This is a genomic window from Achromobacter ruhlandii (assembly GCF_902859695.1).
GTDB classification, from domain to species: Bacteria; Pseudomonadota; Gammaproteobacteria; order Burkholderiales; family Burkholderiaceae_B; genus Achromobacter; species Achromobacter ruhlandii.
The window spans coordinates 1-219,474 of sequence record NZ_CADIJL010000009.1; the positions used below are offsets into that span (position 1 = coordinate 1).

The following is a 219,474-nucleotide window of genomic DNA, read 5'->3' on the forward strand; positions in this document are numbered from 1 at the left end:
CCCGCCTGACAAGTATCGTCTGACTGCCTTGAGTTTGAATTGCTCATCGTACTTCGTCATGAAAAACACCCCAAAGATTGGATTGATGTCCAACTTTTGGGGTGCAGTTCAGCGAGTCAGGCCCTTTTTTCATGGTTGCCGCGCCGCGCGCGCCGGCCCGCCTCAGCGGTTCAGCGTCAGCCGCAGGCCGAAGGCGATCAGCGCGCCGCCGAACACGGCGCCCTGCCACTTCTGCACGCGCGGATGGGCTTGCATCCAGCGGCCCAAGGAGCCGCCCGCCAAGGCGCACAGCACGTCGAACGCCAGGCCCAGGCTCACCAGGATCACGCCCAGCAGCGCGAACTGCCGGCCGATCGGCCCTTGCGCCGGCGAGATGAATTGCGGCAGCAGCACCGAGCAGAACAGCAATGCCTTGGGATTGAGGAAGTTGGTCAGCACGCCGCTGAAAAACGCCGCGCCCAGGCCCGGCCCGTGCGCGGCCGCCTGCGCGGCCCGCGCCACGCCATAAGAGAGCGGTCCGGCGCGCAGCAACCGCGCGCCCAGCCAGATCAGATAGCCCCCGCCCACGGTGCGCGCCACATCGAAAGCCCAGGGATGGGCCTTGAACAGCGCCGCCAGCCCCAACGCCGCCAGCGTCACGTGAGCGGCGCGCGCCACGGCCAGCCCGCCGGCCACCGCCAGCGCCTGACCGCGCCCGCGCAGGGCCCCGGTTTCGAGCAGCAGGATCATGTCCGGCCCGGGCACCACATAGACAATCAACAATGCCCCAAGAAACAACGCCATATCGGCCATGATGCGCCACGCTCCGTGCTGCGGGAAATGGCGATCATTCTAGGGAAAAGGCCTCGGCATGTGCTTGCTATTCATACCAACCGGAATAACATGATTGGCATACTGAACCAATCAACCCTTCCTAATTCCAATTTCATGCCAAAACGCCAATTGGACGCCTATGACCGGCGCATTCTCGAGGCCCTGCAGCACAACGGCCGCCTCACCAACGTCGAGCTGGCCGAACAGATCGGCCTGTCGCCCTCGCCCTGCCTGCGGCGGGTGCGGCTGCTGGAGGAGACCGGCGTGATCCAGGGCTACGAGGCCCGGCTGGCGCCGGACGAGGTCGGGCTGGGCCTGACGGTATTCGTCGGCGTCAAGGTCGAGCGCCACCACGAGCGCGACGCCGAGCAGTTCCGCAAGGAAGTCCGCGCCCTGCCGGAAGTGGTGGCGGCGCACCTGGTGTCAGGCGAATCCGACTTCCTGCTGCAGGTGGCGCTGCCCGACCTGCGCGCCTACGAACGCTTCCTGCTTGGCACGCTGCTCAAGCTGCCCGGCGTCAAGGACATCCGCAGCAACTTCGCGATCCAGACCGTCAAGCCACAGAGTCCGCTGCCGCTGGACCACCTGGGACATTGAGCGCCGCCTGCCGCACCTTGGCGCTGCGCTGTTCGAAGCGCGCCTGCGACTGCGCCAGGTAGCGCTGCACGATGGCCGGTTCCGAGGTCCTGGGCGTGCCGCCGGGAAATGGCGGCTCGGGGTCGTATTCGATCTGCAGCTGGATCAGCTTGGCGACCTCGTCGCCGCACAACGTGGCCACCACTTTCAGGGCCATGTCGATGCCCGAGGTGACGCCGCCGGCGGTGAAGACGTTGCCGTCCACGCACGAGCGCGCATCGGTCGGCACGGCGCCGAAATGCGCCAGCAGTTCGCGCGCGCGCCAATGGCTGGAGGCGCGCTTGCCGCGCAGCAGGCCGGCCGCGCCCAGCAGCAGCGACCCGGTGCAGATGCCGAAGACGTAGCGCGCGCCCAACGCTTGCCGGCGCGTGAAGGCTGCCCAGTCCGGGTCGAGGATGGCATCATCCGTCCCCGGCCCGCCGGGCACCACCAGCAGATCGCAGGGCGGCGCCGACGCCAGGGTCTGGGTCGGCACGAAACGCAGACCGCGGTCGCTGCGTACCGGATCGGGCGTTTTTGCGACAAAATCGACGCTGAACCCGGGCGCGGCGGCGAGCACCTCGTAAGGCCCGGTCATATCGAGCTGGGTCAGCCCTTCGAACAAGAGAATATTGACATGCACGACGATGCTCCTTCACGGATCGGAACCGCCAGCGTAGACCGACACGCCGGCGCGCGTGCGCCAAATGCGGGCGCGATCGCGCCAAAACGCATTGTCTTCCTGCTGTACGACGGTTTCCAACCGCTCGACCTGGCCGGCCCCTGGCAGGCCTTCAGCGGCGCCAACGATGAAGGCGGCGCCGGCTATCAGTTGAGCACCGTCGCGGCCACGCCGGTGGTCGGCACCTGGGACCAGGGCCTGCGCATGCAGGTCAACGCCACCTTCGCCAGCGACGACGACGCGCCGATCGACATGCTGTTCGTGCCGGGCGGCCCTGGCATCGACCAGGCCGCCGCGCACGGCGAGACGCTGGCCTGGCTGCGCCGCCGCAGCCCGCAGGCGCGCCGCACCTGCAGCGTGTGCACCGGCGCCTTCCTGCTGGCCGCGGCCGGCCTGCTCGACGGCCGCCGCGTCACCACCCACTGGCGCTCCGCGGACCGCCTGCGCCAGCGGCATCCCGGCCTGAAGGTGGAAGACGACCGCATCTACATCGAGAGCGGCGCCATCTGGACCTCGGCCGGCGTGACCGCCGGCATCGACCTGGCGCTGGCCCTGATCGAGCGCGACGTGGGCGCCCAGGTGTCGCAGGATGTGGCGCGCCGGCTGGTGGTCTTCATGCGCCGCGACGGCGACCAGCGCCAGTACAGCCAGTCACTGCGCCTGCAGGACCGGTTGGCGGCGCCGTTTCGCGATCTGGTCGAGAAAATCGAGGCCAGCCTCTCGGCGCGCTGGTCCGTCGACGATATGGCCGATGCCTGCCATATGTCGCGCCGCACCTTCCAGCGCAAGTTCGCGGCGCATTTCGGCGTGACGCCGAGCGAGGTGCTGCGCCAGCTGCGGCGCGAACGGGACGGCGCGCTGCGCGCGGCGGGCCGGGCCTCGGGCAAGGTCCTGCGCCATGCGCTCGGGAGCGCCGGCCAGCCGCCGGGATCGGCTCGCACGCCATGAACGCATCCGCCTCCCCGTGTCCCGAATGCGGCCAGCCCCAGGTCATCACCGAACAGGGGTTGAGCCTGATCGCGCGCTGCGGCAGCTGCGGCTGGATGGTGGCGACCACCAACCCCAACCACCCGATCATGGACTGCACGCGCTACACGCTGCGCGCGCGGCCCGGCGACCTGGCCCCGGGCCGCGCCATCGCCCGCCTGGCGGTGGCGCTGGGCATCGGCGTCAAACAGGCGCGCGCGCTGATCGCCCAGGGCCTGCCGGTGGCCGAGAACGTCCTGGCGCTCGAGGTCATCCGACTGCATGCCGTGCTGGCCGGCGCGGGGTTGCAGGTGGAGATCACGCCGCCTTTCCGCTGGCCGCTGGACCCGCGCGACTGACGCGAGGCCGCCCGCCGGGTCCGCCCCGCCCCCGCCAAGGTCCTACCCCGCCAGCCCCACCGACATGCCGCCGCAGACATACAGCACCTGCCCGGTCATGAAACCGGCGCGCCGGTCCAGGAACGAGGACACGGCGTGCGCCACGTCCTCGGGCCGGCCGATGCGGCCGACCGGAATGGCGGCTTCCAGCGCCACCGTCCTGGGGTCTCCCGGCGGGTTGGACTGGTCGAACAACTCGGTGGCGATCGGCCCGGGCGCCACGGTGTTGACCGTGATGCCGGCCTTGCCCAGTTCCAGCGCCCAGGTGCGCGTCATGCCCACCAGGCCGGACTTGGTGGCGCCGTAGACCGTGCGGCCCGGCTTGCCCAGGCCGGCGCGGCTGCCGATGTTGACGACCCGGCCGTAGCCGGCCTGGCGCATGCCGGGCAGCAGCGCCTGCATCAACAGCAACGGCGCGGTCAGGTTCACCGCCACCATGCGCGCCAGTTCATCCTGGGTCACGGCTTCGATGTCGGCGACCTGGATCATGCCGGCGTTGTTGACCAGGTGCAGCACCGGCCGCGCCGCCGCCAGCGCGGCGGCCGCCGCGGCCGTGGCGGCGGCGTCGCCCAGGTCCACCGACTGGAAGCGTTCGCCGGGCAACGCCGATTCCGGCGGCCGGCGGCTGAAGTTGACGACCTCGAAGCCGTCCTGCAACAGGCGCGCGACGATGGCGCGGCCGATGCCCCGGCTGCCGCCGGTAACCAATGCGAGGGGGGGTGTCATTGCGCGGTGATTCCCTTGTCCTTGATGAGGCCGCCCCACTTGGCGCGCTCCTGGCGCTCGAACGCAGCCAGATCCGCGCCGAACAGCGTGCCGGGCCGGGCGCCCATGGTAGCGAAATTGGTGGCGATGGCGGACGTGGCCAGGCCGCTGCGCGCCGCCTCGATCAGTTGGCGCACCACCGGTTCGGGCGTGCCGCGCGGCGCGTACAGCGCGAACCACGCCGTCACGTCGAAACCCGGCAGGCCGGACTCGGCCACGGTCGGCAGGTCCGGCAGCGACGGATCGCGCGCGGCCGACGTGACCGCCACGCCGCGCACCAGGTTGCCGTCCTTGATCTGCGCCAGCGCGCCGGGCAGGTTGTCGAACAGCAGGTCGACCTGGCCGCCGGCCACCGCCGGCAGCGACGCCGAGGTGCCCTTGAACGGCACGTGCAGCATCGTCACGCCAGCCATGGCCTCGAAATAAGCGCCGGTCAGGTGCACCGACGACCCCACGCCCGGCGAGGCGTAGGTCAGCTTCCTGTCCCTGGACTGGCGCGCCGCCTGGATCACGTCGGCCACCGTCCTGTAGGGCGACTTGGCGCTGACGGCAATGACGTTGGGCGTGGTCGACACCAGCGCGATCGGCACCAGGTCGCGCTCGGGGTCGAACGTCATGTTGCTGTAGAGGAACTGGTTGATGGTCTGGGTGCCGATGGTGCCCAGGCCCAGGGTGTAGCCGTCGGCCTTGGCGCGCGCCACGTAGGCCATGCCGATGTTGCCGCCCGCGCCCGGCTTGTTCTCGACCAGCACGGTCTGCTTGAGCGCCGGCTGCAGCGCGTTGGCGATGGCGCGGCCAAAGATGTCGGCGCCGCCGCCCGGCGGATACGGCACGACCACGGTAACGGGATGCTCCGGATAACCGGCCGCCTGGACCGCAGGGATCGAGGCGGCGGCCAGCACGGCCAGCGCCGCAGCGGCCAGCGCGCGCCGCCCGGCGCGCCTGTGCAGGGAATGCGTCATGGATCTGTCTCCTCGCGAATCCGCTCGGGGCGGATTTCTTCTGGCTCCGCCTGGGGGCGGATGCTGTCGATGGGCGTCCGCGGGATGCGGACACTTCCTATAGTACGTAAATACGTACTATATTCACAAGAACACGAAAAAACACATTGGAGACAGACCATGAAACGCTGGACGCGCCGTCCCGAGGGATCGACCTGGGGCGACTTCGGGCCGGACGACGAGATCGGCCGCCTGAACCTGCTGACCGAAGAGAAAGTGCTGCAAGCGGTGCGCGAAGTGCGGGCCGGCAAGGTCTTCTGCCTGTCGCTGCCGCTGGACCTGCCCGGCGGCAACGTGCTCAACCCGCGCCGCCATCCGCCGCAACTCAAGCCGACCTTCCGCGACGGCACGCCCTACCTGAACTTCGCCATGGCGCGCCTGCAGCCCGAGGCCGTCGACGTGCTGTCGGATGACCAGGTCACGCTCAGCCTGCAATACTCGACCCAGTGGGACGGCCTGTGCCACGTCGGCGCGCAGTTCGACATCCAGGGCGACGGCCAGGCCCGCCGCGTCTACTACAACGGTTATGCCGCGGGCGTGGACGTGTTCGGCGGCGATGATGCCGCGCCCGACGCCTGCTGCCCGCCGGGCGGCTCATACGCGCGCAAGCTCGGCATCAACCGCTACGCCGAGAAAGGCATGCAGGGCCGCGGCGTGCTGGTCGACCTGGCGCGCGCCTTCGGCCCCGGCCGCACCCTGGTGGGCCATACCCAGCTGCAGGCGGCGATGCGCGAGCAGCGCGTGGTGGTCGAGCCGGGCGACATGCTGGTGCTGCGCACCGGTTTCGCCGAGACACTGGTGGAGATGGACGGCCAGCCCGACCCGCACCGCCTGGAGCAGACCGGCGCGGTGCTGGACGGCGCCGACCCGGCGCTGCTGGACTGGATCACCGACAGCGGCATCGCGGCGATCTGCGCCGACAACTACGCGGTCGAGGCCTATCCGGCCCGCACCGCCGGCCCCGGCCATTCGATCCTGCCGCTGCATCATCACTGCCTGTTCAAGTTGGGCGTGCCGCTGGCCGAGCTGTGGTACCTGAAGGCGCTGGCCGACTGGCTGCACGCGCAGGGCCGCACCCGCTTCCTGCTGACCGCGCCGCCGCTGCGCCTGCCGGGCGCGGTGGGCTCGCCCGTGACCCCCATCGCCACGGTGTAGGCCCATGACGTCGCTCCCCGCCCTGTTTTCGCGGCACCTCGACGCGCTGGCCGCGCACCACCCCGACCGCCCTGCCCTGATCGACCGCGATCAGGCCATCAGCCACGCCGACCTGCGCGCGCGCAGCCGCGCCCTGGCCGCCGGCCTGGCGCGCATCGGCGTGCGGCCCGGCCAGCGCGTGGCGGTATGGCTGCCCAACTGCGCCGCGTGGGTCGAGACCTTCCTGGCCTGCGCCCACCTGGGCGCGCTAGTGCTGGCGGTCAACACCCGCTTTCGCGCGCGGGAACTGGCCGACATCCTGGGCCGCGGCGGCGCCGACTGGCTGGTGTTCTGGCCCGGCTTCAAGGGCATCGACTTCCAGGGCATCCTGGACGGCGTCGCGCCCGAATCGCTGGCGCGGCTGCAAGGCATCGTCGCCGTGTCCGAGACGGACGAGCCCATCGCCGCCTCGCTGCGCGGCAAGCCGGTGCACCGCTACGCCGAGCTGCGCGCCTGCGCCGACACGCCCCCGCCGCCCCAGCCCGACGCGGGCGTGCTGTGCTTCACCACGTCCGGCACCACCTCACAGCCCAAGTTCGTGCTGCACGACCAGCGCACCCTGCTGCGCCACGGCGCGGCGGTGGCGCGCGCCTTCGGCTATGACGACCACAGCCGCGTGCTGGCCAGCGCGCCGTTCTGCGGCGCCTTCGGCTTTGCCACGCTGGCGGGCGGCCTGGCGCACGGCGCGCCGGTGGTGTGCGCGCCGGTGTTCGACGCGGCCGAATCGGCCGCCGCGATCCAGCGCCACCGGGTCACCCACACCTACGCCAACAACGAGGCGCTGGTCGCCATGATGCGGGCGGGCGCGCCCGGCGCGTTCGCCTCGGCGCGGCTGTTCGGCTTCGCCAGCTTCACGCCGGCGCTGGACCACATGCTGGATCTGGCGCGGGAAGCCGGCGTGCCGCTGACCGGGCTGTATGGGTCAAGCGAACTGATCGCCCTGGTCGCCGGCCAGCCGCGCGACCCGGCCGAAGGCGACGTGGCCGCGCGCCACCAGCCCGGCGGCACCCTGATCTATCCCGAGGCCCGCGTGCGGGCGCGCGACCCGGCCAGCGGCCAGGTGCTGCCGCACGGCGAATCGGGCGAACTGGAAATCCTGTCGCCCAGCCTGATGCGCGGCTACCTGGACAACCCCGAGGCCACCGCCCGCGCCTGCACCGACGACGGCTACTTCAAGACCGGCGACCTGGGCTACACCCTGAACCCGCGCCAGTTCGTGTTCCAGACCCGCATGGGCGACTCGTTGCGCCTGTCCGGCTTCCTGGTGAACCCGGTCGAGATCGAGCAGATGGTGGAGTCGCTGCCCGGCGTGCGCGCCTGCCAGGTGGTCGGCGCCATCCGCGACGGCAAGACCGTGCCCTACGCCTTCGTGCTGCTGCGGGACGGCGCCAGCGCCGATGCGCCCGGCTGGACGGCGGCCTGCAGACAGGCCATGGCCGGCTTCAAGGTGCCGGCCGGTTTCACGGTGCTGGACGCGTTCCCCTCGGTGGAAAGCGCCAATTCGGTCAAAATCCAGAAACACCGGCTGCGCGAGATGGCCGACGCCCTGCTCGCCGCCCCCGCCACCTCCTGACCGATCCGACCCATGCCCGCGCGCCCGCTTTTCTCGCACAGCCCCCAGCCGCTCTACCTGCAGGCGGCGGCGCTGTTTCGCAGCCATATCCAGAACCGCACCTGGCGGCCGGGCCAGCAGATCCCGCCGCTGGAAGCGCTGATGGAAACCTATGGCATCTCGCGCGCCACCATCCGCCAGGCCCTCGGCCAGCTGGAACAGGACGGCCTGATCCGGCGCTCGCGCGGCTCCGGCACCTTCGTCAACGCCGACCTGCCCGAGACGCCGACGCTGCTGATTCCCAAGACCTGGGCCGAAACCGTCGAACTGAGCAACCAGCTCGGCACGGTATCGCTGGTGGAGTCGAGCGCCGACTCGCCGCTGCCCGACACCCTGGGCATGCCGTGCGCGGCGGACCGCGGCGGCCGTTTCCAGTACCTGCGGCGCGTGCACACCACCGAGGCCGGGCCGTTCTGCTACAGCGAGGTATTCCTGGAAAGCAGCCTGTTCCGCAAGCACCGCGCCCGCATCCAGAAAAGCACCGTGGCGCCGGTGCTGGACCAGTTCTACGGCGCCCGCATCAGCGAGGCGCGCCAGGTGCTCAACGTGATCGAGGCCGGCCAGGAATCGGCCGAATCGCTGCGCATCCCGGTGTCCTCGCCGGTGGCCGAACTGCGCCGCTACGCCTGCATCGACGGCCGCGTGGTGTATTTCGCGCGGCTGGAATTCCCGTTCCGCAAGGTGCGCATGGAGTTCGACTTGTTGAGCCAGCGCTAGGCCGCATCGCAACCAGAGGCGCCAGGCGGACGCGCGGACACCCCGGCTTTGCCCGCGCGCCATCCGATCATCCCACTATAAAAGCGCCGCCCTCCAGCCAAGCGCCGCAGTACCCGCAAGCATCCGGCATAACCATAAATGGAGACAACCATGACCCCCATGCCCCGGATTTCGCAGCAACGCAGTAACCCGACAACCCGCCTCCCGCTGGCCAAACCCCTGGCAGCCGTGGCCGCCGCCTGCGGCGCCAGCCTGCTGTTCAGCGGCGCGGCCCTGGCGCAGGCCGCGCCCGCCGCCATCTCCGACGACATCGTCCGCCTCGGCCTGATCCTGGACATGAGCGGCGTCTACGCCGACGTGACCGGCAAGGGCAGCGCCACCGCCGCGCAGATGGCCATCGACGACTTCGGCGGCACGGTGCTGGGCAAGAAGATCGAGCTGCTGGCGGTCGACCACCAGAACAAGGCCGACATCGCCGCCGCCCGCGCCCGCGAGTGGTACGACACGCAGAAGGTCGACGCCATCCTGGACGTGGCCGGCTCGGCGCCCGCGCTGGCGGTGCTGGAGGTGGCGCGCGAGAAAAAGAAGATCGTGGTCTTCAGCGGCCCCGGCACCGAACGCATCACCAACGACCTGTGTTCGCCCTATTCGGTGCACTACACCTACGACACCTGGTCGCTGGCCAACACCACCGCCCGCGCCACCGTCGACCGCGGCGGCAAGAGCTGGTACTTCCTGACCGCCGACTATGCATTCGGCCACACCCTGCAGGCCTCGGCCACCGAAGTGGTGAAGGCCCGCGGCGGCACGGTGCTGGGCGCGGCGCGCCACCCGCTCGGCACCAGCGATTTCGCCTCGTACCTGCTGCAGGCGCAGGCCAGCCGCGCCCAGGTCGTCGGCCTGGCCAACGCCGGCGGCGACACGGTCAACGCCATCAAGGCGGCGCGCGAATTCGGCCTGACACAAGGCGGCCAGAAGATGGCCGGCCTGCTGCTGTACATCAACGACATCCACGCCATCGGCCTGGACGCGGCCGCCGGCCTGATGCTGACCGAGGCCTTCTACTGGGACATGAATGACCAGACCCGCGCCTGGTCGCAGCGCTACTACGACAAGCTCAAGAAAATGCCCAACATGAGCCAGGCCGGCACCTATTCCTCGGTAATGCACTACCTGAAGGCGGTGCAGGCGGCCGGCACCGACGCGCCGGACGCGGTGATGAAGCAGATGAAGGCCATGCCGATCAATGACTTCTTCGCCACCAACGGCCGCATCCGCGAGGACGGCCGCATGGTGCACGACATGTACCTGTTCGAGGTCAAGACCCCGGCCGAATCCAAGCGGCCCTGGGACTACTACAAGCTGGTGGCGACGCTGCCGGGCGACGAGGCCTTCATGCCGCTGTCCAAGTCCACCTGCCCGCTGGTGAAGGCGGCGGCGAAGTGAACGACGGCGGGCGCCGCCATCGCGGCGGCGGCCCGCCCGAAGCGCTGGCGCCGACACGGTTGCCCGCGCGCCCGGGCCCGCGCCGCGACCGCGTGGCGGGCTGGCGCGCGACTCATGCCGGCCGGGCGATCGCCTCTTCCAGCATATCCAGCCGGTCCTGCCCCCAGAACAGTTCGCCGCGATACATGTACGAGGGCGAACCGAACACGCCAGCCGCCACCGCCGCGTCGGTATTGTCGCGGTAGGCCTGATGCGCCGCCGGTTGTTCGGCGGCGGCCATCAGCGCCTCGGCATCCAGCCCCTGTTCCCGCAGGACGGCGCGCAGCGTGTCCGGCGACGAGATATCCCGGTCCTCGCACCATTCGGCCGCCAGGATGGCCTTGTACAAGGCCGCCACGGGCTGGCCTCGCGCATCGGCCGCGATCACGATGCGCGAGGCCAGCCCCGCGTCCGGGCACATGTAGGCCGGCGTCGGATTGACGTGGATGCCGAGCTTGCGGCACCAGCGCGCCAGCTCGGTCACCCGGTAGGCCTGGCGCTCGGGCGCGCGCTGGCCCAGCAGCACGCCGCCGGTGCGTGCGTAGACATCGGGCAGGTCCACCGGCAGGTAGCGGATGCGCGCCTGGTGGCGCGCCGCCAGGGCCTCCAGCCGGTCTGCGCCCAGATAGGCCCAGTCGGAATTCATCCAGAAGTAATAGTCGATGGTCTTCATGTCGTCCTCAGGTCCGCGCGCCGGCCGGCAGGCCCAGCTCGGCCCGCGCCGGCGCATCGCCGCGCATGCGCCAGGCGCTGAACACCGCGATCACGCCCAGCGCGCTCAGGTACCACACCACGTATTTCGGATCGCCGCCGGCGCGCGCCAGCAGCCAGGTCGCGACGATCGGCGCCAGGCCGCCGCCGATCGCCCCCGACACCTGCACCGCGAGCGAAATGCCGGTGTAGCGCACCTCGGCCGGGAACTGGCTGGAGAACAGCGTGCCCTCCGGGCCGTACAGGCAAGCGTAGACCAATCCCACCGCCAGGCATACCGCGACGATGATCCAGCCGGTCTGGCCCGTGGCCAGCAACTGGAAGAACAGCGGCGCGCACGCCAGGATGCCGACCGAGCCGGCCATGAACACCCATTTGTGGCCGACGCGGTCGCCCAGCATGCCGAACAGCGGCATGGTGAACAACGCCAGCGCCGCGCCCCAGATGGTGGCGTCCAGCATCACCGAACGGGGGATGCCCAGCGTGCCGGTGGCGTACGCCAGCGAAAACGTGACAACGGTATAGAACCAGGTGACTTCGGCCAGCCGCGCGCCCACCACCGTCCACAGCGCGCGCCGGTGGTGCTTGAGGACTTCGGCCACCGGCACCTCGACCTTGGCGCCCTGCTCGCGCATCCGCTCGAAGTCGGGCGACTCGGCCACCTTGACGCGGATGAACCAGCCCACCGCCAGCAGCACCACGCTGGCCAGGAACGGCAGGCGCCAGCCCCAGGACAGCATGTCCTGCTCCGGCAAGCCGGCCACCGCGCCCATCGCCAGCGACGACAGGATCAGGCCCGGCGCCACGCCGGCCTGCGGCAGGCTGCCGAAGAAGCCCTTCTTGCCCTCGGGCGCGTGCTCGACCGCCATCAGCACCGCCCCGCCCCACTCGCCGCCCACCGCGATGCCCTGCAGGAAGCGCATCAGCACCAGCAGCACCGCGGCCCAATAGCCGATCTGGTCGTAGGAGGGAATCAGGCCGATCAGGATGGTGGGCACGCCCATCAGCAGCAGCGTGATCAGCAGCATCGATTTGCGGCCGATCTTGTCGCCGTAGTGGCCGAAGATCACCCCGCCCAGCGGCCGCGCGAAAAAGCCCACCGAATAGGTGGCGAACGCGGCCAGCGTGCCGGTCAGCGGATCGAACGACGGAAAGAAGATCTTGTTGAAGATCAGCGCGGCGGCCGTGCCGTAGAGAAAAAAGTCGTACCACTCGATGGTGGTGCCCATCATGCTGGCCAGGCCGGCCGTTACGTAGTCCCGGCGCGAACGCGCGCGCGGCGTCTTGGTCGTCATCATCGTGACTTCCCCTTGAAAGTATCGTTATGGGTACGGCTGGGTATCAGCGGGCCGGCTGCGGCAGCGGCGCGATGCCGTGGGTCTGGCGACACCAGTAGTCGAAGGTGGCGCGCACGATCGACGGCTTGAGCAGGTAGTCGTGCGCCTCGCGCGCCAGCGCGTCGTCCACCGGCGTCAGCGGACCGAAGGCCTGCGCGCGGATCTGCATGCGGGCCGCGCGCTCCAGGTAGACCGACAGGTAGGTCGCCTCCTCGCAGCTGGCGCCGGCCGTCAGGTAGCCGTGGTGCGCCAGGATGATGGCGCGCTTGGCGCCCAGCGCGCCCGAGATGATGACGCCCTCCTGGTCGGCGATCGGCACCCCGGGCCATTCGCCCAGGAAGGCACAGTCGTCGTGCAGCGGCGTCATGTCCATCTGCGCGATCACCAGCGGCTGGCGCGCCGCCGCCAGCGCCGAGGCCCAGGGCGAATGGGTGTGGATGATGGATTGCACGTCGGGCCGCGCCTCGTAGACCCACATGTGGAAACGCGTCGCCGGATTGGCCATGCCTTCGCCCGTGAGCGTGTGCAGGTCGCGGTCGACCTCGATGAAGTCGGCCGGCGTGGCCTCGTCGAAGCCCAGGCCGAAGCGCAGCGTCCAGTAGGCGCCGGGGCGCTCGGAGCGCACGCTGATCTGGCCGGCCAGGCCGGCCTCCTGCTCGGTCATCGCCAGGATGCGGCAGGCGTAGGCCATGGTCTCCTGGATGCTGCGCGGCACGGCGCGCAGGTGCTGCGCCATCTCCTGGGTGGCGCGGGTGTCGAAGTACGCTTTTTCGCGCAGGGTGTTGTCCATGCTGCCGCCTCCTGATGCGGTTCGGGATGGCGCGGACGGATGCCGCGCCTTGCCGCACAGTATGGAAAGCACCCCCGCATCGAGCCATGCAGGCGGGCTCATAGCAGCTATTCGACGCGGCCGCGCCCGGGGCCGAGCGCGCCGCCCGAGGGTAAACAAGGAGGCCGCGGGATCAGCCCCGTGAACTCAGCCCCGCGCGATGCGGCGGGCGCAGTCCAGCAGCTCGCGCACCAGCGGCAGCGGCTGGCGTTGCGCCAGCGTGATGGCCACCACGCGCCGGCGCAGCACCGGGCTGCCAATGGCGACCTGGCGCAGTCCGTAATCGGTCAGCAGCTTTTGCGGGATGCGCGAGGGCAGAATACAGGCGCCCACCCCCGAGGACACCAGCTTGAGCATGGCGTCGATGGTCTCGGCCTCGGCCACGAATTCCGGCTGCAGCCCGGCGCTGTGGATCATCTTGCGCAGCGCGTAGTGCGAGGGAAAGCCCACCAGCCGCAGCGCCATCGCGCCCAGGTCCACGCCGTCCTCGGCCGCGACGCCGTCGCGCACGATCAGGCACATGTCGTCGTCGAACAGCGGCGTCGAGGCCAGCGCATCCGACGCCACGGCGGCGTCGTAGACGAAGCCGATGTCGGCCTTGCCGCTTTCCACCAGCGTCACCACCTCGGGCGAACTGCGGCCCATGACCGACAGGTTGACGTGCTCGCGGCTGCTGACGAACTGTGCCACCACGTCGGCCATGAAGTAGTAGCTGAGCGTGTGGACGGTGGCCAGCCGCACCGATCCCTGCGTCACGCCCTCGCGCTGGCGCACCGCTTCCAGCGCCTGGTCGATGGCGCGGTAGGCGGGCTGGATGCCTTGCAGCAAGCGCGCGCCCGCCTCGGTCAGCTCGACCCCGCGGCCGGTGCGCACGAACAGCGGCTTGCCCACGTGGGCCTCCAGCGCCGCCAACTGCCGGCTCAGGCCGGACTGGGTCTGGTCCAGGTCCTCGGCGGCGCGCGAGAGCGATTTCAATTCGGCAATGCGCACGAAATAGCGCAATTGCCGGTCCGGCGTGTCCATGCGGCTTCCCCTGCGGGCCCGCGCGGGCCCTGTCGTTATTCATCGCGCTCGAATCGGCGCGGCAGGGACAGTGTGCATCAAGGGCCGCGCCGCCACTACCGGGATTTGCGCTAACGCCTGTTCAGCCGGGCAGGAAGGCATAATTCATCAAGCCGGGCCGGAACGTTCATGGCCCAATCGCAGCGCGATGCCGCCACCGCCAACGCGCTCGAATGCCTCGACGAAGTGGGCGTGGACGGCGGGGCTCCCCGCCCAGCGCCAACGGCCCACGCCCAAGGACAACCGACATGACAACCCCCGCCTCGCGTCCCATCCCCGCCACCATCGCCGCCGTGGTGCGCGATGGCCATGTGCTGCTGGTGCGGCGCGCCAACCCGCCCGACCAGGGCCGCTGGGCCTTTCCCGGCGGCAAGATCGAAGCCGCCGAACGGCTCGAGGATGCCGCCGCGCGCGAACTGTTCGAGGAATGCGGGGTGCGCGCGCGGCCGCTGCAAGTCTTCGACGCGGTCGACGTGTTCGACCATGACGAGGCCGGCGCGCTGCGGCGGCACTACATCCTGATCGCGGTGCTGTGCCGCTGGCAGGCCGGCGAGCCGGTGGCCGGCGATGATGCGATGGACGCGCGCTGGGTGCCGCTGGCTGAACTGGACGGCCACACCCTGGCCACCAGCTTCGGCGTAGCGGCGCTGGCGCGCAAGGCGGCGGCGCTGGCCGCGGAGGCCGGCATTCTCTGATACCGTAGCCGTTCCGTTGCCGACGATCCGGCGCCCTCCGCGTCCGCCCCATGTTCGAACCCTACCTGTCCCGCTGGAACCTCGTGCCCGACGGCGCTCCCATCACGACCCATGCCGCCCGGCTGCTGCCAGTGCGCCAGGCCGGCGTGCCCGCGATGCTGAAGGTCGCGGTCGAGGAAGACGAGCGCCAGGGCGGCGTGCTGATGACCTGGTGGGACGGCCAAGGCGCCGCGCAAGTGCTGGCGCACGAGGGCGACGCGATCCTGCTCGAACGCGCCACGGGCACGCGTTCGCTCGCCGAGTACGCCCGCAACGGCCGCGACGACGAGGCCACCCGCATCCTCTGCGGCGTGCTGCGCGACCTGCACGCGCCGCGCGCCCGGCCGCTGCCGCCGCTGCGGCCGCTGGAGGAATGGTTCGTCGAACTGTGGCCGATGGCGCGGGCCCGCGGCGGCATCCTGGCGCACAGCGCGCGCCACGCCCGCGCGCTGCTGGACGATCCGCGCGACCCGGTGGTGCTGCACGGCGACGTGCACCATGACAACATCCTCGACTTCGGCACGCGCGGCTGGCTGGTGATCGACCCCAAGCGGCTCCATGGCGAGCGCGCCTTCGACTACGCCAACATCTTCTGCAACCCCGACCTGGCCGACCCGGAGCCGCCCGTGGCCATCGTGCCGGGCCGTTTCGAACGCAGGCTCGGGATCGTGCTGGAGGAGTCGGGACTGGAGCGCCGCCGGCTGCTGCAATGGGTGGTGGCCTGGTGCGGGCTCTCGGCGGCCTGGTACATGGGCGACGGCGACGACGCCGCCATCGACCTGGAGATCGCGCGGCAGGCGCTGTCGTTGCTGGAAGGCTAGCGCGGCCCGTCAAGGACGCGCGCGCCGCCGGCGCGGAAATACGATGAAACGACCAGCCGGTGTGATCCGGCGCGTATTGCGAGTAGGGTATGGAAAAGCGGTCTTGATTGCCTGGCACGTCGGCCGGTGCCGCCAGCAGGAACCCGAATCATAAATACCCTACGTTCAACACTGCGGCCCCTCCTCGCGGTGATCGCCTGCGCGTCGATCACCGCGTGCGCGAGCCGGACGCCCGCGCAGACCGACCTGCAATACCGCAGTCGGCCGGCCCCGCAGGCGCAGGGCGCGGCGGGCGCCCCGGGCGCATCGGACCAGCGCCTGACCATCCAGTCCGGCGAGGGAGAACGGCTCAACCTGCCCTGGTTCATCCGCGACACGCAGGAATGGATCAACACCAACTGACCCGGGCCCGCCCCCCTGAGCGCGCCGGTCACGCCGCGTCCGTCCCGCCCGAGGCTCATCCGCCCGCGATCTGCTCCAGATACCGGGTCGGCGACACGCCCATGACGTTGCGGAACATGTAGACAAAGGCGCTGGCGCTGGCATATCCCAGCGCCCGCGCCACGCTCACCACCGACTGCCCCTGCAGCAGCCGGCAGATGCCTTCGTCGATGCGCACCTGCAGGCGCCAGTTGTGAAAGCTCATGCCGGTCTCGTCCTTCATGCGCCGCGCCAGCGTGCGCGCGCTGGCGCCCATCCGTTCGCCCCACTGCTCCAGCGTGTCGTCGTTGCCGGGCGCCTGCAGCACGGCGGCGCAGACCTTGCGCAGGCGCCGGTCGAACGGCAGCGGCAACTGGCGATGCTGCCGCTCGGCGCCGGCCAGCAGGTTCAGCAGCAGCTCGGCGCTCAGCCGCTGCACCGGCCCGTGGCGCGCCGCCGGCTGGTTCAGCGCCAGGATCAGTTCGCGCATCAGCGGCGCCACGTCCAGCGCGCAGGTATCTTTCCACAGCCAGGGCGCGGCGTCCGGCGCGATGAAGGCCGAGCGCATCGTCACCTGGCCGACCATGCGCACCTCGTGGGCCACGCCGGGCGGAATCCACAGCGCGCGCATCGGCGCCAGCAGCCAGGCGCCGTCCTCGGTCATGACGCGCATGATGCCGGTGGGCGAATACATCAGCTGGATGCGCTCGTGCGAATGCGGCTCTTGCCGCTGGCCATCTTCGTAGTGGAACGAGCGCGCCACCACCGGCGGCGCCTCGACGGGAAACTCACGCATTGGCGGGATTTCGATAGCAAGGGTTGAAAGAACCCCAATCCAGCCAGTTATGTCCGTTTTTCGACATTTTCTGTCCAGCAAACAGGGAACTTGCTTTTTATCATTAATGCAAATGATTCCCATTGTTTTCAAAAGAAAATGACGCCCGCCGCACTTCCCCCTGTCGCATTTGTCCCACGCCGCCTTCCCGCCTTCCGCCTGACCCTCGCCGCCGCCCTGCTGGCCCAGGCCGGCCTGCCCGTCCTGGCCCGCGCCGCCGACGATGTCCCGCAACTGAGTCCCGTGCGGGTCACCGGCGCGGCCGAGAAACTCTCGGATCCCGGCCAGACAGAGGGTTCCCAGTCCTACACCGCCAATACCGTCACCGTCGGCAAGACTGGCGCCAACGTGCGCGACATCCCCAACTCGGTGTCGGTGGTGACGCGCCAGCGCATGGACGACCAGAACATGGTCACGGTGGAGGACGCGCTGCGCGAAACCACCGGCGTCAGCGCCATGACCTATGGCGACGGCACCGCCTACTTCACCGCGCGCGGCTACGAGACCGACGTGCAGTTCGACGGCGTGCCCGCCAACGGCGCGCTGCAATACCTGCCCCAGTTCGACCTGGCGCTGTACGACCGCGTCGAGGTGCTGCGCGGCCCGGCCGGCCTGCTGCAGGGCTTCGGCAGCCCGGCCGGCACCGTCAACCTGGTGCGCAAGCGGCCGCTGGACACCTTCAGCCTGACCGGCGCGGTAATGGCCGGCTCGTGGAACAACTACCGCACCGAGCTGGACGCGACCGGCCCCATCACGGCCGACGGCCGGGTGCGCGCCCGCGCCGGCTTCGCCGCGCAGGACCGCGACTTCTTCTTCGACAAGGCCCACAACCGCCAGGGCCTGGCCTACGGCTCGCTCGAATTCGATCTGACCGCCAACACCACCCTGACGCTGTCGGCGGCCTACCAGCGCCAGCGCGAGGCGCCGTTCGACTACGGCCTGTCGATCTACTCGAACGGCCACATCATCGACTCGCCGCGCAAGGGCTTCTACGGCACCGACTGGTCGCGCGGCGACACCACCCTGTCGGAAATCTATTCGGAGCTGAGCCACCGCTTCGCCAATGGCTGGACCGGCCAGGTGTCGATGAACTACCGCTCGACCGACATGGACAGCCGCTACGGCTACGTCAACGGCCCGGTCAATCCCGCCAACGATCGCGCCGGCTACCGCCTGCAGGCGCAGAAGGACCAGATCCGCTGGATCGGCTTCGACACCCATGCCTCGGGCCCCTTCAGCCTGCTGGGCCGCACCCACCAGGCCATGATCGGCGCCAACTACGCCGAACGGCGCCAGGACAGCCGCTCGGGCGGCATGAGCCTCGGCAACGTGTCGATCCATGACATCGACGTGCCCAACCCGGACCTGCCCTACACCTCGGGCGACAACTCCAAGTCCAGCCAGATGGGCGTCTACGGCCAGTTGAGCTTCAACGTGGCCGACCCGCTGACGCTGATCGTGGGCGGACGCCAGAGCTGGTATCGCAACGCCACCCAGGCCATCCTGCCGGTGGCCGGCGACACGCAGCGCGATCCCGAGGTGCGCAAGTTCGTGCCCTACTACGGCGCGGTGGCGCAGTTGAATTCGTGGCTGTCGGCCTACGCCAGCTATTCGGACATCTACGCCTTCTCGGAAGCCTGGCAGATGACGGCCGACGGCAAGCCGCTCAAGCCGCGCACCGGCAAGCAGTACGAGATCGGCCTGAAGGGCCAGTTCCTGGACGGCGCGGCCAACGCCTCGCTGGCGCTGTTCCGCATCCGGGACAAGGACCGCGCGGTGCCCGACGACGCCAATCCGGGCCGCTACCTGGCGCAGGGCGAGGCCCAGAGCCAGGGCGTCGAGGCCGAGGTCAGCGGCCGCCTGCTGCCCAACTGGGACCTGTACGCCGGCTACACCTACCTGCAGACCCGCTACCTGTCCGACCCGACGCAGGAAGGCCAGATCGTCAACCCGGAAACGCCCAAGCATCTGTTCAAGGTCTGGACCACCTATCGTTTCACGCCCGACGTGCTGCCGGGCTGGCGCGTCGGCGGCGGCGTGCGCACGCAGAGCCGCACCAGCCGCAACAACGTCTCCTGGCAAGGCGGCTACGCGGTGGTCGACGCGCAGATCGGCTACAAGGTGAACCGCAACCTGGACGCCTCGCTGACGCTGAACAACGTCTTCGACCGCCACTACTACGCCCGCGTGCCGTCCAACTTCTACGGCATCTACGGCGAACCGCGCAACGTGATGCTGACGCTGCGCGCCACGTACTGACGCGCGCGTGGGGTCCGGTCCGACAACGGGCCGGCGCTCCGCCCTGTCAAACGGCCGCCGGGATTGATCGGTTAAGGTGTAGCCCCACACCCCTTAACCCTTCATTCCTGGAGTAATGAATGACCGGATTGATTATCGTGGTGGCGGCGCTGGCATTCCTGATGCTGGCGGCGTATCGAGGCTACAGCGTCATCCTGTGCGCGCCCATCGCGGCCATGGGCGCGGTGCTGCTGACCGACCCGTCGGCGCTGGCGCCGGTGTTCTCGGGCATCTTCATGGAGCGCATGGCGGGTTTCGCCAAGCTCTATTTCCCGGTGTTCCTGCTGGGCGCGGTGTTCGGCAAGCTGATCGAGCTGTCGGGTTTCTCGCGCGCCATCGTGCAGGCGGTGCTGCGGCTGATCGGCGCCGAGCGCGCCATCATCGCCATCGTGCTGGTGTGCGCGGTACTGACCTACGGCGGCGTGTCGCTGTTCGTGGTGGTGTTCGCGGTCTACCCGTTCGCGGCCGAGATGTTCCGCCAGGGCGGCATTCCCAAGCGGCTGATGCCGGGCGCGATCGCGCTGGGCGCGTTCACCTTCACCATGACGGCGCTGCCGGGCACGCCGCAGATCCAGAACATCATCCCCACCACCTTCTTCGAGACCACCACCTGGGCCGCGCCCTGGCTGGGGCTGATCGGCGCGGCCTTCACGCTGACCGTCGGGGTGGCCTACCTGGAATGGCGCCGCAAGCGCGCCGCGCTGGCAGGCGAAGGCTACGGCACCGAGCTGCGCAACGAACCAGACACGCCGGCCGGCGGACGCGAGCATCACCCGCTGGTCGCGCTGCTGCCGCTGGTGGTGGTGGGCGTGGCCAACTACCTGCTGACGCGCTGGGTTCCCGGCTGGTACCCGGCCGGCTCGCAGGTCGACCTGCCCGGCCTGCCGCAGCCCATGCCGGTCAACGCCCAGGACCAGGTGGCGCTGTGGGCAGTGATGGGCGCGCTGATCGCTGGCATCGTCACCATCCTGCTGTTCTCGTTCTCGCACATCAAGGCGCATTTCGCCGAAGGCAGCAAGAGCGCGGTCTCCGGCGCGCTGCTGGCGTCCATGAATACCGCCGCTGAATACGGCTTCGGCGGCGTGATCGCGGCCCTGCCCGGCTTCCTGATGGTGGCCAGCGCGCTCAAGGCGATTCCGGACCCGCTGGTGGGCGAGGCGGTGGCGGTGACCTCGCTGGCCGGCATCACCGGCTCGGCCTCGGGCGGCATGAGCATCGCGCTGGCGGCCATGGCGCAGACCTTCATCGACAGCGCCCAGGCGGCCGGCATTCCCATGGAGGTGCTGCACCGCATCGCCGCCATGGCCTCCGGCGGCATGGACACGCTGCCGCATAACGGCGCCGTCATCACGCTGCTGGCCGTCACCGGCCTGACCCATCGCCAGTCCTACGGCGACATCTTCGCCATCACGCTGATCTCGACGCTGTCGGTGTTCCTGGTGATCGCCGTGTACTACCTGACCGGCATCGTCTGAGCGGCCGGCCCGAAGGCCTGGCCGAAGATCTCGGCCAGCCACTGGCTGAACACCCGCACCCGCGCCGACACCTGGCGGTTCTGCGGGTACAGCACCGACACCGGCATGGGCGCCGGCGGCGCCCCCGGCAGCACCTCCTTGAGCCGGCCGGCGGCCAGGTCGTCGGCCACCCGGTAGCGCGGCACCTGGATCAGCCCCAGGCCGGCCAGCGCCGCGCTGGCATAGAGTTCGGCGCCATTGACGCTGACGACCGAGCCCGGCCGGGCCAGCACATTGCGCCCGTCCACCATGAAATCCAGCGGCACGCTGCGGCCGGTGGAAGACGACACGTAATCCACCGCGCGGTGCCCTTCCAGGTCATCGACCGTGGCCGGCTCGCCGTATCGCGCCAGGTAGGCCGGGCTGGCGACGGTGACCTGCGGCATCAGCGCGATCTGGCGGCCCACCAGCGACGAATCCTGCAGCGCGCCGGCGCGCAGCACGCAGTCCACGCCCTCGCGCACCAGGTCCACCAGCCGGTCGTCTTCGCCCAGGTGCAGCACCAGATCGGGATAGCGCTCCAGGAAGCCCGGCAACGCCGGCATGACGAACACCCGCGCCAGCGTGCCTTGCAGGTTGACCCGCAGCAGGCCCTTGGGCGCGGTGTTCAGGAAGGCGCCATCCGCTTCCTCCAGGTCGGCCAGCAGGCGCACGCAGCGGCGGTAATAGGCCTCGCCGTCATGGGTCAGCCGCACCTGGCGCGTGGTGCGTTCCAGCAGCCGCGCCCCCAGGCGTTTTTCCATGCGCTTGACCAGGTTGGTGACGGTCGCGCGGGGAATCCGCAGGTCTTCCGACGCCTTGGAGAAACTGCGCCGTTCGGCGATGCGGACGAATACCTGCATTTCCTGGAAGCGATCCATACGTTCGCCCTATTATTAATGCCAATGAAATTATGTTAGCAAAACACGGGTAATTATCTTTGCCTTGGAATAGTCCATGATTCGCCTCACCCCATGAGCCGTCTTACATTCCTCCAGGAGTCTCCATGAATTCGCAGCTTTCCCAACGCGTCGCCCTGGTCACCGGCGCTTCGCGCGGCATCGGCGCCGCGATCGCGCGCCGCCTGGCCGTCGACGGTTTCGCCGTCGCCATCAACTACGCCGCCAGCGCGGCCGAAGCCGACGCCCTGGCCGGCGAGATCCGCGCCGCGGGCGGCCGGGCGCTGGCGGTGCGGGCCGACGTGTCCAAAGCCGCCGAGGTGCGCGCCATGTTCGACCAGGTCGAGGCCGGCCTGGGACGCATCGACGTGCTGGTCAACAGCGCCGGCGTGCTGAAGCTGCAGGCGCTGGCCGAAGCCACCGACGAGGTCTACGACCAGACCTTCGACATCAACACCCGCGGCACCTTCAACACCCTGCGCGAGGCCGGCACGCGGCTGGCCGATGGCGGCAGCATCGTCAACGTCTCCAGCACCACGCTGGCGCTGAACCTGCCCACCTACGGCCTCTACATCGCCAGCAAGGCGGCGGTGGAAGGCTTTACCCGCGTGTTCGCCAAGGAACTGCGCGGCCGCCGCATCACGGTCAACGCCGTGGCGCCGGGCCCGGTCGCCACCGACCTGTTCAAGCAGGGCAAGAGCCCCGAGCTGATCGAGCACTACGCCAAGATGCCGCCGCTGGAACGCCTGGGCGAACCGGAGGACATCGCCGGCATCGTGTCATTCCTGGCCGGGGCCGACGGCGGCTGGATCAACGGCCAGGTGCTGCGCGCCAACGGCGGCATCGCCTGACGCGCCGGGCCGGCGCGGATGCTACTGTTGCGTCTGTGCCAGGAATCGACGCAATGGACTCGACGACAATGCTCCGTGCAATCCGCGCTCCCCATCCAGAAAACGCCCGGCGCGGCGCTCGCCGCCCCGCGGCCGGCCCGCGGGCCAGCGCCGTCGTGGCCGCGGCACTGTGCCTGGCCCCGCTGGCCGCGCTGGCCGCGCCCGACGTGCGCACCGGCGACCTGATCTTCCAGCAATCCCGCTCCGCCCAGAGCCAGGCGATCCAGCAGGCCACCCATTCGCCCTACAGCCACATGGGCATGATCGTGATGCGCCAGGGCGCGCCCTATGTGCTGGAAGCCGCCGCCACGGTCAGCTACACGCCGCTGGCCCAATGGGCGGCGCAGGGCGAAAACGGAAAATACGTCGTCAAGCGCCTGCGCGACGCGTCGCGGCTGACGCCCGAGACGCGCGAACAGTTGGCCAGCACCGGCGCGCGCTATCTCGGCAAGCCGTACGATGCGGCCTTCGGCTGGTCGGACGACCGGATCTATTGCTCCGAGCTGGTCTGGAAGATCTACCAGCGCACGCTGGGCCTGCAGATCGGCGCGCTGCAACCCCTCAAGCAGTTCGACCTGAGCTCGCCCACCGTGCGCGCCACGATGCAGGCGCGCTACGGCAAGGACATCCCGTGGGAGGAACCCATCATCTCCCCGGCCGCGATGTTCGACTCGCCGCTGCTAACCACGGTCCCGGACCGCTGACGCGGCGGGTGGCGCGACCGGTCGCGCAATCGGCGGCGGCGCCACCGGCCGCCCGGGCCACGCCTATTGCGGCATGTCGAAGCCCTGCTCGCGCAGGTACTTGGCCACCACCGGCTGCCACTTCTGCGGCGCGTGGGTGAACAGGCTGTGGCCGTTCTCGCCGTCGGGCCCCATGGGCACGAAGGTGGCGTGGCCGCCGGCCTGGTTGTAGGCCTCGACCCAGCGCCTGGGCCAGTCCGGCCCCCAGTACAGGTCGTTCTCGGTATAGATCCACAACATCGGCAGCCGCGTGGCCTGGCCATAGCCCGCGTACGTGGCCTGCAGGCGCTCGGGGCCGCACGGCTTGCCGGGCGAGCGCACCGGATCGCCGCCCGAGCCGCCGGCGAAGTTGATGGCGGTCTTCACCCCCGCGGGGTTCTGCGCCGCCAGCGCCACGGTCGAGCCGCCGCCCACCGACTGCCCCAGCACCACCACCCTGGCCGGGTCCACGTCCGGACGCTGCGCCATGACCCGCAGCACCTGGTCGATCTGGCTGGCGGCGCGGTCGAACATCGGGGTGAAGCGGCGCTCGCCGCAGGGGCCGCTGTTCTCCAGGTCCGGCCCGCCGGTGACGCCATAGCCCAGGCGCACCGGCAGCGCGACCACGAAGCCGGCATCGGTGAAGAACCTGGACGCCGCCGCGTAGCGCGCCCGTCCCAGCTTGGCGCGGCCGGCGGCGTCGCCGGCCCGGCCATGGTTGATCACGATCAGCGGATGACGGCCCTCGCCGGCCGGCGTGAAGACGGTCACCACGACTTCGCCCGTGGCGGTGCCGCCGTTCTCCAGGGCCACCCGCACCGGCACCTTCTGCACGCTTTCGTTGGAGGCCAGCTTGGGCGGCGGCGCGGCGCACGCCGTCAAGAGTCCCAGTCCGCCGATCATCGTGATTCTTGCCAGAACACCCATGTTGCCCCTCGTCAGGAATAGGCTCGCCGCCCGGGTGAGCGCAAGATACTCCGAGCGCGCCCGCCCCGCCATCGTCGCGAACCCGGCTCGCGGCGATTTATTCCAGGCCGGACTCATTCCATGAAAATTACTTGTTTGTCGTGATCAACGACCGGGCCTAGCATGACCGGCATCGCCCACGATTCCAACGGAGACAGCAAGCCCATGAGCGCCCCGATTCCCGCCTTTCCCCACAGCCACATCGAGCGCGACGCGCGCGGCGTCTACACGCTGCGGATCGACGACGCCAAGAGCCTGAACATCCTGGCCTCGCCGGTCACGCTGGGCCTGACCGCCGCCGTGCGCTGGATCGCCGCGCAGGCCGACGCCCGCGCGCTGGTGCTGCGCGGCAGCGGCGACAAGGCCTTCGTCGGCGGCGCCAACATCTATGAAATGGCCGAGCTGGATCCGGACGGCGGCCGCGCCTTCATCACCCGCCTGCGCGACCTGTGCGAAGCGGTGCGCGCGGTGCCGGTGCCGACCATCGCCCGCCTGCCCGGCTTCTGCCTGGGCGCCGGCATGGAACTGGCGGCGGCCTGCGACATCCGCCTGGGTTCGCGCGACGGCGTCTTCGGCATGCCCGAAGTACAGGTCGGCATTCCATCGGTGATCCACGCCGTGCTGCTGCCGTCACTGATCGGCCCGGGCGCCACCCACTGGCTGCTGCTGACCGGGGCCACGGTCGATGCCGAGCAGGCGCTGCGCTGGGGCTTCCTGCAATTCCTGTGCGAGGCCGGCGAGCTGGACGCGCTGGTCGAGCGCACCGTCGCGCCCATCGCCCACAGCGGGCCGCTGGCGGTGCGGTCACAGAAAGCGCTGCTGCGCTACTGGGAGACGTCCACGGTCGAGGCCGGCCTGGACCGCAGTGTGGACGCCTTCGGCGCGGCCTTCACCACCGACGAACCGAGCCGCTACATGGCGCCGTTCCTGGCCCGCAAGCGCGCGCGGGAGGCGCAATGACGGCCCCGGCCAGCGGCCCGCTGGCCGGCGTGCGGGTGGTCGACATGACCTCGGTCGGCATGGGCCCCTACGCCACCCAGATCCTGGGCGACATGGGCGCCGAAATCATCAAGGTCGAAGCGCCCGAGGGCGACGTGTTCCGCGCCTCGGCGCCGGCCGCCTCGCCCGGCATGGGCGCGGTCTACCTGAACCTGAACCGCAACAAGCACAGCGTCACCCTGAACGCCAAGGACGCGGACGACCGGCAACGGCTGCTGCGGCTGGTCGACGGCGCCGACGTCTTCATCTCCAACGTGCGGCCGCGCGCGCTGGCGCGGATCGGCCTGGACGCCGCCAGCCTGCGCGCGCGCAACCCGCGCCTGATCTATTGCTCGGCGGTGGGCTTCGGCCAGGACGGCCCTTACGCCGCCCGGCCGGCCTTCGACGACATCATCCAGGCCATGAGCGGCCTGGCCGACCTGCAGGGCCGCAACAGCGGCGCGCCGGCCTACATCAACACCATCATGGCCGACAAGGTGGCCGGGCTGACGCTGGCCTACGCCATCCCGATGGCGCTGTACGAGCGCGAGAAATCCGGCCAGGGCCAGGCGATCGAGGTGCCGATGTTCGAGACGCTGGTGTCCTTCACCCTGATCGAGCACCTGGGCGGGCGCACTTTCGACCCGCCGCGCGGCGGCATGGGCTACAGCCGCGTGCTGTCGCCCGAGCGCCGGCCCTACCGCACCCGCGACGGCTTCCTGGCGCTGCTGCCGTATACCGACGCGCAATGGCAGCGCTTCTTCACCCTGGCCGAACGCGCCGACCTGGCCGCCGACCCGCGCTACGCCAGCGCACAGACCCGCGCCCGCCACTTCGACGCGCTGTACGCCGACCTGGCGGCCATCGTCGCGCTGCGCGGCACCGACGACTGGCTGGCGCTGCTGGCCGAAGCCGACATCCCGCACTCGCGCGTCAACCCGCCCGAGGCGCTGTTCGACGACCCGCACCTGGCCGCCACCGGTTTTTTCCAGCGGGTCGAGCATCCCACCGAGGGCGCGCTCACGGCCACCGCGATCCCGGTGCGCTTCTCGCGCACGCCCGGGTCGATCCGCCGCCTGGCGCCACGCCAGGACGCGGATCGCGATATGCTCGATCCGGATTGATTCCCCGGGACGCGGCGGATGCGGGCTTGCGCGCGCCGGCCCCGGGGCGCCCGCCCCCTTTCCGTCCCGATCATGAACATCACCCTGAAGCAGTTGCGCGTGTTCTGCGCGCTCTACGAGTTGCGCAGCTTCACCGCCGCCGCCCGCGCCGCCTTCGTCACGCAATCGGCGGTCAGCAAGCTGTGCGCCGAACTTGAAGCCGAGGTCGGCCAGCCGCTATTTGAGCGCTCGACCCGCAGCGTCACGCCGTGCGAGGGCGCGGCCGACTTCTATGCCTATGCCCAGGAGATCCTGGGCACGGTGCGCGCGGCCGAGCGCAGCATGTCCGGCCTGCGCTCGCTGGAGCGCGGCGTGGTCGGCGTGGCCTGCTCGCCGATGATGATGGTCGGCCTGCTGGGCGGGGTGATCGCGCGCTACCACCGGCGCCATCCGGGCGTGAAGCTGGACCTGTTCGAACTGAACACCGACGAGACCATCGAGCACGTGCGCCACGGGCGCGCCGATTTCGGCATCGTCTCCACCGACATCGAGGGCGACGAACTGGCCGCGCGCGTCATCTACCGCGACACCATGCATGCCGCCTTCGCGCCCGGCCATCCGCTGGCGCGCCGCAAGCAGGTGCGCTGGGCCGACCTGGCCGCCCACGAACACATTACGCTGCGCAACGTCTACAGCGTGCGCCGCGCGGTGGACCGCATCAGCGGCGAACTCGACCTGCAATTCCAGTCCGGCATCGAGGCCGGCATGCTGACCTCGGTGCTGAATCTGGTGCGCGCCGGCCTGGGCATCACCGTGGTGCCCGGCTACGTCTGCGCCTTCGCGCGCCAGTTGGGTCTGGTCACCGCGCCCATCGGCGGCGCCGGCCAGCGCGGCCACGCGCTGTGGCTGATCCAGCGCCACAACGCGCGCCTGTCGCGGGCGGCGGACGCGTTCCTGGCCGACCTGGAAAAGACACTGCGCGCGCGCGAGGCCGCCCCAGACCCCACCCGCTACGACGAGGACGCCGCCGGCCAGTGAGGCCGCGCCGGACCGAGGCGCACAGCGCGGGACTTATCCGGATACGGAATAGGTCTATGAAAATTAGTCCCTTGTTGCGATAAGCCGCGCGGCCGCATGATGGCGGAAATCGCGGCCGCCACCCGCCATCGCGGCCGCAGAAAAACACAGGAGACTTTCATGACCCGATCCCCGCAACGCAGCCGCACGCGCCAGTTCGCCGCCAGCTGCGCCCTGGCCCTGGCCGCCGCCACCGGCGCCGCGCAGGCCACCGACGCCTACCCCGACAAGCCCATCACCATCGTGGTGCCGTTCTCGCCCGGCAGCGCCACCGACACCAGCGCCCGCATCCTGACCGAAAAGCTCGGCCCGCGCCTGGGGGTGCCGATCGTGATCGAGAACAAGCCCGGCGCGTCCGGCACCATCGGCTCGTCCACCGCCGCGCGCGCCGCGCCCGACGGCTACACCCTGATCCTGACCAGCAGCTCGACGCACTCGGCCACGCCGGCCCTGTTCCGCAAGCTGCCGTACGATCCCACCGGCGATTTCATCCACGTCATCCGCATCGCCACCATTCCCATGATGCTGGTGGTGCGCGCCGATTCGCCCTACGGCTCCGTGTCGCAGCTGGTGCAGGCCACCCGCGCCAGGCCGCTGAACTATGCCTACGGCTCGCCCACCAGCCAGATCGCCGGGGCCACCTTCAACAGCGTCGCCGGCGCCGCCGCCAACGCCGTGCCCTACAAGAGCCAGCCGCCCGCCGTCACCGATCTGCTGGGTGGTCACGTTGATTATTTGTTCGCCGACCTGTCGGTGGTGACGTCGTTCATGCACAGCGGCAAGCTCAAGGGCATCGCCTTCACCGGCCAGGCGCGCTCGAAGGACTTCCCCGACGTGCCGACGCTGGCCGAACTGGGCTACAAGAATTTCGACCTGGTGGTGTGGGTGGGCGTGGCCGCGCCCAAGGACACGCCGGCGCCGGTGGTCGAGCGCCTGAACCGCGAGATCACGCGCATCCTGAGCGAGCCCGACAGCATCGCCAAGTTCGAGACGCTGGGCATGCAGGTCGCGCCCAACACGCTGGCCGAACACCAGGCCTTTGCCCAGTCGCAGCGCCAGATCTGGACCCAGCGCGCGATCGACGCGAAGATCGAGCCGCAATAAACGCGCCCGGCGGCCTCAGCCCATCCGGACCGGGGCGGCCGCATTGGCCAGCGGCATCACGGCCAGCCGCAGGCCCATCGCCTTGAGAATCGCCAGCAGGCTGGCCAGCGACGGATTGCCCTTGGGCGACAGTGTGCGGTAGAGCTGGGTCGGGTTCAGCCGCGCCTGCTCCGCCACGGCCTGCATGCCGCCGAACGCCTGGGTCATCTGGCGCAGCACCACCAGCAGTTCGCCCTGGTCGCCATCGGCCAGGATGCTGTTGATCGTCTCCAGCGCAAGGGCGGGGTCGCTGCGATAGACCTCGACCATTGCTTCATCATGGGGCTTGCTTCTCATCATCCGTTCTCCGTTGCCAGTCGTGCCAATATTCCACCGCGCGGCGGATGTCGGCATCCTGCGTGCGCTTGCTGCCTCCAGCCAGCAACAACACCAGCCGTTCACCGGACAGCGCGTAGTAGACGCGCAGGCCCGGCCCCGTATCGATACGCAATTCCCACACGCCCTCGCGGCAGAACCGGTGATCGCCGAAATTCCCCGATGCCAGACGCGCTACACGGCGGATGACCGCCACCTTGTCGCGCAGGCCGCGCAGGCCGCGTAGCCAGGTGGCATAGGAATCCTTGAGTTTTCCAGGGGTGAGGTAGTGTTCGATTCGGCACATCCGATATTCGTCCATAGACGAATTCCAGTCAAGTCAGTGCAGTCCGTTCGCCAACAAGATAGGACACTCCCTTGGTTCCTGCTGGACGGTGCGTGATCTTTTCCTCCCCCACTCATGCCTTCTCCCAACAAAGAACGGGCGCCAAAGCGCCCGTTCTTCCTGCCAGGATCCTGGCTACCCGTCAGAACCGATACTGCGCCGTCGCCACCACCGTGCGCGGCTCGCCCACGCGGATCTGGCCGGCGCTGGTGGCCGAGGCGTAGTAGGTCTTGTCGGTGATGTTGCGCACCGCCAGGCGCCAGTCCCACTGGCCGACGCGGTAGCCGACCAGCGCGTCCCAGGTGGCATAGCCAGGCAGCACCGCCGTGTTGGCGTTGTCGGCGTAGCGCTGGCCGACAAAGGTCAGGCCGGTCTCGCCATACAGGCCTTCGGCTGGCTTGTAGGTCAGGAACACGCTGCCGTTGCGCCGCGCCACATTGCTGACGCGGTTGCCGGCCAGGCCGTTGTTGTCCTGGACGATGGAGGCGTTCTGCAGGCCGATGCCACCGCGCAGGTACCAGTTGCCCGTCAGGCGCCCGGCCGCCGTCAGCTCGATCCCGCGCGAACGCTGCTTGCCGGTCAGCAGCACAAGCGTCGGATCGACCGGATCGGTGGTGCGGCGGTTGTAGAGTTCGAGCTGGTACAGCGCCAGCGTGGTGCTCAGTTGGCCGTCGAGCCAGTCGCTCTTGACGCCCACTTCGTATTGGCGCGTGTGCTCGGGGTCGACGTCATTGGTGTTGCCGCGCGCGTTCGGGGTGATGCCGATCAGGCTGCCGCCCACGGGCGAGAAGGTCTTGCTGTACGAGGCGTACACGGAATGGTCGCGCAGCGGCGTCCACACCACGCCGGCGCGCGGGCTCACGCCCCGGCTGTCGCGGCGGGCCGAGAGGTCGAGCATGCGATTGGTCGACTCGACATTGAAGCGGTCCATGCGCAGGCCCAGCAGCACCTGCCAGGCGTCGTCCAGCTTGATCTGGTCCTGCACGTAATAGCCCTGGCTGCGGGTCTTGTGCCGGGCCGAACTGCTGAGCGTCATGGCGCCTTCGTGCTGCCGCGACAGGTCCGGATCGTAAAGGTCCAGCGCTGGCATGGCCTGCGCGCCCGCGCCGCGCGCCAGCATGTTGTAGAGATCGGGCGAACGCTCCTGGTTGGCGAACTCGAAGCCGAACAGCACCCGGTGCTCGACGCCGCCGGTATGGAACAGGCCCTCGGCTTCCAGGTTGTTGTTGATGCTGCGCGTGCTCAGGTCCTGCTGCCAACGGGTACGCGTGACCTTGCCGGTGGCGGCGCTGTAGCCGGTCAGGTAGGTGTTATCGAACTTGCTGTCCAGCGCGAACACGCCCAGCGTGTAGCGCAGCTGCCAGCCCGGCGCCAGCGCGTAGGCCAGGCGCGAGCGGAATGATTGCGCGCGGTCGTCGATGTAGTCGCGGTCCGGGTCGCCGTAGACGGTCGAGCGGCCGACGTCGGCCGGCCGGCCGTTGACGCTGGGGATGCCGCGGTCCGGGGTGCGGTCGTAGCGGCTGTACTCGTACTGCACCAGCCAGTCCAGGTCGGGCGTGATGCGCCAGTTCAGCGACGGCGCCACCAGTTGACGGGTGCCGCCGATCTTGTGACGGAAGCTGTTGCTGTCTTCCTGGCCGATGTTCAGGCGGACGCTGACGTGCTCGCCGGGGTCGGCGCTCAGGTCGCCGTAGAAGCTGCGCAGGTCCCGGCTGCCGGCCTGGGCTTCAAGCGTGGATTCGCGGCCCGGCTGCGGCGCCTTGCTGACGCGGTTGACGATGCCGCCCTGGCTGCCGCGGCCGTACAGCACCGCGGCGGGCCCCTTGAGCACCTCGATCCGCTCGATGTTGTGCAGGTCGCGCACGTACTGGCTGTCGTCGCGGATGCCGTCCAGGTAGAAGTCGTTGCTGGCGTCGAAGCCGCGGATGCGCAGCGAATCGAAACGGGTGTCCGACGCATTGCTGACGTTGGGAATGCCGGACAGCGCCTCGCCCAGCGTGCTGATGCCATAGTTCTGCAGGCTCTCGACCTTGACCGTGTCGATGGCCTGCGGCACGTAGCGCGCGGGGGTCTGGGTGCGGGTGGCGGTGGTGACCTCGGGCACCCGCGGATCGTCAACGCTGACGCCTTCCACGCTGATCGGGGAAAGGTGCGCGGGTTCGGCGTGGACGGACGCAAGGGGCGCGATCGCGGCCAGCGCAATCGCCACGGTCAGGGTACGCGGAACAGGAAAAACAGGCATCGCAAGCTATCTGTAAGTTTTATCGAGCCGCGATCATATCGACAATGAATCTCATTTGTATATGAGATTCTTCTCATTTACCTCCACACCCGTGCTTGTGTTGCGGGGCGACAACGCGCCCGTTGCGCCGCGCCCCTGCGCCCGCCGTGCCCGCCCCCGGCCCCCGCCATTTGCATGACGCCGTCATCCCGATCGGGGCGGTCCGAATCCTCGCGAATCTGCGAGGTTCATCGTCCAAGTCGACGAGGCCGGCCTCATCCAACGGCACGACGCGCCCTCGCCCGGCGTTATGTTTTCCAAACAATCACTCCGATGTTTGCACTACGGACAAGTCTGGCCAGTCGGACGAGCTTTGCATGAGAGGGACAGGGCTGTCGCTGTATTAGGCTGGCCCGGCAGTACTCCGACTCACCTTGATCGATTGGACGAAAGCAAATGAATCAACTCATTCATCCGGACTGCCATCCCTTTACCGCCGCAGGCAACCTGAAGCAAGTCTCCGCGTTCTATGAGGAAGGACGACGTGTCATGTGGATGATGCTGCGCGCCCAGCCGCGCCCCTGCTTTAACCATGAACTGATCGACGAAATCATGACTTTGGCGCGCGCCGCCAAGGACTCCGGCCTGCCCATCGACTTCTGGGTCACGGGTTCACTGGTGCCGCAGATCTACAACGTCGGCGGCGACCTCAACTTCTTCGCCGAGGCCATCCGCACGGGCCGCCGCGAGGCGCTGCGCGCCTACGCCCGCGCCTGCGTCGACTGCGTGCATGCCGCCACCCGGGGCTTCGATACCGGCGCGGTGTCGCTGGCCATGATCGAGGGCACGGCGCTGGGCGGCGGCTTCGAGGCGGCGCTGGCGCACCACTTCGTGCTGGCGCAGAACAACGCCCGCATGGGCTTCCCCGAAATGGCCTTCAACCTGTTCCCGGGCATGGGCGGCTATTCGCTGGTGGCGCGGCGCTCGGGCATGAAGCTGGCCGAGGAACTGATCGGCACGGGCGAATCGCACACCGCCGAATGGTTCCAGGCGCGCGGCCTGGTGGACGTGCTGTTCGAGCCGGGTGACGCCTACAAGGCCACCCGCACCTTCATCGACGTGATGCGGCCCAAGCTCAACGGCATGCGCGCCATGCTGCGGGCGCGCCAGCGCGTGCTGCAACTGACCCGCTCCGAACTGATGGACATCACCGAGGACTGGGTCGAGGCCGCCTTCAACATCGACCCGAAGGACCGCGCCTACATGGAACGGCTGGTGATGGCGCAGAACCGCCGTTCGCCCGCCGGTCCCGACGGGCTGATGGACGCCACCATGCATTGAGGCCGGCGCGCGCCGGCCGCCTCAGGCAATCAGATGCAGCCGGCGCCGCTGCGCCAGCCAGGTGCTCAGTTCCGCCGCGGGCATGGGCTTGGCATACAGATAGCCCTGCTTGGCGTCCACCCCCAGCGTGTCCAGGAAGGCGGTTTCTTCCTGGGTCTCGACGCCTTCGGCGATCACCTGGAGTTCGAGCGTGCGGGCCACCGCCACGATGGCCCGCGCCAGGGCCTGCGACACGGGGTTCTCGTTGACGCCGCGCACGAAGCTGGCGTCCAGCTTGATCGCGTCCAGTGGAATGCGGGCCAGTTGCGACAGCGACGAATAACCGGTGCCGAAGTCGTCCAGGTGGACCCGCGCGCCGAGTTGGCGGAACTGCTTCATCAGCTCGATCGCGGCGACCTCGTCCTCGATCAGGCAGCTTTCGGTGAGTTCGATGTCCAGCAGGCACGGATCCAGGCCGGCGTCGTTGACCGCCCGCATGAATTCGCTGACCACGCCCTTGTCGTCCAGCTGGCGCGCCGACACGTTCACCGCCACCCGCAGGTTCAGGCCCTCGCGCTTCCAGGCCGCGGCCTGGCGCGCGGCCTCGCGCATCACCCACACGCCCAGTTGCGAGATCAGGCCGGATTCCTCGGCGTAGGGAATGAACACGCTGGGGCAGATCATGCCGCGTTCGGGCGAACGCCAGCGCAGCAGCGCCTCGACCCCGTCGACCTCGCCGCCGCGGCCGGCCAGCTTGGGCTGGTAGTACAGCATCAGGTGGCCCTCGGCCAGCGCCTTGCGCAGGTTGGTGTCCAGCCACACGTAGTCGGCGTTGCGGCGGTCCATCTCGGGCTGGAACACGCGATAGGTATGGCGCCCGGCCTCCTTGGCCACGTACATGGCGATGTCGGCGCTGCGCACCACGCTGTCCAGGTCGTCGCCGTGTTCGGGGTACATGGCGATGCCGATGGAACAGCTGGTGTAGACCTCGATCAGTTCCTGGCGGAACGGCTCGCGCAGGCGGTCGATGATGCGGCCCGCGGTGGCCTCCAGCTGCCAGGCTTCAGCGTGTTCCTGCAACACCAGGAATTCGTCGCCGCCCAGGCGCGCCAGCGTCTGGCCGGGCGCCAGGCAGCTGGAAATGGCGATCGCCACCGACTTGAGCAGGCGGTCGCCAAAGCCATGGCCATAGTGGTCGTTGATGCGCTTGAAGTTGTCCAGGTCCAGGAACAGCACGCCGCCGCGGGCGCCCTCGCCTTCGGCCAGCGCCGCCTTCAGGCGCGTGGTGATGGCGTGGCGGTTGGGCAGGTTGGTCAGCACGTCGGTGTTAGCCAGCACCCGCAGGCGTTCCTGCGCCTGGCGTTCCTCGGTGATGTCGGTGCCCGAGCAGATCAGGTAGACGCGCTTTTCGCCGCTGCCGCTGGTGACGAACTTGTTGCGGAACAGGAACAGGCGCGGCCCCTTGACCGTGTTGATCAGGCGCTCGACCTCGTACGACTGCCCGCGCTTGTAGAACTCGGCGATGTTGCGGCGCGAGGCGGCGGCCTCTTCGCGCGTCATGAACATGTCGAACACGCTGCGGCCGACGATGTCCTGCTCGCGCTTGCCCGTGTATTCCTCGCTGACCTTGTTGAAGCGCTGCACGCGCCCGTGCTGGTCGACGATGACGATGACCGAATTGGCTTCGGACACCACGGTCTCGGCGAACGACAGACCCTCGACCAGGTCGCGCGCCACCGAATCGGTGTCGGTATGCGCCGAGGCCGTGCCGGCCCATTCGTTGGGATTGATCTTGCGGCCGACCAGCCGCAGCTGTATCGGGTCGCCGTACAGGACGATGTCGATGCGCAGGCTGGCGGTGATGCCAGTCAGGGCGCGGATGGCCTGCGCCTGCTCGGGCTTGAGCGCCATCGCGATATTGGTGGCGCCCTTGACGGCGGACAGCTCGATCGCGTCGCTATCCGCCGGCAGCCTCCAAAAGGGGCTCGACGTACCGAAATGCAGGTACAGGATCGATTTGTCGTCCTGAGTCTGAGTCATTGGTATCCCCCGCCGTCCTAGGAAGGCCTGCCGGAAACATTACGGCTTAGGCAGTTCGGGGTCAACCACCTGCGTGAACAGCGTTTGGGCTGTATTGCGGATTATTTCATCTCGTTCGGCAACCGTGGCGCGCGCCCCGCCCCCCCGCGCTATGGATGATTCGTGGGGAGAACGATGACTTCACGCGTATTGCGCCTGCCGGTATCTGCCATGCAAACAATAACGTCGAAAATTTGTGACCATTTCCCTGGTGTGGCGCAAATGAAGCACCGGGGCGGGGCGCGCCGGCCTCGGCGCCCCTCGCCCGCAAGGCTTACTCGGGCTTGACCCCGGCCTCGTCGATCACCTTGGTCCAGCGCGCCAGCTCGGCCGACACGCGGGCGCCGGCATCGGCCGGGCTGGTCCACTCGGCGATGGCGCCCTGGTTAAGCAGCGAGGCCTTCACAGCCGGCTTGGCCAGGATCTTCTTGAGCTCGCCGTTCAGGCGCTCGATCACCGGCGCCGGCGTGCCGGCCGGCGCCACGATGCCGAACATGGAGCTGACCTCGAAACCGGGCAGGCCGGCCTCGGCCGCGGTCGGCACCTCCGGCAGCGCCTCGACGCGTTGCGCCGACGTCACCGCCAGCGCGCGCAGCTTGCCGGCCTTGATGCTGGCCTGCGAGGCCGGCACGGTCTCGATCATGCTGAGCACCTGCCCGCCCATCAGGTCGGTCATGGCCGGGCCGCTGCCCTTGTAGGGCACGTGCAGGATGTCCACGCCGGCGGTGCGCTTGAACATTTCGCCGGCCAGGTGCTGCGGCGAGCCGTTGCCGGCCGAGGCCATGGTGACGTAGCCCGGGCGCGACTTGGCCAGCGCGATCAGCTGCTTCAGGTCATTGGCCTGCACCGACGGGTTGACCACGAACACCAGCGGCACGGTGCCGACGATGGACACCGGCGCGAAGCTCTTTTCCACGTCGTAGGTGACGCGGCCGCGGTACAGCGCCGCGTTGATCGAATGGCTGGTGAGCGCGCCCATCAGCAGCGTGTAGCCGTCGGGCTGGGCCTTGGCGACCTGGTCGGCGCCGATGTTGCCGGCGGCGCCGGCGCGGTTCTCGACGATCACCGACTGGCCCAGCGCGCCAGTCAGTTCCTGCGCCAGCACGCGCCCGATCACGTCGGTGGCGCCCCCGGGCGGGTACGGCACGATCAGGCGGATGGGCTTGTCGGGATAGGCGTCGGCGGCCACGGCGGGCGCCGCGGCGCCGGTACACAAGGCCAACAGGGAAAGCAGCAAGGCGCGGCGGGGCCGCAGACGCAGGTCTGACATGTAGGTCTCCTGCCGGGATGGGTATAGGAATGGAACGGACGCCCGGCTCGTCAACCGCGCCAGTGTAGGAGGCGAATCTTGATTGATGAATCAGAATTTTTCTATCGACTGATCTTTTTTCAAGATCAATAAAACTTCCGACGGAAATCGCTTGCCGGGTATTTCCAAGGGTGGATATGATCACAGCCCTGGATTATCAATAATATTATCGGGAACAAAAATGACGGACGAGACCAAGGGCGGCAAGCCCGCCAAGGGCCCCTTCGACAGCGATGGCGCGCGCAGCACCGGCGTGGCGCGCGGGCTGACCAACTACGGCGACACCGGCTTTTCGCTGTTCCTGCGCAAGGCCTTCATCAAAGGCGCCGGCCTGTCGGACGACGCACTGGCGCGTCCCATCATCGGCATCGTCAACACCGGCAGCAGCTACAACCCGTGCCACGGCAACGCGCCGCAGCTGATCGAGGCGGTCAAGCGCGGCGTGATGCTGGCCGGCGGCCTGCCGATGGACTTCCCCACCATCTCGGTGCACGAGAGCTTCTCGCAGCCCACCAGCATGTACCTGCGCAACCTCATGTCGATGGACACCGAGGAAATGATCCGCGCCCAGCCGATGGACGCGGTGGTGCTGATCGGCGGTTGCGACAAGACCGTGCCGGCGCAGCTGATGGGCGCTTCGTCCGCCGGCGTGCCCGCGATCCAGCTGGTGACCGGCTCGATGCTGACCGGCTCGCATCGCGGCGAACGGGTCGGCGCCTGCACCGATTGCCGCCGCTACTGGGGCCGCTACCGCGCCGAGGAAATCGACGCGCCCGAGATCGCCGACGTCAACAACCAGCTGGTGGCCAGCGTCGGCACCTGTTCGGTGATGGGCACCGCCAGCACCATGGCCTGCCTGACCGAAGCCATGGGCATGATGGTGTCCGGCGGCGCGTCCGCCCCCGCCGTCACCGCCGACCGCGTGCGCGTGGCCGAGCGCACTGGCGCCACCGCCGTCGCCATGGCGGCCGCGCGCCTGACGCCCGACCGCATCATCACCGGCAAGTCCATCGAGAACGCGCTGCGCGTGCTGCTGGCCATCGGCGGCTCGACCAACGGCATCGTGCACCTGACCGCCATCGCCGGCCGCCTGGGCATCAATATCGACCTGGCCGGGCTCGACCGCATGAGCCGCGAGACGCCCGTGCTGGTGGACCTCAAGCCCTCCGGCCAGCACTACATGGAAGACTTCCACCACGCCGGCGGCATGCTGGCGCTGCTGCGCGAACTGCGCCCGCTGCTGCACCTGGACGCGCTGACGGTGTCGGGCCGCACCCTGGGCGAGGAACTGGACGACGCCCCCGCCCCGTTCAAGCAGGACGTGATCCGCAGCGTCGCCGCGCCGATCTATCCGGTGGGTGGCCTGGCCGTGCTGCGCGGCAACCTGGCGCCCGGCGGCGCCATCATCAAGCAGTCGGCGGCCAATCCCAAGCTGATGGAGCATGAAGGCCGCGCCGTGGTGTTCGAGGACGCCGAGGACATGGCCCGCCGCATCGACGACGAGGCGCTGGACGTGACCGCCGACGACGTGCTGGTGCTCAAGCGCATCGGTCCCACCGGCGCGCCCGGCATGCCCGAGGCCGGCTACATGCCGATCCCCAAGAAGCTGGCGCGCGCCGGCGTCAAGGACATGGTGCGGATATCCGACGGCCGCATGAGCGGCACGGCGGCCGGCACCATCGTGCTGCACGTCACCCCCGAGGCCGCCATTGGCGGACCGCTCGCCTACGTGCAAAATGGCGACCGGATCCGCCTGTCGGTGGCGCGGCGCGAAATCGCCCTGCTGGTCGAGGATGCCGAGCTGGCGCGCCGCATGGCGGCCGGCCCGGTCGAGCGTCCGGCGGCCGAGCGCGGCTACCGCAAGCTGTTCCTGCAGACCGTGACGCAGGCCGACCAGGGCGTGGACTTCGACTTCCTGCGCGCCGGCGCCACCCGCGACACCGTGCCCAGGCAATAACGCTTTTCCCCTCGCCCATGAACGCCATCAGCCCCGCCGCCCTCGAACCCCAAGCGCCCGACGCCCTGGCGGCGGCGGTCGCCGCGCTGGAGGAAGACATCGTCTTCGGCCGGCTGCATCCGCGCGAGCGGCTGACCGAGGACGAGCTGATGGCGCGCTTCGACATGAAGCGCCACGCGGTGCGCCAGGTGCTGGTGGAGCTGGAGCTGCTGGGGGTGGTCGAGCGCAAGCGCAACGTCGGCGCGGTGGTGCGGGCTTTCTCGGCGCGCGAGGTGATGGAGCTGTATGCGCTGCGCGAAGTGCTGGAAGTGCATGCCGCCAGCCTGATGCCGCTGCCGGTGCCGCCGGCGCGGCTGGCGGCGTTGACGGCGGTGCAGCGCGAGCACGACGCCGCCGTGGCCGATGGCGACGCGCGCCGCGTGTTCCGCAGCAACCAGCGCTTTCACCGCGAGTTGTTCGGGCTGCTGGATAACGCCGTGCTGGGCCAGGCCATCGAGGAATACGCGCGCCGCACCCATCCGATCCGCTTCGGCTCGCTGGCGGCCGCCAATTACCGCGAACGCGCCCGCCAGGAACACTGGGCCATGATCCACGCCCTGCGCGACGGCGACCGCGCCGCGCTGATGGCGCTGTGCCGCGAGCACCTGCTGCCCTCGCGCGACGCCTATCTGGCGTCGGAACAGGCGCGCCGCGGCGCCTGAACGGGCAGCACGCGGAACCTGGCAGCGGACGGGCCGGGCCCCCGCGCGGACCGAACGCGGCGCACGCGCATGACGCATCGAACGCCACGACGGGGCATGACCTGGCGGCCGCCTTGCCTTGCCAAGGTCACGCCTCAGCGGGCCGCTTCGGCCAGATACTGGCGCAGCATCGCCACCAGCGCCGCGGCCGCCGGCGGCAGGCTGCGGTTACGCGCCGTCACCAGCCCGATCGAGCGTTCGGCCACCGGGCCGATCAGCGGCCGCTGCACGATGCCGTTCTGCGCCACCGCGCCCGCCGCGATCTCGGGCAGCGCCGCCACCCCGAAGCCGCACTCCACCATGGCCACGATGGTGGTCAGGTGCTCGGCCTCGAAGGCCGGCGTGAAGCGGATGCGGTTCTGCAGGAAGGCCCATTCGGTGTACTGGCGCACGCTGCTCGGATGCACCATCGACACGTGCGCCGCGCTGGCCGTGTCGGCCCAGCGCAGCGGCCCCCTGGCGCGCGCCAGCGGGTGCCCCTCGGGGATCAGCAGCAGAAAGCTGTCCGACATCAAGGGCTGGTAATGCAGGTCGGCGTGCTGCGGGTCGGCGGCGGTCAGCGCGAAGTCCACGTCGCCGGCGCGCACCAGGTCGAAGGCCGGGCCCGACAGCGTGTCGCGCACCTTCAGCGCCACCTGCGGATGCGCCTGGCGGTAGGCCATCAACACCCGCGGCAACAGGCGCGCGGCCAGCGACGGCAGCGCCGCCACCGACACCTGGCCATGCTCGGCGCTGGCGATGCCGCTGACCGCGGCGATGGCGTCGCGAAAGGCCACCTGCAGCGCGGCGGCCTGCTGCATGAAGACCTCGCCCGCCGCCGTCAGCCGCACCGTGCGCGTGGTACGGTCGAACAGCCGCACGCCCAGCGCGTCCTCGATGCGCTGGATCTGCGTGGACAGCGCCGATTGCGACAGGTGCAGTTGCGCCGCCGCCTGGCGGAAGTTGAGGGTGCGGCCCAGCACCAGGGTGGTGTCGATGTCGCGCATCGAGAGATTGATCTGCATGCCGCCGGGCGCCTTGTCCATTGATCCGATTTGTCGATCATTCTATCCAAAAAATCTGATTCATCAATCAAACAGGCTTCTCTACACTCGGCGCCGAATAGGGAAACAAGTGCGGACACGAGCGCGGACGCACGCGCGGATACGAACGCAGATACGGACTTAGATACAGACGCAGATGCAACAGCGGTTTCAGAACAAGGAGCAAACCATGCAGACGGACGCGAAGGCCCTGCCCAATCCGGGCGCGGCGCATGCGGTGGTGGTGGGCGGCGGCACCATGGGCGCCGACGTGGCGGTGGTGCTGACGCGCGCCGCCTGCCGCACGACGGTGATCGAGCCGGACGCGGCGCGCGCGGCCGCCCTGCCGGCGCGCGTGGCCGACAATCTCAAGACCATCGGCCGCGAGGCCCAGGTGGCGCAACTGGCCACGGCCGCCAGCCTGGACCAGGTGGACTGGGCCAGCGTCGATCTGGTGATCGAGTGCGTGCCGGAGCGGCTGGACATCAAGCAGGCGCTGTTCGCCGAGCTGGTGCGCCGCGCGCGGCCCGACGCCATCCTGGCGAGCAACAGTTCCAGTTTCCCGATCAGCGCCATCGGCCAGGGGCTGGCCACGCGCGAACGCATGCTGGGCCTGCACTTCTTCATGCCGGCGCACCTGGTGCCGCTGGTCGAGGTGGTGATGGCCGAGACCAGCGACGAGGCCCGCGCCGACGCGCTGATCGCCTTCATGCGCCGCTGCGGCAGCGTGCCGGTGAAGGTGCGCCAGGACCTGCCGGGTTTCCTGGCCAACCGCCTGCAGCACGCGCTGTCGCGCGAGGCCTTCAACCTGATCGACCGCGGCATCGCCTCGCCCGAGGACGTGGACGCGGCGGTGCGCTTCGGCTTCGGCTTCCGCTTCCTGGCGGCCGGGCCGGTGATGCAGCGCGACCACGCCGGCATCGACGTGCACGCGGCGGCCGGCGCGACCATGTACCCGACGTTCTGCAACGACGACCATCCGGCGCGCTGCCTGACCGAGCGCGCCGCCGATGGTCGCCATGGCATGAAGGCGGGCGAAGGCTTCTATGCCTGGACACCGGACACCATCGCCGCCGAACGCGCGCGCTATGACCGCCTGTTGCGCGCGGGCCTGGACCTGATCGCGCCGGAACTGCCGGAGATCCAGCCATGAACGCCGTGGACATCCCCCGCCCTGCCCTGGCCGAGTCGCCCGTCATCGTGACGGTGGCGCCCAACGGCGCCTACAAGAAAGCCGCCGACCACCCGGCCGTGCCGCTGACGGCCGAGGCCCTGGCGCTGGAAGCCCGCGCCTGCCTGGACGCGGGCGCGGCGATGATGCACATGCACGTGCGCAAGCCGGACGGCAGCCATCTGCTGGACGCGCAGGCCTACCGCGACGCGCTGGCGGCGGTGCGGCGCGCGGTGGGCGACGAGCTGCTGGTGCAGGTGACGAGCGAAGCGGCCGGCGTGTACAAGGCGGCCGAGCAGATGGCGCTGGTGCGCGCGCTGCAGCCCGAAGCGGTGTCGATCGGCCTGCGCGAGATCGCGGTGCCGGAGATTGCCGAAAGCGAGCTGGCGGCGTTCCTGGCCTGGGTCGCCGAGCGCCGCATCATGACGCAGATCATCCTGTACGACGAGGGCGACGTGCGGCGCTGGCTGTCGCTGCGGGCGCGCGGGCTGGTGCCGCCGGGCGCGTGGTCGGTGCTGTTCGTGCTGGGACGCTACAGCGTGGGGCAGACCTCGTCGGCCTATGACCTGCTGCCGTTCCTGGCGGCCTACGATCATTCGCTGCCCTGGGCGGTGTGCGCGTTCGGGGCGCAGGAGAACGCCTGCGTGACGACGGCGGCGGCCTTCGGTGGCCACATGCGGGTGGGGTTCGAGAACAATCTGAAGCTGCGGGACGGAAGCATCGCCGCCGGCAATGCCGATCTGGTGCGCCAGGCCGTCGAGGGCGCGCGCGCGCTGGGACGGCCATTGGCGGACGCGGTACAGGCGCGCCGGATCTACGGCGCGATTGGCTGACGCCAGGACAAGCCCCGGGGCGGCGGCGCGCCACGCGCCCCGGCGGGCCTTGCCAGCCCGGCCCTAGGCCCGCTCGATGCGCGCCGGCAACCCCTGCCGCACCGCCGCGCCCGAAACCCAGTCGATCCAGACGTTGGCGTGCTCGCCGCGCGTCGCATCGCCGAAGCCCAGGTCGTTCAGGTTCACGCCGGCCGCCAGCGCCGGATCGTGCGGCATCGGCTTGCCATCGACCAGGTGGGCGCGCGCGCCCAGTTCGGTGTGGCCATAGCCGTGCTCGACGCCGACCGCGCCCGGCTGGATGCCGTCGCGCAACAGCGCCAGACCGGTCACCGACCCGCCCGGCGTGACGATGCGCACCGGGTCGCCGTTGCGCAAACCAAGCCGCTCGCCGTCCTGCCGGTTGATCGACACCGGATTGTGCGGATGCACCTGGCGCAGCCGGTCCACGCCGATCGACATCGAACTCATCAGGTTGGACTTGAACGAACTCAACAGGAACGGCCAGTCGGCGCGTGGATACTGCTGGCGCACGTCGCGCCCGTCCGCCAGCCGCGCCGGATACCAGGTGGGGCAGCCGCTGTAGCGCTCGCCGGTCATGGCATGGCGAAAGCCCGCCAGTTCCTCGCTCCATATCTGCAAGGGCTTGGCCCAGGCCTGCCGGGTCTGGCCGGCGTCGCTCCAGGCGTCGCGCACGCGGTCGAAACGCCCTCCCCGGCTCATCACCATCGCCACGCGGCGCCACTCCTCGGGCTTGAGCTTGCCTAGCAGCGCGTCGCGATAGCGCGCCACGCCGGTCAGTTCAAGATCGTCGTCGCTGGCCTCGGGCACCGGCCGCCCGGCGCCGAAGGCGATGTTGGCGATGCCGCGCAGGAAGAAGTCCTCGGCCGTGTCCAGCGGATAGCGGTTGCCGTCCGCATCGGCGATGGCGTTGGCGCCGAAGCCCGGCATGCCGATGCGCTTGGCGCAGGCGATCAGGAACGACTCCAGGCACACCGGCGCGCCGTCGGCGCTGCGCGCCACGCGCGGCTCGACCGCCGGCCAGCGCACCGTCGACGCCTTGGCCACCACGTCGGCCCACGGCGCCGACACGCCCCAGCTTTCGTAGGTGACGGTATCGGGCACGATGTAGTCGGCCAGCGCGTTGGTCTCGTTGATGAACGGATTGATCGACACCGCCAGCGGCAGGATCCTCGGGTCCTTCAGCTTGTCCAGCAGCACGTTCCTGAACCCGGCAATGCCGTAGACCGGGTTGCTCATGTGGTTGAACCAGACCTTGGCGCGGTACGGGTAGCCGGCCAGCGCCGACGCCAGCATCTCGGAGCTCAGGCCGCCGGTGGCCGGGTACCAGGGCGCGGCGGCCGGATAGACCGGCTGGCCGGCGGCCTGCTTGCGCTTGAACTCGCTCGACTTCTCATACGGAAAGCGGTTGCGCGACAGGGCCACGCCCTTGGGCGTGGCGCGGTTGGCGAAGCCCGCGATGTTGTAGCGCGGCCCCGCGCCATAGGGCGGGAACGGGCCGGCGTCCAGCACCAGGCCGCCCTCGACGTTGAGGTTGCCCACCAGCGTGTTGAGCATGGCGATGGCGTAGGCGGTGTAGAAGCCCGCCCCGCTCATGGTGCCGCCGTGCGCATCCGCCACGGCGCGCTTGCCGTGGCTGGTGAAGCGCTCGGCCAGGTCGGCGATCTTGACCGCCGGCACGCCGCACAGCGCGGCGTATTCGTCCAGCGACTTGCGCTGCGCCTCCTGGCGCAGCAGCGACAGCGCGCTGCACACGCGCAGCGCGGCCGGCGCGCCCGCCAGGCCCGGCGCCGCCACCGCCTCGTCCACGAACAGCGTGGCCGGCGTGGCACCGGTATGCGGCGCCAGCGTGCCGTCCTCCAGGCGCACCACGTACACGTCCTCCCACTTTTCACCGGCATCGGCCGGCCTGGCCCAACCCAGGTCGGCGCCGCGCAGGAAACTGCCCTGGCGCGCATGCCCTGGCTCGGCGATCACCAGGTGCGTGGCGTTGGTCCATGCCGCCTCGCCCGCCGCCTTCATGGCCGCCGGGCCGGGCTGCGCCAGCGCGCGCGCATCGAAGCGCTCGTTGTCGAGGATCCAGCGGATCAGGCCCATCGCCAGCGCCAGGTCGCTGGCCGGATTGACCGGCACCCATTCATTGCCCGATCCCGCCGACAGGCTGGAGGACGCGGGCAGCATCGGCGACACCACCACATAGGTGAAGCCGGCCTCCTCGGGCCGGGTGCGGGCCTCGGCCAACTGGCGCGCCTGGCGCTGGAACGGGTTGCCGGCCTGCGCCGGCGCCGCGCCGATGAACAGGCCGAAGCGGGCGTTGTCCCAATCCGGCTTGCCGTGCGGCATGCCCTTCAGGTCGCCCAGCGCCGCGCCCGCGCCGACGCGGAAGCTCTGGCCGCAATAGGAACCGTGGTTGCTGAAGTTGACGGTGCCGAACGACTGGCCGGCAAAGCGCTGGATCAGCGGCGTGCGGCCTTCGTTGGACGCGTCCGTGAACAGGAACTGGTTGACCTTGGCCCCGTACTCCGGGTTGGCCGGATCCAGCGGCGTGTCGCGGTCGAAGATCGCGCGCAGGCCGTCCACGTGGCCCTCGCCGAACAGGTCGCCGCCTTCGCACACCTCCTGCACCAGCTGCTCGAAGGAAATCGTCTGCCACTTGCCTTCGCCGCGGCCGCCGACGCGCTTGAGCGGTTGCAGCACGCGGTACGGGCTATGCAACTGCTCCAGCATGGCCGAGCCGCGCGCACAGGACGTGGCGCGCCCTTCCAGGCCGTTGTCGCCGCCCAGTTGCGCGTAGGTTTCGCGCACCGGGGTTTCCATCGCGGCCGGCCGGGTCGTGGCCAGCGGATGATACGGGTTGCCGGCCACCCGCAGGATGCGGTTGGCCTTGGTATCGACGCGCAGCCGCACCCCGCATTGCGTCCAGCAGCCCAGGCAACTGGAGGGGCTGACTGTCTGGCCGGGCTGGGCCGACAGCAGGCCCGTGACCGGATCGATGCGGAATTCCGGCGTCAGCGAATTGCCGCGCACGGCGTGCGCGGTGGCCGCGCCGGCGGTGCCTTGCGCCAGGCCCTTGACGGCCTTGCCGACGGTCTCGCCGTAGCCAGCCGCGAACGCGGCCAGGCCGCCGGCGACCACGCCGCCGCGCGCGATCAGCTTGCGGCGCGCGGCGTTGTCGGGTTGATCGGGTCCGTCGGCGTGGGCGTCGGGCGTGTCGTCTCGGTGTTGCTTGTCCATGGTCATCTCGATGCGAATTCTTGTCGGGGCCGGCGGCTCAGGCCGCCAGGCCGCGGGTGCGGGCCGGGAACCGTTCCAGCGCGTAGGTCACGGCGGCCACCAGCGCGGCGCACAGGCCCAGCACGCCGATCATGCCGAGCAGGCCGTCGCTGCCCCAGGGCATGTCGTACAGGTACAGGCCGGCGCCATACTTGGGCACGCCCTGCACGCTCATGAACACGACCCAGCGGAAGATCCAGGCGGCGGCCAGCATGGTCAGCGCCAGCGCGGCCGACGGCAGCGGCGCCGCCAGCGCGCGCGGCGCGCGCTGCAACAGCGCGATCATGCAGAACGCGGTGGCCACGGCGCCGGCCAGGCTGGCGCGCCATACCGGGAACTCGCCGAACAGGCGCAACGCGGCCTCGAACGACGGGTCCGCGCCCAGCAATCCCAGCAGGATCCAGGCGCCCGCGCCAATGGCCATCATCACCACCGCCGTCACGCTCAGGCGGCGCAACAGGTCGACCGGCAGCGCCTTCAGGCCGCCGGGCAGCCAGCGCGCCACCAGGAACATCGCCCCCAGCGCGCCCAGCCAGGCGGTCAGCGCGAAGTTCAGCGGCAGGAACGGCGTGTGCCACAGCGGCCGCGCCCGCAGCACCATCACCTCGGCGCCGGTGTAGACCAGGATCGACACCGCCGACAGCGCCAGCGCGATGCCCAGCAGCCGCACCCAGGCCATGCGCCCCCACCACCAGGCGGCGCAGAACAGCACCGCCAGCCCGGTGAAGACCGGCAGCAGCAGCGCCCCCAGCCACATCCACGACCACGGCGTCAGCCGGGTATAGAAATGCCAGAAGCGGCCCGGCTGGTGCAGGTCGGCCAGCAGCGACACGGGCGCGGCGATGGCGCACACCAGCAGCACGGTCACGGCCGCCGGCAGCAACCGGCGGGCCGGTGAGCCGGCCTCGCCAAACGCGGCGCCGGCCGCCGTCAACGCGGCAGTGGCGGCGATGCCGATAAGAAAGAAATACTGCACGGCCCACGGCAGCCAGGCGGCGTCATAAACGGGCGTCAGCAATTCGGTGATCTGCATGCGCGTCCCCTTCTCAATGGCCGCCGGCCAGGCGCACGCCGGCCTGGCCGTCAATGTGGTGCACGAAGGCATCGGGCAGGCCGATGTAATAGACGTGCGGGTCGGTCTTCATCTCCGGCTTGAGCACCTTGATGTCGGCGCGATGCTCGGCCATCAGCCGCGAAATGGCGCTGTCCGGATCGTTCAGGTCGCCGATGACACGGGCGCCGCCCACGCAGCTTTCGACGCAGGCCGGCAGCAGGCCGGCTTCGAGCCGGTGCTCGCAGAAGGTGCACTTGTCGGCGGTCTGGGTGTCGTGGTTGATGAAGCGGGCGTCGTACGGACAGGCCTGCACGCAGTAGCCGCAGCCGACGCAGCGCTGGTTGTCGACCAGCACGATGCCGTCCTCGCGCTGGAACGTGGCCTGCACCGGACACACCGGCACACAGGGCGGGTTGTCGCAGTGGTTGCACAGGCGCGGCAGCATCACCATGGCGCAGGGGCCGCCATTGTCGGGCCGCACTTCGTATTGCAGGACGGTGGTGCGGAACTGGCCGACTGGCGGCAGGTTTTCGAGCGAACAGCTGACCGTACAGGACTGGCAGCCGATGCATTTGCGCAGGTCGACCAGCATGCCGTAGCGCTTGCCAGGGATGCCAGGACGGCGAGGGGGTTGCTGGTTGATGCCGGTGCCGGCTTCGGCACGGATGGGGATGATGGTGGCGGCGGCGCTCAGGCCGAGCAGGTTCTTCAGGAAACCACGTTTGCCCGGGAGGGGGACTTCGGGTGGGGGGTGAGGCACAGACTTCTCCGCGAATTATGTCGTTGTGCCATTAACTTATCGCTTTTAGTTATATAGAGAGTTGATGCCGATCAATAGGGGACGGGTTTATTTCAGACCCTTCCTATTGCCCCATCTCGAAAGACCGCAGGTAGTCGCGATCCTGACGCAGAAACGCGGCCAGCAGCGCGCCGACGGCCGGATAGAAACGGAACGTCAGGGACTTGATGGCGTGCATGCGCGCCAGCCAGGCGTCGATCCAGGACAACAGGGCGGATTCAATGAACGCGGCCTGCTCCCGCGCCTGGCCCGCGAGGTCGGCGGGCCGATCGCAGGCCCTGGCCCAGTGGGACATCAATGCCAGCATGACGGCGAGATGGTCTTCCGGCTCCTTGAACGGTTCGTCGAGCCGCAACCGATTGGACGCCAGCATCGCGCGCATCAACAGCGCCGGCTTGCCGTACAACTGTCCGCCGCCATCCAGATAGTGCGAGGCGTAAGGAAGCGGGCAGGCACGGCCCTCCATCAGGAACAGGGTGGCGAAGTCGGCGGCATTCTCGACCGCGGCATCCGCGTGCCGCGCCCACTCCTGGAACACCCCGGCCACGGCGTCCGCCTCGCGCCCCATTCCGAGTTCGGCGAGGACAGCCATGATGTCCGCGGCGCCCCCGCCCTGATAAAGCGCCATGGCGTCCCGCCCCAGCTCCCGGGCAAAGAGGGTGGAGAACCATCCATACAACTGCGACCGCAGAGGGGACGCCGCCACCCATTCAGGGTCGATGTGCTCGCTGTTCAATTGCTGCTCCGCGAAAAAGAGGGAGGGCAACACGCCCTCCCCGGCTATCCCAGCTCTCAGAGGCTGGCCATGAGCTTGCCGTCGATATCGACTTCAGCCGGACCGCCGAATGCCGTCACCGCCGGCGCGACGCCCTTGAACAGCTCGATTTCCACCAGGCAGGTATTGGCGCTGGTCGCCTGCGCCAGCTCGGATGAGCCGATGTCCAGCGTCAATGTATTGGGATCGCCGTAGGTATCCAGCGCGCCGATCTCGGGTCCGGTGGGCCCATACCAGGCGCCCTCGTGAATGCGGACCACCCCGGGCGGGAAGTCGCTGGAGATGGCGGCGCCCGCCAGCAATTGCCCGCGGTCGTTGAAGACCCGCACCAGGTCGCCCTGGCGGATGCCGCGCTGCCGCGCGTCCTCGGGGCTGATATAGACGGGCTCGCGCCCCTGGATGGTGTAGGTCGCCCGCCGCGACGGTGATTCGCACGTCTGCGAATGCAGGCGCTCGTTGGGATGCGAGGACTGCATCCAGAGCGGGTACTTGTCCGAACGCGGACCGCTGTGCGACCGCTCCGCCTTTTCCATCCAGAGCGGATGCCCCTTGCAGTCGCGGTAGCCGAAGCTGGCAAGCTTGCGGCTGTAGATTTCGATGAACCCGGACGGGGTGCCCAGGGCGTTGACTTCCGGATCCTCGCGGAAATCGGCATGCCGCACCCACGGCTTGCCCTCCGGGAAAAGCACGTAGCCCTGTTCCCAGAACTGCGCGAAGGGCGGCATGGCGAAACCCTTGCCGGCGTTCTCCTTGCGGCACTCCTCGTACAGGAATTCGACCCACTGCATCTCGTTCATGTTGCGGGTGTATTCCACATCGCGCTGCATGCGCTTGCAGAAGTCGGTCCAGATGTCGAAATCCGAGCGCGAGTGAAACAGCGGATCGACCAGCTTGTGCATGGCGATCACGCCCCGGTTGGAGAAGGTGCCGTAGGCATCGATGTCATTGCGCTCGAACGGCGTGCAGGCCGGCAACACAATGTCCGCGAAGCGGCAGGTGGCCGTCCAGTTGTAGTCGATCGCGACCACGGTCTCCAGCTTCTGGTAGGCCCGCTTCATTCGATTGCGGTCCTGCTGCCGGTGCCACTGGTTGCCGCCCGAGAAAATGGCCATCTTGTAGGGCGGCAGCTTGACCTTGTGGCCGTTGAAGTTGATTTCCTTGCCCGGCTCCAGCAGCGCGTCGATCACGCGGGCCACCGGCACCACCGCGCTGTAGCCTTGATAGTCGTCGTTCTCGTGCCGCGGTTTGCGGCCCGGATCCAGGTTCAGCGGGAACGAGCCGGGCATCGACGCCCCCGAAGCCGGCACGCCCGCCGAACTGTAGTGGTGGACGTAGCTGATGCCGCCTCCCGGCAAGCCGATCTGGCCCAGCATCGTGGCCAGGATCGCGGCCATCCAGTAAGGCTGTTCGCCGTGCTGCTGGCGCTGGATCGCCCAGCCGAGGATCAGCTGCGTGCGATTGCCCGCCATCAGGCGCGCCAGTTCGCGGATGCGCCCGGCCGGCACGCCGCAGATGGACTCGGCCCATTCGGGGGTGCGCTCGATCTTGTCCTCGGTCTTGCCTTCGACATAGGCGATGAATTCCTCGAAGCCCACGGCATAGGTCTCGATGAATTTCCTGTCGTACAACTCCTCTTTCCACAGGGTATGGATAAGGCCCAGCATCAGCGCCACGTCCGTCATGGGGTTGACGTACTGGTGTTCGCAGCCCAGGTAGTTGCGCGTCTTGCTTTTCACCGGGTCGACGCTGATCACCGAGATCTCGCCGCTGGCCACCTTCTGCTTGAGCCGCGCCAGATGCTCGTAGGCCTCGTGCGTTTCGGTGTTCCACCCCACTTGCAGGTTCTTGATCGGGTCGCTGGCCCAGAACACCAGAACCTGCGTCTCCTTGAGGATGATCTCCCACGACGTGCCCTGCGAGTACACCTCGGTCGACCCGAGCACATAGGGCAGGATGGTCTGGCCGGCGCCGGTCGAGTAGTCGCCCGCCGTGCCGACGCTGTTGCCGTGCATCCCCATCGCCCGCAGCATATGGTTGCCGCAGCTATGCATCTGTCCCACCGAGCGCCAGCCGACGTTGCCCACGTGCAGCGCCCACGGGCCGTAGTCTTTCTGGATACGCTCCAGCTCGTCATAGACCAGATCCAGCGCTTCGTCCCAGCCCACCCGGATGAACCGGTTGTCGCCGCGCGACGCCTGGCCCGCCTGGCTCGGGGCCGCGCCCGCGCGCCGGTTGCGATACCAGTCCAGGCGCACCATCGGGTAACGCACGCGCGATGGGCTGTACAGCACGTCGAGCGTGCCGTCCAGAATCGGCGTGGGGTGCTTGTCGAACTCGAATGGCTTTATTTCCACCACGTGGCCGGCCACGACCCGGGCCCGGAACGCGCCCCAATGGGCGCCCGAGAACCTCCAGCGGCCGGGATCGGCCGCGGCCGTGGTGGCGGCCGCGGCCCGCACCACATTGCCATTGCGCAGAAGCGGCGGCACCACGAAGGAACCCAGTGAAGCGGCGACACCGCCCATGAAACGTCGACGGGAGATTTTCATTTCTTGCTCAGTGGGCCGAAGCCACACCGTCCTTGGCTACGAAATCGGAAGAATGCAACTGCAGGTACTTCAGGACCAGCCTGGCGGTCGGATCATCCATGTTGGTGAACCCGACCATGCCGCCGAACAGCCCCGGCCATTGGTTGGCATCGTGCGAGGTCTCGTTCGGCTGGCGATGGCACACGCTGCAGCTTTGCGAATAGCTCTTGCGCGCCACCGCCCAGATCGGTTCGACGTCAGCCACCAGGCCGCCGCCGCGCAGCCAGACCGTCGCGGAGATCTTCTGCCACTGCAGGCCGGTCACGTCGTCGATGCGGCTTTCGATCACATGGACCACGCCGTCGTCGCGCGACACGTCCTGGCTCAGCACGGCGCTGGTGATATTCATGCCGAACCGGCCGTACAGCACGCGGGCGTAACCCTTGTTCTTTCTCCAGAGCTGCAACTCGACCTGCACCGCGTCCTTTTTCTTCTGCAGCACCTTCACGGCGGTGGCGATCTCGATGGCGCCGATCTCGTGGGCCAGGGTCTCGTCCGCGTAGAGCGGCTGTGGCATGACGCTGTAGTAGTCGCGACCGGCGTCGATGGCGGCGCCGCGCGCGTCGGCCGTGAGCGCCGCCAGCGCCGGGTTGCCCTGCGACTTGACCTCGGGCAGCCGGTGCGCGATGCCCTTGTGGCAGTCGACGCAACTGGCATCGCGTTCGGCCGCGCCGTGCATGGTGGTCTGCGAGGTTACCCGCATCTTGTCGAAATCCATGCTGGCGTAATCATGGCAATTGCGGCATTCCTTGGAGTTGTTCGCCTTGAAGCGGGCCCACTCGCGCGTGGCCAGCACGATGCGGTGTTCCTGGAATTTCTCGGGCGTGCCGATGGTGCCCATCAGGTGCCCCAGCACTTCGCGCGAGGCCTGCATCTTGCGCGCGACCTTGGAGGTGAAGTCATGCGGCACGTGGCAGTCCGGACAGTGCGCGCGCACGCCCGAGCGGTTCTTCCAGTGCACGCTCTGCTGCAGCTCGGGCAGCACGGTGTCGCGCATCGAGTGGCAGGAAATACAGAAGGCCTCGGTGTTGGTGGCGTTCATGCCGGTATTGAACAGGGCCAGGAACGTCACGCCGCCCAGGAACCCGCCGATGACCAGCACGCCCAGGCCGATGCGGGTGGCGGGACGCAGCAACAGCGCGCCCGTCCATTGGATGACGGATTTGGCGATCTTGAAGGGATTTTTCATGTCGGTGGCTCAGGCTGCGGCTTTGTAGAACGGAGCATTCATGCCGGCGGCCCCCAGAACAGGATCTGCCCGAACCAGACGACGAATCCGTAGATGCAGATCATCAGGAACGCCACGACGGGACACGCCACAAAGGCCAGCGACAGGAACTTGGTCCACTCGGCCCCACCACCATTACTGCTGTGCTTGGGTTTGCTTTTCACGGAGTACAACTATTTGGATATGAACGGCGACTGCGTCGAACCGCGTCGCGGCACAAGCAAGGCCGGCGGTCCCCGCGAGGGTCGTTGGCGGTTCGATGCCTTTTCATGATCGACGCGCGGCCGGCCCCCCCATGTTGATCTCGGTCAAGCGCCGCGGGTCGCACGCGCCATCGCGCCCGTTACTCAGACCGGTCCGAAACCACGGCCGGGTGACCTCCGAAAAACACATATCGTGGCGCGGCGATCGGCATCATGGTGTGGCCGACGGTAAACGCGTCCGACATAAATCCAAATGCGCCGCAGCCAAGCAAAACCGCGATCCGGATTCATTAATATCCGATCCCGTTGTCGGCTTCGCGCCGCCCTTGATGCAGCGAGGATTGTTGTCATGAGTATCTGGATGGGCACCGGCCATGCTTGAAGCGCAGGGGCTCACCTGTTCGAAAGAAACCCGTCTGCTGTTCGAAGACGTGTCGTTCCAGCTATGCGCGGGGCAACTGCTGCGCGTGACAGCGCCCAACGGCCATGGCAAGACCAGCCTGCTGCGCATCCTGTGCGGCCTGACGCGCGCCGACGCCGGCACGGTGTGCTGGCGCGGGGCAGACATCCACCGCCTGGGGCCGGCCTACCGCCAGCAGCTTCTCTACCTGGGCCATGCCGACGCGCTCGCCGATTCCCTGACCCCGCTCGAAAACCTGCGCTTCCTGTGCCAGGCCCAGGCCGATGCCGTCACCACGGCGGCCTGTCGCGACGCGCTGTGCCGGATGGGCCTGACCGCGATGCTCGACCTGCCGGCGCGCCTGCTGTCACGCGGCCAGCGGCGCCGCGTGATGCTGGCGCGGCTGTCGCTGCGCCCGGCGCGGCCGCTGTGGATCCTGGACGAACCCTTCAACCTGCTCGACGCGGCCACGGTGGCGGCGCTGACGCGGACGCTGGCAAGCCATTGCGACAACGGCGGGCGCGTCCTCCTGACCACGCACCAGGAGGTTGACCTGGACCGCCCGGTGCGCACCCTCGATCTCGGTCCGCGCGCGCCATGACACGGCTGGCCAGCCCCTTCTTCGCCGTGCTGCGGCGCGACCTGCTGCTGCTTGGCCGAGGCCGGGCCGACGCCGTCATCTCGCTGCTTTTCTTCGTGCTGGTCGCCTGCCTGTTCCCGCTGGGCGTGGGCGCCGATGCGGCTTTCCTGCGTGCACTCGGACCGGGCGTGCTGTGGGTGGCCGCGCTGCTCGCCACGCTGTTGTCGCAGCATCGGCTGTTCGCGCAGGACCACGCCGACGGCACGCTCGAACAACTGCTGCTTTCGCCGGGCGCCGCGACGCTCTGGGTGCTGGCCAAGATCACCGCGCACTGGATCGGAACCGGTCTGCCTTTGATCGCCGTGGCGCCGGTCATGGGCCTGCTGTTTGACCTGGGTCAGTGTTCGCGCCTGACCCTGTCGCTATCTTTCGCGCTGGGAACGCCGGTGCTGGCCCTGGTCGGCGCGATCGGCGCCGCGCTGTCCCTCGGGATGCGCGGCGGCGGCGTGCTGCAGGCCCTGTTGCTGCTGCCCTGGTTCGTGCCGGTGCTGATCTTCGGCGCGGGCTCGGTGGCCTCGTGTGGCGCCGGCCAGCCGCCCGCCACCCCGTTCCTGCTGCTTGGCGGCGCGCTGCTGGCGGCGCTGGCGCTGGCCCCGCCCGCCTGTGTCCTGGCGCTGCGCTTTGCCGTCGAAGAATGAAGATGCCTCCCATGCCTGCCCTCCCGCCCGCTCCTCCCGCCCGCCACGCCAGCCGTCTGCTGCGGTTCGCCGCGCCACAGGCCTTCTATCCGCTGGCGGGCAGGCTGGTTCCCTGGTGTGGCGGGCTCGCCATCCTGCTTGGCGCATGCGGCCTGGCGATCGGCTTTTTCGTCGCGCCCACCGATGCCACCCAGGGCGAGGTCTACCGCATCATCTTCATCCACGTCGCCGCCGCGTGGATGTCGCTGTTCATCTATCTGCTGATGGCGTTCTGGTCCGCGCTTGGCCTGATCCTGCGCACCCGACTGTCGTTCATCATGGCGCGCGCGCTGGCTCCCACCGGCGCGCTGTTCTGCTTCGTCGCGCTCTGGAGCGGCGCGCTATGGGGCCGGCCAACCTGGGGCGCTTACTGGGTCTGGGACGCGCGGCTCACCTCGCAACTGATCCTGGGATTCCTGTACCTGGGTTACCTGGCGCTGACCGCCCTGACTGTCGATCCCCATCGCGGCGACCGCGCCGGAGCGCTGGTGGCCCTGGTGGGCGCCATCAACGTACCGGTCATCTATTTCTCGGTGTCCTGGTGGAGCACGCTGCACCAGGGCGCTTCGGTCAGCCTGACGCGCGCGCCGTCCATGGCGGCGACCATGCTGGCCGCCATGCTGCTCATGGCCCTGGCCGCGTGGGCCTACACCGCCGCCGTGACGCTGGCGCGCGCGCGCGTCATGATGCTGGAGCGGGAGTGGCCGGCCGGCTGGGTGCGCGAGCTGGCGCGCCGCGAGACGGCGATGCGCAAGGAGCCGGCATGATGCACTGGCAATCCTGGGCCGCGTTCTGGCACATGGGCGGGCGCGCCGCCTTCGTCTGGGGCAGCTACGGCATGCTGGCCCTGCTGGTGCTGGCCGAATGCGTGTCGCTGGCCCGGCGGCGGCGCCGCGCGCTGCGGCGCCTGGCGGCGCTGGCTAGCGCCAATCCCACGGCCAGGCAGCAATCACACGACGGAGGACCGGCATGACTTCCCCCCGCCGCCGGCGTCTGCTCCTGCTGCTCTGTGCGGTCGCGCTGTTGAGCGCGGCTGCCGCCCTGATCCTGACGGCCATGCGCCAGAACCTGGTGTTCTTCCACACGCCCAGCGAAATCGCGCGCGGCGAGGCGCCACGACAGCGGCTGTTCCGCGTCGGCGGCATGGTGCTGGCCGGCTCGCTGCAACGCGAGCCGGACGGTCTGGGCGTGCGTTTCATCGTCACCGACACCGCCCACGAGGTGCCCGTGGTGTATCGCGGCGCCCTGCCCGACCTGTTCCGCGAAGGCACGGGCGTGGTCGCCCAAGGCACGCTGGACACCGACGGCGTGTTCACCGCGACCAGCGTGCTGGCGCGCCACGACGAGAACTACACGCCGATCGAAGTGCGCGACGCCATCGCGCGCGCCCACGACGCCAGCAGGACGGTGCGGCCATGATCGCCGAAGTCGGCCACTTTTCACTGGTGCTTGGCTTCGCGCTGGCGCTGGTGCAGGCCATCGTGCCGCTGTATGGCGCCTGGCGCGGCCGCGCGGCGCTGATGGCGGTCGGCCGCGGCGCCGCGCGCGGGCAACTGCTGTTCGTGCTGCTGTCATACGCCTGCCTGCACCTGCTTTTCATCGCCAATGATTTCTCCGTGCGGCTGGTGGCGGACAACAGCCACAGCCGCACGCCGCTGATCTACCGGATCACCGCGGTCTGGGGCAACCACGAGGGCTCCATGTTGCTGTGGATCGTTTCGCTGTCGCTGTGGACGATGGCGGTGACGCGCTGGAGCCGCGGGCTGCCCGAGGCATTCACGGCGCGCGTCCTGGGCGTGCTGGGCGCGGTCGGCGCGGGCTTCACCGCCTTCACGCTGCTGACCTCCAACCCCTTCGCCCGCCTGCTGCCCGCGGCGCGCGAGGGCCGCGACCTGAACCCGCTGTTGCAGGACCCCGGCATGATCATCCACCCGCCCTTGCTGTACCTGGGCTACGTGGGCTTCAGCATCGCCTTCGCCTTCGCCATCGCGGCCCTGATGACAGGGCGGCTGGATGCCGCCTGGGCGCGCTGGTCGCGGCCCTGGACCGTGGCCGCCTGGGTGCTGCTGACCGCCGGCATCGCGGTGGGATCGAGCTGGGCCTATTACGAGCTGGGCTGGGGCGGGTGGTGGTTCTGGGACCCGGTCGAGAACGCCTCGTTCATGCCGTGGCTGCTGGGCACCGCGCTGATCCACTCGCTGGCCGTGACCGAAAAGCGCGGCGCGTTCCGCGGCTGGACCGTGCTGTTGGCGATCGGCACCTTCTCGCTATCGCTGCTGGGCACGTTCCTGGTGCGATCCGGCGTCGTCACCTCGGTGCACGCCTTCGCCACCGACCCGGCGCGCGGCCTGTTCATCCTGTGCCTGCTGGTGACGGTGGTGGGCGCATCGCTGCTGCTATACGCCTGGCGCGCCCCGCGGCTGCAGGGCGGCGGCCACTTCCAATTGGTATCGCGCGACGCCGCCTTGCTGGCCAACAACGCGCTGCTGCCCGTGGCCTGCGCGGCGGTGCTGCTCGGCACCCTCTACCCGCTGTTGCTCGACGCCCTGGGCCTGGGCAAGATTTCGGTGGGACCGCCCTACTTCGACACCACCTTCGTGCCGTTGATGACGCCGGTGCTCGCGCTGCTGGTGCCCGGCGCCGTGGCGCGCTGGAAGGCCGACACCTGGCAACGGCTGGCGCGCCGCCTGGGGCCGGCCGCGCTCGCCAGCGCGCTGCTGGGCCCGGCGCTGGGCTACGGCCTCGGGCACTTCACCTGGCGCGCCTGCCTGGGCCTGGCGCTGGCGGCGTGGATCGTGCTGGGCAGCCTGCAATTGCTGGCGGAGCGCCTGCACGGCGGCGGTCGGGCCGACATCGCCACCCGCCTGCGCGGCATCCCCGGGAGCTGGTGGGGCATGTGGCTGGCCCATCTCGGCCTGGGCGTGTTCATTATTGGCGTCACCATGGTCAACAGCTTCCAGTCCCAGCTCGACGTGCGCATGCTGCCCGGCCAGACCGCCCATCTGGCCGGGTACACCTTCACCTTCGGCGGCGTCGAGCAGGTCGCCGGCCCCAACTGGATCGCCGCGCGCGCCACTCTCGATGTCGCGCGCGGCGGCAGGCATGTCGCCACGCTGCGACCGGAGACCCGCCACTACGTGACGCAAGCGATGCCGATGACGCAATCGGCCATCGACGTCGGCCCCTTGCGCGATCTCTACACCGCGCTGGGCGAAAGCCTGCCCGACGGCGGCTGGATCGTGAACCTGTTCCACAAGCCGTTCATCAGCTGGATCTGGGCCGGCTGCGCGCTAATGATCCTGGGCGGCCTGGCCGCCGCCGCCGACCGCCGCTACCGCAAGCCGGCTTCGCGGCGCGACGCCTCGCCCCCGGGCCAAGCCCGGCCCCCGCAAAGCGAACTGCCATGAAACTGCGATCCCTCGTGCCCCTGCTGTTGTTTCTCGGGCTGGTAGCCATGCTCGCCGTCGGCCTGGGCCTGGACCCGCGCGAACTGCCCTCGCCCCTGGTTCGCCGGCCAGCGCCGCCCTTCACGCTGGCGCGGCTGGACGCGCCGGGAGGCCAGTTCGGGCTGGACGACATGCGCGGCCGGGTCTGGCTGCTCAACGTCTGGGCCAGCTGGTGCGTCGCCTGCCGCGTCGAACACCCCGTGCTGCTGCGCGCCGCCCGCGAAGGCCGCATTGCCATCGTCGGGCTGGACTACAAGGACGAAGACAGCGCGGCGCGCGCATGGCTGGCACGCCTGGGCAACCCCTACATCGCCACGGTGCTCGACCCGCGCGGCAGACTCGGCATCGACTATGGCGTGTACGGCGTGCCCGAGACCTTTCTCATCGACGCCCAGGGCGTCATCCGCTACAAGCACGTCGGGCCGGTCACGCAGGACGTGCTCGACAACATCCTGATCCCCCGGGCGCTGAATGAACCCTGACATCCCCCGCCAGCCTCGCCCCACGATAGGACGCACCGCCGTGGCCAGCGGTTGGCACGCGACCGGCCGCGGCATCGCGCTGGCGCTATTCATTGCGGCCCGGGCCGTGGCCAGCGAGGCGCCCGCCGCCGCGTCCGACCCCGCCCTGGAAGCGCACGTCCAGGCCTTCACGCGCGACCTGCGCTGCCTGGTGTGCCAGAACGAATCCCTGGCGGACTCGCGCGCGCCGCTGGCGCGCGACCTGCGCGACGAAGTGCGTCGCCTGTTCCGCTCGGGTCAGGACGAGGTCCAGGTGCGCCAGTTCCTGGTATCGCGCTATGGCGACTACGTGCTCTATCGCCCGCCGCTGAAAGCCCGCACCGCGCTGCTGTGGATCGGGCCCGGCGTGCTGCTTGCCGGCGCCATGGGCGGCCTGCTGTGGCGCTTGCGGCGCCATGCCCGCGCGCCGGAGGCGCCCTTGCCCGCGCCGCAAGCGCAGGCGGCCCGGGCCCTGCTGGCCGAGCCCCCGCAAGACGCCGCGCCGTCCGCCGCCGGCGGGGAGCGCGCACCATGACCCTGTTCTGGCTCCTCGCGGCCGGCATGGTCGCCGTCGCCCTGCTGTTCGTGCTGCCGCCCCTGTTGGCGCCAGAGGCCGCCGGCCGCCGCGGCGGCTCGCCCCAGGCGCAGGCATCGCTGGCGGTGCTGCGCGAACAACTGGCGCAATTGCAGGCCGACCATGCCAGCGGGCGCCTCGCACCGGACCACTATGCCCAGGCGCGCACCGAGATCGAACGGCGCGCCCTGCGGGAAGGATGCGCGGCGCCGGACCGCCTCGATACCCGGCCCGCGCCCCGCTGGGCCCTGGCGGTGGCCTTGGGGCTGGGCGCGATCAGCGTCGGCCTGTACGCGGCGCTCGGCAACCCGGCGGCCCTGACGCCGGCGGACGCCGACCCGCACGCGTCGCCCTCCGCCAGCGCCGGCCACGACCCCGACGATCCCATGGCCGAACGGCTGGCCGGCCTGATCCAGCACCTGCAGGCCCACCCGGACGACACCGAGGGCTGGACGACATTGGCCCACACCTACGCGACGCTGGGGGATTTCGCCGGCGGCGCGGCAACCTGGGCGCGCATGGGCGCCCGGGCGCCGCAGGATCCCGGCGTGCTGGCGGACTGGGCCGACCTCCTGGCCACTGCGGCGAACGGAGATTTTTCGGGCGAACCCGACCGCCTGATCGGCCGGCTGCTGGCGCTTGCGCCCGACGACGTGAAAGGCCTGGCCCTGGCCGGCACCAGCGCGTTTTTCCGCGGCGACTTCCACGGCGCCATCGACGCCTGGGAACGCCTGCTGCCGCTGGTCGACCCGGATGGCCCCGTCCACGAGCAGGTCCAGGCCAGCCTGGCGCAGGCCCGCCGGGCGGCCGAGGGTGCGGCGGCTGATGGTGCGGCGGCCGAGGGTGCGGCGACCGATGGTGGAGCGGCTGATCGAGCGGCGGCTGATCGCGCGGCGGCCGGCGCGGAAGGCCCCGCCTTCCCGCCGGGGGCTCGCGCCAGTGGCGGCCGCGGCCGGCAGGATTGACCGTCCGCATTCCTCACGGCCAATCCACGCCCCCCTGTTCCCGTTGCCCTTTGCGGCGCGAGGTCTCCCGCCGGGCGTCGCTGCCCGGGCGACGCCGGCGCCCCGGCGCAGGATCAGGCAGGCACCGTCAACGCCTCGCGCCAGGCGGCCAGCTTCTTCTCGAACGACGCGGCCGCGTGGGCCGGGCTGGTGGATGGCAGGTCGACGTATTCCAGCGGCCACGCCGGCAGGCGCGGCAACACATGGCGGCGGTAGAGGCTGGCCGCCTTGGCCCCGTTGAAGCAGACCCGCACGAGGCGCGGATGCGCCAACAGGAACGCCGCGAAGTCGTTGGGCACCAGGGTATCGCCGCGGATGTCCGCATCCAGGCTGCCCGGCCGTTCGCAGGCCTGCAGCACGTCCCAGAGCGCGACGCCGGCGGATCGCAGCGCTTGCAGGCGCCGCGGGTAGTCGGCGGCGGGATCGAACCCCAGCACCTGGCCCGCGATGGGCCAGAAGGCGTTGCGCGGATGGGCGTAATAACGCGCCTGCCGCAGCGAGGCGACGCCGGGCATGGAGCCCAGCACCAGGATGCGGGCGTCGGCGGCGGCAACCGGGGCGAAGCCCTGGACGTGGGCATATCGGTCGGCCACGGTGGTATCGGCAATTCGTTGCATGGCGCAAGAATACCCGGGTTCGCGGGCCTTCCGCCGCCGCCCGCGCCGGCCACCGGAACGGGTCCAGGCCCGGAATCCTCCCGACTCCGCGCGTGCCTCACTGGCAACACCTGCCCAGGTCTGACGCTATCAGTGTCCTATTCCTGGAACAGTGCTTATCAATGGCGGGGACTACCGAAAGCGGCCTCCCGCCCTTATCTTGACAGGTATGACGAACGGCCCCGCAGGGGCCGCGCAACAGGAATGACGATCATGAAGAAGATTCTGGGTGTGCATGCCAGCCCGCGTCCCCACTGGGTGGGCGACGGCTTTCCGGTGCGCTCGATGTTCTCGTACAACGACAAGGGCAAGAACGTCAGCCCGTTCCTGCTCCTGGACTACGCCGGCCCGGCGCAATTCGCGCCGGCCACGCAACCGCGCGGCGTCGGCCAGCATCCGCACCGCGGCTTCGAGACCGTGACCATCGTCTACAGCGGCGAGGTCGAGCACCGCGACTCCACCGGCAACGGCGGCGTCATCGGGCCCGGCGACGTGCAGTGGATGACGGCCGCCTCGGGCATCCTGCATGAAGAGTTCCACTCCCCCGCGTTCACCCGCCAGGGCGGCGAGCTGGAGATGGTGCAGCTGTGGGTCAACCTGCCGGCCAAGGACAAGAAGGCGCCGGCCGGATACCAGAGCCTGCTGAATGCGGATATCCCGGTGGTGTCGCTGCCTGGCGATGCCGGCTCGCTGCGCGTCATCGCCGGCAGCTACGGCGGCCAGACCGGTCCGGCGCGCACCTTCACGCCGATCGACGTGTGGGACGTGCGCCTGTCCGCCGGCAAGACCGCGACCTTCGCGATCCCGGCGGGCCGCAACAGCATGCTGGTGATGCTGCGCGGCACGGTGCTGGTCAACGGCGAAGCGGTGGCGCGCGACGCGCAACTGACGCTGTTCTCGCAGGATGGCGACGAGATCACGGTCGAAGCCAACAACGACGCCGTGTTCCTGGTGTTGAGCGGCGAGCCGATCGACGAGCCGGTGGTGGGATACGGGCCGTTTGTGATGAATTCACAGGCGGAGATCGTCGAGGCGATCCAGGACTTCAATGCCGGGAAGTATGGGCAGATGCATTAAAGGGCGGGACCGGCCATAGCTGGTCGGTCCTGCTGGATGAGGCCGCGTTTCCTGGGTTGGGGAACGCGGCTTTTTGTTAGGCAACGGAGTGGCGTGGGAGTCGCGTTACGACCCTAAACCGACTGTTGAAGTTCAACGGACTTGGAATTTGGTCACTCAATTTGAAAAATAACAAGGCGCGGGTTTTGAGGGCAGGCGGACGCAGTGCGCCAGCGGACCCGAGATGCGGTTCATGTGGCTGGATCGACGTCCTTGAAACGCAGGTTGAGCGGGCGCAGCTTGGACCAAAGCCACAGCCCCACGGCGGTGCTCGTGCCTACGACCAGCGTGATGCCGGTGGCGATGATGAAACCGATCACCGGGCTAATCAATAGCGCATCAAGACCCTCCAGGACGCGGCCGTTCCATTGGATCGAGCCCAAGCCGAAGAAAGTGCCGATGGCGCACAGGATCGAGAACGGGATCCAAGCGAGGTACTGCCCTATGGCGATGAGCTTGAACACGGACTTGAGACTTAGCTTGCGGATTTGGATGTCGCGCACGGCGCCTCCGGGTAATCAGAGTTGAGCTGTCGAATTTCGTCCAAATTGAGATTTGGTTCGCTGAAGGTGGCCGTAGCCTTGGCGGAAGTACCTCGAGACGTCCGACCGCTTCCGACCCTAAAGAGACAGTCGCGGAAACGCAAAGCGGACGCTGGTCGCCACCGCCACATTAGGCTGCAGTCGTCAAGCAGATAGCGAGACGAGAGCGCCACGTGACGTAAGCCGGTCAATGCTATATATTTTCCTGGTTCCGTGCGCAAGCCGTTGATTTAATCGGGGTGCAAGAACAGTCCTAACTACTTCAAATTCAGTGAGGAGCGTCATTCATGGCCGACAAAAAAGTTATCTTCGTTGCATTCGCTATTGAGGATGCCCGCATCCGAGACATGATCAAGGGGCAGTCCTTGCACACGGATAGCCCTTTCGAATACGTCGATATGTCGGTCAAGGAAGCCTACGATGAAGAGTGGAAGAAAAAGGTCCGCACGCGCATATTGCGTTCAGACGGAGTGCTGGCAATCATTAGCAAGAATTCCCTGACATCTAGTGGTCAAAAGTGGGAAATCCAGTGCGCCAAGGATGAAGGGAAGCCCGTAAAGGGCATTTGGGCCTATAAAGAAGACCGTACGGCTGTCGCGGGGGTGAGTACGATGGTCTGGACGTGGGACAACATTGCAAACTGGATCGACGGTCTCTAATGCGCAAAGCACTGGTTATTGGTATCGATTCCTACGACAATGTGTCGCCGCTCTACGGATGCGTCAATGACTCGTTCGCCGTGAAATCCATGCTGGACCGTCACGCGGATGGTTCAGTTAATTTTGGTGTTCGCCACATCACAGGAACGGGCCACAAAGACACTGCCTCGCGCGACGAATTGAGAGGGGCGATACAGGAACTTTTCGCGGGAGATGGCGAGATTTCGCTCCTCTACTTTGCCGGCCACGGTCATATCGAAGCGACCGGAGGCTACCTATGTTCTTCTGACGTAAAAAGCGGCAACGACGGATTGGCTCTGGCAGAGATCATGGCCATGGCGAATCAATCGAGGATTGCCAACCGCGTCATCATTCTCGATAGCTGCCACAGCGGCGTGGCGGGGGGCAGCGCTCTTCAACAGAACGTAGCAGAGATTAGCGATGGTGTAACTATTCTCACGGCATCAACCGACGAGCAATACGCTTCTGAGGAGAACGGGGCGGGAGTATTTACGTCTTTACTCGTCGATGCACTTGGAGGGGCGGCCGCCAATCTCGTCGGCGAAGTTACACCAGGTGGAGTCTATGCTCACGTAGACCAATCGCTCGGCCCGTGGGCGCAGAGACCCGTTTTCAAAACCAATGTGAAGCGGTTTGTCTCGCTACGAAAAGTTCAGCCGCCGCTAGAACTAGCAGAGCTTAGGAGGATCTCGGAGTTTTTCCCAGAGGCCGGCTATCAACTGCAGTTGGATCCGACCTATGAGCCCGAACGCCATGATTCATGGGCAACGGACCCGAAGGGTATGCCAGGTCCCGATCCCGATCACACAGCGATATTTTCGGTCCTGCAAAAGTACAATCGCGTTGGACTCTTGGTACCAGAGGGAGCGCCGCACATGTGGCACGCTGCTATGGAGTCCAAGACGGTACGCTTAACCGCTCTGGGAGAGCATTACCGGCGTTTGGCGGCCAAGGGGCTGATATGAATCATGAGGAACGCCAACGCATCGAAGATGCGATGAGCGCCATCCTTGAAGACTTGGCGCATATAGAGCATGAACGTTGGTCCCATTGGCAAGCGTATATGCATAGCAAGGGAGTCCGTCAAGCTGACGGCAGCTTGCTAATCCCACGTGACCTCATTGAGCGCTGGGACCGCCAAATCGAAACAACTTACTCGAACCTAACTGAAAAGGAAAAAGAAGGGGATCGCGAGCAGGTAAGAAAGTATCTGCCTCTTATCGTGGATACGCTTGCAAAGCGTTAGAGTACATAAGCAAATGAGCCAGTCTCCCAACTGGCTCTCCGCTTATGCAACGACAGCAAACGGGAATTTTCTCTCGGTACGCGGCGACTCGAATGTCGGGTTCTGCCGACCACCACTTAGCAGCTTCACTCGTCCCGCCGCTGTTTCGTGGCAGGCCTGCGTGGAGTACTTTGAATATGACCTACTCAGATCAATGTTGAGCAACGTTTTTTTTGCCCACTCATTGGCGGAATCCAATAGGGATGACGTGTAGTATCCCCCGGAGGACTCGTCCTCCCCTGCCGTTTCATCGACGGCACACGAATTCATGACAACAATTCCGTTATCGCAAAGCGAAATTTCCTGATCGAAATATCGTCGGCACTCGGCTGGACTCAATGTCTGCTGCCTTGCAGAATCAAATGTCATCGATTCCATGGCGGACTTGAGCAGGCGCTTCTCATCTTCCCGCTTGCGACAGCAGTCCAAGATCAGCGAGTGCTTCTGAGCACCTATTCGCAACTCCAGGCTATTCATGTCTTCTCGTGCATTGATATGCAGAATAGTGTTGCCGCGCTGGTTGGAGTGATATCCATGCCCAGCGAAGAAAATCATGGAATAGTCCACCCGCTTCAAGAGCTCGATCTCCGCCCGAATAGTGCTCGCCTGTGGCGTCATGAGCGTCGTGACTTCACTGTCATACCACAGCCCTCCCACCGGGGAAAGAAGGAATTGCTTCAGATTTTCAACGTCGACCTTCACACCGGGAATCTTGGCATCCGGAGAACCGATAATTAAAGCCTTACGCGACAACACCTTTAACTCTCCTTTACTGGGTCAGTAATTGCAGCAGCATCCTCGACTCGGGTGATGATGGATGGCGCAAAGCGCTCGCTTGCACCAGCTAACAACGCCAGAAGAGGAATAATGTACTGGGAGTTCGCTTCCACTACCAGACTGGAAAATATAATTCCCGATTTGATGCCTAACAAGACAATCTGCCCAGTAATAAATCCACCGATGAGGCGGCATCCTGACTCGACAAAATGCAGATACTTCCCGGCATAACTGGCGTGCTGCAGGTGTCCTGATCGTAGAATTATAGAAAGACACGCTCCAGCAATCGCCCAGGCGCCGACATTGACACTCCGCAAAATGCCTTCATAAAGTGGCATATTGCTCCGATTTGCAATTAACGCGATTGAAATCAGGATGGCCGTGAGCAGTATAGTGAAGCTCAGATACCATTCACGGGATTTTTCGACGACTCGGTCCAGGCGGAACGCTTCTGCCTGCTCCAGGATTTCGATCGCGCCTTCACAATTACTCTCTAGGCAGTTGACAACCGCCTCCCCAACAATCGTTTTGAAGCTCAGCACGGAGGCTTCTCTCAGACCGCCTGTCGGTTTATGCTCGGCAATCAAGCATTGACTGAGCGTCTTTTCGAAATTCTTTTTATCGTTGGGCGATCGCGCCGCTTCGTAAGCATCTGTCGTTTCCCAGTCGATATTATTGTTTTTATCAACCAGAACAATATATTCTGCGGTGATCCTAATGATCCTCCTACAGTTACCACGATGGCTTCCCCAAACTTCTTCGTATTGGCCAAATTCACACTGCGGCTCTCTTTTTTTTCTCGACCACATTAACGTTCTTCTTGATAAATTTCTCTATTTGCGACTCGGTAAGGATTGTACCGCTGTCGACAGGATAAGCGAAGTTCTGGCTAGGTCATTAAACCGCGTGCGCGGCTGACCGCAGCCGCTCAGGGTCGACGCTGAGCCGGTGCTCTCGTGTGCTCGGAACGTCCCTCTGGTACCCCGAACTGTATGGGTTGAGCCGGAACGCCCAACTGCTTGGCCAAGAGTCTCTTCGCTTGCCCCGCCGCGGGCACTTCGCAGGGGGCATTTTCGTTGACCTTGCGCAGGGACCATGTCCGACCATTTCCTGCAGATCTAACTGGTCCGGTTGAAGAGCTGCTGTTGGCCGGAAGCGGTCCTTGCCAAATCACATCAGTGACCCACATTAAGCTGACCAAGCACTTCCCCGACAGCCACGACGGTGCCCTCCCACCTCAGACAAACCCGATTTCCCCCAGCCCCCCGCCCATCCCCCTATCCCATCGACTATAAAAACAAAACACTTCCCATTCGCACTTCATCCCCCGCCGCACCCACCATGAAAAAGTGCCTCGCCCCCACCGCCCACCAGGTCGGTGGCCTATACCGCGAGCATCACGGTTGGCTGCGCAACTGGCTTCGCACTAAAGTCCGCCGCGCCGAAGACGCCGACGATCTGACTCAGGACACCTTCGTCCGAGTGCTATGCGCCGCCACACCGCTCCACATCGACACATCGACCCTGCGCGAACCGCGCGCCTATCTGGCTACCGTGGCCGGACGGCTGGTGGCCAATTTCTACCGGCGGCAGGCGCTGGAAATCGCCTATCTCGAAGTCCTGGCCACTCTGCCGCCGCAACAAGTTCCTTCCCTCGAAACCCAGGCGCTGGTGCGCGAGGCGTTGTTCGAGTTCGATCGCATGCTCGACGGCCTCGACCCGAAGGTGCGGCAGGCCCTGGTGCTGTCGCAGTTCCAGGGGCTGCCCTACACGCAGATCGCCGTGAATCTGAATGTCTCGCTGCGCACGGTGAAGAACTACATCGCGCGCGCCATGGCGCACTGCTGCCTGGCGGCCTTCTGATCCCCCGGCAGGTTGCATGGCCGAGTCCCGCCCGCCGTCGTCCGCCGAGGAATCGGCCGTATACGAAGCCGCCCGCTGGTTTGCCTGCCTCATGGCCGAAGACGCGACGCCGCGCGATCGCGTTGACTGGCAGGCCTGGCTCGACGCCAGCCCCACGCATCGCCAGGCCTGGGAACGGCTGCAGAAGATGCGGTGCGCCTTCAGCCGCGTGCCGGCCGATGTTGCCACGGCCGTGCTCACCCCGTCCGCGCGCCGGCGCGCACAGCGCCGCAGCCTGCTGTCGTTGATGGGGATGGGCCTGCTGACCACCGGCGCCTATGGCGTCATGCGGTCAGGGGAGCCGGACATCTGGCGGACCGCGACCGGCGAATTCCGCCAATTCCAACTGGACGACGGCTCGCAGCTCTATCTGAACACCGCCACCCGCGTGACGCTGGATTTCAGCGACGCGCGGCGTCGGGTGGTGCTGCGTGCCGGCGAGATCCTGATGCAGATCCATCGGGACCAGACCTCGCGGACCATGCCGCGCCCGTTCGTCGTCAGCACGCCGCATGGCGACATCCTGCCGCAGGAGGCCCGCTTCACGGTGCGGCTGGATACCCGCGACACGCGGGTGCAGGTGTTGCAACAGTCGGCCACCATCCTGCCCGGCCAGACGCAGGATCACCCTTCGATCCGCATCCCTGCGGTGCTGCTGCGCGCCGGTCAGGCGGTGTCGTTCGACGCCAACGGCGCGGGGCCGCTGGACGCCGCGTCCGTGGATACGCAGGCTTGGCTGCATGGCCGCCTGGTGGTGGAGGATCGGCCACTGGCCGAGGTCGTCGCCGAACTGGCGCGTTATCGGCCCGGCATCCTGCGGTGCGATCCGGCGGTGGCCGATCTGAGGGTCTCCGGGGTTTTCTCATTGCGGGACACCGACGAGGCGCTGGAAGCAATCTCGGACAGTTTCCCTGTGCAGGTGCGGCGGCATACGCGCTACTGGGTGACGGTGCTGGCGCGCCCAGGGGCGTAGCCGGGGCGGTGGCGCAGGCGGCGGCCTCTTGCCTGACGCCACGGGTCAAGCGCAAAAGCGATCACATAAGTATTTTTTTTCAATGGCATTTGCACTTTCGTAGTACGTCGCGTGTCCTCAATGACGATGGCGCTCGCCATGGACGCGAACCGAACCGGTTCCGGTCATGGCCTCGCTTCCCGTTCAATCACTCTGCCGCGATATGTCCATGCACGATCACCCCTCCACTTCAACGGCCTGCGCGTCTGGCCGCTCCTCGCACCATGCCGCGCCGGGCGCGCGTCAGTTCACGCTGAATCTCACGCTCATATGCCTGTTGGCCGCCTTCACGCCGCTGCGCGCCACCCACGCGCAAACGCCCTCGGCAGCCCTCGCCGCCAGCACCTTGCAGTTGGACATCCCGGCCGGTCCGCTGACCACGGTGCTGAACCAGTACGCGCAGGCGGTCGACGTCAGCCTGTCGTTCGACGCCTCGCTGCTCGCGGGAAAGGAATCCGCCGGGTTGCGGGGAAGTTTTGAGGTGGAGGCGGGTTTCCGCCGCATCCTGCAAGGCAGCGGATTCGAAGCGGTGGCGCGTGCGCCGGGGCGCTACATGCTGCGCGGCTTGCCGAAGGCGGCAGGCGAGGACGCCACCGATGTGACCCAGCTGAACGCCGTCACCGTCAGCGGCTACCGCGAAGGCGACGCGCCCAACCGGGGCTACACCGTCAGCAGCACGTCCAGCGCCACCAAGCTCGACCTGGCGCCAAAGGAAACGCCGCAGAGCATCACCACGTTCACGGCGCAGCAGATTCAGGATCAGGGGTTGTTGACGCTGAGCGAGGTGCTTGACCAGACTCCAGGCATCACGCTGGTGACCGCTGGCGTTGAAGGCGCTGGCAGCCAACCGGTCTACTCGCGCACCTTTCCTGTCAGGTCGGTGCAGATGGACGGAGTCATGGCCAGCAGCTATATCCTGTCCGGCTCGTCGAATGGCGACATCGGCATGCAGGATTCCTTTCTGTATGAACGTATCGACGTGATTCGTGGCTCCACCAGCCTGACCGGCGGCGAAGGCGACGCTTCGGCCAGTCTGAACTTCGTGCGCAAACATCCCTATCTGGATCGTCACCTGTCGGCGAACCTGAAATACGGCAGCTGGAACAATCGCCGCGCCGAGCTGGACTTCTCCACGCCGGTCAATGACAGGTTGCGCGTGCGAATCGCGGCCGCCGCACAAAAAGGCAATCACTGGGTCGAACGGGTCAAGAGTGATCGAAGCGCGGTATCCCTGATCGGCCAGCTGGATGTGACCGAAAACAATCGAATCACCGCGGGAGTAACGCAATTCGATTTCAAACTCGATGGCGCCTCGCCGCATGGCTTGGCGCGGTTTTCGGAAGTGTTTAACAGCCGGGTACCGAAAGATCTGCCGGAAGGCCTGCGCGATGTGCCAAAAGGCGTCACCGTGTTTCCCACCACGGGCATCCCACGCAGCTTCAACAACGCCACGCCTTGGTCGCATACGCATCGCAACTACACCAATCTCTTCCTGACCTGGGACCATGATTTCAACGATGACTGGTCTCTCAAGGCAAGCTACAACTATGCCAGCAACACGGACGACAAACTCTATGGGGAAATGGGCACCCGCTTCTACCTACCCCAGGCAGGAGTCGCCAGCTACGTTGCGAAACGCGACAATCAAGAGAACATCATCAATGCCATTGACGTGCATTTGAAAGGCAGTATCGAGCTACTGGGAAGACGGCAAGAGTTTGTCTTCGGGGCCAATGCCTACAACCTGCACCACATGGTCTATGGCGGATACGCCAGCACTGGCACATCCGATTCTTCCACCCTTTCATTTGATAGGTGCAATCCCCGTCGCGGCTGTCGTGCTCTCTTTCCCACCAATGCCGCCCCTATCGCGGATTGGACCAACCGCCCTCCCGAGACCTGGGAGGATTTGGGACAGGACATGTACACCGCCCGCGAGCGCTACACGACGAAAGCACGGCAGACTGGATATTATTTTTCCAGCCACCTGCGCCCGATTGATCGCGTGCATCTGATCATGGGTGGCCGCTGGGCCAAGGATACGGAAGCAGACCATGTCGAGACCGACTGCCTCGAAGGAAATTGCGGGCCAGGCTGGACCTTCCTGCCCAACAAAAGCAATCCCACAATGCGTCCGAAATTCCTGCCGTACGCAGGCTTGATCGTCGAGTTAACGCCTCAGATCAATGCCTATGGCAGCTATGCCACGTCCTATATCCGCTATCCGGATGAAAATGGCGGAACCAACATTATGACCGGCGATTATCTTCCCCCGGTGCGTTCGATCACCGAGGAGGGAGGCGTCAAAGGCGCGTTCTTCGACGATAGGCTCAATGTGGCTGCGTCGTACTTCAGAATGCGACAGAAGGACTTTCCTCACCAGACCAATGACCCTGCGGCTTCTGGCACCGATAACGACGGCTGGAGAGTCTATGGCTGGGAATTCAATGTTACGGGCGCCATCACGCCTAACTGGAACGTGTCGGCGGGCTATGTAAAACAAAAGCAGATCCCGCCTCCCCTGAAGGCAGGTGAAGTGCTGCTCGCAGCCCGCGACGATTACACCAATAGTTATCGCGCACCCGAAAAATCCCTCAAGCTATTTACGACCTACCGCATCAAGCGGCTCACGGTGGGCGCGGGCGTTCGCTGGCAGAGCCGCACACAGTCCACGTGGATTCCCGTGAACATCACTGCCCGGAACCAAGACTATCTGATGCATCAGAATCCCTACTATGTGGTCGATCTGATGGCGCGCTACCAGATTGACAAACGCTTCAGCATGCAGTTGAACATCAATAACCTGTTCGACAAGGTCTACTACCAACACGAAAGATCCTTCATTTCGGGCGCGCCGCGCAATGCGCTTTTGACGCTGGGTTATCGCCTGTGACGGTTCAACGGGCAAACCCCGCAGGGAGCCACTCTCGGCCAGGAGTTCGTCCGATCTTCGGCGATACCGGTGCGGCTATGTCGTTTCGCTTTGCCCTTTAGGGGTGGGCAGCGTGTCCTCTTCATTGCCACCGTCCGAAACCCATCGCACACGGACATCCGGCGGGTCAATCTCGCCGGACTTGGCATCAAGCCTCTGAACCGATCAATTTTTCCCGCGAGGCTTGTTCACCCTTTCTATCAAGGAACGTCATCATGTCTATGCGCACGCTCAGCCACCTTTCCGCCGCGTTGCTGGCGTTGGGTTTTGCCAGCACCGCCTTTGCCGGTTGGAATCAACTGGACCTCAACGAACCCAGTAATCAGGATCCGGAAGTGTCCTATCTCGGATCGTTCAACTACAACGGCCAGACCTACGGCCCATCGACCGCCGTAACGGTACCGGGCCAGGCCGGCACCAGCGTCGCCAACCTGTTCGACCTGAAGGATTTGCAGCCTTTCACGCTGTATGGCAAGAACGGCAAGGGTGGCCAGGGCCACAACGATGACTTGAGCCTGACTTCCAACGATGGCTCGGCGTCGGCCCGGGCGCCCGTTGTCTACCGCGTCTATCGCCAGAACTACTCGGCAGCGGTGGTCAATCTCTCGCGAGGCACTGAAGCGCGCCACTTCGTAAAGAGCGTCGTCGGAGAACAGACCATGCCTGGCACGCTTGTAAATGGTACCTACAGCTATGCCGGCGTGACTTTCAGCAACTTCCCGCGCGGCATGTTCGACTATCAGGTGGCAGTAACCGGACCGAGTACTGCTACGGGTCAAGGGTCGTTCTCATTGAACGAACTCAAGATTCCAGCATCGCAGTCATCGACTGGCATGGACATCTTCTTCGATATCACCAACGGCAAGCTGGATCCCACCGCGCTGGCCACTACCAGCAACGGCCTGGTATTCGATGGCGATGTCACCATCACCAATGCTGACGTCAGTAATCCTGCGGCATGGAACGCCATCAAAGGTCCGACGAGCAACCCAACCTACAGCCTGACTCTCTTCGGCCCGCAAGGTGCCGAGATTGCCGGCTCCATCGAAGGCCTGCCGGAGCGCATCGGCTCCGTCGCTGTCATCGGCGCAAAACAGTAACTATCACGTAAAGATCCAACAGGCGCCGTTTCAATATTGAATAGATATCACTTCAGTCGCACTTCTATTTGATACCGCCATTGCTGAATTGCGATCTTTCCCATCACGGACTGCAGGGATTCCCCTGCAGTCCTTTTGCCTATTCAAGCCGCCGCATCCGGAAGACCCGTGCCGCACCCTCTCTCGTCCAACCCCTCTCGCCGTCATTCACTGTTCACGGCAATCGTCATCAGCCTGCTGGTCACGGGCTACCCGCTTACGCTCCAGGCCCAACCCGCCACGCCGTCACCCGCCGTCCTGCCCGCTCCCGTCCGCCCCCTGGAGCCGGACACCCCGACGCTCCCCCCTCCCCCTCGCCCCACGCCCGCCATCACGCACCGCCCGCCCACCCAACCGGCCCAGCCGCCCGTCGAACTGACCGACCAGGACCTGGCCCACGACCTCAGGCTGACCGAACGCATCCTCAACCAGGCGATGCTGCAAGAGGACTGGAGCACCCTGCGCCGGGTGTTGCGCTTCTACCCCTGGATGGCCGGCGTTGATCCGATCCTGCGCGACTACGTGCATGGCGCGCTGCTGCGCCACGATGGACGGCTGGCCGAGGCCATCGCGTTGTACCGCCGGCTGGTGGCGCAGCATCCCGACCTGGGCTACGTGCGGCTGGAACTGGCCACCATGCTGATGGAGGATCGCCAATTCGCGCAGTCCGACGCCGAGCTGGCCGACCTGCGGCTGGGGTCGCTGGAGCCGGCGGCGCAGCACAGCGTCATGCTTTACCGTCAGGCATTGGCGCAGCAGCGCCGCTGGAATTTCCGCCTGGGCGCGGGCGCGGCCTACAGCAACAACGTCAATTCGGCCAACCGCGACCCGATGCTGTACCTGCCGGTCGCGACACGGCAAGGTCCCTTGTGGGTGCCGTTCGCGAAGGGCCGCGACGCGTTGCCCAAGGCGGATTGGGGGGTGAAATACAGCGGCAGCGCCAATATCGAACGCAATCTCGGCGGGCATCACTACTACACGCTGGGCGCGGATATCGACGGCACCGCGTATCGCGTGCAACGCGACTACAGCGACCGTTCCCTGACCTTGCGCGGCGGCTACAAGTGGCAGGACGCCACGCGATGGTTTGCGGCGACGCCCCAGGCGGGCCGCAGCTGGATGGGCAGCCGGCGCTATAGCCACAACCGCGGCTTGAGCCTGGAGTACGGGTGGCGGCCAACGCCGGGGTGGCAGTTGATGGGGGCCTGGCTGTGGCTCAAGCGCGGCTATGACGACCGGGCCTATGCCGCCTACGACGGCCATCTGGACGTGCTGTCGCTGACGGCGATCCGCGTGTTCTCGCCCGCGCTGTTGGCTTACGCCAGCGTCGGGCTGCAGCGCGAGGCGGTGGCGGCGGGCGAATACACCTATCGCTTTCCCTGGGCGCAGCTGGGCGTGGTCAAGACCTTCGGGCAAATGTTGGGCACGCGTTTGAGCGCCCGCTATGGCAGACAGGCGTATGAGGCGCCCTATGCCCTGTTCCTGAATCAGCGGCGGCGCGATCATGAGCTGCGCGTGGACGCCTCGGTCTGGACGCCGGACTTCAAGATCGCCGGGTTGGAGCCGAAGCTGAACCTCAGTTACCTCAAGATCACCAGCAATCTGCCCATGTATGCGCGGGACCGGACCGAGGTCAGCCTGATGCTGGAGAGGCGGTTCTAAACAGCATCCGTGTCGGCGACCAGGACAACAATCCGTCCACGCTCACACGTTCTGGCCCTTTCTCACTGCCATGGATATCTCCTTGAGCATCCAGGCGAGAGTCGTCGCGGCGCGAGTCCCCCCTGCTCCCTTCGGCCACGGCAAGCGGAGTTGTCGAAACAATTCCGGCTGCGTGATAGGGACGAAATTGCCGCGCTCGAAGCCCGTCGCCGCCGTTTCAGGAACGATGTCCCAAGCTGCCCATCCCCGGAGACCGCCAGGAGCGACTCCGCGCTATCCGTTTCCGCCGCTATCGGCAATTGCACATTGGCGGCCTTGAACGCGTCTTCGATCAGCATGCGCGTCGAGAATTTCGGCGGGAACCGGGCTAACGGAATCGAAGCCAGAACGGTCTCCGGTCCGTACTTTCACGCCGATCGAGGCCGTTTGTGATGAATTTTCAAGCGGAGATCGTCCTGGCAATCCAGGATTTCAATGCCGGGAAGCATGGGCAAATACACTGGGAGGCCGGATCGGCGTTGACGCGCCAGCGCGCCTCCGCCGGGTAGTCTCGGCCGGAAAGTCTCGTGACGCGCCCCGCATCACTGCCAAAGTGATGCAATTTTCGCGAGGAACGTGACAGAATATCGGGCACCCGCGTCCCGGCTGTACCGCCGAACCCCGTATTGATCAGGTCCTGAAATGCCCGTTATCGGCGATCCGCCTCCAACCCGACCTCCTGGCGAGGGCGTGGGCAGCGGCCATGGCGGGTCCGACGGCGCCCTGGAGCGGCTGGCGCGCCTGGCGCGGCGACTGTTCAATGTCGACACGGCAATCGTTGCCCGCGCCGACGCCGCGTGCGCATGCGAGGCGATGGCCGGCACGCCCCCCGCTTCGCCGCAGCCATGGTCCATGCAATCCCCCATCCGCGCCGCCGACGGACGCCTGCTGGGTAGCGTGCGCCTGCTGCACGGACAGGATCGCGCTTTCACGGATGAAGACAGCCAGACCCTGCAAGACCTGGCGGACCTCGCGGCGACCGCTATCGCCCCCCAAACGCGCGAGCGCGCCGACGAAATCGCCTGGCGGGAGGAAGCCAGGAAGTTGTCGCTGGCCATCGCCGGTAGCGGCACGGGGGTCTGGGACCGCAACGTGGTGACCGGCGAGATCACCTATTCGCCCGGCTGGAAGGCCTTGCTCGGCTATTCCGAGTCCGAACTCACGACCCGCATCGAAGACGCCTACCAGCGCCTGCACCCGGACGACCTGGGTTTCGTGCAAGCCGCCATGCAGGACCATTTCGACGGCAAGACCGAAAGCTACGAGGTCGAGCATCGCATCCGCTGCAAGGATGGCAGCTACAAGTGGATCTGCAGCCGGGGCAAGGTGGTCAGTCGCGACGAGGCCGGCAAGGCGCTGCGCATGATGGGCACCACCACCGACATCAGCGCGGTGCGCGCCCTGGCGGAACGCCTCAAGCTCACGGCGGACCTGGTCGTCAACCTCACCGACGCCGTGCCCGGCCTGGTCTTTCAGTGCCAGGCCGTGGCCGAGGGCGGCGCGAGGTTCTCGTATGTCAGCGCCGGCATCCGCGACATGTTCGAGCTGACCGCCGACGACGTGCGCGCCAGCGCCACCGCGATCGAACAGCGCGTCCATCCCGAGGACCTGCCCGCCTACCGGGCATCGCTGCAGCAGGCGACCGCCGCGCTCACGCGCTGGCACCTGGAGTTCCGCGTTTGCCTGCCGCGACAGGGGGTGCGGTGGCGTCTGGGCGACGCCAGCCCGGGCCGCGAGGCCGGCGGGGGCGTGGTCTGGCACGGCTTCGTCACGGACATCACCGACCGCAAGCGCGCTGAACTGGAATTGCGCGAACTCGCCGCCACCGACGCGCTGACCAGCCTGCCGAACCGCCGCCATTTCATGTCGCGCATCGCCGCGGAGCTTGCGCGCATCAAGAGCGACGGCGGCCACGGTTCGGCGGTGCTGATGTGCGACCTGGACCACTTCAAGCACATCAACGACACCTGGGGCCACGCCATCGGCGACGGCGTGCTGCAGCACTTCGCCCGCATGCTGCGTGCCCAGTTGCGCGAGATCGACCTGGTGGGCCGCATCGGCGGCGAGGAATTCGCCGTCGTGCTGCCGGACACCGACATCGAAAGCGCGCACCTGTTCGCCCACGACGTACAGCGCCGCATCGCGGATACGCCCTATCTGACGGGCGGACAGCGCATTCCGCTGACGGTCAGCATCGGCATTTCCGCGCTGCACACGCACGACGACGACGCGGAACTGGCGCTCAGCCGCAGCGATCGCGCGCTGTATTACGCCAAGCAACGCGGCCGGAACCGGATCGAATCGGTGTTTTTCAGGTAGCGCCAGCCCGACGCATGGGTTTGCCTCAGGGCGGGCCGCGCAGGTCGACAGCCACGCGCAACAACCTGTTGATTTCGCCAGTCAGATGGCGTTTGCGACCCTGTTCCACGATGCTGATGCTGCGAAACTCCTGTGGCCCCGGCAACGGCAGCACTTTCAATGCCGGGTCTTTGTTCCAATGGACGTTTTGCAACAAGGGCACCAAGCTGACGCCCACTTGCTGGCGCACCAGCGCCGCAATGCCAAGAATCGAGTTCAGCTCCAGGATTTCCTGCGGTTTGACTCGCAATCGGTGCAGCACCCGATCGGCTTTGGAACCGGTGGCGGTATTGCGGTCATAGCGGATGTAGGGCTGAGTGGCCAGCAGCTCGGTGATGTCCGGCGTTTTTGCATGGGCCTGCGCGCTGGCCAGCAGGATCAGCGGTTCGTCATAGAGCCGCGAGCAGCTCAGCCCTTTGAATTCCTGCCGGGGCGACTTCACCACGACCGCCGCGTCCAGCTCGCCGGCCAGCAGCAGCGGCGCCAGCTCATCAGAACGCGCGCTGGTCAGCGTGACCGACACTTTGGGATGGATGGCCTTTAGCTGCACCAGGCAATTGGCCAGCAGCCCCATGGCCGAAATGATGCCGCCCACGGTGATTTCGCCTTCCATGCGCAAATCCCGATCCGGGTCTTCAAGCATTGCTTCGTAATCGGCCACCAGGCGCCTGGCGCGCGGAAGCAGCAGCGTCCCGTCGCGACTCAAACTCGTCTGTCTGTGATTGCGCTCAAACAACGTACGGCGCATTTCGTCTTCAAGCGCCCGCATTTGCTGACCGACGGCGGCGCTGGTCAACGCGACCCGGTCGGCCGCGGCGGCAAAGCTGCCCTCCTCCGCGACGGCAATGAATGTTCTGAGAAACCGGATGCTGCTCATGGCGCGAGGCGATTTTTAGGTAAAGATTTACTTTACTCTAATTAAAACTAAATTAGATTTTCTTTGTATAGGCACTGGCGGATACTGCGGGTCTTCTCATTGAATGGTGTAGACCATGAGCACTGCTACCCCGGATTCCCAGGCCGACCTGCTGGCGCGGCAAAACGCGCGGCGTCTATACGACCAAGGACCGACAACGGTCTATGCCCATGCGGGCGACAAACGCTTCGCCTATTGTCTTTACGTTCCCGAATCCATCGAAGACGCAACGCGTCCCGTGGATCTCGTGGTGGTCGTGCATGGGTCCAACCGCGCGATGGAAACCTACCGGAACAGCTTTGCCGAGTTTGGCCGCTGGAACGACTGCGTCATCCTGGCGCCGCTGTTTCCGGTGGGCGTGCTGGGCGATGGCAACGGCGACGGCTACAAGCAGATTCTTGAAGGAGATATCCGCTATGACCAGATCCTGCTGGATATGGTCGCCGAGGTCGGCAAGAAGTACGGCCGCAACTTCGACACCTTTGCCCTCTTTGGCTATTCGGGCGGCGGCCAGTTCACCAATCGCTTCTGCTACCTGCACCCCGACAGGCTCTGGGCCGCATCGATCGGCGCGCCGGGTTCGGTCACGCTGCTGGACACCGCGCGCAAGTGGTGGGTGGGCGTCGCCGACATGGAGACGCGGTTTGGCAAGGCGCTGAACCTTGATGCGCTGCGTCAGGTCCCCATCCACATGGTGGTCGGCGCGGCGGATCTCGAAACCTGGGAAATCACCCATCGCCCCGGCGGCAAGCACTACATGGAAGGCGCCAACGACGCCGGCCGCACCCGGCCCGAGCGGCTGGAACGCCTGCGCGCCAGCTTCGAAGCGGCGGGCGTGAGCGCCACGCTGGATCAGATTCCCAATGTGCCCCACATGGGCATCAAAGTCATGCCGGCCGCGCAGAAATTCTTCGCGGCGGTGTTGCGCGAACGGCGGGCTCGCCAGGCGCAGCAATAAGCACGAGCGGCACGGCCAGGTCGTGGCCGCGCCGCCCACCCATTGAAGGAGGATTACTTCATGCGCAACAGTGTAAAGGCCGCCCTGGGGTACGCCGCGCTGGCGTTGACGCTGGCAACGGCCGGAAGTCACGCCGCCGAGCCATCACGGATTCAGGTCGGCATCAGCGGCGATATCCGCGGCACCGACCCCGGCGTCAACCGGGACGAGAACACCGACGCCGTCGTCATGCATATGGTGGAAGGCCTGGTGGCCTACCGCGAAGACGCGACCGTGGGGCCGTTGCTGGCCGACTCGATCACGGTTTCTGATGATGGACGCAGCTACCGCTTCAAACTGCGCGAGGGCGTGCGGTTTCATAACGGGGCGCCGCTGACCGCCGCCGAAGTCTTGTGGACCTGGCGCCGTTACCTCGATCCCAAGACACAATGGCGCTGCCTGGGCGACTTCGATGGCCGCGGTTTGCTCAAGGTGCAGGACATCAGCAGCCCGGACCCGATGACCGTGGTGTTCACCCTGGAACAGCCCAACGCCTTGTTTCTGGCGACGATGGCCAGAACCGATTGCGGGGGCACGGGCATTCTGCATCCGGATTCGCTGACGCCGGAAGGCGCGTGGCGCTCGCCGGTGGGAACCGGGCCGTTCAAGCTGGGGCAATGGCAACGCGGGCAATATGTGGAGCTGCAACGCTTTGCTGACTATGCGCCGCGTGCCGAGGCAAAGCCTGACGGGTATACCGGCAACAAAGCCGCGCTGGTGGACCAGGTGCGCTTTGTCGTGATCCCCGACAATGCGACGGCCAAGGCCGCGCTGATGGCGCGCGGCATCGATCTGCTGCCCGACGTGACGGCGACCGACGCGGCCGACTTGAAGCAGGCCAAGGGCCTGACCATCCAGGTCAGCCCGGCAATGTCCATCAACGGCCTGCTGTTCCAGACCCGCGACCCTTTGCTCAAGGATGCGCGTATCCGCCGCGCCATTGCGCTGTCGCTGGACTACGGCCAGATGGTCGCCACGCTGTCCAGCGGACTGTCCAAGGTCAACAATTCGGCCGTGCCCAGCAGCAGCACCTACTATGACGCGGCGACGGCCAAGGGCTACCGCACCGATCTGGCCGAGGCCCGCGCCTTGCTGAGCGCGGCCGGCTATCGCGGTCAGCCGATCAAGATGATTGTGAACAAGCGCTACCCGCAGATGTTCGATATGGGCATTCTGAGTCAGGCCATGCTGGCGGCCGTGGGCATCAACATCCAGATGGAGACGCTGGAGTGGGGCACGCAGCTTGAACGTTACCAGAGCGGCAACTATCAGATGATGGCGTTCTCGTATTCTCCCCGCTTCGACCCGGCCTTGAGTTTCGAGCAGATACTGGGTGACAAGTCCAGGGAGGCGCGCAAGGTCTGGGACAACGGTGACGCCATCGATATCCTGCGCCAGGCCATGCGCGAAGCCGAACCCGCCAGGCGCCAGGCGCTATTCGATCGGTTGCACGACATGCTGATCAAGGACGTGCCCATGGTCATCATCTACAACGGGACCGCCATCGGCGCCTTCCGTGATGGCGTCCAGGGCTATCGAACCTGGCCGATCTCCAAGCCGCGCCTGTGGGGCGTGTCTTTGGCGGCGACCACGAAATAGGCCCGTCATGTTGCGATTCTTCATTCAGCGCCTGGGCATGGCGCTGCCCACCCTGCTGCTGATCTCGATCATGGTTTTCGGCCTGATCCGCTTCATCCCGGGCGACCCCGCCCTGCTGATGCTGGGGGATATGGCGGACGCGCAAAGCCTTGCCGACATGCGCAAGGCCCTGGGACTGGATCACTCATTCGTGACCCAGTACCTGATCTGGATACGGGCGGTGCTGGGCGGCGACTTCGGCTTGTCGATCAGTAGCAGCCAGCCGGTGCTGGGCCTGCTGGTCGAGCGCTTCAGCGTCAGCGCCGTCATCGTGCTGATCTCGGTGGGACTGGCAGTGCTGCTGGCCGTTCCCGTGGGCCTTTACGCCGCCTGGAAGCAGAACAGCCTGATGGATCTGGGCCTGGTCGCCGGCGCCACCCTGCTGCTGTCAATTCCCGCCTTCTGGCTGGGCTTGCTGCTGCTGTACTGCTTCGGCATGACGCTGGGGTGGCTGCCCATCGTCGGCTACGTCAGCGTCAGCGCGGATCCGTTGCGCGGCCTGAGCTATCTGGTCCTGCCGGTGGTGACGCTGACGCTCGTGGAGTTCGGCTCCATCGCCCGCATGGCCCGCGCCAGCACGATCGAGGTCTTGCGGCTGGAATACATCGCCCACGCCCGCGCCAAGGGCCTGTCGGAATCAGCGGTGCTGTGGGGCCATGCCTTGCGCAACGCCTTTGCGCCGACCTGGACGCTCGTGGGCCTGATCCTGGGCAATCTGCTGGGCGGCATTGCGGTGTTGGAAACCGTATTCACCCTGCCCGGCATCGGCCGGCTCATGGTGGATTCGATCTTTGCCCGTGACTATCCGGTCCTGCAGGGGTGTCTTTTGTTGATCACCAGCATCTATGTGGTGGTGAATTTGATCGTTGACCTGCTGTATCCGGTCTTTGATCCCAGGGTGAAACTATGAATGGCGACGTCATCTCCTTGCCGGCCGCCCCCGTGCGGCGCCGCGGCATGCCCGCGCTCAATGCCTTGATTGGCGGCGGCCTTCTGCTGGGGTTGGTCGCGCTGGCGCTGCTGGGCCTGGTGTGGACGCCGTACGACCCGCTCAAGCTCGATCTGAGCCTTCGGCTGCAGGCGCCCGGCGCGCGGCACTGGCTGGGCACGGACGAGTTCGGCCGCGACGTCCTGAGCCGGCTGATCATCGGCGCATCGACCAGCCTGTGGATCAGCCTCCTGTCCGTGGCGGTGGCCTTGGGATGCGGCACCCTGATCGGTATGCTGGCCGGCTACCTGCGCGGCTGGACCGACCGCATCCTGATGATGTTCAACGACGCCCTGCTGGCCTTTCCCGGCATTTTGCTGGCCCTGGGCATTATGGCGGTGCTGGGCGCCAGCCAGTACAGCATCGTCCTGGCGTTGGGCATGGCCTACACGCCGTCGGTGGTGCGGGTGGTTCGCGGCAGCGTGCTGTCGCTGCGTGAGCGCGAATTCATCGAGGCGTCCCGGGTCATTGGCAATTCCGAGCTATACACGATGTTCCGCCACATCGTTCCCAACTGCCTCGCGCCCGTGTGCGTGCTGGCCACCAGCATGTTCGGCTGGGCCTTGCTGTCCGAAAGCGCACTGAGCTTTCTCGGACTGGGCGTACCGCCGCCCGCGGCCACCTGGGGCAGCATGCTGGCAGCCAGCCGTCCCTACATTGCGTCGGCCGCATGGCTGGGCGTGTTTCCCGGTGTGCTGATCAGCATGGCCCTGCTGGGTATCAATCTGTTTGGCGATGCCCTGCGTGATCGCCTTGATCCGCGCATGAGGAAATGAACATGACCGAGAACGCATCCCTGTTGTCTGTGAAGCACCTGAAGATTCGTGCCGGCGTGGATGGCCCGCTGGCCGTGAACGATGTCAGTTTCGAGCTGGCGCCCGGCGAAATCCTGGCGCTGGTGGGAGAGTCGGGCAGCGGCAAAACCATGGCAGCGCGCGCCGTCATCGGCCTGTTGCCCGCCCCCATGCAGATGGCGGACGGCAGCATCGGCTTCAAGGGCCGGACGCTGGACACGCGCAATGCCCGCGCCTTGCGCCGGGTTCGCGGGGCCGAGATCGGCATGGTTTTCCAGGAACCCATGGTGTCGCTCAACCCGGCACTGACCATCGGCCGTCAAATGAGCGAAGCGCTCAAGCTGCATACGCGGCTCGGCGCGGCCGAGATCCGCCAGCGTTGTCTCACCATGCTGGAGCGCATCGGCATCAAGGACCCGGTACGCTGCCTGACCGCTTATCCGCATGAGTTCTCGGGCGGCATGCGCCAGCGCATCATGCTGGCGTCCGTCATGCTGCTGCGTCCGGCGTTGCTGATCGCGGATGAGCCCACCACGGCGCTTGACTGCCTGGCCCAGCTGGATGTCATCGAACTGATGCTGGAGCTCACGCGTGAACAAGGCACGGCCGTGCTGTTCATCAGCCATGACCTTTCGCTGGTGGCGCGCTATGCCCACAAGGTTGTGGTCATGCGAAATGGGCAGGCGGTCGAACAGGGACCCACGGCCTCGATCCTGCTGAACCCGCAAGCCGAATACACCCGTCAGTTGCTGGAGGCACTGCCCCGCCGCGGTGTCCTGCCGCCCTTGCCCCATGCCAGCGCACCGCTGGTCGAGGTCAAAGACGTATGCGTCGAGTACCCCGGTCCGCGCAGCTTCTGGCAGCGCGGCGCCGCCTATCGCGTGGTGCGCGGCGTGGACCTGAGCATCGCGCCAGGTGAAACGCTTGCGCTTGTCGGAGGCAGCGGTTCCGGCAAGACGACGCTGGGGCGCGCGGTGGCCGGATTGGTCAAACCCCGCGCCGGGAGCATCAGGTTCGAAGGCGTGGACCTGCTCAAGTCCGTCAACCGCCGCGCCCGCCTGCAATGCCAGATGATCTTTCAGGATCCGTATTCCTCGCTGGACCCGCGCATGCGGATCGGGCAGATCCTGGCCGAACCCCTGCGGCATTGCGATGACTTGAACGACGCGCAGCGCCGCGCGCGCGTGGCGGAAACGCTGAACGACGTCGGCCTGAATCCGTCGTTCCGGGACCGCTTCCCACATCAACTGTCTGGCGGCCAGCGTCAGCGTGTGGCCATCGGCCGCGCCCTGGTGCGCCGGCCGAAGATGGTCATTGCCGATGAGCCGATATCGGCATTGGACATGACCATCCAGAAGCAGATTCTGGATCTGTTCGAGCGTCTGCAGAAGCAATACGGCTTTGCCTGCCTGTTCATCTCGCACGATCTGGCCGCGGTCGAACGCATCGCGCATCGCGTGGCGGTGATGAGCCAGGGCGAAATTGTCGAAATCGCCGCCCGCGACGCCTTGTTCGACACGCCGCAACACCCCTACACCCGCAAATTGCTGGCCGCGGCCAGCCCGCTGCAAAAGCTGGCCAACGGGGGCTATCGCATCCGCCCGGCCCAAGCCTGAGCCGGCCGCCGGCTCAACCCATCAAGGAGATTCCATGACCGACGCCAGTTCCGTTTCCAATGCCTTCTGGGCGCCTTTCACCCCGATGCGGCAGTTTCACCAACAGCCCATGATGTTCGACAGCGCCGAAGGCATGTACTACCGCACGCCCGACGGCCGCCAGATTCTGGACGCCATGGCCGGCCTGTGGTGCGTCAACGCCGGCCACGGCCAGGCGAGCATTGTGCAAGCCATTCAAGAGGCCGCCGCGCGCCTGGACTTCGTTTCCTCGTTCAAGATGAGTCATCCGGGCGCGCAGGCCATGTCGGATGCCTTGATTGCCCTGGCGCCCGAGGGCATGACCAGAGTGTTCTTCACCAACTCCGGCTCCGAGGCCGTCGACACCGCCTTGAAAATTGCGCGCGCCTATCATCAGGCTCGTGGCGACAGCCGCCGCACCAAGTTCATCGGCCGGGCCAAGGGCTATCACGGCATGGGATTTGGCGGCTTGTCCGTCTCGGGCATCGGGCGCCAGAAGCGCGACTTCGGGCCGCTGCTGGGCGAGGTCAGCCATTTGCCGCTGCCGTATGACGCCAGCATGCGCTTTAGCGCCGGACAACCGGATCACGGCGCCAGCTATGCGGAAGCGCTGGCGCAGTTGCTGGACATCCAGGACCCCGGTACGGTGGCCGCCGTCATTGTCGAGCCGGTCACCGGTTCCGGCGGCGTGTATCCGCCCCCGGTCGGCTACCTGCAACGCTTGCGCGAGCTGTGCACGCAACATGGCGTGCTGTTGATCTTTGACGAAGTGATCACCGGCTTTGGGCGCGTGGGCGGCAACTTCGCCTCGCAGGTGTTTGGCGTTACCCCAGACTTGATGACCGTGGCCAAAGGCCTGACCAACGGCGCGGTGCCCATGGGCGGTGTCATCGTCGGCGGCGCCGTCTACGAAGCGTTCATGGCCGGACCGCCGCAGGTGGTGGAGCTGATGCATGGCTACACCTATTCCGCCCACCCGCTGGCGTGCGCGGCCGGCCTGGCGACGCTGCGTCTGCACCAGGACCTGGAGATCAACGCCCGGGTGCGGGAGATCAGCTCCCATTGGCAGTCGCAAGCGCTGGCGCTCGAAGGTCTGCCGCATGTGAACGATGTGCGCAGCATCGGCCTGCTGTGCGCCGTCGACCTCGCGCCGCGCGCCGGCGCGGCCGGCATGCGGGGCGCGGATGTCGCCCGCCATTGCTTTGAGCAGGGCGTACTGGTGCGAGCGTCCGGCGACATGATCGTCATTTCGCCGCCGCTGATCATCAGCCCTGCCCAGGTCGAACAGATTTTTGAATGCTTGCGACGAGCGCTTCTTGTTGACGGCATCTGACCGGGCCGGCGGCTGATGCGAAGAACATGGGGCCACGCGCCGAATCGTTCTACGATAGGCGAACGCAACACTTTCGTACGAGAATCATGCCTTCATCCAAACCCACCGTCCTGCTCGCCTGCGATTTCTCTGAACGCTTTAAGACCCTGCTAGGTAAGCACTACAACGTGCTGGGGCCTCTTCCATATTCCAGCCCTGAGGCTTTGCCGGAAGGCGCGGCCGACGTGAGCGCCCTCGTAACGAAAGGCGGTCTGAAGACGGATCTTGCGTTGATCGAGGCGCTTCCCAAACTTGGCATCGTTTCTTTCTTCGGCACCGGATTCGAAGGCATCGACCTGGAGGCCGCGGCCCAGCGCCGACTGGCCGTCACACACAGCCCTGGCGCCAATGCCTCCAGCGTGGCGGACTTCGCCATGGGATTGGCGCTGGCCTCTTGGTCCGGGCGGGCACGTTATTAACGTGGCGCGGGGCTCCTTGATTGACTCCGAGGCGCTTGCCGAAGCGCTGGAACGGGGAACGATAGCCGGGGCCGCGCTCGATGTTTTCGAGGATGAACCAAACGTGCCTGACCCGCTGCTTCACGCCCCCAACCTGATCCTCTCGCCCCACATCGCCTTCGCATCCACCAGCGCCCGAGAGGCCCAGGAAAACATGGTGCTTGCCAATCTGGAGGCGTTCCACGCAGGCCGGACCGTGCCAAATCCCATCGATCGCTCCTGACGCCCTATCTATTTGCACCGACGGACAGGTCGGGCGGCGGCCCATGGCAGTCCTCGACGACCGACCGGTTCGACCCATCGCGACCCGTCGCTTGGCCGAACCGCTTTCCGTGAAGCGCCCCTTCACGGGTGACGCCGCGCGACGGCCCCAACGCCTGCACCGCGCTGGATGCCGGCCATCGCCCCGGCACCGCCAGATCGAACGCGAGACCGAACCGGCAGAGCGCAGGCGCACCGGTTGGAATGGGAAACCTCGCAAGCGCGGCGAGGTCTCTCCTACGTTGCCTTCATCTCCTTCTCTTTCTCCTTCGCCAGCTTCTCCTTGTCCTTTTTGGCCCCGTCGTAATGGGACTTGATGGCGAGGAACATGCCCGTTCCCAACACGAGGATCTTGAACGTACCGAAGATGACAGGGACCCAGAAATTCATTATTTCCTCAAAACGCTGCTTCAGCAGCTTCAGTTGGGAGTGGTCAGAGCGAGCACCATGCTCTTTGCCGAGCCAGTCGAATCTTACCGCCAATCCCATACACGATGCTGAATTGTACGGCTTTTATGGCATGCATAATGCAAAAAAACCCATACATAAGAGCAAGACAAGCCCGCGTCCTTTCTTGACATGAATCAAGAGGCGTCCCGCCAGCCGCGTTAAACAGGGTATTCGACATGCCAGAGAGACCGCCATGACCACCACGATGAAGGCGACCGTGTTCGTCGCGCCGGGCCGGATCGAGATCCGGGAAAAGCCCATCCCCCAGGTAGGCCCGAACGACGCCCTGATGCGTATCACCACCACCACCCTCTGCGGCACCGACGTCCATATCCTCAAGGGCGAGTATCCGGTGGCGTCCGGCCTGACCATCGGCCATGAACCGGTGGGCGTGATCGAGAAACTCGGCAGCGCAGTGCGCGGCTATGTCGAAGGCCAACGCGTCATCGCCGGGGCCATCTGCCCCAATTTCAACTCCTATGCCGCCCAGGACGGCGCGCCGTCGCAGGACGGCAGCTACCTGCACGGCGCCGGTCTTTGCGGCTGCCACGACCACCAGGCGACCGCGGGCTGGCGTTTCGGCAACAAGATCGACGGGGCGCAGGCGGAATACCTGCTGGTGCCCGATGCGCAAGCCAACCTGGCGCCGATCCCGGACGGGCTGTCCGACGAGCAGGTGCTGATGTGCCCCGACATCATGTCCACGGGGTTCAAGGGCGCCGAGAACGCCAACATCCGCATCGGCGATGCGGTCGCCATCTTCGCCCAGGGGCCGATCGGCCTGTGCGCCACCGCCGGCGCGCGCCTGCTGGGCGCCACGACCATCATCGGCGTGGATGCCAATCCCCACCGCCTGGAAATGGCAAGGCACTGGGGCGCGGACGTCCTGCTCAATCCCAACGACTGCGACGTGGTGGCGGAGATCATGCGCCTGACCCGGGGCCGCGGCGTGGATGCCGCCATCGAAGCGTTGGGCCGGCAGAGCACCTTTGAATCCGCGCTGCGCGTCCTCAAGCCGGGCGGCACGCTGTCGAGCCTGGGTGTCTATTCGACCGACCTGACGATCCCGCTGGCGGCATTCGCGGCCGGGCTCGGGGATCACTGCATCAACACGGCGCTTTGCCCCGGTGGCAAGGAACGCATGCGCCGTCTGATGAATGTGCTTGAGTCGGGGCGCCTGGACCTGACGCGGATGGTCACGCATCGCTTCGGCCTGGACCAGATCGTCCAGGCCTACGACCTGTTCGCCAACCAGCGCGACAACGTGCTCAAGGTGGCCATCCGGCCATCCTGAAGCTCAAGCCTGAACCCGGAGCCAGACCCATGCAACCCCCCTCCCGCTCGACGCGCGCCATCGCCGTGATCGCCGTTGACCCGGATGGCAGGACTTACCGGATCGAGCAGCGCAGGCAGCTCGGCGCCGACGAAGACGCGCCCGGCGCGTTCCTGTACTGCTGCCTGCCGGAAGGACAAATCGTGGACCATATCGCGTATGGAACGTATCAACTGCCGGACGGCACCATCGTGAGAACGCGCAGGCCGCGCATGGCTTGAGGCGGCGCGGCTAGCGGCCGCGTTGCAGCAGGCCTGGGTCCACCTCCCGCAGATCGACGATGCCGAGCAGGCCCATGTCGCGCCTGATTTCTTCGGTGATCAGCGCGATGGCATGGGCCACGCCGCGCTCGCCCGCCACCGTGGCCGCATAGTTGAACGGCCGCCCGACGAACACGCAGCGCGCGCCCAGCGCCAGCGCCTTCAGCACGTCCGTGCCGCGCCGCACGCCGCTATCGAGCATCACTTCCATGGCGCCCGCGGCGTCCACGATGGCGGGCAAGGCCTGCAGGGGCGCCAGGCTGCCATCCAGTTGCCGGCCGCCGTGGTTGGACACGATGACCGCGTCCATGCCGTGCGCGCGCGCGGTGCGCGCGTCGTCCGGATGCAGGATGCCCTTCAGGACCATCTGGCCTTTCCAGGTCTTGCGTATGGCGGCGACGTGCTGCCAGTTCAGGTGCCCGCGATCGGAAAAGTCGCGCAGCACATGCCTGGACAGGATCGGCGCGCCGCGCGCGGCGTAGTTGTTTTCGAAGTGCGGCATGCCGTGGCGGGCCAGCGTGCGCAGCAGGGTCCCGATCAGCCAACGCGGGTGCGTGATGCCCTGCCAGGCCAGGCTGGCGCTGGGCCGCAGCGGAGTGGAAAAACCGGCCCTGACGTTGTTCTCGCGGTTGGCGGCCACCGGCGTGTCGACCGTCAGCACCAATGTTTCCACGCCGGCGGCGGCGACACGGTCGATCAATGCGGCGATCTGGGCGCTGTCGCCGGGCAGGTAGGCCTGGAACCAGGTCCCGGGCGCCACCGCCATCACGGTTTCCAGGCGGATCAGCGAGGAACCGCTCATGATGCAGGGCACGCCCGCCGCGGCCGCGGCGCGGGCGAGCGCCACGTCCCCGCGATAGCTGGTCAGCGCCGCAATGCCCATGGGCGCCACGCCGACGGGCGCCGCGTATTCGCGGCCCAATATCGTGCAGCGGGTGTGGCGGCGCGACACGTCCACCAGCACCTTCGGGCGGAACCCGTATTCGCCGAAGGCCTGCCGGTTGCTCCGCTCGGACTGCCCGTCTTCCACCGCGCCCGACACATAGGCATACAGGGGCTTGGGCAGGATCCGCCGGGCGGCGGCCTCGAAGTCGTGCAGGCTGAGCATGCGACGCAGCGGATCTGGCATGGCAGGGGTTCCTGGCGGGGCCCGGCGGACGATCCGCCGCGCAAGGGTCATGGGTAACGGCGAACGAATATAGGCCGGCCCGAGGTTTGAATAAAGTGACTTTATTGAAGTTCGTTATTACACTTTTTCTCGCCCTCAATCGCCCTGCAGTCGCCCCGATCCTTCACTTCCCATGACGCTCAAGCAACTCGAGGCCTTTTACTGGGCCGCCACCTGCAAGAACTTTGCCATCGCCGCGAATCGCCTGAATATTTCGGTGTCGTCTTTGTCCAAGCGGATCGGCGAACTGGAATCCTCGATCGGCGCCGCGCTGTTCAGCCGCAGCGCCCGCAGCGCCACCCTGACCGCGCTGGGCGAGCAACTGGTGCCCCATGCCAAGGACCTGCTGCGCAACGCGGACCAGTTCATGCAGCAGGCCAGCAACAACCTCAGCTACTCCGGCCGTTGCCGCTTCGGCGCCGGCGAGCTGACCGCCATGACCTGGATGGCCGGGCTGATCGCCGTCATCCAGCAGGCCCACCCCAACCTGCTGGTCGAACCTTTCGTGGGCGTGGGCGAACTGGTCGAGCGCGGGCTGGAGGAAGGCGAACTCGATTTCGCCGTGATCGCGGGCCCGTCGTCCCGAGCGTCGCTCGCCTCGCGCGTGATCGGCAGCGCCCATTTCGAATGGGTGGTATCGGCCCGGGCCGTGCCCGACGCGGCCTCGCTTGAACCGGCCGATCTGCCGGGCCTGACGCTCATCACCCTGCCGCAAAGCTCGGGCGCGATCCGCATTCTCGACGACTGGCTGACCGAGCAGCGCGTGTCGCCGGGCCGCAATCAATGCTGCAATAGCTGGCCGGGCATCGCCGCCATGCTGCGGCAAGGGCTGGGGCTGGGCTTCCTGCCCGCCGCCTGGGCCCAGGTGTTGATCCAGCGCGGCGACTTGCAGCCGCTGTCGCGCTTTCCGCCCTTGCGCCCCCTGGCCTATACCTTCCAATGGCGCCGCGACGACACCCGGCCCATGCTGGAGAGCCTGCGCACGCACGCGCAGGCCTGCCTGGACTTTCACGCGCCTGCCGGAATGCTCTAGCCCGGGCGCGAGCCGCACGCAACACTTTCCAAAAAGCGTTGTTTTCGACATCAAATTATTCGCTTTAAACCGCCATGAGCCCGGCGTAGAGTCCCCCCGGACAAACATCCAAGGAGACAAAGCGCCATGTCGGAGTTCGGATTCACCCTGCAGGCATGCCCCGCCGGCCCCAGCCGCGAAACGCTCGCGGCCTATCAGGCGTTGGCCGTGGCCAACATCAGCGACGCGATGAGCCGCGCGACCGGCACCTCGGCCCTGCGCCCGATGCATCGCTCGCGCCGCATCCTCGGCCGCGCCTACACCGTGCGCACGCGGCCGGGCGACAACCTGATGGTGCACAAGGCGATCGATTCCGCCGAGCCGGGCGACGTGATCGTGGTCGATGCCGGCGGCGACATGAACAACGCCATCATCGGCGAGATCATGGTTGGCTGGGCCGCGCGGCGCGGGCTGGCGGGCTTCGTGATCGACGGCGCCATCCGCGATAGCGAAACGATCGGCGCCGGCGATTTTCCCGTTTATGCGCGCGGGGTCGCGCATCGCGGCCCCTACAAGGATGGACCCGGCGCCATCAACGTGCCGATCGCGATCGACGGCATGGTGGTCCTGCCCGGCGACCTGCTGGTGGGCGATGCCGACGGATTGCTGGCCATCCGTCCCGACGAGGCCCCCGCCATCGCGGAGCGCGTGCGCGCGATCGCCGCGGCGGAAGCCCGCGTGCTGGAGGACATCGCGCGCGGCGCGCTGGACCGCGCCTGGGTCGACGCCACGCTCAAGGCGCGGGGCGTGCTGTGAGCGCGGCGTCTTCCCCCCAGACCGCCCGGCTCTGCCGCCTGGACCTCTGGCTCAATCCGGTGTTCGACGAGATCATCGGCGCCACGCCCGGGGTCTCGCTGTCGGTGCTGCCGGCTAGGGGCGACGATGCGCGCACGCTGGCCGGCCTGAAGTCGGCCCATGCGTATCACGTATCCGCGGCCAAGGACGAGCTGCCGCGGCAATGGTTCGTCAATGCCGATCTGATCGCGCAATGCCCGGACCTGGTGTGCGTCTCGTCCGGCGGCGCGGGCTACGACACCATCGACGTGGCGGCCTGCACCGCGGCGGGCATCGCCGTGGTCAACCAGGCGGGCGGCAACGCGGAATCCGTGGCCGAGCACACCTACGCGCTGCTGCTCGCCGTGCAGCGGCGCGTGGTGGAATCGCACCAACGCCTGCGCCACGACGCCCGCTTCACGCGCGAGGACCTCATGGGCCATGAAATCCATGGCCTCGTCCTCGGCCTGGTCGGCATCGGCAAGATCGGCACCAGCGTCGCCCGCATTGCGCGCGGCTTCGGCCTGCGCGTGATCGCGCACGATCCGCTGCTGTCCTCCGACGCCATCCGCGACCGCGGCGCCGAGCCGGTGTCTCTGGACGAGTTGCTGGCGCGGTCCGACGTGGTGTCGCTGCATTGCCCCCTGGACGCCTCCACGCGCGGCCTGTTCGGCGCCAAGGCCTTCGCGGCCATGAAACGCGATGCGGTGTTCCTCTCGACCGCGCGCGGCGGCATCCACGACGAAGCGGCGCTGCACGACGCCCTGCGCGCCGGGCATCTGCGCGGCGCCGGGCTGGACGTCTGGGAACAGGAGCCGCCCGCACGCGACGCCCCGCTGCTGGGCCTGCCCAACGTCGTCGCCACCTTCCACACCGCCGGCGTCACCCACGAAGCCCGGCGCAACGTCGCCCGCTCATCGGCCACGCAGCTCGTTGCGATGCTGCGCGGCGAACGCCCACCGCAACTCGTCAATCCGGAGGTCTGGCCGCTGGCGGCCGAACGCATCGCAAATCTGGCGTGACGACACGGCTTGAGCCATCGCCGGCATCGCAACGCACGATGCAGGCAGGCCCCGGCCACATACCAAGGAGACAAACCATGCAAAAACACAATAAACGCGGGACGCTGCGCGCGCTGGCAGCCTTGCTGGCGGGCGCCGCCCTGTTCAGCGGCGGCGCGCAAGCGGCCGGCTACCCCGAACATCCTATCAACCTGATCGTGTCTTACGGGCCGGGCGGCGGCACCGACCTGGTGGCCCGCATGATGGCGCCCTATCTGCAGAAATACCTGGGCGGCGATGCCCGCATCGTCGTGCTGAACCGCCCTGGCGCGGGCGGCGCGATTGGTTTCTCGGAGCTGGCGCGGGCCCAGCCCGACGGCTACACCATCGGCTTCATCAACACGCCGAACCTGTTGACGATTCCCATCGAACGCAAGACCAGCTTCACCTGGCGCAGCTTCGATCTGCTGGGCAACCTGATCGACGATCCCGGCGCGTTTTCGGTGCGGAACGACAACCCGATCAAGACCCTGGCCGACCTTTCCGCCTACGCCAAGAAGAACCCGGGCAAGGTCACGGTGGGCACCACCGGCACGGGCTCCGACGACCACCTGGCCATGCTGCGCTTCGAACGCGTGTCCGGCAGCAAGCTCAGCCACATCCCCTACAAGGGCGCCGGCGAGGTGCGGGGCGCGCTGGCCAGCGGCGAGATCACGATCGGCGCCATCAACGTGGGCGAAGCGCTGCAGTACCAGAAAGGCGGCACCCCATTGCGCATGCTGGGGCAGATGGGCAAGACGCGTTCGGCCGCGCTGCCGGACGTGCCCACCTTCAAGGAACAGGGCTTCGATTTCGAGCTGGCCTCGCTGCGAGGACTGGCCGCGCCCAAGGGCTTGCCCGACGAGGTGCGCGCCAAGCTCGTCGCCGCGCTGAAACGCACGGTGGACGATCCGGAGTTCCAGGCCAAGGCCAGGGACATGTTCGCGCCGTTGCGTTATCTGGCGCCCCCGGAGTACGCCAAGGAACTGGCGGCTGGCGAAGCGGAATTCCAGGCGCTCTGGAAGGAAGCGCCGTGGCTGGATAAGTAGGCGGTTGGAGGGCGCGCGCGGGCGGGTTCCCGCGCCAGCCCGCCGGCTGGCCGAATCGGTGTCCAGCTGCCTCAAGCCTTGACGGGCGGCCGGCCCTGGACGTTTTCCCGCACGCCCTGGACAGCCAGCGCAAGAAACGGATAGCCCCATGCCCGCCGGGACGGGTTTTCCAGCAGTCCCGCCCGCGGCGCGGCGCTTTACTATGAGGACCATCATAAAGGCGCGCCACGGACGTGGCCGCCAGGGGAACCGGCGGCCGCTGCCCGCCGGACATCAGGACCTGAGCAAGGAATCCCGGCCATGCTGAACACGACGCAGTCCGATGCCGAGACATCATGGCAAGCCGCCGGGCCGCGCGCGGCCGCCGGGGCCATGGCCGGCGCCCCGGGGTGGCGCATCGACACCATCCTGGCGACACCCGCGCAGCAACTGTTCGCCTCGGGCGACCTGGACGAAGCGCGCGCCATGGTGGGCCGCGTGATGCGGCCGCACCACCTGGGCGTGGTCGGATCGACGCAGCGCCTGAATGCGCGCATGCATCACCAGCCGCTGGGCGAGGTGTCGCTGAACCGGCTGCGCTACGGCGCGAACGTCGAGATCCGGCCGGGGCCGCTGGAGGACTTCTTCCTGGTGCAGATGCCGCTGTCGGGCGCCGCGCTGATCGAGAGCGGGCCGCAGCGGGTGGATTCGACGCCGGACGTGGCGTCGGTGGTCAGTCCGGATGACGACCTGGCGATGCATTGGGCCGACGACAACGATCAGTTCATGTTGCGCGTGGGCCGCTCGCTGCTGGAACGCACGCTGGTGGGCCACCTGGGCTGTACGCTGGATCGGCCGCTGCGCTTCCAGCTGGGGTTCCGCTGGCGCGAGTGTCCGGCCTGGCGCTGCCTGATGGCGTATCTGCTGGACTGTTCCTCGCAGCATGCCGACCTGGCCGAGCACAAGCTGATCGTGCACCAGATGGAACAACTGGTGGCGGCGACGCTGTTGTCCGCCCTGCCCCACAACTACAGCGCCACGCCGGCGGGCCGCCGCGGCGCGGTGCTGCCGCGCCACGTGCGCTGCGTGCAGGACTATCTGCAGGCGCATGCGCACGAGCCGGTCAGCGCCGAGCAGCTGGCGCGCATCGCGGGAGTCAGCGTGCGCAGCCTGTATGCCGGCTTCAAGGAATTCCTGGGCATCAGCCCCATGCACTATCTGCGCGATCTGCGCATGGAGCGGGCGCGCGCCGAACTGCTGTCGGGCGAATGCCAAAACGTCGCGGGCGTGGCGTTGCGCTGGGGTTTCGCGCACCTGGGACGTTTCAGCGCCAGCTACAAGGCGCGTTACGGCGAAAGCCCCAGCCAGAGCGTGCGGCGGCACGGCTGACGCGGCACGCGCGGCGGCACGGCTGAAGCGGCAACTTTGTCAGGACTGGCCAGGCCTTGCGTTCAAACAACCCTGGGGATGGCCAATCGCAAACGATCGTCCGCTCACGCTGACGGCGTTCCTTGCGGCATTCAGTTCGGCATTCAACGTGGCGTTCAGCGCGACGTTCAGCGTGGCGTTCAGCGCGGCTTCCAGGTCAGCCCGTCGGTCGAGCGGTATTCCGGGGTGCCGGTGCAGCAGCCGCCGGCGCCGAACGCCTGGCGGCCGATGAAGGCCTGCACGAAGCCCTTTCCCGCCGTCAGTTCCTGGCGCACGCAGAGCGTGGGCAACAGGGAGAAATCGCCTTCAAGCACCAGCGTCCAGGCGACGTTGTCGCCTTCCGCCGGATCCACCTTGTAGACCTTGCATTCATGCATGAGCAGGTGGATGGGCCTGCCCGCCAAGGTGCCCTTGAACTGGCGTTCGGGCGGCGTCTCCTGGGTGGCCAGGGTTTCCGCCGTGAGCCTGGACCCGGCGGGCGGCGGCGGCAGCGACGAGTCGCAGCCCGCCAGCGCCACGGCCGCGCACAGGGTCAGGAGAGCCAGGCGGCGGGCGGGGCGTGTCATGGAGCCGCCGCGTCAGGCCACGTTGGCGTAGCGTTGTTCAAGGTAGGCGATGATGTCGCTGGACTCGTACATCCAGCGCGTGCCGCCCGCTTCCTCGATGCGCAGGCACGGCACCTTGACCTTGCCGCCGCCAGCCTGCAATTCGGCGCGCGCCTGGGGGTCCCCCTTGGCATCGCGCAGCGCCACGGGCACGTTCAAGCGGTGGATGGCGCGCCGCGTCTTGACGCAGAACGGGCAGGCATGGAACTGGTAGAGCGACAGCGCAGCCGCCTCGCGGTCGACGGCGGCCTGGCCTTGGGCCGAGCGTTGCCGCGGGCGCGGGCGCGTCAGCGCATCGCCCAGGATAATCAGTTGACCCACACCGGCACGCAAGGCTTTGACAATCATGGATGGCTGCTTGAAACGAAGAGAGCCTTGAGTCTAGCCCATTCGCGGCGGCGGGCGGGCGGCGCCCGCCTTGCCACCGCCCCCTTCCCCGAGGCGGGCCCGCTGCCGGCCCGGCCCGCCGCAGGTAGCCCCAGGGCCTGTCTACCCTGAATGGAGCCGGGCGCGGGTCCTAGAACGGAATGGCCAGTTTGACGTACAGCTGCGCGCCCTCCGGCCGGTTCTTGACCTGGAATTCCTGCTGCCACTTGGCGGTGAACAGCCAGCCGCGATCGTTCATGTAGCGCACCGACGGCCCCACGCCGAAGGCGCGGGCGCGGCCGGCGGCGCTGTTGGGGCCGTTGTCGTCGGTGACCTGCTGGAAGGCATGCCCGCCCACGCCCAGCACCCAGCCCTTGCCCACGCCCCAACCCACCGCGTAGTCGGCGTGGATGGCCTGGCCCGAGCGGGTGTCGGTGGCCGAATTGCGGAAGTTGAAGTCGTACATCAGCTTCAGATCGGCATTGAAGCCGTCCGGGCTGATGCGGCTGAGCGCGAACACGGGCTGGGCGGTCCAGTAGTTCTTGCCGAGGCTGGACGGGTCCTTGCGGTCGTATTCGCCGGTGGGCGCGTACATGTCCAGGCCGACCACATAGTGCAGCGATTCGGACAGGTGATAGCCCAGCGCCACGCCCAGCGTCATGTCGCCCAGGCCGGTGCTGCGGTAACGCTGGCCGCCGGCCTTGAAGGTGACGTCCAGCAGCGGCGCGATGGCATGGAAGGCCAGTTGGCCGCCCAGCACCTGCTGCGGCGTGACCCAGATCAGGCGCGGGGCCAGCACGTTGACGTCGACCTTGAAGTCCGGCACCGGCAGGCGCTCGCCGTCGTTGCCGCGCAGCTTGTCGTAGCGCGCGCCGCCGCCGTAGACCAGCATATGCACCCCGGGCGGCGGCAGCGCGCCCGACATGAAGTTCTCCAGGCCGTCCGGATAGATGCCCAGGCCGCCGCCTTCGGTGGCTTGCGCCACGCCGCCGGCCAGCGCCAATGCCGCGGCGCAAGCCAGCCGGCGTGTCAGGTGTCTGCTCATGTTCCGCTCCTGCCCCCGCGGGGCGCGAGATGTTGTGCGACGAGATAGCCGGAACCGCCGCCCAGCCCGGGACCCGGGTGGGTGGCGGCGCCGATGTGGAAAAGGTTCCGCAGCGGCGTGCGGTGGCCGCGCGCGCCCTGGCTGCCGGCGAACGGGCGCAGCCAGAAGAACTGGTCGGGCGAACAGATGCCCGCGTAAGGATCGCCGCCCACCAGGTTGCAGTTCAGCGCCTCCAGGTCGGCCGGCGAGTAGCTGCGGCGGCCGACGATGCGTTGCGCCAGGCCGGGCATGACCGGCTCCAGCCGCGCCTGCACGCGGTCGGCGACGGCTTCCCGCAGGGCCTCGGTCCAGCGGCCGTCGGCGGGCGTGTCGATCAGGCCGGCGGCATCGCCCTTGACGCGCACCGGCAGCTCCTGCATCTGCACCCACAGGATCCAGCCGCCGGCCGGGGCGCGCGACGGATCGACGGCGACCGGCTGGCCGATAGCCAGCGTCGGCCGCGCCGGCAACAGGCCGTTGTTGGCCTCGGTGACCGAGGCGCAGACCTGCTCCATGCTCTCGGTCAGGTGCACCAGCGGCACGTGGCGCAGTTCGGGCGTGCGCCAGTCGGGCGGCGCGTCGAGCGCGAAATGGATCTGCATGCCGCCGCGGCCATGGCGGTAGCCGGCGGCGCGGCGCCGCACCGGCTCGGGCGCATCGGGCAGCAGCGTGCCGTACAGCTGGCCGGGCGTGACGTTGCAGACCACGGCCTCGCGGGCGCGGTACTCGCGGCCGGCGGCCACGACGCCGACGGCGCGGCGGCGGCGGCCTTCGCCATGCGTCAGGATGCGTTCGACGGCGGCGCCGGTCCGCAGCCGGCCGCCGTGCTGTTCGATGACCTTGGCCAGGGCGTCCACCACGCCCTGGCTGCCGCCCTTGACCACCGGCATGCCGCCGGCCACCACCGCGGCGAAGGTCAGCTTGCCGATCAGCGCCGAACAGGCGTCGTCCGGTCCCAGGCCGGTGTGCAGCACCCAGGGCGCGATCAGCGCGCGCGCCGCATCGGATTGCAATTCACGGTCGGACCAGCGGCGAAAGCTCTCCAGCGAATCGGCGGCGAACGCCATCAGCCCGTCCAGGCCGCGCCGGCGCCACTCGCCGAACAGCAGCTTGAGCATGCCGGCGCCATAGGGGTTCTGGCCCAGCAGGCCGAAGGTCAGCGCGGCGTCTTCGCCGAACAGGCGTTGCGCCATGGCGCCGAACGCGGCGCCGTCGCCGGGCGCCCACGCGTCCAGGCGCCGCGCGCTGTCCGCGATGTCCTGCTTGAGGGCGATGCCGCTGCCGTCGGGCAGCGCCAGGCCGGTGGCGTAATCGCACTGGGCGAATTCCAGGCCGGCCGCCTGCAGGGCCGGCTTGAGGGCGGCGTAGGCCGGACCGCCGACGAACAGCGGATACCAGCTCGACAGCACGTCGTGGCGGTAACCGGGAAATAGTTCCTCGGTGCGGATGCAGCCGCCGAGGCGGTCGTTGCGCTCCAGCACCAGCACCGATTTGCCGCGCTGCGCCAGCAGCGCGGCGCACACCAGCGAATTCATGCCGCTGCCCACCACGATGATCTGGGCGTCGGAGGCGGAAGATAAGGCCATCACAGGCTCCGGCCGGCCACTCGGGCCGGGAAGGTTGATGAAGCTGAGACACATTGCGAGGCGGACCTGCCCCGCGCCAGGCAACGGCGGCACGCGCAGGCCGACGGCAGCGGCGCGGACCGGCCGGACCACCGACCGGCGCGCTGCCCGATGCGGGCACGGACCGGCGCGCCGCCCCGCTACGTCAGCGCGGTGAAGCGTCCCGCGTGAAACACCAGCGGCGTGGCCGCCACGCTGGCCACGCGCAGCACCCGGCCGAACAGCAGCAGGTGGTCGCCAGCCGGACTCTGCTGGTCGTTGGCGCAGACCAGCGTGGCCACGGCGCCGGCGATGGCGGGCACGCCCTCGGGCACCTCGTGCAGCTCGGCGCCTTCGAACTTGTCGGGCACCGCCGGATCGGCGAAGCGCCGCGCCAGCGCCTCCTGGCCGCGGGCCAGCACGCTGATGGTGAAGTGGTCGCAGTCGCGAAACGCCGCCAGGTTGGGCGAGCGGTTCACCAGGCTCCACAGCACCAGCGGCGGATCGAGCGACAGCGAGGCGAACGAGTTGATGGTGAGCCCGACCTTGCGGCCGTCCGGACAGCGCGTGGCGACGATGGCCACGCCGGTCGGGTAGCTGCCCAGCACGCCGCGCAGGACCTTCGGATGCAGGTCGGTGCTGCCCCAGTCCAGGGCCGCCATCACGCCGCCGCCCGGGTGGATTTGGCGGCGATGAAGGCCTCGCAGGCGGTGGCGTCGGTCCACCACGGGAAGAAGTTGGGCGGATGGTTGAAGCCGTTGGCGACGGCGCTGGCCAGCGCGGGCGCGTCGCCGGCGGCCTGCAGCAGTTGCAGCAAGTGCGGCGGCGGCGGCAGCAGCATCGAGTTGGTCCAGTCGACCACGGCGCTGGCGTAGTCCCAGAAGCGCTCGAAGGTCTGCCGCATCCAGTCGGCGGTGAAGGGCTGGTCGCCGCGCGCCAGGATCGCCTCCAGGTAGATGGCGCAGGCCTTGGTGGCGTTGTTCGAGCCCTGGCCGGTGATGGGGTCGTTGGTGACCACGGCGTCGCCCAGGCCGAACACCAGGCGGCCAGAAGGCAGGGTCATGACCGGCTTGCGCACCGTGGGCGCGAAGCTGCCGGCCAGGATGCCGTTGGCGTCGGTCAGCTCGACGGCCGCGCAGCGCTCGGCCTCCCAGGGCAGGAAGGTGCGCAGGATGTCCAGGCTCCTGGCCAGATGGTCCTGCGGCGTCTTGATGTCGCGCCAGCAGTCCATCGGGCCACCCGGCACGCCTTCGAACACCATGATTTCGCAGGGGCCGCTGAGGGTCAGCGCAGGAAACACGAAGTACTCGCCGACGCCGGGAATCAGGTTGAAGGCGACCCGCGAGAACACCGGCGCCGGGCGCATGCCGTGCACGTAGGTCAAGGCCAGCGCGCGCTGCGGCTTGTCAAAGCGCGAGCGCGCCGCGTCGCGCTCGAACAGCTTGACCACGTCGCCCTTGCCGGCGGCAAGCAGCACCAGGTCATGCGAGGCGGCCAGCAGCTCCAGTTCGGCCACGCCGCCATCCTGGATCAGCAGGCGGCCGCCGCGGGCGGCGAACAATTCCATCCAGGCCGGCATCTTGATGCGCTGGTCCACCGCCTGCGCCGGGCGATCCAGGCGCGCGGCCCAGTCGATCAGCTTGTGCCCGGGGCGCTCGGGATGCGGCACGGCCAGGCCGATGCCTTCGACCGGCGGACAGTCGGCTTCCCACTGATTCAGGCCCAGGTCGCGCTCGATCTGCAGCGAGGCATCGAACATGCACTGGCTGGACATGACCTTGCCGCGGCGGATGTCATCGGGCGCGCGGTTGGTGACCACGGTCACCTCGTAGCCCTTGTCCAGCAGGCCCAGGGCCAACGGCAGGCCGGCCTGCCCGCCTCCGACGATCGCGATTCGACGCATGATGCTTCTCCTGTTTGGTGTGCGGGTCCGCCGGGTGCCTGGCGGCCGATGAGCGGTGAGGCCGGCCTTATTCGGCCAGGCGCGGGATGGCGGGACGGGCCTGTTCGGGGCCCATGGCGGAATAGCCGCCGTCGACGGCGTAGTCGGCGCCGGTGACGAAGCTGGCGTGGTCCGACAGCAGGAAGGCGACCACCTCGGCCACTTCGGCCGGATCGCCGGCGCGGCCCAGCAGGTGGAAGTCGGCGGCGACGCGGTCGGTCTTGGCGCGGTCGCCCTGGGTCAGTTCGTCCATCACGCGCGACCAGGTCCAGCCGGGCGAGACCGAATTGACGCGGATGCGGTCGCCGGCGTAGTCCATCGCCAGGCTGCGGGTGACCTGCAGCAAGGCGGCCTTGGAGACCGGATAGAGCCAGCGGCCGGTCTGCGCGACGCGCGACGAGATGCTGGTGAAGTTGACGATGGCGCCGCCGCCGGCGGCCACCAGGTGCGGGTGCACGGCGCGGGCGGCCATGACGGCGCTGACGACGTTGATGTCCAGGGCGCGCAGCCAGTCGGCGCGGCCGGAGGCGGCGCCGTCGTCAAGGTAGGTGGCGGCGAGGTTGACCAGGTAATCGATGCGGCCGAAGTGGGCGGCGACCTCGGCGACGGCGCGGGCCAGCTGGGCGTCGTCGGTGATGTCGATCGGCCAGGCGCGGATGCCGTCGGGGTCGGTGGCGGCGACGCGGGCGGCGCCGTCGGCGTCGATGTCGAAGATGGCGACGCGCACGCCCTTGGCGCGCAGCGCGGCGACGACGCCGGCGCCGATCAGCGTGGCGCCGCCGGTGACGATGGCGGTTTTGTGGGCCAGTCCCTTCATTTGCTTGCCTCCTGGATTGCTGAGATCGTGAGGCGGATGTTGCGGCTGGACGCTTGCTGGGGGGTAGCCGGATTTGGCGGTGGGTATCCGGGGAGTGCGGGTATTGCGGGGGGGGTGATGGCCGTCAGGGGGGGATGGCCGGTGGCTGCGGTGGGTATCCGGTTTTTGCTTTGCTTTGTTCGCCTGGGGAAGGGGTAGTCAGGGTGATGGGCTTCGTAGGCTGGCTCTGCTGCGTAGGCCGGCTCTGCTTCGTAGGCCGGCTCTGCTTCGTAGGCTGCCCCTCGGGCGGGCGCAGTCGGTGGCGGGCGCCCACGATTGCGGTCCGGAGCGTTCGCTCCGGACTGCCCCGTTGTCATCTTCGTTGTCGCCTGCGGCGACTGCCTTCAGATTCCCTCGGGCGCATCGAGGTTGCCCGCCACCGACTGCGCCCGCCCGAGGGGCTACGTGCGTCTTGGTCTGTCGCGCTGCTAGACCTGTGGTCGGGGAAGGGAACTTTCAGGGCTGCCAATCTTGGCCGCGCGGGCGGCCGAGATTGGCGTCCAGGAGTTTGAGGGGGTGGCGAATGCGCTGCGCGCCGGTGATCGATGCATATCCATCTTCCGCAACTTGCTGGGAGATAGAGAGAGGTTGGCCATTTCACCGATGCGGGGAGCGGAAGGTGACGCGTGTATCGCGTCGTGCGGTCAGTCCGCCCTTCTCCATACACTGGCGAGCCAGGGTTGTTGGTCGCGAGGGAGGCCGTCGGGGCGGTAGTAGTGTTCGAGTTCTTCGAAGCCTGCCGCTTGCAGCAGGGTGCGCCAGCCGTCCAGGTCGTGGTAGGCGCCGTAGCGGCCGCGGTTCCAGCCTTCCTGGTTGCCGCCGCGGGGGTTGGAGCTGAAGAGGACGCCGCCGGGTTTGAGGGTGGCGCGCAGGTCGCGCAGGACGCGGGGCAGTTCCTGGGTGGGGACGTGGAACAGGACGGCGTTGGCGAAGATGCCGTCGAAGCGGGCGGCGGGCAGTTGCAGGCGCAGGAAGTCCTGGTGCCAGACTTCGCGGCCGCTGGCGGCGCGGGCCATGGCGACGAAGCTGGGGGTGCCGTCCAGGCCGACGGGGCGGTGGCCGAGGGCGGCGAAGGTCTTGAGGTCGCGGCCGGGGCCGCAGCCGAGGTCGAGGATGTCGTAGGGCGGCTCGCCGTCGATATGGCGCAGCAGCGCGGCGATGTTCTGGCTGACGTCGTGGTCGCGCGTGCCGGCCTCGAAGGACTGGGCGCTTTCTTCGTAGTGGGCCAGGGTCAGCTCGGTGATCTTGGCGAGGTCTTCGGCGTCGAGTTTCATGGAACGATTGTGCCGCAAAAAAACCCGCGCACGTCACCCTGCGCGGGTTTGGGGTCGGGCGCGGCCGGCTTAGGCGTGGCCGGCTTAGGCGCGGCCGGCTTAGGCGCGGCCGATATCAGCGCGACCGGCGCAGACGCGGGCGGCTGACCTGCGGCCGCCCTCGGCACGGCAGGCTCAGGCGGCCAGACGGCCTTCGATCCGGGCCTTGGCGGCGGGCAGGTCGTCGGGCAGGCCCTGGGCCAGTTGGCCGAACAGCTCGTCGTGCAGCGCCAGTTCGTCGCGCCAGGCGCCGTCGTCGACCGACATGACCTGTTCGAACTTGTCGGGGCTGAATTCCAGGCCGGTCCAGTCGATGTCCTGGTAGCTGGGCGAGATGCCGAACACCTGGTCGACGCCGCCGGCCTGGCCGTCGATGCGGCCCAGCATCCAGCGCAGCACGCGCATGTTCTCGCCGAAGCCGGGCCAGACGAACTTGCCGTCGGGGCCCTTGCGGAACCAGTTGACGCAGTAGATGCGCGGCAGCGTGGCGCCGGCGGCTTCGAGCTGCTTGCCCAGCTTGAGCCAGTGCGTGAAGTAGTCGCTCATGTTGTAACCGCAGAACGGCAGCATGGCGAACGGATCGCGCCGCACCACGCCCTGCTGGCCGACGGCGGCGGCGGTGGTTTCCGAGCCCATGGTGGCGGCCATGTAGACGCCTTCGACCCAGTTGCGCGCCTCGGTCACCAGCGGCACGGTGGTGGAGCGGCGGCCGCCGAAGATGAAGGCGTCGATCACCACGCCCTGCGGGTTTTCCCACTCGGGGTCGATCGAGGGGCACTGCGCCGCCGGGGCGGTGAAGCGCGCGTTGGGGTGGGCGGCCTTGCGGCCGGTTTCGCGGGCGATGGCCGGGGTCCAGTCCTGGCCCTGCCAGTCGATCAGGTGCGCCGGCGGCGTGTCGGTCATGCCTTCCCACCAGACGTCGCCGTCGTCGGTCAGGGCGACGTTGGTGAAGATGACGTTGGCCTTGAGCGTGGCCATGGCGTTGAAGTTGGTCTGCTCGCTGGTGCCCGGGGCCACGCCGAAATAGCCGGCCTCGGGGTTGATGGCGTGCAGGCGGCCGTCGGCGCCCGGCTTGATCCAGGCGATGTCGTCGCCGATGGTGGTGACCTTCCAGCCGTCCATGCCCTGCGGCGGGATCAGCATGGCGAAGTTGGTCTTGCCGCAGGCCGACGGGAACGCGGCGGCGACGTGGTACTTGCGGCCCTTGGGCGAGGTCACGCCCAGGATCAGCATGTGTTCGGCCAGCCAGCCCTGGTCGCGGCCCATGGTGGAGGCGATGCGCAGCGCGAAGCACTTCTTGCCCAGCAGCGCATTGCCGCCGTAGCCCGAGCCGAAGCTCCAGATCTCGCGGCTCTTGGGGAAGTGAACGATGTACTTGGTGGCGTTGCAGGGCCAGGCCACGTCGGCCTCGCCGGCGGCCAGCGGCTTGCCGACCGAGTGCACGCACGGCACGAAGTCGCCGTCGGCGCCGAGCACGTCGTAGACCTGCTTGCCCATGCGCGTCATGATGCGCATGTTGACCGCGACATACGGGCTGTCCGACAGCTCAACGCCGATGTGGGCGATGTCCGAACCCAGCGGACCCATCGAGAACGGCACCACGTACAGCGTGCGGCCGCGCATGGCGCCGTCGAACAGGCCGTTGAGCGTGGCGCGCATTTCGGCCGGGTCGGCCCAGTTGTTGGTCGGGCCCGCGTCCTCGGGACGGTCGGAGCAGATGAAGGTGCGGTCTTCGACGCGCGCCACGTCCGACGGGTCGGAACAGGCCAGGAAGGAATTGGGCCGCTTGGCCGGGTTGAGGCGGCGCATGGTGCCGGCCTGGACCATCTGTTCGCAGAGGCGGTCGTATTCTTCCTGCGAACCATCGCACCATTCGACGCGGTCCGGCTTGGCCAGCGCCACGACGCTGGCGACCCAGTCGATCAGGCCGCGATGCTTGACGTACGCGGGTACGTTCAAGGCCGCCAGGCCCCCGTCCAAGGGTTTATTCATCAGGGTTATCTCCATACTAAGGCTAATGGCGATACGGCCCCGTTTGACTGGGGCCGTATACATGTTTGCGCCATCATACTTGCAGCGCCGGGCAGGCCGTCAACCCGACCAAACGGACGAGTTTGTCACCGGGTTTGTCACCCGGTTTTCGCCGCGCCGCCAGGACTCAGGCATAGCTGCCGTCGCGCAGGGAACGGCGGATGATCTTGCCGGTGGCGGTGGTCGGCAAACTCGTTACAAAGCGGATGCGGCGCGGATATTCATGGGCCGCCAGGCGGTTGCGCACGTGCGCCTGCAAGGTCTTGACCAGCGCCTCGTCGCCGGCCACGCCGTCGTGCAGCACCACGTAGGCCATCACCACCTCGGTGCGCTCGGCGTCGGGCACGCCCACCACGGCGGCCATGCGCACTGCGGGGTGGCCCAGCAGGCAGTCCTCGATCGGCCCGGGGCCGATGCGGTAGCCGGCGCTGGTGATGACGTCGTCGTTGCGGCCGACGAAGCGGATGAAGCCGTCGGCGTCGCGCACGCCCATGTCGCCGGTCAGCAGGTAATCGCCGGCGAATTTCTCGGCGGTGGCCTGCGGGTTGTTCCAGTAGCCCAGGAACATCACCGGATCGGGCCGCGATACGCCGATATTGCCTTCCTGCCCATCGGCCATTTCGGCGCCCTGCTCGTCCACGATGGCGACCCGGTGGCCGGGCGCGGCGCGGCCAATGCTGCCGATGCGCGGCGCGAACAGGGATGAGCACGACGACACCAGCATGTTGCATTCGGTCTGGCCGTAGAACTCGTTGATGGTCACGCCCAGCACCCGGCGGCCCCAGTCGATGAGTTCGGCGCCGAGCGATTCGCCGCCGCTGGCCACCGAGCGCAGCGCCAGCGCGCCCGGCGCCGGCGGATGGGCTACGCCACGCATCATCTTGAGCGCGGTGGGCGGCAGGAAGGTGTGCGTGACGCCATGGCGCGCCATCAGGTCGAAGGCCGCGGCGCCGTCGAATTTCTCGAAGCGCCGCGCCAGCACCGGCACGCCGTGGTGCCAGGCCGGCAGCAGCACGTCCAGCAGGCCGCCGATCCAGGCCCAGTCGGCCGGCGTCCACATCAGCCTGGCGTGCTCGGGAAAGAATTCGTGCGACATCTCCACGCCCGGCAGGTGGCCGAGCAGCACGCGGTGGGCGTGCAGCGCCCCCTTGGGCTTGCCGGTGGTGCCCGACGTGTAGATGATGACGGCCGGGTCGTCGGCCGCGGTGGGTTCGGCTTCGAACTGCGCGGATTCAGCGTCGAGCGAGGCGTGAAACGGCAGCGCCCCGCCCTCGCCCGGACCGTCGATGCAATAGACCGTCCGCAGGGCCGGCAGCGTGGCGCGGATCTCGCGCAGGCGGCGGCAGCCCTCGGCGTCGGTGACCAGCGCGGCGGCGCCGCTGTCGGCCAGCCGGTACTGGATCGCGTCGACGCCGAACAAGGTGAACAGCGGCACCGCCACCGCACCCAGCTTGTACACGGCGATGTGGGTCACGGCGGTCTCGGGCGCCTGCGGCAGGTACACCGCCACCCGGTCGCCGCGCCGCACGCCCTGGCGCCGCAGCGCGTTGGCCAACTGATTGGCGCGCGCCTTGATGTCGTCGAAGCTGTAGCGCGTCTGGCTGCCGTCGCTTTTCTCGTGGATCAGCGCCAGGCGGCCGCTGCCGTCGGCCCACTTGTCGCAGGCGTCCACGCCGATGTTGTAGGCCGCCGGCACGCGCCATTGGAAGGAAGACGCCAACTGCGCGTAGGTTTCGGTTCTGGACAGCATGATGCTCGGGTCTCCGTGTCGCGGTTCTTGTATTCGCTGTTCTTTTGTATTCGTGGCGGGAGCTTTGAGGCGCGGCGCCGCGGGTCGTTATGATAGTAAGCCCTGGCCACTTCCCATCGCCCCGCCGCCCCCATGGAAAAAACCGCCGCCGTCCCGATGCGCCGCCCGCCGGCCAGCGCCAAGTCCGAGCAACGGATACGGGACATCCTGCGGGTCGCGCGGCAGGTGTTTTCCGAGGCCGGCTTCCAGGCCGCCACCACCACCGAGATCGCGCAGCGGCTGGGCGTGTCCGAAGGCACGGTGTTCACCTATTTCGGCGGCAAGCGCGAGCTGTGCGTGCGCGTCATCAGCGACTGGTACGACGAGATCATCGCCAAGGTCGAGGACTACCTGCCGCACGTGCAGGGCGCGCGGGCCCAGCTGCACTACCTGGTGCATGCGCACCTGCGCCACCTGCTGGCCGAGGGCACCGGGCTGTGCGCCTTCATCCTGTCCGAAGGCCGGGCCCGCAACGACGATTTCGGCGAGATCTACGCCGGCCTGCAGCGGCGCTACACCGCGCCGTTGATGCGCATCCTCGCGCAAGGCCAGGCCGACGGCCACATCCGCCAGGACATGCCGCTGCGCCTGCTGCGCTCGGCCATCTATGGCCCGATGGAACACGTGCTGTGGGACGCCATCCTGCGCGGAACGCGGGTCGACGTGGCGGCCACCGCCGACCAGCTGGTCGACTTCCTGTGGCAGGCGCTGCAGCCGCCGCGCCGCGACGCGCTGGCGCTGGCGCGATTCCGGGGCGAGGTGCAAGACGCCCTGCATCGGCTTCAGTCCGCCGAGAACAAGGACGGCGGCGCGTACTGAGGAAAGCCGTCGTAGGTCTCGCCGCGCGCGGCCGGCGCCAGCGTCCAGGAATGACGCGCGTTGGGCACGCCGCCATCCACACGGATGACGCTGCCGTTGATGAAGGCCGCCGCCGGCGACAGCAGGAACACCACCGCCGCCGCCAGCTCGGCCTCGGTGCCGAAGCGCTGCAACGGCACCTTGGCGGCCAGGCCGCGCAGCACCGCGCGGTAGTCCTCGTCGTAGCTGTCCATGCCGCTGGAGGCGATCCAGCCCGGCGCCACCGCGTTCACCCGCACGCCGGCGTGGGCCCATTCGCAGGCCGCCGTTTCGGTCAGGTTCCAGACGCCGGCGCGGGCCGCGCCGGAATGACCCATGCCGGGCATGCCGCCCCAGATGTCGGCCAGCATGTTGACGATGGCGCCGCCATGCTGGCGCATGTGCTGGGTGTAGACCTCGCGCGCCATCAGGAACGTTCCGTGCAGGTTGTTCTGCACCACCGCGTTCCAGCCATTGAAGCTGATCTGCTCCAGCGGCGCCGGAAACTGGCCCCCGGCGCAGTTGAACAGGCCGTCGATGGCGCCATGCGCGGCCAGCGCGTCGGCCACCGCGCCGCGCACGCCGGTCTCGCCGCGGATGTCGCAGGCGTGCAGCGTGATGCGGTCGGCGGCCTCGGGGTAGGGTCGGCGGCCTCGGGGTAGATGCGCGCCAGTTCATCGCGCGCGGCCGCCAGTTTTTCCGGCTTGCGGCCCACCAGCGCCAGGCGCGCGCCGAGCGAAGCCAGCTCGTGCGCGGTGCAGCGCCCCAGGCCGCTGCCGCCGCCGGTGACCATGACGGTCTTGCCGTCGAACAGGCCCGGCCGGAAGACCGACGCGTAGCGCGCCGCCGCGGCGGCGCCGTCGGGGGATGGGTTCATGTCTCGCTCCATTGTTTTTTTGAGGATAACTCAATTACTTGAAGAAAAGCACATCAAGTAGGCGTATAACCCTATGGAAACAATGCGTCGATTCAGGATATTAATTGAGCCTTTATCAATAATTCGGAGACCCGCATGAGCACGCCGACCCCGCTGCTGGTGGACCGCGACGGCCCCGTCGCCCGCCTGACGCTGAACCGCCCGGACATGCGCAATGCCTTCGACGAGACGCTGATCGCGGCGCTGACCACGGCGGTGCGCGAGGCGGCGGACGACCCGGCCGTGCGGGTGCTGCTGCTGACCGGCGCGGGCAAGGCGTTCTGCGCGGGCGGCGACCTGAACTGGATGCGCAGGATGGCCACGCTGACCGACGCCGACAATCGCACCGACGCCGACCGCCTGGCGCGGATGCTGCGCGCCATCTGGTCCTGCCCCAAACCCGTGGTGGCGGCGGTCAACGGCGACGCCTATGCGGGCGGCATGGGCCTGGTGGCGGCCTGCGACGTCGCCATCGCCGCCGATCACGCGCAGTTCTGCCTGTCGGAAACGCGCCTGGGGCTGCTGCCGGCCACCATCAGCCCCTACGTGATCCGCGCCATGGGCGAACGCGCCGCCAATCGTTACTTCCTGACCGCCGAACGCTTCGACGCCGCCGCCGCGTACCGCATGGGGCTGTTGCATGGCGTCGTGCCGCTGGCGCGGCTGCAGGACGAAGCCGACGCCGTCTGCCGCGCGCTGTGCGACAACGGCCCGCAGGCGGTGCAGGCCAGCAAGCGGCTGGTGCGCGACTTCGCCGGCCGGCCGCTGGATGACGCGCTGGTGGCCGATTCGGTCGAACGCATCGCGGCGGTGCGTGCGTCGGATGAAGCGCGGGAAGGCGTCAGCGCGTTCCTGGAAAAGCGCCGGCCGGCCTGGCGCGCGTCCTGAGGCAAGGCAAGGCGAGGCGGTGCGGCGCGTCCGCGCCGCGGCGAACATGGCAAGCAAGATGCCCCGCCCAGGCCAGGGGAATATCCGGGTTAACCCGGAACGACGTTTAAGATGCGGACTTCGTCCACAAGAGAAGCCGCATGCCCGCCCTACGCCGCGCCGCCTGGAAACGTGAAATCGTCGCCACCCTGCTGCTGAGCCTGCCGCTGGTGCTGACCAACCTGGCGCAGATCGCGATGACGGTGACCGATGTGATGTTCATCGGCCACCTGGGCTCGCAAGCGCTGGCAGCCAGCGCGCTGGGCGCCAACCTGTATTCGGCGATTGCTTTCTTCGCACTCGGCCTGGTCAGCGCCACCGCGCCCATGGCGGCGCGTGCCGAGGGCGCGCGCCGCAACTCGGTGCGGGAAGTGCGCCGCACGGTGCGCCAGGGGTTCTGGAGCGCGCTGCTGATCTCGGTGCCGGGCTGCCTGGCGCTGTGGTTCGGCGAACACATCCTGCTGTTGCTGCGCCAACCGCCCGAGCTGGCCGCGCCGGCCGGCCAGTACCTGCGCGCGCTGCTGTGGGCCATGCCGCCGTTCCTGGGTTTCCTGGTGCTGCGCTCGTTCGTGGCCGCGCTGCAGCAGCCGCGCTGGGCCTTCATCGTGGCGGTGGGCGCGATCCTGTTCAATGTGTTCGGCAATTGGGTGCTGGTCTTCGGCAATCTCGGCTTTCCCGCCATGGGTTTGATCGGCGCGGGCGTGGCCAGCTCCCTGGCCAGCCTGTCGCTGTTCGTGGGCATGGTCGTGGTGGTGCTGCGTGACCGGCGCTTTCGCCGCTACCGGTTGTTCGGCGACCTGCTGCAACCCGATTGGCAGCGCTTGCGCGCCTTCTGGAAACTGGGCCTGCCGATCGCCGTCGCAACCGCCTTCGAGGTCACCATCTTCAACGCCGCCGCTTTCCTCATCGGCTGGCTGGGCGAGGCCGAACTGGCGGCGCATGCCATCGCCATCCAGATCGCCAGCGTGACCTTCATGATTCCCTACGGCGTGGCGCAGGCGGCCACGGTGCGGGTCGGCTACGCCCAGGGCGCGGGCGACAGCGTGGGCGTGACGCGCGCCGGCTGGAGCGCCTTCGGCCTGGGCATCGGCTCGATGGTGATCGCCGCGGCGCTGATGGTGACGGCGCCGTACACGCTGGTGTCGGTGTTCATGGACGTGCACGACCCGGCCAACGCCAAGGTGCTGGCCTTCGCGGTCAGCTACCTGGCGGTGGCGGCGGTGTTCCAGATCGTCGACGGCGCGCAGGTGCTGGGCGCGGGCATGCTGCGTGGCCTGCACGACACGCGCGTGCCGATGATCTACGCGGCGATCGGCTATTGGGGCGTGGGTTTGCCGTGCGGCGCCTGGCTGGCGTTCCGGGCCGGTTGGCGCGGCGTCGGCATCTGGAGCGGGCTGGCCATCGGCCTGGCGGTGGTGGCGGTGCTGATGATGCAGCGCTGGAGCCGGCGCACGGGGCTGGGGCTGGTGGGGCGGCGCGTGTCCCACATGCCATAATCGGCGATGCATTTTCTGGAACGTCCATGCCCACCGCCTTGCCCGTTTTTCCGCCGTTGAACGCCGAACGCCTCTGGTCGCGCGTCGAGACCCTGTCGCGCTACACCCTGCCCGACCAACCCTGGACCCGGCGCGCCTTTTCGCCGCTGTTCCTGCAAGCGCGCGAGTGGCTGCGCGGTGAATTCGAGGCCGCCGGCCTGGCCACCCGCCTGGACGCCGGCGGCAACCTCATCGGCACGCGCGCCGGCCGCAACGCGCACCGCAAGCCCATCGCCACCGGCTCGCACTGCGACACCGTGATGAGCGGCGGCCGCTTCGACGGCATCATCGGCGTCCTGGCCGGCATCGAGGTCGCCCACACTTTGCGGGAACATGGCATCGAACTGGAGCACCCGTTCGAGGTCATCGACTTCCTGTCGGAAGAACCCAGCGACTACGGCATCTCCTGCGTCGGCAGCCGCGCCCTGAGCGGCCAACTCAGCGCCGACATGCTGGCCGCGCGCAACGCCGACGGCGAGACGCTGGCGCAGGGCATCGCCCGCATCGGCGGCGACCCCAGCGCGCTGACCGCGCCCCTGCGCGGCCCGGACGGCACCGCCGCCTTCGTCGAACTGCACATCGAGCAGGGCCCCGTGCTGGAAAGCCGCCAGCTGCCCATCGGCGTGGTCACCAACATCGTCGGCATCCGCCGCGTGCTGATCACGGTGGAAGGCCAGCCCGATCACGCCGGCACCACGCCCATGGACATCCGCCGCGACGCGCTGGTCGGCGCGGCCCGCATCATCGATGCCGCCAGCCGCCAGGCCAGCGCCGCCAGCGGCAACCCGCATTACGTGGTCGCCACCGTCGGCAAGCTCGCCATGACGCCCAACGCCGCCAACGCCGTGCCCGGCCGCGTCGAGCTGACGCTGGAAATGCGCAGCGACAGCAACGCGGTGCTGGACGCCTTCCCCGAAACCCTGATGGCCGGCGTGGCCGCCGACCTGAAGGCGCTGCGCCTGACCGCCGGCTTCGTCCAGTTGAGCCGGGCCCAACCCACCGACTGCACGCCGCTGGTGATGGACGCGGTGCAGGCCGCCGCCGACCAGCTCGGCTACGCCAGCATGCGCCTGCCCAGCGGCGCCGGCCACGACGCCGTCTACATGGCGCCCACCGGCCCCATCGGCATGATCTTCATCCCCTGCCTGAACGGACGCAGCCACTGCCCCGAGGAGTGGATCGAGCCGGCGCAGTTGCTGGACGGCACCCGCGTGCTGTATCAGACCGTGCTGGAACTGGATCGCCGGCTGTCCCGATAACCCCACCCTGATGCCGCCATGGAACAGATAGAACTGAACGACAGCACCGCCGACCGCTACCTGCTGGACACACCCGGCCTGACGCTGCTGGTGTTCCACAGCCGCACCTGCGGCACTTGCCGCATCGCGCGCGAACAGTTGCCCAAGCTGGACCTGCCGGTGGAACGCGTGTGCTGGGTCGATGCGGGCGAGAACGGCGGCCTGGTCGAACGCTATGAGGTCTTTCACCTGCCGGCCATGTTCGTCACGCGCGACGGCGCCTTCTTCGGCCCGGTGCAGGCCAGTCTGGCCGAATGGGATCTGCGCCAGCAGATCGGACTGGCGCTGGACAGCTACCCGGCCGAACTGCCGTGAGCGCCGTCGCCGCCCTCCCCGCCCCTGCCCGCCGTCCGCTGGACTCGCTGGCCACCGGCGTGATGCTGCTGCTGTGCGTCTGCTGGGGCTTCCAGCAGATCGCCATCAAGCTGGTGGCCGCCGACATCTCGCCCATCATGCAGGTCGGCCTGCGCTCGGCCTTCGCGGCGCTGGTGCTGGGCGCGGTGGTGTGGCGCGCCGAAGGCTCGCGCGCGCTGCGCGATGGCACGCTGGGCGCGGGCGTGCTGGTGGGCCTGCTGTTCGGCGTCGAGTTCCTGGCGATCGCGCAGGGACTGGTCTACACCACGGCCTCGCACATGTCGGTTTTCCTGTACACCGCACCGATCTTCACCGCGCTGGGCCTGCACTGGCGCGTGCCGGAAGAACGCATGGCGCCGCTGCAATGGCTGGGCGTGGCGGTGGCCTTCGGCGGCATCGCCGTGGCCTTCCTGGGCAACGGACAGCCGCAGGCCGCGGCCGCCAGCAACATGCTGCTGGGCGACAGCCTCGGGCTGCTGGGCGGGCTGCTGTGGGGCGCCACCACGGTGGCGATCCGCCGCACCGCGCTGTCGGAAGCGGCGCCGTCCAAGACGCTGTTCTACCAGATGGCGATCGCCGCGCTGGTGCTGCTGGTCTATGCCGCGGCCACCGGCAACGCCGGCATCCGCTACACCCCGTCGGCGATGCTGAGCGTGGCGTTCCAGTCGGTGGTGGTGGCGTTGTCGAGCTACCTGGCCTGGTTCTGGCTGCTGCGGCGCTATCTGGCCTCGCGCCTGTCGATCCTGTCGTTCATGACGCCGCTGTTCGGGGTGTCGTTCGGCGTGCTGATCCTGGACGAGCCGCTGGACGGCGCCTTCGTCCTGGGCGCGCTGATGGTGCTGGCCGGCATCTCGCTGGTGAGCGGCGCCGGCCTGCTGCGCGAGAAGCTGCGGCGCGGCCGGCGCGCCTGAACGGCGCGGGGTGGCCGTGGTGGAGTGACAGGCGTGGGCCGGGTCGCGGGCTGACCCGGCGCCTGGCGCGCCGGCCATTGCCATGACCGGCGCGCGTTCGATGGGCCGGCCCTTCAGGCCCGGCGCGGGCCGCCCAGGTTCAAGACGATCAGCGCCGCCCCCGCCAGCACCAGCGCGAAGCCCCACCAGTCGGCCACGGCGGGGCGATCGCCCACCAGCGCCATCGCGCCCAGCACGCCGACCACCGGCACCATCAGCGTGGTCAGGGCCGCCACCGTGGCGCTGACCCGTTCGCTCAGCACGAACCACAGCCAATACGCCACCGCCGTGCCCAGCACGATGTGGAACGTCAGCGCCGCTGCCACCCGCGGGCTCCAGCCCTGCGTTGGAAAGGTCTCGCCCGCCAGCAGCATGCCGGCCAGCGCGCAGGCCGCGCCCACCGCCAGTTGCCATGCCGTCACCACGATGCGGTGCCCCGTCACCGGCCAGCGCTTCAGGTAGACCGTGCCGGCGGCCCACCCGAAGGCGGCGGTGAGCGGAAACGCCAGGCCGCGCGCGGCGGCCAGGTCGTGATCGGCGAAGATGGCGCGCAGCACCGGCCAGGCCAGCACCGCCACGCCCAGCCCGCCCAACAGCAGCGCCAGGCCGCGGCGGCGGTCCAGCCGTTCGCCCAGCACGGCCCAGGCCAGCAGCGCCGACATCATCGGCATGGTGAAGGTCAGCACCGCGGCGCGCGAGGTGCTGGTGCTGAGCTGGGCCCAGGCCACCGCCAGGTTGAACACCGCCACGGCCAGGATGCCGCCGATGACGATGCCCCGCCACGAGGCGCGCGGCGGCAACAGCGCCAATCCCTTGGCGCGCGCCAGGATCAGCAGCAGCGCGGCGCCGCTGCCCAGTCCCAGCAGCCGCAGGGTGAACGGCGGGCAGATCGACAGCACGATCTTGACCGCCGGCCAGTTCAGGCCCCAGAACAGCGCCAGCGCAACCGGGATCAGGCGCACGCGGCCTTTTCCCGGGCGATCAGGTCCGTCAGGCCCTGGCGCTGACGGCCTTCGGCGTCGAAGTTGGCGGGATCGAGCCAGCTTTCGTAGGCGGCGCGCAACGCCGGCCATTCACTGTCGATGATCGAGAACCAGGCGGTGTCGCGGCTGCGGCCCTTGTAGACCGTGGCCTGGCGGAAGATGCCTTCAAACTGGAAACCCAGCCGCGCGGCGGCGGCGCGCGACGGCGCGTTCAGGCTGTCGCATTTCCATTCGTAGCGGCGGTAGCCCAGCTCGTCGAAGGCGCGGCGCATCAACAGGAACTGCGCCTCGGTGGCAATGCGGGTGCGCTTGAGCAACGGCGAAAATGCCACGAAACCGACTTCGATCACGCCGCTGGCCGGGTCAATGCGCATCAGCGACAGCGAGCCGATCGCGCGGCCGCTGGCAAGGTCGATGACGGCATGATGCATCGGGTCGCTGGCGGCATGGGCCTGCGCCTGCTCGGCGAACTGGCGGTAGGCGGCGGCGTCCGCAAAGGGGCCGACGCTCATGTAGGTCCAGTCGCGGCCGTCGGGCGCCTGGCTGAAGGCGGCGTACAGGTCCGCCGCGTGGCGCTCGGCCGACAGCGGTTCGAGGCGGCAGTAGCGGCCCTGCGCGGGGGCCAGCGGCGGTCGCGGACGCGGTGTCCAGCCGGACAGGTCGGCGCCGATGGGTTGTTCGAATGCGTTGACGCGGGGTTGCATGCTGCGAGGCCTCATCCTGGTGGCAAGCGGGTTGGGGAAAGCGCCGCCGGGGCGGCCGGCTGCCAGGGTTTTTCGTCGTGACAGGCCCTGGCATGCTCCCACGATAGCCAAACCGTGGCATGATAAAAAGCACCACGATTCCTGAATTTAATAGAGCCATGACCGACCAAGCCGCCCTGCTCTCCAGTCCGCTGGCGCGCGGGCCGGGCGCCCCGCCGCGTCAACGCCAGCTGATCCAGCGGCTCAAGCAGGCCATCCTGGCGGGGCAGCTGCCCGCTGGCGGCAAGCTGCCGGCCTCGCGCGTGCTGGCCGACGAGCTGGACATCTCGCGCAACACGGTGCTGATCGCCTACGAACAGTTGACCGCCGAAGGCTACGTCATCGCCGACCGCCAGGGCACCCGCGTGGCGCCGTTGTCGGCCGCCGCCGCCAGCGCCGCCCGGCAGGCCGTGCGACAAGCCGCCGCGCAAGCGGCCGGACAGTCGGGCGCAGCCGACGCGCCGGCCTTGCGCACCGCCACGCGGCTGTCGCGCATCGTCTCGACGCGCGCCCCCAACGACGGCTCGCTGCCGCTCACGCCCGGCACGCCGGCGCTGACCCAGTTTCCCATCAATGCCTGGCGCCGGGCCCAGGACCGGGCGCTGCAGGCCGCTCCCGCCGCCACGCTGGGCTACGGCCCGCCGGTGGGCGAACCGGCGCTGCGCGAAGCCATCGCCCAGTATCTGCGGGTGTCGCGAGGGGTTCACTGCGACGCCTCGCGCATCGTCATCACGGAAGGCGCGCAGGGCGCGCTGGCGCTGTGCGTGCAACTGCTGACCAATCCCGGCGACACCGCCTGGCTGGAGGAACCCGGCTACCGGGGCGCCAAGTCGGCCTTCCATGCGGGCGACCTGAACGTGGTGGCGATGCGGGTCGACGCCGACGGCGTCGCCATCACCGACGAAGACTGGCGCATCCGGCCGCCGCGCCTGATCCAGACCACGCCGACGCACCAATACCCCACCGGCGCCGTGCTGTCGCTGGCGCGCCGCCTCGACCTGCTGGAGCGGGCGCGCCGCGCCGGCGCCTGGATCATCGAGGACGACTACGACAGCGAATTCCGCCACCAGGGCGAGCCGATCGCCGCCATGCAGGGCCTGCTGCCGGACGCGCCGGTGCTGTACGTGGGGACCTTCAGCAAGACCATGTTCCCCGCGCTGCGGCTCGGCTTCCTGGTGCTGCCGCAGTCCATCGCCGGGCCGGCGATGCCGTCGATCACGGAAATGCTGCGCGGCGGACACCGGCTGGAACAGCTGACCATGGCCGCCTTCATCGACAATGGCCAATTCTCGCGCCACCTGGGCCGCATGCGGCGGCTGTACCGCGACCGCCAGGCCGCCCTGCGCGACGCGCTGGCGCGGCACCTGGGCATCGATCACGAGGTGCTGGGCGGCCACAGCGGCCTGCATCTGACGGTGCGGCTGCCGCCGGACGTGCCCGATCGCGCCATCGTCGAACAGGCGCGCCGGCTGGGCATGAACCCCAACGCGCTATCGACCTTCGCCATCAACCCGCAACCGCAGGACAACGGCCTGGTGATCGGCTACGGCAACACCAGCGCAGACCGCTTCCCGGCGCTGGTCCGGCAACTGGGCAAGCTGGCCGCGACGCTGCGGACCTGAATCGCGGCCGGCGGCATTGCGGATTCGCCCCCCGGCCGGCGGCGCGCATCGTGCCGCGGTCCGTCGACCGGGCGCGGCCAGGCGTGGCGCCGCGGCGCCCCGCATCAGCGGCGCGAATCGAGCGCCATGCGCACGGCCAGGCCGGCCAGCACCGTGCCCATCAGCCAGCGCTGGATCACCATCCACAGCGGCCGGCCGGCCAGGAAACCGGCAATGGACCCGGCCATGATGGCGATGACCGCGTTGACCGACAGGCTGATGGCCACCTGCGTCAGCCCCAGCGCGATCGACTGGGTGAACACGCTGCCATGGTCGGGCTGGATGAACTGCGGCAGCAGCGACACGTACAGCACGGCGATCTTGGGATTGAGCAGGTTGGTCACCAGCCCCATGGTGAACAGCGTGCGCGGGCTGCTGGCCGGCAGCTCGCGCACCTGGAACGGCGAGCGGCCGCCCGGGCGCACCGCCTGCCAGGCCAGGTACAGCAGGTAGAGCGCGCCGCCGAAGCGCAGCGCGTCGTAGGCATAGGGCACCGACATCAGCAGCACCGTCAGGCCGAAGGCCGCGCACAGCACGTAGAAGACGAAGCCCACCGCCACCCCGGACAGCGAAATCAGGCCGGCCCTGGGCCCCTGCGAAATCGAGCGCGACACCAGGTAAATCATGTTGGGCCCGGGCGTGAGCACCATGCCCAGGGCGACCAGGGCGAACGTCAGGAGATTGGCGATGTCAGGCATGATGCGCCGGCGCGCGCCGGTCGGTAGTGGCGGGATGATGCATCACGTTATCTGAAATCTGTATCGGAACAGCGGGGTTTTTCGTGGCCGCGGCGAGCGTGTTGCGCGCCCGCCGCAGGCCTGGTCGCGCCGGCGGCGACGGCCGCGTTCAACGACCACGCCGCCGGGATACAACAACCGCGCCACTTTTAAATGTGGCCGGATGGGAGCGGCGGCTGGAGCGGGATACAGTGGTCGGATCGCCCCGCCCGCAGGACGCGCGCGCGGCGCCGTTGAATGTCGACCAGATCCAGGGAGGATCCGCCCATGCCGCCACGATCATCGTCTTCGTCCGCCGCCCGCGCCGGCGCCATCCGCGTCGGCGTCGGCGGCTGGACCTACGCGCCGTGGCGCGGCCCCTTCTACCCGGAAGGCCTGCCGCACGCGCGCGAGCTTGAATACGCCAGCCGGCAGCTCACCGCCATCGAGATCAACGGCACCTATTACAGCAGCCAGAAGCCGGCCACCTTCGCCAAATGGCGCGATGCGACGCCCGACGATTTCGTGTTCTCGCTCAAGGCGTCGCGCTACGCCACCAACCGGCGCGAACTGGCCGGCGCCGGCGAATCCGTGCACCGCTTCGTGCACGGCGGCATCGCCGAGCTGGGTCCCAAGCTGGGGCCGATCGTGTGGCAGTTCGCGCCCACCAAGGCGTTCGACGCCGGGGACTTCGGCGCCTTCCTGGCGCTGCTGCCGGACCAGGTCGACGGCCTGCCGCTGCGCCACGTGATGGACGTGCGTCACGCCAGTTTCGCCTGCCAGGCCTACCTGGACCTGGCGCGGCGCCACGGCGTGGCCACGGTCTACACCGACAGCGAGGACTTCCCGTCGCTGGCCGATCGCAGCGCCGATTTCGTCTATGCCCGGCTGATGCGGGCCAGCACCGCCTTCAAGGCCGGCTATGCGCCCAAGGTGCTCGATGCGTGGGCCGACCGGCTACGCACCTGGGCGCGCGGCGGCGACCCGGCCGACCTGCCGCGGGTGGACCCGCGCAAGCCCGCTGGCGCGACGCACCCGCGCGATGTGTTCGCGTTTTTCATCAATGGCGCCAAGGAACGCGCGCCGGCGGCGGCGCGCGCCATGATCGAACGACTGTAGCCGACGCGCCGGCCTGGCCTTTGGCGGCAAGGCCGGCCCCGGGAGAGGGCCGGCGACCGCCTCAGTCGGCGACCGGCGTGCGCAGCGTCACGAATTCTTCGGCCGCGGTCGGGTGAATGCCGATGGTGTCGTCGAACACGCGCTTGGTGGCGCCGGCCTTGAGCGCGATGGCGATGCCCTGCACGATCTCGCCGGCCTCGGGGCCGACCATGTGCACGCCCAGCACCTTGTCGGTCTCGGCGTCCACGATCAGCTTCATCAGGGTCTTTTCCTGCGATTCGGTCAGCGTCAGCTTCATGGGGCGGAAGCGGCTTTCGAACAGCTTGATCCTGTGGCCGGCGGCGCGCGCCTCTTCGGTCGTCATGCCGACGGTGCCGATGTTGGGCAGGCTGAACACGGCGGTCGGGATCAACTTGTAGTCGACCTTGCGGTATTCCTCGGGGCGGAACAGGCGGCGCGCCACCGCCATGCCCTCGGCCAGCGCCACCGGCGTCAGCGGCACGCGGCCGATGACGTCGCCAATGGCCAGGATCGACGGTTCGCTGGTGCGGTATTCGTCGTCCACCGCGATGAAGCCCTTCTCATCCAGCTTGACGCCGGTGTGCTCCAGGCCCAGGTTGTCCAGCATCGGGCGGCGGCCGGTGGCGTAGAACACGCAATCGGTCTCGATCACGCTGCCGTCCTTGAGGGTGGCGGCCAGAGTGCCGTCGGCGCGCTTGTCGATGCGCGCCACCTCGGCGTCGAACTTCAGGTCGATGCCCTTCTTGACCAGCTCATCGCGCAGGTGCTCGCGCACCGCCTGGTCGAAACCACGCAGGAACAGCGGGCCGCGGTAGACCTGGGTGGTCTGGGCGCCCATGCCGTTGAAGATGGAGGCGAATTCGACCGCGATGTAGCCGCCGCCCACCACCAGCACGCGGCGCGGCAGCGTCTTCAGGAAGAAGGCCTCGTTCGAGGTGATGGCGTGTTCCTTGCCGGGGATGTCCGGCACCTGCGGCCAGCCGCCGGTGGCCACCAGGATATGCGCGGCGGTGTAGGACTTGCCGTCCACCTCGACCGTGTGCGGATCCTTGATGCGGGCGTGGGCTTCCAGCAGCGTCACGCCGCTATTGACCAGCAAGTTGCGGTAAATGCCGTTAAGACGCTCGATCTCGCGGTTCTTGTTGGCGATCAGCGTGGGCCAGTCGAAGCGGGGTTCGTCCACGCTCCAGCCGAAGCCGTGGGCCTGCTCGAAGTCCTCGCTGTAGTGCGCGCCGTAGACCAGCAGCTTCTTGGGCACGCAGCCCACGTTGACGCAGGTGCCGCCCAGGTAGCGGCTTTCGGCCACCGCCACGCGCGCGCCGAAGCCGGCCGCGAAGCGGGCCGCGCGCACGCCGCCGGAGCCCGCGCCGATCACAAACAGGTCGAAATCGAATGCCATGGTGTTTCCTTCGCCGTCCCGCTGCCGGGACGCGTTCACTGTCGGGAGAAGCGCTATTTTGCACCAGTGCGCCGGCGACCGCCGGCTTGCCCCCACGGCCAACCGGCGGTCGCCGGCCGGTGGGGCAGCGCCGGAAGCGGGCCCACGTTGCGCAGACGCGCCCGCTCGGGCGGCCGCAATCCTCCCTGGCGCGCGCCACCTTGGGCTACAGTAATCGCCCGGGGCGCGGTCGCCGCCCCTCCCTCTCCCTGGAGTCGTCCCGATGTCGCTTGAAACCTGGCTGGCCTTCCTCGGCGCATCCGCCCTGCTGCTGATGCTGCCCGGCCCCACCATCCTGACCGTCATCAGCTATTCCCTGACCCATGGCAAGCGCGCCCGCCTGCCGTTGGTGCTGGCGGTGGCGCTGGGCGACTCCACCGCCCTGGCGCTGTCGCTGCTGGGCCTGGGCGCGCTGCTGTCGGCGTCGGCCTTCTGGTTCACCGTGGTCAAGACCGTGGGCGGCCTTTACCTGCTGTACCTGGGCTTCAAGCTGCTGCGCGCCGGCGTTTCGCCCGCCACGCTGCCGCAGGCCGGCGCGGCCGGATCGCGCTGGAAACTGTTCGCCAACACCTACCTGGTGACGGCGCTGAACCCCAAGGGCATCATCTTCTTCGTGGCCTTCCTGCCGCAGTTCATCGACCCGGCCGGCGACGTCACGCGCCAGCTGTGGATGCTGTCGGCCACCTTCGTGACCTGCGCCGGCATCAACGCCACCGCCTACGCGCTGTTCGCCGGCTCGGCGCGCCGCCTGCTGGCATCGCCGCGCGCGCAGCGCGGCTTCAACCTGGGCGGCGGCGCGCTGTTGTCGGCCGCCGGAGTCTGGGCATTGCTGGCGCGTCGCGCCTGACACCTACTTCAAGGCAAGGCCGCCGACGCCGCTTCCGGATCCAGGCCGTAACGCCGGATCGCCTCGGCCGCCCGCTCGGCCGGCAATGCGCCCTCGTCCGCCAAGGCCTTGAGCGTGGCCAGCACGATATGGTGCCGGTCCACCTCGAAGAACGCCCGCAGCGCCTGGCGCGTGTCCGAGCGGCCGAAGCCGTCGGTGCCCAGCGTCACATAACGGCGCCCCACGAAAGGCCGGATCTGCTCGGCCACCGTCTTCATGTAGTCGGTGGCCGCGATCACCGGCCCCCGCGTATCGGCCAGGCTCGTCTGGACGAAGCCCTGGCGCGCCGCGTCCAGCGGATGCAGGCGATTCCAGCGCTCGGTCTCCTGGCCATCGCGGCGCAGCTCGGAATAGCTGGTGACGCTCCAGACGTCGGCCGCCACGCCGAAGTCCTGTTGCAGCAGGTCGGCGGCGGCCAGGGTCTCGCCCAGGATGGCGCCGCTGCCCAGCAGTTGCGCGCGCAGCTCGCCCGGCGCGCCCTCGCGTAGCCGGTACATGCCCTTGAGGATGCCGGCCTCGGCGCCTTCCGGCATCGGCGGATGCGCGGTCTTCTCGTTGATCAGCGTCAGGTAGTAGAAGATGTCTTCTTCCTCCTGGTACATGCGGCGCATGCCATCCTGCACGATCACGGCGATCTCGTAGGCATAGGCCGGGTCGTAGGCAATGCACGACGGGATCACCGATGCCAGCACGTGGCTGTGGCCGTCGTCGTGCTGCAGGCCCTCGCCTTCCAGCGTGGTGCGGCCCGAGGTCGCGCCCAGCAGGAAGCCGCGCGCGCGGATGTCGCCGGCCGCCCAGGCCAGGTCGCCCACGCGCTGGAAGCCGAACATCGAATAGAAGATGTAGAACGGAATCGTCGCCACGCCGTGGGTGCTGTAGGCGGTGGCGGCGGCGATCCACGAGGCCATGGCGCCCGACTCGTTGATGCCTTCCTGCAGGATCTGGCCGCGCCGGTCCTCGCGGTAGACGCTGAGCTGGTCGGCGTCCTGCGGCGTGTACAGCTGGCCCACGTGTGAATAGATGCCGACCTGGCGGAACATGCCGTCCATGCCGAAGGTGCGCGATTCATCCGGCACGATGGGCACCACGCGCGCCCCGATCTGCGGGTCCTTGAGCAGCTGCGCCAGGATGCGCACGAACGCCATGGTGGTGGAGAATTCGCGGCCGTCGCTGCCTTTCAGGTGCGCGGCAAAGGCTTCCAGGCCCGGCGTGGCCTGCGGGCCGGGGCCGGCCGGACGCAGCGGCAGGTGGCCGCCGGCGCGGCGGATGGCGGCTTCCAGGTAGGCCTGTTCGGGGCTGCCGGGTTCCGGCTTGATGTAAGGGATCTCCTCCAGGCGCTCGTCCGGCACCGGCAGGTCGAAGCGGTCGCGGTAGGCGCGCACCGCCGGGTCGGCCATCTTCTTCTGCTGGTGGTTGGTGTTGGCGGCCTCGCCGGCCGCGCCCATGCCGTAGCCCTTGACCGTCTTGGCCAGGATCACCGTGGGCTGGCCGCGATGCGCCAGCGCCGCGGCGTAGGCGGCGTGCATCTTGACCGGATCGTGGCCGCCGCGATTGAGCGCGCCGATCTCCTCGTCGCTCAGGTGCGCCACACGTTCCAGCAGCACCGGGTCGGCGCCGAAGAAGTGTTCGCGCACATAGGCCCCGCCGCGCGCCTTGAAGACCTGGTATTCGCCGTCCACGCATTCCATCATGCGGCGCCGCAGGCGGCCGTCGTGGTCCTGCGCCAGCAGCGCGTCCCAGCCGCCGCCCCAGATCACCTTGATGACGTTCCAGCCGGCGCCGCGATAGACGCTTTCCAGCTCCTGGATGATCTTGGCGTTGCCGCGCACCGGGCCGTCCAGGCGCTGCAGGTTGCAGTTGACCACGAAGATCAGGTTGTCGAGTTTTTCGCGGCCGGCCATGGCGACGGCCGCCAGCGTCTCGGGCTGGTCCTGCTCGCCGTCGCCCAGGAAGCCCCAGACGCGCCGGTCCTGCGCCGCGATCAGGCCGCGGTCTTCCAGGTAGCGCATGTAGCGCGCCTGGTAGGCCGCCATCAACGGGCCCAGGCCCATCGACACGGTCGGGAACTGCCAGAAGCCGGGCATGGTGCGCGGGTGCGGATACGACGCCAGCCCGCCGCCGATCTCGCGGCGGAAGCGGTCCAGCTCCGCTTCGGACAGGCGCCCTTCCAGGTAGGCGCGGGCGTAGATGCCGGGCGCCGAATGGCCCTGGATGTAGAGCATGTCGCCCAGGTAGTCCGGCGTGGCGGCGCGGAAGAAATGGCGGTAGCCGGTTTCGTACAGCGTGGTGGCCGAGGCGTAGGTGGCGATGTGCCCGCCCACGCCCGAATGCTTGCCGGCGCGCAGCACCATGGCCATGGCGTTCCAGCGCAGGTAGGCATCCAGCCGCGCCTCGATGCGGGTGTCGCCGGGGAACGGCGCCTGGGCCGGCAGGCCGATGGTGTTGACGTAGGGCGTGACGCCGGCCGCGGCATAGCCGCCGCTGCGGGCGCGGTCCTGCTCGATCAGGCGGTCCAGCAGGTAGTGCGTGCGCGGCAGGCCTTCGTGCGCCAGCACCGCCTGCATCGCGTCCAGCCACTCGCTGGTTTCTTCGGGGTCGATGTCGACGCAGTCGATCTCGGGTTCCATGGGCATCCTCCTTGTGGTGCGCAAGCGGCGCCTGGACACGGAAAGGCCGGCGCCATCATTTCACATCGTGAATTGCATTTGCATAATGTGCAATTGCAATCGTAGGGAGGTTTTCGAACAATTGCAAGTGCAACTATCAAGGAAAATGGCGGCTCGCGCGCGGCGTGAATGCGCGTGACGGCCCGCCCGCCGCGCGGCGCGGCCGCCGGGCCTCTACAATCCGGGACAACGAAATCCCTGGAAAAGGAAGCGACCGCATGGCCACGGGCAAGCCCGACGCGTGGAGCCTCTTTCTCACCGCGCATGCGCTGGTGGTGGAAGAGATCGAAAAACGACTGTCCGCCGCCGGCCTGCCGCCGCTGGCGTGGTACGACGCGCTGTGGGCGCTGGAACGCGCGCCCGACGGCACCGCGCGCATGTTCGAGATGGCCGAGCGCATGGTCATCGCGCGCTACAACCTGACGCGCCTGATGGACCGCATCGAGGCCGCCGGGCTGGTCGAGCGCTTCCGTTCCGACGAGGACCGCCGCGCCACCTATGCCCGCATCACGCCGGAAGGCCTGGCGCTGCGCCGCAAGATGTGGAAGGTGTATGGCCCGGCCATTGACGAACTGTTCCTGTCGCAACTGCCGCCGGCGCAGCAGGACGCCATGGCCGAGCAGTTCCGCCAGATCGCCCGCCATGTGCGGGCCTTGTCCAGAACCCCGGCTTGACCTGACCGCCACGGAGTCCGCATGCCCGTCCGTCCGCCCCTGCACATCGGTATCGTCGCCTGCTCGGCCGAGGGCGCCGCGCTCTGCTACCGCACGATCTGCGCCGAAGGCGCGCAGCGCCTGGGGCCGCACGCGCACCCCGAGGTGTCGCTGCACAGCCTGTCGCTGGCGGACTACGTGGCCTGCCTGGAGCGCAACGACCTGGCCGGCGTCGGCGCGCTGATGCTGACCTCCGCCGACCGGCTGGCGCGCGCCGGCGCGGATTTTCTGATCTGCCCCGACAACACCATCCACCAGGCCCTGGGCCACGTGCTGCCGCAATCGCCGCTGCCGTGGCTGCACATCGCCGGGGAAGTCGCCGCCCAGGCCGCCGCGCGCGGGCTGCGCCGCATCGGCATCCTGGGGACGCGCTGGCTGGTCGACAGTCCGGTCTACCCCGACAAACTGCAGGCGCGCGGCCTGGACTACGTGCGTCCCGCGCCGGCCGACCGCGATCTGCTGGCGCGCGTCATCATGGACGAACTGGTCTACGGCATCTTCAAGCCCGAATCGGTCGCCTTGCTGCAAGGCGTGGTGGCGCGGCTGCGCGATGCCGGCTGCGACGCGGTGGTGCTGGGCTGCACCGAACTGCCGCTGGTGCTGAACGACGCCAACTGCGTCTTGCCGACGCTGGACTCGACCCGCATCCTGGCGCGCGCCGCCCTGGACCGCGCGCTGGCCTGACGCCTGAACTGGCCTCCCGCCCCCTTCCCGGCCCCGCCCGGGGTCAGAGCTGGTCCAGCCCGTACTGGCGCAGGCGATCCAGGTCCAGCACCTGGATCTGGTTGTACGACAGCGCGAGCACCCCTTGGTCCGCCAGCGTCTGCAGCGCCTGGTTGACCCGCTGGCGCGACAGGCCGGTCAGGTAGCCGAGTTCTTCCTGTGAAATCGCCAGCGTCAGGTCGGTGGACGGATACAGCTGCGGGTTGAACAGTTGCGCCAGCGACTGCGCCACGCGCGCATCGGCGTCCAGCAGGCGATGGTTCTGGATCGAGGCGATGAACTCGCCCATGCGGTCGTTCAGCTGGCCGATGACGAAATGCGAGAACGGCAGGCTGGCCGCCAGCAGCGCATGGAAGGTGGCGGCCGGCACCAGCAGCACCAGCGACGGCTGGATCGCCACCACGTCGTACTTGCGCAGCTCGCGCTTGATGACGCTGCCCTCGCCGAACCAGCCGCCCGGCGGCACTCCCGAGAACGTGCAGCTGCGTCCCGACTCGTTGTAGATCGCCAGCTTCAGCAGGCCGCTGTGCACCCCCAGCCAGTAATCCGACGGCGCATTGCGGCGCGCGATCCAGGCGCCGCTGGCCACATGTTCGGCGCGCGCCGTGGCCAGCACCAAATCCTGGTGCGGCGCGTCCAGCGCGGCGAACCAGGCGCAGCCGCGCAGCAGTCCGGCCAGCTCGGCCGGGGAAACAATGTTTGAAACATCGGACATGGAAAGAACCGTGTAAAACTGCGGGTTGGGCGCCCGAAAAAAGGTCTGTCATGCAGGCGACAGACACCATTTTCCGGCGGCCGATAAGCTCTAGCAAGCAGCGGGATTCGCATCCACGATCAAACCCGGCGATCCAAATCAAGTTTCCCGCATAAAAGCATATCCGGGCGCCCCCGCGCCCCACAGGAGACAAGCATGAGCAGCCTGTTCGACCACGGCCTGGCACGCCGTGACGCCAACTACGAACCCCTCACCCCGGTCGACTTCATCGCCCGCGCCGCGCAGGTCTATGGCAACCGCCTGGCCGTGGTGCACGGCGCCGTGCGCCGCACCTGGGCCCAGACCTACGAGCGCGCGCAACGCCTGGCCGGCGCGCTGGCCGCCGCCGGCATCCAGCGCGGCGACACGGTGGCGGTAATGCTGCCGAACATCCCCGCCATGGTCGAGGCGCACTTCGGCGTGCCGATGCTGGGCGCCGTGCTCAACACCCTCAACACGCGCCTGGATACGCCCAGCGTGCTGTTCATGCTGGGCCACGGCGAGGCCCGCGCGCTGATCGTCGACACCGAATACGCCGAGCTCGCGCAGCGCGCCCGCGCCGAATTCCCGCACCTGAAAGTGATTTCGGTGCACGACCTGGACGGCGCCCCGGCCACCCTGCCCGGCGCTACCGACTACGAGGCCTTCCTGGCCGCCGCCCCCGCCACGTTCGACTGGCGCCCGCCGGCCGACGAATGGGACGCGATCGCGCTGAACTACACCTCCGGCACCACCGGCGATCCCAAGGGCGTGGTCTACCACTACCGCGGCGCGTATCTGAACGCCGTCAGCAACATCCTCGAATGGGACATGCCCAAGCATCCGGTCTACCTGTGGACGCTGCCGCTGTTCCACTGCAACGGCTGGTGCTTCGCCTGGACCTTGGCGGCGCGCGCCGGCGTCAACGTCTGCCTGCGCAAATTCGATCCCAAGACCGTGTTCGACCTGATCCGCGCCGAGGGCGTGACCCACTACTGCGGTGCGCCCATCGTGCAAAGCGCGCTGGCCAACGCGCCGGCCGAGCTGCGCGCCGGCATCCGCCACACCGTGCGCACCATGGTGGCCGGCGCCGCGCCCGCGCCGGCGGTGATCGCCAAGATGAAGGAAATCGGCTTCGAGCTGACCCACGTCTACGGCCTGACCGAGGTCTACGGCCCGGCCGCCGTGTGCGCCCCGCAGGAAGCCTGGAACGACCTGGAGGACGAGCAGCGCGCGCTGCTGACCGCGCGCCAGGGCGTGCGCTACCACCTGCAGGCCGGCGTCTCGGTGCGCAACCCCGACACCATGGAGGAAGTGCCGGCCGACGAGCAGACCGTGGGCGAGATCATGTTCCGCGGCAACATCTGCATGAAGGGCTACCTGAAGAACGAACGCGCCACTGACGAGGCCTTCAGCGGCGGCTGGTTCCACACCGGCGACCTGGGCGTGATGACGCCCGACGGCTACATCCGCATCAAGGACCGCAGCAAGGACATCATCATCTCCGGCGGCGAGAACATCTCCAGCATCGAGGTCGAGGACGCCCTCTATCGCCATCCGGCCGTGGCCGCCGTGGCGGTGGTGGCCATGCCCGACCCGAAATGGGGCGAGACGCCCTGCGCCTTCGTCGAACTCAAGCCCGGCCACAGCGCCACCGCCGAAGAGATCATCGCGCACTGCAAGCTGCTGCTGCCCGGCTTCAAGGTGCCGCGCGCGGTGCGCTTTGGCGAACTGCCCAAGACCTCGACCGGCAAGATCCAGAAATTCGAACTGCGCGCCGCGGTGGGTTCCACCCGCGCCATCGACGCCACCTGATTCCCTTCCTACCCGGAGCTCCGACGCCATGACGTACCAAGCCCCCGTGAAAGACATGCTGTTCGTGCTGAACCACCTGGCCGGCCTGCCGCAGGTGGCGGCGCTGCCGCAATATGCCGAAGCCACGCCCGACACCGCCCAGGCGGTACTGGAGGAAGCCGCCACCTTCGCCGGCGACGTGCTGGCGCCGCTGAACCACCCCGCCGACCGCGAGCCCAGCGCCTGGCGCGACGGCGCCGTCACCACCTCGCCCGGCTTCAAGCAGGCCTTCCGCCAATACGCCGAAGCCGGCTGGCAGGGCATGACGCACCCGGTCGAATACGGCGGCCAGGGCCTGCCCGGCCTCCTGGGCGCGCCCTGCTCCGAAATGCTCAACGCCGCCAACCTGTCGTTCGCCCTGTGTCCGCTCTTGACGAACGGCGCGGTCGAGGCGCTGCTGACGGCCGGCTCGCCCGAACTGCGCGAGCGCTTCATCGGTCCGATGCTGTCGGGCCGCTGGACCGGCACCATGAACCTGACCGAGCCGCAGGCCGGCTCCGACCTGGCGCTGCTGCGCACCCGCGCGCAGCCGGTCGGCGACGGCACCTACCGCATCTCGGGCACCAAGATCTTCATCACGTACGGCGAGCACGACCTGGCCGAGAACATCGTCCACCTGGTGCTGGCGCGCCTGCCGGACGCGCCCGAGGGCGTGAAGGGCATCTCGCTGTTCCTGGTGCCCAAGTTCCTGGTCAACGACGACGGCTCGCTGGGCGCGCGCAACGACGTTACCTGCGTGTCGATCGAGCACAAGCTGGGCATCAAGGCCAGCCCCACCGCCACGCTGCAGTTCGGCGACGCGGGCGGCGCCATCGGCTACCTGGTGGGCCAGGAAAACCGCGGCCTGGACGCCATGTTCATCATGATGAACGCGGCCCGCTTCGCCGTCGGCGTGCAGGGCATCGCGGTGGCCGACCGCGCCTACCAGCACGCGCTGGCCTACGCCGCCGAACGCGTGCAGAGCCGCCCGGTGGACGGCTCCTCGCGCGAGGCCGTGCCGATCATCCAGCACCCGGACGTGCGCCGCATGCTGGGCACCATGCGCGCCCTGACCGAGGCCGGCCGCGCGCTGGCCTACTACACCGCCGGCCACGCCGACCTGGCGCACGCCAGCGCCGATCCGGCGGCGCGCGCCCGCCACCTGGCGGTGCAGGAATTCCTGGTACCGATCGTCAAGGGCTGGTGCACCGAAGCCTCCATCGACGTCGCCAGCCTGGGCGTGCAGGTGCACGGCGGCATGGGCTTCATCGAGGAAACCGGCGCCGCCCAGTACTACCGCGACGCCCGCATCCTCACCATCTACGAAGGCACCACCGCGATCCAGGCCAACGACCTGGTCGGCCGCAAGACGCTGCGCGATGGCGGCGCGGTGGCGCAGGCGCTGATCGAGGAGATCCGCAAGACCGAGGAAGCGCTGCTGGCGCGCAGCGAGCCGGCCGCCCGCCTGGTGCTGACGCCGTTGCGCCAGGGCCGCCTGGCGCTGGCCAACACGGTCGACTTCGTGGTGGCCAACGCCGCCGCCCATCCCAACGCGGTGTTCGGCTCGGCCGTGCCCTACCTGTTGCTGGCCGGCACGGTGCTGGCCGGCTGGCAGATGGCGCGCGCGCTGCTCGCGTCGCTGGACCACCTGGACGAGGACCCGGCCTTCCACCAGGCCAAGATCGCCACGGCCCAGACCTACGCGCTGCACAAACTGACCCAGGCGCCCGGCCTGGCGGCGGTGGTGGCGGGGTCGAACGAGTACGCCGTGCAGCCATGAGCGTGGTCGACGCCGGATCGCGCATCGACGCGCTGGTGGCGCTGGGCGCGTCGGCGCCGCTGGTCCGGCTGGCCAGCGGCGACTGCGTGCATCCGTTGCTGCGCGGCGCGTGCCTGGGTCCGCCGTGCCACTCCTATCGCGGCGCCCGCGCGCCGCAAGGGGCGCCGCTGGCGCCGCTGTGGGACGATGGCGACCACGTCTACGCCCTGCGAGGCACGGCGACCGGCCGCGAGTTCATCCGGTTCAGTATCGAAGACCCGCAATCCGTCGACGTGCTGGCCCTGACGGAACAGGGATTCTGGGCGCACCGCTTCGACTTTCTCTATGAAACCGATGCGCCGCTGGACGACTTGCGGGCCGCCGCCGGCGCGGTGCAATTCCGCCACGTCGAGGCCTACCTGGCCGCGCGCGAGGCATTCGAAGACCCGCCGGGCCACGTCCCGACGCATCGGGATTGGCTGACGCGGACAATCGCCAGCATCGACCGGCGCGCGCTGGCGCCTTGAGCCTGGCGGGGCCCGCGCATTCCTTCCTGACCGCGCGGCGCTGTTGCGCTGTCGATCCCCGGTTGGCGGCGCGGTTAAACATATAACCAAAAAGAATAAAGAAAAGAAATAAACATATCTAAAATTATTAAGCGGACATCGGAAATCCTGCCCGCAGGCAAGACGCCAGCCGTACCAAGGCGTAGTTCAGGACCCTTCCCCCATGCTTCGCAAGCTGCTTTCCGCCGCGCTCATCGCTACCGCTTTCGCCGTTGCTCCCGCCCACGCCGCGCCGCCCGCGCTGGAAATCGGCTACCTGCCGATCCTGCCGGACGCGCAATTGTTCGTGGCGCTGGAAGAAGGCACCTTGCAGGCCAAGGGCGCGCCCGCGCCCAAGCTGGTGCAGTTCCAGAGCGGCCCCGCGCTGACCCAGGCGCTGCTGGCCGGCCAGTTGGACGTGGCCTACGTCGGCATCGGCCCGGCGCTGGTGGCCAGCGCCAAGGGCGCCGGCATCAAGGTGGTGGCTTCCAACATCGTCGAGCAGGTCAACGTGGTCGCGCTGGGCGCGCTGGCGCCGTATTTCGCCTCGGGCGATGCGGCCACCGCGTTCGCCCGCTTCGCCAAGGACAAGGGCAGAAAGCCCGTCATCGCCAGCTACCCCAAGGGCGCCGTGCCCGAGGCCGCGCTGCAATACTGGCTGCGCAACCGCCTCAAGGCCGACCCGGCCAGCCTGGAACTGATCTACCAGGGCGAGGCGCAGATCCAGCAGTCGCTGCTGACCGGCGCCATCGACGGCGCCGCCATCCTCGAACCCACCGTCACCACCGTGCTGACCCGCGCGCCCGATTCGCGCGTGGTGGCGCGCGGCTCGCAACTATTCCCGAACCAGCCCGGCGCCGTGCTGCTGGTGCGCGACAAGCTGATCGCCGAGCACCCCGAGGCCGTGCAGCAACTGGTCGACGCCCAGCTCGCCGCCACCGCCCTGCTCAAGAACGATCCGGCCCGCGCCGCGGGCCACGTGCAGAAATACGTCGGCGGCGGCCGCCTGGACCGCGCGCTGGTCGAGAAGGCCATCCGCAATTCGCATGACCAGTTCGTGGCCGATCCGCACGCCATCGTCGACGCCACCGCCGAGCTGCAGACCTTCCAGGCCAGCCTGGGCACGGTCGAGGCCGCCAAGGTCGACGTCAAGCAGTTGTTCGACACCCGCTTCTACGACAAGGCCGGGAAGCCATGAGCCAGACCGCCCCCGCCCTGGCCGCGCCCGCGCCGCAAGCCCGCAAGGGCGCGCCGCCGGGGTTCGCCGCAGTGCGCCGCGCGGCTTACGGCATCGGCGGACTGGCCCTCTTCATCGCCATCTGGAAGGCCGCGCTGATCTGGCAATGGGCGCCCGCGGGCACCCTGCCCGATCCCTTCGCGCTGCCCGCCACGCTGGTCCAGGAATGGCAGTCGGGCCGGCTCCTGCCGGCCATAGGCTCCAGCCTCGTGCATTACTTCTGGGGCCTGGCCGCGGGCACCGCGCTCGGCTTCGGCGTGGGCCTGGCGGCCGCGACGCTGCCGCGCTTCGACCTGGCGCAAGCCTATCTGGCGCGCATCCTGCGGCCGATCCCGCCGCTGGCCTGGGTGGTGTTCGCCATCGCCTGGTTCAAGGTCAGCCATGCCGGCGCCGCCTTCGTCATCGCCATCGGCGTGTTCTGGGTCAACTACTTCGCCACCTACAGCGCGGTGCGCAACGTCGATCCGCGCTACTACGAACTGGCGCGCGCCTTCGGCCACGGCGGCTACCTGGCGCGCGCGCTGGGCGTGACGCTGCCGGCCATCGCGCCTGGCGCGCTGTCGGGCGTGCGCACCGGCATCGGCCAGGCCTGGATGACACTGATCGCCGCCGAACTGCTGGGCGTGCCCGGCATGGGCCAGGAAATGAATGCCGCCGCCGGCGTTGGCGCCTACGACGCGGTGGTGGTCTACATGCTGATCATCTCGCTGGTCTACACGCTGTGCGACCTGGCGTTCTCGATGGTCGAAAGCAAGGTGCTGCAATGGCGTCCGTGATCGAATTCTCGAAACTCTCGTACCAACATCCGGGCGCCGACGCGCCGGTGATCCAGGGCCTGTCGCTGGCGATCGAGGCGGGCAGCTTCGTGGCCGTGGTGGGCGGCTCGGGCGTGGGCAAATCCACGCTGCTGCGCGCGGCGGCCGGCCTGGCTGATCCCGCCAGCGGCGAAGTGCGCTTCCAGGCGCCCGCGCGCCCCGGGCGCCGCAGCCGCGCGGTGGTGTTCCAGGACAGCCGCCTGATGCCGTGGCGCACGGTCGGCGGCAACGTCGGCTATGGCCTGGAAGGATTGGGGCTGGACCGCCAGGAACGCCAACAGCGCATCGATGCCGCGCTGCAACTGACCGGCCTGGGCGACTACGGCCGCCGCTGGCCGCATCAGTTGTCCGGCGGCCAGGCGCAGCGCGTCGGCATCGCCCGCGCCTTGGCCGTCAAGCCCGACCTGCTGCTGATGGACGAACCCTTCAGCGCGGTCGACGCCATCACCCGCCGCAACCTGCAGCAGGAGCTGATCCGCGTGTGGCGGGCCTCCGGCGCGGCGGTGCTGTTCGTCACCCACGACATCGAGGAAGCGGTGTTCCTGGCCGACAAGGTGGTGGTGCTGGGCGGCCGCCCGGCCAACATCGCGGGCCACTACGACATCGACCTGCCGCGGCAGCGCGACCGCGCCGATCCGGCGTTCGCGCGGCAGGTGGCGGCCATCGCCCATACGCTCGAACATCACTGAGCGGAACGCGCCGGCGCCCCCTCACGCCCGCCGCGCAACCGCGCAGTCCGGCGCCGGCGCCGCCTTGCGCGGCAGCGTCAGCGCCCAGAACAGCGTCGCCGCCAGGCTCAGCCCCAGGCCCAGCGCGCAGACGCCCAGCCAGCCCGCGCGCGCATAGACGAAGGTCGAGGCGATCGACCCGAGTCCGCTGCCCACCGCATAAAACATCATGTAGCCGCCGACCAGCCGGCTGTGCGCCTGCGCGCTGATGGAAAAGATCATGGCCTGGTTGGTCACGTGCAGCGCCTGCGCCGCGATGTCCAGCACCAGCACGCCCAGCGCCAGCGCCCACAGGCTGCGGTCCAGGAAGGCGATCGGCGCCCACGCCAGGCACAGCAGCGCCAGGCCCGCGCCGGTGGTCAGTTGCGCATGGCCGCGATCGGCCAGCCGCCCCGCCCGCGCCGCCACCAGCACCCCGGCCACGCCCACCAGCCCGAACGCGCCCACCGCGGTGTGCGTCAGCGAATACGGCGGCGCGCTCAACGGCAGCACCAGCGCCGTCCAGAACGCGCTGAAGACGGCGAACATCAACAGCGCGATCATGCCGCGCACCCGCAGCACCCGCTCGTGCGCCAGCAGCGTGAACATCGAGCGCAGCAGCGCGCCGTAGCCCAGTCCCGCGGTCGGCAAGGCGCGGCGCGGCAGCCAGCGGGCCAGCGCCAGCGCCAGCAACGCGGCCAGGCCGGCGGACACCAGGTAGACCGCGCGCCATCCCCACAGGTCGGCCACGGCGCCCGCCAGGGTCCGCGCCAGCAGCAGGCCGATCACCACGCCCCCCTGCACCGCGCCCACCACCCGCCCGCGCTCGCCCGGCGCGGCCAGCGCCGCCGACAGCGCCAGCAGGCCCTGGGTCATGGCGGTGCCGAGCAGGCCCAGCGCCAGCATCCCGGCCAGCAGCCACGGCGCAGCGGACGCCAGCGCCACCGCGGCCAGCGCCAGCACCAGCAGCCCCAGTTGCGCCAGCATCAGGCGGCGCCGGTCGAGCAGGTCGCCCAGCGGCACCACCAGCACCAGCGCCAGCGCGCAGCCCAGCTGCGTCGCGGTGACGACGATGCCCACCGCGCCCTCGTGCAGGCGGAACTCGCGGCCCATGGCGTCCAGTAGCGGTTGCGCGTAGTAGACGTTGGCCACGCTCAAGGCGCAGGCCACGGCCAGCAGCAGCACCAGGGCGGCGGGCAGGCGATCGGCGGATGGCGTGGCGGGCGCAGATGCGGCGGATGCAGCAGATGCCGTGGATGCAGCGGATGCCGTGGATGCCGCAGAGGCCCTGGATGCCGCAGAGGCCGCGAATGCCGCGGATGCTGTGGATTCCTTGGACGCCGGCGATGAAGGCGATGAAGGCGATGAAGGAGATGAAGGAGATGAAGGAGATGGCGGAGCAGCAGGGGCACGATCGGTCTGGTCTGGCATGACGGCCTAAGGTAGTTTCATTACAAAACCAGAATGCTAGACCTTTAGGTTTTATAATGCAACCAAACATTCGACATCTCTCCCCGCCGCGATGCGCGGCAAAGGTCAGGACGACATGGTCAAACGCACCAGTCTCGAAGGCGCCGCCTGCCCGGTGGCGCGCGCGCTGGACGCCATCGGCGACTGGTGGTCGCTATTGATCGTGCGCGACGCCTTCGACGGCGTGCGCCGCTTCGGCGAATTCCAGAAAAGCCTCGGCGTGGCCAAGAACATCCTCAGCGACCGCCTGCGCACCCTGGTCGCGCACGACATCCTGGCGGCCGCGCCGGCGTCCGACGGCAGCGCCTACCAGGAATACGTGCTGACGGAAAAAGGCCAGGCGCTGTTTCCCGTCATCGTCGGCCTGCGCCAATGGGGCGAAGACCATTACTACGGCCCCGACGAGCCGCACTCCACGCTCATCGACCGCAAGCGCGGCCAGCCGGTGCGGCGCCTGGAGATCCGCGCCCAGGACGGCCGCGCGCTGGCGCCGGACGACACCGTGGTGCGCAAGGTCGGCGCCGACCGCGCCTGACCCTGGCGCACGCCCCCTGCCATTGGCCGCTCAGGCAGTCGCCGCGCGCGGCGGCCGGCGAGCGGCCCGCGTCAGGCCGTGGCGGCCTGCGGCCACTGCCCCGTGGCCAGCGCGGTCGGCGAATAGCCGCCAAAGCGCCACCGCAACGCCAGCGCGCCCGGCCTGGCCCGCACCCGCCGCACGTGGACGCGCCACAACCGCTCGGCCCCCGCGAAGGTGGCGATCTCCGGACTGTCCAGGATCACCTCGGCGCGACCCGACACCTGCAACACATCGCCGCGCTCGAAATCGATGAACAGCAGCCCGGCGCGCGGATTGAGCACCATGTTGCCCAGCGTATTGAAAAAGCGGTTGCCGGAGAAATCCGGGATCGTCAGCGTGTCGCCGTCGATCCGCACGAACCCCGGCTTGCCGCCACGGTGCGAGACGTCGATCCGGCGGCCGGCCTCGTCGGTATCGGCATAGGTCGCCACGAACAGCGTGTCGGCGCGCGCGATCAGCGCCCGGTCGGCCTCCCCCAGCCCCGCCCGCTCGCGCGCCGCCCCCGGAAAGCGCAGGGCCGGCGAGCGCGAGAAATGGAAATCGCGCGCCTGGATGTACTGCGGGCAGTTGCCGAACGACTCGGCCACCGTGACCGCGAAACGCCTGCCGTCCCACGCGGTGATGCGGCCGTTCATGCGGTTGCGGCGGCGCGTGTGCAGTTCGATGCCCAGCAGGCCCACCGGCTGGTCCGGCCCCAGGCCGGCGCGCAGCGGATCATCGGCATCCGGCAGCGCGGCCACCTGCAGGGTCTGCGGGTCCGGCGACACGGCGAAGCCCGGCTCGCCCTCCAGCACGCCGGCCCAGGGATCGCCCTGGCCATCGACCGCGCCCGCCACCAGGAACGGCAGTTGCGCGAAGAAGGCGCGGTGCTGGTCCGGCATGTACGGGCGGATCACTTTGGCGCCCACCTGCGCCATGCGCTCGGCCATGCCGATATGCGCCTGCAACCGCAGTTCGCCCGCGTGCCAGGGCGTCGCGGCCGGCTGGCCGGTCGCCGTCGTGGCGGCCGTCGAACCGCCGGCCGGCGCGGCGCCAAGCGGACTCGTCGTGGTCGTATTCATGTCAGGCTCCTTGCGCGCGGACGCTTGCGTTCACGCCGCCCGCAATCCCACGGGAGACGCCACCATCGGCACGAAGCGCGGCAGCGCCTCGATCCGCGCCAGCCAGTCGCGCACCCGCGGATAATCCGCCAGCGACACGTTGCCTTCCGGCGCATGCGCCACGTAGGTGTAGCAGGCCACGTCGGCCAGCGTCGGCGCGGCGCCGGCCAGGTAGCCGGTGGCCGCGAGCTCCCGCTCCATCACCGCCAGCAAGGCATGCGCGCGCGCCAGCGTGGCCGGCACGTCATACGGGGCGCCGAACACCGTCACCAGCCGCGCCGCGGCCGGGCCGGCCGCCAGCGGGCCGGAGGCGGCCGACAGCCAGCGCTGCACCGCCGCCGCGCCCACCGCGTCCTCGGGCAGCCAGGCCTGGCCGTTGTAGCGCTTGCACAGGTACACCAGGATCGCGGTGGAATCGGCCACCACCACACCGTTGTCGTCGATCACCGGCACTTGGCCGAACGCGTTCAGCGCCAGGAACTCGGGCCGCTTCTGCGCGCCGCTGCGCAGATCGACTTCGACATTGCGGTGCGGCACATCCAGCAGCGACAGCATCAGGGCCACGCGGTGCGAATGGCCGGACAGGGGAAAACTGTAGAACGTCAGGGGAGCGGCGGACATGGGGTATCTCGGATAGCGGAAACAGGCCTCCATCTTGAACCGCCCGTGCCCGCCGGGGAACGGCCATGGCGCGCAAGACACCATTGCCGCCAGTGAAAGGATCACGCCGGCAGGGCCGCCAGGTCGCGGCGCAGCGCGTCGACGCAGAAGTCGACGAAGCTGCGCACCTTGGCCGAACTCTTGCGCCCTTCCGGATACACCAGGTGCACCGGCAGCGGCGCCATTTCGTAGTCGCGCAGCACCACCTGCAAAGCGCCGCTGGCCAGGTCGCGCGCCACCTGGTAGGACACCACCTGGGTCAGCCCCCAGCCCTCGCAGGCCGCCGCCACCGCGGCCTGGAACGAGGTCACCGTCAACTGCGATGCCAGCGGCAGGCGCCGCGGCTGGCCGTCCTGCAGGAAACGCCATTGCGCGCCGCGCCCTTCCATCGCCGCCGTGATGGTGCAAAAGCGCGCCAGCGCGTCAGGGCTGTCGGGCGTGCCATGGCGTTGCAGGAAGTCGGGCGAGGCGCACACCACCCGCCGCACCTGCCCCACCGGCACCGCCGTCAGGGTGGAGTCGGGCAAGGCGCCGATGCGCACCGCCACGTCCACGCCCTCGTCCAGCAGGTTCACCACGCGGTCCACCAGCAGGGCGTTCACCGATACCTCGCGGTGCTGGCGCAGGTAGCCCAGCACCGCCGGCATCACGTGCAGTTCACCGAAGCGCGCCGGCGCGGTGATGTGCAGCGATCCGCGCGGCGCCGCCATCGCCCCGGCGGCGGCGTCGTCGGCCTGCTCCACGGCTTCAAGAATGGCGCGGCAGTCGGCCGCGTAGCGCTGGCCGGCTTCGGTCAGGCGCAGGCTGCGGGTGGTGCGCACCAGCAGCAGCGCGCCCAGCCGGCGCTCCAGCGCCGCGACGCTGCGCGTCACGCTCGGCGCCGACATCGCCAGCCGGCGCGCGGCGGCGGCGAAGCTCTGGGCCTCGGCCACCGCCAGGAAGACAGTCATTTCATGGAATCGGTTCAAGGCGCTCGGCCTCCTCGGAAGGGATGCGCGCCGGCAGGCCCGGCATGGCCGGCAGCGCCGCGACGCTGTCGCGCACGCAGCGCCGCACGATATCGGCCAGGGCCGCGGCCACCGGACCGGGCCGGCCTTGCGCGTGATACAGCGACAGCGACAACGGCGGCAACGACGGCAGGCCCTGCTCGCCCGGCGCCATCACCCGCAACCCGGCGGGCAGCCCCAGCGGCGTGCGGACCATCAGCCCCAGCCCCGCGCTGACCGCCGCCCACAGGCCCGCCAGGCTGGGGCTGATGAAAGCCGAGGTCCAGGCGATGCCGGCGCGGTCCAGGGCATCGGTGGCGCGGCTGCGGAACAGGCAGGGCGCCTCGAACGCCACCAGCGGCCAGGCGCCGTCGGCATCGCGCGCCGGGCCCGTCGCGGCCGGACCGATCCAGCACAGCGGCAGTTCAGCCAGACGCTGGCCATGCGGCCGCGCCGCGTCATGGTCCCAGGCCAGCGCCAGGTCCAGTTCGCCCGCCTCCACGCGTTCGAGCAGCTCGGCATTGCGCGCCACCCGCGCTTCGATCCGCACCTGCGGATGGGCGCGGGCGAACTGGCCCAGCACGCGCGGCAGCAGGATCTCACCGAAATCCTCCTGCAGCCCCAGGCGCACCCGCCCCTGCAGGCGCGTGCCGCGCACCGCCACCGAAGCCTGATCGTTCAGATCCAGCAGCCGGCGCGCGTACGCCAGCATGGTCTCGCCCGCGTCGGTCAGCGCCAGGCCCCGGCCGGCCTTGCGCAGCAGCGGCACGCCGGCCTGTTCCTCGAGTTTTTTCAACTGCGCGCTGACGGCTGAAGTCGAGCGCCCGAGGCGGTCGGCCGCGCGGCCGAAGCTGCCCAGCTCCACCCCCGCGACGAAGCTGCGCAGCACGTCCAGGTCAAAGGTGACAGGCCTGATCATCCTGTTTTTCAAAACCTTTAGTTAAAAATTTCCCGATTTTCAGAATAATGTTACGGGCGCAGACTTTGCCGCGTCAATCCCATCTGGAACCGTCATGTCCCTGCCCGCCTCCGTGATTTCCGCCCCAACCCCTGCCGTGCGCCCCGCCCATCGCTGGAAGGTGCTGTCGGTGGGGGTGGCCGCCAATGCTGCCTTCTCCGCGGCGGCGGCCGGCCTGCCCGCCACCGCCGTCTTCCTGCGCGCGGACTATCAACTGGACAACGACGCCCTGGGCCTGGCGCTCGGCGTGCTCGGCCTGGGCGTGGCGTTGTTCGAGCTGCCCTGGGGCCTGCTGGCCGACCGCTGGGGCGACCGGCCGGTGCTGCTGGGCGGCCTGGGCGCGACGGCCGCGGCGCTGGCCTGGATGAGTCTGTTCGCCGCGCCGGCCCACGGCGTCGCGCCCGCCTTGTGGCTGCTGGCGCTGGGCCTGCTGCTGGTGGGCGTGATGGGCGGCAGCGTCAACGGCGCCAGCGGTCGCGCGGTGATGGCGTGGTTCGACGAAGGCGAGCGCGGCCTGGCGATGAGCATCCGCCAGACCGCCGTGCCGCTGGGCGGCGGGCTGGGCGCGCTGGTGCTGCCCTGGCTGGCGTCGCGGGCCGGTTTCGGCGCGGTCTTCGGCCTGCTGGCCGGCCTGTGTGCGGGCGCCGCGCTGCTGACGCTGGGATGGCTGCGCGAGCCGGATCGGGCGCACCCCGCCACGGCGGCCGGCTCCGCCGCAGCCTCCCACGCCGGCGGCAACACCCCGACAACCCCCCCGCCCTCCCGAGCCGCCACCCACACGCCGATCGCCGCCGCGTCGAGCCCCCTGCGCGACGCCAGGGTATGGCGCGCGGCGGTGGCGATCGGCCTGCTCTGCTGCCCGCAATTCGCGGTGCTGACGTTCGCCACCGTATTCCTGCATGACTTCAGCGGCGCCGGCATCGCCACGCTGACCGCCGTGATGGTGGCGGTGCAACTGGGTGCCATGGTGGCGCGCATCGCCAGCGGCCGCTGGACCGACCGCCACGGCAATCGCCGCGCCTACCTGCGCGGCTGCGTCTGGCTGGGCTGTGCGTTGTTCGTGGCGCTGGCGGCCGCGGCCTGGCTCCAGGGCACGGTCCCCGGCAACCGCGCGGCGCTGCTTGCCGTGCCGGTGCTGCTGGCCGCCGCCGGGATCTGCGCCTCGGCCTGGCACGGCGTGGCCTACACCGAACTGGTCACGCTGGCCGGCGCCGCCCGCGCCGGCACCGCGCTGGGGCTGGCCAACACCTGCGGCTACCTGGGATTGTTCCTGACGCCGCTGGCGCTGCCGCGGCTGGTGGCGGCCGCGTCCTGGCCGCTGGCCTGGCTGGCCGCCGGCGGCGCCATGCTGGCAATCTTGCCGCTGTTGCCGCGACCGGCACGGCCGTGAATGCGCGTCGACCGGCACGCATCGACCAACGCCGCCGCTAGTCCTTGAATTCCTGCCGCAGCCACGCCAGGAACGCCTTGACCGGCGGATGGCGCTCGCGCCCCGGCGCGCACAGCGCGGTGTAGGCCGCGCCGGCCACGCTGACCTCGGGACGCAGCGGCACCAGCGTGCCGGCCGCGACACTATCCGAAACCATGACCGAACTGGCCAGCACCAGTCCCTGCCCCGCGATGGCCGCCTGCAACGCGTAGTGCTCTTCCGCATAGGCGTGCAGCGCCGCCGGTTTGCGCCAGGCCGGCAGCCCGGCCGCCTCGCACCACTGCAGCCAGCCCTCGTCATACAGCGCCGAATCGCGCCAACGCACGGTCACCAGCGCGGGGCGCGCCCGCCGCGCCTGCGCCACCACCGCGGGCGCGCCGTAGACCCCGAAGCGCTCCTGCAGCGTGCACGCCGCGTGCAGCAGGGGATAGCGCTGGCGGCTGTAGCGGATCGCCACGTCGACGCTGGCGTCCTGCAGCAGGTCGATCGTCTCGGCCTGCGCCTGCAGGCGCAATTGGTACTGCGGATAGGCCTGGTAGAAGCGGCCCAGCCGCGGCACCAGCCAGAGCGCCGCGAACGAATGCGTGGTGGACAGCGTCAGCGCGCCGGCCGCGCTGGCCGGCCGCAGCGCATCCAGTGTCTGGGCGATGTCCAACAAGGCGCCGTGCGCGCTGGCGAACAGCCGCGCGCCGGCGTCGGTCAGGCGCACGCCCTGCGGCACCCGGTCGAACAAGGCCACGCCAGCGTGGCGCTCCAGCGCCTTGATCTGATGCGAAACCGCCGTGGGCGTCACGGCCAGCTCGGCCGCGGCCGCCTTGAAGCTGCGCAAGCGCGCGGCGGCCTCGAAGGCGCGCAGGGCGGTGACCGGCAGGGAAGCAAACATGGCGTGCCATCCAGATGAATTCAACTCATCTTAGCCAAGAAATCCTCGTTTGTCCCGATGCGCGCCGCTGCGTAAATTTTGCCTCGTAGCTTCCCTTTTCGTTTCACTCATCGAGGCATCCAAACATGAATCCATTTCATCAATCCAAGCGCCTGCTGATCCTGGCCGGCAGCCCTCGCCGCGACGGCAACAGCGCCGCGCTCGGCGCCGCGGCACAACGCGGCGCGCAGGCTGCCGGCAGCCACGCCAGCCTGCTGTTCCTGGACGACTACATCAAGGGTTTCCTGCCGGACCTGCGCCATGCCTCGGCGCCGGACGACCGCTACGCCGAGCTGTTCCTGGAACACTTCCTGCCCGCCGACGGCGTGCTGTTCTGCACCCCGCTCTACTGGTACGGCATGTCGGCGCAGACCAAGGCATTCTTCGACCGCTCGTTCACGCATTACGCCGGCACCGGCCCCGAACCCGAGGCGGTCAAGGCGCGCATGGCCGGCAAGCGCCTGGCCCTGGCGGTGGCGTCCGAGGAAACCTATCCCGGCGCGATCCTGGGCGTGGTGCACCAGGTGCAGGAATTCGCGCGCTACACCCACGCCGATTTCGTCGGGGTGGTTCACGGCGCCGGCAACAGCCGCGGCGAGATCGCGGCGGATCCCCGCAATCCGTTGCTGGCGGCCGAAACGCTGGGCGCGGAGTTCTTCACGCGGAAATACTCGGACTATCGGCTAGAGACGCCACGCAGTCACAACGTATGGGCGTCGCCCCCGCCAGCCGCCGCTCCCCGCGGCTGAGCCAGCCCAGGGCGATCGGCCACAGCGTGTCGCGAAAGCGGTCATGGAAAAAAGCGAAATGGCCGATCGCGTCCAACCCCAGCGAGGCCGGCGCCAGGCGCAGGTGAGTGCGGGCGCTGCCGGTGAAATACGCCAGCAGCCGGGCGATGGCGGCTTCGGTGCCGAATTCGTCATCGGTGACGCTGAGCGCCAGGATCGGGGCGGTCACCGCCGCCATCGCGGCGACGCGGCGATCCGGCCCGCCGCGCCCCTCGAAGCGCGCGCCCATGAAACTCCAGTCACGCACCACCCCGCGCGGCGTGTCCTCCAGCCAGCCCAGCCGACGCCCGGGGAAGTAACCCAGGCAGGCGGCCAGCAGCGGCATCACCACATGCCACTTGGCCAGCATGCGCAGGCGCTGGCCGGCGGCGTAATCGCGCCAGTAGGCATATTGCGCCCCCATGGTGAAAATCCGCCGCAACCCGCTGGCCGACGGCGCCAGCCCGGTGACGAAGCCGCCGATGCTGTGCGCCACCACGTCCACCGGCTGGCCCGGAAAATGGTGGCGCACATACCCCAGCACCGCCTCGAAATCCTTCTCGCCCCAATCCATCCAGGACGCCCGGAAACCGCGCAGCGACGCCGGACGCGACTCGCCGATGCCGCGATAGTCGTAGGTCAGCACATCGAAACCGTGTTGGTGCAGGTAGGCCGCGAAGCGCGCGTAATAGCGGCAGCGCACCGAGGTGGCGGCATTGATGACCACCACCGGACGCGGGCCGGCCGGATCGGGGTCGGCGTGGCGCCACACGTAGCCTCCCAGCGGCACGCCGTCCGCGGCGCGCAGCGTGATGCGTTGCGAGTCCATCTTCACATTCCCATGAATCAATCAATACGGCGTCAACGGACGCCACATGAAGCGATTAAATCCGGTAAAAACTCTGGATTCAACCGATCATTCATCGCTCATTACATGATCGATAGGAATGTCATTCGGCCGGTTTGCGGGCCGCCGATCGACGCAGCACGCCGGGCGGACTGCCATAGACCTGCTTGAACACCCGCGTCAGGTGCGCCTGGTCGGCAAATCCCACCGCCAGCGCCGCCTCGGCCAGCGGCAGCCCGCCGCGCAGCAGCGCGCGGGCGCGCGCCACCCGCCAATTGCGCAGCCAGGCCTGCGGCGGCAGACCGTAGCGGCGCGCGAACTGCTTGACCAGGGTGCTGCGGTGGCGGCCATCGGCCCGCGCCAGCGCCTCCAGGTCGGGCGCGCAGGCGGGATCGGCGCGCATCCTTTGCCACAGCAGTTCGCACACGTCGGCGCCATCTCGCGCCGCCTCGGCGGGCGCCCGCCCATGCGCCGCCAACAGCCGGAACAGCGCCGCCGACAGGTCGCCGCGGCGCGCCGCGTCATCGGTATGGTCAGGCGCCAGCGCGGCCAGCCATTGTGCGCACAGGGGGGCATCGCGGATCACCGGCCCGGGCAGGTCCAATCCGCCCTCGCGCAGCGCCAGGGCGTGCTGCTGGAACCAGGCCGGCTCGATGTACGCCATGCGGTAGGCGAGCAGGCCGGCCGACGTGCCGCCGGTATGCACCTGGCCCGGCGCGATCACCACCAGATCGCCCTCGCCCGCCTCGAAGGGGCGGCCGTGCACCGTGAAGGCGCAGCGCCCGCGCGCGATGGCGCCGATCGACCAGGCGTCGTGGAAATGCGCGTCGTACCGGTAGGCGCGCAGGTCGGCGATCAGCACATCGCCGGGCAGGCCGGCGCCGCAATGCCAGATATGTTGGGAAACCGCCATCGGAAAACCGCCAGTGAAAAACGCTCGGGCGCGGCCTCGGCAAGCCCGGCCACTGGCGACAGGCTACCCGAAATAGTCCCCTTCCGCGGCCAACGACCGCGCCAGCAGCCACGCATTGCGCGGATGCTCGCCCACCCGCCGGACCGCATAGGGCCACCAGTCCGCCCCGAATGGCAGGTACACCCGGACGGCGTAGCCCAGGCGCCGCAGCGCTAGTTGCCAATCGGGCCGCACGCCATAGAGCATCTCGAACTCGAACTCGTCCGCCCCCCACCCCCGCTCGCGCGCCAAGGCCATGATGGCGCCGGCCAGGCGGTCGTCATGGGTGCCGAAGACCGGAAGGAAGCCGGCCGCGCGCGCCTGGGGCGACAGCATGATGGCGGCCGCGTCCAGATAGGCCTGGTCGATATGGGCGCGGCCGGCATGATCCAGCGCGCGTTCCGGGAACGCCCCCTTGACCAGCCGCAGCGAGGTGCGCTGGCCGATGGCCCAGGCCAGGTCGACCGGCGTGCGGCGCCGGCGCGCCTGCAGCGTCAAGCCGGCCGGCAGGCCGGCGCCCAGCAGTTCCGCGTGCAAGGCGCAGGTGCGTTCGCGCAGGCCCGAGTCCTCCATGTCCAGCACCACCCAGTCGCGCCCGCCGCCCGCGGCCTGGCGCGCCGCCGCCGCGATGCGCCGGGCGTTGCCGCGCCCCAGCGCATCGTCGCGCATGTAGCCAATGGCGGTGGGATCGATCGACACGTGCACGTCCAGCCCCGCCCGGCCCAGCGCGGCGCAGGCCTGCATGGCCTGCTGCGTGTTGTGTTCGATCGCCGCCGGGTCGGCCACGTATTCGCCCAGGTAGAACAGCGAAGCGCGGATGCCATGCGCCTCGCGCAGCCGCGCGGCGGTGCGCACCGCCGCCTCGACATCGGCGCCGCCGACGAAGCGGCGCGCCAGCGAGGTGCGCGCGGCCAGCGCGCGCATGGCGCGCCCGGCGCCCGGGCTGCGCGCCAGGGCGATGGCGGTTTTCTGGAAAAGGCTCATGGGCTCTCCGTTCAAAGAGAGCCACTATGCGGCGCCGGCCCCGTCCCGTCTTGAACGGGAGTGAACCGCGCCGGCGCGCGTCACGCCTTGCCGGCAGCCAGCGCGGCGGCCCGGGCGCGGCCGAACAGCGGCCGCTGCACCGTCTGCGCCAGCAGCACGCCCAGCAAGGTCACCGCGCCGCCCAGCAAGTGGTAGGAATGCAGCTGCTCGCGCAGCAACACGAACGCGGCCAGCGCGGTGAACAACGGCAGCAGGTTGATGAAGATGCTGCAGCGGTTCGGCCCCAGGCGGTGCACGCCCTCGATCCACAGGAACGACAGCAGCACCGAAGAGAAAATGCCGGCATACAGGATCAGCGGAATCGTCTTCATGTCCAGCGCCGCCTGCGCGGCCGGCACCCGCAGGTACAGCGGCAGCATGTACAGCAGCGCGAAAATCGACTGCACGAAGGTCGACTGCCACGCCGGCAGCGGCACTTTCCAGTGGCGCAGCAGCACGCCGTACAACGCGTAGGAAAACGCCGCCATCAGCATCAGGCCGTCGCCCACGTGGATGCCGTGCTGAAACACGCTCAGCATCTCGCCCTGCCCCACCAGGTACAGCAGGCCCAGGAATGACAGCGCGCCGCCGACCGCCATGCCCAGGGTCAGCGGATCGCGCAGGATGACCACGCTCAGCAGCATGCTCAGCAGCGGGATCAACGCGGTCAGGATCGCCATGTTGGTGGCGGTGGTGGTCTCGGCGGCGCGGTACGACAGCGCCTGGAACAGCGCCGACGACAGTCCGCCGTACAGCGCCAGCTTGGGCCAGTGGCGCAGGATCACATGGCGGTTGCGCCAGGCCGGCACGGCCGTGAACAGGCCCATGATCGCCAGCGCCAGGATCAGCCGGTAGAACGTGATGGCGGTGGGCGAAATGGCGCTGGCCGCCATCTTCGAGACGATGACATTGCCCGCCCAGAACAGGATGGCGAACAATGGAAACAGGTAGGACATGATGGGTTCACTCGCGGAAGGGAAATCGGCTCTCCGCCGCGGCGCGCGGCGCCGCGCAGGTGGCGGATGACCGGTATCCTATTGAGCGCGCGAGCGCCCGTCTGCCGATGAACAGGCAGGGACTATCTTGAAATGGACATTCCCGAGGCCGCCATATCCCAGGCCGTCGTGGGCGGGGAATGCAGGCCTGGGACGCAGAGACCCAGGCAGCGGAGGCCCGGGAAATACCAGCCCGCGAAGTGCCGGCCCGCGAGTTGCAGCCCCCCGCGGCGCGGCCCCACCCTCACGGTCTGAACGGCAGCGGGTCCAGCGGCGTATCCAGCCCCGCCATCTGCGCCGTCAGCAGCGCCGCGCTGCCGCAGGCCAGGGTGAAGCCAAGCGCGCCCTGGCCGATGTTCAGCCACAGGTTGTCGGCGGCGGAACTGCGTCCGATCAGCGGCTTGCCGGTGGGCGTGGCCGGACGCAGCCCGGCCCAGGGAATCGCCTGCGCCAAATCCAGCGCCGGAAACGCCTCGCGCACCTGGCGCTTGAGCAGCGCGATGCGAGCCGGATCGATGTCGGCATTGGCGCTGCCGATGTCCACCATGGCCGCGATCCGCAGCACCCCGCCGACCCGCGCATAGACGATGCGGCGCTCGTAGTCGGTGACGCTGATGCGCGGCGCCACGGTATCGTCGTCCGCCAGCGGCACGGTCAGGCTGTAGCCCTTGAGCGGATACAGCGGCACATCGTGGCCCAGCGGTTGCAGCAAGGCGCGCGTGCCGATGCCCGTGGCCAGCACCACCGCGTCCGCGCCGATGTCGCCGTCCTGGGCGCGCACCGCGACGATACGCCTGCCCTCGCGCTGCAGGCCGGCGACGGGATTGGACATGGCGCACTGCACGTTGGGCAGCGCTTGCAGCCGCTCGAACAGCGCCTGCGTGAATTGGCGGCAGTCGCCCGCCTCTTCGCTCGGGGTGTAGATGGCGCCGGCCAGGCTGGCGCCCATGCCGGCCAGCGCCGGCTCGCGCCGCAACGTCTGGGCGGCGTCCAGCACCTGCTGCTCGGCGCCGTGGGCCGCCTGGTAGGCGACCAGCGCGCGCGCCTTGTCCAGCAGGGCCGCGCTGCGGTAGGCGATCAGCTTGCCGTTGCGCAGATGGCCGAATTCCAGGTTTTCCTGTTCCAGCAAGGCATGCATGGCGTCGCGGCTGAGAAAGGACAGCGCCTGCAATTGCGCGGTGGACTCGCGCGCCACCGAGGCGCGACAGGCCAGCGCGAAGCGCAGGCACCAGCGCCACTGATGCGGGTCCAGCCGCGGCCGGAAACGCAGCGGCGAATCCTCGCGCAGCAGCCAGCCCGGCACGCTCGGCAACACGCCCGGCCCGGCCAGCGGCGCGACGTAGCTGTAGCTGAGCTGGCCGCCGTTGGCATAGCTGGAAACCTCGGCCGGATGGGCGTGGCTGTCGACCAACACGACGTCATGGCCCTGGCGCGCCAGGAAGTAAGCGGAGGTCACGCCCACCACGCCGGCACCGATTACGCAAACGCGCATACCCTGCTTCCAAATAAGAAAATGGCAACGGTCTTATTCTGAAGCGGGGGACGGATGACCGCAAATCACCAAAGCCCCAGCACCCATAACCCGGCCTCATGGTCCCGGCCCGGACGACCGACTTGGACCACCAGCCCCAGGCAACCGGCGCGGGCGATCGGCGCGGGAATCAGGCGGCGCGATGCAGCCTGATGATGGCCGCGGCGGTCGGATCGCGCACCAGGTTCGCCAGGGTATAGCCATTGAGCGCGTCGTAGAACGCCTGCAGGGTCTGCGCCAGCACCCCCGCCAGGCGGCAGGCGCCGTCCAGCGCACAGGGCGGCTCGCCGCAGTCGATCAGCGGGCCCTGCTGTTCCAGTTCGCGCACCAGGTCGCCCAGCCGGTACTCGGCGGCCGGGCGCGCCAGCGCCAGGCCGCCGCCCTTGCCGCGCGCCGTGCTGACCCAGCCGCGCTGCGACATGAAGTGCACCACCTTGACCAGGTGGTTGCGCGACAGGTCGAAGCGCGTGGCGATCTCCGGAATGGTGACCGCCGCGGGCCGGTCGCGGCACTGCGTCAGGTACATCAGGACGCGCAGGCCGAAGTCGGTGAATCGGGTCAGTTGCATGGGCGCCAGGATACACCGGTCAGGCCGGCGCGCCGCCGCTGCCGAAGGCCTCGGCGTGAATGCGGTCCGGCGCCACGCCCAGCGCCAACAGCGTTTCGCGCTGCGCCCGCATGAAACCGGACGGGCCGCACAGGTAGTAATCGGCATCCGGCACGATGGCCTCGTCGCGGATGGCGCGCAGGTCGACCCGGCCATGATGGTCGTAGTCGCGGCCCGGGCGGTCGCCGCCGCCGACTTCCTCGTAGAACACCGCCTTGCGCACGTTGCCGCGGCTCGCGACGATGGCATTGACGTGGTCTTTCATGGCGTGCACCGCCTGGTTGCGACAGCCATGCACGAAGCGGATCTGGCGCGGATCGTCGGTCGCCACCAGATGATTCAGGATCGACACCATGGGCGTCAGCCCCACCCCGCCGCTCAGCAGCACCACCGGCGCGGCGCTGTCTTGGCGCAGGTGGAAGTCGCCCTGCGGCGGCGCCACATCCAGCACGCCGCCTTCCTCCAGGCGCTCGTGCAGCGCATTGGACACGCGTCCGGCTGGCCCGTGCGCGCCGCCCGCTTCGCGCTTGACCGAGATCCGCAGGCGGTCCTGGCCCGGCGCGTCCGACAGGCTGTACTGACGCGGCTGCATCAGGCCCAGCTCCGGCACGTACACGCGCACCGACACATACTGGCCGGGGAGATAGGCCGGCACCGCGCCGCCATCGGCCGGCGCCAGGTAGAACGAGGTGATCTCGGCGCTTTCGGGCTGCTTGCCGACCACGCGGAAGGCGCGCCAGCCAGTCCAGCCGCCCGGCTTGGCGGCCGAATCCCGGTACAGCCGGGCCTCTTCGGCGATCAGCATGTCGGCCAGCTGGCCATAGGCGGCGGCCCAGGCATCCACCAGAGCGTCGGTGGCGGCCTCGCCCAGCACCTCGCGGATCGACGCCAAGAGATGCTTGCCCACGATCGGATAGTGCTCGGGGCGAATGCCCAGGCTGACGTGCTTGTGGACGATGCGGGTCACCACCGGCGCCAGCACCGAGGGATCGTCGATGTGTTCGGCATAGGCCGCGACCGCGCCGGCCAGCGCCTGCTGCTGTTCGCCGCCCGCCTGGTGGCCCTGGTTGAACACGTGCTTGAGTTCCGGATTGTGCTGGAACATGCGGGCGTAGAAGTGACGGGTCAGGGCCACGCCATGGGTTTTCAGGACCGGGGCCGTGGCCTTGACCATGGCGCGGATTTGCGGGCTCAACATCGACTGCTCCTTGTGCTGCGGACGGCGCCGGCGCCATCCCTTTTTTAAACATGCATTAATAATACATGTTTAAGTGCGGCGCACAAAACCATCCTTGCCCTCAACCGGCCTGCCCCGTCCATTCGCCCAGCAGGCGGCGCGCTGGCCAGGCACATCCCGCCGCCGCGCGCCAGCCGATGCGGACCGGCGCCGGGTCCGCGCCGCGCCAGGCCGCCGCCATCACCCAGTCGCCGCCGAGCCCCCAGCACATCGCCTGCCAGCGGCCCGCCGGCGGACGCAGCGCCAGCCGGCCCGAGGCCGCCGGCGTCAGGCCGATCGACGCCATGTCCGCCGGGAAATCCAGCCCGGCCGCCTTGACGAAGGCTTCCTTGAGTGTCCACAACATATAGAACCGCTCCAGCCGCGCGGCCGTATCGGCGGCCCGCGCCAGCCAGGCCCGTTCCGGTTCGCTGCAGACCCAGGCGGCCAGCGCGGCGGTATCGCGCGCCCGCACCCGCTCCAGGTCCACGCCCACGGCCCAGTCCCGCGGCGCCTGGGCGCAGAGGGCGTGGCCGCCACTATGGCTGAGCGACAGGGCATGGGCCGGGTGCGCGTCCGCCCGCACCTGCTGCAGCAAGGCGCGGCTGACCTGCCAGTCATCGCGCGCCTTGGCCGAGCGCAGCGCCGACGCGCGTCGCGCGTCCGCCGCCGAGAGCAGATCTGGCTGATAATCAGCGGCCGCGCCTTGGTCCGCCCACCACAAGGAAAGTTCCCCAGGAATCACGGCTTCACGTCACAATTTGGTAAAACAAAATGTAAAATATCGGGCGTTTTCACTGTTTTAGTAACGTCTAAAAACAATTAATGAATTTGCGATCAGTGTAAGATCGCGCGCTATGCTGACCTTTTCCATTGCGCAATGGCAGGGTTGGACATCGGGTATGCAAGACGCGAGCAGCTGGTCGTACTGGGCTGAACATCCTTATTGTCCCGTTGGAGAACCCAGCCCGCCGCGCCTCGAATTCCTGCCCCCGATGCAGCGCCGCCGCCTCAGCCCGATGGCGCGCGCGGTGTTCGAATGCGCCTGGCCGGTCGCCCAAGGCCAGCCACCCATGCCGCTGGTCTACGCCTCGCGCCATGGCGAAACCACCCGCAATTTCGGCCTGCTGCAATCGCTGGCCGCCGGCGAACCGCTGTCGCCCACCGCGTTCGGCCTGTCGGTGCACAACGCCCTGGCCGGCCAGTGGTCGATCATACGCCGCGAAACCACCGAATCGATCGCGCTCTCGGCCGAGGACGACGGTCTGGAGCACGCCTTCCTGGAAGCGGGGCTGCTGCTGGCCGACGGCCACGACAACGTGCTGGTGGTGCTGGCCGAGGAGCGGCCGCCCGCGCCCTACTCGCCCTGGATCGACGACGTGCCCTTTTCCTACGCGGCGGCGTTCCGCCTGCGCGCCGGCGCCGACTGGCGGCTCGAGACCTCCCCTGGCGCCGGCGCCGCGCCGCGGCCCTGGCCCAACGCGCTGAACCTGTTGCGTCACCTGAACCTGCAAACGCCCAGCTGGCGGCATGCCAACCACGCCCGCCAATGGCTCTGGACCCGCTCGGCATGACCCCTTCCAGCACCCCCTCCGCCGCCCCCCCGCCCCGCCAGGATTTCTGGCTGTGGCGCCTGGTCGCCACCGGCATGGCCTTCACCATGTTCGGCGTCGGCGGGCTGCTGCTGCGCCTGCTGGTGTTCCCGCCGCAGCGCCTGATTCCCGGCAATGCCGCCGACCGCCAGCGCCGCGCGCGCTGGGCGCTGAACCGCACCTTCCGCTTCTTTATCCGCTTCATGGTGCGCGTCGGCATCCTCACGGTGGATTTCAAGGGCGCCGAACGCCTGGGCCGGCCCGGCCAGATGATCCTGGCCAACCACCCGTCACTGCTGGACGTGGTGTTCCTGGTGGGCCACGTCAAGAACGCCAACTGCATCGTCAAGCACGGCCTGGCGCGCAATCCGTTCACGCGCGGGCCGGTCAGCAACGCCGGCTACATCACCAACGATGAAAGCTTCGACATGTTCGATCGCGCCGCCGACGTGCTGCGCCAGGGCGAAACCCTGATCGTGTTCCCGGAAGGCACGCGCACCCCCCAGGACAGCCTGCCGCGCTTTCATCGCGGCGCCTGCGCGATTGCGCTGCGCGGCGCCCGGGTGGTGACCCCGGTGGTCATCCGCATGAACCCGCGCAGCCTGACCAAAGGCGAGCCCTGGTACCGCATTCCGCCGTGCCGCATGCGCTACGTGATCCAGGTCGGCGAGGACATCGATCCCGCCACATGGTCCAATGCGCACCCGCTGCCGATTGCCGGCCGCCGCATGAACGATTACCTGCATGCCTATTTCGATGCCGAGCTGACGCGCCACGCGCCGGCCGGCGCCCCGGCGCCCGCCGCCGGCCCCGACAACGAACAAGCGCGAATCGCGCCGCAAGTGGAGTCCAAGCTGGATGAATCAACTGGAAACTGAGCTCAAGACGCTCGTCATCGAATCCCTGGGCCTGGAAGACATCGCCCCCGACGACATCGATCGCGAGGCCAGCCTGTTCGGCGACGGACTGGGCCTGGACTCGGTCGACGCCCTGGAACTCGGCCTGGCGCTGCAAAAGCGCTATGGCATCGCCATCGACCCCGAAACGCGCAACATGCGCGAGCACTTCGCCAGCATCGCCAACCTGGCCGAATTCGTCGCGGCCCAGCGCCGCAACTGAGGCAATGGAGTTGACCATGCAGACCCGCGATGAAATCTTCAATACGCTGCGCGACACGCTGAGCGAATTGTTCGAGATCGAGCCCGAACGCATCACCCCCGAGGCCAACCTCTACACCGACCTGGAAATCGACAGCATCGACGCCATCGACCTGATCGACCACGTGCGCCGCCAGACCGGGCGCAAGCTCGACGCCAACGATTTCCGCAGCGTGCGCACCGTCGAAGACGTGGTGCAGGCCATGTGCCAAAAGCAGCAGGACGCCGGCGCATGAAACGCGGCCTGGCGCCCGCGCTGGCCGTGGCCGGCCTGGCCTACCCCTTCGTCGTGTACGCGACGCTGGGCCGGGTCAGCGCGGCCTGGCTGGCGCTGCCGCTGGCCGTGCTGTGGCTGGCCCGCGGGCTGGCCGGCCGCGACACGCAGCCCGGCGCGCGCCTGCTGCCGCTGGCCGCGGTGGCGTTCTGCCTGGTGCTGGCTGTCTCCAATTCAAGCGAGTGGCTGCGCTGGTACCCCGTGATGGTCAACGCCATGCTGCTGGCCATCTTCGGCGCCAGCCTGCGGCGCGGCCGCCCCGTGGTCGAACGGCTGGCGCGCCTGCGCCACCCCGACCTGCCGGCCGCCGGCGTGCGCTACACGCGCAACGTCACGCGCGTCTGGTGCGGCTTCTTCGCCGTCAACGGCGCCGTCGCGGCGGCGCTGGCCGCGTGGGGCCCCTGGGGCTGGTGGACCGCCTACAACGGCGCCATCAGCTACGCGCTGATGGGCCTGTTGATGGGCGGCGAATGGCTGCTGCGGCCGGCCGCGGCAAAGGCGGCCTGAGCGGTGACCTGGACAGACCTGACGCATCTGCTGCTGCCGCGCGCCGCGGGCGCCAACGACGCGCCCGTCGCCGTCGAGCCCGCACTGGCGCACGCCGATTTCGCCGCGCACTGCCTGGCCGCCGCCGGCGCGCTCCAGGCGCGCGCCACTCGCCGCGCCGCGCTCTGGTTCGACGACGCCGCCGCGCTCGCCATCGCCCTGTTTGCCTGCTGGCGCGCCGGCGTGACCGCGATCCTGCCAGGCGACGCGCGCCCCGACACCTGCGCCCTGCTCGACCCCGACGTCGACGCCTGGCTCTCCGACACCGACCTGCCGCCCACCGCCCGCCCGCGCTGGCGCCTGGAAGCGCTGCGCGACGCGCCGCCGCTGGCGCCCGCGGCGCTCGATCCGGACCAGGCGCTGGTGCTGTGCACATCCGGCTCCAGCGGCACGCCCAAGCGCATCGCCAAGCGCTGGGGCCAGTTGGCGCGCGAGGTCCAGGCCCTGCAGGCGCAATGGCCCGACGCCACCGGCCCGGTGCTGGGCAGCGTCTCGGCCCAACACATGTACGGCCTGCCCTTCCGCGTGCTGTGGCCGCTGTGCGCCGGCCGTGCGCTCGACCGGCGCCAGCGGCTCTACCCCGAAGACTTGCAGCAGGCCAGCCTGCGCCATCCGGCCTTCACCTGGATCGCCAGCCCGGCGCTGCTGCGCCGCCTGGGCGACCGGCTGGACTGGGCGCGACTGCGCGGCAGGCTCGGCCGCATCTATTCATCGGGCGGCGCGCTGCCGCCCGACGTGTCCGACGCCATCGCGCGCCAGCTCGGCCTGCGCCCCACCGAGATCTACGGCAGTTCCGAGACCGGCGCCGTGGCCTGGCGCGGCGGGGCCGACCCGTGGCAACCCCTGCCCGGCGTGACGGTCGGCCTGGACGCGCACGGCGCGCTGCGGGTGGATTCGCCCTGGGTCGAGGCCGCTGACGCGCAGACCGCCGACGGCGCCGAACTGTCCGGCGGCCGCTTCCAGTTGCTGGGCCGGCAGGACCGCATCGTCAAGATCGAGGAAAAGCGCATCGCGCTGCCCATGCTGGAACAGGCGCTGGCGCGCCATGCCCATGTGGCCGAGGCCCGCGTCGGCCGCGCCGCCGGCGCCACCCGCCTGACCGCGTTGGTGGCGCTGAACCCCACCGGCCTGCACGCGCTGCGCAACCAGGGCCGGCGCGCCGTGGTGGATGCGCTGCGCCAGCACCTGGCGGCCGGCTTCGAATCGCTGGCGATTCCGCGCGGCTGGCGGCTGGCTCGGCAGTTGCCCTGGAATAGCCAGGGCAAGATGACCCAGGCCGATTTCGAGGCGGCCGCCGGCCCGCGCCCGCTGCAGCCCATGGCCGAACCGCTGCCGGCCGCCAGCGCCGACGAGCGCCGCTACCGCATGGAAATCCCGTGCGACCTGGCCTATTTCGGCGGCCATTTCCCCACCGCCCCGGTGGTGCCCGGCGTGGCGCAGATCGGCTGGGCGCTCGCGCTGGCGCAACGCGACCTGCTGCCCGACCTGCGCTTTGCCGGCATGGAGGCGCTGAAGTTCCAGCGCCTGCTGCGTCCCGGCGACGTGGCCGAACTGGCGCTGCGCTGGGATGCCGGCAAGCGCAAGCTGTATTTCACCTACACCCTCGGTGAGGCGCCCTGCTCATCCGGACGCGTGCTGCACGGAGACCGCCATGACGCCGCATAGGCTGTGCGCGGTCATCCCCGTCTACAACCACGGCGCCACCGTGGCCGCGGTGCATGCGCGGCTGGCGGCCCTGGGCCTGCCCTGCGTGCTGGTCGACGACGGCTCGGCCGCGGATTGCGCCGCCGTCCTGGACAGGCTGGCGGCGCTGCCGCATACGCACCTGGTGCGCCGCGCCGCCAACGGCGGCAAGGGCGCGGCCGTGCAGGACGGGCTGCGCGCCGCGCGCGACCTGGGCTACAGCCACGCGCTGCAGGTGGACGCCGACGGCCAGCATGCCCTGGATGACGCCGCCAGCTTCGCGCAGGCCTCGCGGGCGCGGCCCGACGCGGTCATCTGCGGCGCGCCGCTATACGGCGACGACGTGCCGCGCAGCCGCCTCTACGGCCGCTGGCTGACGCGCGTGTGGGTCTGGATCAACACCCTGTCGCTCGACATTCCGGACGCCATGTGCGGCTTTCGCGTCTATCCGCTCGCCCCCGTGCTGCGGGTGATCGACACCACGCAGGTCGGCCGCCGCATGGACTTCGACATCGCCATCCTGGTGCGCCTGCACTGGCGCGGCGTGCCAATGGCCTGGCTGCCCACGCGCGTGGTCTACCCGGAAGGCGGCGTCTCGCACTTCAAGGCCCTGCGCGACAACCTGCTGATCAGCCGCATGCACGCGCGCCTGTTCTTCGGCATGCTGGCGCGCTCGCCGGCGCTGTTGCTGCGCCGCCTCACCGCTGGCGGGCGCCCATGAGCGCGGCCGACTCCCACTGGGCCGACCAACCCGAACGCGGCAGCCCCGTGCTGATGCGACTGACCGCCTGGGCCGCGCGCCGGGTCGGCCGCCGCGCGGTGGCGCCGGTGGTGTGGCTGGTGGTCCTGTACTTCTATGCGTTCGGCCCGCGCGCCCGCCGCGCCATCGGCGCCTACCAGCGCCGCCTGGCGCGCGCCGGCGACCCGGCCACGCCGCTGCCGCGCTCGTTCCCGGTCTACCGCCAATACCTGGCATTCGCGCAGGCGTTGCTGGACAAGCTCGACGTCTGGCAGGGCAAGATCACGCTGGCGGACCTGGACATCCACGATCCCGACGGCCTGCACGCGCAGATGGGCAGCGGCCGCGGCCAGATCCTGGTGGGCTCGCACCTCGGCAATATCGAGGTCTGCCGGGCGCTGGCGGAGCAATCCGGCCTGCTCAAGCTGAATGTGCTGGTGCACACCAAGCACGCGGCGCAGTTCGGCCGCCTGCTCGACGAGGCCGGCGGCGGCCTGCGCATGATCCAGGTCAGCGAACTGGATGCCGGCGTCATGCTCGACCTGGCCCAGCGCCTGGAGCGCGGCGAATGGCTGGCCATCGCCGGCGACCGCGTGCCGCTCAAGGGCGACCGCAGCACCGAGGTGGCGCTGCTGGGCGACCTCGCGCCGCTGCCGCAAGGCCCATGGCTGCTGGCCGGCCTGCTGCGCTGCCCGGTCAATCTGCTGTTCTGCACCCGCCACGGCAAGCGCTACCGCGTGTCGATGGAACGCCTGAGCGACGGCATCGAATGGAGCCGCGCCACGCGCCAGGCGCAGATCGCGCAATGGACACAGCGCTACGCCGACCGCCTGGGCGCGCACTGCCGCCAGGCGCCGCTGCAATGGTTCAACTTCTACCCTTTCTGGAAAGACGATGCGTAAACGCGGCGCGCTTGGCGCGCAAGTCGAGATCCGCGTGCCCTTCTACGACGTCGATTCGATCAACGTCGTCTGGCACGGCCACTACGTCAAATACCTCGAAGAAGCCCGCTGCGCGCTGCTCGACAGCCTGGGCTATGGCTATGACGCAATGCGCGCCAGCGGCTATGTCTGGCCGGTGATCGACCTGCAACTGCGCTACGCGCAGGCGGCGCAGTTCGGCCAGCGCCTGGTGGTGCGCGCCGAGCTGGTCGAATGGGAAAACCGCCTCAAGATCAATTACCTGATCCGCGAGGCCGCCAGCGGCCAGCGCCTGACGCGGGCCAGTTCCGTGCAAGTGGCGGTCTGCATGCGCACCCGCGAGATGCAGCTGGCTTCGCCGGCCGTCCTGCTGGACGCGGTCCGGCGCAAGCTCGATGCCCCGGAGGACGCCGCGTGAAACGCCTGCTGATCTGCCTGGCCCTGGCCGTCCTGCCCTGGAGCGCGCGGGCCTTCAACCTCGATGACCTGCAACAGCAACTGCGCGCCACGCCGATCGTGCGCGGCCATTTCGTGCAGCAGAAATTCCTGCGCTCGCTGCCGCAGCCGCTGACCAGCCGCGGCGACTTCACCCTGGCCGCCGGCCGCGGCCTGCTGTGGCTGCTGCGCAGCCCCATCGCCCAGGACCTGCGCATCAGCGCCGACGGCATCGCCCGCCGCGGCCCCGATGGCGCCTGGCAGGCGCTGCCGCAGCACAGCGGCGCCGGCCGCGAGAACCGCCTGTTCCTGTCGGTGCTGGCCGGCGACACCAGCGGCCTGCGCGAGAACTTCGACCTGAGCCTGTCGGGCGGCCCGGACGCCTGGCAGCTGACGCTACTGCCGCGCTCGGTGCTGCTGCGCCAGATCTTCGAGAACATCCAGATCAACGGCGGCAGGCTGGTGGACCGTATCGAACTGCGCGAAGTCCAGGGCGACCGCAGCGTGCTGCAGATGGTCGATGCCGCCTCGGCCGACGCCCTGACGCCCGAGGAGCAGCGTGCCTTCGCCGACTGAACGCTGGCTGCCACGGCTGTTCAAGCTGGGGCTGCTGCTGTTGCTGGGCCTGGGCGCCTGGCAGTGCCGCGACGGCTGGCCGGTATCGGCCAACCTGATGGAGCTGGTGCCACAGGCCCGGACCGACGCCACCCGCCAACTGGCCGAAGCGCGCATCCAGGAGCCGCTGAGCCGCCAGCTGGTGGCGCTGGTCGCCACGCCCGCCGGCGGCGATAGCGCGACCGCCGCGCGCCTGCTGGCCCAGCGCTGGCAGCAAAGCGGCCTGTTCGCCACGGCGCAGGTCGACGTCGACGTCGACCTGGCCGACCTGCGCGCCCGGCTGCTGGCCAACCGCCTCGCCTTGCTGCCCGCGGCGCAACGCCAGCAGTTGCTCGATGACCCCGCCGCCTACGCGCAACGCCGCGCCCGCGAACTGGTCGACCCTTTCTCCTCTTCCAGCGTGGTGCCGGTCGACCAGGACTTGCTTGGCCTGGCGCGGCTGGCTGAACAGGCGCTGCGGCCCGGCGGCGCGGTGCAGTACGACATGGGCACCGGCACGTTGGTGGCCGAGGGCGCGGGCCGCTCCTGGGTGCTGGTGCGCGCCACCACCCGCGATGACGCCTTCGACAGCGACGCGCCGGCGCGCGTGGCCGCGCAGATCGACGCCGATCGCCGGGCCCTGGCCGCCAGCGGCGCGGACCTGCTGGTGGCCGGCGGCGCCCTCTACGCGGCGGCAGGCCGCGCCCAGGCGGTCGCCGAGAGCGGCTGGATCGGCGGAATCGCCATGGCTGGCATCGTGCTGGTGCTGCTCCTGGCGCTGCGCCGCTGGCGCGCGCTGCTGGCGCTGGCGCCAGTGGCCGTGGGCCTTCTGGCCGGCACGGTCGCCTGCGTCGCGGTGTTCGGCTCCATCCACGTGCTGACGCTGGTGATCGGCGCCAGCCTGATCGGCGTCGCGGTCGACTTTCCTATGCACTGGCTGGGCAAGAGTTACGGCATGCCGGACTGGCGCGCCTGGCCCGCCCTGCGCCGCGTGCTGCCGGGCCTGACCATCAGCCTGGCGGCCAGCCTGGTCGGCTACGTGGCGCTGGCGTTCACGCCCTTCCCCGCCCTGACACAGACGGCGGTGTTCTCCGCCGCCGGCCTGCTCGGCGCCTATGCCTGCACCGTCTGCCAGTTGCCGGCCTGGATGGAACATTTCCGTCCACGCCCGTGGCCGCCGCTGCTGCGATTCGCCGAGGCCGCGCTGCGCGCCCGCGAGCGTCTGGCCGGCCGCCGCGCCCTGCTGGCGGTCGGCGCCGTGCTGCTGGCGGCCATCACCGCCGGCGGCATCGGCCGCCTCGGCATCCAGGACGACCTGCGCCAATGGCTGAGCCTGCCGGCGCCGCTCTTGCAACAGGCGCGCCAGATCGGCGAGATCACCGGTTTCATGCCGACCAGCCAGTTCTTCCTGGTGCGCGCACCGGACCCGGACGAACTGCTGCGCCGCCAGGCACAGGTCAGCCAGGCATTGGACGCCCAGGTCGCCGCGGGCAAACTGCAGGCCTATAACGCCCTGAGCCAGCGCGTGACGCCGCGGGCCGACCAGCGCGCCCTGGCGGCGGCGCTCGGCACGCTGGCCGATCGCCCCGAGGCCTGGCGCGCCATGACCGACATCGGCCTGCCGTTCGACGCGCTGCGCCAGGAACTGCGCGCGCTGGCGGCCCTGCCGCCCGTCACCCTCGACGCCGCCATGCAGGGACAGGCCGGCGAGCGCTGGCGTCCGCTGTGGCTGGGCCAGCGCGACGGCGAGGCCGCCGGCATGATCACGCTGCTGGGCCTGCGCGACCCCGCCGCCCTGGACGCCATCGCCCAGGCCGCGCCCGGCGTCACGCTGGTCGACCGCAGCGGCGAGCTGAACCGCATGTTCAGCGCCACCCGCGTCGAGGCCGCCGAACTCAAGCTGCTGTCGTATCTGGTGGCGGCGGCGCTGCTGTGCCTGACGCTGGGACGCGCCGCCGCCTGGCGCATTCTGGCGGTGCCGCTGGCGGCCACCGCGTGCAGCCTGGCGGCGCTGGGCTACCTGGGCCAGCCGCTGACCCTGTTCAGCCTGTTCGGCCTGTTGCTGGTCTCGGCCATTGGCGTGGACTACGCCATCTTCATGTATGAGCGGGTCGCCGGCGCGGCCGCCAGCCTGGTGGGCATCGTGCTGGGCGCGCTCACCACCCTGCTGTCTTTCGGCCTGCTGGCCGTCAGCCAGACGCCGGCCATCGCCAACTTTGGCCTGGCGGTGGCGCTGGGCGTGGGCTTTTCCCTGTTGTGGGCGCCGTGGATCCGGCCGCCCCGCCAGGCCTGATTTTTTGTCTTGCCATTGATTAATACAAGGAAGCATCCAGCATGGAACATCGGGAAGTCGTCGTCATCGGAGCGGGCCCGGCCGGAGCCGTCGCCGCCGCGCTGCTCAAGCGCCAGGGGCACGATGTGCTGGTGCTGGAACGGCAGCAGTTCCCGCGCTTCTCGATCGGCGAAAGCCTGCTGGCCCATTGCCTGGAATTCATCGAAGAGGCCGGCATGATGCCGGCGGTGCGGGCCGCCGGCTTCCAGACCAAGAACGGCGCCGCCTTCGCGCGCGGCGACCAATACACCTACTTCGACTTCCGCGACAAGTTCAGCCCCGGCCCCGGCAGCACCTTCCAGGTGCAGCGCGCCCGCTTCGACAAGGTGCTGGCCGACGACGCCGCGCGTCAGGGGGTGGAGGTGCGCTACCAGCAGGAAGTCATCGCCGCCGATTTCACCGGCGCGGACGGCCCCTTGCTCACGGTGCGCGGCCCGCAGGGCCAGCCCTACCAGGTGCGCGGCAGGTTCGTGCTGGACGCCAGCGGCTATGGCCGCGTGCTGGCGCGCCTGCTCGACCTGGAACGGCCGTCGTCGATGCCGCCGCGCAAGGCCATCTTCACCCACATCGAGGACCGCATCGACGATGCCGGCTTCGACCGCGACAAGATCCTGATCAGCGTGCACCCCGAGCAGAGCGGCATCTGGTACTGGCTGATTCCGTTCTCCAATGGCCGCAGCTCGTTCGGCGTGGTCGGCGGCCAGGACCTGTTCGGCGGCGCCGACGAAGACCTGATGACCACCCTGCGCGCCATGGCCGACGCCGCCCCCAACCTCAAGCGGGTGCTGCGCAACGCCGTCTGGGACACGCCGGCCAACACCATCGGCGGCTACTCCGCCAGCGTCACGCGGCTGCACGGGCCGGGCTACGCGCTGCTCGGCAACGCCGCCGAATTCCTGGACCCGGTGTTCTCGTCCGGCGTCACCATCGCGCTGCGCTCGTCCAAGCTGGCCGCCGACGCCCTGCACCGGCAGCTGGGCGGCGAAGCGGTCGACTGGCAACGCGATTTCGCCGACCCGCTGATGGTCGGCGTGGAAACCTTCCGCGCCTATGTGCAGGGCTGGTATAGCGGCGAATTCCAGGATGTGGTTTTCTACCAGAACGCCCAGCCGGAGATCCGCCGCATGATCAGTTCGATCCTGGCCGGCTACGCCTGGGACACCGACAACCCCTTCGTGGCCAGCCCGCAGCGCCGCCTGCGCATGCTGAGCGAACTGTGCCGCGCGCCAGCCGCCCAGGCGCAACCGGCCCGATGAGCCGCTCATGATGCACGTCCTGCCCTCGCTCCCGCCCGCCCTGCGCGCCGCCTGCGCCGCGCTGGCGCTGGCCGTGCTGGCCGGATGCGCCAGCGCCCCGCCGGTGCCGGCGCGGCCGGCCGGCTTCGCGTTGCCGCGCCAGCTGCACGTGATCCAGTCCAGCCCTGGCCTGCCGACGCAGGACACGCTGCTGGTGGTGCAGCGCGAAGCGTCCGCCATGCGCTGGTCGCTGTTCGACCCGATGGGCGTGCCGCAGGCCCGTCAGATGCTGGAAGATGGCCGTTGGCGCAACGACGGCTTCCTGCGGCCCAACGGCCAGGCGCGCGACCTGTTCGCCGCGCTGCTGTTCGCCTGGACCCCGCAGGCCGAGCTGGACGCGGCCTATGGCGCTGGCGCCTGGCGCGCTACCCGCGCCGCCGACGGCTCGGCGCAGCGCGAGCTGCTGCAACGGGGCCTGCCGCGCTGGACCGTGCGCTGGCCGGCGGACGCGCCGGACGGCGCGCTTGAAATCCGCGACGCCGCCGGCACGGTGTGGCGCGTCGCGCCATTGAAGGAGCAACCATGACCGCCACCTGGCTGAGCCCCCCGGGCGTGGTCTGCGCGCTCGGCGCCGGCATCGATGCCGTGGCCCATGCCGCCTTTGCTGGCGACACCGCGGGCATGCGCCCGCTGGCCGGCTGGGTGGCGGACCGCGCGCTCACGCTCGGCGCCGTCACCGCGCCGCTGCCGGCCATCCCCGAGACCTTCGCCGCGCATCATCACAGCCGCAATAACCAGCTGCTGCTGGCCGCCGCCGCCCAGATCGAGCCCCAGCTGCGCGGTGCCATCGCCCGCCACGGCGCCCACCGCGTGGCGGTGGTGCTAGGCACCAGCACCTCGGGCGTGAACGACAACGCGCCGGCGTTCCGCGCCCTGGCCGCCAGCGGCGCCTGGCCCGCCGACTACGACTACCGCCGCCAGGCGCTGTCGTCGCCGGCCGGGTTCCTGGCCGAGTGGCTGGGCGCCGCCGGCCCGGCCTACACCCTGTCCACCGCCTGCACCTCCAGCGCCCGCGCGCTGCTGTCCGCGCGCCGCCTGTTGGCGCTGGGACTGTGCGACGCGGTGGTCTGCGGCGGCGCCGATACGCTGTGCCGACTGACCATCAACGGCTTCGCCACCCTGGAAGCGGTGGACGAGGCCCTGTGCCTGCCGTTCTCGGCCAACCGCCGCGGCATCAACATCGGCGAGGCCGGCGTGCTGTTCCTGATGCAGCGCGAACCCGCCAACGCGGCCGGCGTGGCCCTGCTGGGCGGCGGCGCCAGTTCCGACGCCTGGCACATGTCGGCCCCCGAGCCGAGCGGCGCCGGCGCCCTGCAGGCCATGCGCGCCGCCTTGGAGGGCGCCGGGCTCGAACCCGCCGACATCGGCTGGATCAACCTGCACGGCACCGGCACTACGCACAACGACGCCATGGAAAGCCTGGCCGTGCACACCCTGTTCCCGCAGGGCGTGCCGTGCGCGTCGACCAAGCCGCTGACCGGCCACGCGCTGGGCGCGGCCGGCGCGCTGGAAGCGGCGCTCGCCTGGATCACCCTGGCGCCCGCCAACGCCGACGGCCGGCTGTTGCCGCACGTCTGGGACGGCCAGCCCGATCCGGCCTTGCCGGCGCTGGACTTCAGTACCCCGGCGCACCGCTACGCCGCGGGCCGCCGCCGCATCGCCATGAGCAATTCCTTTGCCTTCGGCGGCAACAACGCCAGCCTGATCCTGGGGGGTGCCGCATGAGCCCATGGCCCATCGCCAGCCTGCTGCCGCACGCCGGCGACATGATTCTGATCGACGAGGTGCTGGCGCACGACGCTGACAGCCTGACGGCGCGCGCCGTGGTGCGCCCCGGCCCCTACTCCCTGCCCGACGGCACGCTGCCGCCCTGGCTCGGCCTGGAACTGATGGCCCAGGCCGTCGGCGCCTGGGCCGGCTGCCAGGCGCGCCTGGCCGGCGCCGAGGTCAAGCTCGGCTTCCTGCTGGGCACGCGCCGCTACGACTGCCAGGTCGACGCGCTGCCGGCCGGCGCCGTCCTCTCCGTCCACGTGCAACGCGGGTTCATCGACGACAGCGGCATGAGCGTATTCGAATGCGAACTGCGCGACGGCGAACGCCAACTGGCGAGCGCCCGGCTCAACGTCTATCAACCCAAGGACCCCAACGTTTTCATCCAGGAAGATTCGCCCCAATGAGCGCCGCTCCCATTCTCGTCACCGGCTCCAGCCGCGGCATCGGCCGCGCCATCGCGCTGGCCCTGGCCGACGCCGGCCATGACCTGGTGCTGCACTGCCGCCAGCAGCGCGCCCAGGCAGAAACCGTGCAGGCCGAAGTCGCCGCCCGCGGCCGCCAGGCGCGCGTGCTGCAATTCGACGTGGCCGACCGCGCGCAATGCGCCGCCGTGCTGCAGGCCGACGTCGAGGCGCACGGCGCCTATTACGGCGTCGTGCTCAACGCCGGCCTGACCCGCGACGGCGCCTTTCCCGCCCTGACCGGCGACGACTGGGACCAGGTGCTGCGCACCAACCTGGACGGCTTCTACAACGTGCTCAGCCCGCTGGCGATGCCCATGATCCGGCGCCGCGCGCCCGGCCGGGTGGTCTGCATGGCCTCGGTCTCGGGGCTGGTCGGCAATCGCGGCCAGGTCAACTACAGCGCCTCCAAGGCCGGCCTGATCGGCGCCGCCAAGGCCCTGGCGGTGGAGCTGGCCAAGCGCCAGATCACCGTCAACTGCGTGGCACCCGGCCTGATCGACACCGACATGATCGACGAGCACGTGCCGGTCGAGGAAATCCTCAAGGCCATCCCGGCCCAGCGCATGGGCCGGCCCGAGGAAGTGGCGGCCACGGTCGCCTTCCTGATGTCGCCCGGCGCCGCCTACATCACGCGCCAGGTCATCGCGGTCAACGGAGGGCTGTGCTGATGCAACGCGTCGTCATTACCGGCATGGCCGGCATCAGCGCGCTCGGTTCCGACTGGGCCACCATCGGCCAGGCCTTCGCCGACGGCCGCAGCGCCATCCGCGTCATGCCCGACTGGGCGCGCTACCAGGAGCTGAACACGCGCCTGGCCGGCCCGATCGAGGATTTCCGCGCGCCCGCGCACTGGACCCGCAAGCAGTTGCGCAGCATGGGCCGCGTCTCGCAACTGAGCGTGCGCGCCGCCGAACTGGCGCTGGATGACGCCGGCCTGCTGGGCGACCCGAGCATCCGCGATGGCCGCATGGGCGTGGCCTGCGGTTCGTCGGTGGGCAGCACCGCCGAGATCCGCGCCTTCGGCAACATGCTGCTCAACGGCGTCACCGACGACCTCAACGCCAATTCATACGTGCGCATGATGCCGCACACCACCGCGGCCAACGTCGGCATCTTCTTCGAACTGAAGGGCCGCATCATCCCCACCTCCAGCGCCTGCACTTCGGGCAGCCAGGGCATCGGCTACGCCTACGAGGCCATCCGCTACGGCCGCCAGGCCCTGATGCTGGCCGGCGGCGCCGAGGAACTGTGCCCGAGCGAAGCGCTGGTGTTCGACGCCCTGTATGCCACCAGCCAGAAGAACGACACGCCGGAACTGACGCCGCGCCCCTACGACCGCGACCGCGACGGCCTGGTCATCGGCGAAGGCGGCGGCATGCTGGTGCTGGAATCGCTGGAACACGCGCAGGCGCGCGGCGCCCGCATCCATGCGGAGATCGTCGGCTTCGGCAGCAATTCGGACGGCACCCACATCACCCGCCCCGAGGCCGCCACCATGCGCATCGCCATGGAAATGGCGCTGGCCGACGCCGGCCTGCCGCCCGAGGCCATCGGCTACGTCAACGGCCACGGCACCGCCACGGAACAAGGCGACATCGCCGAGACCCAGGCCACCCACAGCCTGTTCGGCGCCCGCATGCCGATCAGCTCGCAAAAGAGCTACCTGGGCCACACCCTGGGCGCCTGCGGCGTGCTGGAGTCCTGGTTCAGCATCGAGATGCTGCGCGGCGACTGGTATGCCCCCACGCTCAACCTGCGGAACGTCGATCCGCGCTGCGGCGACCTGGACTACCTGCGCGAAGGCCGCCGCATGAGCCACGAATACGTCATGAACAACAACTTCGCCTTCGGCGGCATCAACACCTCGCTGGTGTTCCGCCGCTGGCCGTGAAGTCATTATCAACCCCTCACCTGGAACGCATCCCATGAACGTCTCCCATAAGCTGTTTGGCGCCCTGGCCTTGTCGATCGCCTGCTCGGCCCCGGCGCTGGCCGCGGACCGCACCGTCTTCCTGCCGCTGCAGCCGGCCATCGAGGCCGCCCAGGCCGCCGGCAAGATCGACGGCAGCGTCAAGTTCTACCTGGCGGGCACCGGCCCCAAGGGCAAGGTGCTGGAGGCCGGCGTGGTCACCAACCGCAAGACCAACGCCTTCGCCAAGAAAGACGCCGAGGCCTGCCTGTGGGTGGCGCAATCGGCCGTGATCGCCCTGCACGAGGCCGCCAAGAAGGCCGGCGCCAACGCCGTCACCAACATCGTCAGCTACTACCGCAAGAACGAATACAGCAGCAAGACCGACTACGAATGCCATGCCGGCGCCATGGTGGCCGGCGTCGCCCTGCGCGGCGACCTGGCCCAGGTCAAGTAAGGCGGCCACCGGGTTGGTCCACGACGGGCCGGCAGCCGCTGGCAGTCTCCAGGGGGCAGCCTCTGGCTGGCCGTCCCTGGTTGGCCGTCCCTGGTTGGCCGTCCCCGGATGGCCATCCCCGGTTGGCCGTCCCACGGTTACACTGCCCCTTCGATGCAACACCACAAAGGTTCAACCATGAGCACCGCTACGCTCAAGACCCGCCTCTCCGACGCCGTCAAGGACGCCATGCGCGCCAAGGCCGCCGAGCGTCTCGCCACCCTGCGCTTCCTGCTGGCCGCGGTGAAGCAGAAGGAAGTGGACGAACGCCGCGACCTGACCGACGCCGAAATCACCGCCATCATCGAAAAGCAGGTCAAGCAACGCCGCGAATCCATCGCCGCGTTCGAACAGGCCGGGCGCACCGAGACCGCCGAGCAGGAAAAGGCCGAACTGGTCGTGCTGCAGGAATTCCTGCCGCAAGCAGCCACGCCCGAGGAAGTGGCCGCCGCCATCGACGCCGCGCTGGCAGAAGTCGCCGCCCAGGGCGTCACCGGCGCCCCCGCCATGGGCAAGGTCATGGCCCTGCTCAAGCAGTCGCTGGCCGGCCGCGCCGACATGACCGCGCTGTCGCAGCAGGTCAAGGCCCGGCTCGCCTGAAGCCGCATCGTCCGGCGCGCAACGCGCCGGACAGCGACTCGCCCCTCGCGCCGCACGATAGCCGCCGGGACGCTATGCCCCGGGATTCAGAACGCCCCGCCAAACAGATCCGGCTGGCGCGACTGCTCCTGCGGATCGGCAAAGTTACTCATGCCCACGCCCGCCAGCCGGTACAGCGTCTGCGCCGGCAGGTCGACCCGCTCGCACAGCAGCCGGGCCACCGTCGCCAGCTCGGCCGCCGAGGCCGGCGGATGCGGGCTGGTCTGGCTGCGCGTCAGGATGCGGAAGCGGTCGGTCTTGAGCTTGAGCACCACCGTGCGCCCCAGCGCGCCCTTTTTCAGCGCCTGGTCCCAGACCTTGTCGGCCATGCGATCGATGGCCTCGCCGATGGCCTCCAGCCGCACGTCCTCCGAAAAAGTGGTTTCCGCCGACACCTGCTGCAAGGGCTGGTCGGTCTGCACCTCGCGCTCGTCGATGCCGCGCGCCAGCTCATACAGGCGGCGGCCGTAGCGGCCGAAGTAGTGCTCCAGTTCCTGCACGCCATGGGTGGCCAGGTCGCCCACGGTCTGGATGCCCAGCTGTTCCAGGCGCGCCTGCGTGACCTTGCCCACGCCCGGCACCTTGCGCACCGGCAGCGGCTGCAGGAATTCCAGCACCCTGGACGGACGGATCACGAACTGGCCGTCCGGCTTGTTCCAGTCGGACGCGATCTTGGCCAGAAACTTGTTGGGCGCCACCCCGGCGGACGCGGTCAGGCCGGTCTCGGTGCGGATCTGCTGGCGAATCACCTGCGCCACTTCGGTGGCCGACGGCAATGCCAGTTTGTTGACGGTGACGTCCAGGTAGGCCTCATCCAGCGACAGCGGCTCGATCAGGTCGGTGTGGCGGGCGAAGATCTGGCGGATCTGGCGCGAGACCTCGCGGTAGCGGTTGAAGTCGGGCGGCACGTAGACCGCCTGCGGACAGAGCCGCTGCGCGCGCACCGCCGACATGGCCGAATGCACGCCGAAGCGGCGCGCCTCGTACGACGCCGCGCACACCACCGAGCGCGGCCCGGTCCACGCCACCACCACCGGCTGGCCGCGCAGTTCGGGGTTGTCGCGCTGTTCCACGGATGCATAGAAGGCATCCATGTCGATATGTACGATCTTGCGGCTGGCGTCGCTCATGGCGGTGGCAAAACGGGGCCCGCCTGACGCGGCAAGGCGCGCAAGCGGACGCGAAAAGTACGGTCACCGGAAAAAACGCCTCGTCTAGCGGAGCAGGACGGGCGCGCGGCGTAAAAGTGGATATTATGACCGGCAAATTCCGTCTTCCCCTTTCCCCGCTTACCCTCTTCCATGACAGCAACCGCAACCCCCGCTCCGGGCGAGTATTTCGGCCTGGCGATTCCCTTCATGAGTTTCCTGGGCCTGGTGCCCGAACAGATCGGGCCAGCCTATGCCCGCACCTCGCTGCCCTGGCGCCAGGACCTGACCAACAGCCGCGGCGACGTGCACGGCGGCACCCTGATGAGCGTGCTGGACTTCACCCTGAGCGCCGCGGCGCGCGGGTCGGCCGAGGCCACCGAAGGCATGGCCACCATCGACATGAACACCACCTTCCTGTCGCCCGCCACCGGCAACCTGGTGATCGAGGCGCGCTGCCTGCGCCGCGGCACGTCAATCGCCTTCTGTGAAGGCGACATCCGCCGCGCCGACGGCGAACTGGTGGCCCGTGCAACCGCCACTTTCAAAATCATCCGCCGCCGCCCAGGCGGCGACTGAAAGGCGCCGCGACGGGCCGGCGTTCCGCCGGCACAATCCCCCGCGGCCGGATTGCCGCGTTACTTCTGCAGATCCCGCGACGGCTTGACCGGCGGCCGGGGATCCAGCGGCATGTAGCTGGCGCATGAACTCATGCCGTAGACGATCGCATCCTGCATGGCGCGCAGCGCCGCCGCGTCCCAGGTGCCCTTGCCCCACATCACGATGCGGGTGTCGGTGGTCTTGGGGCCGGCCGCCTTCAGGTCGACGCGGGTCATTTCGTTGTCGCTGTACGGCGCCAGCACCCGCACCACGGCGGTCTGGGCGCTTTCGTCCAGGTTCGACACCACGCGGTAGGCGTTGTCGGTGCTGCGCAGGCAGGCGTTGGCCTGGCGCAGCGTGGTGGCATAGGCATCCTTGAAAGCCACGGGCGCCTTGAATTCGCTGTGCGGCGACGCGCTGTCCTGCGAAATGCCCAGCGAGCAGCCCGCCAGGCCCAAGGCCAGCGCCGATGCCGCGACCAGATTCCGAACCATGTGTTTCTCCAGATTGATAGCCGCGATTATCCCGCAAACCGGCCACCGGCATAAGTGGCCGGGACGGTTCGACACCCCGCCCGAGGCTATGGCATTATCGATCAGGAGTCCGGCGGCGCCCGCGGCCGGGTGGAATCGTCGGAGGTATGCCTTGCTCTCATTCATGAAACACACCATCCTGGCCGCCGGTATCGTCGGCGCCTCCCTGGGCGCCAGCGCCGCCGCGCAGCCGCCCCGGGCCTACCCCCTGAAAGACTTTTTCCGCAATCCGGAACGCGGCTTCTTCCGCCTGGCCGACGACGGCAAAACCCTGGGTTTCATGCAGCCCACCAGCGTCGACGGCAAGCCGCCGCGCATGAACATCTACGTCCAGGCCCTGGACGGCAGCAAGCCGGTGGGCGAACCGCGCAAGCTGACCAGCGAGTCGGCCCGCGACATCAGCAATTTCTTCTGGAAGGGCCCCGACGTGGTGCTGTACCAGAAGGACTTCGGCGGCGACGAGAACTTCCACGTCCTGGCGGTGGACGCCAAGACCGGCAAGGTCACCGACCTGACCCCCTACGACGGCGTGCGCGCCAGCATCGAGGACGACCTCGAAGACGACCCCGACCACATCCTCATCAGCCACAACCAGCGCGATCCGCAGGTGTTCGACGTCTACCGCGTCAACGTGCACACCGGCGCCGGCGTGCTGGTGGCGCAGAACCCCGGCAACATCGTCGGCTGGCAGACCGACCACGCCGGCAAGGTGCGCGCGGCCGTCACCAGCGACGGCCTGAACACCACCCTGCTCTACCGCGACAACGAGGCCTCGGAGTTCCGTCCGCTGTTCACCACCGACTATCGCACCAGCGTCAGCCCGGCCTTCTTCACCTTCGACGACAAGAAGTTCTACGCCCTGTCCAACCGCGGCCGCGACAAGCTCGCGCTGGTGGTGATCGACCCGGCCAGCCCCGACAAGGAAGACGAGATCTTCACCCCGGACACGGTCGACCTGGACGCGGCCGGTTTCTCGCGCAAGCGCCGCGTGCTGACGGTCGCCTCCTACCAGACCGACAAGCCGCAATACAAGTTCTTCGACGCCGAGACCGAAACCCTGTTCAAGAAGCTGTCAGCCCAGCTCGAGGGCTACCAGTTCGCGATCCAGGGCGGCAACCGCGACGAGGACAAGTTCATCGTCGCCGCCTACAACGACCGCACGCCCGGTTCGCGCTACATCTACGACGCCCGCGCCGACACCCTCAGCAAGCTGGCCGACATCAACCCGGCCATCCCCGAGGCCGACATGTCTCGCGTGCAGCCCATCAGCTACCAAAGCCGCGACGGTCTCACCATCCATGGCTACCTGACGCTGCCGGCCGGGCGCGACCCCAAGAACCTGGCGTGCATCGTCAACCCGCACGGCGGCCCGTGGGCGCGCGACGGCTGGGGCTACAACCCCGAAGTGCAGTTCCTGGCCAACCGCGGCTTCTGCGTGCTGCAGATGAACTTCCGCGGCTCCACCGGCTACGGCCGCGCCTTCTGGGAAGCCAGCTTCGGCGAATGGGGCCTGAAGATGCAGGACGACATCACCGATGGCGTCCAATGGCTGGTCAAGCAAGGCATCGCCGATCCCAAGCGCATCGGCATCTACGGCGCCAGCTACGGCGGCTACGCCACGCTGGCCGGCGTGACCTTCACGCCCGACCTGTACGCCGCCGCCGTCGACTACGTCGGCGTGTCCAACCTGTTCACGTTCATGAAGTCGATTCCGCCCTACTGGAAGCCGATGCTGGACAAGATGCAGGACATGGTCGGCGACCCGGTGCGCGACAAGGACCGCCTGGCCGCCACCTCGCCGGCGCTGCACGCCGACCGCATCAAGACGCCGCTGTTCATCGCCCAGGGCGCCAAGGACCCGCGCGTGAACAAGGACGAGAGCGACCAGATGGTCAAGGCGCTCAAGGCGCGCGGCGTCGAAGTGGAATACATGGTCAAGGACAACGAAGGCCACGGCTTCCACAACGACGAAAACAAATTCGAGTTCTACGCGGCCATGGAGAAGTTCTTCGTCGAACACCTCAAGCCGTAGGCTCAGGCCCCGGCCGCCAGGTCGGCCGCCTCCTCCCGGGCCGCCTGCGGGCGGCCCGGCGCGCGTCCGCTCCAGGCCATTTCAACGCGGTCGCGTCCCAGCTCCTTGGCCTTGTACAAGGCCAGGTCGGCGCGGGCCAGGATGCCATCGGCGGTATCGCCCGGCTGGAAGGTGGCCACGCCGCCGCTGGCGGTCATGCGCAATTCCTGTCCCTGCAGATACATCGGCGAATCGCGCAGGGCATCGCATACCCGCTGCGCCTGCACCAGCGCGCGGGCGGCGTCACAGTCGTACATCAGCAGCACGAACTCCTCGCCGCCCAGGCGGCCAAAGCGGTCGCTGGCGCGCACGGCCTTGGGCACCACCTGCGCGAAGTGGCGCAGCGCCATGTCGCCGGTGGCGTGGCCGTGGCGGTCGTTGATCGACTTGAAATGGTCGATGTCCAGCACCAGCACCGCCAGCCGGCCCTGGCTACGCGCGCAGCGTCGCAGTTCGTGCTCCAGCTCGTCCAGGATGCTGCGGCGCGAATGGGCGCCTGTCAGGCTGTCGAAGGTCAGCGCGGCCTGCATCTGTTCGGACAGGGATGTCTGGATCAACAGCAGCAGCGCCAGGAACAGGGCCGGCACCGTCACCGAGCCACAGACGATGAAGAACAGGCCCCACGGCGCCGGGTCCAGCAACGACGAAGTCTGCACCCAGCCGCCGCCGTAGACCCCGACCCGCAACAGGTGCAGCGCGATCAGGCTGAACAGCGACAGCAGCACATAGAGCATTACCCCCGGCGTCTGGATGCGCTTGCGCTCGCGATACGCCACGGCGGCGGTGGCCGCCATCAGCACGGCCGTGTAGGCGGAGAACAGCGTCATGCGGCCGACCAGGTTGTCAACGCCGTACAGCATCAGCGCCATGGCCGCAATGCCGATCACGGTCAACGCGGCCGCGCGCACGGCGTGCGGCCGCAGGCCGAAGAACTGCCGCACGCCCACGTACACCGCGCTCACGGCGGCCAGCCAGGCAGCGTTGGACACCATCACATAGGCGCCCGGCGGCATGATCTCGGACGAGGCATAGGCCAGCAGCGACAACACCGCCAGCGCGTTGGCCGCGGTGAACGCCTGGATGCCCGGCACGCCGCCGCGCGCGTGAAACGGCAGCAGCAAGGGCAGCGCCAGGGCCGTCGCCAGGCCCCACACCAGAAAGAATAATGAAGTCGTCATGTTGTTGCCGGCTCGCGCCCTCGTGGGGCCGTCGCCGTCGCGTGGAACATCTGTTGCACCGGATGCAGAGTCGGGGACACGTTACAGACCTGCACTTTTGACGTTTTTTGTTACCTGCATGGCGGACTCGCCGGCCATTTCCGTCGCGCGCAAAACGTTCCGAACCGGGGCATCCCCAATACCGGCCATATCGCCACGACGGTTGTGCGATATGCAACAAAGAATACGCCAAGCCCCGGGCGCATAACCCTTCCTTTGCACTAATTGACAGTTGGATGCGCCAAAAACCCATAAAGTTCGGCCTGTTGCCGGCGCCGCCAGAAGCGCCGCAACCACGCCCCACGGGCGTGGCGCGTACTAGCCATGCACTCCCTCGTGCGAGTGCGAAGGTCCCCGCAGCGGGCGCCGCGCAGTCACTACCCAACGCTCTCCCCTTCGCCGCCGGCGCGTTCACACGCCCGCGCAGCGCCTTCGGCAACGCGACGCCCACGCGTCCGGCCGGCGGAGCCATGAGCGCCCTCGTTGCAACTGCGGAAGTTCTTACAGATGCTGAAAAGAAAAACGCCCTCCAGGGGCATGGCGCAGCGCCCTCTGACGCACGCCTTCTCGGGAGCCCCGCGACGGCGGGCAGCTGGCGCCAGACTGCAGGCGCTGACGGCCTGCGCCCTGCTTGCCCCGGCGCTGGCGCTGGCCGCCCCGGGCGCCGACTACGACGCGCTGATCGCCCGCGCCCGCGCCGGCGACTACGAACCGGCCCTGGCCATGCTGCGCCAGCAAGGGCCGGCGGCCGGCCGCCAGGCGGTGTACGACCACATCGTCATCGCCGGCTGGGCCGGCCGGCCCGCCGAAGCCGTGGCCGCGTACGAAACCCTGCCGGCGGCCAGCGCCCCGCGCGCCGACATCCAGCTGGCCGTGGCGCGCGCCTACCGCGACCTGCGCCGCTGGCCCGAAGCGCTGGCGGCGTATCGCGCCGGCCTGCGCCGCCATCCGGGCCAATCCGCGTTCGCGGCCGGCGAAATCATGACGCTTGCCGACGCCGGCCAGACCGAAGCCGCCCGGCGCGCCGGCCAGGACTGGGTGGCGCGCGCGCCGCGCAACGTCGACGCGCGCCTGGCCCTGGGCTATGTCCACGCGCGCCTGGGCCAGCCCTACGAGGCGCTGCACCAGGCCGACAAGGCGCTCGCCATCGCGCCGGGCACGCCCTACGTGCTACGCGAGTACATCGACGCGCTAGGCCGCGCCCGCCTGGCGCAGCCCGCGCTGGAACTGGCGCGGCAGCACCCGGACCTGTTCGACGCCAGGCAACTGCGGCGCCTGGAAGGCGACGCCCTGGCCCAGCAGGTGCGCCTGGCGTCCATGCCCACGCGCGGCGAGGCCGAGCGCTTTGTCATCGCCGACCGCGCGCTGGCGCGCTACGACGAACTGATCCCCGCCTGGCAGGCCCTGGGGGATGCGGCCCGCGACGACGCGCGGCGCGCCCGCATCGACCGCCTGCACGCGCTGCACGCGCGGGCGCGCATGACCGACGTGGTACGGGAGTACGAAGCGCTGCGGGCCGAAGGCGTGGCCGTGCCGCGCTACGCACTCAACGACGTGGCCTCGGCCTACCTCTACCTGCGCCAGCCCGAAAAGGCGCGCGACCTCTATCGCCAGGTCGGCGCGGATGACGCCTTCCGCAATGATGACGCGCAGGACCGCCTCAGCACCGAAACTGGCCTGTACTACGCGCTGGCCGAGGCCGAGCAATTCGACCAGACCGGCGCCGTCACCGACGCCATCGGCTCGGGCTACGCGCCCTGGCTGTATTACAAGGGCCAGGCCACCCGCAATCCCAACGACCTCAAGCTGGAAAGCGAGCAGACCGTGGCCGCGGCGCGCCTGCAGGCCGACGACACCGTGGCCGCCGAGCAGCGGCTGGCCGGCATGGTCGCCAACGCGCCCAACAACTCCACCCTGCGCGCCGACTTGGCGTCCGTATACCGGCGGCGCGACCAGCCGCGCGCTTCCGAACGCGAGCTGAAGCTGGCCGAAACGCTGGCGCCGCGCGCGCTGTCGGTGGAAAACGGCCAGGGCTTCACCGCCCTGGACCTGCAGGAATGGCGCCAGGCCGAGGCCCTGTCCGCCGACACCCTGGAACGCGCCCCCGAGAACCTGACCAGCCGCCGCCTGGCGCGCGAATGGGAAGTCCACAACAAGGCCGAGCTGCGCATCAGCGGCTACCGCGGCCTGGCCTCGGACAGCCCGGTCAACGGCAATGGCGACTTCGGCATCGACGCGGTGCTGTATTCCCCGCCCATCGACTACAACTGGCGCGCCTTCGGCGGCGGCGGCTACGCCACCGGCGACTTCGAGGAAGGACGCGGCAACTACCGCTGGCTGCGCACCGGCGTCGAATGGCGCGGCCGCGACCTGACGGTCGAAGGCGAAGTCTCGACCCACAGCTACGGCCACGGCGTCAAACCGGGCCTGCGCCTGTCGGCCGCCTATGACATCGACGATCACTGGCAGGTGGGCGGCTCGGGCGAGCTGCTGTCGCGCGAGACCCCGCTGCGGGCCTTGACCAACGACATCACCGCCAACCGCCTGACCGGCTTCGTGCGCTGGCGCGCCAACGAGCGGCGCGAATGGACCCTGTCGCTGTCGCCGTCGCGCTTTTCCGACGGCAACCAGCGCTGGGAACTGGGGCTGGACGGGCGCGAGCGCGTCTACACCGCGCCGCACCTGAAGGCCGATCTGACGCTGGACCTGTCGACCCAGCGCAACAGCCGCGACGGCGCGCCCTACTACAACCCGCGCTCGGACCTGATGGCGCTGCCCGGCGCGCGCCTGACCCACACGCTGTACCGCCGCTACGAAACCGCCTGGGAACAGATCGGCACCGTCGGCGCCGGCAGCTACACCCAGCAGGGCTACGGCACCGGCGGCGTCATCGCCCTGGGCTATGGCCAGCGCTACCGCGCCAACGACGTGCTGGACATGGGCGCGATGGTCACCGGCATCAGCCGCCCGTACGACGGCCAGCGCGAGCGCGAACTGCGCATCGTGTTCGACCTTGCCTACCGCTTCTGAGACCGCCATGTTGCTCAAGCTACCCACCCGACTCCTGCTGGCGGCCCTGCTGCTGCTGGCCATCCTGGCGCTGACCGCCTGCGCCAAGGACATCCCGGTCTACACGCCGCCGTCCGAACGGCCCGTGGCGGCCGCCGAAAAACCCTGGGTGCCCGGGAATTTCCTGGCCCTGGCGTACCACGACGTCGAAGACGACGACCCTGACCAGGGCTTTCTCAGCGTGCGCACCGATCGCCTCGTCGACCAGCTGGCCTGGCTGCGCGAGAACGGCTACCAGGCCGTTTCGGTCGACCAGATCCTGGCCGCGCGCCAGGGCGGCAAGCCGCTGCCCGAGCGCGCCGTGCTGCTGTCGTTCGATGACGGCTACCGCAGCTTCTACACCCGCGTGCTGCCGATCCTGAAGGCCTACCGCTGGCCGGCGTTGCTGGCGCCGGTGGGCACCTGGATGGACACCCCGGCCGACAAGCGCGTCGACTTCGGCGGCAGCCCCGAGCCGCGCCAGCGCTTCCTGAACTGGGACGAAGTGCGCGCCATCTCGCAATCCGGGCTGGTCGAGATCGCCGCCCACACCGACGCCTCGCACTACGGCGCGCTGGCCAACCCGCAGGGCAACACCGAGCCGGCCGCCGCGATCCGCGCCTACGACGCCAAGACCGGCCGCTATGAGACCGAGGCGCAATTCGAGGCCCGCATGGGCGGCGACGTGCGCGCCATCAGCCGCAAGATCGAACAGGTCACCGGCAAAAAGCCGCGCGTCTGGGTCTGGCCCTACGGCGCCGAGGGCGGCAGCACGCTGCGCATCGCCGCGGAAAACGGCTACCAGCTGGCGCTGACGCTGGAAGACGGCCCCGGCCGCCTCGGCCGCCTGATGTCCACGCCGCGCCTGCTGCTGGCCAGCGACCCGGCGCTCAGGCCGTTCGCCAACAGCGTGGTGGGCATGGAGGCCACGCCCTTCATGCGCGTGGCCCACGTCGACCTGGACTACGTCTACGACCCGGATCCGGCGCAGACCGACCGCAACCTGGGCGAGCTGGTGCAACGCATCCTGGACATGCAGATCAACACCGTGTTCCTGCAGGCGTATTCCGACCCCACCGGCGACGGCCTGGTGCGCTCGGTGTACTTCCCCAACCGCTGGCTGCCGGTGCGCGCCGACCTGTTCAACCGCGCCGCCTGGCAGCTGCACAACCGCGCCAACGTCATGGTGTACGCCTGGATGCCGGTGCTGGCCTATGACCTGGACGCCTCGATCCCGCGCGTCACGCGCTGGCAGCCCGGCCAGGCCGAGGCGCGGCCCGATCCGGACCAGTACCGCCGCCTGTCGCCGTTCGACGCCACCGCGCGCGCCCGCATCGGCGACCTGTACGAGGACCTGGCGCGCCACGCCATCTTCGACGGCATCCTGTTCCACGACGACGCCGTGCTGTCCGACTTCGAGGACGCCAGCCCCGGCGCGCTGGCGGCCTACCGCGCCGCCGGCCTGCCCGGCGACATCGGCCAGCTGCGCGCCGACCCGGAGACGCTGCAACGCTGGACGCGCTTCAAGAGCCGCGCCCTGGTCGACTTCACCGCCGAGCTGACCGACCGCGTGCGCGCCGTGCGCGGCCCGCAGATCAAGACCGCCCGCAACATCTTCGCCATGCCGATCCTGGAGCCGCAATCGGAGACCTGGTTCGCGCAGAACCTGGACGACTTCCTGGGCGCCTACGACTGGACCGCGCCCATGGCCATGCCGCTGATGGAGAACGTGCCCAAAGGCCAGGAAAACGCCTGGCTCGACAGGCTGGTCGACGCCGTGGCGCGGCGCCCCGGCGCGCTCGACCGGACCGTGTTCGAGCTGCAGGCGCGCGACTGGCGCAGCGGCCCCGGCCGTCCCGAGGCCACGCCCGTCGACACCGCGGTATTGGCCGGCTGGATGCAACGCCTGCAACTGCGCGGCGCGCGCAGCTTCGGCTACTACCCCGACGATTTCTCGCAAGACCAGCCCCGGTTGCAAGGCATCCGGCCCGCCATCTCCGAAGCCTGGTATCCCCTCCGATGATCGACCGTCTGATTGCCCTGATTATCCTGCTGGCGGTGCTGGGCGCGCCGTTCGGCTTCACCATGATGCTGACCGGCCAGGCGCTGCTGGGCTTCGTCTTCTTCTACCCGCTGTTCATGTCCGGCATGTGGATGGCCGGCGGCCTGTACTTCTGGTGGCATTGGGAACGGCGCTGGCAATGGGGCCCCGGATCGGCGCCGCCGGCGCTGGCCGGCGATCCGCTGGTGTCGATCCTGGTGCCCTGCTACAACGAGGCCGACAACGGCGAAGAGACCCTGCTGGCGGCGCTCAACCAGCGCTATCCGAACATCGAGGTCATCGCCATCAACGACGGCTCCAGCGACGCCACCGGGCCGATGCTGGACCGCCTGGCCGAACAGCATCCGCGCCTGCGCGTGGTGCACCTGGCGCAGAACCAGGGCAAGGCCATGGCGCTGCGCATGGGCGCGCTGGCCGCGCGCAGCGAATACCTGGTCTGCATCGACGGCGACGCGGTGCTCGATCCGGACGCCGCCGCCTACCTGGTGGCGCCGCTGATCGACAACCCGCGCGTGGGCGCGGTCACCGGCAACCCGCGCATCCGCACCCGCTCGACCCTGATCGGCCGCGTCCAGGTGGGCGAGTTCTCCTCCATCATCGGCCTGATCAAGCGCACCCAGCGCATCTACGGCCAGGTCTTCACCGTCTCTGGCGTGGTGGCCGCTTTCCGGCGCGCCGCGCTCGACCGGGTCGGTTACTGGAGCCTGGACATGATCACCGAAGACATCGACATCAGCTGGAAGCTGCAGCGCGACCACTGGTCGATCTTCTACGAACCGCGCGGCCTGTGCTGGATCCTAATGCCCGAGACGCTGCGCGGCATCTGGAAGCAGCGCCTGCGCTGGGCCCAGGGCGGCGCCGAAGTATTCCTGAAGAACCTGCGCTCGATCTGGAACTGGCGCCACCGCCGCCTGTGGCCGCTGATGCTGGAGTTCTGCCTGTCGACCGCCTGGGCCTTCGCCTTCGGCGTCTCGGTGCTGCTGTGGCTCATCAGCCAGGTCGTGACGCTGCCCAACAACATGCACATCGCCAGCCTGATGCCGCCCGCCTTCACCGGCATGATGCTGGCGGTGGTGTGCCTGCTGCAGTTCGCCATCAGCATCCTGATCGACCGCCGCTACGAGCCGGGCCTGTGGCGCGCGCTCTACTGGGTCATCTGGTATCCGCTGGCCTACTGGATGGTGAGCCTGCTCACCACCCTGGTCAGTTTCCCCAAAGTCATGCTGCGCAAGCAGGCCGAGCGCGCGCGCTGGACCAGCCCCGACCGCGGCATCAAATCACCGGACGCATCATGATCATCACGACCAAACGCTCGCGCGCGGGCTATCTGTTCGACCTGCTGCTGACCGCGGTCGGCTGGTTCGCCTTCGTCTACCTGTTCGGCGCCGGCATCGTCGCCATCCTGCGCGGCGCGGCCAGCGGGCCGCAGGCGCCGCTCTGGCCGACCTTCCTGCCCACGCTGCAGACGCTCGGCAGCTACGCCGTGCTGGCGCTGCTGAATGCGGCGGTGCTGGTGTTGTGGGCGGCCTACAACCACCTGCGCTTCGGCGGCAAGGACCGGCGCCAGCCCATCGCGCCGCTGGACGATCACCGGCTGGCGCTGAGCTTCGCGGTCACGCCGCGCCAACTTGCCCAATTGCGCGCCGCGCGCGTCGCCATCATCCATCACGGCGGCGACGGCGAGATCCAGGCCATCGAGGCCGCCCGTCCGCGCCTGGCCGCCGTGCCGGCGGCCTGAGGGCGCATATCGACCAGACCCCGCAGGCGGCCGTCACGGGCCGTCACGCGGCGCCAGGCACCCCGCCTTCAGGCGCGCTTGCGCTCCACGTCCGGCAGCAGCACCGCCACGACGCCCAGCAGCGGCAGATAGGCGCACACCTGGTACACATAGCCGATGCTGGTGGCATCGGCCAGCTTGCCCAGCGCCGCCGCGCCCAGCCCGCCCATGCCGAAGGCAAAGCCGAAGAACAGGCCGGCGATCATGCCGACCTTGCCCGGCACCAGTTCCTGCGCGTACACCACGATGGCCGAAAACGCCGACGCCAGCACCACGCCGATGATCACCACCAGCACGCCGGTCCAGAACAGGTTGGCGTGCGGCAGCAGCAGCGTGAACGGCGCCACGCCCAGGATCGACACCCAGATCACGATCTTGCGGCCGATGCGGTCGCCCACCGGCCCGCCCACCACCGTGCCCACCGCCACCGCGGCCAGGAACAGGAACAGGTAAAGCTGCGCCTCGCGCACCGACAGCGCGAACTTGTCGATCAGGTAGAAGGTGAAATAGCTGTTCAGGCTGGCCAGGTAGAAGTACTTCGAGAACACCAGCAGGCCCAGCACGCCCAGCGCGCCCAGCACCTGGTTGCGCGTCAGGCCGTGGCCGCTGCCCTCGCGCCGGGCGCGCGGCTTCAGGCGCACGCGGTTGGCGCTGTACCAGCGGCCGATGCCGGTCAGCACCACGATGCCGAACAGCGCCGCCAGCGAGAACCAGGCCACGCTGCGCTGGCCGTGCGGAATGATGAACAGCGCCGCCAGCAGCGGCCCCAGCGCCGAGCCGACGTTGCCGCCCACCTGGAACAGCGACTGCGCCAGCCCGTGGCGCCCGCCCGAGGCCATGCGCGCCACCCGCGACGACTCGGGGTGGAACACCGACGAGCCCGTGCCCACCAGCACCGCCGCCACCAGCAGCCAGCCGAACGACGGCGCCACCGACAGCAACAACAGCCCCGCCAGCGTGAAGCCCATGCCCACCGGCAGCGAATACGGCTTGGGATTGCGGTCGGTGTAGAAGCCGATGAACGGCTGCAGCAGCGACGCGGCCAGCTGATACACCAGCGTGATCAGGCCGATCTGCGCGAACGACAGGCTGAACGAATCCTTCAGCATCGGATAGATGGCCAACAGGATCGACTGGATCATGTCGTTCATCAGGTGCGCCACGCTGATCGCGCCCAATACCGCGAACGCAGTGGAGGGATCGGCAACGGCGGGCCGCGGCGCGGGCGGCGTGGCGTCGGGGGGCAACGCGGCGGCGGAGGTCTGGGGTGGGTTCATGGCGAAAGGCGATGTCGGATGACGAAAAGCCCGGCGCGGCGCCGGACCCTGCCAGTGTAGGAAGGACGCCTCGCACCCGGCTGACAATTTTCGTCGGCAAAGTGACAAAATAGCGGTATTCCTCCATGAATCCGGCCTCCTCCCTTTGTCGGAAGTGACAACATGCCCACCCGCCCCGCGCGCCTCGATCCGGCCCGCAGCATCGACGCCCAGGACTACCAGCACCGCCCTCGCGGGGTGACGGCGATGGCCAAGGAATTCCCCGCCGGCGCCCGCACCGGCGCCCATTCGCATCCGCGCGCCCAGCTCATCTACGCCATCGAGGGCGTGATGCGCGTCACCACGCCCAGCGGCTTCTGGGCGCTGCCGCCGTTGCGCGCGTTGTGGGTGCCGGCCGGCGTGCCGCACGGCGTCGACATGGTCGGCGCAGTCTCGATGCGCTCGCTCTACATCCAGGCCGACGCGGCGCGGGCGTATTGGCCGCAGTGCCAGGTAATCGAGGTCAGCGGCCTGTTGCGCGAGCTGATCCTGGCCCTGACCGCCGAGCCCATCGACTATCCGCTGGGCGGCCGCGCCGAACAGATCGCCGCGCTGATCCTGTCCGAACTGACCGCCGCGCGCGTGGTGCCCATCCAGATTCCCTGGCCGCGCGACCGCCGCCTGCAGATCGTCTGCGAGGCGATCCTGGACCGGCCCGGCCTGCAACGCGGCATCGAGGACTGGGGCAGCGAGGTCGGCGCCAGCGCGCGCACGCTGATCCGGCTGTTCCAGGCTGAACTGGGACTGAATTATCGGCAATGGGTGCAGCAGGTGCGCCTGGCCGACGCCGTCTGCCGCCTGTCGCTGGGCGAGCCGGTGGCGCGCATCGCCGCCGACCTGGGCTATCGCAGCGCCAGCGCCTTCAGCGCCATGTTCCATCGCGCCCTGGGCGCGCCGCCGCAACGCTATCTGCGGGCGCAGGCCGCATGACATCTGCAACCGGCCTTGCCGTTTGTCACGGCGCGCAATACATTTCAGCGCGCGCTTGCAGTGTGGCGCCACGCGAAACCCGCGCGGCGCGTATGCTCAAACCCGTCCCTATATCCTTTGTCCGTGGTCCGAACCGTCCCTGCGGGCAAGTTTGGTTACTGAAACCTTCCGGCGCGGTCGCCGGTCTATAGCGTTCTGCCCTAGAATCGCCTGCAATGAGCACCCCCCAGCAATCCTCCGCCAACCCGGGCGGCAAATCGGGCTTTCCCTGGAAACGACTCCTGATCAAGGCCGGCGTCGCCGTCGCCGGCCTAGGCGTCTGCGGGGCGCTGCTGGTCGGCCTGGCGCTGGCGATCGCCTGGCCCAGCCTGCCGGACCTGCACGCCATGACCGACTACCGGCCGCGGGTGCCGCTGCGCATCTATACCGCCGACAAGGTCCTGATCGGCGAATACGGCGAAGAGCACCGCAACGTGCTGCGCTTCGACGAAATCCCGCCGGTGATGCGCCAGGCGGTGCTGGCGGCCGAGGACGACCGCTTCTACCAGCACGGCGGCGTCGACTGGATGGGCATGGTGCGCGCCGTGCTCGTGAACCTCGTCAAGCAATCCAAGACCCAGGGCGGCAGCACGATCACCATGCAGGTGGCGCGCAACTTCTACCTGTCGTCCGAAAAGACCTATTCGCGCAAGTTCTACGAACTGCTGCTGACCTACAAGATTGAATCCGAGCTCACCAAGGACCAGATCCTCGAGCTCTACATGAACCAGATCTACCTGGGCCACCGCGCCTACGGCTTCGCCGCCGCCTCGCGCACCTACCTCGGCAAGCCGCTGTCCGAGGTCACGCCGGCCGAGGCCGCGATGCTGGCCGGCATTCCCAAGGCGCCTTCGCGCTTCAACCCCATCACCAACTTCCCGCGTGCCGAGATCCGCCAGCACTACGTGCTGGGCCGCATGAAGACGCTGGGCTACCTGACGCCGGAACAGACCGAAGAGGCCCTCAAGCAGCACGTGGTGATCCGCGGCGCCGACGGCGCCAGCCTGCGCGGCTTCGCCATCCACGGCGAATACCCGGCCGAACTGGCGCGCCAGCTGATGTACGGCGTGTTCCAGGAGCAGACCTACTCCAAGGGCATCGACGTCTACACCACGATCGATTCCAAGGACCAGGAAGCCGCCTACCGCGCCGTGCGCGACGGCGTGCTGGACTACACCCGCCGCGCGCCCTACCCCGGGCCGGAAGACCAGATCGAGCTGCCCGACGGCGTCGAAAAGGATGCCGCGGCATTCGACGACATCCTCGACGGCGTGCAGGACAAGACGCCCGACAGCGAAGACCTGCTCACCGCCGTGGTGCTGGCCGCCAGCCCGCAGGAAGTGACCGTGGCGCGCAGCGCGCGCGACATCATCACCATCTCCGACAAGAAGGCGCTGGCCGTGGTGGCGCGCGCCCTCAACCCCAAGGCCAGCGACAGCCAGCGCATCCAGCGCGGCTCGGTGGTCTACATCCACAAGAACGGCGACGGCTGGGAAATCATCAACATGCCGGCGCTGCAGGCGGCGCTGGTGTCGATGGTGCCGCAGGACGGCGCCATCCGCGCCATGATCGGCGGCTTCGACTACAACCGCGGCACCTTCAACCGCGTCACGCAGGCCTGGCGCCAGCCGGGCTCGAACATCAAACCGTTCGTCTACGCCGCCGCCCTGGAGCGCGGCCTGACGCCCGCCACGCAGATCTCCGACCAGCCCTTCATGCTGACCGCCGCGCAGACCGGCTCCAAGGACTGGCAGCCCAAGAACGACGGCAACCGCTACGAGCCGATGCTGACGCTGCGCCAGGGCCTGTACAAGTCCAAGAACATGGTCACCATCCGCATCCTGCAGGCCATCGGCCCGCAGTACGCGCAGGACTACCTGACCCGTTTCGGCTTCGACAAGGCGCGCTGGCCGGCGGTGCTGCCGCTGGGCCTGGGCGCCGGCGGCGCCACGCCGCTGCAGGTGGTCAACGGCTACAGCGTGTTCGCCAACGGCGGCTACCGCGTCACGCCCTACCTGATCGCCAAGGTCACCGACCGCTCGGGCAACGTGCTGATGCAGGCGCAGCCGGTGGTGGCGGGCGACGCCGCCGCGCGCGCCATCGACCCGCGCACCGCCTGGGTCATGGATGACATCCTGCGCGGCGTCACCACCAGCGGCACCGCGGCGCGCGCGCACCAGGTGCTCAAGCGCAACGACATCGGCGGCAAGACCGGCACCACCAACGAAGCGGTCGACGTCTGGTTCTCCGGCTTCACCCCCACCCTGGCCACCACGGTCTGGATGGGCTTTGACCAACCCAAGTCGCTGGGCACCAACGAATTCGGCAGCGGCCTGGCCCTGACCACCTGGCTCGACTACATGCAGCCGGCGCTCAAGGGCGTGCCCGAGGCCAAGCCGGCGCCGCGTCCCGACGGCCTGCTGGTGGACAACGGCGAATACTATTTCAACGAATTCCCGCCGGGCCAGGCGGTGGCCTCGCTCGACCTGTCCAGCGGCGACCCGCTGACCGACTTCCTCAACAACAACCGCTCCACCGACGGCGTCGACAACTCGGGGCGGCCCCTGCCCGCGCCGGGCGCGACGCTGCCGCCGGCCACCACGCCCCAGGCCGGCGCGCCGCAGCAGACGCCCGTGCAGCAGCAGCCGGCGCCGGGCCAGCAGGCGCCGGTGGCGCAGCCGATTCCGATCCCGGCCGCGGGCAGCGGCACGCTGGGCGGCGCCTTGGGTGGCGGTTCCGGGGGCAACCCGGGCGGCGACGGCGGCAACACCCCGATCCCGCCGATCCCGGTGCCGCGCGTCGACGCCGACATCCCGGCCCGCGCCAGCGCCAGCGCCGTCAACGGCACCGGGCCGCTGGCCGCGCGGCCGCTCTAGCCCCCCGATCCGCCCGGGAAAGACCGGCTTGCCGGCGCGCGCGCGGATCAACTATGATCCGGAATAATTCGCATTCCGGATCATGGGATGCGCCGCGCCAACGCCACGCCAGTCCATCATGTCCGCGACCGGGACCTCCCCCCAGCCCATCGAAGTGCTTTACGGTGACCACCACGGCTGGCTGCGCGGCTGGTTGCGCAAGCGGCTGGGCAACGCCTTCGACGCCGCCGATCTGGCGCACGACACCTACGTCCGCATCCTGGCCTCCGGCGCCACGCCGCAGCCGGACCAGTCCCGCCGCCACCTGACCCAGATCGCCAACGGCCTGCTGATCGACCTGTATCGGCGCCGCGGCATCGAAGCCGCCTACCTCGAGGCCATCGCCGCGCTGCCGGTGGCGCTGGCGCCGTCCGAGGAAGTCCGCGCCCTGGCGGTCGAGGCCCTGATCGAAGTCGACACCATCCTGCACAAGCTGCCGCCCAAGGCCCGCATGGCGCTGCTGCTGTGCAAGCTCGACGGCCTGAGCTACCGCGAGATCGCCGAACGGCTGCACGTGTCCGTTTCCTCGGTCGAGAAGTACGTCGCGGCGGCGCTGCTGGCGTGCTACCAGGCCCTCTACGATGGCGCGCACTGACGCGGCCGCCGGCCAGGGGCCGGCGATCGATCCCGCGGTCGTGCGCCGCGCCTCGGCCTGGATGGCGCGGCTGTGGTCGGGCGAGGCCAGCGCGGCCGACCGCGCGGCCTGTGACGCCTGGCTGGCCGCCCATCCCGACCACCTGCGCGCCTGGCGCCGCCTGCAGGTCATGGACGCCAAGCTGGCCGGGGTCTCCGAGCCGGCCTCCCGCACGGTGCTGCTCGACGCCCGTCCGCAGGCCTATGCCGCGCGCCGCAAAGCGCTGCGGACACTGGGCATCGCGGCGGCCGCTACCGCCGGGGTTACCCTGCTCTGGCGCGAAAGCGGGCGCTGGGGCATGCTGACCGCCGACCACCGCAGCGCCGTCGGCGAGATCCGCGACATCACCCTGGCCGATGGCTCCCGCGTCGTGCTCGACAGCGGCTCGGCCATCGACGTGCGCTTCGACCGCCACGAGCGCCGCATCCTGCTGCTGGCCGGGGAAATCCTGGTGTCGACCGCTGTCGATGCCCAGGGCAGGCCGTTGCGCGTGCAGAGCCGGCAAGGCGTGGTGCAGGCGCTGGGCACCCGCTTCACCCTGCGCGATGCCGGTCCACAGGCGCACCTGGCGGTCTACCAGGGCGCGGTCGACGTCTATCCCGGCGCGGCCACCCAGGCGGTCCTGCGGGTACATGAGGGCGAGCGCACGCGCTTCGACCCGCAGCGCGCCGAACCGCCCGCCGCGGCGCGCGAGGCCGACGCCGCCTGGACGCGCGGCGTGCTGCTGGCCGAGGACATGCGGCTGGCGGACTTCACCGCGCGGCTGGCCCGCTACCGCAGCGGCTTCCTGCGCTGCGACCCGGCCGTCGCCGAGCTCCGCGTCACCGGGGTCTTCCCCCTGCGCGACACCGACCGCGCCCTGCACAACCTGACGCTGGGCGTGCCGGTGGACATCCACACGTTCAGCCGCTATTGGGTCACCGTCGGCCCCCGGGCGGCACGCTAGGGCGCATCGACCGCCAGAAGCGCCCCGCGCGAACCCTGGCCCCTGTTGCAGTTTTTGTTGGCGCGGCATTGAGGAAATCGCCCGCTCGTCCGGAAGACATAGCAGTCGCAACACTTTCTTCCGTACTTTCTGGGATCGACCCGATGGCGAGCCGCCACCTTTCCTCTCCGTTCCGCATCACCGCGCCCCTCTCCGCGCGGCCCACCGCCCCCCGCCTGCTCCCGCGCCGCGCCGCGCTCTGCCTGGCGCTGGGCGGCGCCCTCCTGGCCACCTCGCCGGCGCCAGCCCAGGTAGCGCCGGCGCCCGCCGGGGCGCAGACACCGGTGCGCACCTACCAGATCCCATCCGGTCCGCTGGACCAGACCCTGACCCGCTACGCCAGCGAGGCGGGGATCGAGCTGTCGGCCGACGGCGCCCTGACCCGCGGCAAGACCAGCCCCGGCCTGAATGGCGCCTATTCCGTGCAGGACGGCTTCGCCACCCTGCTGCAGGGCAAGGGCCTGCGCGTCGCGCGCGGCGCCAACGGCGCCTATACGCTGCGTCCGGCGCCCACCGCCGACAGCCCCGCCACGCTGCCGGCCGTCACCGTCACCGGCCGCCCCGAAACGGCCTGGAGCCCGGTGGACGGCTATGTGGCCAGCCGCAGCGCCACCGGCACCAAGACCGACAGCAGCATTCTCGAAACGCCGCAGTCGATCTCCGTCGTCACCGCCGACTTCATCCGCGAAACCGGCGCCTCGCGCCTGAAGGAAAGCCTGGCCTACACCCCGGGCATCAACACCCTGCCCTGGGGCGCCGACACGCGCTTTGACTGGACCATCATCCGCGGCTTCGACGCGCAGACGCCGGGCTACTACCTGGACGGCCTGCAGCTGCGCAACAACAGCTGGGCGGTCTGGCAGACCGAGGTCTACGGCGCCGAGCGCATCGAGGTGCTGCGCGGCCCGACCTCGGTGTTGTACGGCCAGAACGGCGCGGGCGGCATGATCAACGTCGTCAGCAAGCGTCCCACCGACGACCCCCTGCACGAACTGGAAGCGCAGGTCGGCGACCATTCGCGGCGCCAGGTGGCCGGCGACTTCTCGGGCCCGCTGGATGACAACGGCAAGGTGCTCTACCGCATCACGGGCCTGGCGCGCGACGCCGAGCTGCCCGCCAGCGGCCTGCCCAACGACCGGTTCTTCATCGCGCCGGCGCTGACCCTCAAGCCGTCGAGCGACACCACCCTGACCCTGCTGTCGCACTATCTGCGGGTGCGCGACGGCAGTTCCTACGGCAGCTTTCCCGAGATCGGCACGCAGCTGCCCAATCCGAACGGGAAATTCTCGCGCAATACCTATGTGGGCGAACCGGGCTTCGACCGCTTCAACCAGGAACAGTGGATGGTCGGCTATCTGCTGGAACACCGCCTGAACGACACCTGGACCGTGCGCCAGAACACGCGCTACGGCTACACCAGCGTCGATTACCGCCAGGTCTACGTGCGCGGCGGCTTCGCCACGGTCAACCCCGCCAACCCGGACGACCCCGCCAACTTCCGCCTGCTGGAACGGTTCCCGTTCGGCAGCCAGGAAAACGCGCGGCTCTTCACCATCGACAACCAGGCGCAGGCCAAGGTCGCCCTGGGCGACTGGACCCACACCTTCCTGTTCGGACTGGACTACCAGCGTTCGCGCAATTACCAGCGCACCTACAACGACGGCGTGGTCGCGCCCATCGACGGCTATTCGCCGTCCTACGGCAGCCCGGTCGAGACCGCCGCGCCCTGGTTCGACGCCACCACCCGGCTGGCCCAGACCGGCTTCTACCTGCAGGACCAGATCAAATGGGGCAACTGGGTGGCCACGCTCGGCGGCCGCTACGACAAGGCCAGCGCGGACGTGGACAGCAACATCGACGGCTCCCGCACCAAGATCTCCGAGCACCATTTCAGCAAGCGCGCCGGCCTGGTCTACCTGCATCCGAGCGGCATCGCGCCGTACTTCAGCTACGCCGAATCGTTCTCGCCCACCGCCACCATCGACCCGGTGACCAACAGCCCGATGCGGCCGGAAACCGGGCGCCAGTACGAACTCGGCATCCGTTACGAGCCGCCCGGCGGGCGCAGCCGCTACAGCGCGGCGGTGTTCGACCTGCGGCGCCACAACTACATCACCTATACGCCCGAGTTCCTGCCCAAGCAGACCGGCGAGGTGCAGGTGCGCGGCCTGGAGCTGGAGGCCGCGTTCCGGCCGCTGCCGCAGATGAACGTGGTAGCCGCCTACACGTACACGCCCAAGGCCGAGGTCACGGCCAGCAGCACGCCCAGCGAAGTCGGCAAGCAGATGCAGGCGGTGTCGCGCAACCAGATCGCGCTGTGGACCGACTACCGCTTCGCATCCGGCATCAAGATCGGCCTGGGCGCGCGCTACACCGGACCGAACTGGGGCTACCAGGAGTCGGCCGCGGAGAAGCTGCCGGGCTACACGCTGTTCGACGCGATGATCGGCTACCAGGTACAGGGCTGGAACCTGGCGCTGAACGTGCGCAACCTGGGCAACAAGACCTATCTCAGCAATTGCAGCGCCGGCGCCTGCCGCTATGGCGATCAGCGCACGGTGCTGGCGACCGCGACCTACCGCTGGTAGGCGCGGCCGGATCGAGGGCGCGCGGCCCGCGTCAGCGGACCGCTTCCGTATCCGGCTCGGTCACCACCGCGCGCGGCCAGGCCTGCAGCGTTGCCAGGTCGAGGAAGGTGAAGTAGCCGTCCTTCCAGCCCTCGGTATCGATGTGATAGACGTTGCCCAGCGCCAGCGGCGCGGCCACCGGCGTGTGGCCCGCCACCACCGCGCGCACCCCGAGCACGCCGGTGCGGTCCAGTTGCCGCAGCCGCTCGCGTGACCACTGGCAGGTAGCGCTGGTGCGCTTGTAGCGATCCTGCAGCGCCGATTCCAGGCGCGGCCAGAACAGCACCGGACAGTCGGCGTGCAGCAACCCGACCGCGCCCGCCGCGGTTTCCACCTCGATCGCGATCGGCAACTGGTCGAAGGCTTCGGCATAGACCTGCTGGCGGTCGGCCGGCAGATCCAGGAACCAGCCGCCGCCGTAGCCGCGCCAGTTCACCACGTCCACCTGCCCGGTGCGCACATGGCGCACGGCATAGTCCTCGTGGTTGCCCTGCACCGCGTAGAACCAGGGCTGCGCCAGCCACTCCAGCGCGGCCTCGCTCTCCGGTCCCCGGTCGACCAGGTCGCCCACGGAAAACAGCCGGTCGCGGCTGGCGTCGAACCCCATCCGCCCCAGGCTGTCCCGCAGGCGGGTAAAACAACCGTGCACGTCGCCCACCGCGAAATCACGGCCCAGCTCGTTGCGCGGCACTTTCAGAAAACGTTGCTGCATGATGATCCAGCCCGCCCAATCGGGCCCATGTTTCTTTTTAACCCGCTTTTATACGTCCCCGATTACACCTGGCTTTCACACGCGCATTCGCAAAATTGCGTTACGAGAATAGCTATTATTCGTGATAATGTTCCGTCTTTCCCAAAATCCATCCTGAAGGGGGCCGCGCCAGCCGCCCCGCCGTCGCCATGACCGCCGCCTCCACCATCAAAACCTGGTACCTGGTCCACAAGTGGACCAGTCTGGTCTGTACGATCTTCCTGCTCATCATCTGCCTGACCGGCCTGCCGCTGGTGTTCCACCACGAAATCGAGCACTGGCTCGACGATGCCAAGCCCTTGTCGGACGTGCCCGCCTCGACCCCGCCGGCCAATCTGGACACCCTGGTCGAGCGCGCCAAGTCCATGTATCCGGGCGAAGTGGTCGACTACCTGTTCTTCGATCCCGACGAGCCCCAGGTCTACGTCGGCATGGCCAAGAAGCCTGGCGACGGCCAGGTCTCCGGCCACGCGGTGCGCATGGACGGCCGCACCGGCGACGTGCTGCTCGACGGCCCGCTCTACACCCAGGACCGCTTCACCTTCATGGGCATCATGCTGTCCCTGCACGTCGACCTGTTCGCCAGCCTGCCGGGCGAGCTGTTCCTGGGTTTCATGGGTCTGCTGTTCTGCATCGCCATCGTTTCCGGCGTGGTGCTGTACGGCCCCTTCATGAAGAAGCTGGAATTCGGCACCGTGCGCGCCGGCCGCTCCACCCGCCTCAAATGGCTCGACCTGCACAACCTGCTCGGCATCGTGACGCTGGTGTGGGCCTTCGTGGTGGGCCTGACCGGCGTCATCAACGAACTGTCCACGCCGCTGTTCCGCCTGTGGCAATCCACCGAACTGGTGCGGATCCTCGAACCCTACAAGGGCCAGGGCGTGCCGGCCGAACTGTCGTCGGCCCAGAGCGCGGCGGACACCGCGCGCAAGGCCCTGCCCGGCAACGAAGTGTCGTTCATCGCCTTCCCCGGCAACGCCTTCGGCAGTCCGCACCACTACATCACCTGGATGCGCGGCGCCACGCCCCTGACCTCCAAGATGAACACGCCCGTGCTGATCGACGGCCGCAGCGGCGAGCTGACCACCATCGCGAAAATGCCCTGGTACCTGACCGCGCTGGAATTGTCGCGTCCGCTGCACTTCGGCGACTACGGCGGTCTGCCCCTGAAGATCATCTGGGCCGTGCTCGATCTGATCACCATCGTGGTGCTGGTCAGCGGCCTCTACCTGTGGCTGGCGCGGCGCCGCGCCACCGAAGCCCGCATCGCCGAACTGGTGCGCAAGCACCAGGCCGCCGCCACCCCGCAACGGAGTCCCGCATGAGCAAGAAATCCCCGCGCGGCTTCCTGTTCGTCTGGGGCGTGCCGATCCTCCTGGGTGTGCTCAGCATCTTCGGCCTGCTGGCGGCGCTGCTGGGCACCGGCGCCTGGCACTGGGCCTCGTGGACGGCGCTGACCATTCTGCTGGTGGTCATCGTGCGCTACTGGTTCTTCCCGCCCAGGCAATCCGAGGCGTAGGGCCGGTCGATACGGGAATCCGCCTCGCGCAAGCCCCAGGCACGCCGGCGGCGCCCGCCGCCCGCGTCCGTCCTACTTGCCGAACTTCTCCGGATCGGGTCCCAGGCGGGGCCCTTCCTTGATGGCGTCGATCGCCGCCATCTCCGCGCCCGACAACTCGAAATCGAACACGTCGATGTTCTCGCGGATGCGCGCCGGCGTCACCGACTTGGGGATCACGATCAGGCCCTGCTGCAGATGCCAGCGCAGCGTCACTTGCGCCGGCGACTTGCCATGCTTGCGCGCCAGCTCCAGGATGGTCTTGTCCTGGGTGATCTTGCCTTGCGCCAGCGGACTCCAGGACTCGGTGGCGATGCCATGCCTGTCGTGAAAGGCGCGCAACTCGCGCTGCGCGAAGCCCGGATGCAGTTCGATCTGGTTGACCGCCGGCGTGACGCCGGTGGCATCGATCAGCCGTTCCAGGTTGGCCTGGGTGAAATTGGACACGCCGATCGAACGCGCGCGGCCATCTTCCTTCATCTCGATCATGGCGCGCCAGGCGTCCACGAACTTGTCGCTGCCCGCCACCGGCCAGTGGATCAGATACAGGTCCACGTAGGCCAGGCCGAGCTTTTCCAGGCTTTCATCCATCGCCTGGTGGGCGGCATCGAACCCGTGCCTGTCGTTCCACAGCTTGGTGGTGATGAACAGATCCTTGCGCGCCACGCCCGCCGCGCGCAGCCCGGCGCCCACGCCGGATTCGTTGCCGTAGATCGCGGCGGTGTCCACCGAACGGTAGCCGGCCGCCAGCGCTTCCTTGACGCTGGCCGCGGCCTGGTCATCGGGCACCTGCCACACGCCCAGGCCCAATTGCGGAATCTTGCCGCCGTCGTTCAGTTTCACTGTGGGTACCTTCGCCATAAGACCCTCCGAAGCTTGCGACGCGACGCTCGCGCGGCGAAATCGCGCCAGGTCGCGCAGCCAGGGATGTTGCCGGGCGTACCCCTGGCCTACTGTTGATGACGGGCCCGCCCTGCTGCGCCCGTATGGAAAAAAACAATGCGAAAACCGGATGGAAAACCCCCGGGAGTGATACGTCCATCCCAGGGGTTTTCAACCAGATCATAGCGCTGGTGCCGGATAATGGGCCTTTTCGGGGCTCGTCACCCCCCAATGGAACCCTGGCCCGCCCCTGCCTGAGCCGCTCTTGCCTCCCATGACCGCACCTGATCCCCGCACGCCCGGACGCGGTGGCTTCGCCACCCTGCGCACCCTGTTTCCGTACCTCTGGCCGCCCGGCCAGGCAGGCCTCAAGGCGCGCGTGGTGGCCGCCCTGCTTTGCCTGTTCGCCGCCAAGGCGGCGACCGTGTACGTGCCGGTGCTGTACAAGCACGCCATCGACGCCCTGGGCGAAGGCGCGCCGGGCGCGGTGACGGTGCCGCTGGGCCTGATCCTGGCCTATGGCGGCGCGCGGGTCCTGTCCCTGCTGTTCTCGGAACTGCGCGACGCCCTCTTCGCCCGCGTCGGCCAGCACGCCATCCGCTCGGTCGGCCTGCGCATCTTCCGCCACCTGCACGGCCTGGCGCTGCGCTTTCACCTGACGCGCCAGACCGGCGGCCTGACCCGCGCCATCGAGCGCGGCACCAAGGGCATCCAGACGCTGCTGTCGTTCCTGCTGTTCAACATCCTGCCGACCTTCTTCGAGATCGGCCTGGTCTGCATCGTGCTGTGGCGCATGTTCGACGCCTGGCTGGCGCTGGCCACCGGCGCCACGGTGATCCTGTACATGGCCTACACGCTGGCCGTCACCGAATGGCGCGCCAAGTTCCGCCGGCTCATGAACGAAACCGACTCCGAGGCCAACACCAAGGCCATCGAAAGCCTGCTGAACTACGAAACGGTCAAATACTTCGGCAACGAGGAACACGAAGCGCGCCGCTACGACGCTTCGCTCACCCGCTACGAACGCGCCGCCGTGCGCAGCCAGGTCAGCCTGTCGATCCTCAACGTCGGCCAGGCCGTCATCATCTCCGCCGGCCTCACGCTGGTGATGTGGATGGCCGCGCGCGGCATCGCCGCGGGCCGCTACACCCTGGGCGACTTCGTGCTGGTCAACACCTACCTGCTGCAGTTGTACTCGCCGCTCAGCTTCTTCGGCTTCATCTACCGCGAAATCAAGCAGGCCATGATCGACATGGAACGCATGTTCGAACTGCTGGGACAGGACCGCGAAGTGGCGGACCGCCCCGGCGCGCAGCCGCTGCGCGTGGAAGGCGGCGCGGTCGAATTCCGCGACGTGCGCTTTGGCTACGACGAACGCCGGCCCATCCTCAAGGGCGTTAGCTTCACGCTGCCGGCCGGCAAGACCGTGGCCGTGGTCGGCACCTCGGGCGCGGGCAAGTCCACCATCGCGCGGCTGCTGTTCCGCTTCTACGACGCCGACGCCGGCGCCATCCTGGTCGACGGCCAGGACATCCGCGACGTCACCCAGGCCAGCCTGCGCGCCGCCATCGGCGTGGTGCCCCAGGACACCGTGCTGTTCAACGACACCATCCGCTACAACATCGGCTACGGCCGTCCCGGCGCCACCGACGCCGAGATCGAGCACGCCGCCCGGCTGGCGCACATCCACGACCTGATCATGGCCATGCCCGACGGCTACCAGACCATGGTGGGCGAACGTGGCCTCAAGCTGTCCGGCGGCGAAAAGCAGCGCGTCGCCATCGCCCGCACCCTGCTCAAGGACCCGGCCATCTTCCTGTTCGACGAAGCCACCAGCGCGCTCGACACCCGCACCGAGCGCGACATCCAGGCCAACCTGCGCGAAGTCAGCCGCGGCCGCAGCACGCTCATCATCGCCCACCGCCTGTCCACCGTGGCCGATGCCGATGAGATCATCGTGCTGGAGGATGGCCGCATCGCCGAACGCGGCCGCCACACGTACTTGCTGACCGCGGGCGGCCTGTATGCCGCGATGTGGGCGCGGCAGCAGGAAAACACCGCCGCGCCGGCCGATTGACAAGCCCCGCCCCCTGACCCAAGATCGCACCCTTTGATTCCAAGGCCTTCCATGCAGGATTCCCGTATCGCTCCCGAAGTCCGCGTCTGCGACGCCACCGACCTGGTCAATGGCGGACTGGGCGTCAAAGTGCCGGTCTCCGACAGCGCGGGGCAGACCACGGCGTTCTTCGTGCGTTACCAGGACCGGGTCCATGGCTATCTGAATCGCTGCGCCCACGTGGGCGTCGAACTCGATTGGGAAGGCAGCTTCTTCACGCGCGCCGGCGACCTGATCATGTGCGCCCGCCACGGCGCCACCTATCAGCCCGACACCGGCCTGTGCGTGGGCGGCCCCTGTAAGAACGGCCGCCTCACGGTGCTGACGGTGCAGGAGCGCGACGGCGCCGTCTACTGGCAGCCCAGCGGCAAGATCCAGCCGCTCGCCAGCGGCGGCTGACCCGTCAGGCGCGGGCCGGCGCGGCCTCAGGCGCGGACCGGCGCGGCGTCAGGCGCGGGCCGGTTCGGCCGCCTGCGCCGGTTCGGCGCGATCGGCGTAGCGGCGCGCCAGCACCGCGCAAACCATCAGCTGCATCTGGTGGAAGATCATCAGCGGCAGCACCACAATGCCCATCTGCGAGGTGCCGAACAGCACCGTCGCCAGCGGAATGCCGGACGCCAGCGACTTCTTCGAGCCGCAGAACACCAGCGTGATCTCGTTCTCCTTGGACAGCCCGAGCCTGCGGCTGCCCCACGTCGTGATCAGCAGCACCGCCCCCAGCAGCAACGCATTGACCAGCACCATGGTCGCCAGGTCGATCGCCGGGAACGCGTGCCAGATGCCCTGCGCCACCGCTTCGCTGAACGCGGTATAGACTGCCAGCAGGATCGAACTGCGGTCCACTTTCGACAGGACGCGGCTGTTGCGCTGCGCCCAGGCGCCGATCCACGGCCGCAGCAGGCTGCCCACCGCGAACGGCAGCAGCAGCTGCAGCAGGATGCGGCCGGCATCGGCCAGGCCGTGACCGCCGCCCTGGCGATGCAGCAGCACCGCCACCAGCAGCGGCGTCAGCACCGTGCCCAGCAGGTTGGACGCGGTCGCCGCGCAAATGGCGCCCGGCACGTTGCCGCGCGCCATCGAGGTGAAGGCGATCGACGACTGCACCGTGGAGGACAGCGTGCACACGAAGATCACGCCCAGCCACAGCGACGGCGTCAGCAGCCCGGGAAACACGGCCCGCAGCGCCAGCCCCAGCGCCGGGAACAGGATGAAGGTGCAGCCCAGGATCAGCGCATGCAGCCGCACGTCCTTGACCCCGGCCACGATCGCGTCCGTCGACAGGCGCGCGCCGTGCAGGAAGAACAGCAGCGAAATCGCCACGTTGCTGGCCACCATCATGAAGGACGCGCCCTTGCCCACCGCGGGGAAAAAGCTGGCGAACGCCACGGTGGCGATCAGGATGAGGGTGAACGGGTCGGGCAGGAAGCGGCGCATGGCGGGAGGTTTCCGGGAAGGTTGCGGAAACTATAGGCGCGCTGCTTGCTATCGTGAAGGCCACTGGTTACTGTAACTGCTATCGGAATTTCCTATAGGCAGGCCGCCATGCTCAATCCGCTCTGGCTCAAGACCTTCGCCACCGCCGCGGGCGCGCCCAGCTTCAGCGAGGCGGCGCGCCGCCTCGGCCTGACCCAGCCCACGGTCAGCGAACACATCCGCCAGCTGGAGCTGGCGCTGGACCGCCGCCTGTTCCTGCGCGACACCCATTCGCTGGCCCTGACCAGCGACGGCCGCAGCCTCTTGGTGCATGCCGAGATCATCATCGATGCGCACGAGCGCGCCGAGCGCCTGTTCGACGCCCCACGGTTGCGCGGCCGCGTGCGGCTCGGCACCTCCGACGACCTGGCGATGGGGCCACTGCCCGACGTGCTGGCCGCGTTCCGACAGGCGCATCCCGAAGTGGAGCTGGACATCACCATCGGCGTCACCAGCGACCTCTACCGACTGCTGGACGACAACGGCCTGGACGTCATGATCGGCAAGCGCCGTCGCGGCGACCGCCGCGGCCAGACCCTGCACAAGGAAGCGTTGCTGTGGCGCGCCCGCGAAGGCCTGCGCCTGGCGCCCGAGGCGCCGCTGCCGCTGATCCTGCTGCGCGAGCCCAGCGTCACCCGCGGCCTGGCGCTGGATGCGCTGGCGCGCGCCGGCCGCGGCTGGCAGATCGTCTGTACCAGCACCAGCTATGCCGGCTGCCAGGCGGCCGCCCGCGCCGGCCTGGGCATCACCGTGCAGCCCTCGCACCTGTCCACCGCCGGCCTGGCGGCGCCGGCCGGCGCCCTGGCCCTGCCGGCGCTGCCGCAGGTGGAGTTCATCGTCATCTCGGCGCCCGCCCCCAACAAGCCGACCCGGGCGCTGACCGAGATCCTGATGCGCAGTTCGCTGACCTGAGCCTCCGCCCGACCGGGCCGGCGAGCGCGTCGATGGTTCACGCTGCCGGCCGCGTGTGCCGCACGCTGCCTTCCAGCGGCTGCGGCTGCTTGAGCAGGTTCAGGATCGGGCACCACTGCTCCACCGCCTCATGCACGGCACGTACCGCCCCCTCGTCGGCCGGCGACACGATGTGCGCGGTGTAGCGGATATTGTGCGGAAAGAACGGCACCTTCTCGTAACCCGGTTTGCCGCCGCGCGGATCCAGGTCGCCTTCGATCTCCACCTCCAGCGCGTCCAGCGGCAGTTCCAGCTCTGCCGCCTTGATCAGGAAGATGTGCGTCAGGCAGCTGCCCAGCGACCCCAGCAGCAGTTCCGGCGAACTCGGTCCCAGGTCGTAGCCGGCGAAATCCGCCGGGCTGTCGCTCACCACCTGGTGGTCGCGGATGCGGATGCGACGCACCCCGCTGCGGCCCTCCGCGCTGACATGCGCGCGCAGCTTCACCGGTGTCACGGTACGCGGATCGCGCGCATTGCGCGCCCGCACCGCCTCGCGCTTCTGGCCCAGGTATTCGTTCAAGGTACTCATTTGCCTGCCTCGCTTGCGTGAAAAAGTGGAAAAAAAACCCCGGCCGCCACGCCGCGCGCCAACGCTTCATGGCCCGCGCCGCGTATCCGGGATGTCAATGGGGGAACGATCCATCGCCAGCAACAGCGCACCCAGTCCCTGGGCCGACGTGTTCTCCATGCGACCGCCGGGACCGCAGACGTTGTCCGCGCTGGTCCAGGCGGGCGCCGCGCCCGGCAGGCGCCGGGCCCGCAGCCAGCCACGGCGATCCACCATGAACTGCGCGCCCGCCAGCGCCTGCGGCGGCAGGCCCGCGGCCAGCGCGTAGGCACGCCAGGCGGTATCGTCCGGCGCCACGCAATCGGCATCCTCCGGAGGCGGACCGCCGCGCGTCAGCGCCACGGTCAAGAGGCGCGGATCCTGCGGCTCCCGGGGCGCGCCGGGCGCGGCCGCCACCACCCGCAAGGGCAGGCCGCGCAGGCCGGACAGCGTGGCCGCGCGTCCATCGCGGCAGGTCAGCGCCACCACCGGCGCGGGAATCGCCGGCATGCCCGCGCCACCGCCGACCCCATAGGCGTGCACGCGCAGGTAGTCCAGCACCCGCCAGCCATCGTCGGCCGTCAATGTTTCGGACGAACCGGAAACGGGCGGCGCGCCTGCCGCGCGGCCGCCGGACTGCCTGCCGCCCGCTGGCGCGCTGTTGGAGATCCCCTCCCCGTTACGGGCGTCGCCGCCATATGCGCCACTGCCATGGCGGGCGCCCTCCCGCGCCAGGCGCCAATGCAATTCCCCTTCCAGGCGGTTGTCGAACAAGGCCGGCCCCAACACGCTGGGCCAGGCCGGCAACCCGGCCGCGAGCGGCCCGCGGCCATCCGCCCGCTCGCCATGGCAGCCCGCGCAGTGGCGCTGGTAAAGTTGCGCGCCCTGTAAAAGATTGCGATCCGAGAACAACAGGGGCGAACGCTGGTAAGAGGTGGCCGTTGCCTCCGTCAGCAGCATCCGCGGCGCTGGCCAACTGGCGCTGGCCAGCAGGCCAGCGGCCGCCGTCAGCCACACCAGCCTGCCGCGCCGCGCGAACAGCGCGCCCACCAGCAGCCCCAGGCCCACCGCCGTAAGTCCCGCCGCCAATCCCAGGCGGCGCCAGGTATGCGTGCCGACAGGCAGATCCGGGTCATAGCGCCAGGCGAATGGCCAGTGCGCAATCGCCAGCGCCTCCTCCGGCTGCCAGGCAATCGCCAAGGCCAGCAACGCCGCCAACGATGCCAACGCCCCCAGCACCATGGCGCCAGCCCGGCGCGATGCCGTGCGCGCCGCCGGCGCCGGCATGCGGCTGTGCAACCAGGCGGCCGCCAGCGCCGTCAGCAACAACAGCGCCGCGACGGCCAGGGCCAGATGCCCCAGCCGCGATCCGAGCAGGCCCGGCACGCCCTGCGCCCGCTGCCATGCCAACGCCAGCACGCCGCCCACCGACGCCAAGGTCAGCGCCGCCAGCCAGGGCAGCGGCAGGCCGGCCGTGATCTCCCGCCCGCGCCGGCGCGCGGCCGCCAGGCACGCCAGCATGCCCGCCGGCGCCGCCAAGGCCGCCAGCGCCAACGCCGCATTGCTCACCACGTCGCATCCAGTCCCAGCAAGGCCAGCGCCTGGCGCCGCAACTCGGCCAGGCGCGGATCGCCGCGATGGCGCGGATACGGCAGGTCATTGACGATCTCGTCCTTGATCCTTGCCGGCCGCTCGCTCAGCACGATGATGCGCGACGCCATGAACAAGGCCTCCTCCACATCGTGCGTCACCAGCAAGGCGGTGAAACCGCTGCGCTGCCACAGTTCCACCAGCTCGGACTGCATCGCGATCCGCGTCAGCGAATCGAGCTTGCCCAGCGGCTCGTCCAGGATCAGGATGCGCGGATCGTTCACCAGCGCGCGCGCCAATGCCGCGCGCTGCGCCATGCCGCCCGACAGTTGATGCGGATAAGCCTGGCCGAAGGCCGCCAGGCCCACGCGCTGCAGCGCGTCGTCGACGCGGGCGCGCTGTGTCTTCAACAGACCCCGCGCCTGCAGCCCGAGCGCCACGTTGTGCCAGACCGTGCGCCATGGATACAGCGTCGGATCCTGGAACACCACGATGCGCGATGGCGATGGCCCGTCTATTGGCTCGTCATCGGCCAGCAGATCCCCCTGCGCCGGCGGCTCCAGCCCCGCCACCAGCCGCAGCAGGGTCGACTTGCCACAGCCGCTCGGACCCAGCAGCGCAACGAACTCGCCCGGCCGCACCTCCAGGTCAATGTCACCCAGCACCGGCAACGCCGCGCCGTCCAGCTCGAAGCGATGGTTTACGCCACGCACCGCCAGCGCCGCGCCGCGCGCCGCGGATGCCGCCGTGCCTTCCCGTGCCGCCGCTACCATTTCACCACTCCCTTCTGCCAGGCCAGCAGGCGGTCGCGCCCCGCGAACAGCAGCGTGATCAGACCCGAGAACACCAGCGCCATCACGATCAGCGCGCCGTACATGTTGGCGTACGAGGCCCACCCCTGGGCCCACGACAGATACCAGCCCAGGCCGGACTTCACGCCCATCATCTCTGCCGCGACCAATACCGAAAACGAAGCGCCCAGGCCCATGAACAGGCCCACGAACACCTGCGGCAACGCCGCCGGTATCGCCACCCGCAGCACCAGGAACCACTCGCTCGCGCCCATCGTCCGGGCCACGTCGTAGTAGGCGCGGTTGACGCCCGCCACCCCCGACCAGGTCAGCACCGTCACCGGGAACCAGGTCGCCAGCGCGATCAGGAACACGGCCGCCGACCAGCTCGACGGGAAAAAGAAAAACGCCATGGGCAGCAGCGCCGTCGAAGGCACGGGCCCCAGGAAGCGCAGCACCGGGTGCACCCAATACCCGAGGCCACGCGACCAACCGATCGCCACGCCCGTCAGGAAACCCGCCGCCGCCCCCAGGCCGAAGCCATTGGCCAACAACCAGAGCGAATTGGCCAGGCTGTCGGCCAACCGCTTGTAGTCGCTAGCGTAGACCTCGATCAGCGACTGCGGCGGCGCGAAGAACGGGCTGGGCAGCAACGCCAGCTTGGCCGTCGCGATTTCCCACAGGCCCACCGCCACGGCCAGCGCCAGCAGCCAAGGCCCGGCCCGGTGCAACGCGCGCACCGGGCGGCGGCGCGCCCCGCCAGCCACCGCCGCCAGCAGCAGCACGGCCGCCAGCACCAGCGTCGCCACGCCAAACTCGCGCGTGTAGCCCCAGGAAGTAAAGCCCACCTCCACATTGGGCCAGCGCAGCGTCACCGCGCCCACCACCGCCCACAGGGCGGCGGCGGCCACGCCGGTCTTCCACAGGCGCCAGGGTTGCGCGGCGGCCGGCGCGCCGCGCAACGCCCCAACCGCCAGCGTGTCAGCCGAGGACATTGGGCACCACCGCTTGCGCGTACTTGTTGATGTCCAGGTTGGCGCTCAGCACCTTGATGGTCTTCAGGTCCTTGGCGTAACCGACGATCTCCTCGCGCAGCGCGCCGCCGGTCGACGCGTGGCCATGGCTGTGGCTGCGCAGGATCGCCGCCACGCGCTCGGCCGGCACCTTGCCCGGCACATAGGGCGCGAAGATGCGCGCGGTCTCATCGGGATTGGATGCGGTCCAGCGCTGCGCGTCGATCACCGCGCGGGTGATGGCGGCGGCCGACTCGGGATCGTTGCGCACCAGATCGCCGCGCAGCCCCAGCACGCAGCAGGTACGGTTCTCATAGTCGCCCTCGATGTTGGTGGCGACCTCGCGCAGCTTGTTGTCCTCGCGCAGCGTGTAGATCAGCGGGTCGTCGCCGGCGATGGCATCGACCTCTCCCTTGCGCAGCACTTCGCCGAACAGGTCCTGCGGATACTGGCGCCAGTCCACCGACTCCGGATCGATGCCCAGTTGCGCCACCCGGATGGCGAAGAAGTTCTTCACCGGGCTGGCCTGGTCCGAGACCGCCACGCGGCGACCCTTCAGGTCCTGCACGCGCTTGATCGGCGAATCGGCCGCGGTCAGCAGGCGCATGCAGCCGCCATGCGTGCCCACCGCCAGCTTCACGTCAAAGCCCTGCTCCAGCGGCTTGAGCCAGCGCAGCGCCATGCCGATGCCGCCGTCGGCGTGGCCGGTGGCGATGGCTTCGAGCAATTGATCGGTCGACCCGCTGAAATTGATGCGCTCGACCTTCAGGTTGTACTTGTCGAAAAAGCCGCGTTCCAGTGCCACCGAAACCGGCGACTGGCACACCGCGGTCTGGCTCCATGCGATCTTGTAGGTGCGTGGCGCGCCATTGGCCGCCAGCACCCGCGATCCCAGCATGCCCAGCGGTGCCGCAAGGCCCGCCGCGGTTGCCGCGCGCAGCAATGCGCGTCGCGAAATGCCGCGCGCCGCATGGGCGCGCGTTTGGACGTTCGTATTCATCAACCTTCCTTTTGAGCAGACTGTGAATGGCGATGCTTGCCATGCGGCATCATCGGCCCGTGCTCAGGCGTTCGACAAATACAAAGTGGGGATAACAATATGGGCGGCGGCGCCTCCGGCGACCGCCGCGCTCAAGCGCCGCTAGTCCGGCAAGTGGTCGGGCACGCCGTGCTCGTCCACGGACTTGACGCGATCCAGCGCGTTGCGCGCCGCCGACATCGCTTCGACCGCGCCGCGAAAGCGGCGCGTGATGAAAATCTCGAAGGCCAGGCTTTCGGGCTCGTCCTCGGCCTCGGCTTCGTCACAGGCCTCCCGCGCGCCCGCGTCCTTGGCGGCCGTGTCCGCCTTCACCGGCAGACGCCGCGTTTCCAGAAAAGCGCGCGCCGGAATACGTCCCTCGGGTTGCGTCGCGTACGCCACGACGGAAAAACCATTGATGATCTTCTCGGCCATACCGGTTCCTTATAGGCCGCGCCAGTGAACGGCGCAGCACGTTGTTAGCGACAACGGCCCGTCATCGGGAAACTTAAGCACGCGTGAAACGGCCCCGATTGATTCGCATCAATCGGGGCCGTGGGATCGCAACGATGCACGCGCGTTTATTTTGTCGACGATATCGCCGGAAGGCGGGCGCGCACGTATTGCGCCACCTGCGCCAGCACTTGCGACAGATCGGCGCGCAGCGATTCAAAGCCCGCATTGCGCTCGCGCGTCGCCTCGTCCATGTACAACGGGCGGCGGATCTCGACCTGCAGACTGTGCCGGTTCAACGCCGGCTGGCCGATCTGCGCGATCAACTGCACGCCCTTGTAGGGGTCGTTGCGCGCCACGGTATAGCCGCGGTCGCGCAGCGCGGTCTCGATCAGGGCGATGAACTCCGGCTCGCAGGTGGTGCCGTCGCGGTCGCCCAGCACGAAATCGGCCAGTGGATGCGCGCTCTCGCGGCCCAGCCGCGCATAGGCATCGTTGGGCATCGAGTGCAGGTTCAGATGCCAGACCGCGCCGAAATCGCGTTGCGCGGTTTCGATGGCCTGTGCCAGCGCCGCGTGATACGGCTCGTAGTACGCCTGGATGCGGTGGCGCACTTCGGCCAGCGACAGCTTGCGGTCGTAGATCGGCGTGGCCTTGTCCATGCGGCGCCAGATCAGGCCCTTGCCCAGCCGCGTCTTTTCGCCGGGGTCGAGCGGCTCCGGCCAGGGCTCGGCCAGCAGCTCCGGATCCAGATCGCGCAGCGTGCGGTTGGGATCGATGTAGACGCGCGGAAAGTGCGCCGCCACCAGCGTGGCGCCCAATGCCGGCGCCGCCGACCACAAGGCGTCCACGTGCGTGTCCTCGCCCTGGCGCAGCTGCGCCAGGCTGGCCGCGGCGCCGAAATCGGCGGGATATCGCTCGCCGCTGTGCGGCGAATCACACACCAGCGGCAGCGCCGGCGCGGTCGGAGCATGCACGGAAACGGCTTGGAAGTCGGCGTTCGTCATCGTCAGTCAGCCTGGATGTTGGCGGCCTTGGCGACTTTGGCGTAGCGCGCCAGGGCCTGTTCGATCTGGACCTTGAATTCCTGCGGCGTGGTCGGCATCAGCGTACCACCGACGTCCTCGGCCTTCTTGCGGAACTCCGGATCCTGCATCGCCGCGCGCACGGCCTGGTTCAGGCGCTCGACCACCGCCGGCGGCGTGCCGGCCGGCGCCACCAGGCCGAACCAGCCGCCCGTGCCCATGTCGGGATAGCCCAGCTCGATGTAGGTCGGCACATCCGGCAGCAGCGGCGAACGCTCGGCGCCCAACACCGCCAGCGGCCGCAGCTTGCCGCCCAGCACCTGCGGCAAGGTCGAGGACAGGTTGTCGGTGATGGCGTCCACCTGCCCGCCCATCACGTCATTGAGCGCCGGGCCCGCGCCGCGGTACGGCACGTGCAGCAGCTTGATGCCGGCCAGCATCATGAAGTTCTCGATGTTCACGTGCCCCAGCGAGCCCACGCCCGGCGAGGCGAAGCTGTACTTGTCCGCCTGGCCCTTGGCCAGCGCGACGAACTCGGCCATGTTCCTGGCCGGGACCTGCGGATTGATCGCGAAGATGCTGGGCACCGCCAGCACGTTGGCCACCGGCTCGAAGTCCTTGAGCGGGTCGTAGTTCATCTTGCGATAGACCGCCGGATTCGACCCGTGCGTGCTCATCGTCGCCATGCCGATGGTGTAGCCGTCGGCGGTCGAACGCGCCACCTGCTCCATGCCGAGCGAACCGCCCGCGCCAGCCTTGTTCTCGACCACGATGGTCTGCTTCAGGTCACGGCCGGCGTACTCGGCCACCAGGCGCGCCACGATGTCGGTCGAACCGCCCGCGGCGAACGGCACCACCAGCTTGATGGGGCGGGAAGGATAGTCGGCGGCGTGCGCCGGACCAGCCAAGGAAAGCGCGGCGCAGACGCCGGCAAGCGCGATGCGCGCGGAACAGCCGAAAAAGCGGCGGGACATGGAGCGACTCCGGAAAAGGTGCAGGGCTTGCTGCGAGGCCGCCAGTGTCCGAACTTTACGTTCCGCTTTCAAACGACTATATTGCACGCCTTCATTACCAACGCTCATGCTAGGCCGCGCTCGCGGCCTGCTGGAACCCGCCGCGCCATGCGCCTGCATTCGCCGTCCATGTCCGAGCTGCACGCCTTCATGACGGCGGCGCGGCTGGGCAGCTTCACGCAGGCGGCCGAGATCCTGTGCGTAACCCAGGGCGCCGTCAGCCGTGCCATCGCCCGCCTCGAAGCCCATTTCGGCCAGCCCCTGATGCGCCGCAACGCCCATGGGCTGACCCTGACCGAAACCGGCCGCAAGCTCTACGAAGGCGGCCTGGCGCCGCTGCAGGCCATCGAGGCGCTCAGTGCCGAACTGCGCGCCGACGACCGCCGCCTGCGGCTGACGCTGTCCAGCGTGCCGACCCTGGCCAGCGCCTGGCTGGTGCCGCGCCTGCCCGACTTCCATCGGCGCCATCCTGATATCCAGCTGGATTTCGCGGCCTATCGCCGCAACGAGGATTTCTCGGGCGCCACGCCCGACGCCAGCATTCTCTCGGGCGTGGCCGGCCAATGGCCCGGCTGGCAGGCCGACTACGTGATCGGCCGCGAAATGATCGCCATCTGCAGCCCCGCCCGGTTGGCCGCCCGTCGTGCTGCGGGCCTGTGGGACAGCCCCGCGGGCCTGCTCGGCGAGCCGTTGCTGTACCACGCCAACGGCCAGGACAATTGGGACCGCTGGTTCGAGGCCGCTGGCGTGCGCCGCGCCCCGCTCAAGCTTGCCAGCGGCTTCGACCAGGTCAGCATCCTGGTGCGCGCCGTCATGGCTGACATGGGCGTCGCCGTGCTGCAGCGCTGCCTGGTGCAGGACGACCTGCAGGCCGGCCGCGTGGCCGCCCCCTTCCCCGATCTGCGCATCGCCATCGCCCGCGGGTATCACCTGTGCGCCCCACCGCAACGGCGCGACCACTACGCCCTGGCCTGTTTCCGCCAGTGGCTTCTCGACACCGCCAGACAGGATCCCGAGGCTGGCGCCCTGCCCGCGGCCTGAACTTGCATCCGTACGTTACAAAACAAAACGGGCCCCAAAAAGGGGCCCGATCATGACAGGCGCTTGTGGCCGTTCGGCCGCGTCGTTCCGACGCCTCAAGGCGCCAGCTTGAACCCCAGATCCACGCCCCACTTGTCAGTCTCGCGCAGCCACTTGGCGCCGCAGTTCAGGCAGCGGAAGTGGTCCTCGCGGCTTTCCTCGCGGCCTTTCTGAGTCGGGTTGGTGAATCCCTGATGCCCCAGGTGGGCGTGCGGTGTCACACCCGCAAGCCCGGGGTTGATGCGTTGGCAAGCCAAGCACATAACGCTCATTGATGCTTCCCCACAAACATAGTTACTAAATTGTAAGGGATTTCACCAATGTTTTTCTATTAAAAGCTATCCCCGGCTAAACAAAAATTGTTAACGGCGCAATTAAACAACGGCGGGGAGCGCCGCCAGGCACGTCGCCAAGTGGTAGGGCGAGGTCGACGGCATGTCCGCGCGCACCACGGCGCCGCTGCCGTCCAGGCACTCGTGCCAGCCTGCGGCATGCAGGAAACGGGCGCGGAACCCGGCCAATGCCTCTGCCAGGGCCGCCCGCTCGCCCAGCACCGCCAATACCCGCAGGTACTCGGTCTGAGCCCAGATCCGGCGGATATCATCCAGCACCGCGCCGCGCTCGTCCAACGCCGCCACGACACCGGCCGCGTCGACCCCATGCCCCCGGGCCCAGTGAACGCCGCGCGGCAGCGATTCGGCCAGGTCCAGGCCGTCGAACACCTCGGCCGACTCGCGCACCAGCGACAGCCATTCGAACTGGTGGCCCGGCTCGATGCGATTGCCGGGCGTGCCTTGCGGCAATTCCGCGATGCACTGCGTCGGCGCGCTCAGGAACGATTGGGTCATGGCTTGCGCCAGGCCCCGCAGGCGCGTGGCGAACAGGGCCGGTTCGGCAACCTGCGCCGCGGCCAGGTAGGCCTCGGTCAAGTGCATCATGGGATTCTGCGCCGGCCCGCGCAGCGGCTGGCGCCAGTCAGGGCTCAACGCCGCGTGGTACAGCCCGTCGGCGCCGCGAAAGCGCGACTCGATGGTCTCGGCGGTGGCCAGCAACAGCTTGCGCGCGTCGGCGTTGCGCGAACGCCGGAAATAGGCGGCGCAGGCGAACACGATGAATGCGTGGGTATACAGGTCCTGGGAGGTGTCCAGCGGCTGCCCTTGCGGGTCGACACTGTAGCGCCAGCCGCCATGCGTCCCGTCGCGGAATACGCGGCGCAGCGAGGAGAACAGACGGTCGGCATGCGCGCCGGCGGCCGCGCCCGGCGCTTCGGCATAGACATACAACTGGCGCGCGCACGCCATGGCGCGATAACGCACTACCGGCAGCGGCTCGCCGGTGGCGGCATCCAGGGATTCGAATGGCAGACCCAGCGCGTCATTGAAGCCCCGCCCCATCCACATGGGCAGGATGACGGAGTCGAAATGCTCGCGCAAAGCGTTGATTTGCTCGGCCAGCGCGGAGTTGGTCTGTGCGGCAGTCATCTTGGAACGACGCAGGTCCGATGAGGACCGCTTGTTATGGAGCAGCGACGATAACCGAAATTTTCGCCGCCATCTCTGGAACGCCATTCTGAAAGTCATGCGCACACAGACCGGTACAGCCGTTCAACTTCCTGCAGGCGCGCCTGCGCCTAGCGGAAGATGTTTTCCTCGACCCAGTTCTGCGCGAAGATTTCCGCGCGATCGCGTGCCTCGTCCAAGGAGGCGCAGTTGCCCAAGTGGGAAAACGCGGCATCCACCTCGGTGCCGCCCTCAGCCGTTACCGTCAGCAATACGCCATATCCGCCGGTATCCATGGCCGCTGTGGAAACGTCGATCAGTACTTCCTGGTCACGATGCTGCATGTGCTACCTCCCAGTCGGTTACCTAAACGCGTGAACCACGCGTGACGTAGCGGGTGCAGAATTCCCGCGCAATGAATAGACCTGATTCCGTCACGCAAGTTCATCTTACCGGCGGCGCGCGGCGCGCGATACGTCCGGACGCTGCCAAATCGAACAAACCGTCTCAGGAGATTCCCGTAGCCCGCCCGCGCGTGGCGCCTCTTGATGACACACGGCGAGAACATTCGCAAGAAACGAGCGCAATTTCGCAGTAATGCGAGCAGTTCGTCACAAACCTGACTTGGAATGCGGGGAGAAAGAGAAAAACGGCCTAGCGCAAATGGATGGCGCCGGGTTCTTCCATGCGCAGCGCCAGCTTGCCTTTCTCGGTGATACGCCAGCCGCCGTCGGGGCCGGGGTCGATGCATCGCAAGGTCTGCAGCGCCTCGGCCACATGCGCGGGCACGCCGGTCTGGACGGCGCCCGGTTCCGAATTATCGGCAACGACGCGCAGCCAGTGACCCAGTTCACCCTTTTCGAAACGATGCAATGCCATGCGTGACTCTCAATTGAATGCCTCAACGATAGCACGCCGCGATAGCGCGCCGCCCCTATGACGGCCGCAGAGCCAGGGGACGCTTCAGGCGCGCCGCCGCCGACGCCGCCACGCTCAGGGCGATCAGCCCCAGGCCCAGCGCGAGGTCCGGCGAGATGCGTTCATGGAACACCACTGACGACACCACCAGGCCGATCACCGGCACGCACAGCATGGCGATCGACGTCGCCACCGGCGGCAGTTTCTGCGTCATGCCAAGCACCACGATGAACGTCAGCGCGGTGGCCAGCGGGCCGGTATACAGGATCACCGGCCAGGCATCGGGCACGGCCAGGAATGCCGGCGCGCCGTCGCGCAGCCAGGCCAAGGCCGCCAGCGGCACGGTGGCGATCGCGGTCTGCCAGGGAATCATGTCGGCGCCCAGCCGCACATGGCGGCGGCCGCGCAGCTGGATGATGTTGCAAGCCCAGGCGAACGAGGCGCCCAACAGCATCAGCAGGCCAACGGCCGCCTGCGCCTGCCAAGGGCTGAACGCCGGCGCCACGATCACGCCAATGCCCGCATAGCTGAGCCCGGTGGCGAGCCACTGCGCCGCCGACAACCGTTCCTTGAGCACCAGCGACGACAGTGGAATCACCCAGATCGAGGTGGCGTAGGCGATCACCGACGCCCGTCCCGGCGCAACGTACTGCAAGGCCCACAGCGCCAGCGCGGTGAACGCGCCCATCTGCAGCAGGGCCACGCCCAGCACCAACGGCCATTCCTGGCGCGTGGGCAGCCGCAGGCGGCCCAGCAACGCCAGCACCAACACACTGATCAGCGCGGCCGACCCGAAGCGGCTGGCCGCCAGCCAGAGCGGGCTCATGTGCGCCAGCCCCAGTTTCATGACGGGCCAGTTGCCGCCCCAGATCATGACCGCCCCCGCCAGGGGCAAGAAGTTGCGCAAGGTGCTCTGCCTGATCATTACTGCCACATCTACCGCTTGAATATTCCGTGCTTTGGCCGATTCGCCAAAGAAAGGAATAGTCTATAGGGTAAACCCCAGCATATTTCACCTCAATTCACCATTGAAACGGGCATACTCGGCACAAATGCACTGCCCATCCACGAACCACAGGTCTGTTATGCCGGACATCAACCTGGATGCCACCGACATCCGTATCCTCAACGAACTCCAGCGCGACGCGCGCCTGACCAACGTCGAACTCGCGGCGCGCGTCAATCTATCGGCCTCGCCCTGCCTGGCGCGCGTACGCCGCCTGGAAACCGAAGGCCTGATCGACCGTCGCGTCACGCTGCTCAACGCGCGCAAGCTCGGCCTGAAGGTCAACGTGTTCATCCAGATTTCGCTGGACAAGCAGCGCAAGGCGGCGCTCGATGTGTTCGAACGCGAAATCGCCGTGCTGCCGGAAATCATGGAGTGCTATCTGATGTCCGGGGATGCCGACTACCTGATCCGTGCGCTGGTGCCCGACGTCGACGCGCTCGAACGCCTGATCGTCGAACACATCACGCGCATTCCCGGCGTGGCCAGCATCCGCTCGAGCTTCGCGCTCAAACAGGTGCTCTACACCACCGCCGTGCCGCTGGGCTAGCCGCCGTCGCGTGCCATGGCCACCCGCGCCGTCGCTGCGCTTGCGGGATCCCGCCGCCAAGCCCACAATGAAAAGCGTCCGGCCTCGGAGGCCGGCGCCCCTTCATCGCTTAGCAAGGAGTCCACCATGCCTGAAACCGACTGGTACCCCGGCAGCACGCTACCCGATCGTCAGGGCTACTTCGAAGTGGCATTCGACACCGGAGAGACCGAAATCACCCGCTACGGCATCCTGGGCTGGGAGCCCGCCGAGGACCGCGGCCGCATCCTGCGCTGGCGCGGCCTGGATCCGAAAATCGAAGCCGCCGAAATCGAACGTGAAAGCGCGGTGCGCGCCCACGGCGACGACATCCTGCGCTGACGCGCCCGCCTCCAACGCAAAACGCCGCGGCTTGCGCCGCGGCGTTTGTCTGTGCGCATCGTGGCGGCCGGACCGGCCGCCGCGATGGCCCTTACATATCGATCTTCGCGATCTTGGTGCCTTCCAGGGACACGCCCGCCATCAGGCCGCCGTTGTTGAGCACGAAGCCCACCACCGGCTGCTGCGCCGTGTTGGTGTCGATACGGCCGTTGGCGCCGATATTGACCACCGCCACGGTGGCATCCGCGCCCACCGTCCAGCCATTGCTGTTGCGGAACTTGTTCAGGGCCTCATCCGTCATGAACAGCACGAACATAGCCTTGGACTGGGCGCCGGCCTGGAAGCCGATCGAACCGGCCGTGGTGCTGTAGTAGCCGGCGTTGGCGCCGCCCACCCGCAGCACACCCTTGCCATGCTGCGCGCCGATGAAGAAGCTGCCGCTCAGCACATCCGGGAAGATCAGCACGCCCTTGGCGCGCGCGACCAGGTCCTTGGACTGCGGCGCGGCTTCATACAGCTTGCCCAACGACGCATTGGCCGCGCTGTTGATCGACTGCCGCTGCTCCTGGGCGGAGGCGTTCGATTGCGGAGTGGTGGTGGTGCAACCGGCGAACAGCAGGCCGGCCACGCTGATGGTCGCGGCGGCCATACCGACGCGGCGCAGGACAGGAAAAGTGTCAAACATGGAACTCTCCTTTTTTGTTGTCTTCCGTTGGTTACTCTACCGGCCCCAAGCGCCGGCGCAAGGCACATGATGTGATAAACGAAACAAAACCTAGCGCGCGCATGACCCGCCGACCTGCCCGGCGGTCACGGACAGCTCAAGACAGCGCGGCCTTTCGCCCAGTCGCCCGAAGCAACATTTGGTAGGGCAATCCGCGTCTCGATACTCGTCCGCAAGCGGATCGACACCTGACCGCGACCGCCGCATTTTTCACAGGATTCCATAACGCGGCTCGCCCGTCGCCGGATCGACCGACATGATGCCGGACAACACCAGTTCGGCATGCCGCCGCGCCACGCCGACATCGGCGAAGGTCACGAAGCGCGGCAAAGACCAGCGCTGCCGGAAAGCCGCATCGCCAGACCGTGACACGCTGATTTCTATCGCCAGCACACCGGCGTCGAGACTGACGACTTCGCACTGCACTTCGAAGCCGTCGATGTGACGCTGCGGCCACCCTTCCATGTCCTCCACTCCTGAAATCCGTTTTTCCCGACCGAAATATGCCAATAAAAAACGGGCTTGAAAAGCGATGTTTTCAGGGGGTTATGACGTACTAGAAGAGGGGGTGCCAACGCATCTGGACAAGCCCGAAAAGGCCTCGAAATCGGGCCTTTTCCGCTGCCGGTACGCACGCGCGCGCGAACACGCGCCGGCCATGCCGGCGCGACGACACAGGGCGTCGGATCTCAACGCGCCGGCGGATGGATCCATTGCGCGTCCCACAAGGCCTCGCCGCGCTGGAGCGTTGCGGCCAGTTCCTTCTTGCGGCGCAACGCCACCGCCGCCAGCAGCGCATTGCAGACCGACAAAGCCGCCACATACGAATCGAACGGCGAGGCGCTGGAGGTGCGCGCCAGCAGCACGTGGTGTGCCTGCGCCGCGGCCGGCGCGGCCGCCGAGTCGGTCACCAGCACCACCTTGCCGCCGCGCTCGCGAAAGACCCTGACCGCATTCGCCGCCGCCACCGAGTAACGCCGGAACGTGAAGGCCAGCAGCACGTCCTGCTCGTCCAGCCACAACAACTGGTCTTCCAGGAACAGCGGGCCCGCGGCGGTCATGGCACGCACGCCGGGCAGGCACAGATTCAGATACAGCGCCATGTGGCTGGCCAGCGGCGCCGCCTGCCGCAATCCCAGCACATGCACGCGCGCGCGGCGCTGCGTCAGCAGGCGCACCGCGGCCTCGAACGCCGCCGCGTCAATCGCGGCAAAGGTCGTTTCCAGGTTGTGCTGGTCGTGCAGCAAGGCATTGCGCAGGCAGGCCTGCGCCGACGGATTGTCGAGTCCGACCGCGTCGGCGCGCTCGCCCGGCGATGCCAGCCGCGCCGTCAGCTCGGCGCGCGCCTGCATCTGCGCCTGCGCATAGCTGTCATAGCCCAGCTTGGCCAGCAGACGCACCACGCTGGAGGCGCTGGTGCCCACGTTGCGCGCCAGCGCCGTGGCGGATTCGAGCAGGCCCTGGGGATAACGCGCCTGCATGTCGTCGACCAGGCGCCGTTCGGTCTTGGTGAGTTTCTTGTCGTAGGCGGCGATGCGCTGGTGCAGATTCACGGTGCGGGCGGACTCCAAGGTGCCGGGCGCGCCCCGGCTAGGTGATAACCCCAAATTCAACAATATTCATTGCAGACTATATTTGATTCTGCAACGTTCCTTGCAGAATAGACTGAACCGTTCGTCCCCACAAGAGAGCTTCATGAAGCACCCGTCCGAGGCCCTGTCGCCCGCCCGCCGCCAACTGCTGATCGCGGGCCTGGCCGCCGCCTTGCTCCCCCTGCCCACCCGCGCGGATGCCGCCTATCCGTCCCGTCCCATCACCCTGGTGGTGCCCTTCCCCGCCGGCGGATCCGTCGATCTGGCCGGCCGCCTCTACGCCGAAGTGCTGGGCAAGATCCTGGGCGTCACCCTGGTGGTCGAGAACCGCGACGGCGCCGGCGGCGCGATCGGCAGCCAGCGCGTGGCGCGCGCCAAGCCCGATGGCTACACGCTGGTGGCCTCGTCGCAAAGCTCGCACCTGGCCAACCCGCTGATGCATCCCAACCTGGGCTACGACCCGATCAAGGACTTCACCTCGATCTCCCAGCTGGCGCGTTCGCCCAACGTGCTGGTGACCAGCGCCGCCTTGCCCGTCAAGGACTTCGCCGGATTCATCGCCTACCTGAAGGCGCACCCCGACGAAGTCCACTTCGCCACCGCTGGCGTCGGCAGCATGGGCCAGCTCAATGCCGAGCTGCTCAAGCACACCCTGCAGGTCGGCGCGGTGCACGTGCCCTATCGAGGCGGCGCGCCGCTGCTGAATGCGCTGCTGGCCAACGAGGCCCAGTTCGCGCTGGACAACCTGGCGCCCTTCCTGCCCCACATCCAGACCGGCAAGATGCGCGCGCTGGCGGTGGCCGCGCCCGAGCGCCTGCCGTCGCTGCCCGACGTGCCCACCTTTGCCGAACTCGGCTATCCCGTGCTCAACTCGATGTCGTGGATCGGACTGGCCGCGCCGGCCGGCACCCCGCCCGCCATCGTGCAAAAACTGCTGGAGGCGGTGCAGACCGCCGCCCGCCAGGAAAGCACCGTGCAGTCTCTGGAAAAAAGTGGCGCCCTGCCGCCCGAGTTGCAGACCCCTCAACAATTCACCGACATGATGTCGCAGCGCCTGGCCTTGTACAAAGACCTGATCGACCGCGCCGGCATCCGTCCGGAATAGGTTCCCGCCCATGTCCAACCCCGCTTTCGCCCCCGACACCGCGCCGCTCGAAGTCCTGCCGCGCGACCTTTCCGCCTACCGCCAGGGCAACACCGGCATCGACTATGTGCACCGCTTCGAATCGGGCAAGCCCGGCCCGCACGTGCTGGTCAACGCCCTGACCCACGGCAACGAGATCTGCGGCATGGTGGCGGCGACCCATCTGCTCGATACGGGCGTGCGCCCGAAGATCGGCACGCTCACCGTCAGCTTCGCCAACATGGAGGCCTACGACGCGTTCGACATCGACAACCCGTACGAGAACCGCCAGCTGGTCCACAACCTCAACCGCATCTGGTCGCCGCAGTGGCTGGACGGCGACGAGCAAAGCCCGGAACTGCGGCGCGCGCGCGAACTGCGCCCGGTGCTGGACGCCGCCGACTACGTGCTCGATATCCACTCGACGCGGGCGCCAGTGCAGCCGTTCTGGGTCTACCCCGAGATGGACCGCAACACCGCGCTGGCCGCCGCCGTCGGCGCCCCGGCGGTGCAACTGGTGATGCCGGCCGGCCGCTTCCCCGGCACCGGCGTGCTGAACTACGGCCGTCATGGCGATCCCGCCTCGGACAGCGGCGGCGCGCTGGTGGTCGAATGCGGCCAGCACTTCGCGCAATCGGCCGCCCTGCTCGCCACCGACGTCACGTTGCGGTTCCTGGCGCACCTGGGCCTGATCGACGCTCCGGCCAACAGCGCGCCCGCGGCGCCCGCGCAGCCGTTCCGGCTGCTCGAGGTGCACATGGTCAAGTCCGAGGACTTCACCTTCACGCGACCGCTGCTAGGCTTCGAGGTGTTCAACAAGGGCGAACTCATCGCCATCAACGCCGGCGAGGAAATCCGCTCGCCGTGCGACAACTGCACCATCTTCATGCCGACCCGCATGCCCATCGTCGGCCGTGAAGCGGTGTACCTGACCGAGCCGATGTAGATGTGGGAGCCCCATCCCTGGGACCTGGACGACGCCGCCGCTGACATCCAGCGGCAGGGTTTCCATGTCCGCGGGAGGGTGGCCGTCGGCTGGCAAAGCATCCCGTTCGGCGACCTGCCGGCCGAGGGACTGTTCGGCCTGACCGCGGATCAACTGCGCTCGGCCGAAGCCGTCTGCCATGCCACCGTGCAGGACGAGCATTGGGTGCTGACCCAACGGCTCTGGCATGGCTTTCCCGATCCGCCCGAGTGGGGACTGTGGACCCGACGGCGGGACGCGGCCGGACGACCCTGGACCTCCTGGGGGCAGTTCGCCGCCCTTCCGCCGGCGTGGCGCCTGCCGCCCGGCGTCGATTGAGCGCGCGGAGCGAAGGGCTCTACGCCTCGGGGAACGCTGGCTCGGCGCCCGCCTTCTCCAGCAGATCCGCCACATCCTGCGCGCCCTTCTCGATGGCCCAGGCCCAGGCGTTCCAGCCTTCGTCGTCGCGGCGATCGGCCTCGGCGCCATGCGCCAGCAGCAGCGCGGCGATGGCGGCATTGCCGCGCGCCGCGGCCGCCATCAAGGGCGTGCCGCCGTCGTCGGACGCGGCATCCACCTGTGCCCCCGCCTCCAGCAGCAAGGCCACCAGTTCCAGCTGCTCCCAGCCTGCGGCCTGATGCAACGCGGTCAATCCATGCCCAGCCCGGCAGGCCGTGTCCGCGCCCTGCGCCAGCAGCAGGCGCGCCGCCTCGGCCGCGCCGGCGGTCGCCGCGCAGAACAGCGGCGTGGCGCCGAACGCATTGCGCGTGTCCACCCCCGCGCCAAGCGCCAGCGCCTGCGCCACGCCCGGCGCGTCGCCAGCCGTCGCCGCCTGCAGCAGTTGTTCGTCTGGTGTCGTCATGAAAAACCCGTCATCGGAAAGGAATCGAAGGCGCCCATTAGACACCGCCCGGCTCACAGATCGGGAATCAGGCGCTTGCCCAGGCTGATCACCTCGTCCTGCTGGAACCCCAGGCTGGCATAGAAGTCCTTGACCGCCAGGTTACTGGCGCGGATCAGCAGGTTGATCTTGGGGCAGCCCATCTCCAGGAACTTGCGCTCCAGCGCCCGCATCAACGCCGAGGCATAGCCGCGGCGCTGATGCGCCGGCGACACCGCCAGGTAATTGACCCAGCCGCGGTGGCCATCGTAGCCACCCATCAGCGTGCCGACGATGACGCCGTCCGCCTCGCCCACCAGGAACAGGTCGGCTTGCACGGTCAGCTTGCGCGCCACGTCCTTGCGCGGATCGTTCCAGGGGCGCGTCAGCCCGCAATCGGTCCACAACTGGATGATGGCGGCTTCGTCCGCCGGATGAAAAGACCGGATGGCCAGTTCGGGATGCTTCATGCTTCGTTCCTCTTGAGGGAAAAACGAAGGCCGGGCGCTACGCCTCGATGGCTGGAAAGCAAAGCGCGCATGCCGCGCAAACAAAAAGGCCACGAGGGGTATCGTGGCCTTCTGGAGGGAACACCGGGGATCCGGCGTTCGAACACGGCTTGCCACTCAACGCAGGCGTCGAGTGATTCGTCGGTTGTCTGCCCGGGCCGGCGCGGCCGGCGGGGCGATGAGAATGCGGTTCATGGCGGGCAGCATACACGACCCCGGCCCGCCGCGCCAAGCGGCCGCTCAGGCCGCGGCGGGCGCCGGCAGCGTGCCTTCCATCACCACCACCGCCTGGCCCGCCACGCCGGCCCACACGCCGTCATCGCGGACCTCGGCGTGCGCCTGCAACAGGCTGGCGCGGCCCATGTCGACGCCCTGCGCCACCCGCAGGCGCAACTCGCCCTTGCCGCGCAGGGCCGCCCGCAATGCCGTGGCGGCGCCGGTGGCGCTGCCGGTGGCGGGATCCTCGGTCATACGGCCGGTGAACATGCGCGCCTGGATGTCGATCGCCCCCAGCGGCGTCTCGGCGCCGCAATCGGTGGTGTACGCATAGATGGACCGGGCGCCGTCCAGCGGCAGCAATGCGGCATAGCCCGCCGGATCCGGTCGGGCGCGGCGCAGCGCATCGCGGCTGGCCAGTTGCACCACCAGGAAGATCAGGCCCACCGACGCCACTTGCGGCGCGTGTTCGGACAGCAGGATATCGCCGGGCGCCAGGCTCAGGGCGCGCGCCGCGGCCTCGGCCGTCACCTGGCTGGCGCGCGTCAACGGTTGCGGCGCGGCCAGCTCGGCGCCCAGCAGGCGGCCGTCATCGCCATACCGCAGGTCGATGCGCACCAGGCCCGCCTCCTCCTCGAACACGAAGCGGGTCGGCGCCGGCTGGCCGGCCGCGATCATCTCGCGCGCCAGCACCACCGCCGTGCCCACGTTCGGGTGGCCGGCGAACGGCACCTCGCGGTCGGGCGTGAAAATGCGCACCCAGGCCGTGTGCGCGGCATCGCGCGCCGGCAGCACGAAACTGGTCTCTGAATAATTGAACTCGCGCGCGATGCGCTGCATCTGTGCGGTGTCGAGACCCTCGGCCTCCAGCACCACCGCCAGCGGGTTGCCCTGATAGGCGTGCTCGGTAAAGACATCGGCGGTGACGTAGCGGTAGCGCATGCGGGTTCCTTCAAAGGGATGGCGGACGCGGAAAATTATCCGCGCCGCCCGCGTCGCGCGACAGACACAGAGCCGCAGAAATCCGGGCATAACAGGCGCGCGGTCGGATCAGGCCCGCCACGCGCCGCGCGATGCTCAGTCGAACACGGGTCGGAAGAAGCTGCGCTCGTAGCTCAGGATGCAGCGCGTGTCCTCGGCGTACTTGAACGCCGCCTGGCATTGCGCGTCCTGCATCGACTGCTGGCGATAGCGCTCGTACTCGGCCAGGCTGGGAAACGTGAACAGCGCCAGCGCGATATTGTTGGCGCCCTCGGACGGCAGAAAATAGCCATGGTGCGTGCCGCCGAACTTTTCCACCAGCGGAATCCACATCTTGCCGTAGGCTTCGAATTCCTTGAGGCGGCTGGGGTCGATGACGTAACGCAGATAGCAGGTAACCATGAAGGCTCCAATAGCGGATGACTGAGGCGCGAACGCGCCGCGGCATCCTAGCTCGCGGGGCGAATCCCGGTCAATCGGTCGAGCGCGGCGGCGGCAGGCCAAGCGCCTGCATGCGCGCGGCAAAGCGCCGCGCAACGTCATCCGGCAGGCCGGTGACCGTCACGACGAACGCGTGATACCACGGATTGGCATGCGCGGTGTCGAACTCGAAAGCCAGCGGGTACTGGTTCCCTGCCGCCGACACCTCACGCAAGGCCTCGGCCACGTGGTCGCCGGCATCATCGAAATTGCCGTGGCCGTATCGCGCCTCGATGTCCTGGCAGGCAAAGCGGTAGCGACGCACGGCGGCATTCGGTTTCGGCGGGTGGGGCATGGAATTCGACCGCGTCATCAATTTATACGACGGCAGGATAACCTACCTCCCGCGGAAGGCGCGGACGACGTCAGCGGCGTCCTGGCCCGCGCCCCCAAGGCTGACCGACATGCCACACGCATGCAGCCCCTCAGGGGTGCAACCAGGCAATTCCGCGACCATGGGTGCAGGCCCGGTTACATCCTGATTGATCGCGGGCAAACGCCATTACATTCGCCCATCAATTCCCCACTATTGCCGGCAGGCCCGCAACGCACAATCTCCCCACTGCACCCTGGCCTCGCCGACGGTGCCAACATCCGCCGGCGCATATTCCATGAAGTGGTTGCTGATCTCCCTGCTCTGCCTGCCCTGCACGGGCTGCGGCCTCGCCGCCGCGCCTTGTCGCGTCACGTCCGCCGTCATCAAGATCGTGCCGGTCGTCGGCGGCGTCGCGGCCGCGCCGACGGATGCGTGCGCGGAGGTTATCGACTGATGGCGAGCGGCCCCACGCTTCGCTCGCTCCAAGTCTGTACGCATTAACAAACGAGACCACGCGCTACACGCATGCCGCGAGTATCCCCGAAATGCAAAAGCAGCTATTTCGATGGCAGCAGTAAGACCAGCGCTTCACCTTTGTCCAGCGCGGACCGGGCGGAAACGTCAGACAGCGTGATAAGGAAATCGCCGCCGCGCTTTATGGTCAGGCTATTGATGACATGAGGAGTCTGGTCGATATACGCCGCCAAAGCCGTGAATGCGAAATCCTTGCCCGTATCGTTCTTGACCCGAATGACAAACTTCAGGTCCAGCCCACCCACGGGCGATCGCTTCTGCGCGTTGATGATGCGGGCCTTCACCTGATCCGGAACGCTGACTCGCAGCAAGGCCTTCTCGTTCGAAATCAGGTTGATATGGGAAGGCGATGCCGGCTTGCCATCCAGGTCCTTATCGAGAAATATCGGTACCGAAAATCGCGCGTAGGAATCGAAACCCTTTCGAAAGCACTCTTGGTATTTGGCATCGGAGAAAATACCGGGCATGGCCTTTTGGACGTCCTGCACCGAGGTCGATGGCAGGCGCGAATCCTCATGGCTTTGGCAGCTCGGCACCTCCACATACAAATTGCCGGATAGCTGCTTGCTCGGCGCAGTCAGTAGGTCAGAAAGGCTGACCGCAGTCTCGACCGTAGTCTTGCACCCGGAAATCAAGGCGGCAACGCATGCCAGCACGGCAATTCTCTTCATCCTCGACATTTTTTCTCCATTCAGCCAGCAACGGATGGCGTTGCGTGTAGCCCGATTAGTCAAAAGCAGAACCCCGAATTTTAACCATCAATAACAAATTATATCTAATTGATTAATCGCGCGACAAACGCGGCAGGGCGGCGCGACTCGTCACGAATCGCTGATGCAGTTGAAGCAAATGGCCGGTTTTGCCGCGCCATATGTGCAAATAGCCGTGCCCGTACCACGCGCATATTTCCGTCTTTGGGATGGCTGAAGGAATGCACAATGCGAGCGGTGGAAGCGGGCGACCTGACCGTACTGGAACAGGATTTCCTAAACTTGATGAACGTACTTTCCGACTTTGAGCGCAAGTTCAGTATCCGGAAGGGATTCAACCTGTTTGAGGCTCTCAATATCACCCGACAGGAAATCCGGCATTCCCGCTTCCTGGCATATCTGCTCGGTCCCAACGAGACGCATGGTCTCAATGACAGGTTCCTGCGGGCGATCCTGCTCGCCGTACTCAATGAAAACCCCGATGCCCGCGTAAAACGCCTATCGGTGGCGTTGGAAGACTTGTCCGACGCCAGCGTCTACTGCGAACGTGACCACTTCGACATCACCGTCCAGATAGACGCCGCCGGCCTTGCGGCCATCGACCTCGATGTTCCAGCGCTTCTTACTCTTCGCGTCCGCGGCGACCTTCAGCGGCCACAGTTCCTGGAACTCGTCAGACTGGACCAGTTCCTTGGCCGTCTGCGAGTTCAGCAGCGCCAGGTCATCGGAATAGCTGATGTGCAGAAACCGGGCGCGCGGGTTCAGCGCCAGGCCCCGGGCCCTCAGGTTGATCGCGACCAGCTCGGTCTTCGACGGGCCCGGCGGCACGTTGATGACCAGGTTCTTGATGCGGCCGTCGATGACGTCCTGCACCTTCTGGGCGATCAGCTCATGGTGCCAGTTGACCCGGAACTTGATGGCCTGGCGGTGCTTGAAGAAATACCGGCTGAAGAACAGGTGGTCCTGTTCGCATAGCGCCTTGGCCGTGGCGCGCAGGACGGCGGGATCAGTACTCGCCTTGCAGCTTGGCGACGGCGGCGGCGACTTCTCTTTCATCCACCACCACCGTCTTCTGTTCTATCGGGCCGCCGCCGGCGCCCGTGTGCTCCCGCTTGTTCGTGAATGCGCCGCCCACCTCCTTGGCGGCCTGCTCCAGCACGCCGGCCGCGCCGACGACGTTTCCGCGGCTGATGTGCTTGTCGTAGATCCTGCCGAGCTGCCGCAGGCGAAACGCCTGGCCGGCGATGGGGATCTCGGCGATTTCCCCGCGGAAGCGTTGCCGGGTGTCGTGGAATAGCTGGACCCACTTCTTGGCCAGATCTTTACCGGCGACTTTGGTCGGGTCGTACTGCGCGATCTGCATGCGCGGCACGTCCATACCGAATTCTTCTTTGACTGTCTCCGATACCTGGCTGGGGGTGTCCCAGCAGGCCTGGGCTTGGACGATGAAAGTCTTGTGCGTATCGTTCAGCTTCGCCATCACAAACACCTACGACATGCTACAAACCAATCCATTCGTTTGGAGCATGACATGATCGAACCACATTTCAAAAAGGGGGCGTTTAACTGCCCGCATTGCACAGCTCATGCGCAAATGGGCTGGGTCAATCTTGGCTATCAAATTAAGGGGCTCATCCAGGAACAAACTGAGTTCCACATGGCTCGTTGCTTGTCCTGCCGGAAGGCGTCAATTTGGCTAAAAGCCGCCGAAACCGGGGATTCTGGACTGCCATTACCCCCCGCAATGATCTGGCCTACAACGCTAACAGCGCCTCCACCTCACCCAGACCTGCCGGCTGCCGCCGTAGCGGACTATAACGAGGCTCGCCAGGTTGCAAATGCTTCACCACGTGCTGCCGCCGCGCTCCTACGCTTGTGTGTGCAGAAAATCTGCATCGCGCTAAAACTGCCAGGAAACAATATCAACAACGATATTGGCGAACTGGTCAAGCGTGGCCTCCCGGTTGCAATCCAGCAAGCCTTCGATGTAGTCCGCGTTATTGGAAATAACGCCGTGCACCCTGGGGAAATGAGTCAAGATGACCACACCGAACGCGTGTCTGCCCTCTTCGGATTGGTGAACCTGGTCGTCCAGCAGATGATCACCCAGCCCAAGGAAATCGAAGCTATGTATGCTTCACTTCCGAAAGGCGCGCTGGAAGCAATCGAGAAGCGAGACGCTCCTAAGCAGCCTTAAGGCAGCAGCTGCAAGCCCGCGCGATGTTCAGCCTTGGCACAGCCGGCGCGGCGCCGGCGGCCGCGGCCAGCCGCCGAACATCCTCCGACGGTCCATACCGGGCCACCACACCCACGAATTCCTCGACGTCGTGCCCCACGATGCGCAGCTTCGGCCGGCCCTCTTTGTCGAACGCCGGCGCGCCGTAGGCATCAGGCGCATGGCCGATGTGGTAGAGCTCATGCTCCACCAGCGCGCAGAATTCCGCGTCGCTGCAGGTCGCGCAGTAGTCCGCCGCCAGAGTGATCAGGAACGCCGGCACTCGGCCGAATCACTCGATCATCTGCTGTTCCTGGCGGGCCTTCTGCCAGCCACCGGCGCGGAACATCACCTCCTCACATTTCCTAAGACAGTTCGGCCCTGCTTGATGAAAGCTTGGGAAGCCCAGCGAAACTCCAGGTCCGCATCTGTCAGATGGGAATGTTCAGGGTTATGCAGGGGGCCGGCATCGACCAGGATGCAGTCATGCACCCAGGCGAGCAGTTCAGGAGCTGGTGCCAGCCTCGCATATGGAAGGTCACCCGCCAGCAGGTCGTATGGCGGAGCGGGTCGCAGGTCGCCGGCCCCGCGTTGTTTATGGGTCAGCGCCATAGCGTATATTTACATTCCGATATATGTTGAGATCTCACCAACTGGAGGTATCTATGCACAATTCCGGACCCACCGAACAAACCGAATTCGGCGATTTTCTGCAACAACTCGTCGATAGGGACCATTTAGAAGGAGCAGCTCTCGGAATCACAAAGCTCGTCATTGACAAAGGCGAGAGCTTCCTAACCGATAAGCAGCGGTATGTATTTCAGAAAGAAGTCCTCGACGTATTTGTGAAGGAGTCATGCGTGCGAGGATGCAGCATCCCGTGGTCCGAAATGTACGAAGCCTACGACAACGGCGGCCTATGCAGTTATTGCGCCCATATGAACGGGCGAATGGAGAGCGAATAGCGCTAGGCGCCCTACTCCAAAGTGCAGGCTGGTCGATTGCGGCGGCTGTTCCCACATGGCTGGTGACCGCCGACCAATCATCAGACGTGTAAAAACAACAAAGCCGCTCGAAGGCGGCGTCTGTTGACTACTTATGAAGGAAAACTCGGCTGGCAAATGGAGGGAACGTGCTCGTGGCGTCATGCACCTCATGCGAAGAGACGACTTCTCCAGCCTCGTTAACTACATCGTAGTAGTACACATCAACATCCTGGCCCTTTCGGGCGCCTTTCCACTTATCACCCTTTGCCACAACCTTACATCCCTCTGGGCAGGGAACGTACTTCGCATACTCGTCCATCATTTTCTCCGTCTATGCTTAAGAGACGGCTGTGTGCAACAAAATCGTACGGCAGGCAAAATTCAAAAGCTCGTAGGGGTGCAGTTGCTTCACGACGCAAAAGCCCGCACGTAATGTCCCGCTTCTTGAGCAGATCATCGCATGGCATGTTCCCACACAGCAGGGGCCGGAGCATCACGTCTGGCTGACGGTTCTCTCTGGCCCCTGCTCTCTGGAAACAAAAAGCCGCCCAAAGGCGGCTAGGGTTTACTTGGGGCTCATAAGATCCGGCGATTCACCTGAGTTAGGGCTGCGCCGGGGAAAATCCCTTCTTTCACGGTCCCGTTGTCGAACCAAGCACATTTAACTCCTTCCTGCGAATAGCCGAGCTCAATCACAGTCATGTCGGGCCCACCACTATTAAGCTCAACGGTATCACCAATTTTCCAGGCCATATCCTCTCCTAATTTTGTGCAAGTAGGGACGCAATCGTGCCCTAAATGATCGAAAGAAGGAAGCACAGACAATATCTAGACACCATTTCTTCAGGGCGCAAGAGCCCGAGAGAATTGTCCCACTTCCCGCCCCACTTTGGGTGGGTTCATGTCCCACTTTTGGTACACGTAGTATTTCGCAAATGTGTCTTTGCCCGCTGCTGGGACTCTCACCTGCACAGACCCGGCCGCGAGCATGCACCCGCAGTTGATGCAGCGTAGTTCTTCCATGAGGCACACGTAAAAATGTGTTACCTTAGCCCCCGCCTGTACAGGTGGGACGGCCTCGGGTCGCTCACGGCCTTAACCCGTGGGTCGGCTGTCGGTCGCGCAGTTGCTGCTGCACGGCCGTCGCCGTCTTCTTTCAAACAAAAATTCATGAATTGCGATACGTGAAACCGGCCCCAATCTTCATCGTGGTTGCATTCGCCGCCTTGGTATCCGGCTGCGCAGCACCAGTTTCGACCCCACAACCCACGGCTGCCATTCGAGCGAATCTGCTTGATCCTTGGCCTGGCCCGGCCCCGCGGCCAATTTTGCCGATTGATGGATTCGCCGGCGAGCCCACAGGCCGCTCGCACACCACGATCTATT

The 219,474-nt window shown here is 68.5% G+C and carries 213 protein-coding genes and 4 pseudogenes; 122 read left to right on the top strand and 95 right to left on the bottom strand.

What is annotated here, in order from left to right:
• Positions 1-162: 162 nt before the first annotated feature.
• On the bottom strand, positions 163-792 hold the full coding sequence (locus HV742_RS13035) for a LysE family translocator (RefSeq protein ID WP_175145532.1): 630 nt from the start codon (positions 790-792) through the stop codon (positions 163-165).
• A 135-nt stretch (positions 793-927) separates the two neighbouring features.
• Here HV742_RS13035 and HV742_RS13040 point away from each other — a divergent pair, with 135 nt between their 5' ends.
• Positions 928-1,410: an Lrp/AsnC family transcriptional regulator gene (locus HV742_RS13040; protein ID WP_175145534.1), complete on the top strand. Its 483-nt coding sequence runs from the start codon at positions 928-930 to the stop codon at positions 1,408-1,410.
• On the opposite strand, the gene HV742_RS13045 is transcribed toward HV742_RS13040, so the two are convergent.
• Entirely contained in the window at positions 1,367-2,071 is a 705-nt protein-coding gene (locus tag HV742_RS13045) for a DJ-1/PfpI family protein (RefSeq protein WP_175145535.1), read from the bottom strand. The genes HV742_RS13040 and HV742_RS13045 overlap by 44 nt on opposite strands.
• On the opposite strand from HV742_RS13045, the gene HV742_RS13050 reads away from it, so the two are divergent.
• Both HV742_RS13050 and HV742_RS13055 read left to right on the top strand, forming a co-directional pair.
• The gene (locus HV742_RS13050; RefSeq protein WP_080977450.1) at positions 2,066-3,058 is read left to right on the top strand and encodes a GlxA family transcriptional regulator; all 993 of its coding nucleotides are present in this window, start codon (positions 2,066-2,068) and stop codon (positions 3,056-3,058) included. The genes HV742_RS13045 and HV742_RS13050 overlap by 6 nt on opposite strands.
• The gene (locus HV742_RS13055) at positions 3,055-3,435 is read left to right on the top strand and encodes a hypothetical protein (RefSeq protein WP_175145537.1); all 381 of its coding nucleotides are present in this window, start codon (positions 3,055-3,057) and stop codon (positions 3,433-3,435) included. Before HV742_RS13050 ends, HV742_RS13055 begins: the two co-directional genes overlap by 4 nt.
• Positions 3,436-3,477: 42 nt before the next feature.
• Here the strand turns inward: HV742_RS13055 and HV742_RS13060 are convergent, their stop codons facing one another.
• Both HV742_RS13060 and HV742_RS13065 read right to left on the bottom strand, forming a co-directional pair.
• On the bottom strand, positions 3,478-4,200 hold the full coding sequence (locus HV742_RS13060; RefSeq protein WP_175145539.1) for an SDR family NAD(P)-dependent oxidoreductase: 723 nt from the start codon (positions 4,198-4,200) through the stop codon (positions 3,478-3,480).
• Positions 4,197-5,201, bottom strand: a complete 1,005-nt coding sequence (locus HV742_RS13065; RefSeq protein ID WP_063580526.1) for a Bug family tripartite tricarboxylate transporter substrate binding protein — start codon at positions 5,199-5,201, stop codon at positions 4,197-4,199. Before HV742_RS13065 ends, HV742_RS13060 begins: the two co-directional genes overlap by 4 nt.
• 159 nt (positions 5,202-5,360) lie before the next feature.
• Between HV742_RS13065 and HV742_RS13070 the strand changes: the two genes are divergently transcribed.
• The 4 genes from HV742_RS13070 to HV742_RS13085 all read left to right on the top strand — a co-directional run bounded on the left by HV742_RS13070 (position 5,361) and on the right by HV742_RS13085 (position 10,209).
• Positions 5,361-6,395, top strand: coding sequence for a cyclase family protein (locus HV742_RS13070; protein ID WP_059269938.1), 1,035 nt, complete (start codon positions 5,361-5,363; stop codon positions 6,393-6,395).
• Between the two features lie 4 nt (positions 6,396-6,399).
• Positions 6,400-8,007 (top strand): AMP-binding protein, encoded by a 1,608-nt coding sequence (locus HV742_RS13075; protein WP_100508253.1) that lies wholly within the window; start codon positions 6,400-6,402, stop codon positions 8,005-8,007.
• A gap of 12 nt (positions 8,008-8,019) precedes the next feature.
• Positions 8,020-8,763: a GntR family transcriptional regulator gene (locus tag HV742_RS13080; protein ID WP_049074647.1), complete on the top strand. Its 744-nt coding sequence runs from the start codon at positions 8,020-8,022 to the stop codon at positions 8,761-8,763.
• Positions 8,764-8,913: 150 nt separating this feature from the next.
• Positions 8,914-10,209, top strand: a complete 1,296-nt coding sequence (locus tag HV742_RS13085; RefSeq protein WP_211485722.1) for an ABC transporter substrate-binding protein — start codon at positions 8,914-8,916, stop codon at positions 10,207-10,209.
• A gap of 112 nt (positions 10,210-10,321) precedes the next feature.
• On the opposite strand, the gene HV742_RS13090 is transcribed toward HV742_RS13085, so the two are convergent.
• The 4 genes from HV742_RS13090 to HV742_RS13105 all read right to left on the bottom strand — a co-directional run bounded on the left by HV742_RS13090 (position 10,322) and on the right by HV742_RS13105 (position 14,148).
• The gene (locus tag HV742_RS13090) at positions 10,322-10,921 is read right to left on the bottom strand and encodes a 2-hydroxychromene-2-carboxylate isomerase (RefSeq protein WP_175145541.1); all 600 of its coding nucleotides are present in this window, start codon (positions 10,919-10,921) and stop codon (positions 10,322-10,324) included.
• Positions 10,922-10,928: 7 nt separating this feature from the next.
• The gene (locus HV742_RS13095; protein ID WP_116793352.1) at positions 10,929-12,257 is read right to left on the bottom strand and encodes an MFS transporter; all 1,329 of its coding nucleotides are present in this window, start codon (positions 12,255-12,257) and stop codon (positions 10,929-10,931) included.
• 43 nt (positions 12,258-12,300) lie between these two features.
• Positions 12,301-13,086 carry an aldolase gene (locus HV742_RS13100; protein WP_175145543.1) on the bottom strand — a complete coding sequence of 262 codons (786 nt, stop codon included), beginning with the start codon at positions 13,084-13,086 and terminating at the stop codon, positions 12,301-12,303.
• 186 nt (positions 13,087-13,272) lie between these two features.
• Positions 13,273-14,148: a LysR family transcriptional regulator gene (locus HV742_RS13105; protein ID WP_049074654.1), complete on the bottom strand. Its 876-nt coding sequence runs from the start codon at positions 14,146-14,148 to the stop codon at positions 13,273-13,275.
• 287 nt (positions 14,149-14,435) lie between these two features.
• On the opposite strand from HV742_RS13105, the gene HV742_RS13110 reads away from it, so the two are divergent.
• The 3 genes from HV742_RS13110 (at position 14,436) to HV742_RS13120 (ending at position 16,144) form a co-directional block, all read left to right on the top strand.
• On the top strand, positions 14,436-14,882 hold the full coding sequence (locus tag HV742_RS13110; RefSeq protein WP_175145545.1) for an NUDIX hydrolase: 447 nt from the start codon (positions 14,436-14,438) through the stop codon (positions 14,880-14,882).
• A gap of 50 nt (positions 14,883-14,932) precedes the next feature.
• Positions 14,933-15,742 carry an aminoglycoside phosphotransferase family protein gene (locus tag HV742_RS13115; RefSeq protein WP_175145547.1) on the top strand — a complete coding sequence of 270 codons (810 nt, stop codon included), beginning with the start codon at positions 14,933-14,935 and terminating at the stop codon, positions 15,740-15,742.
• Positions 15,743-15,892: 150 nt separating this feature from the next.
• Positions 15,893-16,144 carry a hypothetical protein gene (locus HV742_RS13120; RefSeq protein ID WP_175145732.1) on the top strand — a complete coding sequence of 84 codons (252 nt, stop codon included), beginning with the start codon at positions 15,893-15,895 and terminating at the stop codon, positions 16,142-16,144.
• A gap of 55 nt (positions 16,145-16,199) precedes the next feature.
• Here HV742_RS13120 and HV742_RS13125 read toward each other — a convergent pair whose 3' ends face one another.
• Positions 16,200-16,958: an AraC family transcriptional regulator gene (locus HV742_RS13125; protein WP_175145549.1), complete on the bottom strand. Its 759-nt coding sequence runs from the start codon at positions 16,956-16,958 to the stop codon at positions 16,200-16,202.
• A 138-nt stretch (positions 16,959-17,096) separates the two neighbouring features.
• Between HV742_RS13125 and HV742_RS13130 the strand changes: the two genes are divergently transcribed.
• Both HV742_RS13130 and HV742_RS13135 read left to right on the top strand, forming a co-directional pair.
• Entirely contained in the window at positions 17,097-19,256 is a 2,160-nt protein-coding gene (locus HV742_RS13130) for a TonB-dependent siderophore receptor (RefSeq protein ID WP_175145550.1), read from the top strand.
• Positions 19,257-19,375: 119 nt separating this feature from the next.
• Positions 19,376-20,770, top strand: coding sequence for a GntP family permease (locus tag HV742_RS13135; protein ID WP_175145552.1), 1,395 nt, complete (start codon positions 19,376-19,378; stop codon positions 20,768-20,770).
• Here the strand turns inward: HV742_RS13135 and HV742_RS13140 are convergent.
• Positions 20,749-21,669, bottom strand: a complete 921-nt coding sequence (locus HV742_RS13140) for a LysR family transcriptional regulator (protein ID WP_063569025.1) — start codon at positions 21,667-21,669, stop codon at positions 20,749-20,751. The genes HV742_RS13135 and HV742_RS13140 overlap by 22 nt on opposite strands.
• 125 nt (positions 21,670-21,794) lie before the next feature.
• Between HV742_RS13140 and HV742_RS13145 the strand changes: the two genes are divergently transcribed.
• Together HV742_RS13145 and HV742_RS13150 are read left to right on the top strand one after the other, a co-directional pair.
• A complete protein-coding gene (locus HV742_RS13145) occupies positions 21,795-22,538 on the top strand; it encodes an SDR family oxidoreductase (protein WP_175145554.1) in 744 nt (247 codons plus the stop codon).
• 155 nt (positions 22,539-22,693) lie between these two features.
• A complete protein-coding gene (locus HV742_RS13150; protein WP_049077927.1) occupies positions 22,694-23,281 on the top strand; it encodes a YiiX family permuted papain-like enzyme in 588 nt (195 codons plus the stop codon).
• A 63-nt stretch (positions 23,282-23,344) separates the two neighbouring features.
• Here HV742_RS13150 and HV742_RS13155 read toward each other — a convergent pair whose 3' ends face one another.
• Positions 23,345-24,226, bottom strand: coding sequence for a dienelactone hydrolase family protein (locus HV742_RS13155; protein ID WP_175145557.1), 882 nt, complete (start codon positions 24,224-24,226; stop codon positions 23,345-23,347).
• 204 nt (positions 24,227-24,430) lie between these two features.
• On the opposite strand from HV742_RS13155, the gene HV742_RS13160 reads away from it, so the two are divergent.
• The 4 genes from HV742_RS13160 to HV742_RS13175 all read left to right on the top strand — a co-directional run bounded on the left by HV742_RS13160 (position 24,431) and on the right by HV742_RS13175 (position 28,527).
• Positions 24,431-25,225 (top strand): enoyl-CoA hydratase, encoded by a 795-nt coding sequence (locus tag HV742_RS13160; protein WP_054416227.1) that lies wholly within the window; start codon positions 24,431-24,433, stop codon positions 25,223-25,225.
• Positions 25,222-26,367, top strand: a complete 1,146-nt coding sequence (locus tag HV742_RS13165; RefSeq protein WP_175145559.1) for a CaiB/BaiF CoA transferase family protein — start codon at positions 25,222-25,224, stop codon at positions 26,365-26,367. The genes HV742_RS13160 and HV742_RS13165 overlap by 4 nt, the downstream gene beginning before the upstream one ends.
• Positions 26,368-26,439: 72 nt before the next feature.
• Entirely contained in the window at positions 26,440-27,384 is a 945-nt protein-coding gene (locus HV742_RS13170) for a LysR family transcriptional regulator (protein WP_059269925.1), read from the top strand.
• Between the two features lie 159 nt (positions 27,385-27,543).
• Positions 27,544-28,527, top strand: a complete 984-nt coding sequence (locus tag HV742_RS13175) for a Bug family tripartite tricarboxylate transporter substrate binding protein (protein WP_175145561.1) — start codon at positions 27,544-27,546, stop codon at positions 28,525-28,527.
• 15 nt (positions 28,528-28,542) lie between these two features.
• Here the strand turns inward: HV742_RS13175 and HV742_RS13180 are convergent, their stop codons facing one another.
• The 3 genes from HV742_RS13180 to HV742_RS13190 form a co-directional block, all read right to left on the bottom strand.
• A complete protein-coding gene (locus tag HV742_RS13180) occupies positions 28,543-28,863 on the bottom strand; it encodes a helix-turn-helix domain-containing transcriptional regulator (protein WP_024068535.1) in 321 nt (106 codons plus the stop codon).
• On the bottom strand, positions 28,844-29,203 hold the full coding sequence (locus tag HV742_RS13185) for a type II toxin-antitoxin system RelE/ParE family toxin (protein ID WP_254601114.1): 360 nt from the start codon (positions 29,201-29,203) through the stop codon (positions 28,844-28,846). Before HV742_RS13185 ends, HV742_RS13180 begins: the two co-directional genes overlap by 20 nt.
• 166 nt (positions 29,204-29,369) lie before the next feature.
• Entirely contained in the window at positions 29,370-31,469 is a 2,100-nt protein-coding gene (locus HV742_RS13190; RefSeq protein WP_175145563.1) for a TonB-dependent receptor, read from the bottom strand.
• Positions 31,470-31,904: 435 nt separating this feature from the next.
• Here HV742_RS13190 and HV742_RS13195 point away from each other — a divergent pair, with 435 nt between their 5' ends.
• The gene (locus tag HV742_RS13195; RefSeq protein ID WP_049074682.1) at positions 31,905-32,789 is read left to right on the top strand and encodes a crotonase/enoyl-CoA hydratase family protein; all 885 of its coding nucleotides are present in this window, start codon (positions 31,905-31,907) and stop codon (positions 32,787-32,789) included.
• 21 nt (positions 32,790-32,810) lie between these two features.
• On the opposite strand, the gene pdeR is transcribed toward HV742_RS13195, so the two are convergent.
• Positions 32,811-34,808 (bottom strand): cyclic di-GMP phosphodiesterase, encoded by a 1,998-nt coding sequence (gene pdeR, locus HV742_RS13200; protein ID WP_175145565.1) that lies wholly within the window; start codon positions 34,806-34,808, stop codon positions 32,811-32,813.
• 313 nt (positions 34,809-35,121) lie between these two features.
• Positions 35,122-36,117: a tripartite tricarboxylate transporter substrate binding protein gene (locus HV742_RS13205; RefSeq protein ID WP_049074687.1), complete on the bottom strand. Its 996-nt coding sequence runs from the start codon at positions 36,115-36,117 to the stop codon at positions 35,122-35,124.
• 220 nt (positions 36,118-36,337) lie between these two features.
• On the opposite strand from HV742_RS13205, the gene HV742_RS13210 reads away from it, so the two are divergent.
• Complete coding sequence (locus HV742_RS13210) at positions 36,338-38,113, top strand: IlvD/Edd family dehydratase (protein ID WP_068949884.1); 1,776 nt, start codon at positions 36,338-36,340, stop codon at positions 38,111-38,113.
• Positions 38,114-38,130: 17 nt separating this feature from the next.
• Entirely contained in the window at positions 38,131-38,814 is a 684-nt protein-coding gene (locus tag HV742_RS13215) for a GntR family transcriptional regulator (RefSeq protein ID WP_059269918.1), read from the top strand.
• Positions 38,815-38,948: 134 nt separating this feature from the next.
• Here the strand turns inward: HV742_RS13215 and HV742_RS13220 are convergent, their stop codons facing one another.
• Positions 38,949-39,857, bottom strand: a complete 909-nt coding sequence (locus HV742_RS13220; RefSeq protein ID WP_049077934.1) for a LysR family transcriptional regulator — start codon at positions 39,855-39,857, stop codon at positions 38,949-38,951.
• A 208-nt stretch (positions 39,858-40,065) separates the two neighbouring features.
• Between HV742_RS13220 and HV742_RS13225 the strand changes: the two genes are divergently transcribed.
• Together HV742_RS13225 and HV742_RS13230 are read left to right on the top strand one after the other, a co-directional pair.
• Positions 40,066-41,028: a 3-hydroxyacyl-CoA dehydrogenase family protein gene (locus HV742_RS13225; RefSeq protein WP_175145567.1), complete on the top strand. Its 963-nt coding sequence runs from the start codon at positions 40,066-40,068 to the stop codon at positions 41,026-41,028.
• Positions 41,025-41,879 carry a beta-keto acid cleavage family enzyme gene (locus HV742_RS13230; protein WP_175145569.1) on the top strand — a complete coding sequence of 285 codons (855 nt, stop codon included), beginning with the start codon at positions 41,025-41,027 and terminating at the stop codon, positions 41,877-41,879. The genes HV742_RS13225 and HV742_RS13230 overlap by 4 nt, the downstream gene beginning before the upstream one ends.
• A 63-nt stretch (positions 41,880-41,942) precedes the next feature.
• On the opposite strand, the gene HV742_RS13235 is transcribed toward HV742_RS13230, so the two are convergent.
• The 7 genes from HV742_RS13235 to HV742_RS13265 form a co-directional block, all read right to left on the bottom strand.
• Positions 41,943-45,131, bottom strand: a complete 3,189-nt coding sequence (locus HV742_RS13235; protein ID WP_175145571.1) for a tetrathionate reductase subunit A — start codon at positions 45,129-45,131, stop codon at positions 41,943-41,945.
• Between the two features lie 37 nt (positions 45,132-45,168).
• Entirely contained in the window at positions 45,169-46,203 is a 1,035-nt protein-coding gene (gene nrfD / locus HV742_RS13240) for an NrfD/PsrC family molybdoenzyme membrane anchor subunit (protein ID WP_059269915.1), read from the bottom strand.
• 13 nt (positions 46,204-46,216) lie between these two features.
• A complete protein-coding gene (dsrO, locus tag HV742_RS13245; protein ID WP_049074705.1) occupies positions 46,217-46,984 on the bottom strand; it encodes a sulfate reduction electron transfer complex DsrMKJOP subunit DsrO in 768 nt (255 codons plus the stop codon).
• A gap of 103 nt (positions 46,985-47,087) precedes the next feature.
• A complete protein-coding gene (torD, locus tag HV742_RS13250) occupies positions 47,088-47,759 on the bottom strand; it encodes a molecular chaperone TorD (protein WP_175145573.1) in 672 nt (223 codons plus the stop codon).
• Positions 47,760-47,815: 56 nt separating this feature from the next.
• On the bottom strand, positions 47,816-50,347 hold the full coding sequence (torA, locus tag HV742_RS13255) for a trimethylamine-N-oxide reductase TorA (RefSeq protein WP_175145574.1): 2,532 nt from the start codon (positions 50,345-50,347) through the stop codon (positions 47,816-47,818).
• Between the two features lie 7 nt (positions 50,348-50,354).
• Positions 50,355-51,575 (bottom strand): pentaheme c-type cytochrome TorC, encoded by a 1,221-nt coding sequence (gene torC / locus HV742_RS13260; RefSeq protein ID WP_175145577.1) that lies wholly within the window; start codon positions 51,573-51,575, stop codon positions 50,355-50,357.
• A 38-nt stretch (positions 51,576-51,613) separates the two neighbouring features.
• Positions 51,614-51,778, bottom strand: a complete 165-nt coding sequence (locus HV742_RS13265; RefSeq protein ID WP_175145579.1) for a periplasmic nitrate reductase, NapE protein — start codon at positions 51,776-51,778, stop codon at positions 51,614-51,616.
• A 413-nt stretch (positions 51,779-52,191) separates the two neighbouring features.
• On the opposite strand from HV742_RS13265, the gene ccmA reads away from it, so the two are divergent.
• Genes ccmA through ccmI form a run of 9 tightly spaced genes read left to right on the top strand, consistent with a single transcriptional unit; the run spans position 52,192 to position 59,019 of the window.
• On the top strand, positions 52,192-52,818 hold the full coding sequence (ccmA, locus tag HV742_RS13270) for a cytochrome c biogenesis heme-transporting ATPase CcmA (protein ID WP_175145581.1): 627 nt from the start codon (positions 52,192-52,194) through the stop codon (positions 52,816-52,818).
• On the top strand, positions 52,815-53,495 hold the full coding sequence (gene ccmB / locus HV742_RS13275; protein WP_175145583.1) for a heme exporter protein CcmB: 681 nt from the start codon (positions 52,815-52,817) through the stop codon (positions 53,493-53,495). The genes ccmA and ccmB overlap by 4 nt, the downstream gene beginning before the upstream one ends.
• Positions 53,496-53,497: 2 nt before the next feature.
• Positions 53,498-54,301, top strand: coding sequence for a heme ABC transporter permease CcmC (ccmC, locus tag HV742_RS13280; RefSeq protein ID WP_437340591.1), 804 nt, complete (start codon positions 53,498-53,500; stop codon positions 54,299-54,301).
• Positions 54,298-54,507, top strand: coding sequence for a heme exporter protein CcmD (ccmD, locus tag HV742_RS13285; RefSeq protein ID WP_238908701.1), 210 nt, complete (start codon positions 54,298-54,300; stop codon positions 54,505-54,507). Before ccmC ends, ccmD begins: the two co-directional genes overlap by 4 nt.
• Entirely contained in the window at positions 54,504-54,953 is a 450-nt protein-coding gene (gene ccmE / locus HV742_RS13290) for a cytochrome c maturation protein CcmE (protein ID WP_175145593.1), read from the top strand. The genes ccmD and ccmE overlap by 4 nt, the downstream gene beginning before the upstream one ends.
• Positions 54,950-56,941 (top strand): heme lyase CcmF/NrfE family subunit, encoded by a 1,992-nt coding sequence (locus HV742_RS13295; protein WP_175145596.1) that lies wholly within the window; start codon positions 54,950-54,952, stop codon positions 56,939-56,941. The genes ccmE and HV742_RS13295 overlap by 4 nt, the downstream gene beginning before the upstream one ends.
• Positions 56,938-57,462, top strand: a complete 525-nt coding sequence (locus HV742_RS13300) for a DsbE family thiol:disulfide interchange protein (protein ID WP_175145598.1) — start codon at positions 56,938-56,940, stop codon at positions 57,460-57,462. The genes HV742_RS13295 and HV742_RS13300 overlap by 4 nt, the downstream gene beginning before the upstream one ends.
• Before the next feature lie 40 nt (positions 57,463-57,502).
• Positions 57,503-58,015: a cytochrome c-type biogenesis protein gene (locus HV742_RS13305; RefSeq protein WP_254601116.1), complete on the top strand. Its 513-nt coding sequence runs from the start codon at positions 57,503-57,505 to the stop codon at positions 58,013-58,015.
• Complete coding sequence (ccmI, locus tag HV742_RS13310) at positions 58,012-59,019, top strand: c-type cytochrome biogenesis protein CcmI (RefSeq protein ID WP_175145602.1); 1,008 nt, start codon at positions 58,012-58,014, stop codon at positions 59,017-59,019. The genes HV742_RS13305 and ccmI overlap by 4 nt, the downstream gene beginning before the upstream one ends.
• A 113-nt stretch (positions 59,020-59,132) precedes the next feature.
• Here ccmI and HV742_RS13315 read toward each other — a convergent pair whose 3' ends face one another.
• Positions 59,133-59,675, bottom strand: a complete 543-nt coding sequence (locus tag HV742_RS13315; RefSeq protein WP_082878724.1) for a DNA-deoxyinosine glycosylase — start codon at positions 59,673-59,675, stop codon at positions 59,133-59,135.
• Positions 59,676-59,927: 252 nt separating this feature from the next.
• On the opposite strand from HV742_RS13315, the gene HV742_RS13320 reads away from it, so the two are divergent.
• Positions 59,928-60,791, top strand: coding sequence for a pirin family protein (locus HV742_RS13320; RefSeq protein ID WP_175145604.1), 864 nt, complete (start codon positions 59,928-59,930; stop codon positions 60,789-60,791).
• A 230-nt stretch (positions 60,792-61,021) separates the two neighbouring features.
• Here the strand turns inward: HV742_RS13320 and HV742_RS13325 are convergent, their stop codons facing one another.
• Positions 61,022-61,333: a hypothetical protein gene (locus HV742_RS13325; RefSeq protein WP_047992397.1), complete on the bottom strand. Its 312-nt coding sequence runs from the start codon at positions 61,331-61,333 to the stop codon at positions 61,022-61,024.
• Between the two features lie 326 nt (positions 61,334-61,659).
• On the opposite strand from HV742_RS13325, the gene HV742_RS13330 reads away from it, so the two are divergent.
• Genes HV742_RS13330 through HV742_RS13340 form a run of 3 tightly spaced genes read left to right on the top strand, consistent with a single transcriptional unit; the run spans position 61,660 to position 63,298 of the window.
• Entirely contained in the window at positions 61,660-62,031 is a 372-nt protein-coding gene (locus HV742_RS13330; protein ID WP_175145606.1) for a TIR domain-containing protein, read from the top strand.
• Positions 62,031-63,017, top strand: coding sequence for a caspase family protein (locus tag HV742_RS13335; protein ID WP_175145608.1), 987 nt, complete (start codon positions 62,031-62,033; stop codon positions 63,015-63,017). The genes HV742_RS13330 and HV742_RS13335 overlap by 1 nt, the downstream gene beginning before the upstream one ends.
• Positions 63,014-63,298: a hypothetical protein gene (locus HV742_RS13340; RefSeq protein WP_175145610.1), complete on the top strand. Its 285-nt coding sequence runs from the start codon at positions 63,014-63,016 to the stop codon at positions 63,296-63,298. Before HV742_RS13335 ends, HV742_RS13340 begins: the two co-directional genes overlap by 4 nt.
• Before the next feature lie 42 nt (positions 63,299-63,340).
• Here the strand turns inward: HV742_RS13340 and HV742_RS13345 are convergent, their stop codons facing one another.
• Both HV742_RS13345 and HV742_RS13350 read right to left on the bottom strand, forming a co-directional pair.
• Entirely contained in the window at positions 63,341-64,093 is a 753-nt protein-coding gene (locus HV742_RS13345) for a caspase family protein (RefSeq protein WP_175145612.1), read from the bottom strand.
• Between the two features lie 2 nt (positions 64,094-64,095).
• Complete coding sequence (locus HV742_RS13350; protein WP_175145613.1) at positions 64,096-64,923, bottom strand: hypothetical protein; 828 nt, start codon at positions 64,921-64,923, stop codon at positions 64,096-64,098.
• Between the two features lie 532 nt (positions 64,924-65,455).
• Between HV742_RS13350 and HV742_RS13355 the strand changes: the two genes are divergently transcribed.
• The 6 genes from HV742_RS13355 (at position 65,456) to HV742_RS13380 (ending at position 75,119) form a co-directional block, all read left to right on the top strand.
• Positions 65,456-65,977 carry a sigma-70 family RNA polymerase sigma factor gene (locus tag HV742_RS13355; protein ID WP_175145615.1) on the top strand — a complete coding sequence of 174 codons (522 nt, stop codon included), beginning with the start codon at positions 65,456-65,458 and terminating at the stop codon, positions 65,975-65,977.
• Positions 65,978-65,993: 16 nt separating this feature from the next.
• The gene (locus HV742_RS13360; RefSeq protein WP_175145617.1) at positions 65,994-66,989 is read left to right on the top strand and encodes a FecR domain-containing protein; all 996 of its coding nucleotides are present in this window, start codon (positions 65,994-65,996) and stop codon (positions 66,987-66,989) included.
• 208 nt (positions 66,990-67,197) lie between these two features.
• Positions 67,198-69,921, top strand: a complete 2,724-nt coding sequence (locus HV742_RS13365; protein ID WP_254601118.1) for a TonB-dependent siderophore receptor — start codon at positions 67,198-67,200, stop codon at positions 69,919-69,921.
• Between the two features lie 254 nt (positions 69,922-70,175).
• Positions 70,176-71,060 (top strand): hypothetical protein, encoded by an 885-nt coding sequence (locus tag HV742_RS13370; protein WP_254601119.1) that lies wholly within the window; start codon positions 70,176-70,178, stop codon positions 71,058-71,060.
• A gap of 168 nt (positions 71,061-71,228) precedes the next feature.
• On the top strand, positions 71,229-72,761 hold the full coding sequence (locus HV742_RS13375) for a surface lipoprotein assembly modifier (RefSeq protein WP_254601122.1): 1,533 nt from the start codon (positions 71,229-71,231) through the stop codon (positions 72,759-72,761).
• 681 nt (positions 72,762-73,442) lie between these two features.
• Positions 73,443-75,119, top strand: a complete 1,677-nt coding sequence (locus HV742_RS13380) for a sensor domain-containing diguanylate cyclase (RefSeq protein WP_175145619.1) — start codon at positions 73,443-73,445, stop codon at positions 75,117-75,119.
• Between the two features lie 25 nt (positions 75,120-75,144).
• Here HV742_RS13380 and HV742_RS13385 read toward each other — a convergent pair whose 3' ends face one another.
• Entirely contained in the window at positions 75,145-76,035 is an 891-nt protein-coding gene (locus HV742_RS13385; protein ID WP_049074734.1) for a LysR substrate-binding domain-containing protein, read from the bottom strand.
• A gap of 115 nt (positions 76,036-76,150) precedes the next feature.
• On the opposite strand from HV742_RS13385, the gene HV742_RS13390 reads away from it, so the two are divergent.
• The 8 genes from HV742_RS13390 to HV742_RS32095 all read left to right on the top strand — a co-directional run bounded on the left by HV742_RS13390 (position 76,151) and on the right by HV742_RS32095 (position 84,178).
• Entirely contained in the window at positions 76,151-77,032 is an 882-nt protein-coding gene (locus HV742_RS13390) for an alpha/beta hydrolase family protein (protein ID WP_059269900.1), read from the top strand.
• Positions 77,033-77,092: 60 nt separating this feature from the next.
• Complete coding sequence (locus tag HV742_RS13395) at positions 77,093-78,670, top strand: ABC transporter substrate-binding protein (RefSeq protein ID WP_175145621.1); 1,578 nt, start codon at positions 77,093-77,095, stop codon at positions 78,668-78,670.
• A gap of 7 nt (positions 78,671-78,677) precedes the next feature.
• Positions 78,678-79,619, top strand: a complete 942-nt coding sequence (locus HV742_RS13400) for an ABC transporter permease (RefSeq protein ID WP_054416094.1) — start codon at positions 78,678-78,680, stop codon at positions 79,617-79,619.
• Positions 79,616-80,473, top strand: a complete 858-nt coding sequence (locus HV742_RS13405; protein ID WP_175145623.1) for an ABC transporter permease — start codon at positions 79,616-79,618, stop codon at positions 80,471-80,473. The genes HV742_RS13400 and HV742_RS13405 overlap by 4 nt, the downstream gene beginning before the upstream one ends.
• 2 nt (positions 80,474-80,475) lie before the next feature.
• Positions 80,476-82,107 carry an ABC transporter ATP-binding protein gene (locus tag HV742_RS13410; RefSeq protein WP_175145625.1) on the top strand — a complete coding sequence of 544 codons (1,632 nt, stop codon included), beginning with the start codon at positions 80,476-80,478 and terminating at the stop codon, positions 82,105-82,107.
• A 34-nt stretch (positions 82,108-82,141) separates the two neighbouring features.
• Positions 82,142-83,458 (top strand): omega-aminotransferase AptA, encoded by a 1,317-nt coding sequence (gene aptA / locus HV742_RS13415; RefSeq protein WP_175145627.1) that lies wholly within the window; start codon positions 82,142-82,144, stop codon positions 83,456-83,458.
• An 86-nt stretch (positions 83,459-83,544) separates the two neighbouring features.
• Entirely contained in the window at positions 83,545-83,916 is a 372-nt protein-coding gene (locus tag HV742_RS32090; RefSeq protein WP_217482397.1) for a Rossmann-fold NAD(P)-binding domain-containing protein, read from the top strand.
• 16 nt (positions 83,917-83,932) lie between these two features.
• Positions 83,933-84,178 carry an NAD(P)-dependent oxidoreductase gene (locus HV742_RS32095; protein ID WP_217482398.1) on the top strand — a complete coding sequence of 82 codons (246 nt, stop codon included), beginning with the start codon at positions 83,933-83,935 and terminating at the stop codon, positions 84,176-84,178.
• A 275-nt stretch (positions 84,179-84,453) separates the two neighbouring features.
• Here HV742_RS32095 and HV742_RS13425 read toward each other — a convergent pair whose 3' ends face one another.
• Positions 84,454-84,705 carry a hypothetical protein gene (locus HV742_RS13425; protein WP_175145527.1) on the bottom strand — a complete coding sequence of 84 codons (252 nt, stop codon included), beginning with the start codon at positions 84,703-84,705 and terminating at the stop codon, positions 84,454-84,456.
• A 154-nt stretch (positions 84,706-84,859) separates the two neighbouring features.
• Here HV742_RS13425 and HV742_RS13430 point away from each other — a divergent pair, with 154 nt between their 5' ends.
• Both HV742_RS13430 and HV742_RS13435 read left to right on the top strand, forming a co-directional pair.
• The gene (locus tag HV742_RS13430; RefSeq protein ID WP_175145629.1) at positions 84,860-85,960 is read left to right on the top strand and encodes an NAD(P)-dependent alcohol dehydrogenase; all 1,101 of its coding nucleotides are present in this window, start codon (positions 84,860-84,862) and stop codon (positions 85,958-85,960) included.
• A 29-nt stretch (positions 85,961-85,989) separates the two neighbouring features.
• Positions 85,990-86,220 (top strand): hypothetical protein, encoded by a 231-nt coding sequence (locus HV742_RS13435; protein ID WP_175145631.1) that lies wholly within the window; start codon positions 85,990-85,992, stop codon positions 86,218-86,220.
• A gap of 10 nt (positions 86,221-86,230) precedes the next feature.
• Here HV742_RS13435 and HV742_RS13440 read toward each other — a convergent pair whose 3' ends face one another.
• Positions 86,231-87,388: an alpha-hydroxy acid oxidase gene (locus HV742_RS13440; RefSeq protein ID WP_175145633.1), complete on the bottom strand. Its 1,158-nt coding sequence runs from the start codon at positions 87,386-87,388 to the stop codon at positions 86,231-86,233.
• Positions 87,389-87,560: 172 nt separating this feature from the next.
• Between HV742_RS13440 and HV742_RS13445 the strand changes: the two genes are divergently transcribed.
• From HV742_RS13445 to HV742_RS13465, 5 genes are all read left to right on the top strand, one after another.
• Positions 87,561-88,460 (top strand): LysR family transcriptional regulator, encoded by a 900-nt coding sequence (locus HV742_RS13445; protein ID WP_049074773.1) that lies wholly within the window; start codon positions 87,561-87,563, stop codon positions 88,458-88,460.
• A 126-nt stretch (positions 88,461-88,586) separates the two neighbouring features.
• A complete protein-coding gene (locus HV742_RS13450) occupies positions 88,587-89,255 on the top strand; it encodes an RraA family protein (RefSeq protein ID WP_054416106.1) in 669 nt (222 codons plus the stop codon).
• Positions 89,252-90,295 (top strand): hydroxyacid dehydrogenase, encoded by a 1,044-nt coding sequence (locus HV742_RS13455; protein ID WP_175145635.1) that lies wholly within the window; start codon positions 89,252-89,254, stop codon positions 90,293-90,295. The genes HV742_RS13450 and HV742_RS13455 overlap by 4 nt, the downstream gene beginning before the upstream one ends.
• Positions 90,296-90,372: 77 nt before the next feature.
• Positions 90,373-91,362, top strand: coding sequence for a tripartite tricarboxylate transporter substrate binding protein (locus tag HV742_RS13460; RefSeq protein WP_049074780.1), 990 nt, complete (start codon positions 90,373-90,375; stop codon positions 91,360-91,362).
• 300 nt (positions 91,363-91,662) lie between these two features.
• Positions 91,663-92,730: an AraC family transcriptional regulator gene (locus tag HV742_RS13465; protein WP_049074783.1), complete on the top strand. Its 1,068-nt coding sequence runs from the start codon at positions 91,663-91,665 to the stop codon at positions 92,728-92,730.
• A gap of 179 nt (positions 92,731-92,909) precedes the next feature.
• Here HV742_RS13465 and HV742_RS13470 read toward each other — a convergent pair whose 3' ends face one another.
• From HV742_RS13470 to HV742_RS13515, 10 genes are all read right to left on the bottom strand, one after another.
• Positions 92,910-93,335 (bottom strand): hypothetical protein, encoded by a 426-nt coding sequence (locus tag HV742_RS13470; RefSeq protein WP_175145637.1) that lies wholly within the window; start codon positions 93,333-93,335, stop codon positions 92,910-92,912.
• 12 nt (positions 93,336-93,347) lie between these two features.
• The gene (locus HV742_RS13475; protein WP_175145639.1) at positions 93,348-93,722 is read right to left on the bottom strand and encodes a glutaredoxin family protein; all 375 of its coding nucleotides are present in this window, start codon (positions 93,720-93,722) and stop codon (positions 93,348-93,350) included.
• Between the two features lie 169 nt (positions 93,723-93,891).
• On the bottom strand, positions 93,892-94,785 hold the full coding sequence (locus HV742_RS13480; protein ID WP_059269887.1) for a SphA family protein: 894 nt from the start codon (positions 94,783-94,785) through the stop codon (positions 93,892-93,894).
• Positions 94,782-96,410 (bottom strand): phytoene desaturase family protein, encoded by a 1,629-nt coding sequence (locus HV742_RS13485; protein WP_175145641.1) that lies wholly within the window; start codon positions 96,408-96,410, stop codon positions 94,782-94,784. Before HV742_RS13485 ends, HV742_RS13480 begins: the two co-directional genes overlap by 4 nt.
• Positions 96,411-96,589: 179 nt before the next feature.
• Positions 96,590-97,090, bottom strand: coding sequence for a flavin reductase family protein (locus HV742_RS13490; protein WP_059269885.1), 501 nt, complete (start codon positions 97,088-97,090; stop codon positions 96,590-96,592).
• Entirely contained in the window at positions 97,090-98,331 is a 1,242-nt protein-coding gene (locus HV742_RS13495) for a styrene monooxygenase/indole monooxygenase family protein (RefSeq protein ID WP_175145643.1), read from the bottom strand. Before HV742_RS13495 ends, HV742_RS13490 begins: the two co-directional genes overlap by 1 nt.
• Before the next feature lie 67 nt (positions 98,332-98,398).
• Complete coding sequence (locus HV742_RS13500; protein WP_175145644.1) at positions 98,399-99,187, bottom strand: SDR family oxidoreductase; 789 nt, start codon at positions 99,185-99,187, stop codon at positions 98,399-98,401.
• A 683-nt stretch (positions 99,188-99,870) separates the two neighbouring features.
• Positions 99,871-100,500, bottom strand: coding sequence for a class I SAM-dependent DNA methyltransferase (locus HV742_RS13505; protein ID WP_175145646.1), 630 nt, complete (start codon positions 100,498-100,500; stop codon positions 99,871-99,873).
• A 174-nt stretch (positions 100,501-100,674) separates the two neighbouring features.
• Positions 100,675-102,531, bottom strand: a complete 1,857-nt coding sequence (locus HV742_RS13510; protein ID WP_175145648.1) for a phosphoenolpyruvate carboxykinase (GTP) — start codon at positions 102,529-102,531, stop codon at positions 100,675-100,677.
• A 166-nt stretch (positions 102,532-102,697) separates the two neighbouring features.
• Positions 102,698-104,320 carry an acyl-CoA synthetase gene (locus HV742_RS13515; RefSeq protein WP_175145650.1) on the bottom strand — a complete coding sequence of 541 codons (1,623 nt, stop codon included), beginning with the start codon at positions 104,318-104,320 and terminating at the stop codon, positions 102,698-102,700.
• Positions 104,321-104,452: 132 nt separating this feature from the next.
• On the opposite strand from HV742_RS13515, the gene HV742_RS13520 reads away from it, so the two are divergent.
• Complete coding sequence (locus HV742_RS13520) at positions 104,453-105,178, top strand: TetR/AcrR family transcriptional regulator (protein ID WP_049074811.1); 726 nt, start codon at positions 104,453-104,455, stop codon at positions 105,176-105,178.
• On the opposite strand, the pseudogene HV742_RS13525 reads toward HV742_RS13520, so the two are convergent.
• Positions 105,142-106,073, bottom strand: a pseudogene (locus HV742_RS13525) (SDR family oxidoreductase). The gene HV742_RS13520 and the pseudogene HV742_RS13525 sit on opposite strands and share 37 nt — an antisense overlap.
• 135 nt (positions 106,074-106,208) lie before the next feature.
• Here HV742_RS13525 and HV742_RS13530 point away from each other — a divergent pair.
• The 5 genes from HV742_RS13530 (at position 106,209) to HV742_RS13550 (ending at position 111,137) form a co-directional block, all read left to right on the top strand.
• Complete coding sequence (locus tag HV742_RS13530) at positions 106,209-107,000, top strand: enoyl-CoA hydratase/isomerase family protein (protein ID WP_175145652.1); 792 nt, start codon at positions 106,209-106,211, stop codon at positions 106,998-107,000.
• A 140-nt stretch (positions 107,001-107,140) separates the two neighbouring features.
• Positions 107,141-108,535 carry an MATE family efflux transporter gene (locus tag HV742_RS13535; protein WP_175145655.1) on the top strand — a complete coding sequence of 465 codons (1,395 nt, stop codon included), beginning with the start codon at positions 107,141-107,143 and terminating at the stop codon, positions 108,533-108,535.
• Positions 108,536-108,561: 26 nt separating this feature from the next.
• On the top strand, positions 108,562-109,833 hold the full coding sequence (gene ertE / locus HV742_RS13540) for an N-carbamyl-l-glutamate amidohydrolase ErtE (RefSeq protein WP_175145657.1): 1,272 nt from the start codon (positions 108,562-108,564) through the stop codon (positions 109,831-109,833).
• Positions 109,834-109,851: 18 nt separating this feature from the next.
• Positions 109,852-110,187, top strand: a complete 336-nt coding sequence (locus tag HV742_RS13545) for a thioredoxin family protein (RefSeq protein WP_049074821.1) — start codon at positions 109,852-109,854, stop codon at positions 110,185-110,187.
• Between the two features lie 62 nt (positions 110,188-110,249).
• Positions 110,250-111,137 carry a DMT family transporter gene (locus tag HV742_RS13550; RefSeq protein ID WP_049077945.1) on the top strand — a complete coding sequence of 296 codons (888 nt, stop codon included), beginning with the start codon at positions 110,250-110,252 and terminating at the stop codon, positions 111,135-111,137.
• A gap of 113 nt (positions 111,138-111,250) precedes the next feature.
• Here the strand turns inward: HV742_RS13550 and HV742_RS13555 are convergent, their stop codons facing one another.
• Complete coding sequence (locus HV742_RS13555) at positions 111,251-112,138, bottom strand: DMT family transporter (protein ID WP_054503788.1); 888 nt, start codon at positions 112,136-112,138, stop codon at positions 111,251-111,253.
• Positions 112,129-112,863 (bottom strand): GNAT family N-acetyltransferase, encoded by a 735-nt coding sequence (locus HV742_RS13560; protein ID WP_059269874.1) that lies wholly within the window; start codon positions 112,861-112,863, stop codon positions 112,129-112,131. The genes HV742_RS13555 and HV742_RS13560 overlap by 10 nt, the downstream gene beginning before the upstream one ends.
• Positions 112,864-112,982: 119 nt before the next feature.
• On the opposite strand from HV742_RS13560, the gene pdxR reads away from it, so the two are divergent.
• Complete coding sequence (gene pdxR / locus HV742_RS13565) at positions 112,983-114,524, top strand: MocR-like pyridoxine biosynthesis transcription factor PdxR (protein WP_175145659.1); 1,542 nt, start codon at positions 112,983-112,985, stop codon at positions 114,522-114,524.
• Between the two features lie 104 nt (positions 114,525-114,628).
• Here pdxR and HV742_RS13570 read toward each other — a convergent pair whose 3' ends face one another.
• On the bottom strand, positions 114,629-115,261 hold the full coding sequence (locus HV742_RS13570; RefSeq protein ID WP_175145661.1) for a LysE family translocator: 633 nt from the start codon (positions 115,259-115,261) through the stop codon (positions 114,629-114,631).
• 306 nt (positions 115,262-115,567) lie between these two features.
• Between HV742_RS13570 and HV742_RS13575 the strand changes: the two genes are divergently transcribed.
• Entirely contained in the window at positions 115,568-116,398 is an 831-nt protein-coding gene (locus HV742_RS13575) for a DUF72 domain-containing protein (protein ID WP_068952190.1), read from the top strand.
• Positions 116,399-116,459: 61 nt separating this feature from the next.
• Here the strand turns inward: HV742_RS13575 and gorA are convergent, their stop codons facing one another.
• The gene (gene gorA, locus HV742_RS13580; protein ID WP_175145664.1) at positions 116,460-117,818 is read right to left on the bottom strand and encodes a glutathione-disulfide reductase; all 1,359 of its coding nucleotides are present in this window, start codon (positions 117,816-117,818) and stop codon (positions 116,460-116,462) included.
• Positions 117,819-118,080: 262 nt separating this feature from the next.
• Between gorA and HV742_RS13585 the strand changes: the two genes are divergently transcribed.
• A complete protein-coding gene (locus tag HV742_RS13585; protein WP_049074834.1) occupies positions 118,081-118,704 on the top strand; it encodes a LysE family translocator in 624 nt (207 codons plus the stop codon).
• Positions 118,705-118,712: 8 nt separating this feature from the next.
• Here HV742_RS13585 and aceE read toward each other — a convergent pair whose 3' ends face one another.
• Positions 118,713-121,370 (bottom strand): pyruvate dehydrogenase (acetyl-transferring), homodimeric type, encoded by a 2,658-nt coding sequence (gene aceE, locus HV742_RS13590; protein WP_175145666.1) that lies wholly within the window; start codon positions 121,368-121,370, stop codon positions 118,713-118,715.
• 257 nt (positions 121,371-121,627) lie between these two features.
• Here aceE and HV742_RS13595 point away from each other — a divergent pair, with 257 nt between their 5' ends.
• Positions 121,628-122,083, top strand: coding sequence for a MarR family winged helix-turn-helix transcriptional regulator (locus HV742_RS13595; RefSeq protein ID WP_049074838.1), 456 nt, complete (start codon positions 121,628-121,630; stop codon positions 122,081-122,083).
• 21 nt (positions 122,084-122,104) lie between these two features.
• Positions 122,105-122,806 (top strand): aspartate/glutamate racemase family protein, encoded by a 702-nt coding sequence (locus HV742_RS13600; RefSeq protein ID WP_175145668.1) that lies wholly within the window; start codon positions 122,105-122,107, stop codon positions 122,804-122,806.
• A gap of 43 nt (positions 122,807-122,849) precedes the next feature.
• Here HV742_RS13600 and HV742_RS13605 read toward each other — a convergent pair whose 3' ends face one another.
• Complete coding sequence (locus tag HV742_RS13605) at positions 122,850-123,560, bottom strand: Crp/Fnr family transcriptional regulator (protein WP_175145670.1); 711 nt, start codon at positions 123,558-123,560, stop codon at positions 122,850-122,852.
• A gap of 195 nt (positions 123,561-123,755) precedes the next feature.
• Here HV742_RS13605 and HV742_RS13610 point away from each other — a divergent pair, with 195 nt between their 5' ends.
• From HV742_RS13610 to HV742_RS13635, 6 genes are all read left to right on the top strand, one after another.
• Positions 123,756-125,393, top strand: coding sequence for an acyl-CoA synthetase (locus tag HV742_RS13610; RefSeq protein WP_175145672.1), 1,638 nt, complete (start codon positions 123,756-123,758; stop codon positions 125,391-125,393).
• Positions 125,394-125,421: 28 nt separating this feature from the next.
• Positions 125,422-127,191 carry an acyl-CoA dehydrogenase gene (locus tag HV742_RS13615; RefSeq protein WP_175145674.1) on the top strand — a complete coding sequence of 590 codons (1,770 nt, stop codon included), beginning with the start codon at positions 125,422-125,424 and terminating at the stop codon, positions 127,189-127,191.
• Positions 127,188-127,697 carry a hypothetical protein gene (locus HV742_RS13620; RefSeq protein WP_175145676.1) on the top strand — a complete coding sequence of 170 codons (510 nt, stop codon included), beginning with the start codon at positions 127,188-127,190 and terminating at the stop codon, positions 127,695-127,697. Before HV742_RS13615 ends, HV742_RS13620 begins: the two co-directional genes overlap by 4 nt.
• 202 nt (positions 127,698-127,899) lie before the next feature.
• A complete protein-coding gene (locus HV742_RS13625) occupies positions 127,900-128,913 on the top strand; it encodes an ABC transporter substrate-binding protein (RefSeq protein WP_054416131.1) in 1,014 nt (337 codons plus the stop codon).
• Positions 128,910-129,728 (top strand): ABC transporter permease, encoded by an 819-nt coding sequence (locus HV742_RS13630; protein ID WP_231891719.1) that lies wholly within the window; start codon positions 128,910-128,912, stop codon positions 129,726-129,728. The genes HV742_RS13625 and HV742_RS13630 overlap by 4 nt, the downstream gene beginning before the upstream one ends.
• A complete protein-coding gene (locus HV742_RS13635; protein ID WP_175145678.1) occupies positions 129,716-130,456 on the top strand; it encodes an ABC transporter ATP-binding protein in 741 nt (246 codons plus the stop codon). Before HV742_RS13630 ends, HV742_RS13635 begins: the two co-directional genes overlap by 13 nt.
• A gap of 21 nt (positions 130,457-130,477) precedes the next feature.
• On the opposite strand, the gene HV742_RS13640 is transcribed toward HV742_RS13635, so the two are convergent.
• Positions 130,478-131,674: an MFS transporter gene (locus HV742_RS13640; RefSeq protein ID WP_175145738.1), complete on the bottom strand. Its 1,197-nt coding sequence runs from the start codon at positions 131,672-131,674 to the stop codon at positions 130,478-130,480.
• Positions 131,675-131,712: 38 nt separating this feature from the next.
• Here HV742_RS13640 and HV742_RS13645 point away from each other — a divergent pair, with 38 nt between their 5' ends.
• Entirely contained in the window at positions 131,713-131,907 is a 195-nt protein-coding gene (locus tag HV742_RS13645) for a hypothetical protein (protein WP_175145530.1), read from the top strand.
• 113 nt (positions 131,908-132,020) lie between these two features.
• On the top strand, positions 132,021-132,479 hold the full coding sequence (locus HV742_RS13650) for a winged helix-turn-helix transcriptional regulator (protein ID WP_054416236.1): 459 nt from the start codon (positions 132,021-132,023) through the stop codon (positions 132,477-132,479).
• Positions 132,480-132,550: 71 nt separating this feature from the next.
• Here HV742_RS13650 and HV742_RS13655 read toward each other — a convergent pair whose 3' ends face one another.
• From HV742_RS13655 to HV742_RS13670, 4 genes are all read right to left on the bottom strand, one after another.
• The gene (locus HV742_RS13655; protein ID WP_254601124.1) at positions 132,551-133,582 is read right to left on the bottom strand and encodes a pyridoxamine 5'-phosphate oxidase family protein; all 1,032 of its coding nucleotides are present in this window, start codon (positions 133,580-133,582) and stop codon (positions 132,551-132,553) included.
• Positions 133,583-133,612: 30 nt separating this feature from the next.
• On the bottom strand, positions 133,613-134,242 hold the full coding sequence (locus HV742_RS13660; RefSeq protein WP_020927112.1) for a glutathione S-transferase family protein: 630 nt from the start codon (positions 134,240-134,242) through the stop codon (positions 133,613-133,615).
• A gap of 101 nt (positions 134,243-134,343) precedes the next feature.
• Positions 134,344-135,231: a LysR family transcriptional regulator gene (locus tag HV742_RS13665; RefSeq protein ID WP_437340592.1), complete on the bottom strand. Its 888-nt coding sequence runs from the start codon at positions 135,229-135,231 to the stop codon at positions 134,344-134,346.
• A gap of 1 nt (position 135,232) precedes the next feature.
• Positions 135,233-136,183 (bottom strand): LysR substrate-binding domain-containing protein, encoded by a 951-nt coding sequence (locus HV742_RS13670; RefSeq protein ID WP_254601130.1) that lies wholly within the window; start codon positions 136,181-136,183, stop codon positions 135,233-135,235.
• A 97-nt stretch (positions 136,184-136,280) separates the two neighbouring features.
• Between HV742_RS13670 and HV742_RS13675 the strand changes: the two genes are divergently transcribed.
• The gene (locus HV742_RS13675; RefSeq protein WP_175145682.1) at positions 136,281-137,615 is read left to right on the top strand and encodes an MFS transporter; all 1,335 of its coding nucleotides are present in this window, start codon (positions 136,281-136,283) and stop codon (positions 137,613-137,615) included.
• 37 nt (positions 137,616-137,652) lie between these two features.
• Here HV742_RS13675 and HV742_RS13680 read toward each other — a convergent pair whose 3' ends face one another.
• Positions 137,653-138,537, bottom strand: a complete 885-nt coding sequence (locus HV742_RS13680; RefSeq protein ID WP_054518896.1) for a LysR substrate-binding domain-containing protein — start codon at positions 138,535-138,537, stop codon at positions 137,653-137,655.
• Positions 138,538-138,662: 125 nt separating this feature from the next.
• On the opposite strand from HV742_RS13680, the gene HV742_RS13685 reads away from it, so the two are divergent.
• The gene (locus HV742_RS13685) at positions 138,663-139,325 is read left to right on the top strand and encodes a flavodoxin family protein (protein ID WP_175145684.1); all 663 of its coding nucleotides are present in this window, start codon (positions 138,663-138,665) and stop codon (positions 139,323-139,325) included.
• On the opposite strand, the gene HV742_RS13690 is transcribed toward HV742_RS13685, so the two are convergent.
• The 8 genes from HV742_RS13690 to HV742_RS13725 all read right to left on the bottom strand — a co-directional run bounded on the left by HV742_RS13690 (position 139,234) and on the right by HV742_RS13725 (position 147,238).
• On the bottom strand, positions 139,234-140,172 hold the full coding sequence (locus HV742_RS13690; RefSeq protein ID WP_049074866.1) for an alpha/beta hydrolase family protein: 939 nt from the start codon (positions 140,170-140,172) through the stop codon (positions 139,234-139,236). The two genes, HV742_RS13685 and HV742_RS13690, sit on opposite strands and share 92 nt — an antisense overlap.
• A 121-nt stretch (positions 140,173-140,293) precedes the next feature.
• Complete coding sequence (locus HV742_RS13695; protein WP_054503806.1) at positions 140,294-141,103, bottom strand: helix-turn-helix transcriptional regulator; 810 nt, start codon at positions 141,101-141,103, stop codon at positions 140,294-140,296.
• A gap of 63 nt (positions 141,104-141,166) precedes the next feature.
• On the bottom strand, positions 141,167-142,126 hold the full coding sequence (locus tag HV742_RS13700) for a proline dehydrogenase family protein (RefSeq protein ID WP_049074869.1): 960 nt from the start codon (positions 142,124-142,126) through the stop codon (positions 141,167-141,169).
• Positions 142,127-142,206: 80 nt separating this feature from the next.
• Positions 142,207-143,121: a DMT family transporter gene (locus tag HV742_RS13705; RefSeq protein ID WP_054416136.1), complete on the bottom strand. Its 915-nt coding sequence runs from the start codon at positions 143,119-143,121 to the stop codon at positions 142,207-142,209.
• 283 nt (positions 143,122-143,404) lie between these two features.
• On the bottom strand, positions 143,405-144,652 hold the full coding sequence (locus HV742_RS13710; protein ID WP_175145686.1) for a D-amino acid dehydrogenase: 1,248 nt from the start codon (positions 144,650-144,652) through the stop codon (positions 143,405-143,407).
• 169 nt (positions 144,653-144,821) lie between these two features.
• Positions 144,822-145,259 carry an Rrf2 family transcriptional regulator gene (locus HV742_RS13715; protein ID WP_175145688.1) on the bottom strand — a complete coding sequence of 146 codons (438 nt, stop codon included), beginning with the start codon at positions 145,257-145,259 and terminating at the stop codon, positions 144,822-144,824.
• Positions 145,260-145,278: 19 nt separating this feature from the next.
• Entirely contained in the window at positions 145,279-146,496 is a 1,218-nt protein-coding gene (gene hmpA / locus HV742_RS13720) for an NO-inducible flavohemoprotein (RefSeq protein WP_175145690.1), read from the bottom strand.
• Between the two features lie 100 nt (positions 146,497-146,596).
• Positions 146,597-147,238, bottom strand: coding sequence for a 4'-phosphopantetheinyl transferase family protein (locus HV742_RS13725; RefSeq protein ID WP_232734895.1), 642 nt, complete (start codon positions 147,236-147,238; stop codon positions 146,597-146,599).
• 178 nt (positions 147,239-147,416) lie between these two features.
• Here HV742_RS13725 and HV742_RS13730 point away from each other — a divergent pair, with 178 nt between their 5' ends.
• The 19 genes from HV742_RS13730 (at position 147,417) to HV742_RS13820 (ending at position 163,323) form a co-directional block, all read left to right on the top strand.
• On the top strand, positions 147,417-148,088 hold the full coding sequence (locus HV742_RS13730) for a beta-ketoacyl synthase chain length factor (protein WP_238910227.1): 672 nt from the start codon (positions 147,417-147,419) through the stop codon (positions 148,086-148,088).
• Positions 148,085-148,984: a lysophospholipid acyltransferase family protein gene (locus HV742_RS13735; protein WP_175145695.1), complete on the top strand. Its 900-nt coding sequence runs from the start codon at positions 148,085-148,087 to the stop codon at positions 148,982-148,984. Before HV742_RS13730 ends, HV742_RS13735 begins: the two co-directional genes overlap by 4 nt.
• Positions 148,965-149,225 carry a phosphopantetheine-binding protein gene (locus HV742_RS13740; RefSeq protein ID WP_049074885.1) on the top strand — a complete coding sequence of 87 codons (261 nt, stop codon included), beginning with the start codon at positions 148,965-148,967 and terminating at the stop codon, positions 149,223-149,225. Before HV742_RS13735 ends, HV742_RS13740 begins: the two co-directional genes overlap by 20 nt.
• Positions 149,226-149,241: 16 nt before the next feature.
• A complete protein-coding gene (locus tag HV742_RS13745) occupies positions 149,242-149,499 on the top strand; it encodes an acyl carrier protein (RefSeq protein WP_049077956.1) in 258 nt (85 codons plus the stop codon).
• Positions 149,496-150,044, top strand: a complete 549-nt coding sequence (locus tag HV742_RS13750; protein WP_175145696.1) for a COG4648 family protein — start codon at positions 149,496-149,498, stop codon at positions 150,042-150,044. The genes HV742_RS13745 and HV742_RS13750 overlap by 4 nt, the downstream gene beginning before the upstream one ends.
• Positions 150,045-150,047: 3 nt before the next feature.
• Complete coding sequence (locus HV742_RS13755) at positions 150,048-151,748, top strand: ApeI family dehydratase (protein WP_175145698.1); 1,701 nt, start codon at positions 150,048-150,050, stop codon at positions 151,746-151,748.
• Positions 151,735-152,487, top strand: a complete 753-nt coding sequence (locus HV742_RS13760; protein ID WP_063583173.1) for a glycosyltransferase family 2 protein — start codon at positions 151,735-151,737, stop codon at positions 152,485-152,487. The genes HV742_RS13755 and HV742_RS13760 overlap by 14 nt, the downstream gene beginning before the upstream one ends.
• On the top strand, positions 152,484-153,407 hold the full coding sequence (locus HV742_RS13765; RefSeq protein WP_175145700.1) for a lysophospholipid acyltransferase family protein: 924 nt from the start codon (positions 152,484-152,486) through the stop codon (positions 153,405-153,407). The genes HV742_RS13760 and HV742_RS13765 overlap by 4 nt, the downstream gene beginning before the upstream one ends.
• Positions 153,400-153,843: an acyl-CoA thioesterase gene (locus tag HV742_RS13770; RefSeq protein WP_049074894.1), complete on the top strand. Its 444-nt coding sequence runs from the start codon at positions 153,400-153,402 to the stop codon at positions 153,841-153,843. Before HV742_RS13765 ends, HV742_RS13770 begins: the two co-directional genes overlap by 8 nt.
• Positions 153,840-154,436: a LolA family protein gene (locus HV742_RS13775; protein ID WP_063583174.1), complete on the top strand. Its 597-nt coding sequence runs from the start codon at positions 153,840-153,842 to the stop codon at positions 154,434-154,436. Before HV742_RS13770 ends, HV742_RS13775 begins: the two co-directional genes overlap by 4 nt.
• Positions 154,420-156,747, top strand: a complete 2,328-nt coding sequence (locus HV742_RS13780) for an MMPL family transporter (protein WP_175145701.1) — start codon at positions 154,420-154,422, stop codon at positions 156,745-156,747. The genes HV742_RS13775 and HV742_RS13780 overlap by 17 nt, the downstream gene beginning before the upstream one ends.
• A 41-nt stretch (positions 156,748-156,788) precedes the next feature.
• A complete protein-coding gene (locus HV742_RS13785) occupies positions 156,789-158,042 on the top strand; it encodes an NAD(P)/FAD-dependent oxidoreductase (protein WP_175145704.1) in 1,254 nt (417 codons plus the stop codon).
• Between the two features lie 7 nt (positions 158,043-158,049).
• A complete protein-coding gene (locus tag HV742_RS13790; RefSeq protein ID WP_175145705.1) occupies positions 158,050-158,607 on the top strand; it encodes a DUF3261 domain-containing protein in 558 nt (185 codons plus the stop codon).
• Positions 158,604-159,806 carry a beta-ketoacyl-ACP synthase gene (locus tag HV742_RS13795; protein ID WP_175145707.1) on the top strand — a complete coding sequence of 401 codons (1,203 nt, stop codon included), beginning with the start codon at positions 158,604-158,606 and terminating at the stop codon, positions 159,804-159,806. The genes HV742_RS13790 and HV742_RS13795 overlap by 4 nt, the downstream gene beginning before the upstream one ends.
• Positions 159,803-160,258, top strand: a complete 456-nt coding sequence (locus tag HV742_RS13800; RefSeq protein ID WP_175145709.1) for a hotdog family protein — start codon at positions 159,803-159,805, stop codon at positions 160,256-160,258. The genes HV742_RS13795 and HV742_RS13800 overlap by 4 nt, the downstream gene beginning before the upstream one ends.
• Entirely contained in the window at positions 160,255-160,986 is a 732-nt protein-coding gene (fabG, locus tag HV742_RS13805) for a 3-oxoacyl-ACP reductase FabG (protein WP_049074911.1), read from the top strand. Before HV742_RS13800 ends, fabG begins: the two co-directional genes overlap by 4 nt.
• Entirely contained in the window at positions 160,986-162,209 is a 1,224-nt protein-coding gene (locus HV742_RS13810) for a beta-ketoacyl-ACP synthase (protein WP_054416149.1), read from the top strand. The genes fabG and HV742_RS13810 overlap by 1 nt, the downstream gene beginning before the upstream one ends.
• Before the next feature lie 34 nt (positions 162,210-162,243).
• Positions 162,244-162,684, top strand: a complete 441-nt coding sequence (locus HV742_RS13815; RefSeq protein ID WP_049074917.1) for a hypothetical protein — start codon at positions 162,244-162,246, stop codon at positions 162,682-162,684.
• Between the two features lie 177 nt (positions 162,685-162,861).
• Positions 162,862-163,323, top strand: a complete 462-nt coding sequence (locus HV742_RS13820) for a GatB/YqeY domain-containing protein (protein WP_059269849.1) — start codon at positions 162,862-162,864, stop codon at positions 163,321-163,323.
• Between the two features lie 86 nt (positions 163,324-163,409).
• On the opposite strand, the gene dinB is transcribed toward HV742_RS13820, so the two are convergent.
• Positions 163,410-164,492, bottom strand: a complete 1,083-nt coding sequence (dinB, locus tag HV742_RS13825; RefSeq protein WP_175145710.1) for a DNA polymerase IV — start codon at positions 164,490-164,492, stop codon at positions 163,410-163,412.
• A 171-nt stretch (positions 164,493-164,663) separates the two neighbouring features.
• On the opposite strand from dinB, the gene HV742_RS13830 reads away from it, so the two are divergent.
• On the top strand, positions 164,664-165,089 hold the full coding sequence (locus HV742_RS13830; RefSeq protein WP_068950671.1) for a PaaI family thioesterase: 426 nt from the start codon (positions 164,664-164,666) through the stop codon (positions 165,087-165,089).
• A gap of 59 nt (positions 165,090-165,148) precedes the next feature.
• On the opposite strand, the gene HV742_RS13835 is transcribed toward HV742_RS13830, so the two are convergent.
• Positions 165,149-165,604: a BPTD_2524 family lipoprotein gene (locus HV742_RS13835; protein WP_049074924.1), complete on the bottom strand. Its 456-nt coding sequence runs from the start codon at positions 165,602-165,604 to the stop codon at positions 165,149-165,151.
• Positions 165,605-165,767: 163 nt separating this feature from the next.
• Between HV742_RS13835 and HV742_RS13840 the strand changes: the two genes are divergently transcribed.
• The gene (locus HV742_RS13840) at positions 165,768-167,675 is read left to right on the top strand and encodes a S9 family peptidase (protein ID WP_372364187.1); all 1,908 of its coding nucleotides are present in this window, start codon (positions 165,768-165,770) and stop codon (positions 167,673-167,675) included.
• A gap of 2 nt (positions 167,676-167,677) precedes the next feature.
• On the opposite strand, the gene HV742_RS13845 is transcribed toward HV742_RS13840, so the two are convergent.
• On the bottom strand, positions 167,678-168,892 hold the full coding sequence (locus HV742_RS13845; protein WP_049074927.1) for a GGDEF domain-containing protein: 1,215 nt from the start codon (positions 168,890-168,892) through the stop codon (positions 167,678-167,680).
• Positions 168,893-169,438: 546 nt separating this feature from the next.
• Here HV742_RS13845 and pgaA point away from each other — a divergent pair.
• The 4 genes from pgaA to pgaD are packed head-to-tail and all read left to right on the top strand — an operon-like array spanning position 169,439 to position 175,779.
• The gene (gene pgaA, locus HV742_RS13850; protein ID WP_254601125.1) at positions 169,439-171,961 is read left to right on the top strand and encodes a poly-beta-1,6 N-acetyl-D-glucosamine export porin PgaA; all 2,523 of its coding nucleotides are present in this window, start codon (positions 169,439-169,441) and stop codon (positions 171,959-171,961) included.
• Positions 171,962-171,968: 7 nt separating this feature from the next.
• Positions 171,969-174,002, top strand: a complete 2,034-nt coding sequence (gene pgaB / locus HV742_RS13855; RefSeq protein WP_175145711.1) for a poly-beta-1,6-N-acetyl-D-glucosamine N-deacetylase PgaB — start codon at positions 171,969-171,971, stop codon at positions 174,000-174,002.
• Complete coding sequence (pgaC, locus tag HV742_RS13860) at positions 173,999-175,336, top strand: poly-beta-1,6-N-acetyl-D-glucosamine synthase (protein WP_049074931.1); 1,338 nt, start codon at positions 173,999-174,001, stop codon at positions 175,334-175,336. The genes pgaB and pgaC overlap by 4 nt, the downstream gene beginning before the upstream one ends.
• Positions 175,333-175,779 (top strand): poly-beta-1,6-N-acetyl-D-glucosamine biosynthesis protein PgaD, encoded by a 447-nt coding sequence (gene pgaD, locus HV742_RS13865; protein WP_049074933.1) that lies wholly within the window; start codon positions 175,333-175,335, stop codon positions 175,777-175,779. Before pgaC ends, pgaD begins: the two co-directional genes overlap by 4 nt.
• Positions 175,780-175,847: 68 nt before the next feature.
• On the opposite strand, the gene HV742_RS13870 is transcribed toward pgaD, so the two are convergent.
• The gene (locus HV742_RS13870) at positions 175,848-177,095 is read right to left on the bottom strand and encodes an MFS transporter (protein WP_049074934.1); all 1,248 of its coding nucleotides are present in this window, start codon (positions 177,093-177,095) and stop codon (positions 175,848-175,850) included.
• Positions 177,096-177,257: 162 nt separating this feature from the next.
• On the opposite strand from HV742_RS13870, the gene HV742_RS13875 reads away from it, so the two are divergent.
• The 5 genes from HV742_RS13875 (at position 177,258) to HV742_RS13895 (ending at position 185,225) form a co-directional block, all read left to right on the top strand.
• Positions 177,258-178,064: an AraC family transcriptional regulator gene (locus HV742_RS13875; protein WP_049074937.1), complete on the top strand. Its 807-nt coding sequence runs from the start codon at positions 177,258-177,260 to the stop codon at positions 178,062-178,064.
• Positions 178,065-178,279: 215 nt separating this feature from the next.
• Positions 178,280-180,979 carry a penicillin-binding protein 1A gene (locus HV742_RS13880; RefSeq protein WP_175145712.1) on the top strand — a complete coding sequence of 900 codons (2,700 nt, stop codon included), beginning with the start codon at positions 178,280-178,282 and terminating at the stop codon, positions 180,977-180,979.
• A gap of 118 nt (positions 180,980-181,097) precedes the next feature.
• Positions 181,098-181,613 (top strand): sigma-70 family RNA polymerase sigma factor, encoded by a 516-nt coding sequence (locus tag HV742_RS13885; RefSeq protein WP_049074942.1) that lies wholly within the window; start codon positions 181,098-181,100, stop codon positions 181,611-181,613.
• Entirely contained in the window at positions 181,600-182,598 is a 999-nt protein-coding gene (locus tag HV742_RS13890) for a FecR domain-containing protein (RefSeq protein ID WP_254601127.1), read from the top strand. Before HV742_RS13885 ends, HV742_RS13890 begins: the two co-directional genes overlap by 14 nt.
• A 143-nt stretch (positions 182,599-182,741) precedes the next feature.
• Positions 182,742-185,225, top strand: a complete 2,484-nt coding sequence (locus HV742_RS13895) for a TonB-dependent siderophore receptor (protein ID WP_175145713.1) — start codon at positions 182,742-182,744, stop codon at positions 185,223-185,225.
• 31 nt (positions 185,226-185,256) lie between these two features.
• On the opposite strand, the gene HV742_RS13900 is transcribed toward HV742_RS13895, so the two are convergent.
• The gene (locus tag HV742_RS13900; protein ID WP_175145714.1) at positions 185,257-185,976 is read right to left on the bottom strand and encodes a metallophosphoesterase; all 720 of its coding nucleotides are present in this window, start codon (positions 185,974-185,976) and stop codon (positions 185,257-185,259) included.
• A 188-nt stretch (positions 185,977-186,164) separates the two neighbouring features.
• Between HV742_RS13900 and HV742_RS13905 the strand changes: the two genes are divergently transcribed.
• Both HV742_RS13905 and HV742_RS13910 read left to right on the top strand, forming a co-directional pair.
• A complete protein-coding gene (locus tag HV742_RS13905; protein WP_049074948.1) occupies positions 186,165-187,340 on the top strand; it encodes a PepSY-associated TM helix domain-containing protein in 1,176 nt (391 codons plus the stop codon).
• The gene (locus tag HV742_RS13910; protein ID WP_100509165.1) at positions 187,337-187,534 is read left to right on the top strand and encodes a hypothetical protein; all 198 of its coding nucleotides are present in this window, start codon (positions 187,337-187,339) and stop codon (positions 187,532-187,534) included. The genes HV742_RS13905 and HV742_RS13910 overlap by 4 nt, the downstream gene beginning before the upstream one ends.
• Before the next feature lie 72 nt (positions 187,535-187,606).
• Here HV742_RS13910 and HV742_RS13915 read toward each other — a convergent pair whose 3' ends face one another.
• The gene (locus HV742_RS13915) at positions 187,607-188,434 is read right to left on the bottom strand and encodes an aldo/keto reductase (protein ID WP_175145715.1); all 828 of its coding nucleotides are present in this window, start codon (positions 188,432-188,434) and stop codon (positions 187,607-187,609) included.
• Positions 188,435-188,729: 295 nt separating this feature from the next.
• Between HV742_RS13915 and HV742_RS13920 the strand changes: the two genes are divergently transcribed.
• Positions 188,730-190,532: an ABCB family ABC transporter ATP-binding protein/permease gene (locus tag HV742_RS13920; RefSeq protein ID WP_175145716.1), complete on the top strand. Its 1,803-nt coding sequence runs from the start codon at positions 188,730-188,732 to the stop codon at positions 190,530-190,532.
• A gap of 51 nt (positions 190,533-190,583) precedes the next feature.
• Entirely contained in the window at positions 190,584-190,970 is a 387-nt protein-coding gene (locus HV742_RS13925) for a Rieske (2Fe-2S) protein (protein WP_063584143.1), read from the top strand.
• Between the two features lie 48 nt (positions 190,971-191,018).
• Here HV742_RS13925 and HV742_RS13930 read toward each other — a convergent pair whose 3' ends face one another.
• Positions 191,019-192,005, bottom strand: coding sequence for a bile acid:sodium symporter family protein (locus tag HV742_RS13930; RefSeq protein WP_068979967.1), 987 nt, complete (start codon positions 192,003-192,005; stop codon positions 191,019-191,021).
• A 108-nt stretch (positions 192,006-192,113) separates the two neighbouring features.
• Here HV742_RS13930 and HV742_RS13935 point away from each other — a divergent pair, with 108 nt between their 5' ends.
• Positions 192,114-192,956 carry a LysR family transcriptional regulator gene (locus HV742_RS13935; protein WP_175145717.1) on the top strand — a complete coding sequence of 281 codons (843 nt, stop codon included), beginning with the start codon at positions 192,114-192,116 and terminating at the stop codon, positions 192,954-192,956.
• A 37-nt stretch (positions 192,957-192,993) separates the two neighbouring features.
• Here the strand turns inward: HV742_RS13935 and HV742_RS13940 are convergent, their stop codons facing one another.
• The 8 genes from HV742_RS13940 to HV742_RS13975 form a co-directional block, all read right to left on the bottom strand.
• On the bottom strand, positions 192,994-193,524 hold the full coding sequence (locus tag HV742_RS13940) for an OsmC family protein (RefSeq protein ID WP_175145718.1): 531 nt from the start codon (positions 193,522-193,524) through the stop codon (positions 192,994-192,996).
• A 66-nt stretch (positions 193,525-193,590) separates the two neighbouring features.
• Positions 193,591-195,114, bottom strand: a complete 1,524-nt coding sequence (locus HV742_RS13945) for a c-type cytochrome (protein ID WP_254601128.1) — start codon at positions 195,112-195,114, stop codon at positions 193,591-193,593.
• Positions 195,108-195,905: an ABC transporter ATP-binding protein gene (locus HV742_RS13950; RefSeq protein ID WP_175145719.1), complete on the bottom strand. Its 798-nt coding sequence runs from the start codon at positions 195,903-195,905 to the stop codon at positions 195,108-195,110. The genes HV742_RS13945 and HV742_RS13950 overlap by 7 nt, the downstream gene beginning before the upstream one ends.
• Positions 195,899-196,918 (bottom strand): ABC transporter permease, encoded by a 1,020-nt coding sequence (locus HV742_RS13955; RefSeq protein WP_049074963.1) that lies wholly within the window; start codon positions 196,916-196,918, stop codon positions 195,899-195,901. Before HV742_RS13955 ends, HV742_RS13950 begins: the two co-directional genes overlap by 7 nt.
• The gene (locus tag HV742_RS13960) at positions 196,905-197,936 is read right to left on the bottom strand and encodes an ABC transporter substrate-binding protein (protein ID WP_049074964.1); all 1,032 of its coding nucleotides are present in this window, start codon (positions 197,934-197,936) and stop codon (positions 196,905-196,907) included. The genes HV742_RS13955 and HV742_RS13960 overlap by 14 nt, the downstream gene beginning before the upstream one ends.
• 141 nt (positions 197,937-198,077) lie before the next feature.
• Complete coding sequence (locus HV742_RS13965) at positions 198,078-198,389, bottom strand: hypothetical protein (protein WP_049074966.1); 312 nt, start codon at positions 198,387-198,389, stop codon at positions 198,078-198,080.
• Between the two features lie 146 nt (positions 198,390-198,535).
• The gene (locus HV742_RS13970) at positions 198,536-199,414 is read right to left on the bottom strand and encodes an N-formylglutamate amidohydrolase (protein WP_063582769.1); all 879 of its coding nucleotides are present in this window, start codon (positions 199,412-199,414) and stop codon (positions 198,536-198,538) included.
• Between the two features lie 2 nt (positions 199,415-199,416).
• Positions 199,417-200,406, bottom strand: coding sequence for a Bug family tripartite tricarboxylate transporter substrate binding protein (locus HV742_RS13975; RefSeq protein ID WP_175145720.1), 990 nt, complete (start codon positions 200,404-200,406; stop codon positions 199,417-199,419).
• Positions 200,407-200,553: 147 nt separating this feature from the next.
• Between HV742_RS13975 and HV742_RS13980 the strand changes: the two genes are divergently transcribed.
• A complete protein-coding gene (locus HV742_RS13980) occupies positions 200,554-201,486 on the top strand; it encodes a LysR substrate-binding domain-containing protein (protein WP_049074979.1) in 933 nt (310 codons plus the stop codon).
• Between the two features lie 95 nt (positions 201,487-201,581).
• Here HV742_RS13980 and HV742_RS13985 read toward each other — a convergent pair whose 3' ends face one another.
• From HV742_RS13985 to HV742_RS14005, 5 genes are all read right to left on the bottom strand, one after another.
• Positions 201,582-201,797 (bottom strand): hypothetical protein, encoded by a 216-nt coding sequence (locus HV742_RS13985; RefSeq protein ID WP_049074981.1) that lies wholly within the window; start codon positions 201,795-201,797, stop codon positions 201,582-201,584.
• Positions 201,798-201,899: 102 nt separating this feature from the next.
• A complete protein-coding gene (locus tag HV742_RS13990; RefSeq protein ID WP_175145721.1) occupies positions 201,900-203,006 on the bottom strand; it encodes an AGE family epimerase/isomerase in 1,107 nt (368 codons plus the stop codon).
• Between the two features lie 149 nt (positions 203,007-203,155).
• Entirely contained in the window at positions 203,156-203,368 is a 213-nt protein-coding gene (locus HV742_RS13995) for a hypothetical protein (RefSeq protein ID WP_006218759.1), read from the bottom strand.
• A gap of 310 nt (positions 203,369-203,678) precedes the next feature.
• The gene (locus HV742_RS14000) at positions 203,679-203,903 is read right to left on the bottom strand and encodes a hypothetical protein (RefSeq protein WP_049074984.1); all 225 of its coding nucleotides are present in this window, start codon (positions 203,901-203,903) and stop codon (positions 203,679-203,681) included.
• A gap of 55 nt (positions 203,904-203,958) precedes the next feature.
• Positions 203,959-204,867 carry a DMT family transporter gene (locus HV742_RS14005; protein ID WP_175145722.1) on the bottom strand — a complete coding sequence of 303 codons (909 nt, stop codon included), beginning with the start codon at positions 204,865-204,867 and terminating at the stop codon, positions 203,959-203,961.
• Positions 204,868-205,027: 160 nt separating this feature from the next.
• Between HV742_RS14005 and HV742_RS14010 the strand changes: the two genes are divergently transcribed.
• Both HV742_RS14010 and HV742_RS14015 read left to right on the top strand, forming a co-directional pair.
• Positions 205,028-205,498 carry an Lrp/AsnC family transcriptional regulator gene (locus HV742_RS14010; RefSeq protein WP_006388018.1) on the top strand — a complete coding sequence of 157 codons (471 nt, stop codon included), beginning with the start codon at positions 205,028-205,030 and terminating at the stop codon, positions 205,496-205,498.
• 126 nt (positions 205,499-205,624) lie between these two features.
• Positions 205,625-205,858 (top strand): hypothetical protein, encoded by a 234-nt coding sequence (locus tag HV742_RS14015; RefSeq protein ID WP_049074990.1) that lies wholly within the window; start codon positions 205,625-205,627, stop codon positions 205,856-205,858.
• 91 nt (positions 205,859-205,949) lie between these two features.
• Here HV742_RS14015 and HV742_RS14020 read toward each other — a convergent pair whose 3' ends face one another.
• The 3 genes from HV742_RS14020 to HV742_RS14030 form a co-directional block, all read right to left on the bottom strand.
• Positions 205,950-206,543, bottom strand: a complete 594-nt coding sequence (locus HV742_RS14020; protein ID WP_049074993.1) for a BPSL1445 family SYLF domain-containing lipoprotein — start codon at positions 206,541-206,543, stop codon at positions 205,950-205,952.
• Positions 206,544-206,792: 249 nt separating this feature from the next.
• Positions 206,793-207,047 carry a hypothetical protein gene (locus HV742_RS14025; protein WP_175145723.1) on the bottom strand — a complete coding sequence of 85 codons (255 nt, stop codon included), beginning with the start codon at positions 207,045-207,047 and terminating at the stop codon, positions 206,793-206,795.
• Positions 207,048-207,271: 224 nt separating this feature from the next.
• Entirely contained in the window at positions 207,272-208,135 is an 864-nt protein-coding gene (locus tag HV742_RS14030; RefSeq protein ID WP_175145724.1) for a MurR/RpiR family transcriptional regulator, read from the bottom strand.
• Positions 208,136-208,277: 142 nt separating this feature from the next.
• Between HV742_RS14030 and HV742_RS14035 the strand changes: the two genes are divergently transcribed.
• Genes HV742_RS14035 through HV742_RS14045 form a run of 3 tightly spaced genes read left to right on the top strand, consistent with a single transcriptional unit; the run spans position 208,278 to position 210,600 of the window.
• Entirely contained in the window at positions 208,278-209,279 is a 1,002-nt protein-coding gene (locus HV742_RS14035) for a Bug family tripartite tricarboxylate transporter substrate binding protein (RefSeq protein WP_049074999.1), read from the top strand.
• 10 nt (positions 209,280-209,289) lie between these two features.
• The gene (locus HV742_RS14040) at positions 209,290-210,243 is read left to right on the top strand and encodes a M14 family metallopeptidase (RefSeq protein ID WP_059269831.1); all 954 of its coding nucleotides are present in this window, start codon (positions 209,290-209,292) and stop codon (positions 210,241-210,243) included.
• Complete coding sequence (locus HV742_RS14045) at positions 210,244-210,600, top strand: hypothetical protein (RefSeq protein ID WP_175145725.1); 357 nt, start codon at positions 210,244-210,246, stop codon at positions 210,598-210,600.
• 19 nt (positions 210,601-210,619) lie between these two features.
• Here the strand turns inward: HV742_RS14045 and HV742_RS14050 are convergent, their stop codons facing one another.
• From HV742_RS14050 to HV742_RS14070, 5 genes are all read right to left on the bottom strand, one after another.
• Positions 210,620-211,123 carry an ankyrin repeat domain-containing protein gene (locus HV742_RS14050; protein WP_175145726.1) on the bottom strand — a complete coding sequence of 168 codons (504 nt, stop codon included), beginning with the start codon at positions 211,121-211,123 and terminating at the stop codon, positions 210,620-210,622.
• 53 nt (positions 211,124-211,176) lie between these two features.
• Positions 211,177-211,611, bottom strand: a complete 435-nt coding sequence (locus HV742_RS14055) for a GNAT family acetyltransferase (protein WP_049075013.1) — start codon at positions 211,609-211,611, stop codon at positions 211,177-211,179.
• 279 nt (positions 211,612-211,890) lie between these two features.
• On the bottom strand, positions 211,891-212,808 hold the full coding sequence (locus HV742_RS14060) for a PhzF family phenazine biosynthesis protein (RefSeq protein ID WP_175145727.1): 918 nt from the start codon (positions 212,806-212,808) through the stop codon (positions 211,891-211,893).
• Positions 212,809-212,943: 135 nt separating this feature from the next.
• Entirely contained in the window at positions 212,944-213,249 is a 306-nt protein-coding gene (locus HV742_RS14065; protein WP_006388009.1) for an NIPSNAP family protein, read from the bottom strand.
• A 70-nt stretch (positions 213,250-213,319) separates the two neighbouring features.
• Positions 213,320-213,622, bottom strand: a complete 303-nt coding sequence (locus HV742_RS14070; protein WP_175145728.1) for a hypothetical protein — start codon at positions 213,620-213,622, stop codon at positions 213,320-213,322.
• Positions 213,623-213,938: 316 nt separating this feature from the next.
• Between HV742_RS14070 and HV742_RS14075 the strand changes: the two genes are divergently transcribed.
• A complete protein-coding gene (locus HV742_RS14075) occupies positions 213,939-214,097 on the top strand; it encodes a DUF6726 family protein (protein WP_054432349.1) in 159 nt (52 codons plus the stop codon).
• A 103-nt stretch (positions 214,098-214,200) separates the two neighbouring features.
• Here the strand turns inward: HV742_RS14075 and HV742_RS14080 are convergent, their stop codons facing one another.
• On the bottom strand, positions 214,201-214,848 hold the full coding sequence (locus tag HV742_RS14080; RefSeq protein WP_231133017.1) for a DUF7424 family protein: 648 nt from the start codon (positions 214,846-214,848) through the stop codon (positions 214,201-214,203).
• 324 nt (positions 214,849-215,172) lie between these two features.
• Between HV742_RS14080 and HV742_RS32530 the strand changes: the two are divergent.
• Positions 215,173-215,394, top strand: a pseudogene (locus HV742_RS32530) (PD-(D/E)XK nuclease family protein); the annotation flags it as partial.
• A gap of 66 nt (positions 215,395-215,460) precedes the next feature.
• Here the strand turns inward: HV742_RS32530 and HV742_RS14090 are convergent.
• Both HV742_RS14090 and HV742_RS14095 read right to left on the bottom strand, forming a co-directional pair.
• Positions 215,461-215,943 (bottom strand): annotated as a pseudogene (locus HV742_RS14090) (phage terminase large subunit); the annotation flags it as partial.
• Entirely contained in the window at positions 215,894-216,367 is a 474-nt protein-coding gene (locus tag HV742_RS14095; RefSeq protein WP_175145729.1) for a DUF2280 domain-containing protein, read from the bottom strand. The gene HV742_RS14095 and the pseudogene HV742_RS14090, both read right to left, overlap by 50 nt.
• Before the next feature lie 51 nt (positions 216,368-216,418).
• Between HV742_RS14095 and HV742_RS14100 the strand changes: the two genes are divergently transcribed.
• Complete coding sequence (locus tag HV742_RS14100) at positions 216,419-217,084, top strand: DUF4145 domain-containing protein (RefSeq protein ID WP_175145730.1); 666 nt, start codon at positions 216,419-216,421, stop codon at positions 217,082-217,084.
• Here the strand turns inward: HV742_RS14100 and HV742_RS14105 are convergent.
• Both HV742_RS14105 and HV742_RS14110 read right to left on the bottom strand, forming a co-directional pair.
• Positions 217,071-217,714 (bottom strand): annotated as a pseudogene (locus HV742_RS14105) (putative metallopeptidase). The gene HV742_RS14100 and the pseudogene HV742_RS14105 overlap by 14 nt on opposite strands.
• 950 nt (positions 217,715-218,664) lie before the next feature.
• Positions 218,665-218,841, bottom strand: coding sequence for a YodC family protein (locus HV742_RS14110; RefSeq protein ID WP_175145731.1), 177 nt, complete (start codon positions 218,839-218,841; stop codon positions 218,665-218,667).
• Positions 218,842-219,474 lie beyond the last annotated feature (633 nt).

Coding starts and splice junctions, on each gene's coding strand:
- HV742_RS13070 (WP_059269938.1), top strand. CDS start 5,361: ATGAAACGCTGGACGCGCCGTCCCGAGGGATCGACCTGGGGCGACTTC.
- HV742_RS13620 (WP_175145676.1), top strand. CDS start 127,188: ATGAGCGTGGTCGACGCCGGATCGCGCATCGACGCGCTGGTGGCGCTG.
- aceE (WP_175145666.1), bottom strand. CDS start 121,370: ATGGAACCCGAGATCGACTGCGTCGACATCGACCCCGAAGAAACCAGC.
- HV742_RS13545 (WP_049074821.1), top strand. CDS start 109,852: ATGGAACAGATAGAACTGAACGACAGCACCGCCGACCGCTACCTGCTG.
- HV742_RS13880 (WP_175145712.1), top strand. CDS start 178,280: ATGAGCACCCCCCAGCAATCCTCCGCCAACCCGGGCGGCAAATCGGGC.
- HV742_RS13300 (WP_175145598.1), top strand. CDS start 56,938: ATGAAACTGCGATCCCTCGTGCCCCTGCTGTTGTTTCTCGGGCTGGTA.
- HV742_RS13660 (WP_020927112.1), bottom strand. CDS start 134,242: ATGTCCGCCGCTCCCCTGACGTTCTACAGTTTTCCCCTGTCCGGCCAT.
- HV742_RS14095 (WP_175145729.1), bottom strand. CDS start 216,367: ATGGCGAAGCTGAACGATACGCACAAGACTTTCATCGTCCAAGCCCAG.
- HV742_RS13585 (WP_049074834.1), top strand. CDS start 118,081: ATGTCGCTTGAAACCTGGCTGGCCTTCCTCGGCGCATCCGCCCTGCTG.
- HV742_RS14015 (WP_049074990.1), top strand. CDS start 205,625: ATGCCTGAAACCGACTGGTACCCCGGCAGCACGCTACCCGATCGTCAG.
- HV742_RS14010 (WP_006388018.1), top strand. CDS start 205,028: ATGCCGGACATCAACCTGGATGCCACCGACATCCGTATCCTCAACGAA.
- HV742_RS13320 (WP_175145604.1), top strand. CDS start 59,928: ATGAAGAAGATTCTGGGTGTGCATGCCAGCCCGCGTCCCCACTGGGTG.
- HV742_RS13760 (WP_063583173.1), top strand. CDS start 151,735: ATGACGCCGCATAGGCTGTGCGCGGTCATCCCCGTCTACAACCACGGC.
- HV742_RS13795 (WP_175145707.1), top strand. CDS start 158,604: ATGACCGCCACCTGGCTGAGCCCCCCGGGCGTGGTCTGCGCGCTCGGC.
- HV742_RS13790 (WP_175145705.1), top strand. CDS start 158,050: ATGATGCACGTCCTGCCCTCGCTCCCGCCCGCCCTGCGCGCCGCCTGC.
- HV742_RS13295 (WP_175145596.1), top strand. CDS start 54,950: ATGATCGCCGAAGTCGGCCACTTTTCACTGGTGCTTGGCTTCGCGCTG.
- HV742_RS13885 (WP_049074942.1), top strand. CDS start 181,098: ATGTCCGCGACCGGGACCTCCCCCCAGCCCATCGAAGTGCTTTACGGT.
- HV742_RS13625 (WP_054416131.1), top strand. CDS start 127,900: ATGCTTCGCAAGCTGCTTTCCGCCGCGCTCATCGCTACCGCTTTCGCC.
- HV742_RS13380 (WP_175145619.1), top strand. CDS start 73,443: ATGCCCGTTATCGGCGATCCGCCTCCAACCCGACCTCCTGGCGAGGGC.
- HV742_RS13095 (WP_116793352.1), bottom strand. CDS start 12,257: ATGATGACGACCAAGACGCCGCGCGCGCGTTCGCGCCGGGACTACGTA.
- HV742_RS13235 (WP_175145571.1), bottom strand. CDS start 45,131: ATGGACAAGCAACACCGAGACGACACGCCCGACGCCCACGCCGACGGA.
- HV742_RS13510 (WP_175145648.1), bottom strand. CDS start 102,531: ATGAATAAACCCTTGGACGGGGGCCTGGCGGCCTTGAACGTACCCGCG.
- HV742_RS13050 (WP_080977450.1), top strand. CDS start 2,066: ATGCACGACGATGCTCCTTCACGGATCGGAACCGCCAGCGTAGACCGA.
- HV742_RS14070 (WP_175145728.1), bottom strand. CDS start 213,622: ATGCCCCACCCGCCGAAACCGAATGCCGCCGTGCGTCGCTACCGCTTT.
- HV742_RS13105 (WP_049074654.1), bottom strand. CDS start 14,148: ATGGACACGCCGGACCGGCAATTGCGCTATTTCGTGCGCATTGCCGAA.
- HV742_RS13135 (WP_175145552.1), top strand. CDS start 19,376: ATGACCGGATTGATTATCGTGGTGGCGGCGCTGGCATTCCTGATGCTG.
- HV742_RS13395 (WP_175145621.1), top strand. CDS start 77,093: ATGCGCAACAGTGTAAAGGCCGCCCTGGGGTACGCCGCGCTGGCGTTG.
- HV742_RS13110 (WP_175145545.1), top strand. CDS start 14,436: ATGACAACCCCCGCCTCGCGTCCCATCCCCGCCACCATCGCCGCCGTG.
- HV742_RS13690 (WP_049074866.1), bottom strand. CDS start 140,172: ATGGACTCGCAACGCATCACGCTGCGCGCCGCGGACGGCGTGCCGCTG.
- HV742_RS13615 (WP_175145674.1), top strand. CDS start 125,422: ATGACGTACCAAGCCCCCGTGAAAGACATGCTGTTCGTGCTGAACCAC.
- HV742_RS13065 (WP_063580526.1), bottom strand. CDS start 5,201: ATGACGCATTCCCTGCACAGGCGCGCCGGGCGGCGCGCGCTGGCCGCT.
- HV742_RS13870 (WP_049074934.1), bottom strand. CDS start 177,095: ATGAACCCACCCCAGACCTCCGCCGCCGCGTTGCCCCCCGACGCCACG.
- HV742_RS14100 (WP_175145730.1), top strand. CDS start 216,419: ATGATCGAACCACATTTCAAAAAGGGGGCGTTTAACTGCCCGCATTGC.
- HV742_RS13060 (WP_175145539.1), bottom strand. CDS start 4,200: ATGACACCCCCCCTCGCATTGGTTACCGGCGGCAGCCGGGGCATCGGC.
- HV742_RS13175 (WP_175145561.1), top strand. CDS start 27,544: ATGACCCGATCCCCGCAACGCAGCCGCACGCGCCAGTTCGCCGCCAGC.
- HV742_RS13530 (WP_175145652.1), top strand. CDS start 106,209: ATGAGCACGCCGACCCCGCTGCTGGTGGACCGCGACGGCCCCGTCGCC.
- HV742_RS13680 (WP_054518896.1), bottom strand. CDS start 138,537: ATGTTTGCTTCCCTGCCGGTCACCGCCCTGCGCGCCTTCGAGGCCGCC.
- HV742_RS13770 (WP_049074894.1), top strand. CDS start 153,400: ATGCGTAAACGCGGCGCGCTTGGCGCGCAAGTCGAGATCCGCGTGCCC.
- HV742_RS13960 (WP_049074964.1), bottom strand. CDS start 197,936: ATGAATACGAACGTCCAAACGCGCGCCCATGCGGCGCGCGGCATTTCG.
- HV742_RS13675 (WP_175145682.1), top strand. CDS start 136,281: ATGTCCCTGCCCGCCTCCGTGATTTCCGCCCCAACCCCTGCCGTGCGC.
- HV742_RS13910 (WP_100509165.1), top strand. CDS start 187,337: ATGAGCAAGAAATCCCCGCGCGGCTTCCTGTTCGTCTGGGGCGTGCCG.
- HV742_RS13425 (WP_175145527.1), bottom strand. CDS start 84,705: ATGGGATTGGCGGTAAGATTCGACTGGCTCGGCAAAGAGCATGGTGCT.
- HV742_RS13940 (WP_175145718.1), bottom strand. CDS start 193,524: ATGAGTACCTTGAACGAATACCTGGGCCAGAAGCGCGAGGCGGTGCGG.
- HV742_RS13165 (WP_175145559.1), top strand. CDS start 25,222: ATGACGGCCCCGGCCAGCGGCCCGCTGGCCGGCGTGCGGGTGGTCGAC.
- HV742_RS13815 (WP_049074917.1), top strand. CDS start 162,244: ATGAACGTCTCCCATAAGCTGTTTGGCGCCCTGGCCTTGTCGATCGCC.
- HV742_RS13665 (WP_437340592.1), bottom strand. CDS start 135,231: ATGACTGTCTTCCTGGCGGTGGCCGAGGCCCAGAGCTTCGCCGCCGCC.
- fabG (WP_049074911.1), top strand. CDS start 160,255: ATGAGCGCCGCTCCCATTCTCGTCACCGGCTCCAGCCGCGGCATCGGC.
- HV742_RS13635 (WP_175145678.1), top strand. CDS start 129,716: ATGGCGTCCGTGATCGAATTCTCGAAACTCTCGTACCAACATCCGGGC.
- HV742_RS14050 (WP_175145726.1), bottom strand. CDS start 211,123: ATGACGACACCAGACGAACAACTGCTGCAGGCGGCGACGGCTGGCGAC.
- HV742_RS13900 (WP_175145714.1), bottom strand. CDS start 185,976: ATGCAGCAACGTTTTCTGAAAGTGCCGCGCAACGAGCTGGGCCGTGAT.
- HV742_RS13890 (WP_254601127.1), top strand. CDS start 181,600: ATGGCGCGCACTGACGCGGCCGCCGGCCAGGGGCCGGCGATCGATCCC.
- HV742_RS13440 (WP_175145633.1), bottom strand. CDS start 87,388: ATGCCAGATCCGCTGCGTCGCATGCTCAGCCTGCACGACTTCGAGGCC.
- HV742_RS13995 (WP_006218759.1), bottom strand. CDS start 203,368: ATGCAGCATCGTGACCAGGAAGTACTGATCGACGTTTCCACAGCGGCC.
- HV742_RS13385 (WP_049074734.1), bottom strand. CDS start 76,035: ATGAGCAGCATCCGGTTTCTCAGAACATTCATTGCCGTCGCGGAGGAG.
- HV742_RS13205 (WP_049074687.1), bottom strand. CDS start 36,117: ATGTCAGACCTGCGTCTGCGGCCCCGCCGCGCCTTGCTGCTTTCCCTG.
- ccmC (WP_437340591.1), top strand. CDS start 53,498: ATGCCTCCCATGCCTGCCCTCCCGCCCGCTCCTCCCGCCCGCCACGCC.
- HV742_RS13390 (WP_059269900.1), top strand. CDS start 76,151: ATGAGCACTGCTACCCCGGATTCCCAGGCCGACCTGCTGGCGCGGCAA.
- HV742_RS13090 (WP_175145541.1), bottom strand. CDS start 10,921: ATGAAGACCATCGACTATTACTTCTGGATGAATTCCGACTGGGCCTAT.
- HV742_RS13355 (WP_175145615.1), top strand. CDS start 65,456: ATGAAAAAGTGCCTCGCCCCCACCGCCCACCAGGTCGGTGGCCTATAC.
- HV742_RS13190 (WP_175145563.1), bottom strand. CDS start 31,469: ATGCCTGTTTTTCCTGTTCCGCGTACCCTGACCGTGGCGATTGCGCTG.
- HV742_RS13575 (WP_068952190.1), top strand. CDS start 115,568: ATGCCGCCACGATCATCGTCTTCGTCCGCCGCCCGCGCCGGCGCCATC.
- HV742_RS13700 (WP_049074869.1), bottom strand. CDS start 142,126: ATGAGCCTTTTCCAGAAAACCGCCATCGCCCTGGCGCGCAGCCCGGGC.
- HV742_RS13950 (WP_175145719.1), bottom strand. CDS start 195,905: ATGGTAGCGGCGGCACGGGAAGGCACGGCGGCATCCGCGGCGCGCGGC.
- ccmD (WP_238908701.1), top strand. CDS start 54,298: ATGATGCACTGGCAATCCTGGGCCGCGTTCTGGCACATGGGCGGGCGC.
- HV742_RS13970 (WP_063582769.1), bottom strand. CDS start 199,414: ATGACGAACGCCGACTTCCAAGCCGTTTCCGTGCATGCTCCGACCGCG.
- torA (WP_175145574.1), bottom strand. CDS start 50,347: ATGAAAATCTCCCGTCGACGTTTCATGGGCGGTGTCGCCGCTTCACTG.
- HV742_RS13115 (WP_175145547.1), top strand. CDS start 14,933: ATGTTCGAACCCTACCTGTCCCGCTGGAACCTCGTGCCCGACGGCGCT.
- HV742_RS14035 (WP_049074999.1), top strand. CDS start 208,278: ATGAAGCACCCGTCCGAGGCCCTGTCGCCCGCCCGCCGCCAACTGCTG.
- HV742_RS13735 (WP_175145695.1), top strand. CDS start 148,085: ATGACCCCTTCCAGCACCCCCTCCGCCGCCCCCCCGCCCCGCCAGGAT.
- HV742_RS13570 (WP_175145661.1), bottom strand. CDS start 115,261: ATGCCTGACATCGCCAATCTCCTGACGTTCGCCCTGGTCGCCCTGGGC.
- HV742_RS13975 (WP_175145720.1), bottom strand. CDS start 200,406: ATGTCCCGCCGCTTTTTCGGCTGTTCCGCGCGCATCGCGCTTGCCGGC.
- HV742_RS13210 (WP_068949884.1), top strand. CDS start 36,338: ATGACGGACGAGACCAAGGGCGGCAAGCCCGCCAAGGGCCCCTTCGAC.
- ccmI (WP_175145602.1), top strand. CDS start 58,012: ATGACCCTGTTCTGGCTCCTCGCGGCCGGCATGGTCGCCGTCGCCCTG.
- HV742_RS13035 (WP_175145532.1), bottom strand. CDS start 792: ATGGCCGATATGGCGTTGTTTCTTGGGGCATTGTTGATTGTCTATGTG.
- ccmE (WP_175145593.1), top strand. CDS start 54,504: ATGACTTCCCCCCGCCGCCGGCGTCTGCTCCTGCTGCTCTGTGCGGTC.
- HV742_RS14000 (WP_049074984.1), bottom strand. CDS start 203,903: ATGGCATTGCATCGTTTCGAAAAGGGTGAACTGGGTCACTGGCTGCGC.
- HV742_RS13600 (WP_175145668.1), top strand. CDS start 122,105: ATGCCCGTCCGTCCGCCCCTGCACATCGGTATCGTCGCCTGCTCGGCC.
- gorA (WP_175145664.1), bottom strand. CDS start 117,818: ATGGCATTCGATTTCGACCTGTTTGTGATCGGCGCGGGCTCCGGCGGC.
- HV742_RS13965 (WP_049074966.1), bottom strand. CDS start 198,389: ATGGCCGAGAAGATCATCAATGGTTTTTCCGTCGTGGCGTACGCGACG.
- pdeR (WP_175145565.1), bottom strand. CDS start 34,808: ATGACTCAGACTCAGGACGACAAATCGATCCTGTACCTGCATTTCGGT.
- HV742_RS14005 (WP_175145722.1), bottom strand. CDS start 204,867: ATGATCAGGCAGAGCACCTTGCGCAACTTCTTGCCCCTGGCGGGGGCG.
- HV742_RS13055 (WP_175145537.1), top strand. CDS start 3,055: ATGAACGCATCCGCCTCCCCGTGTCCCGAATGCGGCCAGCCCCAGGTC.
- HV742_RS14110 (WP_175145731.1), bottom strand. CDS start 218,841: ATGGCCTGGAAAATTGGTGATACCGTTGAGCTTAATAGTGGTGGGCCC.
- HV742_RS14060 (WP_175145727.1), bottom strand. CDS start 212,808: ATGCGCTACCGCTACGTCACCGCCGATGTCTTTACCGAGCACGCCTAT.
- HV742_RS13610 (WP_175145672.1), top strand. CDS start 123,756: ATGAGCAGCCTGTTCGACCACGGCCTGGCACGCCGTGACGCCAACTAC.
- HV742_RS13990 (WP_175145721.1), bottom strand. CDS start 203,006: ATGACTGCCGCACAGACCAACTCCGCGCTGGCCGAGCAAATCAACGCT.
- HV742_RS13785 (WP_175145704.1), top strand. CDS start 156,789: ATGGAACATCGGGAAGTCGTCGTCATCGGAGCGGGCCCGGCCGGAGCC.
- HV742_RS13350 (WP_175145613.1), bottom strand. CDS start 64,923: ATGTGGTCGAGAAAAAAAAGAGAGCCGCAGTGTGAATTTGGCCAATAC.
- HV742_RS13475 (WP_175145639.1), bottom strand. CDS start 93,722: ATGATTGTCAAAGCCTTGCGTGCCGGTGTGGGTCAACTGATTATCCTG.
- HV742_RS13895 (WP_175145713.1), top strand. CDS start 182,742: ATGGCGAGCCGCCACCTTTCCTCTCCGTTCCGCATCACCGCGCCCCTC.
- HV742_RS13715 (WP_175145688.1), bottom strand. CDS start 145,259: ATGCAACTGACCCGATTCACCGACTTCGGCCTGCGCGTCCTGATGTAC.
- HV742_RS13985 (WP_049074981.1), bottom strand. CDS start 201,797: ATGAGCGTTATGTGCTTGGCTTGCCAACGCATCAACCCCGGGCTTGCG.
- HV742_RS13840 (WP_372364187.1), top strand. CDS start 165,768: ATGAAACACACCATCCTGGCCGCCGGTATCGTCGGCGCCTCCCTGGGC.
- HV742_RS13925 (WP_063584143.1), top strand. CDS start 190,584: ATGCAGGATTCCCGTATCGCTCCCGAAGTCCGCGTCTGCGACGCCACC.
- HV742_RS14025 (WP_175145723.1), bottom strand. CDS start 207,047: ATGGAAGGGTGGCCGCAGCGTCACATCGACGGCTTCGAAGTGCAGTGC.
- ertE (WP_175145657.1), top strand. CDS start 108,562: ATGCCCACCGCCTTGCCCGTTTTTCCGCCGTTGAACGCCGAACGCCTC.
- HV742_RS13830 (WP_068950671.1), top strand. CDS start 164,664: ATGACAGCAACCGCAACCCCCGCTCCGGGCGAGTATTTCGGCCTGGCG.
- HV742_RS13630 (WP_231891719.1), top strand. CDS start 128,910: ATGAGCCAGACCGCCCCCGCCCTGGCCGCGCCCGCGCCGCAAGCCCGC.
- HV742_RS13435 (WP_175145631.1), top strand. CDS start 85,990: ATGCAACCCCCCTCCCGCTCGACGCGCGCCATCGCCGTGATCGCCGTT.
- HV742_RS13085 (WP_211485722.1), top strand. CDS start 8,914: ATGACCCCCATGCCCCGGATTTCGCAGCAACGCAGTAACCCGACAACC.
- HV742_RS13835 (WP_049074924.1), bottom strand. CDS start 165,604: ATGGTTCGGAATCTGGTCGCGGCATCGGCGCTGGCCTTGGGCCTGGCG.
- HV742_RS13185 (WP_254601114.1), bottom strand. CDS start 29,203: ATGGACGAATATCGGATGTGCCGAATCGAACACTACCTCACCCCTGGA.
- HV742_RS13740 (WP_049074885.1), top strand. CDS start 148,965: ATGAATCAACTGGAAACTGAGCTCAAGACGCTCGTCATCGAATCCCTG.
- HV742_RS13215 (WP_059269918.1), top strand. CDS start 38,131: ATGAACGCCATCAGCCCCGCCGCCCTCGAACCCCAAGCGCCCGACGCC.
- ccmB (WP_175145583.1), top strand. CDS start 52,815: ATGACACGGCTGGCCAGCCCCTTCTTCGCCGTGCTGCGGCGCGACCTG.
- pgaB (WP_175145711.1), top strand. CDS start 171,969: ATGTTGCTCAAGCTACCCACCCGACTCCTGCTGGCGGCCCTGCTGCTG.
- HV742_RS14065 (WP_006388009.1), bottom strand. CDS start 213,249: ATGGTTACCTGCTATCTGCGTTACGTCATCGACCCCAGCCGCCTCAAG.
- HV742_RS13155 (WP_175145557.1), bottom strand. CDS start 24,226: ATGGGTGTTCTGGCAAGAATCACGATGATCGGCGGACTGGGACTCTTG.
- HV742_RS13765 (WP_175145700.1), top strand. CDS start 152,484: ATGAGCGCGGCCGACTCCCACTGGGCCGACCAACCCGAACGCGGCAGC.
- HV742_RS13820 (WP_059269849.1), top strand. CDS start 162,862: ATGAGCACCGCTACGCTCAAGACCCGCCTCTCCGACGCCGTCAAGGAC.
- HV742_RS14055 (WP_049075013.1), bottom strand. CDS start 211,611: ATGAAGCATCCCGAACTGGCCATCCGGTCTTTTCATCCGGCGGACGAA.
- HV742_RS13450 (WP_054416106.1), top strand. CDS start 88,587: ATGTCGGAGTTCGGATTCACCCTGCAGGCATGCCCCGCCGGCCCCAGC.
- HV742_RS13495 (WP_175145643.1), bottom strand. CDS start 98,331: ATGCGTCGAATCGCGATCGTCGGAGGCGGGCAGGCCGGCCTGCCGTTG.
- HV742_RS13230 (WP_175145569.1), top strand. CDS start 41,025: ATGAACGCCGTGGACATCCCCCGCCCTGCCCTGGCCGAGTCGCCCGTC.
- HV742_RS14020 (WP_049074993.1), bottom strand. CDS start 206,543: ATGTTTGACACTTTTCCTGTCCTGCGCCGCGTCGGTATGGCCGCCGCG.
- HV742_RS13500 (WP_175145644.1), bottom strand. CDS start 99,187: ATGAAGGGACTGGCCCACAAAACCGCCATCGTCACCGGCGGCGCCACG.
- HV742_RS13515 (WP_175145650.1), bottom strand. CDS start 104,320: ATGCTGTCCAGAACCGAAACCTACGCGCAGTTGGCGTCTTCCTTCCAA.
- HV742_RS13170 (WP_059269925.1), top strand. CDS start 26,440: ATGAACATCACCCTGAAGCAGTTGCGCGTGTTCTGCGCGCTCTACGAG.
- HV742_RS13485 (WP_175145641.1), bottom strand. CDS start 96,410: ATGGCCTTATCTTCCGCCTCCGACGCCCAGATCATCGTGGTGGGCAGC.
- HV742_RS13875 (WP_049074937.1), top strand. CDS start 177,258: ATGCCCACCCGCCCCGCGCGCCTCGATCCGGCCCGCAGCATCGACGCC.
- HV742_RS13955 (WP_049074963.1), bottom strand. CDS start 196,918: ATGTCCTCGGCTGACACGCTGGCGGTTGGGGCGTTGCGCGGCGCGCCG.
- HV742_RS13845 (WP_049074927.1), bottom strand. CDS start 168,892: ATGACGACTTCATTATTCTTTCTGGTGTGGGGCCTGGCGACGGCCCTG.
- HV742_RS13140 (WP_063569025.1), bottom strand. CDS start 21,669: ATGGATCGCTTCCAGGAAATGCAGGTATTCGTCCGCATCGCCGAACGG.
- HV742_RS13605 (WP_175145670.1), bottom strand. CDS start 123,560: ATGTCCGATGTTTCAAACATTGTTTCCCCGGCCGAGCTGGCCGGACTG.
- HV742_RS13370 (WP_254601119.1), top strand. CDS start 70,176: ATGTCTATGCGCACGCTCAGCCACCTTTCCGCCGCGTTGCTGGCGTTG.
- HV742_RS13080 (WP_049074647.1), top strand. CDS start 8,020: ATGCCCGCGCGCCCGCTTTTCTCGCACAGCCCCCAGCCGCTCTACCTG.
- HV742_RS13645 (WP_175145530.1), top strand. CDS start 131,713: ATGCAGCAGATGCCGTGGATGCAGCGGATGCCGTGGATGCCGCAGAGG.
- ccmA (WP_175145581.1), top strand. CDS start 52,192: ATGCTTGAAGCGCAGGGGCTCACCTGTTCGAAAGAAACCCGTCTGCTG.
- HV742_RS13595 (WP_049074838.1), top strand. CDS start 121,628: ATGGCCACGGGCAAGCCCGACGCGTGGAGCCTCTTTCTCACCGCGCAT.
- HV742_RS13145 (WP_175145554.1), top strand. CDS start 21,795: ATGAATTCGCAGCTTTCCCAACGCGTCGCCCTGGTCACCGGCGCTTCG.
- HV742_RS13935 (WP_175145717.1), top strand. CDS start 192,114: ATGCTCAATCCGCTCTGGCTCAAGACCTTCGCCACCGCCGCGGGCGCG.
- HV742_RS13710 (WP_175145686.1), bottom strand. CDS start 144,652: ATGCGCGTTTGCGTAATCGGTGCCGGCGTGGTGGGCGTGACCTCCGCT.
- HV742_RS13905 (WP_049074948.1), top strand. CDS start 186,165: ATGACCGCCGCCTCCACCATCAAAACCTGGTACCTGGTCCACAAGTGG.
- nrfD (WP_059269915.1), bottom strand. CDS start 46,203: ATGCAGATCACCGAATTGCTGACGCCCGTTTATGACGCCGCCTGGCTG.
- HV742_RS13160 (WP_054416227.1), top strand. CDS start 24,431: ATGAGCGCCCCGATTCCCGCCTTTCCCCACAGCCACATCGAGCGCGAC.
- HV742_RS13405 (WP_175145623.1), top strand. CDS start 79,616: ATGAATGGCGACGTCATCTCCTTGCCGGCCGCCCCCGTGCGGCGCCGC.
- HV742_RS13520 (WP_049074811.1), top strand. CDS start 104,453: ATGGAAAAAACCGCCGCCGTCCCGATGCGCCGCCCGCCGGCCAGCGCC.
- HV742_RS13220 (WP_049077934.1), bottom strand. CDS start 39,857: ATGCAGATCAATCTCTCGATGCGCGACATCGACACCACCCTGGTGCTG.
- HV742_RS13195 (WP_049074682.1), top strand. CDS start 31,905: ATGAATCAACTCATTCATCCGGACTGCCATCCCTTTACCGCCGCAGGC.
- pgaC (WP_049074931.1), top strand. CDS start 173,999: ATGATCGACCGTCTGATTGCCCTGATTATCCTGCTGGCGGTGCTGGGC.
- HV742_RS13655 (WP_254601124.1), bottom strand. CDS start 133,582: ATGAATACGACCACGACGAGTCCGCTTGGCGCCGCGCCGGCCGGCGGT.
- HV742_RS13800 (WP_175145709.1), top strand. CDS start 159,803: ATGAGCCCATGGCCCATCGCCAGCCTGCTGCCGCACGCCGGCGACATG.
- HV742_RS13400 (WP_054416094.1), top strand. CDS start 78,678: ATGTTGCGATTCTTCATTCAGCGCCTGGGCATGGCGCTGCCCACCCTG.
- HV742_RS13410 (WP_175145625.1), top strand. CDS start 80,476: ATGACCGAGAACGCATCCCTGTTGTCTGTGAAGCACCTGAAGATTCGT.
- HV742_RS13100 (WP_175145543.1), bottom strand. CDS start 13,086: ATGGACAACACCCTGCGCGAAAAAGCGTACTTCGACACCCGCGCCACC.
- HV742_RS13180 (WP_024068535.1), bottom strand. CDS start 28,863: ATGAGAAGCAAGCCCCATGATGAAGCAATGGTCGAGGTCTATCGCAGC.
- HV742_RS13650 (WP_054416236.1), top strand. CDS start 132,021: ATGGTCAAACGCACCAGTCTCGAAGGCGCCGCCTGCCCGGTGGCGCGC.
- HV742_RS13125 (WP_175145549.1), bottom strand. CDS start 16,958: ATGCGTGAGTTTCCCGTCGAGGCGCCGCCGGTGGTGGCGCGCTCGTTC.
- HV742_RS14045 (WP_175145725.1), top strand. CDS start 210,244: ATGTGGGAGCCCCATCCCTGGGACCTGGACGACGCCGCCGCTGACATC.
- HV742_RS13130 (WP_175145550.1), top strand. CDS start 17,097: ATGACGCCCGCCGCACTTCCCCCTGTCGCATTTGTCCCACGCCGCCTT.
- HV742_RS13360 (WP_175145617.1), top strand. CDS start 65,994: ATGGCCGAGTCCCGCCCGCCGTCGTCCGCCGAGGAATCGGCCGTATAC.
- HV742_RS13750 (WP_175145696.1), top strand. CDS start 149,496: ATGAAACGCGGCCTGGCGCCCGCGCTGGCCGTGGCCGGCCTGGCCTAC.
- pdxR (WP_175145659.1), top strand. CDS start 112,983: ATGATAAAAAGCACCACGATTCCTGAATTTAATAGAGCCATGACCGAC.
- HV742_RS13040 (WP_175145534.1), top strand. CDS start 928: ATGCCAAAACGCCAATTGGACGCCTATGACCGGCGCATTCTCGAGGCC.
- HV742_RS13225 (WP_175145567.1), top strand. CDS start 40,066: ATGCAGACGGACGCGAAGGCCCTGCCCAATCCGGGCGCGGCGCATGCG.
- HV742_RS13445 (WP_049074773.1), top strand. CDS start 87,561: ATGACGCTCAAGCAACTCGAGGCCTTTTACTGGGCCGCCACCTGCAAG.
- HV742_RS13480 (WP_059269887.1), bottom strand. CDS start 94,785: ATGAGCAGACACCTGACACGCCGGCTGGCTTGCGCCGCGGCATTGGCG.
- HV742_RS13705 (WP_054416136.1), bottom strand. CDS start 143,121: ATGTCCTACCTGTTTCCATTGTTCGCCATCCTGTTCTGGGCGGGCAAT.
- HV742_RS13315 (WP_082878724.1), bottom strand. CDS start 59,675: ATGCAACGAATTGCCGATACCACCGTGGCCGACCGATATGCCCACGTC.
- HV742_RS13460 (WP_049074780.1), top strand. CDS start 90,373: ATGCAAAAACACAATAAACGCGGGACGCTGCGCGCGCTGGCAGCCTTG.
- HV742_RS13550 (WP_049077945.1), top strand. CDS start 110,250: ATGCTGCTGCTGTGCGTCTGCTGGGGCTTCCAGCAGATCGCCATCAAG.
- HV742_RS13695 (WP_054503806.1), bottom strand. CDS start 141,103: ATGGCGGTTTCCCAACATATCTGGCATTGCGGCGCCGGCCTGCCCGGC.
- HV742_RS13915 (WP_175145715.1), bottom strand. CDS start 188,434: ATGGCGAAGGTACCCACAGTGAAACTGAACGACGGCGGCAAGATTCCG.
- HV742_RS14040 (WP_059269831.1), top strand. CDS start 209,290: ATGTCCAACCCCGCTTTCGCCCCCGACACCGCGCCGCTCGAAGTCCTG.
- HV742_RS14080 (WP_231133017.1), bottom strand. CDS start 214,848: ATGAAGAGAATTGCCGTGCTGGCATGCGTTGCCGCCTTGATTTCCGGG.
- HV742_RS13490 (WP_059269885.1), bottom strand. CDS start 97,090: ATGGCGGCCCTGGACTGGGGCAGCACCGACCTGCATCCGAAGGTCCTG.
- HV742_RS13340 (WP_175145610.1), top strand. CDS start 63,014: ATGAATCATGAGGAACGCCAACGCATCGAAGATGCGATGAGCGCCATC.
- pgaD (WP_049074933.1), top strand. CDS start 175,333: ATGATCATCACGACCAAACGCTCGCGCGCGGGCTATCTGTTCGACCTG.
- pgaA (WP_254601125.1), top strand. CDS start 169,439: ATGCTGAAAAGAAAAACGCCCTCCAGGGGCATGGCGCAGCGCCCTCTG.
- HV742_RS13730 (WP_238910227.1), top strand. CDS start 147,417: ATGCAAGACGCGAGCAGCTGGTCGTACTGGGCTGAACATCCTTATTGT.
- aptA (WP_175145627.1), top strand. CDS start 82,142: ATGACCGACGCCAGTTCCGTTTCCAATGCCTTCTGGGCGCCTTTCACC.
- dinB (WP_175145710.1), bottom strand. CDS start 164,492: ATGAGCGACGCCAGCCGCAAGATCGTACATATCGACATGGATGCCTTC.
- HV742_RS13745 (WP_049077956.1), top strand. CDS start 149,242: ATGCAGACCCGCGATGAAATCTTCAATACGCTGCGCGACACGCTGAGC.
- HV742_RS13535 (WP_175145655.1), top strand. CDS start 107,141: ATGCCCGCCCTACGCCGCGCCGCCTGGAAACGTGAAATCGTCGCCACC.
- HV742_RS13505 (WP_175145646.1), bottom strand. CDS start 100,500: ATGAAACTCGACGCCGAAGACCTCGCCAAGATCACCGAGCTGACCCTG.
- HV742_RS13980 (WP_049074979.1), top strand. CDS start 200,554: ATGCGCCTGCATTCGCCGTCCATGTCCGAGCTGCACGCCTTCATGACG.
- HV742_RS13330 (WP_175145606.1), top strand. CDS start 61,660: ATGGCCGACAAAAAAGTTATCTTCGTTGCATTCGCTATTGAGGATGCC.
- HV742_RS13685 (WP_175145684.1), top strand. CDS start 138,663: ATGAATCCATTTCATCAATCCAAGCGCCTGCTGATCCTGGCCGGCAGC.
- HV742_RS13365 (WP_254601118.1), top strand. CDS start 67,198: ATGCACGATCACCCCTCCACTTCAACGGCCTGCGCGTCTGGCCGCTCC.
- HV742_RS13560 (WP_059269874.1), bottom strand. CDS start 112,863: ATGCAACCCCGCGTCAACGCATTCGAACAACCCATCGGCGCCGACCTG.
- HV742_RS32090 (WP_217482397.1), top strand. CDS start 83,545: ATGCCTTCATCCAAACCCACCGTCCTGCTCGCCTGCGATTTCTCTGAA.
- HV742_RS13430 (WP_175145629.1), top strand. CDS start 84,860: ATGACCACCACGATGAAGGCGACCGTGTTCGTCGCGCCGGGCCGGATC.
- HV742_RS13465 (WP_049074783.1), top strand. CDS start 91,663: ATGCTGAACACGACGCAGTCCGATGCCGAGACATCATGGCAAGCCGCC.
- hmpA (WP_175145690.1), bottom strand. CDS start 146,496: ATGTTGAGCCCGCAAATCCGCGCCATGGTCAAGGCCACGGCCCCGGTC.
- HV742_RS13470 (WP_175145637.1), bottom strand. CDS start 93,335: ATGACACGCCCCGCCCGCCGCCTGGCTCTCCTGACCCTGTGCGCGGCC.
- HV742_RS13335 (WP_175145608.1), top strand. CDS start 62,031: ATGCGCAAAGCACTGGTTATTGGTATCGATTCCTACGACAATGTGTCG.
- HV742_RS13810 (WP_054416149.1), top strand. CDS start 160,986: ATGCAACGCGTCGTCATTACCGGCATGGCCGGCATCAGCGCGCTCGGT.
- HV742_RS13920 (WP_175145716.1), top strand. CDS start 188,730: ATGACCGCACCTGATCCCCGCACGCCCGGACGCGGTGGCTTCGCCACC.
- HV742_RS14075 (WP_054432349.1), top strand. CDS start 213,939: ATGAAGTGGTTGCTGATCTCCCTGCTCTGCCTGCCCTGCACGGGCTGC.
- torC (WP_175145577.1), bottom strand. CDS start 51,575: ATGAAAAATCCCTTCAAGATCGCCAAATCCGTCATCCAATGGACGGGC.
- HV742_RS13930 (WP_068979967.1), bottom strand. CDS start 192,005: ATGCGCCGCTTCCTGCCCGACCCGTTCACCCTCATCCTGATCGCCACC.
- HV742_RS13075 (WP_100508253.1), top strand. CDS start 6,400: ATGACGTCGCTCCCCGCCCTGTTTTCGCGGCACCTCGACGCGCTGGCC.